At 60.2% G+C, this 230686-nt stretch carries 185 protein-coding genes (2 of these 185 cut by a window edge); 104 read left to right on the top strand and 81 right to left on the bottom strand.

What is annotated here, in order from left to right; all coding sequences use genetic code 11:
• Nucleotides 1-590 carry the 5' portion of a helix-turn-helix domain-containing protein gene (locus HU730_RS03600; RefSeq protein ID WP_034127703.1) on the bottom strand. The gene continues 220 nt to the left of window position 1, outside the view, so only the first 590 of its 810 coding nucleotides appear in the window; the start codon lies at nt 588-590; the stop codon falls past the left edge of the window.
• Between the two features lie 257 nt (nt 591-847).
• On the opposite strand from HU730_RS03600, the gene HU730_RS03595 reads away from it, so the two are divergent.
• Nucleotides 848-1120 (top strand): DUF1652 domain-containing protein, encoded by a 273-nt coding sequence (locus HU730_RS03595; protein WP_014718395.1) that lies wholly within the window; start codon nt 848-850, stop codon nt 1118-1120.
• 469 nt (nt 1121-1589) lie between these two features.
• Here HU730_RS03595 and HU730_RS03590 read toward each other — a convergent pair whose 3' ends face one another.
• Nucleotides 1590-4052, bottom strand: a complete 2463-nt coding sequence (locus HU730_RS03590; RefSeq protein ID WP_186527741.1) for a UvrD-helicase domain-containing protein — start codon at nt 4050-4052, stop codon at nt 1590-1592.
• A gap of 217 nt (nt 4053-4269) precedes the next feature.
• Here HU730_RS03590 and HU730_RS03585 point away from each other — a divergent pair, with 217 nt between their 5' ends.
• Nucleotides 4270-4965 carry a pirin family protein gene (locus HU730_RS03585; protein ID WP_054922186.1) on the top strand — a complete coding sequence of 232 codons (696 nt, stop codon included), beginning with the start codon at nt 4270-4272 and terminating at the stop codon, nt 4963-4965.
• A gap of 114 nt (nt 4966-5079) precedes the next feature.
• On the opposite strand, the gene pgm is transcribed toward HU730_RS03585, so the two are convergent.
• The 4 genes from pgm to HU730_RS03565 all read right to left on the bottom strand — a co-directional run bounded on the left by pgm (nt 5080) and on the right by HU730_RS03565 (nt 11575).
• The gene (gene pgm / locus HU730_RS03580; RefSeq protein WP_034135596.1) at nt 5080-6723 is read right to left on the bottom strand and encodes a phosphoglucomutase (alpha-D-glucose-1,6-bisphosphate-dependent); all 1644 of its coding nucleotides are present in this window, start codon (nt 6721-6723) and stop codon (nt 5080-5082) included.
• A gap of 260 nt (nt 6724-6983) precedes the next feature.
• A complete protein-coding gene (locus tag HU730_RS03575; protein ID WP_060763724.1) occupies nt 6984-8387 on the bottom strand; it encodes a PLP-dependent aminotransferase family protein in 1404 nt (467 codons plus the stop codon).
• Nucleotides 8388-8423: 36 nt separating this feature from the next.
• A complete protein-coding gene (locus HU730_RS03570; protein WP_169922247.1) occupies nt 8424-9848 on the bottom strand; it encodes a hypothetical protein in 1425 nt (474 codons plus the stop codon).
• Between the two features lie 704 nt (nt 9849-10552).
• Nucleotides 10553-11575, bottom strand: coding sequence for a zinc-dependent alcohol dehydrogenase family protein (locus tag HU730_RS03565; protein ID WP_032891964.1), 1023 nt, complete (start codon nt 11573-11575; stop codon nt 10553-10555).
• Nucleotides 11576-11844: 269 nt separating this feature from the next.
• On the opposite strand from HU730_RS03565, the gene HU730_RS03560 reads away from it, so the two are divergent.
• Complete coding sequence (locus HU730_RS03560) at nt 11845-12759, top strand: LysR substrate-binding domain-containing protein (RefSeq protein WP_034127379.1); 915 nt, start codon at nt 11845-11847, stop codon at nt 12757-12759.
• 186 nt (nt 12760-12945) lie between these two features.
• On the opposite strand, the gene HU730_RS03555 is transcribed toward HU730_RS03560, so the two are convergent.
• Together HU730_RS03555 and HU730_RS03545 are read right to left on the bottom strand one after the other, a co-directional pair.
• On the bottom strand, nt 12946-13851 hold the full coding sequence (locus tag HU730_RS03555) for an SEL1-like repeat protein (RefSeq protein WP_034127378.1): 906 nt from the start codon (nt 13849-13851) through the stop codon (nt 12946-12948).
• A 529-nt stretch (nt 13852-14380) separates the two neighbouring features.
• Complete coding sequence (locus HU730_RS03545; RefSeq protein ID WP_054895909.1) at nt 14381-15316, bottom strand: helix-turn-helix domain-containing protein; 936 nt, start codon at nt 15314-15316, stop codon at nt 14381-14383.
• A gap of 586 nt (nt 15317-15902) precedes the next feature.
• On the opposite strand from HU730_RS03545, the gene HU730_RS03540 reads away from it, so the two are divergent.
• The 8 genes from HU730_RS03540 (at nt 15903) to HU730_RS03505 (ending at nt 24492) form a co-directional block, all read left to right on the top strand.
• Nucleotides 15903-16961: a phenylacetaldoxime dehydratase family protein gene (locus HU730_RS03540; protein WP_186527740.1), complete on the top strand. Its 1059-nt coding sequence runs from the start codon at nt 15903-15905 to the stop codon at nt 16959-16961.
• Between the two features lie 82 nt (nt 16962-17043).
• Nucleotides 17044-17910, top strand: a complete 867-nt coding sequence (locus tag HU730_RS03535; protein ID WP_072448579.1) for a transporter — start codon at nt 17044-17046, stop codon at nt 17908-17910.
• A 170-nt stretch (nt 17911-18080) separates the two neighbouring features.
• Nucleotides 18081-19595, top strand: a complete 1515-nt coding sequence (locus HU730_RS03530; protein ID WP_034127374.1) for an amidase — start codon at nt 18081-18083, stop codon at nt 19593-19595.
• A gap of 75 nt (nt 19596-19670) precedes the next feature.
• Entirely contained in the window at nt 19671-20264 is a 594-nt protein-coding gene (nthA, locus tag HU730_RS03525; RefSeq protein WP_186527739.1) for a nitrile hydratase subunit alpha, read from the top strand.
• Nucleotides 20265-20305: 41 nt separating this feature from the next.
• Nucleotides 20306-20962: a nitrile hydratase subunit beta gene (nthB, locus tag HU730_RS03520; protein WP_096144579.1), complete on the top strand. Its 657-nt coding sequence runs from the start codon at nt 20306-20308 to the stop codon at nt 20960-20962.
• Nucleotides 20959-22203 carry a GTP-binding protein gene (locus tag HU730_RS03515; protein WP_186527738.1) on the top strand — a complete coding sequence of 415 codons (1245 nt, stop codon included), beginning with the start codon at nt 20959-20961 and terminating at the stop codon, nt 22201-22203. The genes nthB and HU730_RS03515 overlap by 4 nt, the downstream gene beginning before the upstream one ends.
• Before the next feature lie 70 nt (nt 22204-22273).
• Complete coding sequence (locus HU730_RS03510; RefSeq protein WP_054895916.1) at nt 22274-23914, top strand: AMP-binding protein; 1641 nt, start codon at nt 22274-22276, stop codon at nt 23912-23914.
• Nucleotides 23911-24492: a TetR/AcrR family transcriptional regulator gene (locus HU730_RS03505; RefSeq protein WP_034127369.1), complete on the top strand. Its 582-nt coding sequence runs from the start codon at nt 23911-23913 to the stop codon at nt 24490-24492. The genes HU730_RS03510 and HU730_RS03505 overlap by 4 nt, the downstream gene beginning before the upstream one ends.
• A gap of 27 nt (nt 24493-24519) precedes the next feature.
• On the opposite strand, the gene HU730_RS03500 is transcribed toward HU730_RS03505, so the two are convergent.
• Nucleotides 24520-25797 carry a DUF2254 domain-containing protein gene (locus tag HU730_RS03500; RefSeq protein WP_057977307.1) on the bottom strand — a complete coding sequence of 426 codons (1278 nt, stop codon included), beginning with the start codon at nt 25795-25797 and terminating at the stop codon, nt 24520-24522.
• Between the two features lie 103 nt (nt 25798-25900).
• Between HU730_RS03500 and HU730_RS03495 the strand changes: the two genes are divergently transcribed.
• From HU730_RS03495 to HU730_RS03475, 5 genes are all read left to right on the top strand, one after another.
• Entirely contained in the window at nt 25901-26797 is an 897-nt protein-coding gene (locus HU730_RS03495) for a LysR substrate-binding domain-containing protein (protein ID WP_054895919.1), read from the top strand.
• Nucleotides 26798-27014: 217 nt separating this feature from the next.
• On the top strand, nt 27015-28256 hold the full coding sequence (gene mexE, locus HU730_RS03490; protein ID WP_034135660.1) for a multidrug efflux RND transporter periplasmic adaptor subunit MexE: 1242 nt from the start codon (nt 27015-27017) through the stop codon (nt 28254-28256).
• A gap of 15 nt (nt 28257-28271) precedes the next feature.
• On the top strand, nt 28272-31451 hold the full coding sequence (locus HU730_RS03485; protein ID WP_034127367.1) for an efflux RND transporter permease subunit: 3180 nt from the start codon (nt 28272-28274) through the stop codon (nt 31449-31451).
• On the top strand, nt 31448-32863 hold the full coding sequence (locus HU730_RS03480) for a TolC family protein (RefSeq protein WP_181125262.1): 1416 nt from the start codon (nt 31448-31450) through the stop codon (nt 32861-32863). Before HU730_RS03485 ends, HU730_RS03480 begins: the two co-directional genes overlap by 4 nt.
• Nucleotides 32864-33081: 218 nt before the next feature.
• On the top strand, nt 33082-33606 hold the full coding sequence (locus tag HU730_RS03475) for a hypothetical protein (RefSeq protein ID WP_186527737.1): 525 nt from the start codon (nt 33082-33084) through the stop codon (nt 33604-33606).
• A gap of 770 nt (nt 33607-34376) precedes the next feature.
• On the opposite strand, the gene HU730_RS03470 is transcribed toward HU730_RS03475, so the two are convergent.
• Nucleotides 34377-37778 (bottom strand): hypothetical protein, encoded by a 3402-nt coding sequence (locus tag HU730_RS03470; RefSeq protein ID WP_186527735.1) that lies wholly within the window; start codon nt 37776-37778, stop codon nt 34377-34379.
• Nucleotides 37779-38081: 303 nt separating this feature from the next.
• Nucleotides 38082-39095: an AraC family transcriptional regulator gene (locus tag HU730_RS03465; protein WP_096144574.1), complete on the bottom strand. Its 1014-nt coding sequence runs from the start codon at nt 39093-39095 to the stop codon at nt 38082-38084.
• 168 nt (nt 39096-39263) lie between these two features.
• Here HU730_RS03465 and efeU point away from each other — a divergent pair, with 168 nt between their 5' ends.
• Genes efeU through efeO (HU730_RS03445) form a run of 4 tightly spaced genes read left to right on the top strand, consistent with a single transcriptional unit; the run spans nt 39264 to nt 43482 of the window.
• Nucleotides 39264-40109 carry an iron uptake transporter permease EfeU gene (gene efeU / locus HU730_RS03460; RefSeq protein ID WP_034127362.1) on the top strand — a complete coding sequence of 282 codons (846 nt, stop codon included), beginning with the start codon at nt 39264-39266 and terminating at the stop codon, nt 40107-40109.
• A gap of 10 nt (nt 40110-40119) precedes the next feature.
• On the top strand, nt 40120-41322 hold the full coding sequence (efeO, locus tag HU730_RS03455; RefSeq protein ID WP_034127361.1) for an iron uptake system protein EfeO: 1203 nt from the start codon (nt 40120-40122) through the stop codon (nt 41320-41322).
• A 14-nt stretch (nt 41323-41336) separates the two neighbouring features.
• The gene (efeB, locus tag HU730_RS03450; RefSeq protein ID WP_186527734.1) at nt 41337-42641 is read left to right on the top strand and encodes an iron uptake transporter deferrochelatase/peroxidase subunit; all 1305 of its coding nucleotides are present in this window, start codon (nt 41337-41339) and stop codon (nt 42639-42641) included.
• 25 nt (nt 42642-42666) lie between these two features.
• Nucleotides 42667-43482 carry an iron uptake system protein EfeO gene (gene efeO, locus HU730_RS03445; protein WP_034127360.1) on the top strand — a complete coding sequence of 272 codons (816 nt, stop codon included), beginning with the start codon at nt 42667-42669 and terminating at the stop codon, nt 43480-43482.
• Between the two features lie 56 nt (nt 43483-43538).
• Here efeO (HU730_RS03445) and HU730_RS03440 read toward each other — a convergent pair whose 3' ends face one another.
• Both HU730_RS03440 and pssA read right to left on the bottom strand, forming a co-directional pair.
• Nucleotides 43539-46970: a hypothetical protein gene (locus HU730_RS03440; RefSeq protein ID WP_186527733.1), complete on the bottom strand. Its 3432-nt coding sequence runs from the start codon at nt 46968-46970 to the stop codon at nt 43539-43541.
• Between the two features lie 120 nt (nt 46971-47090).
• Entirely contained in the window at nt 47091-48434 is a 1344-nt protein-coding gene (pssA, locus tag HU730_RS03435; protein WP_057977292.1) for a CDP-diacylglycerol--serine O-phosphatidyltransferase, read from the bottom strand.
• Between the two features lie 124 nt (nt 48435-48558).
• On the opposite strand from pssA, the gene HU730_RS03430 reads away from it, so the two are divergent.
• A complete protein-coding gene (locus HU730_RS03430; RefSeq protein WP_186527732.1) occupies nt 48559-49122 on the top strand; it encodes a TetR/AcrR family transcriptional regulator in 564 nt (187 codons plus the stop codon).
• A 54-nt stretch (nt 49123-49176) separates the two neighbouring features.
• Nucleotides 49177-49656 carry a nuclear transport factor 2 family protein gene (locus tag HU730_RS03425; protein WP_186527731.1) on the top strand — a complete coding sequence of 160 codons (480 nt, stop codon included), beginning with the start codon at nt 49177-49179 and terminating at the stop codon, nt 49654-49656.
• 86 nt (nt 49657-49742) lie between these two features.
• Here the strand turns inward: HU730_RS03425 and HU730_RS03420 are convergent, their stop codons facing one another.
• Nucleotides 49743-50900, bottom strand: a complete 1158-nt coding sequence (locus HU730_RS03420) for a PQQ-dependent sugar dehydrogenase (RefSeq protein ID WP_186527730.1) — start codon at nt 50898-50900, stop codon at nt 49743-49745.
• Nucleotides 50901-50912: 12 nt separating this feature from the next.
• Nucleotides 50913-51221: a hypothetical protein gene (locus HU730_RS03415; RefSeq protein WP_054921925.1), complete on the bottom strand. Its 309-nt coding sequence runs from the start codon at nt 51219-51221 to the stop codon at nt 50913-50915.
• A 185-nt stretch (nt 51222-51406) separates the two neighbouring features.
• Here HU730_RS03415 and HU730_RS03410 point away from each other — a divergent pair, with 185 nt between their 5' ends.
• Nucleotides 51407-52246, top strand: a complete 840-nt coding sequence (locus HU730_RS03410) for a Ku protein (protein ID WP_034127353.1) — start codon at nt 51407-51409, stop codon at nt 52244-52246.
• Between the two features lie 24 nt (nt 52247-52270).
• Entirely contained in the window at nt 52271-54778 is a 2508-nt protein-coding gene (gene ligD / locus HU730_RS03405; RefSeq protein WP_186527729.1) for a DNA ligase D, read from the top strand.
• 18 nt (nt 54779-54796) lie between these two features.
• Here ligD and lpxO read toward each other — a convergent pair whose 3' ends face one another.
• Nucleotides 54797-55696 carry a lipid A hydroxylase LpxO gene (gene lpxO, locus HU730_RS03400; protein ID WP_014718362.1) on the bottom strand — a complete coding sequence of 300 codons (900 nt, stop codon included), beginning with the start codon at nt 55694-55696 and terminating at the stop codon, nt 54797-54799.
• A 264-nt stretch (nt 55697-55960) separates the two neighbouring features.
• Nucleotides 55961-57286: a Wzz/FepE/Etk N-terminal domain-containing protein gene (locus tag HU730_RS03395; RefSeq protein ID WP_186527728.1), complete on the bottom strand. Its 1326-nt coding sequence runs from the start codon at nt 57284-57286 to the stop codon at nt 55961-55963.
• Nucleotides 57287-57626: 340 nt separating this feature from the next.
• On the opposite strand from HU730_RS03395, the gene HU730_RS03390 reads away from it, so the two are divergent.
• Nucleotides 57627-58013 carry a TIGR03067 domain-containing protein gene (locus tag HU730_RS03390; RefSeq protein WP_186527727.1) on the top strand — a complete coding sequence of 129 codons (387 nt, stop codon included), beginning with the start codon at nt 57627-57629 and terminating at the stop codon, nt 58011-58013.
• A gap of 318 nt (nt 58014-58331) precedes the next feature.
• Here the strand turns inward: HU730_RS03390 and HU730_RS03385 are convergent, their stop codons facing one another.
• Nucleotides 58332-59144 (bottom strand): class I SAM-dependent methyltransferase, encoded by an 813-nt coding sequence (locus tag HU730_RS03385; RefSeq protein ID WP_186527726.1) that lies wholly within the window; start codon nt 59142-59144, stop codon nt 58332-58334.
• 154 nt (nt 59145-59298) lie between these two features.
• Here HU730_RS03385 and HU730_RS03380 point away from each other — a divergent pair, with 154 nt between their 5' ends.
• The 3 genes from HU730_RS03380 (at nt 59299) to HU730_RS03370 (ending at nt 63659) form a co-directional block, all read left to right on the top strand.
• A complete protein-coding gene (locus tag HU730_RS03380) occupies nt 59299-60537 on the top strand; it encodes an MFS transporter (protein WP_186527725.1) in 1239 nt (412 codons plus the stop codon).
• Nucleotides 60538-60679: 142 nt separating this feature from the next.
• Complete coding sequence (locus HU730_RS03375) at nt 60680-62266, top strand: ABC-F family ATPase (RefSeq protein ID WP_003191057.1); 1587 nt, start codon at nt 60680-60682, stop codon at nt 62264-62266.
• A gap of 220 nt (nt 62267-62486) precedes the next feature.
• On the top strand, nt 62487-63659 hold the full coding sequence (locus HU730_RS03370) for an MFS transporter (protein WP_186527724.1): 1173 nt from the start codon (nt 62487-62489) through the stop codon (nt 63657-63659).
• Here the strand turns inward: HU730_RS03370 and HU730_RS03365 are convergent.
• Nucleotides 63653-64690 (bottom strand): dienelactone hydrolase, encoded by a 1038-nt coding sequence (locus HU730_RS03365; RefSeq protein WP_186527723.1) that lies wholly within the window; start codon nt 64688-64690, stop codon nt 63653-63655. The genes HU730_RS03370 and HU730_RS03365 overlap by 7 nt on opposite strands.
• A 191-nt stretch (nt 64691-64881) precedes the next feature.
• Complete coding sequence (locus tag HU730_RS03360; protein ID WP_186527722.1) at nt 64882-65493, bottom strand: FMN-dependent NADH-azoreductase; 612 nt, start codon at nt 65491-65493, stop codon at nt 64882-64884.
• A gap of 125 nt (nt 65494-65618) precedes the next feature.
• On the opposite strand from HU730_RS03360, the gene HU730_RS03355 reads away from it, so the two are divergent.
• On the top strand, nt 65619-66527 hold the full coding sequence (locus tag HU730_RS03355; RefSeq protein ID WP_034127344.1) for a LysR substrate-binding domain-containing protein: 909 nt from the start codon (nt 65619-65621) through the stop codon (nt 66525-66527).
• Nucleotides 66524-66880, top strand: a complete 357-nt coding sequence (locus tag HU730_RS03350) for an MmcQ/YjbR family DNA-binding protein (RefSeq protein WP_034127343.1) — start codon at nt 66524-66526, stop codon at nt 66878-66880. The genes HU730_RS03355 and HU730_RS03350 overlap by 4 nt, the downstream gene beginning before the upstream one ends.
• Here HU730_RS03350 and HU730_RS03345 read toward each other — a convergent pair.
• Together HU730_RS03345 and HU730_RS03340 are read right to left on the bottom strand one after the other, a co-directional pair.
• On the bottom strand, nt 66869-67252 hold the full coding sequence (locus HU730_RS03345) for a DUF1294 domain-containing protein (RefSeq protein WP_034127342.1): 384 nt from the start codon (nt 67250-67252) through the stop codon (nt 66869-66871). The two genes, HU730_RS03350 and HU730_RS03345, sit on opposite strands and share 12 nt — an antisense overlap.
• The gene (locus HU730_RS03340; RefSeq protein ID WP_044273643.1) at nt 67249-68079 is read right to left on the bottom strand and encodes an undecaprenyl-diphosphate phosphatase; all 831 of its coding nucleotides are present in this window, start codon (nt 68077-68079) and stop codon (nt 67249-67251) included. Before HU730_RS03340 ends, HU730_RS03345 begins: the two co-directional genes overlap by 4 nt.
• A gap of 226 nt (nt 68080-68305) precedes the next feature.
• Here HU730_RS03340 and HU730_RS03335 point away from each other — a divergent pair, with 226 nt between their 5' ends.
• The 3 genes from HU730_RS03335 (at nt 68306) to HU730_RS03325 (ending at nt 71231) form a co-directional block, all read left to right on the top strand.
• A complete protein-coding gene (locus HU730_RS03335; RefSeq protein WP_054921941.1) occupies nt 68306-69940 on the top strand; it encodes a methyl-accepting chemotaxis protein in 1635 nt (544 codons plus the stop codon).
• Between the two features lie 200 nt (nt 69941-70140).
• Nucleotides 70141-70704 (top strand): nicotinamide riboside transporter PnuC, encoded by a 564-nt coding sequence (gene pnuC, locus HU730_RS03330; protein ID WP_034127339.1) that lies wholly within the window; start codon nt 70141-70143, stop codon nt 70702-70704.
• Nucleotides 70701-71231 (top strand): AAA family ATPase, encoded by a 531-nt coding sequence (locus HU730_RS03325; protein WP_186527721.1) that lies wholly within the window; start codon nt 70701-70703, stop codon nt 71229-71231. Before pnuC ends, HU730_RS03325 begins: the two co-directional genes overlap by 4 nt.
• A gap of 111 nt (nt 71232-71342) precedes the next feature.
• Here the strand turns inward: HU730_RS03325 and ggt are convergent, their stop codons facing one another.
• The gene (ggt, locus tag HU730_RS03320; RefSeq protein WP_186527720.1) at nt 71343-73067 is read right to left on the bottom strand and encodes a gamma-glutamyltransferase; all 1725 of its coding nucleotides are present in this window, start codon (nt 73065-73067) and stop codon (nt 71343-71345) included.
• A 201-nt stretch (nt 73068-73268) separates the two neighbouring features.
• On the opposite strand from ggt, the gene HU730_RS03315 reads away from it, so the two are divergent.
• On the top strand, nt 73269-74414 hold the full coding sequence (locus HU730_RS03315) for a PatB family C-S lyase (protein WP_186527719.1): 1146 nt from the start codon (nt 73269-73271) through the stop codon (nt 74412-74414).
• 56 nt (nt 74415-74470) lie between these two features.
• Here HU730_RS03315 and HU730_RS03310 read toward each other — a convergent pair whose 3' ends face one another.
• Entirely contained in the window at nt 74471-74686 is a 216-nt protein-coding gene (locus tag HU730_RS03310; RefSeq protein WP_003173733.1) for a TOBE domain-containing protein, read from the bottom strand.
• A 376-nt stretch (nt 74687-75062) separates the two neighbouring features.
• Here HU730_RS03310 and HU730_RS03305 point away from each other — a divergent pair, with 376 nt between their 5' ends.
• From HU730_RS03305 to HU730_RS03285, 5 genes are all read left to right on the top strand, one after another.
• The gene (locus HU730_RS03305; RefSeq protein ID WP_032892020.1) at nt 75063-76313 is read left to right on the top strand and encodes a ribonucleotide-diphosphate reductase subunit beta; all 1251 of its coding nucleotides are present in this window, start codon (nt 75063-75065) and stop codon (nt 76311-76313) included.
• Between the two features lie 148 nt (nt 76314-76461).
• The gene (locus HU730_RS03300) at nt 76462-76950 is read left to right on the top strand and encodes a DUF1289 domain-containing protein (RefSeq protein ID WP_054895944.1); all 489 of its coding nucleotides are present in this window, start codon (nt 76462-76464) and stop codon (nt 76948-76950) included.
• Between the two features lie 308 nt (nt 76951-77258).
• Nucleotides 77259-78179: a class I SAM-dependent methyltransferase gene (locus HU730_RS03295; RefSeq protein WP_186526798.1), complete on the top strand. Its 921-nt coding sequence runs from the start codon at nt 77259-77261 to the stop codon at nt 78177-78179.
• A 148-nt stretch (nt 78180-78327) separates the two neighbouring features.
• Complete coding sequence (gene pcsA / locus HU730_RS03290) at nt 78328-79044, top strand: phosphatidylcholine synthase (RefSeq protein ID WP_003191017.1); 717 nt, start codon at nt 78328-78330, stop codon at nt 79042-79044.
• Between the two features lie 109 nt (nt 79045-79153).
• Complete coding sequence (locus tag HU730_RS03285; RefSeq protein ID WP_003191011.1) at nt 79154-79933, top strand: TSUP family transporter; 780 nt, start codon at nt 79154-79156, stop codon at nt 79931-79933.
• On the opposite strand, the gene nudC is transcribed toward HU730_RS03285, so the two are convergent.
• Nucleotides 79901-80734, bottom strand: a complete 834-nt coding sequence (nudC, locus tag HU730_RS03280) for an NAD(+) diphosphatase (RefSeq protein WP_060764629.1) — start codon at nt 80732-80734, stop codon at nt 79901-79903. The two genes, HU730_RS03285 and nudC, sit on opposite strands and share 33 nt — an antisense overlap.
• 5 nt (nt 80735-80739) lie before the next feature.
• Complete coding sequence (locus HU730_RS03275) at nt 80740-81552, bottom strand: crotonase/enoyl-CoA hydratase family protein (RefSeq protein ID WP_034127622.1); 813 nt, start codon at nt 81550-81552, stop codon at nt 80740-80742.
• A 184-nt stretch (nt 81553-81736) separates the two neighbouring features.
• Between HU730_RS03275 and HU730_RS03270 the strand changes: the two genes are divergently transcribed.
• From HU730_RS03270 to HU730_RS03260, 3 genes are all read left to right on the top strand, one after another.
• Entirely contained in the window at nt 81737-82291 is a 555-nt protein-coding gene (locus HU730_RS03270; RefSeq protein ID WP_060764628.1) for a UPF0149 family protein, read from the top strand.
• Nucleotides 82292-82526: 235 nt separating this feature from the next.
• Complete coding sequence (locus tag HU730_RS03265) at nt 82527-83783, top strand: 3-phosphoshikimate 1-carboxyvinyltransferase (RefSeq protein ID WP_186526799.1); 1257 nt, start codon at nt 82527-82529, stop codon at nt 83781-83783.
• A 133-nt stretch (nt 83784-83916) separates the two neighbouring features.
• Nucleotides 83917-84306 (top strand): hypothetical protein, encoded by a 390-nt coding sequence (locus HU730_RS03260; protein WP_034127625.1) that lies wholly within the window; start codon nt 83917-83919, stop codon nt 84304-84306.
• 1 nt (nt 84307) lies between these two features.
• On the opposite strand, the gene HU730_RS03255 is transcribed toward HU730_RS03260, so the two are convergent.
• Nucleotides 84308-84907, bottom strand: coding sequence for an NAD(P)H-dependent oxidoreductase (locus tag HU730_RS03255; RefSeq protein WP_186526800.1), 600 nt, complete (start codon nt 84905-84907; stop codon nt 84308-84310).
• A 72-nt stretch (nt 84908-84979) separates the two neighbouring features.
• On the opposite strand from HU730_RS03255, the gene HU730_RS03250 reads away from it, so the two are divergent.
• Nucleotides 84980-85582 (top strand): TetR/AcrR family transcriptional regulator, encoded by a 603-nt coding sequence (locus HU730_RS03250; RefSeq protein ID WP_186526801.1) that lies wholly within the window; start codon nt 84980-84982, stop codon nt 85580-85582.
• On the opposite strand, the gene HU730_RS03245 is transcribed toward HU730_RS03250, so the two are convergent.
• Nucleotides 85572-86249: a GNAT family N-acetyltransferase gene (locus tag HU730_RS03245; RefSeq protein WP_186526802.1), complete on the bottom strand. Its 678-nt coding sequence runs from the start codon at nt 86247-86249 to the stop codon at nt 85572-85574. The genes HU730_RS03250 and HU730_RS03245 overlap by 11 nt on opposite strands.
• Before the next feature lie 56 nt (nt 86250-86305).
• Nucleotides 86306-87190: a LysR family transcriptional regulator gene (locus tag HU730_RS03240; protein ID WP_060764635.1), complete on the bottom strand. Its 885-nt coding sequence runs from the start codon at nt 87188-87190 to the stop codon at nt 86306-86308.
• A 113-nt stretch (nt 87191-87303) separates the two neighbouring features.
• Here HU730_RS03240 and HU730_RS03235 point away from each other — a divergent pair, with 113 nt between their 5' ends.
• The 3 genes from HU730_RS03235 to HU730_RS03225 all read left to right on the top strand — a co-directional run bounded on the left by HU730_RS03235 (nt 87304) and on the right by HU730_RS03225 (nt 91834).
• Entirely contained in the window at nt 87304-88524 is a 1221-nt protein-coding gene (locus HU730_RS03235) for an MFS transporter (protein ID WP_096144200.1), read from the top strand.
• Nucleotides 88525-88605: 81 nt separating this feature from the next.
• A complete protein-coding gene (locus HU730_RS03230) occupies nt 88606-89457 on the top strand; it encodes a CAP domain-containing protein (RefSeq protein WP_186526803.1) in 852 nt (283 codons plus the stop codon).
• Nucleotides 89458-89629: 172 nt separating this feature from the next.
• Complete coding sequence (locus HU730_RS03225; protein ID WP_186526804.1) at nt 89630-91834, top strand: ATP-binding protein; 2205 nt, start codon at nt 89630-89632, stop codon at nt 91832-91834.
• On the opposite strand, the gene HU730_RS03220 is transcribed toward HU730_RS03225, so the two are convergent.
• The 4 genes from HU730_RS03220 to HU730_RS03205 form a co-directional block, all read right to left on the bottom strand.
• Nucleotides 91813-92973 carry a sensor domain-containing diguanylate cyclase gene (locus HU730_RS03220; RefSeq protein WP_034127632.1) on the bottom strand — a complete coding sequence of 387 codons (1161 nt, stop codon included), beginning with the start codon at nt 92971-92973 and terminating at the stop codon, nt 91813-91815. The two genes, HU730_RS03225 and HU730_RS03220, sit on opposite strands and share 22 nt — an antisense overlap.
• A 42-nt stretch (nt 92974-93015) precedes the next feature.
• Nucleotides 93016-95262, bottom strand: a complete 2247-nt coding sequence (gene glgB, locus HU730_RS03215) for a 1,4-alpha-glucan branching protein GlgB (RefSeq protein ID WP_186526805.1) — start codon at nt 95260-95262, stop codon at nt 93016-93018.
• Entirely contained in the window at nt 95259-98606 is a 3348-nt protein-coding gene (gene treS / locus HU730_RS03210; protein ID WP_127881363.1) for a maltose alpha-D-glucosyltransferase, read from the bottom strand. The genes glgB and treS overlap by 4 nt, the downstream gene beginning before the upstream one ends.
• A 166-nt stretch (nt 98607-98772) precedes the next feature.
• Nucleotides 98773-100761, bottom strand: coding sequence for an alpha-1,4-glucan--maltose-1-phosphate maltosyltransferase (locus tag HU730_RS03205; protein ID WP_060764637.1), 1989 nt, complete (start codon nt 100759-100761; stop codon nt 98773-98775).
• A gap of 203 nt (nt 100762-100964) precedes the next feature.
• Between HU730_RS03205 and HU730_RS03200 the strand changes: the two genes are divergently transcribed.
• Together HU730_RS03200 and HU730_RS03195 are read left to right on the top strand one after the other, a co-directional pair.
• Nucleotides 100965-101123, top strand: a complete 159-nt coding sequence (locus HU730_RS03200; RefSeq protein WP_167514236.1) for a hypothetical protein — start codon at nt 100965-100967, stop codon at nt 101121-101123.
• Nucleotides 101124-101307: 184 nt separating this feature from the next.
• Nucleotides 101308-102345: a M10 family metallopeptidase C-terminal domain-containing protein gene (locus tag HU730_RS03195; RefSeq protein WP_034127636.1), complete on the top strand. Its 1038-nt coding sequence runs from the start codon at nt 101308-101310 to the stop codon at nt 102343-102345.
• Nucleotides 102346-102351: 6 nt separating this feature from the next.
• Here the strand turns inward: HU730_RS03195 and HU730_RS03190 are convergent, their stop codons facing one another.
• Complete coding sequence (locus HU730_RS03190) at nt 102352-102849, bottom strand: MgtC/SapB family protein (protein ID WP_186526806.1); 498 nt, start codon at nt 102847-102849, stop codon at nt 102352-102354.
• Nucleotides 102850-102972: 123 nt separating this feature from the next.
• On the opposite strand from HU730_RS03190, the gene HU730_RS03185 reads away from it, so the two are divergent.
• The 3 genes from HU730_RS03185 to mapR all read left to right on the top strand — a co-directional run bounded on the left by HU730_RS03185 (nt 102973) and on the right by mapR (nt 106375).
• A complete protein-coding gene (locus HU730_RS03185; RefSeq protein WP_034127638.1) occupies nt 102973-103212 on the top strand; it encodes a DUF3203 family protein in 240 nt (79 codons plus the stop codon).
• A 184-nt stretch (nt 103213-103396) separates the two neighbouring features.
• Nucleotides 103397-104806, top strand: coding sequence for a cytochrome c oxidase accessory protein CcoG (gene ccoG / locus HU730_RS03180; protein WP_034127668.1), 1410 nt, complete (start codon nt 103397-103399; stop codon nt 104804-104806).
• Between the two features lie 159 nt (nt 104807-104965).
• Nucleotides 104966-106375, top strand: a complete 1410-nt coding sequence (gene mapR / locus HU730_RS03175; protein ID WP_054898710.1) for a GntR family transcriptional regulator MpaR — start codon at nt 104966-104968, stop codon at nt 106373-106375.
• Here the strand turns inward: mapR and HU730_RS03170 are convergent.
• From HU730_RS03170 to tpx, 7 genes are all read right to left on the bottom strand, one after another.
• A complete protein-coding gene (locus tag HU730_RS03170) occupies nt 106372-107118 on the bottom strand; it encodes an SDR family oxidoreductase (protein ID WP_096144195.1) in 747 nt (248 codons plus the stop codon). The two genes, mapR and HU730_RS03170, sit on opposite strands and share 4 nt — an antisense overlap.
• A 54-nt stretch (nt 107119-107172) precedes the next feature.
• Nucleotides 107173-109266, bottom strand: coding sequence for an EAL domain-containing protein (locus tag HU730_RS03165; RefSeq protein ID WP_096144194.1), 2094 nt, complete (start codon nt 109264-109266; stop codon nt 107173-107175).
• A gap of 351 nt (nt 109267-109617) precedes the next feature.
• On the bottom strand, nt 109618-111159 hold the full coding sequence (locus HU730_RS03160) for an efflux transporter outer membrane subunit (protein WP_096144193.1): 1542 nt from the start codon (nt 111157-111159) through the stop codon (nt 109618-109620).
• Complete coding sequence (locus HU730_RS03155; RefSeq protein ID WP_054897446.1) at nt 111156-114263, bottom strand: efflux RND transporter permease subunit; 3108 nt, start codon at nt 114261-114263, stop codon at nt 111156-111158. The genes HU730_RS03160 and HU730_RS03155 overlap by 4 nt, the downstream gene beginning before the upstream one ends.
• Nucleotides 114260-117361, bottom strand: a complete 3102-nt coding sequence (locus tag HU730_RS03150) for an MdtB/MuxB family multidrug efflux RND transporter permease subunit (RefSeq protein ID WP_014718694.1) — start codon at nt 117359-117361, stop codon at nt 114260-114262. Before HU730_RS03150 ends, HU730_RS03155 begins: the two co-directional genes overlap by 4 nt.
• Nucleotides 117358-118656: an MdtA/MuxA family multidrug efflux RND transporter periplasmic adaptor subunit gene (locus tag HU730_RS03145; RefSeq protein ID WP_054921437.1), complete on the bottom strand. Its 1299-nt coding sequence runs from the start codon at nt 118654-118656 to the stop codon at nt 117358-117360. Before HU730_RS03145 ends, HU730_RS03150 begins: the two co-directional genes overlap by 4 nt.
• Nucleotides 118657-118887: 231 nt before the next feature.
• Nucleotides 118888-119388, bottom strand: coding sequence for a thiol peroxidase (gene tpx, locus HU730_RS03140; protein ID WP_186526807.1), 501 nt, complete (start codon nt 119386-119388; stop codon nt 118888-118890).
• 159 nt (nt 119389-119547) lie between these two features.
• Between tpx and HU730_RS03135 the strand changes: the two genes are divergently transcribed.
• From HU730_RS03135 to HU730_RS03080, 12 genes are all read left to right on the top strand, one after another.
• The gene (locus tag HU730_RS03135) at nt 119548-120837 is read left to right on the top strand and encodes a glycosyltransferase (protein WP_186526808.1); all 1290 of its coding nucleotides are present in this window, start codon (nt 119548-119550) and stop codon (nt 120835-120837) included.
• 72 nt (nt 120838-120909) lie between these two features.
• A complete protein-coding gene (locus HU730_RS03130; RefSeq protein ID WP_034127646.1) occupies nt 120910-121839 on the top strand; it encodes an AraC family transcriptional regulator in 930 nt (309 codons plus the stop codon).
• 331 nt (nt 121840-122170) lie between these two features.
• A complete protein-coding gene (locus tag HU730_RS03125; RefSeq protein WP_186526809.1) occupies nt 122171-126349 on the top strand; it encodes a DUF6543 domain-containing protein in 4179 nt (1392 codons plus the stop codon).
• A gap of 146 nt (nt 126350-126495) precedes the next feature.
• Nucleotides 126496-126930, top strand: a complete 435-nt coding sequence (locus HU730_RS03120) for a hypothetical protein (RefSeq protein ID WP_034127648.1) — start codon at nt 126496-126498, stop codon at nt 126928-126930.
• A 434-nt stretch (nt 126931-127364) separates the two neighbouring features.
• Nucleotides 127365-128687: a sugar ABC transporter substrate-binding protein gene (locus HU730_RS03115; protein WP_186526810.1), complete on the top strand. Its 1323-nt coding sequence runs from the start codon at nt 127365-127367 to the stop codon at nt 128685-128687.
• Nucleotides 128688-128821: 134 nt separating this feature from the next.
• On the top strand, nt 128822-129712 hold the full coding sequence (locus HU730_RS03110) for a sugar ABC transporter permease (protein WP_014718700.1): 891 nt from the start codon (nt 128822-128824) through the stop codon (nt 129710-129712).
• Nucleotides 129713-129722: 10 nt separating this feature from the next.
• A complete protein-coding gene (locus tag HU730_RS03105) occupies nt 129723-130553 on the top strand; it encodes a carbohydrate ABC transporter permease (RefSeq protein ID WP_005788583.1) in 831 nt (276 codons plus the stop codon).
• A 23-nt stretch (nt 130554-130576) separates the two neighbouring features.
• Nucleotides 130577-131680 carry a sn-glycerol-3-phosphate ABC transporter ATP-binding protein UgpC gene (ugpC, locus tag HU730_RS03100; RefSeq protein WP_186526811.1) on the top strand — a complete coding sequence of 368 codons (1104 nt, stop codon included), beginning with the start codon at nt 130577-130579 and terminating at the stop codon, nt 131678-131680.
• Between the two features lie 18 nt (nt 131681-131698).
• Nucleotides 131699-133180, top strand: a complete 1482-nt coding sequence (locus HU730_RS03095) for a mannitol dehydrogenase family protein (RefSeq protein ID WP_186526812.1) — start codon at nt 131699-131701, stop codon at nt 133178-133180.
• Nucleotides 133181-133318: 138 nt separating this feature from the next.
• Complete coding sequence (gene xylB / locus HU730_RS03090) at nt 133319-134800, top strand: xylulokinase (protein ID WP_186526813.1); 1482 nt, start codon at nt 133319-133321, stop codon at nt 134798-134800.
• Between the two features lie 12 nt (nt 134801-134812).
• Nucleotides 134813-135751, top strand: coding sequence for a carbohydrate kinase (locus HU730_RS03085; RefSeq protein ID WP_057977211.1), 939 nt, complete (start codon nt 134813-134815; stop codon nt 135749-135751).
• A gap of 143 nt (nt 135752-135894) precedes the next feature.
• Nucleotides 135895-138495: an autotransporter outer membrane beta-barrel domain-containing protein gene (locus tag HU730_RS03080; protein ID WP_186526814.1), complete on the top strand. Its 2601-nt coding sequence runs from the start codon at nt 135895-135897 to the stop codon at nt 138493-138495.
• Between the two features lie 69 nt (nt 138496-138564).
• Here HU730_RS03080 and HU730_RS03075 read toward each other — a convergent pair whose 3' ends face one another.
• Nucleotides 138565-138834 (bottom strand): DUF1652 domain-containing protein, encoded by a 270-nt coding sequence (locus tag HU730_RS03075; RefSeq protein WP_034127656.1) that lies wholly within the window; start codon nt 138832-138834, stop codon nt 138565-138567.
• A 369-nt stretch (nt 138835-139203) separates the two neighbouring features.
• Here HU730_RS03075 and HU730_RS03070 point away from each other — a divergent pair, with 369 nt between their 5' ends.
• Complete coding sequence (locus tag HU730_RS03070; protein ID WP_003190946.1) at nt 139204-139404, top strand: ParD-like family protein; 201 nt, start codon at nt 139204-139206, stop codon at nt 139402-139404.
• Nucleotides 139404-140174: a type I methionyl aminopeptidase gene (gene map, locus HU730_RS03065; RefSeq protein ID WP_034127657.1), complete on the top strand. Its 771-nt coding sequence runs from the start codon at nt 139404-139406 to the stop codon at nt 140172-140174. Before HU730_RS03070 ends, map begins: the two co-directional genes overlap by 1 nt.
• 37 nt (nt 140175-140211) lie before the next feature.
• On the opposite strand, the gene sfnG is transcribed toward map, so the two are convergent.
• Both sfnG and HU730_RS03055 read right to left on the bottom strand, forming a co-directional pair.
• Nucleotides 140212-141336, bottom strand: coding sequence for a dimethylsulfone monooxygenase SfnG (gene sfnG / locus HU730_RS03060; protein WP_186526815.1), 1125 nt, complete (start codon nt 141334-141336; stop codon nt 140212-140214).
• A gap of 592 nt (nt 141337-141928) precedes the next feature.
• On the bottom strand, nt 141929-142714 hold the full coding sequence (locus HU730_RS03055) for a sulfite exporter TauE/SafE family protein (RefSeq protein ID WP_054921460.1): 786 nt from the start codon (nt 142712-142714) through the stop codon (nt 141929-141931).
• A 193-nt stretch (nt 142715-142907) separates the two neighbouring features.
• Here HU730_RS03055 and HU730_RS03050 point away from each other — a divergent pair, with 193 nt between their 5' ends.
• The 3 genes from HU730_RS03050 (at nt 142908) to HU730_RS03040 (ending at nt 144717) form a co-directional block, all read left to right on the top strand.
• Nucleotides 142908-143429 (top strand): DUF3455 domain-containing protein, encoded by a 522-nt coding sequence (locus tag HU730_RS03050; protein WP_078468278.1) that lies wholly within the window; start codon nt 142908-142910, stop codon nt 143427-143429.
• An 86-nt stretch (nt 143430-143515) separates the two neighbouring features.
• Nucleotides 143516-144046 (top strand): sigma-70 family RNA polymerase sigma factor, encoded by a 531-nt coding sequence (locus HU730_RS03045; protein ID WP_186526816.1) that lies wholly within the window; start codon nt 143516-143518, stop codon nt 144044-144046.
• Nucleotides 144043-144717, top strand: coding sequence for an anti-sigma factor (locus HU730_RS03040; RefSeq protein ID WP_186526817.1), 675 nt, complete (start codon nt 144043-144045; stop codon nt 144715-144717). Before HU730_RS03045 ends, HU730_RS03040 begins: the two co-directional genes overlap by 4 nt.
• On the opposite strand, the gene HU730_RS03035 is transcribed toward HU730_RS03040, so the two are convergent.
• Nucleotides 144718-146019, bottom strand: a complete 1302-nt coding sequence (locus HU730_RS03035; protein WP_072447837.1) for an ATP-binding protein — start codon at nt 146017-146019, stop codon at nt 144718-144720.
• A 3-nt stretch (nt 146020-146022) separates the two neighbouring features.
• Nucleotides 146023-146724, bottom strand: a complete 702-nt coding sequence (locus tag HU730_RS03030; protein ID WP_003190934.1) for a response regulator transcription factor — start codon at nt 146722-146724, stop codon at nt 146023-146025.
• Between the two features lie 171 nt (nt 146725-146895).
• Between HU730_RS03030 and HU730_RS03025 the strand changes: the two genes are divergently transcribed.
• From HU730_RS03025 to HU730_RS03005, 5 genes are all read left to right on the top strand, one after another.
• Nucleotides 146896-148038, top strand: coding sequence for an efflux RND transporter periplasmic adaptor subunit (locus HU730_RS03025; protein WP_014718714.1), 1143 nt, complete (start codon nt 146896-146898; stop codon nt 148036-148038).
• A gap of 6 nt (nt 148039-148044) precedes the next feature.
• Nucleotides 148045-151143 (top strand): efflux RND transporter permease subunit, encoded by a 3099-nt coding sequence (locus HU730_RS03020; RefSeq protein WP_186526818.1) that lies wholly within the window; start codon nt 148045-148047, stop codon nt 151141-151143.
• Between the two features lie 169 nt (nt 151144-151312).
• Nucleotides 151313-151954, top strand: coding sequence for a DUF1345 domain-containing protein (locus tag HU730_RS03015; RefSeq protein WP_096144182.1), 642 nt, complete (start codon nt 151313-151315; stop codon nt 151952-151954).
• Between the two features lie 113 nt (nt 151955-152067).
• A complete protein-coding gene (locus tag HU730_RS03010; protein ID WP_034127677.1) occupies nt 152068-152862 on the top strand; it encodes a hypothetical protein in 795 nt (264 codons plus the stop codon).
• Nucleotides 152863-152932: 70 nt separating this feature from the next.
• Entirely contained in the window at nt 152933-153355 is a 423-nt protein-coding gene (locus HU730_RS03005; protein WP_034127678.1) for a hypothetical protein, read from the top strand.
• A gap of 83 nt (nt 153356-153438) precedes the next feature.
• On the opposite strand, the gene HU730_RS03000 is transcribed toward HU730_RS03005, so the two are convergent.
• From HU730_RS03000 to HU730_RS02990, 3 genes are all read right to left on the bottom strand, one after another.
• Nucleotides 153439-155709 (bottom strand): autotransporter outer membrane beta-barrel domain-containing protein, encoded by a 2271-nt coding sequence (locus tag HU730_RS03000; protein ID WP_096144181.1) that lies wholly within the window; start codon nt 155707-155709, stop codon nt 153439-153441.
• A gap of 211 nt (nt 155710-155920) precedes the next feature.
• The gene (locus HU730_RS02995) at nt 155921-157909 is read right to left on the bottom strand and encodes a hypothetical protein (RefSeq protein WP_060764656.1); all 1989 of its coding nucleotides are present in this window, start codon (nt 157907-157909) and stop codon (nt 155921-155923) included.
• Between the two features lie 158 nt (nt 157910-158067).
• Nucleotides 158068-160014 carry a hypothetical protein gene (locus HU730_RS02990; protein ID WP_034127681.1) on the bottom strand — a complete coding sequence of 649 codons (1947 nt, stop codon included), beginning with the start codon at nt 160012-160014 and terminating at the stop codon, nt 158068-158070.
• A gap of 231 nt (nt 160015-160245) precedes the next feature.
• Between HU730_RS02990 and HU730_RS02985 the strand changes: the two genes are divergently transcribed.
• The 6 genes from HU730_RS02985 (at nt 160246) to HU730_RS02960 (ending at nt 165691) form a co-directional block, all read left to right on the top strand.
• Entirely contained in the window at nt 160246-161325 is a 1080-nt protein-coding gene (locus HU730_RS02985) for a LacI family DNA-binding transcriptional regulator (RefSeq protein WP_276307443.1), read from the top strand.
• A 95-nt stretch (nt 161326-161420) separates the two neighbouring features.
• The gene (locus HU730_RS02980; RefSeq protein WP_089042595.1) at nt 161421-162203 is read left to right on the top strand and encodes a TIM barrel protein; all 783 of its coding nucleotides are present in this window, start codon (nt 161421-161423) and stop codon (nt 162201-162203) included.
• The gene (locus HU730_RS02975) at nt 162196-163137 is read left to right on the top strand and encodes a sugar kinase (protein WP_034127683.1); all 942 of its coding nucleotides are present in this window, start codon (nt 162196-162198) and stop codon (nt 163135-163137) included. The genes HU730_RS02980 and HU730_RS02975 overlap by 8 nt, the downstream gene beginning before the upstream one ends.
• Before the next feature lie 45 nt (nt 163138-163182).
• Complete coding sequence (locus HU730_RS02970) at nt 163183-164475, top strand: MFS transporter (RefSeq protein ID WP_054897474.1); 1293 nt, start codon at nt 163183-163185, stop codon at nt 164473-164475.
• A complete protein-coding gene (locus HU730_RS02965; protein WP_186526819.1) occupies nt 164472-165449 on the top strand; it encodes a D-glycerate dehydrogenase in 978 nt (325 codons plus the stop codon). The genes HU730_RS02970 and HU730_RS02965 overlap by 4 nt, the downstream gene beginning before the upstream one ends.
• Complete coding sequence (locus HU730_RS02960; protein ID WP_254914003.1) at nt 165437-165691, top strand: hypothetical protein; 255 nt, start codon at nt 165437-165439, stop codon at nt 165689-165691. The genes HU730_RS02965 and HU730_RS02960 overlap by 13 nt, the downstream gene beginning before the upstream one ends.
• Before the next feature lie 304 nt (nt 165692-165995).
• Here HU730_RS02960 and HU730_RS02955 read toward each other — a convergent pair whose 3' ends face one another.
• Nucleotides 165996-167621 carry a methyl-accepting chemotaxis protein gene (locus HU730_RS02955; protein ID WP_186526820.1) on the bottom strand — a complete coding sequence of 542 codons (1626 nt, stop codon included), beginning with the start codon at nt 167619-167621 and terminating at the stop codon, nt 165996-165998.
• 233 nt (nt 167622-167854) lie between these two features.
• Between HU730_RS02955 and HU730_RS02950 the strand changes: the two genes are divergently transcribed.
• Together HU730_RS02950 and HU730_RS02945 are read left to right on the top strand one after the other, a co-directional pair.
• A complete protein-coding gene (locus tag HU730_RS02950) occupies nt 167855-169285 on the top strand; it encodes a nucleobase:cation symporter-2 family protein (RefSeq protein WP_186526821.1) in 1431 nt (476 codons plus the stop codon).
• Nucleotides 169286-169297: 12 nt separating this feature from the next.
• Nucleotides 169298-169759 carry an LEA type 2 family protein gene (locus HU730_RS02945; protein WP_003190908.1) on the top strand — a complete coding sequence of 154 codons (462 nt, stop codon included), beginning with the start codon at nt 169298-169300 and terminating at the stop codon, nt 169757-169759.
• A gap of 117 nt (nt 169760-169876) precedes the next feature.
• On the opposite strand, the gene HU730_RS02940 is transcribed toward HU730_RS02945, so the two are convergent.
• Nucleotides 169877-170803: a carbon-nitrogen hydrolase family protein gene (locus HU730_RS02940; protein ID WP_060764662.1), complete on the bottom strand. Its 927-nt coding sequence runs from the start codon at nt 170801-170803 to the stop codon at nt 169877-169879.
• A 91-nt stretch (nt 170804-170894) separates the two neighbouring features.
• On the opposite strand from HU730_RS02940, the gene HU730_RS02935 reads away from it, so the two are divergent.
• Complete coding sequence (locus HU730_RS02935; protein WP_060764663.1) at nt 170895-171815, top strand: LysR family transcriptional regulator; 921 nt, start codon at nt 170895-170897, stop codon at nt 171813-171815.
• On the opposite strand, the gene HU730_RS02930 is transcribed toward HU730_RS02935, so the two are convergent.
• Nucleotides 171787-172041: a hypothetical protein gene (locus HU730_RS02930; RefSeq protein WP_003190904.1), complete on the bottom strand. Its 255-nt coding sequence runs from the start codon at nt 172039-172041 to the stop codon at nt 171787-171789. The two genes, HU730_RS02935 and HU730_RS02930, sit on opposite strands and share 29 nt — an antisense overlap.
• 164 nt (nt 172042-172205) lie before the next feature.
• On the opposite strand from HU730_RS02930, the gene HU730_RS02925 reads away from it, so the two are divergent.
• Nucleotides 172206-172526, top strand: coding sequence for a DUF883 family protein (locus HU730_RS02925; RefSeq protein ID WP_019817806.1), 321 nt, complete (start codon nt 172206-172208; stop codon nt 172524-172526).
• 31 nt (nt 172527-172557) lie between these two features.
• On the opposite strand, the gene HU730_RS02920 is transcribed toward HU730_RS02925, so the two are convergent.
• Nucleotides 172558-173592 (bottom strand): Ldh family oxidoreductase, encoded by a 1035-nt coding sequence (locus HU730_RS02920; RefSeq protein WP_186526822.1) that lies wholly within the window; start codon nt 173590-173592, stop codon nt 172558-172560.
• A gap of 170 nt (nt 173593-173762) precedes the next feature.
• On the opposite strand from HU730_RS02920, the gene HU730_RS02915 reads away from it, so the two are divergent.
• Nucleotides 173763-178904 (top strand): DUF6543 domain-containing protein, encoded by a 5142-nt coding sequence (locus tag HU730_RS02915; protein ID WP_186526823.1) that lies wholly within the window; start codon nt 173763-173765, stop codon nt 178902-178904.
• A 19-nt stretch (nt 178905-178923) separates the two neighbouring features.
• On the opposite strand, the gene HU730_RS02910 is transcribed toward HU730_RS02915, so the two are convergent.
• Nucleotides 178924-179193: a PepSY domain-containing protein gene (locus HU730_RS02910; RefSeq protein WP_014718736.1), complete on the bottom strand. Its 270-nt coding sequence runs from the start codon at nt 179191-179193 to the stop codon at nt 178924-178926.
• A gap of 148 nt (nt 179194-179341) precedes the next feature.
• Between HU730_RS02910 and HU730_RS02905 the strand changes: the two genes are divergently transcribed.
• From HU730_RS02905 to HU730_RS02875, 7 genes are all read left to right on the top strand, one after another.
• Nucleotides 179342-180340, top strand: a complete 999-nt coding sequence (locus HU730_RS02905) for a FecR family protein (RefSeq protein WP_186526824.1) — start codon at nt 179342-179344, stop codon at nt 180338-180340.
• A 314-nt stretch (nt 180341-180654) separates the two neighbouring features.
• Nucleotides 180655-181113 carry a hypothetical protein gene (locus HU730_RS02900; RefSeq protein ID WP_060764669.1) on the top strand — a complete coding sequence of 153 codons (459 nt, stop codon included), beginning with the start codon at nt 180655-180657 and terminating at the stop codon, nt 181111-181113.
• Nucleotides 181113-181664 (top strand): adhesin, encoded by a 552-nt coding sequence (locus tag HU730_RS02895; protein ID WP_186526825.1) that lies wholly within the window; start codon nt 181113-181115, stop codon nt 181662-181664. Before HU730_RS02900 ends, HU730_RS02895 begins: the two co-directional genes overlap by 1 nt.
• Nucleotides 181665-181732: 68 nt before the next feature.
• Entirely contained in the window at nt 181733-182467 is a 735-nt protein-coding gene (locus tag HU730_RS02890) for a hypothetical protein (RefSeq protein WP_003190893.1), read from the top strand.
• Nucleotides 182468-182527: 60 nt separating this feature from the next.
• The gene (locus tag HU730_RS02885; RefSeq protein ID WP_019817800.1) at nt 182528-183208 is read left to right on the top strand and encodes a C39 family peptidase; all 681 of its coding nucleotides are present in this window, start codon (nt 182528-182530) and stop codon (nt 183206-183208) included.
• A 37-nt stretch (nt 183209-183245) separates the two neighbouring features.
• On the top strand, nt 183246-183989 hold the full coding sequence (locus HU730_RS02880; protein ID WP_060764666.1) for a hypothetical protein: 744 nt from the start codon (nt 183246-183248) through the stop codon (nt 183987-183989).
• A gap of 49 nt (nt 183990-184038) precedes the next feature.
• Entirely contained in the window at nt 184039-185346 is a 1308-nt protein-coding gene (locus HU730_RS02875; protein ID WP_034127716.1) for a hypothetical protein, read from the top strand.
• A gap of 283 nt (nt 185347-185629) precedes the next feature.
• Here HU730_RS02875 and HU730_RS02870 read toward each other — a convergent pair whose 3' ends face one another.
• Nucleotides 185630-186952, bottom strand: a complete 1323-nt coding sequence (locus tag HU730_RS02870) for a sigma-54 dependent transcriptional regulator (protein ID WP_186526826.1) — start codon at nt 186950-186952, stop codon at nt 185630-185632.
• 344 nt (nt 186953-187296) lie between these two features.
• On the opposite strand from HU730_RS02870, the gene HU730_RS02865 reads away from it, so the two are divergent.
• A complete protein-coding gene (locus HU730_RS02865; RefSeq protein WP_034127718.1) occupies nt 187297-187557 on the top strand; it encodes a hypothetical protein in 261 nt (86 codons plus the stop codon).
• A gap of 66 nt (nt 187558-187623) precedes the next feature.
• Here HU730_RS02865 and HU730_RS02860 read toward each other — a convergent pair whose 3' ends face one another.
• The 3 genes from HU730_RS02860 to gnd are packed head-to-tail and all read right to left on the bottom strand — an operon-like array spanning nt 187624 to nt 190948.
• Nucleotides 187624-188448 (bottom strand): Cof-type HAD-IIB family hydrolase, encoded by an 825-nt coding sequence (locus tag HU730_RS02860; RefSeq protein WP_034127719.1) that lies wholly within the window; start codon nt 188446-188448, stop codon nt 187624-187626.
• Complete coding sequence (gene zwf, locus HU730_RS02855; RefSeq protein ID WP_034127720.1) at nt 188445-189968, bottom strand: glucose-6-phosphate dehydrogenase; 1524 nt, start codon at nt 189966-189968, stop codon at nt 188445-188447. Before zwf ends, HU730_RS02860 begins: the two co-directional genes overlap by 4 nt.
• Nucleotides 189965-190948 carry a phosphogluconate dehydrogenase (NAD(+)-dependent, decarboxylating) gene (gene gnd / locus HU730_RS02850; protein ID WP_019817573.1) on the bottom strand — a complete coding sequence of 328 codons (984 nt, stop codon included), beginning with the start codon at nt 190946-190948 and terminating at the stop codon, nt 189965-189967. The genes zwf and gnd overlap by 4 nt, the downstream gene beginning before the upstream one ends.
• A gap of 260 nt (nt 190949-191208) precedes the next feature.
• Here gnd and HU730_RS02845 point away from each other — a divergent pair, with 260 nt between their 5' ends.
• The 4 genes from HU730_RS02845 to HU730_RS02830 all read left to right on the top strand — a co-directional run bounded on the left by HU730_RS02845 (nt 191209) and on the right by HU730_RS02830 (nt 196004).
• Complete coding sequence (locus tag HU730_RS02845) at nt 191209-191385, top strand: DUF6026 family protein (protein WP_254914002.1); 177 nt, start codon at nt 191209-191211, stop codon at nt 191383-191385.
• A 157-nt stretch (nt 191386-191542) separates the two neighbouring features.
• Nucleotides 191543-193285: a phosphoethanolamine transferase CptA gene (locus HU730_RS02840; RefSeq protein WP_032892095.1), complete on the top strand. Its 1743-nt coding sequence runs from the start codon at nt 191543-191545 to the stop codon at nt 193283-193285.
• 128 nt (nt 193286-193413) lie between these two features.
• On the top strand, nt 193414-195651 hold the full coding sequence (locus tag HU730_RS02835) for a TonB-dependent siderophore receptor (protein WP_186526828.1): 2238 nt from the start codon (nt 193414-193416) through the stop codon (nt 195649-195651).
• Nucleotides 195652-195791: 140 nt separating this feature from the next.
• A complete protein-coding gene (locus HU730_RS02830) occupies nt 195792-196004 on the top strand; it encodes a hypothetical protein (RefSeq protein ID WP_034127722.1) in 213 nt (70 codons plus the stop codon).
• 100 nt (nt 196005-196104) lie between these two features.
• On the opposite strand, the gene HU730_RS02825 is transcribed toward HU730_RS02830, so the two are convergent.
• The 6 genes from HU730_RS02825 to HU730_RS02800 form a co-directional block, all read right to left on the bottom strand.
• Nucleotides 196105-196596: a GNAT family N-acetyltransferase gene (locus HU730_RS02825; RefSeq protein WP_034127723.1), complete on the bottom strand. Its 492-nt coding sequence runs from the start codon at nt 196594-196596 to the stop codon at nt 196105-196107.
• Between the two features lie 165 nt (nt 196597-196761).
• Nucleotides 196762-197868 carry a cell division protein ZapE gene (zapE, locus tag HU730_RS02820; protein ID WP_186526829.1) on the bottom strand — a complete coding sequence of 369 codons (1107 nt, stop codon included), beginning with the start codon at nt 197866-197868 and terminating at the stop codon, nt 196762-196764.
• Between the two features lie 582 nt (nt 197869-198450).
• On the bottom strand, nt 198451-199902 hold the full coding sequence (locus HU730_RS02815; RefSeq protein ID WP_032901662.1) for an efflux transporter outer membrane subunit: 1452 nt from the start codon (nt 199900-199902) through the stop codon (nt 198451-198453).
• Nucleotides 199899-203075 carry an efflux RND transporter permease subunit gene (locus HU730_RS02810; protein WP_034125681.1) on the bottom strand — a complete coding sequence of 1059 codons (3177 nt, stop codon included), beginning with the start codon at nt 203073-203075 and terminating at the stop codon, nt 199899-199901. The genes HU730_RS02815 and HU730_RS02810 overlap by 4 nt, the downstream gene beginning before the upstream one ends.
• Nucleotides 203072-204238: an efflux RND transporter periplasmic adaptor subunit gene (locus HU730_RS02805; RefSeq protein WP_096144306.1), complete on the bottom strand. Its 1167-nt coding sequence runs from the start codon at nt 204236-204238 to the stop codon at nt 203072-203074. Before HU730_RS02805 ends, HU730_RS02810 begins: the two co-directional genes overlap by 4 nt.
• A gap of 317 nt (nt 204239-204555) precedes the next feature.
• Complete coding sequence (locus HU730_RS02800) at nt 204556-204993, bottom strand: DUF3995 domain-containing protein (protein ID WP_034125683.1); 438 nt, start codon at nt 204991-204993, stop codon at nt 204556-204558.
• A 93-nt stretch (nt 204994-205086) separates the two neighbouring features.
• Between HU730_RS02800 and HU730_RS02795 the strand changes: the two genes are divergently transcribed.
• Both HU730_RS02795 and HU730_RS02790 read left to right on the top strand, forming a co-directional pair.
• Nucleotides 205087-205476 (top strand): DUF2946 domain-containing protein, encoded by a 390-nt coding sequence (locus HU730_RS02795; RefSeq protein ID WP_034125684.1) that lies wholly within the window; start codon nt 205087-205089, stop codon nt 205474-205476.
• Nucleotides 205477-205567: 91 nt separating this feature from the next.
• Complete coding sequence (locus HU730_RS02790) at nt 205568-207694, top strand: TonB-dependent receptor (protein WP_186526830.1); 2127 nt, start codon at nt 205568-205570, stop codon at nt 207692-207694.
• A 157-nt stretch (nt 207695-207851) separates the two neighbouring features.
• Here the strand turns inward: HU730_RS02790 and HU730_RS02785 are convergent, their stop codons facing one another.
• Together HU730_RS02785 and HU730_RS02780 are read right to left on the bottom strand one after the other, a co-directional pair.
• Entirely contained in the window at nt 207852-208859 is a 1008-nt protein-coding gene (locus tag HU730_RS02785) for an ABC transporter substrate-binding protein (RefSeq protein ID WP_186526831.1), read from the bottom strand.
• Between the two features lie 131 nt (nt 208860-208990).
• A complete protein-coding gene (locus HU730_RS02780; protein WP_052199932.1) occupies nt 208991-209440 on the bottom strand; it encodes a hypothetical protein in 450 nt (149 codons plus the stop codon).
• Nucleotides 209441-209834: 394 nt separating this feature from the next.
• On the opposite strand from HU730_RS02780, the gene HU730_RS02775 reads away from it, so the two are divergent.
• The 3 genes from HU730_RS02775 to HU730_RS02765 all read left to right on the top strand — a co-directional run bounded on the left by HU730_RS02775 (nt 209835) and on the right by HU730_RS02765 (nt 210762).
• A complete protein-coding gene (locus HU730_RS02775) occupies nt 209835-210110 on the top strand; it encodes a hypothetical protein (protein WP_032872432.1) in 276 nt (91 codons plus the stop codon).
• Nucleotides 210111-210220: 110 nt separating this feature from the next.
• The gene (locus HU730_RS02770; RefSeq protein ID WP_034125688.1) at nt 210221-210451 is read left to right on the top strand and encodes a hypothetical protein; all 231 of its coding nucleotides are present in this window, start codon (nt 210221-210223) and stop codon (nt 210449-210451) included.
• Between the two features lie 68 nt (nt 210452-210519).
• On the top strand, nt 210520-210762 hold the full coding sequence (locus HU730_RS02765) for a DUF2789 domain-containing protein (RefSeq protein ID WP_034125689.1): 243 nt from the start codon (nt 210520-210522) through the stop codon (nt 210760-210762).
• On the opposite strand, the gene HU730_RS02760 is transcribed toward HU730_RS02765, so the two are convergent.
• From HU730_RS02760 to iolC, 13 genes are all read right to left on the bottom strand, one after another.
• Nucleotides 210763-210966: a hypothetical protein gene (locus HU730_RS02760; protein WP_034125690.1), complete on the bottom strand. Its 204-nt coding sequence runs from the start codon at nt 210964-210966 to the stop codon at nt 210763-210765. It lies immediately after the preceding gene.
• A 157-nt stretch (nt 210967-211123) separates the two neighbouring features.
• Nucleotides 211124-211528 carry a TraR/DksA C4-type zinc finger protein gene (locus tag HU730_RS02755; RefSeq protein WP_003191666.1) on the bottom strand — a complete coding sequence of 135 codons (405 nt, stop codon included), beginning with the start codon at nt 211526-211528 and terminating at the stop codon, nt 211124-211126.
• Between the two features lie 390 nt (nt 211529-211918).
• On the bottom strand, nt 211919-212941 hold the full coding sequence (locus HU730_RS02750; RefSeq protein WP_003191668.1) for an ABC transporter permease: 1023 nt from the start codon (nt 212939-212941) through the stop codon (nt 211919-211921).
• A gap of 26 nt (nt 212942-212967) precedes the next feature.
• Nucleotides 212968-214521 (bottom strand): sugar ABC transporter ATP-binding protein, encoded by a 1554-nt coding sequence (locus HU730_RS02745; RefSeq protein WP_034125691.1) that lies wholly within the window; start codon nt 214519-214521, stop codon nt 212968-212970.
• 64 nt (nt 214522-214585) lie between these two features.
• Complete coding sequence (locus tag HU730_RS02740; protein WP_186526832.1) at nt 214586-215521, bottom strand: sugar ABC transporter substrate-binding protein; 936 nt, start codon at nt 215519-215521, stop codon at nt 214586-214588.
• Between the two features lie 50 nt (nt 215522-215571).
• Nucleotides 215572-215748, bottom strand: a complete 177-nt coding sequence (locus HU730_RS02735; RefSeq protein WP_186526833.1) for a hypothetical protein — start codon at nt 215746-215748, stop codon at nt 215572-215574.
• Between the two features lie 126 nt (nt 215749-215874).
• Nucleotides 215875-216903 carry a Gfo/Idh/MocA family oxidoreductase gene (locus tag HU730_RS02730; RefSeq protein WP_054897784.1) on the bottom strand — a complete coding sequence of 343 codons (1029 nt, stop codon included), beginning with the start codon at nt 216901-216903 and terminating at the stop codon, nt 215875-215877.
• Between the two features lie 150 nt (nt 216904-217053).
• On the bottom strand, nt 217054-218064 hold the full coding sequence (locus HU730_RS02725; protein WP_186526834.1) for a Gfo/Idh/MocA family oxidoreductase: 1011 nt from the start codon (nt 218062-218064) through the stop codon (nt 217054-217056).
• A gap of 19 nt (nt 218065-218083) precedes the next feature.
• Entirely contained in the window at nt 218084-220015 is a 1932-nt protein-coding gene (iolD, locus tag HU730_RS02720) for a 3D-(3,5/4)-trihydroxycyclohexane-1,2-dione acylhydrolase (decyclizing) (RefSeq protein ID WP_186526835.1), read from the bottom strand.
• A gap of 149 nt (nt 220016-220164) precedes the next feature.
• Nucleotides 220165-220986: a TIM barrel protein gene (locus HU730_RS02715; protein WP_034125696.1), complete on the bottom strand. Its 822-nt coding sequence runs from the start codon at nt 220984-220986 to the stop codon at nt 220165-220167.
• A 26-nt stretch (nt 220987-221012) separates the two neighbouring features.
• A complete protein-coding gene (gene iolB, locus HU730_RS02710) occupies nt 221013-221801 on the bottom strand; it encodes a 5-deoxy-glucuronate isomerase (RefSeq protein ID WP_019817190.1) in 789 nt (262 codons plus the stop codon).
• Between the two features lie 3 nt (nt 221802-221804).
• Complete coding sequence (iolE, locus tag HU730_RS02705; protein WP_060763666.1) at nt 221805-222692, bottom strand: myo-inosose-2 dehydratase; 888 nt, start codon at nt 222690-222692, stop codon at nt 221805-221807.
• 148 nt (nt 222693-222840) lie between these two features.
• Nucleotides 222841-224778: a 5-dehydro-2-deoxygluconokinase gene (gene iolC / locus HU730_RS02700; RefSeq protein WP_060763668.1), complete on the bottom strand. Its 1938-nt coding sequence runs from the start codon at nt 224776-224778 to the stop codon at nt 222841-222843.
• A 284-nt stretch (nt 224779-225062) separates the two neighbouring features.
• Between iolC and HU730_RS02695 the strand changes: the two genes are divergently transcribed.
• Nucleotides 225063-225971: a MurR/RpiR family transcriptional regulator gene (locus HU730_RS02695; RefSeq protein ID WP_034125700.1), complete on the top strand. Its 909-nt coding sequence runs from the start codon at nt 225063-225065 to the stop codon at nt 225969-225971.
• A gap of 212 nt (nt 225972-226183) precedes the next feature.
• Here the strand turns inward: HU730_RS02695 and HU730_RS02690 are convergent, their stop codons facing one another.
• Nucleotides 226184-227089 (bottom strand): hypothetical protein, encoded by a 906-nt coding sequence (locus HU730_RS02690; RefSeq protein WP_034125701.1) that lies wholly within the window; start codon nt 227087-227089, stop codon nt 226184-226186.
• A 375-nt stretch (nt 227090-227464) separates the two neighbouring features.
• Here HU730_RS02690 and HU730_RS02685 point away from each other — a divergent pair, with 375 nt between their 5' ends.
• Nucleotides 227465-228148, top strand: coding sequence for a response regulator transcription factor (locus HU730_RS02685; RefSeq protein WP_003191687.1), 684 nt, complete (start codon nt 227465-227467; stop codon nt 228146-228148).
• Nucleotides 228126-229517, top strand: coding sequence for a HAMP domain-containing sensor histidine kinase (locus HU730_RS02680; RefSeq protein ID WP_034125702.1), 1392 nt, complete (start codon nt 228126-228128; stop codon nt 229515-229517). The genes HU730_RS02685 and HU730_RS02680 overlap by 23 nt, the downstream gene beginning before the upstream one ends.
• Nucleotides 229518-229640: 123 nt before the next feature.
• Here HU730_RS02680 and HU730_RS02675 read toward each other — a convergent pair whose 3' ends face one another.
• Nucleotides 229641-230686 carry the 3' portion of a L,D-transpeptidase family protein gene (locus tag HU730_RS02675; protein ID WP_054897776.1) on the bottom strand. 556 nt of this gene lie beyond the right edge of the window, so only the last 1046 of its 1602 coding nucleotides appear in the window; its start codon lies beyond the right edge, outside the window; the stop codon is at nt 229641-229643.

The following is a 230686-nucleotide window of genomic DNA, read 5'->3' as shown; positions in this document are numbered from 1 at the left end:
CCCAGCACCTGGTTCAGCAGGTAGGACATCTGGTTGCGACTGTAGCCACAGGCCTTGGCGACCCGCTGCAGGTCCAAGTCCGGGTCCAGGTACGGCTGCTGACGCTCGAAATATTGTTGCAGGTCATTGGCCATATAACCCAACTGCTGGGGCGACAAACCCAGGCGGCTGACCGTGGTACGCAGCGCCTGGGTCGGTTGCTCGTGCACCAGGGACGCATATTCATGCACCCGCCAGATCAACCCGTCGCGCACCGTAATGGCCTCACTGGTACGAAACGACACCAGGCCCTGGCCGCCACGCAAGGTAATGCGGTACTGGATAAACGCGGTATCGCCATCGGCTCGGATGCGATCAGTGTGCTCAATCGCTTCGTCTGCCTCACGAGGCATGCTGGCCTGCAAGTACTCGCGCAACTCGGCATAGCCCACCACACGGTTCTGGAAGAAATCGTGGTACTGGATCTCGGGGTGGTAGTAAGCCATCACCCCGTCCAGATCGCGATGGCGCCAGCACAAGTGATGGCGCAGCACCAGCGCGCCGGTAGCGTGGGAATTGTGACACTCATCGTCTGGAGCGATGTCGGACATATCGGGCTCTACGGCGGAGAAAATGCTCGAGAATGCCGAACTTTACCCTGCGCTTCAATGGTCAGATCGAGCGTCTGACTAATGGCCTTTTGCCTATTCCTTTGTAGGACATGATCTATATCAAAACCAGGCGAAAGAACCGCCGAACGGGCCGAAAAAAGTCACCTTGCAGTTGCGAACGAATGCTATTTTTAAGCCCTTAGCTGTCATGACCAGTGAAGGTCCTGGCCCCTGCCGCGAGCTAAAGGAAGCGCTCAATGAACAAGGTGGGCAACATGAACAAAGTGACATTTCCCAACGCCTGCCAGCTGATGCGCTGGCATTTTCACCCGATGGGCTTCGAGGGCAGCATGGACGCCCCCGGCAGCATGATCGCCCGCCTGTTCGACCGGGCCAGCGGCGAGACATTGATCGCCATCGCGGGGATCCCGTGCGCTACGGTGATGAACGCGGCTGATGTGGAGCGCATCATCGAGGCAGTGGAGGATGAATTGGAGAGTTTCGTGCCGCCGGTTTCGTTGCGGGCGTGAGGCGGCAATAGCGTAATAACGCCCACTTTGACGGTAACCACGATGCGAAGCGAGCCGCTCTTGGTCTTGATCTTGATCTGCTTTTGATCTTGATCTCAGGCGCCCCGTTAAACCACGCTGGCCGAACGCAGGCTTGAATTCGTGGGTAACCCGGCAGGACGCCGGGTTAGCCGCCCCGCGCCATGGATGGCGCGTGGCGGCGGCCCACGGATTCAAGCCTGCGTTCGGGCACACCGAGCCTAGGCGAGGTGCCGAGTGGTGGGGCGAAGGCATTTTGGTTACTTTTGGGCTTTTACAAAAGTGACCCGCTGTAAGAGCGGAACCCTAAGTGGCCTTTACCGCAGGAATGGATATGTACACAACCCAATTGTGTTGACTGTCAGGCCGCCTTCGCGAGCAAGCCCGCTCCCACAGTTGGATCGTGGGGTGTCAGGTAGATAGGCGCCGGCTGGTAGGCCGCCATCGCAGGTCAGCCAGCCCCCTTCACTGCACGCTGATCATCAAAAAACGCTTTTCTGCCATCCACCCGCTCAGACGCCCTGGGCACATTCACACCCTGGCCTTCCGGCTTTTCCACATACCAATAACAATGGCTGACCGCTCGAGTAATCCCCACATAGGCCAGTCGCAACACTTCGTCTCTCTGGGCATTGTCATAAGGCTCACTGTCGCCATCCTTACCCAAGCCCGCCATGCGATACACCTGGTTCTTGTACGGCGAGCTGGTGACATGCTGACAATCGCCCAGCAAAAATACCGCGTCCGCCTGCAGCCCCTTGGCACTGTGATACGTCAGCTGTTTCAACCTGCGCGCCTGAGGCGCCAAGCTAGAATCCACATTAACTACAGACTGAATATGCTCGCCAATCAATAACTTATCGCTACTTCTTCGATAAAGCATCAGGATTGAATCGCCCCGCTGATAATGCTCCAGCAACCGCTGCGCCAGTGCCGCGTCGTCACGTTCCAACACCGTGACGGGCACCAGCGCCTTGGGCTCGCCACTGGCCCTGGCCTTTTTGCCGGGGATGGCCGGCGCGCTACGGACGATATGTTCGGCAGCGTCGATGATGTGCTGGTGGCTGCGGTAGTTCTCCCCCAGCATCACGCGGGTGGTGCTGGGCGAAACGAACTCCTTGTTGAACTCCATGAAGTACTTGGGCGAACTGCCACGCCAGCCGTAGATGGATTGCCAGTCGTCCCCCACGCACAGCAACGATGAGCGTTGCGCACCTCGCCCGACGTGCATGGCCGGCCCGCGGCTGCGGATTTCCCGCAGGCTGGCGCGGATCCAGGACACGATCTGCGGCGATACGTCCTGGAATTCATCGATCATCAGGTGCGACATCGGCCGCAGCAAGGGATCACTCAGCAGCTTGAGGTTCTCAGGGGTGTTTTCACCAAACAGGGAAAACATCCGGTTGTAGGTCATGATCGGCGGCGACTGCTCCAGCAGGTGATCTTCCAGCGCCTTCCAGAAGATGCTCAGGGCCTCGAAGAACAGCCGGTCCGGGTCGTCCTTGGCGAAGCTCATCTGGCCAACCGCCGTAGGCACATCCAGGCCGAGGTTCTCGATAAACCCGGCCGCCATGACAAAACTGTCCAACAGGGGGGCCGAAGCGAGTTCACCTTTAACCTTGTAATCAAAGCCCGGCCCGGCCGTGGCATCGCCACCCAGGCTGCTCAAAAGACGCTTTGAAGATTCGTAATTATCCAGCCATATCAGTGGCTTATTACAGAAAGCTTGAAACAGGGTGCGTTTCACTGCCCATTCAGCGCGCACCGAGAGTTTCGAGTTCGGCCGACTGATTTGAGAATTTTCGCGCCCATCGAACCCCAGCACCACCCAGGCATCCAGCTCCCGGATGTAGCCGTGGCAATGAAATTGCGCGCTGTTGATTTCAAAGGTCTGGCGGCTGGGTTCGATGCCCTTGATCGGCCAGGCACCGGCGCGAAACCATAGGTCTTCGATCACATCACAGAGTTCTTCATCGCGCTTGGCCGCCAATTCAGTCACGGCCATGCGCTTTTGCACGTCCGGATGATCGCGTTCCAGCTCTTTGAGCTGGAGACCATGACGGGCCAAGGGTGCAATCAACTCGCGAAAACGCTGATTGCGACCATACAAGCGGTGATAACAAGCGTTCATCTGCTGCCGCTGGGCGTCACTGATACGCAGGTCGAAGGCGTTGCTGTCGGCGTCTTCAAAACTATCGCTGAGGTTCTCAAAAGCCTGCAGCCGTTCAAAGCCCGGCAGGCTGCGCACCATGGGCAGGATGCGCGAATGAAAGGTGCGCACCACCGCCTGGGCTTCCTTGCTGCCAAGGGGTTGGCCCCACAGGCTGAGAATTTCCATGAGTTTGTTGATGAAGTCCTTGCGCGACTCGCGGGTGAACGTCACCACAGTCATCGAACTCAGTTCAAAGCCCAGGTAATGGCTGAGCAGCAGGATGCGCAGCACCAAGGACGTCGACTTGCCGGCGCCAGCACCCGCAATCACCGAGGTCGAGGGGGTGTCGCTGAAAATCATCTTCCATTGCGCCGCGCTTGGCTGCGCATGGGCTGGCAGCAGGCGCGCGACATCGGCCTTCATGCGCTTCTTCACCTCCGCGGTGAGCGGCAATCGCCAATCGTCGAACAGGCTGTCATCTATGCCTGGTGCGCTGTGCTCATCAGGGCGAAAGTCACGAATCAGCAGGACTTGCCGGCCTTCCTCGATGCCATCAGCTTTACCCTCGCGGTAACCGTATTCAACGCCCGCCTCATGCCCACTGCGAAAACCGTCGGCCTGGCCATGTAACCAGGAAAACCTGTGCTGCGCGCGCAAACGGGTGAGGCCATGGCCGAACAGGCGCGCGGCCAGCCGTTTCAGCAGCGGCATTTCAGCCAAGGGGCGCAGTTCGGGGGGCAGATCAGGCTGTTGTTGCGACACGCGGACTCCTGCGGTGAGCTTGTTTTGACCAAGGCGCCATGGTCGCCGGAAACGCCGCTCAGTTCCAGCCAATTGCTTTGCTGTCATGCAGTTAGGCGATGAAGTGAAAGTGAACACCGGGAATAATCATCGAAAAAACGGATCATAAACCGGCATTTTTTACGCTTTTTATCGATCATGCGCTGCGGGATGATGGGCTCATCAACAGGAGACGATCATGCTTGAACTTCGACCTTTCACCAGCCTGGGCGGCGCCCACCATGGCTGGCTTGACGCTCATCACCACTTTTCCTTTGCCGAATACCACGACCCCCAGCGCATGCACTGGGGCAACCTGCGGGTGTGGAACGACGACATCATCGCCCCCGGCAGCGGCTTTCCCCAGCACTCACACCGCGACATGGAAATCATCACCTACGTGCGCGAAGGGGCGATCAGCCATGCCGACAACTTGGGCAATAAAGGCCGCACCGAAGCCGGCGATGTGCAGGTAATGAGCGCGGGAACCGGCATTGCCCACAGCGAATACAACCTGGAGGCCACGCCAACCAAGATCTTTCAGATCTGGATCATTCCCAATGAAGCCGGCTTGCCACCGTCCTGGGGCGCCAAACCGTTTCCGCAAGGCAACCGCGAGGGCTTTGTGACGCTGGCCAGCGGCAAGGCTGGCGACAGTGAAAGCTTGCGGATTCGTGCCGATGCACGCTTGGTGGCCGCGAACCTGAAGGCCGGGGAAAGCGCGGAGTACCGGTTGGACAGCGGTCGCCGTGCCTACTTGGTGCCAGCCACGGGCGTGATTGACGTCAATGGTGTGCGGGCACAGGCACGAGACGGTGTGGCGGTTGAGGATGAACAAGTGTTGCGGGTGACCGCAATCGAGGACAGCGAAATCGTGCTGGTGGACCTGGCCTGATCATGTAGGAGCGAGCTTGCTCGCGAAGAACTCACCGGCACCGCGTTCACTCAGGAAGCACGCGTTATCGTTGACGTTTTTCGCGAGCAAGCTCGCTCCTACATACAGTGTCAGTTATTGGCTGATCGCGCCGTCAACCAACACCTGCGCCTCTTCCACCAGTTGCTTGAGGTGCTCTTCGCCAATGAAGCTCTCGGCGTAGATCTTGTAGATGTCCTCAGTGCCCGAGGGCCGTGCGGCAAACCAGCCGTTTTCGGTCATGACTTTCAAACCGCCAATCGCCTGGTTGTTGCCCGGCGCATGGCTGAGGATCTGTTGAATGCTCTCCCCGGCCAATTGCGTGGACGTCACCTGCTCCGGTGACAGTTTGCCAAGCAGGGCTTTTTGCGCGGGAGTGGCCTTGGCATCGACGCGAATGGCGAACGGCTCACCCAGGGCATCGGTCAAGCCACGGTAGATCTGGCTTGGGTCCTGGCCTTTGCGCGAGGTCATTTCCGCGGCCAGCAAGGCCGGGATCAGGCCGTCCTTGTCGGTACTCCACACGCTGCCGTCCTTGCGCAGGAACGAGGCACCGGCGCTTTCTTCGCCGCCAAACCCCAACGACCCCTCAAACAAGCCATCGGCAAACCATTTGAAGCCCACTGGCACTTCGTACAGGCGACGGCCGATGCGCGCCGCGACGCGGTCGATCAGGCCGCTGCTGACCACGGTCTTGCCCACGGCCGCATCGGCACGCCAGTCCGGGCGGTTCTGGAACAGATAGTCGATGGACACCGCCAGGTAGTTGTTGGGCGCCAGCAAACCACCGGAAGGCGTGACGATGCCGTGGCGGTCGTGGTCCGGGTCGCAGGCGAAGGCAACGTCGAAACGCTCCTTGAGACCGATCAGGCTTTGCATGGCATAGCTGGAGGACGGGTCCATGCGAATCTGGCCGTCCCAGTCGACGCTCATGAAGCGAAAGGTGGCGTCGACCTCGGTATTCACCACCTCCAGGTTCAAACGGTAGTGCTCGGCAATCGCCGACCAGTAGCGCACCCCTGCTCCGCCCAGCGGATCCACGCCCAAGCGCAGGTCGGCGCTGCGGATCGCGTCCATGTCGATCACATTGATCAGGTCGGCCACATAGCTATTGAGGTAGTCATGGCGATGGGTGGTGTCGGCCTTGAGCGCCTGGGCGTGAGTGATGCGCTTGACTCCGGCCAGCTTGTTGGCAAGCAGTTCGTTGGCCTTGGCTTCGATCCACTTGGTGACGTGAGTATCGGCTGGGCCACCGTTAGGCGGGTTGTACTTGTAGCCGCCACTTTGCGGCGGGTTGTGGGACGGTGTAATCACAATACCGTCCGCCAGGCCGCTGGTACGGCCACGGTTATAGCAGATGATGGCGTGGGAAATCGCCGGCGTCGGCGTGTACTCGTCGCCCTCGGCCAGCATCACGTGCACGCCGTTGGCCGCCAGTACTTCCAAGGCACTGGCACCGGCTGGAGTGGACAATGCATGGGTATCCAGGCCGACAAACAACGGGCCAGTAATGCCCTGCGCTTCGCGGTACAGGCAGATGGCCTGGCTGATAGCCAGCACATGCCACTCGTTGAAACTCAGTTCGAACGAACTGCCACGGTGCCCGGAGGTACCAAAAGCTACGCGCTGAGTGGAGATCGCTGCATCAGGCTGGCCGGTGTAGTAGGCCGTGACCAGTCGCGGGATATCCACCAGCAACTGGGCTGGTGCCGGCTTGCCCGCAAAAGGACTGATAGTCATGCATAAACCTCGCAAAGAAGGATTCGGAAAAAATGACAGTTTACTGGGACTTGGACTACTGCGCGACGGTATCGATCCGACGGCCTGAAGAGAATTTTCATACGCTACAGCCTGATCGGCTGTCAGGCCGCTATCGCAGGCAAGCCGGCTCACACATTGGATAGTTGTAGGAGCGAGCTTGCTCGCGAAAAACTCACAGGCGCCGCGTTTATTCAGGCAGCGCGCGTTATCGTTGACGTTTTTCGCGAGCAAGCTCGCTCCTACTCGGTCTGCGCCTGCAGGAGCGTCTGCGCCAGCGTATCCAGGGCGATGTCCAGGTTGGGATGGCCGCTGAAGGTATGGCTCAAGCGCATATGCTGGTGATGCAAACCACTGAGGCTGAACAGTTCGCCTGGGGCAATCACCACCTGCTGGACGAGCATGCGCTGAAACACCAGCCGCATATCCACCGGCGCCGTCGACTGCAACCAGAAACTCGCCCCGGCCACGGGCATGCGGTAATGCACACACCCTTGCATACGCGCATCCAAGCGGTGACTCATGGCGTGCGCCTGCTCATGCAGGCGCTGGCGCAGCGTGTGAAGGTGCTGGTCGAACCGACCGCTTTCGTACAGCCGCGCAATGGCGCGTTGACGAATGGCGGACAATCGAAACGAACGCAGCAAAAACTGGCGCTGCAATTCACTGCTCATCTGCCGCGCCAGCAGGTAACCAAAGGGCGCTTCCGGGCCCAAAACCTTTTCGAACGAAGAAAACACGATCAGCCGCTCTGGGTTGACCAGGCTGCGCAAGGCCGGTCCGGGCGGTGCAAAGCTCAGGTCACCAAAGGTATCGTTCTCCAGCAACCAGCAGCCGTGCTGGTCGAGCAGACGCGCTACGTGCAGCCGCTCGGGGTCGGTCATGGCGTTACCCGAAGGCATGCTGACCACGGATGAGAGCAGCACGAGGTGCACCGGTTCATGACGCAGCAGGTGCTCCAATGTGGTCAAGTCCGGGCGACCGTCGGCACGCCAGGGCCATTCAATGACCCGCACGCCAGCGGCCTGTAGCAGGCGCAGGACCAGGTAATCGCACGGCGATTCAACTACCACCACCGTGCCTTTAAGGTCCAGGGCGTCAACGAGGATTTCCAGGACGCCCTGAAGGTCGGCACCGATATACACCTCATCAGCTTGCCAACAATGGGTGGGCGACGCGGTATAACGGGCTGCCAATGCAGCACGCAACTCCCACACGCCACAAGGTTGCGACGGTTGCAGATGATGGGGATACCGGCGCACCAGTTGGCGCTCCAGCGCCAGCAACGCGCCATCGAGGGACCCCAACAGCGCCGGTTCATCATTGCTGAGCACAACCATCGCCGGGCGCCGGGCGGCTGTATACAAGCGCTCGAGCAAGTCCGTACCCGCCATGATGGGCATGGTTGCGGCCACGGGCCAGGCGAAGTAGCCGGACTTGGCCACCGAGTACACTCGCCCTTCTTTTTCCAACAGCGAGTAAGCGTACTGAATCGTCGAGATTGACACGTTCAACCGCGTCGCCAACTGGCGCAGGGACGGTAGCTTGACCGGTGCTTCCCGGCTGACTTCATTGATCAGGTTGATCATGTAGCGATACACCGCCTGATAGGCAAAGTCTGCCTGTCGCTCTCCCCTCAGGTTCATCGCTGATCACCAGTTTCCATAGGTGAATACACGCGACTAGCGTCCCGACATTTGAGTGATACGAGCCTTGGACCGCTTGAAACGAGGTTCACATACACGCGCACTGCGTTTGCCCGGCAGCGGGCATTTGCGGTACAGATGCTGCAACAACGGCAGCGACAACCCACTGATATCCGTCAGCCACTGGTGCAGCATGTCCGCGACGGGCTTGCCCTGCAGGGCCTTGTGGAGCTCGGGGAGCGCTACCAGCATGCCGGGATGGCATTGACGCAGGTAACCCTCCAGACGTTCGCCATGCTGGACGAAGGGCGCGAACACCAGGCAGGTCAATTGGCTTTCGTCCAGGCCAGAGAACGCCTGAGCACAAGCTGTAGCCAATAGCTGGCCCTGCAGAGCACACGCTTCGGTGATCAACGCAACAGGCACCTGTCTTCGATGCAGGTAGTCCGCCGCCTGACGCAGGAACCCTTCGACGCCATGTTCGTAGGAGAGTTCGCGCAGGCACTGGGCCTGCAACCCATGCAAATGCGCAATGAGCAAAGGGTTGGGGTAAGCAGGATGGCTGAAGTGGAACTCGAATGGGTCCCGCTTGTGGGCGAGGAATTGAGTGAGCAGTGGCGCGTGGGCAACGTCCACGTCGTCAAGCAGGTCGGCAATGCCGATATATGCCACATGACGGTGCCCGCCCCGGCCAGGACTCTCAGCGCCTGCGTAGTGCTCGCCATACAGGTGGCGGTAGCAACCGACACTCCATTCCTCCATGCGTGCAAACCATGCACTGAGCGACGATGGGTTACCAGGTGCGAATGTCAGGCCGGTTGCCAAGGCGCTTTTTTTCAGCCACGCGATATATTGGCTTTGCTTGCGCACCGAGTCGCCGCTGACCAGAGCATGCACACCGCCGCTCCAGGTGGCGACCCGCTGGTAGAAATCGCCGAGGGCCAAAAAAGTGTCGTTGCACAGGGTGGCGCGAATGTCGCCGGACGTCAGGTGCCCGATCATCAGCTTGTTGCGCCGGCTCACTTCACGCCCGGCACTGGCCGCAGGCCGTTGATGATTGAAGGGCAGCACTTCCTGGTTTTCCACCATCAACAGTTCCACCCGTGGGTCATCGTGGAAAAATAGCGCGCCGTAGCCGTGGTGCAGCGAATCGAGCGTGGCCTGAGTCATACCCGCGTGCCGCAACGTGGCCACGCGCAAATGAAAAGTCTTGGGTGCGCGCCCAGCAATGGTCAGTTGCGCAGCGCGCAGCATCGCCAAGGTGTAGCTGCTGACTGCGCCGCCGCCGTGCCCGATCAGTACTTTGTAATTCCCCACTTGCTCCATGCCACCGGCGGCCACCACGATTCGCTGGATCAGCAATTGAAGCACCGTACGTTCAGCACGGGTAAAGTGCCCCACTAAACGTTGCAAAACTTGCTGGTAAACATAGCTCATGGCTTGTTCGTGAATAGTGCTCATCGTTCTACTACCTGAGTTGAAATATTAGTTTCGAGCAACTACCACACAGGAGCGCTCGACCTATTACACTTGTAGGCTTGTCATCCGTTGCGCAGCACGACATGGATTCAACATTAGCACTCTGCAACAAAAGTGCAGGTACAACCAAAAGAACAGTCGAGGACTATCCCAGGACGTGAACCACGTAGCTGCGCGCCTTACAGCGCCAAAGACCGCCAGCCTTAGGAAGGCTCCGACAACGTCCTACACTGCTTTAACTAAGAAATTAGAGAAGCATCCGACAAATATTAATCATCCACTCATCCTGGCTTCTTGCAAAACGACGGTGTGCACACTTTGTACTTTTCGAAAAAAATCAGACCATCGTTAGTTCCGCAAGCGCGAGATGTTAATGCCCGGCATTCAATCATGGCTCAATCCTTGAGATGACAAAGAAGGCTCAATTATCGGCACTCAAACAATGATTAACAGATACAGAACAGCGTCGAAAAGCAGTTCAGATGGCCTGCCAACCCAACTTAAATGACGCCCACACAACAGCGCCGCACTGGATTTCAGGGCGGCCTAGGGCAATAACGGTATTGTTTACGGGGCGCAGCGCCCGTGCGGCGGCTCAACCCCGGTGCGGGTTAAGCCCTGTCAAATGGCGCATTTGCCTCATCAGCTCAGGCGCCGGAGTATTCATTTGCGAATACTCCTACAGCTCAAACAGCTTCAACCTGCAACGCCACCCGTTCGCGGCAAGGGCATTCATCCATGTATCGGTGCGCTTCGACGAACTGACTGAACGGAAATACCGTGGTTTTCAGTGGGACAAGCACACGGTCGGCTGTCAGCTGGTTGATATCGCGCAACGCACGCTGCAACGCCACCTGGTCCTGGATAATGCCCAGCTCCGGCTTGCCGGTGAAGTTGCCGATACAGTGCACAAAGAACTGAATGTTCTTCTGGAACGCCGCACAGGCCGGGAACGGCGTCTGGTTGCCACCTTGCAGGCCATACAGCACCAGGCTGCCACGCGGCGCGAGGACGTCACCGAGCAGCGACATCTGCGGGCCACCCAGGCCATCGAACACCACGTCGACGCCACGGTTGTCCGTGAACTTGTTGATCTGCATCAGCAGGTCCTGTTCTTCGGTAACGATGACCTTTTCCGCCCCGAGGGACAGCAGGTATTCACGTTCAGCACTGTCTTTGGTGGCAGCAATCACCCGCACACCCAGGGCTTTGCCCAGTTGCACAAACGAAGGGCCGGCACAGTGGCTGGCGTCGGTCACAAGGGCAAACTGGCCCGGTTTGACCCGCGCCAGGTCCATATACGCAAAGTACGCGATGAGCAACGGCGTGTAATGCACGCTGGCTTCAATCGGGCTCAAGACATCCGGGTACCGGGTCAGGGCCGAACGGGGCAAGACGATCTGCTCGCCATACACCGGGTAATCATTGGGGCTCTCGGCCGGAAAACTGGCCACTTTATCGCCCACCGCCAAGTCATCCACGCCGTCGCCGAGGGCAACCACAACCCCGGCCATCTCATGGCCCAAGCCAGAAGGCAGGCGTGCATGAGAAGACGCCAGGTTCTGGCGCCACAGAATGTCGTACCAACTGATGCCGATCGCGTCGACACGCACCTGCACTTCGCCCGGTGCGGGCTGCGCGGCCGCATGCTCTTCGCATTTGAGCACCTCGGCCGGACCAAACTTGTGAAAACGGATCGTGCGGGACATCGCAAACCTCGTCAAAGTAACCTCTAATGCCATGAACTTTATCTGGGCTTTGGGGGTAAGACCACCGGTCACCATTAATAGTCGACATGCCTGTCATTGATTCCGCGAAGGAGGAACACACCTCAACTATCGTAGGAAAAATCAATTAGCCGGTGCAGAGTACCAGCCTTTCCCCGTAAGATTCATGCCGGTCATCCTTCTGAAGCGAACCTCAGGGGGTTGCTACGTGACCGCTCACATCAAGTTTGCTGACTCTTCCAGGACACAAGATGAACCGTAACGACCTGCGTCGTGTCGACCTTAACCTCTTGATCGTATTCGAAACCTTGATGCATGAGCGCAGTGTGACCCGCGCCGCCGAGAAATTGTTCCTCGGCCAGCCGGCCATCAGCGCAGCGTTGTCACGCCTGCGCGGGTTGTTCGATGACCCCCTGTTCGTGCGCACCGGGCGCAGCATGGAACCCTCGGCCCGCGCCGTGGAAATCTTCGCCCTGCTCTCCCCGGCCCTGGACTCAATCTCCACCGCCGTCAGCCGCGCCGCCGAATTCGACCCGGCTACCAGCACCGCCGTGTTTCGCATTGGCCTGTCCGACGACGTCGAGTTCGCCCTGCTCCCGCAGTTGCTCAAACGCCTGCGTTCCGAAGCCCCCGGCATTGTGCTGGTGGTACGCCGCGTCAATTACATCCTGATGCCCGGCCTGCTGGCCTCCGGTGAAATCTCCATTGGCGTCAGCTACACCGCCGACCTGCCCGCCAACGCCAAGCGCAAGGTACTGCGCCGCAGCCTGCCCAAACTGCTGCGCGCCGACAGCGTACCGGGCTCGCTGAGCCTGGATGACTTCTGCTCACGGCCCCACGCGCTCGTGTCCTTTGCCGGTGACTTGAGCGGGTTTATCGATGAAGAGCTGGAAAAACTCGGCCGCAAACGCCACGTTGTGCTCGCGGTGCCACAGTTCAATGGCTTGGGTACGTTGCTGGCGGGTACGGACATTCTGGCCACCGTGCCGGATTATGCGGCGGAAGCGCTGACCTCGGCGGGTGGTTTGCGTGCCGAGGATCCGCCGTTGCCGGTGCGCTCGTTTGAGCTGCACATGGCGTGGCGAGGTTCGCAGGATAATGATCCGGGGGAGCGGTGGTTGAGGTCGCGGATTCAGATGTTTTTTGGCGATCCGGAAAGTTTATAGGGACCATGTGGCAGGCTGTTTAGCTGATCATTTCTGCCCCTTCTCATCCCTGGGAAACTCATCCACTCCATTCGACGACGCGGTGCACCGAGACCTCTTGGAAGCAGTTGACCGCATCCTGGCCTTCTCCATATTGGACTCTCAGCGTGCAGATATTCATGAGCGCTACAAATCGCGAGAAACCCGTCAACCGCAGGGCTTTCTCCCGCACAACCCCATCATGCGCTGGGTGTCTTGAGGCACGAAGACCAGCGGCGCCACGATCTCCCGCACGCCCGAACTGTCGGTCAGCGGCGCGGCGTTACCCATTGTGATTTGCGACGCGGCCTTCATGACCCATGCGTCGACATTCGCGTCGCCCGAACCTGTGAGCATCGTTACTTTCGGCGTACCGCTGTCTGACGTGAAGCGATAGGACAGCCGCACGCTCTTCTTCTCGCCCGTGGCATTGACCGCTTCAAACACTTCCCGGACAGCCAGCCGCCGAGTCTGCAGCTTGAGAAAACTCGTCAGCCAGATTTGCTGATAACGTTTTATTTGGTCTTCAGTCAGCGGTTGTCCTGCCAGACGCAGACGATTCATGGCTTGCCACTCTTCGTCGCCACAGTAACGGATTGCGTCAAGATAGAGTGCCAAGGCGCCCGGCAAATCCTGCGGGCCACCCTTGCCTTCCTCCATTAAACGCCCCAGCGCCAGCACGGCATTGTTGCCAGACAGGCGATAGAACTGGCGCGCCTTGGCATAGTCCACGGGTTCACCCTCGCCGCGTTCGGCCATCTGACCCAGCAGCACATTGGTGGCCGGTTTAATCTTGGCGGACTCTACGAACAAGGCACGGGCCTTGCGAAAATCCTGATCGACGCCGTGCCCGCCTTCCTGATACAGCTTGCCCAGCATGGCCATGCAGGTGGCGTTGCCGTAACCGGCGAAGCGTTCGATATAACGCAAGTTGTCTCGGTTGAAGGGCTCTATACCAGCAAGGCCCATGCAGCGAAAGCCAACGTGGAGGGAATCGTAATCAGCAGGTCGAAGCAGGCTTTGACAGCCCGCGAGGGTGAAGAAAAACAAAAGAAGGTAGGCTGGTTTTAACATGGCGTCCGTGCGTCCTTGCGGTAAAAGCAAGGCATTATGCCAGCCTTTGAGCAGAGGTTATCGCCCAAATAGTGGCTTTTGCTGGAGGAAAGACACCCGTGCAACCACCCACTGGCACTCAGGCGCACGCGGTTACAGCTGCCGTAGAAGGGGCGCTCACGGTGGCGATCACGCCGAAGCAACCTCGTCCCGCTATATCGAATCGCAATGCCGTAGCGCTGGCTGCACTCGGTGCTGCACTGAACGAATGATGCTGACCGATAAGATCAAGAATCTCGGCCAAACCACAAAAACGATCCCTGCGAGAGAAAAACACTGAGTACCAGCGCCTGCCAGACTGGAGTCCTTCGGAAATCGCCATTGGCGATCAATCGCACACTCGATGCGAATGAGGGCAAACAAAAGCGTTATCGACCTGAAAACATTGTCCTGGAGCCCAATCAAAATGCTTTGCGGGGATCCGGATAGCCTCTTTCATTCCTGGCTTTTCAGAGGCTCGCTACCCGGCACAAGCGCTCCTTCTTGCAATTCAATCGCGGCGTAAAAGCGTATTCGGTGCCACGCCAAACGCCTTGCGAAAGGCATGGCTGAAATGCGAGAAATCAGAAAACCCAAAGTCCAGCGCCGCTTCGGACACACTGCGTACCTGGCCACGCTCGATTGCTTCTCGGCTGGCATTCAAGCGCTCTTTCCAGATCTCTGCAACGGGGGTTTTCTGGTAGCGTGCGAAGGCCCGTGTAACGGTGCGGGTGGACACATTGTGGGCTTTGGCGATGGCTTCAATCGACAGCTCCGGCTCGGTCAGGTGGCGTTGGATGTACTGCATGATGCGGCCGTAGAGGTCCATTTCCTGATGGCTGGTTTTCAGGTCCTGGAGTTCCAGGCTGATTACAAGCAGATCAAGCACAGCACTTGAGTAACGATTCGAGATGCGCTCATCCTGCAGCGACGCAGGCGTGCTCGCGGCCTGGTGCAGCATTTCACGCAAGGGCACGACGCCTGGGCGCCGGTCGTCGAGGACCATCGCGGTGTACTCGGCAATACGCGGCAGGCGTTCGGTGAGCAACGCTCTGGGAATACGGATCAAGTGGTTTTCGGTACCACCCAGGCTGAAGCGAAACGCCTGGGTTGCGTCATAAAGAAACAAGTTGCCCGTCGCCAGGTTGGCTTTTCTTGAGCCTTGTTCGATTTGCCCATGGCCCTTTCGAGCGAAACCCAACCATAAATCTTCGGCCGGACCGCTGCGCAGGTGCTGCTCGGAACGCTCCCAGTAATGCAGCGGCGAAGACAGCGTACAGATGTCCAGCGCGCCGACTGTATTAAGGGTGAGCGAGCCATCAAAGCGGCTCTGGGACAAGGGTTTGCTATCGGCCGCCAAGCAATGACGACAGACCACTTCTTTCCAATAATCAAACCGACGTGTTGCAGGGACGGCAAGGGTCGAATACTGAGTGTTCGGGTTCATGACGCTGACCTCGACAACGATGCAATAGGCGCTCGAGAAGTTGTAACGTGCGGCCGATTGTCAGCCATCGAAGCAATTAACACGCCAAATGCAGTGGCAAGCCAGCTTCCACATTTGCACCGACGGGTGTCAGATAGAGGGAGGCGGCTGTCAGGCCGTCACGGGAGCAAGCTCCCTCGCCACAGGTCTCGCGCCTATGCCCGTTTAAGGGCACATCACATCACGCCATCAGCCCGTGTGCACCAGCGCAGACCACAGGTGAACCTCCGTAGCAGGACTGTCTTTGCCAACCAAGCGGTTGTCTCGCCTAACAAAGCGCGGCCTTCTCTGCCGGCCTAATTTCCACCTCGCAGCAGCTCATACCCCGCTGATGAGGCACGCCATGCATCGACACTCTGCACCACGACTGGCTGATTCCTCCTGGCTTCTGCAACGGCGCGACCTCGCGCCTGAGGAGTCGGCTTATTGGTTGATTGAATGGGGGGCCATGCAGCTACTGCACCGACGGCAGGTCGCCAAGCGCCCCCTGCCGCCGACGCGATGACGCCCACCCGTAGGCCTGAACGAAGATAACGAGGAGCTCAAGATGGAATCTGCAATCGACACACATCTGAAATGCCCACGCACCCTGTCCCGCCGTGTACCCGAAGAGTATCAACCGCCGTTCCCGATGTGGGTGGCGCGCGCCGATGAGCAACTGCAACAAGTGGTGATGGCTTATCTGGGCGTGCAATATCAAGGAGATGCCCAGCGCGAGGCGGCCTTGCAGGCTATGCGCCACATCGTCGGCAGTTTCAGCCTGGCAGAGGGCCCGCAGAACTACGATTTGACCCAGCACACCGACAGCAGCGGCTTTGATAATCTGATTGTGGTCGGGTACTGGAAAGACCCTGCCGCCCATTGCCGCTGGTTGCGCTCACCCCAGGTGAATGACTGGTGGAGTTCACCGGATCGCCTGGGTGAAGGCCTGGGTTACTTCCGCGAAATCGCCGCGCCACGCGCCGAGCAGTTCGAGACGCTATACGCCTTCCAGGAAAACCTGCCCGGTGTCGGCGCAGTCATGGATGCCACCAGTGGCGAGATCGAAGAGCACGGCTATTGGGGCTCGATGCGCGACCGTTTCCCGATCTCCCAGACCGACTGGATGAAGCCCACGAGCGAGCTGCAAGTGGTCGCGGGCGACCCCGCCAAGGGCGGACGCGTCGTGGTGCTGGGGCACGACAACCTCACACTGATTCGTTCAGGCCAGGACTGGGCGGATGCCGAGGCAGACGAGCGCTCCCTCTACCTCGACGAAATTTTACCGACGTTGCAGGACGGCATGGACTTCCTGCGTGACAACGGTCAGCCGCTGGGCTGCTACAGCAACAGGTTCGTGCGCAATATTGACCTGGACGGCAACGTTCTCGACCTGAGCTACAACATCGGTCACTGGCGCTCGGTGGAGAAACTCGAACGCTGGGCTGAATCCCACCCTACCCACCTGCGTATTTTCGTGACGTTCTTTCGCGTGGCCGCGGGTTTGAAGAAGTTGAGGCTGTACCACGAGGTGTCCGTGTCCGACGCCAAGAGCCAGGTCTTCGAGTACATCAACTGTCACTCGCAAACCGGCATGTTGCGCGACGCCTTGCCGCCCACAGCCTGAGCGCCCGCGGCGTTTAACAACCCGGCTTCTACCGCCTGCCACCCTTCACGGGTGGCCCGGTCCCCTGTGCGAGGAATAAACAATGAACAAGATCCACCTGCTGACTCTCTCAACCCTGTTGCCCGCCCTCCACGCCAACGCGGGTGAAGTCGCGCCTGGCGATTACGAGCAATATCCGGTCGGCGCCACTATCGGTGCGATTTATTATCAGCACGCCACTACGGACTCGGCTTACGCCAACGGACACAAGGTCAGCTCTGACTTCAGGGTGACCTCCGACGTTGGCATCCTGCGTCTGCTCCATGTGTATGCGCTCAGCGACACAGTCACTATCGACCCGCAATTCCTCTTGCCTTTCGGGCACGTCTCCGGCGCAGGTGACGCCTCAGCACTGGGCAGTACTCGAGGCGTGGGCGACTTGATCCTCACCGCGCCGGTGAAATGGCGGTTCAACGAAGCCCGCGACACCCTCAGTATCGCCCCCTATGTGTATGTGCCTTCGGGGACGTATGACAAGGACGACGCGCTTAACCTAGGGGAGAACCGCTGGAAATTCGAACTGCAGAGCGCCTACGTCAAGCACTTCACAGAGAAATGGGCGATGGACCTGGTCGGCGGCGCGACCTGGTATGGCGACAATACGGATTACGGTGCAAATGCCGACCGCATGAAGCAGGACGTGTCCTACGCAGCGCAGATCATGGGGCGTTACATGCCGGACGCCACCACCACCTTTGGTATTGGCTTGGGGCGTACCTGGGGTGGCGAGACAAACGTCGAGCATGTCAATCAGGACAACGAACTAGGCACCACCAACTTGCGTCTCACGGCCACCAAGTTCGTCAGCCCCACCGACCAAGTGCAACTGCAATTGGGCAAAGACCTCTCGGTGGACAACGGCACCCGCGAAGACTTCCGCATGAACCTGCGCTACGCGCACATTTTTTAACGCCAGAAACTGCGACCGCGCGCCCTTGGCGCCTGGGTGTCCGGCTCAACCAAGTCGATGTCTTTCTCAACCAAGCCGCCGGCTGGATGCGCGGACTATCTTGAGCCCCAGGCTCGCTGATATTGAGCACGCAGTGCTCTTCGGCCACTTACGATAAGGACAGCCCAACCATGGCAATCGCTCGCCCCACCCTTGAACAGCTATTGGATATTTCGAGCAGCCTGCACATGCAACTCAGTGCAAAGCAAGCCGATGAATACCTGGCGCTTATGCAGGCAAGCTTCGACGCATATGACCTGGTTGACGAGCTGCCGGACTTCATCCCGCCGGTCCGTTATGAACGCAGCTCGGGCTATCGTCCCTCGGCCGCACACAACCCACTCAACGCCTGGTACTTCCGCACCGAAGTCAACGGTGCGCGCGAAGGCAAGCTGGCGGGTAAAACGGTCGCCCTCAAGGACAATATTTCACTGGCTGGTGTCCCCATGATGAATGGTGCCAAGCCGCTTGAAGGCTTCGTTCCCGCCTTCGATGCCACGGTTGTCACGCGCTTGCTGGATGCCGGCGCGACCATCCTCGGCAAGGCAACGTGCGAACACTACTGCCTGTCCGGCGGCAGCCACACCTCCGATCCTGCACCGGTGCACAACCCCTTTCGCCAGGGCTTTGCCTCGGGAGGCTCGTCTTCCGGCAGCGCAGCACTGGTTGCCGCCGGCGAGGTCGACCTGGCAGTCGGCGGTGACCAGGGCGGGTCAATCCGCATCCCTTCCGCCTTCTGCGGCACTTACGGCATGAAGCCGACCCACGGACTGGTGCCCTACACCGGCATCATGGCCATCGAAGCGACTATCGATCACGCCGGCCCCATTACCGCAAACGTGCGCGACAACGCCTTGATGCTGGAAGTCATGGCCGGCGCCGATGGGCTCGATCCGCGACAAGCCGCGCCGCAGGTCGACGCTTACAGCGATTACCTGGAACGCGGTGTCAGCGGGCTGAGGATCGGCATCCTGCGCGAAGGTTTTGAACTGGCCAACCAGGACCCACGTGTGGCCTCTTGCGTACGTCAAGCCATTGCAGCGTTTTCGCGGCTGGGCGCGCAGGTCGAGGAGGTGTCAGTGCCTGAGCACAGCATTGCCGGTTCGCTATGGCACCCCATCGGCTGTGAAGGCTTGATGATGCAGATGATGCACGGCAATGGGGCCGGTTTTAACTGGCAAGGGCTGTATGACCTCGGGTTGCTGGACCAGCAAGCCGGATGGCGCGATCAGGCCAATGACCTGTCCGCCTCTCTCAAGCTGTGCATGTTCGTCGGGCAATACGGTTTGGAACGCTACAACGGACGTTTCTACGCCAAGGCACAAAACCTCAGGCGCGTGGCACGTGCCGGGTATGACGCCGCGTTGGCGCGGTATGACCTGCTGGTGATGCCCACCGTCCCGATCATCGCCCAACCCCACCCGCAGCCGGGTTGCTCGATTACCGAGTACGTGGCCCGTGCACTGGAAATGATCGGCAATGCCTCTGCCCAGGACATCACCGGGCATCCGGCCATGTCGATTCCCTGTGGTCTGGTAGACGGTTTACCTGTCGGGATGATGCTGGTCAGCAAGCACTATGCCGAAGGCACGATTTACCAGGCTGGCGCAGCGTTCGAGGCGTCGGTTGACTGGAAAAACTGTTAGCCGGTAAACCCGGGCAGCGCAAAAAGAACAAGCCGCCAGGCGCTGCCCAGAAGCTCAACGATGAGGAGTCAACTTATGAGCGCACATGAAGCAACCACATCAACACCGGGAGAACGCGCGCAAGCGCTACTGCAAGTGCTCAAACAGAAGGATCTGATCCCCGACGGTTACATCGACCACATGACACAGCTGATGGCACACCAGTGGAGCCCGGAGAACGGGGCTCAAGTGGTCGCCAGAGCCTGGGTGGACCCGCAGTTTCACGAACTGCTGCTCAAAGACGGCACCGCGGCGTGCGCCCAATTTGGCTATACCGGCCCGCAGGGTGAATACATTGTTGCGCTGCCAGACACGCCCAGCGTGAAAAACGTGATTGTGTGCAGCCTGTGCTCCTGCACCAACTGGCCTGTCCTGGGTTTGCCGCCGGAGTGGTACAAGGGCTTCGAGTTCCGCGCCCGACTGGTGCGCGAAGGGCGCACCGTCCTGCGGGAGCTGGGCACCGAGCTGCCGGCCGACGTCATCGTCAAGGTGTGGGACACCAGCGCCGAAACCCGCTATCTGGTGCTGCCTTTACGGCCCAAGGGCAGCGAATCCATGGATGAAGAGGCCCTGCGAAAACTGATCACCAAGGATGTTCTTATCGGCGTGGCGCTGCCTTACGTGGCGTAAACGGTGCCCTTTGTTTTTTGCATTTTTCAGAGGTATTCACAATGGATGGCTTTCACGATCTCGGTGGGTTTCAAGGCTTTGGCAAAATCCCTCACACCATCAACAGCCTGAGCTACCAACCCGTGTTCAAGCAGGACTGGGAACACCTGGCCTACAGCCTGATGTTTGTCGGTGCCGATCACTTGAAAAAGTTCAGCGTGGACGAAGTTCGCCATGCCGTGGAGCGCCTCGACGTGCGCCAACATGTCGGCACCCAATACTACGAACGCTATGTCATCGCGACCGCCACCCTGTTGGTCGAAACCGGTGTGATCACCCAGGCGGAACTCGACCAGGCCCTGGGTTCGCACTTCAAGCTGGCGAACCCCGCGCATGCCAGCGGGCGCCCGGCGATCAGCGGCCGCCCGCCCTTTGAAGTGGGCGACCGGGTGGTGGTGCGCAACGAGTATGTGGCCGGGCATACCCGCATGCCGGCCTACGTGCGCGGCAAAGAAGGCGTGGTTGTGCACCGCACCGCGCAAAAGTGGCCCTTCCCTGACGCTATCGGCCACGGTGATCTGAGCGCGGCGCATCAGCCGACCTACCACGTCGAGTTTCGCGTGAAAGATCTCTGGGGCGATGCAGCAGATGAGGGGTTCGTGGTGGTCGACCTGTTCGAAAGCTACCTGGACCACGCCGATGGCACGGTGAACGCATGATGGACGGTGCCTTGGCAGGCCGACTGCCGGTGACGGTGCTTTCCGGCTTCCTCGGCGCCGGCAAAACCACCCTCCTCAACCATATCCTGCGCAATCGCGACGGCCTGCGCGTTGCGGTCATCGTCAATGATATGAGCGAGGTCAACATCGATGCCGAGCAGGTGCGGCGCGACGTAGCGCTGCACCGGGGCCGCGATGAGTTGATCGAGATGAGCAATGGCTGCATCTGCTGCACGCTGCGCGCCGATTTGCTCGAGCAGATCAGCGCCCTGGCACGCCAGCAACGTTTCGACTACTTGTTGATCGAGTCCACGGGGATTTCCGAGCCGATGCCGGTTGCCGAGACGTTCGCCTTCCTCGACGCGCAGGGCTTCAGCCTAAGCGAACTGGCGCGGCTCGATACGTTGGTGACGGTGGTCGATGGCAGTCGCTTTGAGGCATTGCTCGAATCGCCGGACATTGTGGACCGCGACGACGCACCCACGCGCCACCTGACCGACCTGCTGATCGAGCAAGTGGAATACGCCAATGTCATTCTCGTCAACAAACTGGACCTGATCGACGAGCCCGGCTACAAGGCCGTGCACGCGATCCTCGCCGGCCTTAACCCGAGCGCGCGGATCATACCGATGACTCAGGGTAACGTGGAGTTATCCGCCATCCTCGGTACTCACCTGTTTGATTTGCCCAGCCTTGTGGCCTCGCCCGGCTGGATGAAAAAAATGCAGGCCGACGACGCACCGGCCTCTGAATCGGACACCTATGGCGTGACCTCCTGGGTGTACCGCGAGCGTGCCCCTTTTCACCCACAGCGATTACTCGATTTTCTCCAGCAGCCCTGGCGAAACGGGCGACTGTTGCGCAGCAAAGGTTACTTCTGGCTCGCCAGCAGGCACTTGGAAACCGGCCTGCTGGTGCAAAGCGGCAGGCAATTCCAGTGGGACTACGTCGCGCACTGGTGGAACTTCATCGAGCAGGCGCAATGGCCGCTGGATGAATATCGGTTGCAGAACATCATGGCCAAGTGGGACAGCATTGTCGGCGATTGCCGGCAAGAGCTGGTCTTTATCGGCCAGAGCCTGGACACCCAGGCACTGCAGCGCGCACTCGACAATTGCCTGCTGAGCGCTCAGGAAATCGCCGCTGGCCCCTCGGCCTGGCAAGCCCTGCCGGGGGCGACAACCTTTGACTCCCTGGCCTTATCGGCGCCGACGCCGTCCTTGCAGGCTGACCCCATTTGACCGAGGTAGAGGTGGCCGCGCAGCCTGCGTGGGCAAAGCACATATTCCAACAATAATAATCAGGTACGTTATGCGCGATTACGACTCAGCAGTCTCATCCTTCGATTATCTACAGCTGGCTGCCCGGGACTTGCACGGCGAACCCGGCGCCTTGAATGCCTGCATTGAATGCTGCGACCGGCATGCCCATGGCAATGGCGTGGCGTTGTATTGTGAAACGCGCGATGGCCACGCCACGCAGCACACCTTCAGCGAACTGCAGGCGCACGCGGCGCGCTTCGGCAACTTCCTGCGAGCCCATGGCGTGCAGCCGGGGGATCGGGTTGCCGGCCTGATGCCACGCACGGTTGAACTGGTGATTGCCATCTTGGGAACCTGGCGCATCGGGGCGGTCTACCAACCACTCTTTACCGCGTTCGGCCCCAAGGCCATTGAACAGCGACTGGACTGTTCCAACGCGCGCTGGATCGTGACCGACGCCCACAATCGTCCCAAGCTGGACGAGCTCTTCGACTGCCCCCACGTCATCGTGACCGACGCCACCTCACGGCGTCCCAGCGACTACGCGTTTTGGGATGTGCTGGAACATCAACAACCCGACTGCACACCTGAGCTGCTGGACGCCCGTGCGCCGTTCCTGCTGATGTGCACCTCGGGCACCACAGGGCCGGCCAAGCCGCTGGAGGTGCCTTTGAGCGCCATCCTTGCCTTCAAAAGTTATATGCGCGATTCAATCGACCTGCGCGAAGACGACCGTTTCTGGAACCTCGCCGACCCCGGCTGGGCCTATGGCTTGTATTACGCAGTGACCGGGCCACTGGCGTGCGGCCGGGCCACGCTGTTCCATGACGGCCCTTTCACCACGCAAAGCACCAGCCGGATTATCGCCAAGTACGGGATCAGCAACCTGGCCGGCTCGCCTACGGCCTTTCGCCTGCTGATTGACGCCGGGGCCGAGTTCGCCGACGCCGTACGTGGCCAACTGCGTGTCGTCAGCAGCGCCGGCGAACCGCTCAACCCACAAGTCATCCGTTGGTTCGCCGAACAGCTCGGCGTGGTCATTCACGATCATTACGGCCAAACCGAAATCGGCATGGTGCTGTGCAATCACCATGGGTTACGCCATCGGGTCCGCGAGGGTTCTGCCGGTTATGCGGTGCCGGGGTACCGGATTGTCGTGCTGGACGATGCGCAAAGGGAGTTGCCGACAGGCCAGCCGGGCGTACTGGCGGTGGATCGCGAGCGCTCGCCCCTGTGCTGGTTCAATGGCTACCTTCACATGCCCACCAAGGCGTTTGTGGGCCGTTATTACTTGAGCGGCGATATCGTGGAGCTCAATGAGGACGCCAGTATCAGCTTTGTCGGCCGTAACGACGATGTGATCACCACGTCCGGCTACCGCGTGGGGCCTTTCGATGTGGAGAGCGCGCTCGTCGAACATCCGGCAGTCGTCGAAACCGCGGTGATCGGCAAGCCCGACCCGCAACGCACCGAACTGATCAAGGCGTTTGTCGTGCTCAATCGTGAGTACCTGCCCAGTGTCGAGTTGGCAGAAGTCTTGCGCCTGCATGTCCGACAGCGCCTGGCTGCGCATGCGTACCCACGGGAAATCGAGTTCGTCGAGCAACTGCCCAAGACCCCCAGTGGTAAGTTGCAGCGGTTCATACTGCGCAACCAGGAAATTGCCAAGCAGCAGGCACTCGACACATGAGGACGGCTCTCGCGCTCAGCCGCTCGGAGTTTCAGCGCAGAGCCCTGGAGCTGTTCAAGGAGCGTAGTTTCAGCCAGGTCAGCATGCGCGAATTGGCAGCGCATGTTGGCATCAGCCCGGGAGCAATTTATCACCATGTAGAGAGCAAGGAAGCCATGTTGTATGAGTGGCTGATAGAGCTGTATCAGGCGCTCTTGTCGCACGTCGACCGGATCAACACCCGTAGATTGACGCCGGCACAACGTCTGACAACACTGATCGAAGGCCATCTTCAATTGCATGAACAGATGACCGGGCACTTCAAGTTAGCGGTCATGGACGCCAATTGCCTGGGCGCTCCGATGCAGGCGAGCGTTGAGCGATTGAGGCGAGCCTATGAGTCGCAACTCATGAAGGTGATCGGCCAGCAGGGCCATCAGCCCGGCGGGCCGTTGCGTGAGGGAGCGCTCACGGCGATTTTGCCCGTACTGAACAGCCTGCCCACATGGCTGAGCCCGACGATTGATAACTGTCAGCGTCGGCTTATTACAAAGACCATCGCCGATGCGGTCATAAAGGCCATTAATTCCCTACCTTGAGTGCCGCTGCGCAGGCCCAGTAGCCTCCTACACGCCTATCGCCTTGGCCAAGGCGCTTAGTCGCTCCTTCTCATGCTGCAGTGTCAGTGTTGCATGCGCGCGTGTGACGAGTTGGTCCGCCTGCCTAAGGCACGCCGTTTTGAACAGAACAGGGTTTATTTCGGCAAGGCTGATAAGGGCTTTCAACAGGCGAGCATCCACTTCGAACACACCTGCACCGTCTCTGCTGATCGGGGCGAAGAAATCCTCAAACAGATCATCGACGTTCAGCCCTCGAACAAATACCTGCTCACACTGCTGATCTGTCTGCCGGCCAGACCCGCCGGGCTTACCCCAGCATGTCAACGTTCTCACTCCCCGGCCAATTACATCAATAGCGGTACCTGGATCGTTGACGGCAGGTGACAACGCGCGCGAAGCGATTTCAGAGAGGACGCAGAGCCCGAAACGGGGATCGTGTTCGAACGTGCGACGGTTACCGATGGTCAGCGTAGACAGGATCTTTTCCCTGGTGGCCTGTGTGCCATCGTCTTGCCTGGTGCCCAGGCTGACCACGTGCAACAGTGGCATGCCTTCGTGCACGAAGGTTCCCGGCACCACCTCCAGGTAAATATGCGTGCAGTCATGCTGCGCGATAGCGCCCAAGGCCAACACGTCGATATGCTGCACATAGCCCGTCTGCTCACTTTCGATGGTCATTGCGCCGGGGGCCAGAGCGTGATCGGTCGGGTAGGCTGCAGCGCCGAGGCAGGGCCATTGGGCGCGTTGGCTGATGGCCGCCATGGCCGCTTTTTCGACGCGGTCGATGGTTTCTCCTACCCTGCCGAGCTTGGACAAATGGTCGATCCACCGCAGCAGGGTGTAGACCACCAGTACAACCACGGCGATGGTCACCGCGAACAGCAGCACGCGACCCTGCGCGCCGTAGGCGCCGGTGCTCAGGGCAATGATGCCTACCAGGCTGAAAAGAAATGAGCCAATAAACGTAGCGAGGGCGTTTTGTGTCGTAGTGTCTTCCATCACCAAAGTGGTGGCTCGCGGGGTCACACCACTACTTGCGGCACCGTACGCGGTGACCATCGTGCTCAACGAAAAGGTCGTGACGGCCAGCATGCTGGACGCAATGATGCCCAGAATCTTGTCCACCGCATCTGCACCGATGCGCGTGGGCAGGGACTCGGGAACGAAGTCTTTGAACACAACGGCAAGCAGTGCCGTAGCGACCCCTAGAAGCGAGAACAAGGAGGCTCTGAACCACAATCGCTTGGTGAGACGATGGGTTGCCCAGCGCAAACGGTCGATCATGTGGTGCCCTCGGTGACTGCGTCGATTTGAACGGAGTGTACATGGCTGTCGATACTGGCTAAGTTGAATTAATCTTGGCCATCTCAAAAATGGAACACTGCCCATGTTCGACCTCAACGAACTCTTCCTCTACGCCAAGGTGGTCGAGCACGGCGGCTTTGCGGCGGCGGGCCGTGCGCTGAACCTGCCCAAATCGACCTTGAGCCGCAGAGTCAGCCAGCTTGAAGCCAGGCTGGGGGCGCGGCTGATACAGCGTTCGACGCGCCAGTTCCAGGTCACCGATATCGGCCAGGCCTATTACCGCCATTGCGTGGCGATGATTGCCGAAGCCGAGTCGGCCGAAGATGTGATTGCCTTCAACAAATCAGAGCCGCGGGGCGTGATCCGCTTGAGTTGCACCACTGCGCTGCTCAACTACTGGGTGGCGCCGATGCTCGCCCAATTCATGGCGCAATGCGCCAGCGTCGAACTGAACGTGAAAAGCTTCAACCGCAAGGTCGACATCATCAGCGAAGGCTATGACATGGCCTTGAACCTGTGTTTCCCGCCGCTGGAAAGCAGTGAGCTGGTCATGAAGGTACTGGCTAAAAGTCCTCAGGTACTGGTGGCGAGCGCGACTTTTCTGCAGGACGCTCCCCTGCCCTCGCTACCGGCTGACCTTGCCGGGCTGGCGACGATCCATTGGGGCAACCCGTTGCTTGCGTACCTGTGGGACCTGACCGGGCCGGACGGCGCGACGGCCCAGGTCGCGCACACGCCACGCCTGGTCAGTGATGATATGTCGACCCTGAAAAACGCAGCACTGGCGGGCGTGGGCATCGCCAACCTGCCGCAGGTAGTCGTGAAAGACGAACTGGCCGATGGCCGCTTGATTGCCGTATTGCCTGAATGGCAACCCGCTGAAGGCGTGATCACCGCCGTGTTCCCCTCCAGGCGTGGGCTGATGCCGTCGGTGCGGTCCTTGATCGACTTTCTGGGCGACGCGTTTGAGGCGCCGTGATGCTCCCACCGATTGCTGGGAAAGTTCCTTGCACCCTCAGCAACAGTCTTTTGTCATCAATCACATTGATAGCTCCCTAACAACCCCCCCATGCTAGAGGGCTGACTCCGCGCTTATATCATTCCGAATGATAGTTACCTTTGCTTCATTCGATTCGTGACATAGCACCTCCCCGCGCATGATCCGCCCATCTCAAATACATTGGCGGATGCACCTCATGGAACAGTCACTCAAACATTTGCGCTTCCCTCTGGCGATATTGGCCGTGGTGGTGATGAGCGCGTGCGGCAAGTCCCCGGAACAAGCGGCCGCCATGCCTCCTGCCAAAGTCAGCGTGGCGAAGGTGCTGGAACAACCGGTCAACGAGTGGGACGAGTTCACCGGGCGCCTTGAAGCGCCTGAAACCGTGCAGATTCGTCCTCGGGTGTCCGGCCAGATTGACCAAGTCGCTTTTACTGAAGGCGCTTTGGTCAAGAAAGGCGACCTGCTGTTCCAGATCGACCCGCGCCCGTTCCAGGCCGAAGTACGCCGCCTGGAGGCCCAACTGGCTCAGACCAAAGCCGCCGCCACCCGCAGCGAAAACGAAGCCCAACGCGGCGAACGCCTGCGCCAGAGCAATGCGATCTCCGCCGAACTGGCCGACTCGCGCACCACCGCCGCCCAGGAAGCCCGTGCCGCGATGGCCGGGATCCAGGCGCAGTTGGACCTGGCCAAGCTGAACCTGAGCTTTACCCGCGTGACCTCGCCCATCAGTGGCCGCGTCAGCCGTGCCGAAATCACCGCCGGCAACCTGGTAACCGCCGATACCACTGCGCTCACCAGTGTGGTCTCCACCGACAAGGTCTATGCCTACTTCGATGCCGATGAGCGCGTGTTCCTCAAGTACACCGAACTGGCCCGTGAAGGCCGGCGTGGCGCAACCACCCCTGTGTACCTGGGCCTGTCCAACGAAACCGGCAACCCGCACCTGGGCCAGATGAACTTCGTCGACAACCAGGTCAACCCGGCTACCGGCACGATCCGTGGCCGTGCGGTGTTCGACAACAGCAAGGGCGAATACACCCCTGGCCTGTATGCGCGCTTGAAACTGGTCGGCAGCGGCACCTATTCGGCGGTGTTGATCAACGACGAAGCCGTCGGCACTGACCTGGGCAAGAAATTCGTGCTGGTGATGGACGGCGACAAGCCGGCTTATCGCGCGGTGGAACTGGGGCCGAAAATCGAAGGTTTGCGCATCGTGCGCAGCGGCCTGACCAAGGACGACACCGTGATCGTCAAGGGCCTGCAGCGTGTACGCCCAGGCTCGCCGGTCGCACCGGAAACCATCCCGATGGCCAGCAAGGAAACCCTCGCCGCCTTGGCCCAACAACGACAAGCGCTTGAAGCCAGCAACCTGGAGCAAGTGGCGCCGGAAAAACCCGCGCCCAAGCTCGCAAGCGTCGCGACTCCACGCGGTTAAGGGATACGACTCAAGATGAATTTTTCCAAGTTCTTCATTTCACGGCCGATCTTCGCAGCGGTGCTGTCGCTGTTGATCCTGATCGCCGGCGCAATCTCGCTGTTCCAACTGCCGATCAGCGAATACCCGGAGGTGGTGCCGCCGACCGTGGTAGTGCGCGCCAACTTCCCGGGTGCCAACCCCAAAGTCATCGGTGAAACCGTGGCCGCGCCGTTGGAGCAAGCCATCACTGGTGTCGAGAACATGCTGTACATGTCCTCGCAGTCGACCGCCGACGGCAAGCTGACCCTGACCATCACCTTCGCCCTGGGCACCGACCTGGACAACGCGCAGGTGCAGGTGCAAAACCGTGTGACGCGCACCCAGCCCAAGCTGCCGGAGGAAGTGACGCGCATCGGTATTACCGTGGACAAGGCCTCCCCCGACCTGACCATGGTGGTGCACTTGACCTCCCCGGATCAGCGTTATGACATGTTGTACCTGTCCAACTACGCGATCCTCAATATCAAGGACGAACTGGCCCGCCTGGGCGGCGTCGGTGACGTGCAGTTGTTCGGCATGGGCGACTACTCCCTGCGCGTGTGGCTGGACCCGAACAAGACCGCCTCACGCAACCTGACCGCCACCGATGTGGTTACGGCGATCCGCGAGCAGAACCGCCAGGTGGCAGCCGGTGCCCTGGGCGCCCAGCCTGCGCCGAGTGACACAAGCTTCCAGTTGTCGGTCAATACCCAGGGCCGCCTGGTCACCGAGGAAGAGTTCGAGAACATTGTGATTCGTGCCGGCGCCAACGGTGAAATCACGCGCCTCAAGGACATCGCCAGGGTCGAACTGGGCTCCAGCCAATACGCGCTACGCTCGTTGATCGATAATCAGCCCGCCGTTGCGATTCCGATTTTCCAGCGTCCAGGCTCCAATGCCATCGACATCTCCAACGATGTACGCAGCAAAATGGCCGAGCTGAAAAAGAGCTTCCCGGCGGGCATGGATTACCGCATCGCCTATGACCCGACTATCTTTGTGCGCGGTTCCATCGAAGCGGTGGTGCATACCCTGTTTGAAGCACTGATCCTCGTGGTGCTGGTGGTGATTCTGTTCCTGCAGACCTGGCGCGCCTCGATCATTCCATTGGTGGCGGTGCCGGTATCCTTGATCGGTACCTTTGCGGTGATGCACCTGTTCGGGTTCTCGCTCAACGCCCTGTCATTGTTTGGCCTGGTGCTGGCCATCGGTATCGTGGTGGACGACGCCATCGTGGTGGTGGAGAACGTCGAGCGTAATATCGAACTGGGCCTGGAGCCGTTCCCGGCGACCGAAAAAGCCATGAGCGAGGTTACCGGCCCGATCATCGCCACGGCGCTGGTGCTGTGTGCGGTGTTCATTCCAGCCGCCTTTATCAGTGGCTTGACCGGGCAGTTCTACAAGCAGTTCGCCTTGACCATCGCGATCTCAACCGTGATCTCGGCGTTCAACTCCCTGACCCTGTCCCCTGCCCTGGCCGCTGTGCTGCTGCGCGGTCACGACGCGCCGAAGGACCGTTTCTCCAAGTTCCTCGACAAGGTCTTCGGGGGATGGCTGTTCCGTCCCTTCAACCGCTTTTTCGAAAAGGCCAGCCATGGCTACGTAGGCACCGTGCGCCGTGTGATTCGCGGCAGCGGTATTGCCTTGTTCGTCTACGCGGGTTTGATGGTGCTGACGTTCTTCGGCTTTGCCCACACGCCGACCGGTTTCGTACCGGCCCAGGACAAGCAATACCTGGTGGCCTTCGCCCAACTGCCCGACGCTGCGAGCCTGGACCGCACCGAAAACGTGATGAAGCGCATGTCGGAGATCGCCCTTAAACAACCCGGCGTGGAAGCCGCAATTGCCTTCCCGGGCCTGTCGATCAACGGGTTCACCAACAGCCCGAACAGCGGCATCGTGTTCGTGACCTTGAAGCCCTTTGATGAGCGCAAAGACCCAAGCATGTCTGCCGGTGCGATTGCCGGTGCACTGAACGGCCAATACGCCAATATCGAAGAAGCCTACATGGCGATCTTCCCGCCGCCGCCGGTACAAGGCCTGGGCACCATCGGCGGGTTCCGCCTGCAGATCGAAGACCGTGGCAACCTCGGCTATGACGAGCTGTACAAAGAAGTGCAGAACGTGATTGCCAAGAGCCACGGCGTGCCTGAACTGTTCGGCCTGTTCACCAGCTACACCGTGAACGTGCCACAGGTCGACGCCGCCATCGACCGCGAAAAGGCCAAGACCCACGGCGTGGCGATCAGCGACATCTTCGACACGCTGCAGGTCTACCTGGGTTCGCTGTATGCCAACGACTTCAACCGCTTCGGGCGTACCTACCAGGTCAACGTGCAGGCCGAGCAACAGTTCCGCCAGGACTCCGACCAGATTGGCCAACTGAAAGTGCGTAACAACAAAGGCGAGATGATCCCGCTGGCGACCTTTATCAAGGTCAGCGACACCTCGGGCCCGGACCGCGTCATGCACTACAACGGCTTCATCACCGCAGAAATCAACGGCAACGCCGCGCCGGGCTACAGCTCGGGCCAGGCCCAGGCCGCGATTGAAAAACTGCTCAAAGATGAACTGCCCAACGGCATGACCTACGAGTGGACCGACCTGACCTATCAGCAAATCCTCTCGGGCAATACCGCGCTGTTCGTGTTCCCGCTCTGCGTGCTGCTGGCCTTCCTGGTACTGGCCGCCCAATACGAAAGCTGGAGCCTGCCGCTGGCGGTGATCCTGATCGTACCGATGACGCTGCTGTCAGCCATTACCGGGGTGATCATCTCGGGCGGCGACAACAACATCTTCACCCAGATCGGCCTGATCGTACTGGTGGGCCTGGCGTGCAAGAACGCGATTCTGATCGTCGAGTTCGCCAAGGATAAACAGCAGGAAGGCCTCGACCCGCTCGCCGCGGTACTGGAAGCCTGCCGCCTGCGTCTACGGCCGATCCTGATGACCTCGTTCGCGTTCATCATGGGTGTGGTGCCGCTGGTACTGTCCAGCGGTGCCGGTGCCGAGATGCGCCATGCCATGGGTGTGGCGGTGTTCTCCGGGATGATCGGTGTGACCTTCTTCGGTCTGTTGCTGACACCAGTGTTCTACGTACTGATCCGTCGCTATGTCGAGCGCAGTGAAGCGCGCAAAGCGGCCAAGGCCTTGAAGCTGGAGACACAGCAATGAGTGTGAAAGTATTCCTGCCGAGCCTGTTGGTGCTGGCGCTCGCCGCCTGTGCCGTAGGCCCGGACTACAAGACCCAGCAACTGGAGGCGGCCAATATCACGGCCGCCGCCGACACCAAGAGCTACGACCACGCCAAATACGAAGGCATCTGGTGGCAGCAGTTCGACGACCCGACCCTCAACCAACTGGTGACCCAGTCCCTGAGCGGCAACCGCGACCTGCGCGTGGCCTTCGCCCGTCTGCGGGCGGCACGGGCCATCCGTGATGATGCGGCCAACGACATCATGCCGGTGGTCACCTCCCGCGCCAGCAGCGATGTGGGCAAGGGCCAGATTCCCGGCCAGACCACCAAACGCGTCAACAGCGAGCGCTACGACCTGGGCCTGGACATGGCCTGGGAAGTGGATTTGTTCGGACGTATCCGCCGCAACCTGGAAGCCAGTGACGCCGACCAGCAGGTGGCCGAAGCCGACCTGTACCAGCTGCAAGTCACCATGATTGCCGAGCTGGTGGATGCCTACGGCCAACTGCGCGGTGCGCAACTGCGCGAACGTATTGCCCTGGACAACCTGAAGAACCAGCAGGAGTCGCGTGCCATCACCGTCAGCCTGCGCGATGCCGGCGTCGGTGATCAGCTCGACGTGGAACGTGCCGATGCGCGCCTGGCGGCGGTGGAAGCCAGCGTGCCGCAACTGCAGGCCGAACAAGTGCGCGAACGCAACCGCATCGCCACCCTCCTCGGCCAGCGCCCCGACAAGCTGAGCGTGGACCTGAGCCCGAAAGACTTGCCAGCGATTGCCAAGGCGTTGCCGATTGGCGACCCAGGGCAACTGCTGCAACGGCGCCCGGACATCCTCAGCGCCGAACGCAAACTGGCCGCCGCCACCGCACGTATCGGCGTGGCCAAGGCCGACCTGTTCCCACGGGTGAGCCTCAGCGGTTTCCTCGGCTTCACCGCCGGGCGTGGTTCGCAGATCGGCTCGGCCGCCGCGAATGCCTGGTCTCTAGGGCCGAGCATCACTTGGGCCGCGTTTGACCTGGGCAGCGTACGCGCGCGTTTGCGTGGCGCGAATGCCGAAGCCGATGGCGCACTGGCCACCTATGAACAGCAAGTGTTGCTGGCATTGGAAGAGTCTGAAAACGCCTTCAGCGACTACGGCAAGCGCCAGCAACGTTTGGTCTCGCTGATCCGCCAAAGCGAATCCAGCCGCGCCGCCGCCGACCTTGCGGCGATCCGCTACCGCGAAGGCACCGTGGACTTCCTGGTCCTGCTCGACGCCCAGCGCGAACGCCTGGCCGCCGAAGACGCCCAGGCCCAGGCCGAAGTCGACCTGTATCGCGGCATCGTCGCAATCTACAAGGCCCTTGGGGGTGGTTGGCAGCCGGATACAGTGGTGGCTAGCAACAAGTGATGTAAAGAGCTCCTTTGGTTGGTCGCATCCAGCCAATTTTTAGCCCTGCGGTCCATTCGGTCGCGGGGCTTTTTTTTACCCTGGCATTAGCGGATCAATCAATTTGGCTTACATGTAATACTTGTCTGAAAGACGCTTCCCAAATATTCAAGCAAGTTAAATATCTGTCGCAAGGGGTCGATAGCAGGGTGAACCTTTCATCCTATAAGGAGACGAGCATGGATATGAGATTGGTAATCCCCAATACACTTTCCAAACAGACAGATGCTTTTGTTATCAAAAATCCAGAGAAAACGACGAACACATTTACTTTTACTGAAGAGTCCAAAGCCGTTGATGAGCTGCGAATGTGGCAGCAAACGCATCTTGCTGACCTGAAGCAGTTTTTAAAGGGCTATGACCTGACATCTATCAGCACTGACGAGCTAAAAGTAGTCGGAAGGCGGTTGTACGAGAGCAATATCATTGATGCAAATGCTTTCGGCATATTCACATTTGGAGATGGTGCATTTGATGCCAACGGAAAACAAACAAACACACAGGTAAAATTCAACGCAATCGCCCTATTCAACGAAAAGCTGGATGATTACCTTGACTTTGTTAAAAGCAACCCAAGCGTGGGGCGCTCGCAAGGCATTCCTGAATACATAAAAGGGATGGTGGATGCTAATCGCGCTATTAATGCGTTGGCGTACTTCTCGAACTCTTCGAAAAATGATCTTTCAGTCGAAGAGCATGCTTGATCCCGACGCAGAAACCCAAATCGAAGTGTGCCAGAACCTCTGGCACACCTTATTTATCTATGGGTCAGCGGCCGTATCTAACGGTACCCGAATAGGACTTTGATCCCCCATCCGGTTTGTGAAGCCTCACTCGATAGGTACCTAAGGTTCCTACCCAGGAAGTATTGACTGAAAGCGCGTTACCGGCGACGGCTTTCCAGGAACTGCCGACCTCTTGATCAATATAAATCTGAGGACTTCTCCCTGCACCGCCAGCGGAAACCATGGCATTTATATTTGCGTCGGAGCAACCGTTCGCACCAGTTATCGTGAAGGGACCATGGGCGACACTATCATCTCCAGGCCCGATTATCCCGGTGAAGTTTTCTGAAATATTCAAGCAAAGCGCAGACACCTGAACAGACACCACCATCAACGCACTAAAGGGTAACGCAATTAAACGCTTCATAAGTTCACCATCACATTATGGATTGAAAACTTAACGCATGAAGGTCATCACACCACGTGCTCATTCAGCTATAGCAACGCCCTCACAGGTAAGTACTGTGACCCCTCTACCCAAAAGCCTCTGTAGCGGCCGCGTAGGATCACCATTAAAACTGTGCACGATTTTTTGCTTCGGATATGCCAGCCACTTCCTAAAAACAATAAGGCAGGGTTTGTCATACTCAAGCGAAGGGCGCTGTCAGTTATTTCCTGATCCCGCCTGTAACGCCACTTTCAAGCAAGTCAGGTGCCGTCCTGGCGGCCCATTCTAAAAAGAACCTTTTTTAAAATACCAAGTGCTCTTGCACATAGGCCTTGAACGCCTGGTCACGTGCCGGCTGATGCGTGAGCGGGCGCTCGGGAAGCACTGTACCGGGAGGCTGCTGCATTAATCGGTAAACTCCGATCAGCTTCCTGGAGCCCTGGTCCATCGCGTAGATCAACCCTGGCGCGGGGGCGCGCGCAGAGCGTTTGCTGACGATTCTTATGGGTACCTGATCGGTGATCGGTAATTCCCCAAAAGCCGCCTGCGCGGCTTCAATTATCGCGCGGTTATGCTTGAACAAGTTGGGGTCTGTCTTGAGCTGAGACAGCAGGGCAACACTGGTCATCGTGGACTCCGCGTTGAGATTGCCGGCGCGGGAGCCATACATGTTGACGCCCGTCTTGCCCACAAGGACTGGTGCATCTTCACCTGGCAGGACCAACACTGCAGGGTCGGTATGCCCGTTGGCCAAGTTGAGCAAACCTGCCGCATTTTCTTCATCTGTTCTCAACCGCGTGAGGTAGGCGAGATCAAGCGTACCTCGGCTCACAGGGCCTGGCAGGTGGTCCAATTCATGAATCAACGCGTTGCTCATAGCGCCTTCGTGGGAGCCAAAATGCTGGTAATAGCGCTTGGCACCATCAATGTTGACCTCCATGAATTTCCCCGTCTTATCGACCTTGAAATCTTCCGGGATGACCTGCGCCACCCATCGTTGGTCCCGGGAGCGCATGAACTTTATGTTTCTGGTGGTCAGCGCTTGAGCGTTGGTCTTGAGCCGTGTAAGGCGAGAGGTCATCAGTTTTCGTGCGTGATCAGGTCTAATGCCCTGGAAGCTCTTGAGCACAAAGTCCACGTCTTCAGTCAGCGCAGGGTCTGCTAGCGCTTTAAGTGCATCGTCCACCTTGGACACCATCAGCGGCTGCGAACGCTCGATGAGTTCCTTGACCTCCGCGCGTGTGGCTCTCGGCCCTGGCTTGACCTTGCCTTCGTTCGGTTGCGTCTCCACCGGGCGCTCTTCCTGCGGCTTTTCTGTGCTTTTTAGCGAGTCGCGGCGCATTTGCCGAACGCGCCCGACCCGCTGTTCTTCGAGTTGCGCTTTCCAAGCGGCGCGCACCACGCTCTGGGACTTCTCTCCAAGCCGAAACAGGCGGCTTCCTACCCACTTGGCGACTTTGAGCAGAGGTTCAGAGAGGCCGGCGAATGGATTGAGCAAACCGTTGGTGACTGTCCCCACCGCCCGGGTAGCCGCCGCCAGCCTGGAAAAGCCGGTTTGCGCCTTATCGAACGCTGCAGCCCCCTCCGCTGCACCTCCTGCGACGACAGTAATGGCTACCGCAACGTCGGTGGCGCACCCTGTCAACGCTCTCAGGTCTTTTTTGACGTGCCCGGAGACAATGTCGTCGTAGCAAGCCTTGAAGGGAATCAATGTATTTACAAGTGTTTTACTGACCCGTTTGACCCGAGCCTGGAAACGCTCCGAGGCCGTTTGCCCCATTGCGGTAGTGAGGAGTTGTTCGGGATCCAGCACCAGATTGCGTTGGGCTACGTAGTCAGCAATCGCATTGGCCCGCTCCGAAAAAAAACCAAGCGGTGCCAGCGTTTGTGAAGAGGTCGCTGCCGGCAGTGTTTCGCGCAATGCCCTGATCTGTACCTCGGATGCCCCCGCCCGTGGACCGTCCACGTGGGACTTCATACGGGTCACCCACAACCGCGGGACGATAGCCTCGCCTTTGTCCAACATCGCCTTGAAGTCGTGCCGTTCGACATAGGTCCCGCTCATGGGAAAAAACTCATAACACTTGGCATCTTTGCCCTGCCCGACGCCGATCAGGAAGCCATAGCGCCCCCTCACCGCCTGGAGTTGCTCATCGGCATCTGTTATGGAAGTACCTGCGCCATTAATGGATTCGGCCTCGACTCGATAGAAGGTCAGTTCCTGAGTGGCCAGTGCCTGCCGGTCCGCGTAGGGCATTTTGCTGAGAATGTCTTTCAGGCCCGTGGAGACGGCCTTTTGAAAACGCTCGGTATCACCCTTGACAGCCTCGGCAAGGGACTGCCCGGAATGTTTCAACCTCGTGAAGTGCACCCGCAGGGAGGCCAGCCTGGGGTCATATTCATCTTTGAACAGCGTGGCGCCAGTCATATCCTCAAGCCTGGTCGAGGCAAACTCACCGTACTTGAGATTGCCGCTCATGTGCAGGTCAACCAGACTTTCCTTAAAGCCGAGACTGCGCTGCAACCAGGGTAACCCGGGCACCATATTAGACAGCAACCGGGGAAACCGGTACGCCACGGTATGCATCGGTTCGTTCAGATCGTGCCCGGGAAGCACGCGTTCGAGGTCAGCCTGTGCTCGCGCTCGCCGGTCTTTTATCGGGGTGCTCAATGTTACAAGGGCCTGATGAGAGCTCTCGATATAGTCGTTGTATTTTGTCGCCGCGACTTGCAGGTCTTGGGTGGTGTACTGATCGTCCGCTCGCCGAGCAATGACCCCGTGCATCGTTGCCCAATCAAGCAGCGGTTCTGTTTCGATGGCATGAAACAACACCACTTGCTCCGGCGTCTGGGCCTGGAGGATGGCGCGCTCCAGCACCTGGTCATAGGTGAGGGTGCGGCTGGAGCCCTCTGCTGACTCCTCCAGCAACGCGACAGTTTTCCTGAGTACCACCCAGGCAGGAGAGCCGATGCGCAACGTATCCGGCGTGTCTGGCAGCACAAACTCTGGAGCGACACTGGCCAGCATGATATGCACAGTGGCATCCACCGCCTCGGGCCGCACGCGCCCATTGCGCACCAGATGCGCCTTCAAGTCGCCCTTGACTTCTGCCAGTGTACGCCCGGCGTTAGCCGGTGAGTACAGGTCATAACCTGCGATATGGTTTCTACGCTGCCCCAGCTCGGGGTCAATGCTCAACATCAGGGCAGTCAGCAGCAGTTGGTTGCGCTGGTCGTTTGAAAACCCGGCAGGATCACGCCCAATCGCAGCCAGCAATGTGTTCTGCCGATAGCGATTGAGCGGTGCATGGCTACTCAGATGCCGAGTGATCTGATCATCCATGTTTTGCGTGGTCACGTTCATGCTGGTGAGGATGCCGTCGCCGACATAGGTTCTTAACGCCTCGACCAAGCGTTGGCGTTCGTCAAGGCTCAGGCTTGGGTGGCCTGGCTCGGGTGCCTGCGCAGATGCCCAGGTGTAGTTGCCCAAGGCAGGGCTCGATGGTAGCCCAAGACGCTGCCAATTGATCAGGTTACGCACCTGCGCGGCCGTTCGCGGCAGGTTTTCACCACTCAGCCCTGGAAAACGTTGTTGCAGAAACGCCAGCGCGGTGGTGTCTTTGTCGACGGCGCCAGGACGGGGTGCCAGGTTAAACCGCAGGTTCGCCAGGTCGACGAAGGCATAGTCAGCCTTTTCGAGCACACTGCGCTCCAACACGGTCAACCAGGCTTGCCGGTCAATCGCGTCCGCCTCGCCTTGAGTGAATCTGTGTTGCGCGGGATCCGACCCGGCAACCCACGATGACGAGACCTCAGGGGGGGTAACAAAAGGTGGGGGACCGAAACGCGCTGAAGAGAGAAGAGGTATTGCTGCAGGAACTTTTGATAACACGTCCATGACCCAGCGTTCAATAAGGGTTTCCAGACTGAGAGAAGGTCTGCGCTGGCTCCATAGGAAAAAGACGAGGCACAAGCCAGACCTTTCGCTACGCTAAATGCTGCCGACTCAACTCGCGTCGCGCAGAATGAGGCTGCGCAAGTGCCCCGGATTGGACCCGGACCACTTGCGGAACGCCTTGTAGAACGAACTGGTATCGGCAAACCCCAACCGCGACGCAATCTCGGCAAAACTGATCTGCGGTTCAGCCAGCCACACAATCGCCAGCTCCTTGCGTACACCGTCTTTGAGCCCCTGATAAGTCTGCCCCTCCTCTGCCAGGCGGCGGCGCAGTGTGGAAGCGGAAATGCACAAGCTGGCCGCAAGGCCCTCGGTTTCAGGCCAGGTATGGGGCGGCATCTGGCGCAGGTCGTGCTTGATGCGGGTGGCGAGGCTTTCGGGATCGCGGTATTTGACCAGGATGTTGGCCGGCGCACGGGCAAGGAAGCGCTTGAGTTCTTCCGGACTGCGCTTGATCGGCAGGTCGAGACAATCGGCTGAAAAAATCATGCGTGTGCGTGGTCGGTCAAAGCGCAGGTTGTCAGAAAACATCACCCGGTAATCGTCACAGAAGTCCGGCTGCGCGCAACGCAGTTCAATGGCGAGGATCGGGATGCGCCGCCCCGCCAGCCAGCAGGCGACGCCGTGGACGATCATCCAATAGGTGAAATAGGTAAAAGCGCGTTTTGGCTCACCAGGTTCTAGCAGGACGATCTCCGCCAGACTCTGTTGGCGAACCAGTTGGGCCGGAAGATGCTCAAGCATCAACGAGAGAAACCCCAAGCCGGTTTCCAGGCCGGCCGCCAGGCTGGGTTGCGCCATGGAGGCGCGACACAGGAACGCCAGGCTACCGGACTTGAGTGTGCGTGGGTCCATGCCAAAAAACTCATCGTCCCTGCGCCGCGCCAGCAAGCGCCACAGACGTGCATAGGCCGTGGCCGCCACGCGAGCGTCGGGCTGCTCAAGCAACGCCGGGTCAATCCCGACTTTGCTCAATGCCTCAACGGTGGCCGCTCCCGGCGCGCAACTGTGCAACAGCGCTTCGCGCACAAGGTGGATGGAGATAGTGTCTTTTTCCGACATGGGGCGTTGAACTGTCCGGCTGCAGTCTGGGTGGTCTGCATCATAAAGGCGGTTGCGCTTCGCCACCACCGTTCAGCCCACGTTCAGCAAAGGTCAATATTTCTTGTTTAGCAATGAGTATCATTATGTTACAACTTAGCTCCCTAACTAGTTGTGCCCGGGTGCCCGATGCTCGTTCCTTTTTTAATCATGCTGCGCGAAGGCATTGAAGCGGCATTAATCGTTGGCATTATCGCCAGTTACCTGCAACAGACCGGGCGTGGCCAGTGGATGCCTGCAGTGTGGATCGGCGTGTTCCTGGCGGCAGCGCTGGCGCTGCTGGTGGGCGGCGGCCTGGAGTTGGTCAGTGCGGAATTCCCGCAAAAGCAGCAGGAATTGTTTGAAGGTGTCGTCGGTCTGGTGGCCGTGGGCATCCTCAGTTCCATGGTGTTCTGGATGCGCAAAGTGGCGCGCTCGATTAAACACTCGCTGCATGAGTCCCTCGATCATGCGCTGGCCGGCTCCAGGCATCAGGTGTTCGCCTTGATCGCCATGGTGTTCTTCGCCGTGGCCCGCGAAGGGCTGGAGACGGTGTTCTTCCTGTTGGCCGTGTTCCAGCAAAGCGAAGGTCCGGGCGCTCCGGTGGGCGCCCTGCTTGGCCTGGCCCTGGCCATTGTTGTGGGTTTGCTGATTTATTCCGGCAGCATGCGCCTGAACCTCAGTGCGTTTTTCCGCTGGACCGGCCTGTTCATCCTGGTGGTCGCGGCCGGCATTCTCGCCAATTCGGTGCAAGCCCTGCATGAAGCCGGCGTGTGGAATCACTGGCAGACCGTGCTATTCGACTTCAGCGCTGCGTTGCCCATGGACAGCCCGCTCGGTTCGGTACTGGCCGGTATGTTCGGTTACCAGGAGGCGCCGACCGTGAGCACCCTGGGCGCCTATCTGATTTACCTGGTGGTGGCCCTGGTGATGTTCTTCCTGCCCGCGGCCCCTACCCAGCCCGTTGCCAATACCTCTTCAGTTTCCAGCCAGTAAGGACCGTCTCTTGTCCAACCCAACCCCTCAATCGGCCCCGCCGTCCCGCGCCCTGCGCTGGGGCGTGGCCGGCTCGGTGGTGGTGATGATCGCCGCCGGAGGCCTGTTCTACTACGCCTCGCAATTGGCCGCCGGCAAGCGCCAGACCAACCACAATGAAATCGCGGTGACCATCCACGGCCACGCCTGCGAACCCAACGCCCTGACGGTACCAGCAGGACATGCCAGCTTTCGCATCATCAACCGCTCCGACCGCGCGGTGGAGTGGGAAATCCTCGACGGCGTGCTGGTGGTCGAAGAGCGGGAAAACATCGCCCCAGGCCTGAGCCAAGTGATCAACGCCAACCTGCTGCCCGGCGACTACGCCATTACCTGTGGCCTGCTGAGCAACCCTCGCGGCACCTTGCATGTCACGCCCACGGCAGAGTCTGACGCCCAAGCCAAGGCCAAGCCGTCGATGGTGGCCTTTATCGGCCCGTTGTCTGAGTTTCGCGTGTACCTGAGCAGCCAAGGCGGTGCGCTGGTCAAGGCCGTAACGGTCCTGCAACAGGCCATCGCCGCCGGCGACCTGGCCCAGGCCCAGGCGCTGTATGTACCGGCGCGCGAGGCGTATCAGCGCCTGGCGCCGGCGTCTCAGCGTCTGGCCGAATTGGATAACGCGATCAATGCCCGCGCCGATTATTTTGAACAGCGCGAACAGGACCCCGCCTTCAGCGGCTTCCACCGCCTCGAATACAGCCTATTCCAGCAACACAGCCTTGATGGCCTCGCGCCGGTCGCCCAACGCCTGGTTACCGACGTCACCACGCTCAAGCAGCAATTACTGGCCCAGTCCCTGCCCCCGGAGCAACTGGTGAGCATCGTGGTCCACAACCTCAACAGCCTGGCGGACGTGCGGGCGGCGAGCGGTGAAGAGGAACGCTACAGCCACATCGACTTGAACGGCTTTGCCGCCAATCAGCAGGTCGCGCGCAAGGTGGTCGACCTGATGCGCCCGTTGCTGGTCAAGTCCGCCGCCGACCTGTTGCCCGCTATCGACAGCGCGCTCAACGCCTTCGACAGCGAACTCGACGGGCTCAAGGTGAATGACCGCTACCCCAGCTACGACAAGGTTACAGCCGATCAGCGCAAGCAGATCGGCGACAAGGCCAAGGCACTGGCCGTTGCACTCGATGGAATCGACCCCGCCCTTGGCCTTTCCGGCCTGCAGTGAAGACGACCGCATACATGAGTGATACAGAACAGTTTGACCTCCAACGTCGCCGCGTCCTGTTGGGCATGGCGGCCACCGGCGCTGCGATTGCCGGCAGCAGCCTGACCTGCCCGGCGATGGCGGCAGCGGCTGAGCAAGTCACCACCGCACCGCGCAGTGACAAGACCCAGGACCACCAGGCGTTTTTCGGCAAGCACCAGAGCGGCATCGTCACCCCGCGCCCGGCCTGCGGCATGGTCGTGGCGTTCGATGTACTGGCCAGCGACCGCCAAGACCTGGAACGTCTGTTCCGCACCCTCAACGAGCGCATCGCATTTCTGATGACCGGCGGCACCGTGCCCCAGGTCGACCCGAAATTGCCGCCCACCGATTCCGGCATCCTTGGCCCTGTGGTCACACCGGATAACCTGACCATTACAGTATCGGTCGGTGAGTCGTTGTTCGACGAGCGCTTCGGCCTTGCCGCCGCCAAGCCCAAGCGCCTGAGTCGCATGGTCGGCTTTCCCAACGATGCACTGGAACCGGCGCAGTGTCACGGCGACCTGAGCCTGCAGTTCAGCTCCAACACGCCAGACACCAATATCCACGCGCTGCGCGACATCGTCAAAAACCTGCCCGACCTGCTGCTGGTGCGCTGGAAGCAAGAAGGCAGCGTGCCGCCCCAGGCTCCGGCCAAGCCCGGCGAACCGGCACAGAGTGCGCGCAACTTCCTGGGCTTTCGTGATGGCTCGGCCAACCCCAACTCCAACGATGACAAGGCCATGGACCAGATCGTCTGGGTACAGCCCACCGGCGACGAGCCGGCCTGGGCCGCCCATGGCAGTTACCAAGCCGTGCGCATCATCCGTAACTTTGTCGAGCGCTGGGATCGCACCCCGCTGCAAGAACAGGAAAGCATCATCGGCCGTATCAAACCCACGGGCGCGCCCATGGACGGCCAGCACGAAACCCAGGTCCCGGACTACCGCAAGGACCCGCAAGGCAAGTTGACCAAGCTTGATGCTCACATCCGCCTGGCCAACCCGCGCACCCCGCAGACCCAGGCCAACCTGATCCTGCGGCGGCCGTTCAACTACTCCAACGGCGTCAACAAAAACGGTCAACTGGACATGGGCTTGTTGTTCATCTGCTACCAGGCTGACCTGGAGAAAGGCTTTATCAGCGTGCAAACCCGGCTCAACGGCGAACCGCTGGAGGAGTACCTCAAGCCAGTGGGTGGCGGGTATTTCTTTACCTTGCCGGGTGTCACCGGGCCCAAGGATTTCATCGGACGCACGCTGCTCGCCGCAACGCACCCTCACCCCCCTGCCAAGACCTAAAACACCCCACAGCGGAATGCCTCCCATGAAGAAGTCGTCTATCGCGTTGTTGTTACTCAGCCTTTCGCCACTGGCAAGCTTCGCCGCTACTGCGCCGTTGGACCTGGTGGGCCCGGTGTCGGATTACAAAATCTACGTCACCGAAGAAATCGCTGAGCTGGTCACCCAGACCCAGGCGTTTACTGACGCCATCAATAAAGGCGACCTGGCCACCGCCAAGAAGCTCTACGCGCCGACTCGCGTGCACTATGAGTCCATCGAACCGATCGCCGAGCTGTTCAGCGACCTCGACGCGTCCATCGACTCACGCGTCGACGATCACGAGAAAGGCGTCAAGGCCGAAGACTTCACCGGCTTCCACCGCATCGAGTACAGCCTGTTCTCCGAGAACACCACCCAGGGCCTCGCCGCCCTGGCCGATAAACTCAACAAGGACGTGTTGGACCTGAAAACCCGGGTTGACGGCCTGACCTTCCCGCCGGAAAAAGTCGTCGGCGGCGCCGCAGCGCTGCTTGAGGAAGTCGCCGCCACCAAGATCTCCGGTGAGGAAGACCGTTACAGCCATACCGACCTGTACGACTTCCAAGGCAACATCGACGGTGCAAAGAAAATCGTCGACCTGTTCCGTGGCCAGATCGACCACCAAGACAAGGCATTTTTGGCCAAGGTCGATAAAAACTTCGCCGCCGTGGACAAGATCCTGGCCAAATACAAGACCTCGGATGGCGGCTTCGAGACCTACGACAAAGTCAAGGAAAACGACCGTAAGGCTTTAGTGGGCCCGGTCAATACACTGGCGGAAGATTTGTCCACTTTGCGTGGGAAGTTGGGACTCAACTGATCGAAAGCGCCCCCCGTACATCACGGCGAGGGCGCTGCCTGAAGTGTTTCAGGTCGTCATGCGGGCAGTGCTTCAAACCCATCCAGCGGCGTGCCGGTCGGCAACCCGGTCTTTGGATGGGTCGCGTACCAACGTCCATCGGTCTGTACCGCGTACACCGGTATCGAATGATTGTGTCCGTTATGAGCACCAGGCTGAACCGCCTGCTCCTGGACATTGTGCGGCGCCTGCAACTGGTTTGATACACCCAGGCAAGTGCGCAGTTTTTCTTCCACCACGCCAAGCTTTAAAAGCACTGAGGGGTTCGATGCCCTGCCTAACGCTTTAGGCAGCGCGACGAGCCCTTTCCCTCCAGCGGCCATCAAATCTGCCGCGCCATCCAGTGGGTTCAAGAAGCCACTGACCACCTCAACCCCCTTTTCCAGTACGCGAAACGCCTTGACGCCGAAGGGAGCCACAGCTTTTGTGGACTTGACGAGCGGTTTCAAGGTTCCAAATGCCCCACCTGCGAATGCCCCGGCGGTGTCGATGATCAGCCCGCGCATCCCTTCAACGATGTTGCCTTTGGTCAGGTCAATGACGGCCCCGACAAACGGGATCATGCTCAACAAAATACTGTCGTTGCGTCGCAATATTTCGCGCTTTTGTTCCAGCGGCAACATGCCATGCGCGACCTTCAGCACGCTGGCACGATGATGGATAAAATTGCCCTGCATGATCCGATCGACAATTGACTGGGTGCGGGGCGACGAAAAACTGTTAGGCACCTCGTTGGATGCCTCGCCCTGTACAGAGACCGGCGTAGCGTGCAGGGTCTCGCCCAGCTTATCAATAATGACACCTGGCGAGGTCACACCGGGCCTGGGCAAGGCATTGGAGCTGTAAGCGGCAAAATCAAATGGTTCCACCGCGCCCAGCCGCACGGGGAGCTCTGACACCGCCCAAGGCCCATACGTCTTCGGCACCGTTTGAAAGGTCCCCCCGAGGGCCAAATCACGCGGCAGGTCTTCGCGCTTGACGATCAACAGCTTGTCCGGGAACACCTCGAAGTAGCTGATTACCCCGTTGTAATTACAGCGTATCAGCGTGCCCTTTCGCCCTCTGCGCTCCTCCACCTGCTCCGGTGTTACATCTATCTCAGGCACGCTATCGGTTGCCTCGCGCAAGGCAAACAGGTCCACGTCCCCCCACTCCAAGGCTTGGCGATCAGCCAACGGCAGTTGGGCGATCATGCGTCTTGTGGCGATGCTCAAACCCTGCTTGAGTTTGTCCAGGTAGGCATCGACTTCACCGGGCAACTGGGCCTGCACATCCGGTAAATGGGCGATCCTGGCGTTCAACGCTTGCACGTTGGCATCAACGGCTGCCTGGTCGGATGCGCTCAGCCGCGGAATGACAAATGGAGAGGTGCGCCGGGCTGGTTGTGGCGGCTGCTCCCCGGGCGCCAGCAGCATCCACCGGTCCCTTGTAAGGTCGCCGGTCATGTACGTCTCGATCAGCGTACGCGTTCTCGGCTCGGACAGCTTCATGTTGCGGCGTTCATCCGGGTCTGCGATGTATACCCGCATGGCTTTCAACTGTTCCGCGCTCAGGCCTGGAAATACTGTCTGCAAGTTCCTGATCGCCGAGTCTTCTCGTATAGGCAGCGGCAGGTTGAACTGCTCCAACGCATAAACGAGTTGCTCGCACTCCTCATTGAAAGCCGTGATGGCCTGCAGATGGTGCTGCTGTGTGTAGCGGCCATCCACTGGCTTTTCATAAAGCCCGCGCATCAAGCCCCAATCGAGTAACACGTCGATCCCATAATTATCCAATACCGCCGCTTCGCCCGGCGTACTGGTGCTCAGCCGGCTGAGCCCCATAATTTCGGTGTAGCTCATGCGCCGCGAGCAACCAGGCCCACCTTGACGCTCGGCAAACGTGACCCCCAGGCGAAAGTCGGCCCATTCCACCGAGCCTATCCGCATCGTGGAAGGGATATCCCGGACCAGAAACTCGGGCGCGCTACTGGCCAACAACAGATGCGCGGCCAGCGGTACCGTCTTTGGATCGAGCAAGGTGTTCTGAGCCAGTTGGGTCTCGATTTCAGCGCGTACCGACGCCATCGTCCGTCCACTGTTGGCGGGCTGATAGATGTCATAACCGGCAACGTTTCCAGGGCGCCGAGGCATCTCGGGGTCGATCTGCAACAGGGCCGCAGTGAGTGCCCACTGTTTGGCTTCTAGGGTCGATAAGTCATAGGTGCCGGACGCGCTCTGAAAATACAAACTGCGAGCAGCGGCCTTGCCCCAGTTCAGGGCTGACGGGTGGTCGAGGAACCGCTCCAGTATCTTGTCGGCGTTGGCACGCACTTCTTGCGGGGTGTGCTCATCGAGTACGCCGCGAAAATCCAAGGCGCGCAATAGACTCGGTTCGCTGCGGCTGATGGCATCGTCGCGCATGAACTGAGCTACCAAACGTTTGTCATTTTCAGACAACATGCCCGGTGCCCATGGTCGTGCAAGCAATTGCGCGTAATTACCCAGCGCAGGGGCAGGCGCCACCGCAGCTTGCAACCAGCGAATGACATTGCGCACTTCCTTCGCGGTCTTGGGTACGAGGAAGCCGTGAGAAATCAGTACATCACGCACGGCTGCCTTGTCGGCACCGTCTGTGGCAAGCACCGACGTGGCGCCGATCGGCGTCTGCGCATCGGCCAGCGACACCTCTTCGTCGTCGGGTCGATTGCGAACCAGATCAGCCAGGCAACCTGCCAGGTATTGACGCTCGTCCAGCCGGTCGATGGTTTTTCTTGCCGCAAGGCTGCTGCCCTGCAGCCGGCCTTTTGTCTCGGTTGACCAACCGGACCATTCCTCCGCCAACAGTTGTCCACGCACCAACGCCAACTCATCGGCATTCGTTGGCGGGGTGATGTCATGCCACTGCAAGACAGCATTGCGAGAAAACCGGTCGGACTGTTCCGGCACATAAGCCACCCCATTACCCGCCCTATCCAGCGCCGTGGCAGCGGCGCGCAATCGGGCCCCGACCTGCCACCAGCCAGAATCGTCGTTCAGAGTGAACGTCTTTCGCGTTCCCACGCGACCGCTTAAGACCAGCCCTGTGATCGAATCCGGTTTTACCACCACGGTATCCAGGGCCATGCCTTTGCTCATAATCCACGCCTTGACTTCATCAGTATTGAACGCACTGCGCAAAGCGGCAAAGCCTGCGTAGAAAGTGCTGTCGGTGGGGATCTGGACGAGGGAATCCCACGCGTGGCGCGTGGCTGATGTCGCTAGCTCGTTACGCAGGCGGTGATCACCCTCGCTCGACGCCAAGGGCACAGGTTGCAGCGTCCATCGTCGGGGACTATCTACAGCAGGATTTGAGGCTGCTTCGCGCTTGCTGCGAACAACGGGGTCGGGGAAGGCGTTTGCCGCCGGGCTCACAGAATGCAGCGGCGGCGTAAACGCAAGGGTGTCGCGACTAGGGCTGATACTCGACATGTCTGTTTCCTCTGAACCAATCAAGGGCAGAGTTCTCGTCCCTAAGAACCGTCGAGAAACAACGTAGCAACCAACACAAGCTATGCGAGTAGGTAAACTCCTAAGGCGGTGAAAACAGTCCTACAGAATACGGTACAGCAACCGCTCGATGCGCACTCGACTGACCCGGCGCAGGAACTTGCCCACCGCGGGTGGATAATCCACCAGCGTTTGCAACTGTTGGTAGCCCTCGATACGGGTTACGTGCTGGAAGATCTGGGCCAACTCGGTACGCCGCGGCGCTAGCCACTGCCCTTGTGGATCATCGATCAGCAAGCCGTTTTCCAAATCGAGGCGAAACGCCCGAGGGTTGAGGTTGTTGCCGGTGAGCAAGGTGTAGCGCTCATCCACCCACATGCCCTTTAGATGGTAGGTGTTATCGCCGTCGCGCCATAAGTGCAGGTTCAACTGGCCGCTGTTGATCATCGGCTGATGCCGCTTGGCAAAGCGTCGCAGGCTGATCTCGTACAGGTACGGCAACGCCGCAATCACCTTGAAAGGTTCGGTGGGCGGAATGTAGAAATCGTTGGCGGTCTTGTCGCCCACCACGATGTCGATCTTCACACCGCGTGCCAGAGCGCGGTTGATCTCACGGGTCACCGGCAATGGGAGGTTGAAATACGGCGTGCAAATAGTCAGCTGCTGCTGGGCGCTGGCGATCAATTCGAGGATCACCCGGCTCAACGGGTTGTTCTTGCCGACGCCCAGCAATGGGCTGAGCGACAGATGGCCGTTGGGCAACTGCCCGGCCGTAGTGTCGTAGGCCGCATGCTTGAGACGGCTGCGCAGGTCGCCGATATCGTTGCGCAGGCTGCGAGTGGTGGGCGGGTTCGGCAGGTCCAGGCGATGCACGGCCTTGGACGCCACCAGGCCGTGTTCCACCAGGTGCTGCATCGAATCGGCCAGGGGTTGGCTATGGATCAGATGGTAACGGTCGAAGCGGTATTTATCGAACTTGTGCAGGTACACATTGTTCAGGCTGGCGCCGCTGTACAGCACGCTGTCATCGATCACGAAACCCTTGAGGTGCAACACGCCGAACAGCTCGCGGGTTTGCACCGGCACGCCGTACACCGGTACTTCGGTGGCGTGGCGCTGAGTCATCGCCTGGTACCAGGCGCTGTTGCCCGGTTGCTTGCCCGCGCCGATCAACCCGCGCTGGGCGCGCAGCCAATCAACCATCACCACGATGTCCAGTTCGGGCCGTGCGGCCTTGGCGGCATGCAGCGCGTCGTAGATTTCCTGCCCCGCCTCATCCTGCTGCAAGTACAAGGCAACGATGTAGATACGCCGCGTGGCCTGGGCGATTTTCTCCAACAAGCAGCGACGGTAGGCGTCGGCGCTGGGCAGCACTTCAATGGCCTCGTTGGACAACGGGAAACCGCGCAGCTTGGGCAACAGGGAGCGTTTGAAGAACGACGGCATAGGGCTCGCAATGGGTCGAATCCGAAGAGGCCCAAAGCTTACACCATGAGGCTGCTCAGGTCTCGCAGTGGGCAATTCAAAAAACCCGTTGACCATGAAGAACGATCGTTCTACTGTGCGAAACATGAACGATATCACTCAGAATGAAACCCGCGACATCATCCTCGACGTCACCGAGAAATTGATCTATCGCCACGGCATTGCTGCCACCGGCATGGACTTACTGGTGAAAACCGCCGGGGTGTCGAGAAAGAGTATCTACCGCTACTTCGCCAACAAGGATGAGTTGGTGATTGCTGCCCTTCAACGCCGCGACGAGCGCTGGATGCAGTGGCTGCGCAGCGAAGTGGAACACAGCGACGACAGCGGCCAGCGCCTGCTGGAGCTGTTCAGCGCGCTCAAGCGCTGGTTCGGCTCGGCGGACTTTCGCGGCTGCGCCTTTATCAACACCAGCGGTGAAACCGGCGACGCCCAGGACCCGGTGCGCCTGTTGGCCAAGGCCCATAAACGCAAACTGTTCGAGTACGCACTCGAACTGTGCCAAGCACATGGCACTCCCGACCCGGAGCAGCAGGCCGCGCAACTGCTGATCCTGATCGATGGTGCCATTACCGTCGCCCTGGTCATGGGTGATTCAACAGCTGCCGATAGTGCGCAATGCATGGCGCGGACCTTACTGCAACTTTGAACTCACAGACCAGGCAACTTTCGACCCAACCTTAATTACTTTGAGGAGCCGCCCATGTCAGCCCAAGAAGAAGTCCGTCCACCCCTGCCGCCGTTTACCCGCGATTCGGCCATCGAAAAAGTCCGCCTGGCCGAAGACGGCTGGAACTCCCGCGACCCACAACGCGTGTCTCTGGCCTACACCCTGGATACGAACTGGCGTAACCGCGCCGAATTTGCCCATAACCGCGAAGAAGCCAAGCAGTTCCTGAGCCGCAAATGGGCCAAGGAGCTGGATTATCGACTGATCAAGGAATTGTGGGCCTTCACCGATAACCGCATCGCCGTGCGCTATGCCTATGAATGGCACGATGATTCGGGTAACTGGTTTCGCTCGTACGGCAATGAGAACTGGGAGTTCGACGAGAACGGCTTGATGGCCAACCGCTTTGCCTGCATCAACGATATGCCGATCAAAGAGAGCGAACGCAAGTTCCATTGGCCGCTGGGGCGGCGCCCGGATGACCATCCAGGCCTGTCAGAGCTGGGGCTATAACCCCGACTCTGCAGACCGAATGAGCTCCCACACTTGGATCGCAGGGCATCAATTGGATCAGCGTCTGCTGTCAGCCCCACGTACGTTTAGTCCTGATTCAGCCCAACCCGATACAACACGCCGTCATCCTCATCAGTCAGCACATACAGAAAGCCATCCGGCCCCTGCCGCACATCGCGAATTCGCGCTTTCAATTCGCCCAACAAGCGTTCTTCGTGGATCACCTTGTCCCCCTCGAACTGCAACCGAATCAGCTCTTGGCTGGCCAGCGCGCCGATAAACAGGTTGTGCTGCCATGCCTTGAATCGGTCGGCGTCGTAGAACGCCATGCCACTGATGCCCGGCGATTTCTCCCAGACATGATGGGGCGCCACTGTGCCCTCTGCCGTTTTGCCCTTGGCTTCCGGAATCGGCAGCAGGGAATAGTTGATGCCATGGGTTGCCAACGGCCAACCGTAGTTCTTGCCGCGCTCGATGATATTGACTTCGTCGCCGCCACGGGGCCCGTGTTCATGTTCCCAGATCGTGCCGCTCCAGGGGTTCAGGGCCAGCCCCTGAGGGTTACGCTGCCCGTAGGACCAGATTTCCGGACGCACGCCGGGTTGACCGACAAAGGGGTTGTCGTCCGGCACGCGCCCATCCGGGTAGATGCGCACCACTTTACCTTGCAGCTTGTCCAGGTCCTGGGCCGTGGGGCGGTCGTTGTTCTCCCCGAGAGTCACGAACAGGTAGCCATCACGGTCGAAGGCCAAGCGCGAGCCAAAGTGGTTGCCAGTAGACAGCTTGGGCTCCTGGCGCAGTATCACCTTGAAGTCCTCCAAGCCGCTCAAGTCGGCCGCCAAACGACCACGCCCTACGGATGTGCCGGCCTTGCCACCCTCGCCACCGCCTTCGGCGTACGACAGGTACACAAGACGGTCCTGCTTGAAGTCTGGCGACAGCACCACATCCAGCAACCCACCCTGTCCTTTGGCCCATACCTGCGGCACGCCCTTCAAGGGCGCAGACAGCTTGCCGTCCGGGCTCACAAAACGCAGGTTTCCAGGCAGTTCGGTCACCAGGAAACCTTGCTGGTCCGGCAAAAACGCCAGTGCCCACGGATGGTCAAGGCCCTTGGCAACCGGCGTGGCGGTGATGCTGCCTTGCTCGCTGGGGAACTGTTGGCTATCGGCGGCATACGCCGCGCTCAACGGCAGTAACGCGCTGGCGCACAGGGCGGCTAGCAGGGTTTTACTTACAAACATAAGGCGAAATCCTTAGCGGCGATTGCCGTTGGCATCATAGGTGGGCGCTTTGGGTACGGTGGCTGGTCGGCTGGGGGCCGCCTCCTGCTTGGGGTAGCGGTTGCCGATGCCGCCGTTTTCCAGCGTCGGCCGCGGGTTTGCCGGGACAGGCTGGATACTGCGAACCGCCGGTGCATTGGGCTGGGTGCCCTGCATGCTATTGGGGTTGGCCCGGTGAATAGGGCCGTAGTCGCTACGCCCTGGCAGATTTTGCGCCTGGGCCAATGGCGCAAGGGCCAGGCCCAGCGCCAATGCTGAAAGATGACGTACACAACGGTTCATGGCCAAACCTCTCTATGCCAAGTACTACGTGCTTTCGATAACACGCTACGCCGTGGGTTCGCGTTGTGACACTAAATAGTTTCTCATCAGGTGTAACACGATCTGTCCGAGCATCTATCCGCCGAAACTTTTGCCGTGCTCTGCGAGTCACCAGCACACAGGCTCTTCGTTGAGGAATCACACCTATGCCACGGGCAATCTGGAAAGGCGCCATCAGTTTCGGCTTGGTTCACATCCCGGTATCGCTGGTCTCGGCGACCTCTTCACAAGGCGTCGACTTCGACTGGCTGGACAAGCGCAGCATGGACCCGGTGGGCTATAAGCGCATCAACAAAACCACCGGCAAGGAAGTCACCAAAGACAATATCGTCAAGGGCGTGGCCTTTGAAAAAGGACGCTATGTGGTGCTCAGCGAAGACGAAATTCGCTCGGCACACCCCAAGTCCACCCAGACCATCGAAATCATCGCCTTCGTCGCCAGCGACCAGATCCCCCTGCAAAACATCGACACGCCCTACTTTCTCGCCCCGGATAAACGCGGCGGCAAGGTCTATGCACTGCTGCGCGAAGCGCTGAAAAAAACCGGCAAGGTCGCCCTGGCCAATGTGGTGCTGCACACCAAGCAACACCTGGCTGCGTTGATGCCGCTGGAGTCGGCCCTGGTGCTGGTCATGCTGCGCTGGCCCGCCGAAGTGCGCAGCCTGGATGAGTTGGAGTTGGGCAGCGATGTGACAAAGCCGACCCTGGCCAAAGGTGAATTGGACATGGCCAAGCGCCTGGTGGAAGACATGAGCGCCGATTGGCAGCCCGATGAATACCGTGACAGCTTCCAGGACAAGATCAGGGCGCTGGTGGCGAAGAAGGCCAAGGCCGGCAAGATCGAAGATGTGGAAACGGCCGAAGGCGGCGAAGAGCGAAAATCCGCGGATGTCATCGACCTGACCGAACTGCTCAAACGCAGCCTGGCGGGTAAACCTGCGGCGAAAAAGAGCGCCGCGAAAAAGTCCAATAACAAGGCCTCTTGAGCCTGCCATTGACGGGAGAACGACATGGCAAAGCCCCTGAGCGAGTACAACCGCAAGCGCGATTTCAAGATCACCGCCGAACCCGCCGGCAGCTCACCCGCCAGCAAACGTAACGCTTCGGCCCTGAGCTTTGTGATTCAAAAGCATGATGCGCGCAACCTGCACTATGACTTTCGCCTGGAACTGGATGGCGTGCTGCTGAGCTGGGCGGTGCCCAAGGGCCCAAGCCTGGACCCGAGCCAGAAACGCCTGGCGGTGCATGTTGAAGACCACCCACTGAGCTATGGCAGTTTCGAGGGCAGTATTCCCGCCGGCCAATACGGTGCGGGGGATGTAATCGTGTGGGACCGAGGCATCTGGCAACCCCACGATGATCCGCGCAAAGCCTACGCGGCGGGTAAACTCAAATTCACCCTGGTGGGTGAGAAACTCTCCGGTGACTGGGCGCTGGTACGTACCCGCCTCAAGGGCAGCGGTGACAAGGAGCAGTGGCTGTTGATCAAGGAAAACGATCAGCAGGCGCGCCCGGCCTCTGAGTTCGATATTGTCGAGGCCGAGCCCGCCAGCGTGCTCAGCGATGCGGTCGTGGGCAAGCCAAAAGCCAAGGCCAAGGCCGCGCCAAAAGCCAAAGCGCCCAAGCGCAACGCTGCCCTGCCTGACGAGTTTGCCCCCCAACTGGCAACCTTGGTCGACCGCGCCCCCGAAGGTGATTGGCGCTACGAAATCAAGTTCGACGGCTACCGCATCATGGCGCGCATTCGCGACGGTGAAGTGCGCCTGTTCACCCGCAACGGCCACGACTGGACCGAACGCCTGCCGCGTCAGTGCAAAGCCTTGCAAGCGCTCAAGCTCAAAGACAGTTGGCTGGATGGCGAAGTGGTCAGCCTCAATGGCGACGGGCTGCCGGATTTCCAGGCGCTGCAAAACGCATTCGATATCGGCCGCAGCCTGGACATCGTCTATTACCTGTTCGATGCACCCTTTTTGAATGGCCGCGACCAGCGCGAAGACCCGGTCGAAGAGCGTCGGGCTGCGCTTAAATCCGCACTGTCCGCCAGCCGAAGCAAACTGCTGCGATTCTCCGAAGCCTTTGCCGCCAGCCAGCGCGATATTTTCGAGAGCGCCTGTGACCTGTCGCTCGAAGGCGTGATCGGCAAGCGCGCCGGCAGCCCCTACGTGTCGCGGCGCAGTGCCGACTGGATCAAGCTCAAATGCCGCCTGCGCCAGGAGTTCGTGATTGTCGGCTACACCCGCCCCCAAGGTTCGCGCAGCGGCTTTGGGGCGCTGCTGTTGGCGGTCAACGATGACACCGGCCTGGTATATGCCGGGCGCGTGGGCACGGGCTTTGATCAGGCGGCGCTGAAAACCATCTATGCCAAGCTCACGCCGCTCGAGCGCAAGGACTCGCCACTGCAAAAGCCATTGACCAGTGCCCAGGCCCGCGGCGTGCATTGGGTTGAGCCGAGCCTGGTAGGCGAAGTGCAATTTGCCGAATGGACCCGTGAAGGCGTGGTGCGCCAAGCCGCGTTTGTGAGCCTGCGCACCGACAAGCCAGCCTCGCAGATCATTCATGAACAGCCGCGCGCGGCCAAGTCGGTCAAGGCACCGCAGGCATCGAAAGCCGGTAAAGCGCAGGCAACGGTGAAGAACGTGAAAATCACTCACCCCGAGCGCATTATCGACAAGCACAGCGGCACGCAAAAACAGCAATTGGCACAGTTCTACACCGATATCAGCGAATGGATCCTGCCCTTTCTGCGCGCACGTGCCGTGTCCCTGCTGCGCGCGCCGGAAGGGATCGAAGGTGAGCAGTTCTTCCAGAAACACTCAGAGCGCATGGCAATACCCCACATCAAGCAATTGGACCCGGCGCTGGATCCAGGCCATGCGCGCCTGATGGAAATAGACAGCGTGGAAGCCCTGGTCGGCGCGGTGCAAATGGGTACGGTCGAGCTTCACACCTGGGGCGCTACCGCAGACAAGATTGAAACGCCCGACCTGTTCGTGCTCGATCTCGATCCGGACCCGGCCTTGCCCTGGAAAGCCATGCTGGAAGCGGCCCAACTGACTCTGTCGGTACTTGATGAGCTGGGCTTGCAGGCTTTCGTCAAAACCAGCGGCGGCAAGGGCCTGCACTTGATCGTGCCATTGGCCCGGCGCGATAACTGGGACACCGTCAAGGCATTCGCCAAAGCCATTGCCCAATTCATGACCCGCCAACTGCCCGAACGCTTTACCGCCACCAGTGGCCCCAAGAACCGCGTGGGCAAGATCTTTATCGATTACCTGCGTAACGCCCGCGGCGCCAGTACCGTGGCGGCGTATTCAGTGCGGGCACGCCCGGGCTTGCCAGTGTCGGTGCCGGTGAGTCGAGAGGAGTTGAAAGGATTGCGCGGCGCCCAACAGTGGACAGTGGCGAACCTGCACCAACGGTTGCAGGCCTTGAAGGACGACCCGTGGGCGGGGTATGCCAATCGGCAGAAGATCAGCAAAAAAATGTGGGACAAGTTGGGCGCGCAACCCACTGGGTGATCCGCGCCCTGAGCCAGGTCAGATAAGAATGAAGATCAGCGCCAGACCGGCAAAGATCGCCCACTTTTCCAGGTAGTAGCGCGTGCGGTTGCGCTTTTTGAGCTCCTTGCCACGCAGGCGAATCTTGTACAGCCGGGTGAAGGCACGGTTGAGGCCGCCGGTCTTGTCACCCTCATCGTTGGGCGAACCTGCGGCCGCCATCACATTGCGGCTGAACCAGCGATTGAACGCAGCCGCCCAGCGGTACTTCATCGGCCGTTCGATATCACAGAACAAAATGATGCGGTTCTGTTGGGTGGTGTTTTCCGCGTAGTGAATGTAGGTCTCGTCGAACATCACCGGCTCGCCGTCGCGCCAGTAATAGCTTTCGCCGTCCACGTTGATGTAGCAGCCTGGATCGTTAGGCGTATCCAGCCCCAGGTGATAGCGGTACGAGCCCGCATACGGGTCGCGGTGACGCACCAGCTTGGAGCCCGGAGGCAGTTCGGCGAACATCGCGGCCTTGATCGAGCCGATGCTTTGCACCAGCTCGGTGGTGCGTGGGCACAGCTTCATCGCCGAGGGGTGACTGTCGCCGTACCACTTGAGGTAGAAACGCTTCCAGCCGGTCTTGAAAAACGAGTTGAACCCTACGTCGTTGTATTGCTCCGAGCGTTTGATCTCACCCGCCCGCATCAGATTCTGGCCTTCTTCGCGGATCTCTTCCCAGTGCTCCTGCAATGGGCTCAGGTCTGGAAAGTCGCTGGGCGAAAGGTAGGGACGGCTGGGCTGCTTGGAGAACAGGTACAGGAAACAGTTGATCGGCGCCAGGAACGTCGAGTGATCACTAAGCTGGCGACCCAGCTTGTGTCGCACCCGACCACGCAGGTGTACATACGCAATGGAAGCAACGTAGAGAGCAACAATGATGAGTTTCAAGGGATTCGTCACACGTCAGGGAGAGAACAGGCTGCTCCTGCGGGCCCACAACGGCCGAGGATGGATAAGCAGCACCTGAAATCACAATTCACATACAGGTGACACGGCCGGCGGGATAACCGCCTGCGTGCGACCATTGGCAGTTATTTAGCCACACTTTGTAACCAAAGGTTAACTAAGAATTGTGAAAAGCTGTCTATTGAGTGTGCTGAGGGTAGGAGCAGGCAGGCCCTTGAGCCTGCCTGTTTGAGGGCGCTGGAAGGGTTACAGCGGCGAGTCGTTACCCTCGCGGCGATCCCCTAATGCCGTATAGGGCACGGCCTGAGTGCGGCTGCGAACGAAGTAGCGGATCAGCGCAATCATCAGGCCCAGCAGCAGACCTCCGACAAGGCTCAACGCGATAACCAGCGGCTTTTTCGGCTTGATCGGTGACAGAGGCTCCTGGGCTCGACGGTCAATCGTCACCAGCTTGAGGTTGCTCATATCGATATTCAAACCACGCAACCTGGCGACTTCAGCGCGAAGCGGCTCGACGTCCTGCAAGAAGATATCTTCATTGCCCCGCTTGCGCAGCACCTCAACCTCGCGGTTGCTTTCCAGCAGTTGCAAGTCTTTGCCGATCTCGGCAATGCGCGGGTTGGTGAAATCGTCACTGGTACGCTGCTGCAATGCAGCGCGCTCGGCTTCCAACGCCTCGGTCCCCATGAAATACAGCGGGATCTTCTGGTTGTTCACCTCGGTACGCATGACCTGGCTCGAACCCGTGCGGGTGGAGTCGGCCATAGAGGACGGCGTTGTCGGCGTACGGATGCCCATGGACTTGGCAATGCTGATCGCTTCGGCCAACTCGGCCAAGCGGTTGGTGCGCTCCATCTTCATTTGCAAGCGCAAAGCGCTGAGCTCGTCCTGCAATTGGGCACGCTTGAGCCGGTCAGCTTCCAGCAACTTGGCGATTTTCGATTCTTTATCGGTATCGTAGTTGGCACGGGCAGCGTCGATCTTGCCCTTGAGCTCGCTCAAGCGGTTATTGACGATAACTTTCAGGTCGGCACCCACCTGCTGACGCTCGGCGGCAATGGCGTAGTCCACAAAACCGTTGAGGATCGCAACACCATCGACGTCGGTCGGGTATTGCAACTCCAGACGGATATAACTGCTCAACGAATCGGACTTCTTGGGGTCGGGCAGAATCAGATTGACGGAATTGCGGTTGAACGCCTCAAAGCTCTGCTCAAGGGTTTGCCCCGGTTTCTTGAACGCCTTGAACAACTCCTCATGATCCTTGAAGAACCCCAGGCGCGCATCATAGGAATCCAACTGCGCGCCCACTTTGAGCAGCGCATCGGCAGGCGGCAACTTATACACTTCCGAACGGTTCAAGGCGTCCAGCTCGTTGATAGCCGCAGGCCGTAACACACTGCTGACCTCATAGGTCTTGGGTGCCAGGAAGGCATAACCTGCGCCTAATACCCCGGCCAGAAGCGTACACCCGACCACCAGCTTTTTTTGTCGCCAGATGGCGTGAAACAATTCAAATAAATCAATTTCATCAGACGCTGCGGAAGGCGGAAGCGGGGAAGTACGATTCAAAATAAGAACACCTTAAAATAATACTAAAAGGCCATCATTCTCAGAAGTCTGAATGACTTCAAAAATCAGGGACAACGCCCTGGATACGGCAGACCAATGGCGATGTGACCACTCAGTCCCCTGAAATATCCCACAAACTTAGGGATTATTTCGGTTTCATTTCGGTGAGTAAGCCAAATCACACAGCCATGTCAGACTGATCTGTCTGCAAGCGTAGTCAATCCAACATGAAAAAGCTGTCAAATACCTGTCTTATAAAGAAAAAAATTTCGCCTTCATGGGGGACAGTGGCAGTCTCAATACAATTGAACATTTTTTTGAACAGCAATAAGGAGTTTGCATGTCACCGCTTTCAGCCTCGGACTTTCACGCACTGCAAGGCACATGGGAACAAACAGCCCTTGAAGACAGTGGCGTGCTCAACCCCGTGGATGCCCACAGCGCACCGGGAGCGATGACGACAATTGCGGGGGATCGCTTCGAAGTGACCACGGTCAGTGGCGAAATATTATTGGCGGGACGGTTCGTACTGGACGCCAGTACCACGCCCAAAAGCATCACCTGGACGGACGCCATCGGCGAAGATGCAGGCAAGCAACTCCCCGCCAGTTACCGGCTCGACGGCGATGAGTTCGTGTTTATCGCAGCGGATGAGGGCATGCCCAGGCCCACTGTATTCAGCACTGGCCCAGGGCAAACCATGCGCACCTTTGTGCGGCGGTCTTGATCAAATGTGGGAGCTGGCTTGCCTGCGATAGCAGTGGGTCAGTCAACTAATCTGTCACTGATACACCGCTATCGCAGGCAAGCCAGCGCCCACATGTTGGAACGCGGGGCGTCAGGCAGATAGGCGGTGGCTGGCAGGCCGTTACGGGAGCAAGCTCCCTCGCCACAGGTGGACATATAAGACGTGGCTATCCGATTTGATCACGGCATTTTCACAAGGCCTTCACTTTTCGACCTATAAGGTCAGGCCTACCTACTCCAGTGAATCACTTGGCCCGCCCTCTCCTCGCGGGCCTTTTTTTGCGTGCGCAAACCTTGATTAGCCATTACGCCTGATCGCTGTCAGGGTAAAGCACAGGGGCAGTTGCGCGGCCTGATGCTCATATTGATCGTAGAGTTCTTCCCGGTTGGAATGCGGGTATTCCTGCAAATGAGCGATCTGCAACTGCGCTGCGATAGCCTCGCTGACGACACTGCCCAGGGTATGTACATACCAATAGGAGGTCGGCCCGGGCCGCTCATCCTTCCCTTCATAGATAATTGCCTCCTGCAGCACAAAGGGTTCACGCTGGAAGTAAGAACTGGCAGGCAGCATAGGGTTGGCCCCACAGGGGTCAAACATCTCAAGAAAGGGATGGGTTTCGTACATGACCAACGTACCGCCGGGCTTCAGCACACTGGCAACCTGGCGCATGAACAACGCCACATCCGGCATCCAGCCCAGCACGCCGATGGTCACCAGGGCAATATCGAACCGTGCCTGCAAACGCTCGGGCAAATGGTGGATATCGGTCTCAATGAACTCAGGGCTGTGTGGCGAGGCCTCGGCCAACTCCCGCGCCTGTTCAAGAAACGCCCGGGATTGATCAACCCCCACCACCGAACGGGCGCCCAAGCCATACAACGAAAGGCTTTCGCGCCCGTTGTTGCAGCACAATTGCACCACGTCCTTGCCCACCACGCCTACCTCTTGCAGCAAGGTGGTGATGGTCGGGTCCAGGCAGGAAAAATCAGGCTCGGCTACCGAGTCCAGCAGTGCCGCCCAGGTCGCGGTGTCTTTATGCAACCCGGCGGATTCGTCCCAGGCATTTCTATTGCTGGCGATCGCCTCTTGCGCTGAGGGCATGTCCATTGCTTCTCCAGAAATTCATTCCAGTGGGCTTCGGAAAGTAAATTAAATGCGCGCAGGAGGAAACCCTGGCCCACCGCGAAACTTATCGCCCAGCCCACCGGTCATTATCCCAACGCGCGCTCAGCCCCTGAACGCCGCTCTTGAAGGTCGCACCGTGGCCCGTCATTCAGACCTGCGCATCGTTTTATCCCTGGACAGCCTGAACTTCTTTCTTGCCGATGTGCGCGACGGTCTCGGACCGTACCTGGCGATCTATCTGTTGGCCGTCCATCAATGGGAGCCGGCCAGCATTGGCGTGGTCATGACCCTCGCAGGCATCGCTGCCTTGCTGACCCAGGGCCCCGCGGGTGCGCTGATCGACCGCACTCGCAGCAAACGCGCGGTGGTTGCCATTGCCGCGCTATTGGTGACGGGCAGTTGCCTGATGCTGCCCTTCGTCAGTTCATTTGGCTGGGTGGCGCTGACCCAAGCTGCCAGCGCCGTAGCTGCCTCTGTCTTTGCTCCGGCAATTTCCGCCATTTCGCTGGGGATCACCGGGCCGCGTGCCTTCACCCGGCGTACCGGGCGCAACGAGACTTTCAACCATGCCGGCAATGCCGTGGCCGCGCTGCTGGCCGGCGGGCTGGCCTACCTGTTCGGGCCGGTGGTGGTGTTCTACCTGATGGCGTTTATGGCCGTCGCCAGTGTCATTGCGGTAAGTTGCGTGCCGGCCGAGGCGATTGACCATGAGGTCGCCCGTGGTTTTGATCCGGCCCATCACACCGACCACGAACAGCCCTCGGGCCTGAAAGCATTGCTGGCCAACCAACCGCTGCTACTGTTTGCCATCTGCTGCGCACTGTTTCACCTGGCCAATGCCGCGATGCTGCCGCTGGTCAGCCAGAAACTGGCGCAGATCAATCTGCAGATGGCCACCCCGCTGACGTCAGCCTGCATTGTCGCCGCACAGTTGGTGATGGTGCCGATGGCCTGGCTGGTCGGGCTCAAGGCCGATATCTGGGGGCGCAAGCCGCTGTTGCTTGCAGGTTTCCTGATACTGCCGTTGCGTGGCGTGCTCTATACCTTATCCAGCGACCCCTACTGGCTGGTGGCCGTGCAGATGCTCGACGGTATCGGCGCCGGCATTTTCGGCGCCCTGTTCCCGGTGATCGTCAAAGACCTGACCCAAGGCACCGGCCGCTTCAACGTCAGCCTGGGCGCCCTCTCCACCGTATTCGGCCTGGGCGCGGCACTCAGCAACAGCCTGGCCGGCTTCGTGGTGCAGCAAGCTGGCTACAACGCGGCCTTCCTGACGTTGGCAGCGGTTGCAGCCGCTGCCTTGATGCTGTTGTGGCTGGCTATGCCTGAGACATTGGCAAAACCATCCTTCGCTCGCCATACAACTGTCGCCTGACATATGCGACAATGCGCGCCAAATTCCAACACACATCCCCAATTTTGTGTTCAGCGACCGGGTTTCGCGCCTTGATGTCGCTGTTGACGCATGCCTGAAGGCACCTGCCGTCACGCTCGCAACCCATTGATAGGTAAAGTAATTGATCTCCACAGCTAACATCACCATGCAGTTCGGCGCCAAGCCGCTCTTCGAGAACGTCTCGGTCAAGTTCGGCGCCGGCAACCGCTATGGTCTGATCGGTGCCAACGGTTGCGGCAAGTCGACCTTCATGAAAATCCTCGGTGGCGACCTCGACCCGTCCGGCGGCCAGGTCATGCTGGAGCCGAATGTGCGCTTGGGTAAACTGCGCCAGGACCAGTTCGCCTACGAAGAATTCACCGTGCTCGACACCGTGATCATGGGCCACGAGGAGCTGTGGAAGGTCAAGGCCGAACGCGACCGCATCTACTCGCTGCCGGAAATGAGCGAAGAAGACGGCATGGCCGTGGCCGAGCTGGAAACCGAGTTCGCCGAGATGGACGGCTACACCGCCGAATCCCGCGCCGGCGAGCTGCTGCTGGGCCTGGGTATTCCCCTGGAACAGCATTTCGGCCCGATGAGCGAAGTGTCCCCAGGCTGGAAGCTGCGCGTATTGCTGGCCCAGGCGCTGTTCTCCGACCCGGAAGTGCTGTTGCTCGACGAACCGACCAACCACTTGGACATCAACACCATCCGCTGGCTGGAAAACATCCTGACCCAGCGCTCCAGCCTGATGATCATCATCTCTCACGACCGTCACTTCCTGAACAGCGTGTGCACCCACATGGCTGACCTGGACTACGGCGAGCTGCGCCTGTTCCCGGGCAACTACGACGAGTACATGACCGTGGCGACCCAGTCCCGCGAGCAATTGCTGTCGGACAACGCCAAGAAGAAAGCGCAGATCTCCGAACTGCAATCCTTCGTCAGCCGCTTCTCGGCCAACGCCTCGAAAGCCAAGCAGGCGACCTCCCGTGCCAAGGCGATCGACAAGATCCAGCTGGCCGAAGTCAAGCCATCGAGCCGTGTGAGCCCGTTCATCCGTTTCGAGCAGAACAAAAAGTTGCACCGCCAGGCGGTCATGGTCGAAAAGATGGCCAAGGGTTTTGACGGCAAGCCACTGTTCAAGGATTTCAGCTTCCAGGTTGAAGCCGGCGAGCGCGTGGCGATCATCGGCCCCAACGGTATCGGCAAGACCACCCTGCTGCGCACCCTGGTCAACGAACTGACCCCGGACGCCGGTAGCATCAAGTGGACCGACGCCGCCGAGCTGGGCTACTACGCCCAGGACCACGCCCACGACTTCGAAGACGACGTGAGCCTGTTCGACTGGATGGGCCAATGGACCCAAGGCGAGCAAATGATTCGTGGCACCCTGGGCCGCATGTTGTTCTCCAACGACGAAATCCAGAAGTCGGTCAAAGTGATCTCCGGTGGTGAACAAGGTCGCATGCTGTTCGGCAAGCTGATCCTGCAAAAGCCCAACGTGCTGATCATGGACGAACCGACCAACCACTTGGACATGGAATCCATCGAGGCGCTGAACCTGGCGCTGGAGAACTACCCGGGCACGCTGATCTTCGTCAGCCACGACCGCGAGTTCGTATCGTCCCTGGCCACCCGCATCATCGAGTTGAGCCCAAGCGGCGTGATCGACTTCAGCGGCACCTATGACGACTACCTGCGTAGCCAGGGTGTGGTGTTCTAAGAACAGCACTTAGCTGCAAGCAAAAGCCCTGTCCCTGTGACAGGGCTTTTTTGCATACGCTCTACTACTGTAGGAGCGAGCTTGCTCGCGAAAAACCTGAGGACGCCGCGCAGAATCAGGCAACCCGCGTTATCGTTGACGTTCTTCGCGAGCAAGCTCGCTCCTACAGTAATGCGGGATATGCCATGATGCTTTACCGCCCGCCAGCGATTGAGTACTCATGCCTGCCGCCCCCTCCTCCCTGTCGATTACCCTGCAGATCGTTTCCATCGTTTTCTACACCTTCATTGCCTTTATCTGCATCGGCCTGCCGATAGCGGTGATTCCAGGCTATGTGCACGAGCAACTGGGTTTCAGCGCCGTGGTGGCCGGGGTGACCATCGGTTCGCAGTACCTTGCCACACTGCTCAGCCGTCCGATGGCCGGGCGGATGTCGGATAACGTCGGTACCAAACGCGCGATCGTGCTAGGCCTGGCCGGCATTCTGATCAGCGGTGTACTGACCTTTATCGCCACGCTGCTGGAAAGTCTGCCGAGCTTGAGCCTGGGTATTCTGATCGCCGGTCGCCTGTTACTCGGCGTGGCCCAGGGCCTGATTGGCGTGGGGACCATCAGTTGGTGCATGGGCGCGGTGGGCGCCGAGCACACCGCACGCTCGATTTCCTGGAATGGCATCGCCTCCTACGGCGCGATTGCGATTGGTGCGCCACTTGGCGTGGTGATGGTGGCTGATTACGGCTACACCAGCCTCGGTCTTGCCCTGGCGGTGTTGGCGTCGTTGGGACTGGTGCTGATCCGCAATAAACCGTCGGTGCCGGTGGTACGTGGCGAGCGGCTGCCGTTCTGGGCGGTGTTCGGGCGTATCGCACCGTTCGGCGCCAGCCTGTGCCTGGCTTCGATTGGCTACGGCACGTTGACGACCTTTATCACCCTGTATTACCTGAATCGTGGCTGGGCCGGTGCGGCGTATTGCCTGACGGTATTTGGTGTGTGCTTTATTCTCTCGCGCCTGGTGTTTATCTCAGCCATCAGCCGGTTTGGCGGGTTCACCGCCGCCATCGCCTGCATGATCATCGAAACCCTGGGCCTGACACTGTTGTGGCTGGCACCGTCTACCAGCGTGGCCTTGATCGGCGCAGGGTTGACCGGTTTTGGTTTGTCACTGGTTTACCCGGCGCTCGGCGTGGAAGCTATCAAGCAAGTGCCGGACAGCAGCCGCGGCGCGGGGCTGAGTGCGTATGCGGTATTTTTCGACCTGGCCCTGGCGATTGCCGGGCCGTTGATGGGCGCCGTGGCGTTGAATCTTGGCTACGGCTGGATATTCTTCTGCGCCGCGTTGCTGTCGGCCAGCGCGCTCGCCCTGACCGTACTGCTCAGGCGCCGCGCCTACTGATCAGCCGTCTGCAGGCCGGCACGCGTTGCCTCACCGAGGGTGCGACTGAAAAAGCGCCCGGCCTCGGAGACCATATCGCGGTGAATCCCTTCGCGGTCGACACCATCGGCATCGGTGCAGATGCCTGGCATTGTCGCTAGCTGATCACTGTCGCACGGGGCCATGAATACAAAGTGCCCTGCCCCGGCCAACAGCTTGAAGTCCGGCGGCTCTGGCAGTTTGCGCGCCAGGGCGGCGGCGTTTTTGTCCACCGCCACCAACTGGTCGCCATCGCCACTGTAGAGCAGCACTGGCACATGCACGTCCGCCAGGGTATGGCGACCAAACATCAAGCTCAGCGGCGCCATCAGCATCAACGCATGGATGCGCGGGTCAGCCTGGGGTTGCAAGTCGTCGCGATCAACCACCAACTCGCCCTTGGTGGTGCACGCGTCGCGGTCATCGGGGCGTTCCTGGCAGTAGCGGCGCAGACGTTCGAAATCCGGTTTGGCGCCCGCCAGGATCAATGCCGTTTCGCCACCGGCGGAATAACCAATGACGCCGATCTGATCGACATCGACAAAGGGCGACAGCATCGGATCGGCCAGGGTGGCGGTGATCGCCTGGGATATCTGGATCGGCCGGCCATACAGATTACTCACGGTGCCCAGGCGGCTGTGGTCCTTATAGTTGTCGCCGGGATGCAGGACCGCCACCACTACGAATCCCTTACGCACCAGTGACGTAGCCAGGTCGTGCAGGGCCAGGGGCGTGCCGGTGTTGCCGTGGGACAGCATCAGCATCGGAAAACGGCCGATAGCAACCTTGGCATCTTCACTGGCCGCGACCTGATAGGCGCCCAGCGGCGTGGTGCGTTCGGTATCGGTGGAAGGGTAAAACGCGATGGCCTTCATCGGCTGCGAATCCAGCGGGTCGAGCACACTCATGCGATGAAACCCCACACTCCAATGGGGGTGCGGTGCCGGTGCGGCGTGCACTGAAACCAGGCCGCCCAACAGCGAAAGTACCAAAACAGCACAAAGACGCATCATGGGGACGTCCACCTTTGCTGCACAAGAACCGGCCTGTCGAATAAGAAGTCCAGGGTATCGCAGGGATGTGTGCATAACCTGGGCCACAACGAAAAAACTCCGTACTCCGCTCGCGTTCAGGCGATCAGAATACAGAGTTTAGGCGCTCGGTTTCAGAATGAAACCGAGGACAGGGCAAATTTACATAAGCCTTACGCAGCGGCGAACAGTTGCTCGTTGATGCGCACGTTGGCGTCGCTCATGGCTTTGCTGCGCACTTCATCACCGTAGGCCAGGCCTTCAGCGCGAACAATCTCAATGTCGGTGATGCCCAGGAAGCCGAACAGCAGCTTCAAGTAGCCTTCGTGGGCAGCGCCCGAGGCTTGGTCGGCATGCAGACCGCCGGCGGTGGAGACAATAATGACTTTTTTGTTGCCGCACAGGCCTTCAGGGCCGGCTTCGGAGTAACGGAAGGTCTGGCCGGCCACTGCGATGCGGTCAATCCAGGCTTTCAATTGGGTTGGGATGGTGAAGTTGTACATCGGCGCACCGACTACCACCGCATCGGCGGAGAGGAATTCAGCCAGCGACGATGCACTCAGTTCAGCCTCGTGCTTTTGCGCCGCATCGCGCAGTTCGGCAGCAGTGCCCAATGCGCCCAAGGTAGCGCCGGAGAAATGGTTGATGCCTTCGCTGGCGAGGTCGCGGTAGGTCACTTCCACACCCGGCTGCGCGGCTTGCCATGCCTTGACCACACCGGCGCTGAGCTGACGGGAGGCCGAGTTGTCGCCGAGGATGCTGGAATCGATGTGCAATAGTTTCATGATGGATCTCCGAGGTGGGATCGACAGTGGCGATCAGATGGTGGTGATGCTACGCATGAAACCAATGATCGATAAGCCAGCTGAAATGCGATAGTTTGTCCCACTGACAGGACAATAGGCCCACCATGCAAGACCTCAACGACCTCTACTATTTCGCCAAAGTCGTCGAAGCCGGCGGTTTTGCTGCGGCTGGCCGGCTACTTGGCATTCCCAAATCCAGGCTTTCACGGCGCATTGCCGAACTGGAAGACCGCCTGGGTGCACGCTTGCTGCAACGCACCACCCGGCAACTGACGCTCACCGCCGTCGGCGAACGCTACCTGCGCCACTGCCAGGCCATGCTGCTTGAAGCGGAAATGGCCGACGAGGCCGTGGCCAGTATGTCCAGCGAACCACGGGGGCGCTTGCGGGTCAGTTGCCCGGTGGGCCTGGCCCAGCAGATCCTGCCGGAGCTGGTAGCCGGTTTTTTGGCCGCGCACCCGTTGGTGCAGTTGGACATGACCCTGGTGAATCGCCGCGTCGACCTGGTGGCCGAAGGCATTGATGTAGCGCTGCGCGTACGCGAACTGGGCGACGAAGACCCGTTGCTGGTCACCAAACGCCTGCGCCAGGCGCATACCGTGCTGGTGGCCAGCCCCGTTTTCATGCGTGAGCGGCGGGTCGAAACCCTGGAAGACCTCAAGCAGTTGCCAATCCTTGGCGCACTCGAGGCGGACCGAATGGTGCACCAACGCATCATCGACCCCCAGGGCAACATGCACGAGCTAGTGATGGAGGCGCGCCTGGGCATCGAAGACTTTATCGTGCGCAAGGCCAGCGCAATGATGGGTGTGGGCTTTACGGTGCTGCCAATGATGTACTGCGAAGAAGAACTGGCCAGCGGCCGGCTGGTGCAATTGCTACCGGAGTGGTCATTGCCAGGCGGCTGGCTGCAGGCGGTCTACCCGCACCGGCGCGGCGTGCTGCCGGCCATCCGGGCCTGGATCGACTATCTGGAAGAAGGCTTCAAAGGCTGTGGAGATCGGCTGTTATGAGCATGACGGAAGAACAAGTCGCACGTTTTTGCCTGAGCCTGCCAGGCGCACGGGAAGACTATAAATGGGGTGGCGTGCGGGTGTTTTCGATTGCTGGCAACAAGATGTTCGCCTTGCAGAACCTGCGCGGTGAGTCGCTGGCCTTCAAGGTCGACAAAGAACTGTTCCTGGGTCACGTCGACCGCCCGGGCATTCACCCGGCGCCTTACCTGGCGAGGGCGCAGTGGGTCATCATGAACACGCCCTACCCTTTGGGCGCAGAGGAACTGCGTGGCTTGTTGCAGCGCTCCCACCAGTTGGTGGTGAGCAAGCTGCCCAAGCGCACACAGATTGGCTTGCGGCTAGAGGATTGACAGCAAGGTGCCGCCGAGGAACAGCTGGTCCAGCCAGAACACCTGGTGCAACAGCACAATCACCCAGAACAACACCTGGTAAGACACCTTGCGCGTCTTGTGCCGGAACACCTGTTGGGCGATCAACGCCCCCGGCCAACCGCCCGCCAGCTCCACCGCATGCAGGATGTTTTCCGGGGTGCGCCAGCCTTCGGTCTGCGCCTTGCGCTTATCGCTCCAGTACAAGAAGAACGCCACCACGCTGACCACGCCGTAGGCCATCAACGGGATCACCGTTTCGCCGCGATACCACAGCAACGCCGAGCCCAGCAGCGGCGCGGCACACAGCAGTACAAAGATCAGCGCCTTCAGGCGTGGGTGCTGGATAGTCATGGCTTGACCGCAGTCCAGTCGATCCAGCCGAACTGCCAGGTCGCCAGGATCACCAGGCCGAACGCAATCCGGTACCAGGCAAACGCCGCGTAGCTATGGCTGGCGATGAACTTGAGCAGGGCCTTGACCGCAATCATGGCGAAGATGAACGAGGTGACAAAGCCAATGGCGAACACCGGCAGGTCCGCGGGCTGGAACAGGTCACGGTATTTATAGCCCGAGTACACCGCCGCACCGACCATGGTCGGCATCGCCAGGAAGAACGAGAACTCGGTAGCTGTCTTGCGCGACAGGCCGAACAACAGGCCGCCGATGATCGTTGCACCGGAGCGCGAAGTGCCCGGGATCATCGCCAGACACTGGGCCAGGCCGACCTTGAGGGCGTCTTTCCAGGTGATGTCGTCGACGGTTTCAGCCCGCACTGCATGTTGGCGGCGCTCGGCCCACAACATGATCACGCCACCCACTACCAGGGCAGTCGCTACAGTGATCGGGTTAAACAGGTAGTGCTTGATCAGGTCGGCAAAAATCACCCCCAATACCACCGCCGGCAACACGGCGATGATCAGGTTGACGGTAAAGCGCCGGGCCTTGGGCTGGGTCGGCAGGCCGATGACCACGTCAAAGATCTTGCGCCGAAACTCCCAGACTACCGCCAGGATCGCGCCCAACTGGATGATGATATTGAAGGCTTCGAAACGCTCGCCGCCAAAATTGATCAGGTCGGCGACGATGATCTGGTGGCCAGTGCTGGAGATCGGCAAGAACTCCGTAAGCCCCTCGACGATGCCGAGAATCAATGCCTGTATGGCGGTCCAAAAATCCATGTTGTCTCCAAAGGTCATGCGCGCGGCATGCCTCTTAGTCTTTTTTAAGTTCACTGACGACGAGCGCACACAAGCGCCCGCGGTTGATTCTCAACGCCGGTCTGCAAAAATTCCGTGAAAAATCAGGCAGTACTCAGGTTTTTCGATTCCGGGCCGAAAGCCTATCAGACACGCCGGAAATCTCGAAGCAGCACCACAATTATAAAGAGCAGGGAGTGACAGGACGATGAACAGTTTGCGCAGCATGTCGATCAGCCGCCGCCTTTGGCTGATCCTGATAGTCGCCGTGTTGATGCTGCTGGCCTTGGGGCTGTTGATGCTCAACCAGATCCACGGCGACCTCTACCAGGCCAAGCGCCAACAAACCCAGCACGTGGTACAGACCGCCAGTGGCGTACTCAGCTATTACCAGAACCTGGAGAAAACCGGCGTACTGACCCGTGACGCCGCGCAACAACAGGCCCTGAGCGCGGTGCGCGGCCTGCGTTATGACCACGATGATTACTTCTGGATCAACGACCTCACCCCCGTGATGATCATGCACGCGGCCAACCCCAAGCTCGACGGCCAGAACCTCTCGGCGATTCGCGACCCGGACGGTTTCGCCGTGTTCAACGAATTCGTGAGCCTGGCCAAGGCCAAGGGCGCCGGAATTGTCAACTACCGCTGGCCGAAACCCGGCGCCGAAGCACCGGTAGAGAAAACCTCGTACATCCAACTGTTCGAACCCTGGGGCTGGATTATCGGCTCCGGCGTCTACGTCGACGATGTACAGGCTGAATTCAGGGGCCAGGTGTGGAAAGCCTCGGCCATTGGCCTGGGCATTGCGTTGATGATGGCCGTGCTGGTGGTGTTGATCGCTCGTAGCATCGTGCAGCCGTTGCAGGCGGCGGTGAATGCCATGGGCAATATCGCCAGCGGCGAAAGCGACCTGACCCACAGCCTCGACACCCACGGTCGTGACGAACTGACCGCACTGGCCCAGCACTTCAATAGCTTCACCGCCAAGCTGCGCCAGGTTGTCGGCCAGTTGCAGGTGTGCGCGAACGCCCTGGGCCAGTCGTCCACCGAGCTGGGCCACAACGCCAGCCAGGCCCATGACCGCAGCCAGCAGCAATCGCAGCAGATGGAACTGGTGGCCACCGCCATCAATGAAGTCACTTACGGCGTGCAGGACGTAGCGAAGAATGCCGAACACGCCGCCAGCGAAATGCGCGATGCCCAGGCTCAGGCACAACAGGGCCAGGTCAACATCGACGGCAGCTTGCAGCAGATCGACCAGCTCTCCACCACCATCAACCAGGCTGTAGAGGTGATCCGCACACTCTCCAGCGAAAGCACGCAGATCGGCGGGGTACTGGAGGTGATCCGCTCCATCGCCGACCAGACCAACCTGCTCGCCCTCAACGCCGCCATCGAAGCCGCCCGCGCCGGGGAGCAAGGCCGTGGGTTTGCGGTGGTCGCCGATGAGGTGCGGCTGCTGGCCCAGCGCACGCAGAAATCCACCGCCGAGATCCAGGTAATGATCGAGCGCCTGCAAGGCCACTCGGAAGCGGCGGTCAAGGTCATCAGCGACAGCCACAGCGCCTCGCAACTGACCATCGAGCAAGCCGGCCAGGCCGGTGCAAGCCTCACCGCCATCGGCCAGGCACTGCACAACCTCAACGGCCTGAACGCCTCGATTGCCAGCGCCACCCTGCAGCAGGCCCATGTGGTGGAAGACATCAACCAGAACGTCACCCAAGCGGCCGGGCTGTCCCACAGCACGGCGCTGGCGGCGGAGCAATCGAGCGTGGCGAGTGCGCAGTTGCGTGGCTTGAGTGAGCAGCTTGATGGGTTGCTGCGCCAATTCCGAATCTAGCGCTGACTAGCCTTTTGTAGGAGCGAGCTTGCTCGCGAAAAACCCATAGGCACCGCGGTTATTCAGACAATACGCGGTAACCTTGACGATTTTCGCGAGCAAGCTCGCTCCTACAGAGGGCAATGACGCATTGCTGTGTTTGAGGATCGGTGAGCTCTGGGTACAATCACCGCCCTCTCCCACTCTCCCAAGGATCCGCCATGTCCGGGCTTGAACTGTTCGCCGCCGCGCTGGGGGTGATCGCTGTCTGGCTGACGGTCAAACAAAACCCTTGGTGCTGGCCCATCGGCCTGGTGATGGTGTTGCTCTATACCTGGGTGTTTTTCGAGGTCAAGCTCTACTCGGACATGCTGCTGCAAGTGGTCTACGCGGCGCTGCAAGTTTACGGTTGGTGGCAGTGGACCCGCGCTGGCGAGGTCAAGCAAGGCCGCCAGGTCACCAGCCTGAAAGCGCCGGCAATCATGGCCAGCCTGGCTGTGGGCGCCGTCGGCAGTCTGCTGCTGGGCGCCGCCATGGCCCACTGGACTGACGCCGCCCAGCCCTGGCTCGACGCCGCCCTCACCGGCTTCAGCCTGGTCGCGCAGATGTGGATGGCGCAAAAACGCGTGCAGTGCTGGCCGTTGTGGATTGTGGTGGATGTGATCTTCGTCGGCCTGTTCCTCTACAAAGGCCTCTATCTCACGGCTGCACTCTATGCATTGTTTACCGTGATTGCCGTGCAAGGCTGGCGCGAGTGGCGCGCCGACCCGGCGTTACGCGCATGAAAGTGGTGGTATTGGCGGGCCCCGAATCCAGCGGCAAGAGCTGGCTGGCGGCGCAGTTGCACGCGCGCTTCGGCGGGTTGATGGTGGGGGAATATGTGCGGTACTTCATCGATCAGCATCAGCGCGACACCACCCTGGCGGATATCCCGGCCATTGCCCAGGGCCAGTTGGCCTGGGAGGATGCCGCCCGCGCCAAACGCCCCGCCTTGCTGATCCTCGACACCCACCTGCTGACCAACAAGCTCTGGAGCCAGACCCTGTTCGGCGGCTATCCCGGCTGGCTTGATGACGAACTTCTGGCGCGGCATTACGACCTGCACCTGCTGCTCTCACCCGAGGATGTGGAATGGAGTGCCGACGGCCAGCGCTGCCAGCCGGAGCTGGCTGATCGCCGGGCGTTTTTTCAGGCCAGCCTGGAGTGGATGCAGGAGCATCAGCAGCCGGTGGTAGTGATTCGCGGAGATTGGGAGCAGCGCCGCCAGGCGGCATTTACCGCCGTCAAGCAGTTGCTCGCCTTCCCCCTGTAGGAGCGAGCTTGCTCGCGAAAAACCGGAGTGCGCCGCTGTGAATCAGGCACCCCGCGTTATCGTTAACGATCTTCGCGAGCAAGCTCGCTCCTACACCAACGGTGTGAAGCTTTAGTAGCCCAACGACAACCCCGTATTGCGTCGCGGGTCATTGGCCCCATAGAAGCGGTTGTTACCCACCGGCTTGCCATCCAGAGCAGGCGCACCGACCAGGATCGCCGCCAAATGGTTGGCATCTTGCGGACCAGCAAACTTATGGCCCCAGCTCTCGAGAATCTTCTGGGTATCCGGGCTCACGGCAAACGTCTCAAGGTTGGTGGTCTCAGGCATCCACTGCTGGTGGAAGCGCGGCGCGTCCACGGCTTCCTGGATATTCATCTTGTAGTCGATGACATTCAGGATGGTCAGCAAGGTGGCAGTGATGATGCGACTGCCCCCCGGTGTACCGACCACCATCACCGCCTTGCCGTCCTTGGTGACGATGGTCGGGCTCATCGACGACAGCGGCGCCTTGCCCGGTGCGATGGCGTTGGCTTCGCCCTGCACCAGCCCGTACATGTTCGGCACGCCGACCTTGACGGTGAAGTCGTCCATTTCATCGTTGAGAATCACCCCGGTCTTGCTCGCCATCACCCCGGCGCCAAACCAGTCGTTGAGGGTATAGGTCACCGAGACCGCGTTGCCCCATTTGTCGACGATGGAATAGTGGGTGGTGTTATTGCCTTCATGGGGCGATACACCCGGTTTGATTGCCTGGGAATCACCGGCCTTTTGCGGTTCGATCGCCGCACGTAGCTTGGCCGCGTAGTTCTTGTCCAGCAGATGCTCGATGGGGTTCTTCACGAAGTCCGGGTCACCGAGATAGCTGTTGCGGTCCACGTAGGCGTGGCGCATCGCTTCGATCTGGTAGTGCAGGCCCTGGGCCGAGTGATAGCCCAGATCGGCCATCGGGTAGCCTTCGAGGATATTCATGATCTGGCAGATCACCACACCGCCGGAGCTGGGTGGCGGCGCCGAGACCACATGGTAGCCACGGTAGTCGCACTCGATGGGGGCCAGTTCGCGGGTTTTGTAGGCGTCGAGGTCAGCCTGGGTGATGATGCCTTTGCCGGCCTGGCTGGAATCCACTACAGCCTTGGCGACCCAGCCTTTATAGAAACCGTCGGTGCCCTTGGCCGAGATTTCCTTGAGGGTCTCGGCCAGGTCCTTCTGCACCAGCTTCTGGCCTACCTGCATCGGCTCGCCGTTATGCAGGAAGATGCCACGCATATCCTGGTCTTTTTCGAACTCACCGGTGGCGGTGTGCAACAGGTCGATATCGCCCTGCTCCAGCTCAAAGCCGTTTTCCGCCAGCTTGATCGCCGGGGCAATCACTTGGGCGCGCTTGAGGGTGCCGTATTTGCTCAGGGCCAGCTCCATGCCGGACACCGTGCCCGGTACGCCGACCGCCAAATGGCCTTTGGCGCTGAGGCCCTCGACCACATTGCCGGCCTTGTCGAGGTACATATCGGCCGTCGCCGCCAACGGGGCTTTTTCGCGGAAGTCGAGGAAGGTCTTGCGCCCGTCCGCCAGTTGCACCGTCATGAAACCGCCACCGCCCAGGTTGCCCGCCGCCGGGTACACCACCGCCAGTGCGTAACCCACTGCCACCGCCGCATCGACCGCGTTGCCGCCGGCCTTGAGCACATCGACCCCCACATGGGTTGCCAGGTGCTGGGCCGTGACCACCATGCCATTTTCACCCGCAACCGGGGCTTGGGAAGCTGCATGCACCCCGTTGATCGTTAATACCAGCGCGGTAGCAATCAAGGTGTGACTCAAGGGTTGGTATTTCATCCATGGCTACTCTGATTATTGAGATGCACCAAAATAGCCCCTCGCTGATTCAATCCCCAGCGCAATGGCGTTTTTATTACAGAACTTGTCGGTCATGGAACGCACACCGCTGTGCAAGGCGGCAATCAGCTCTGGCCTATAAAATTAATGGCGCTAGAATCGGCGCCATTCTTTCGCCGCCGCCCTGATACGAGCCTGTCCATGAGCTTTGATTTCGACACGATCCACCCACGCTTCGATACCGGCAGTACCAAGTGGAGCCGTTACCCGCAAGATGTTCTGCCGATGTGGATCGCCGACATGGACATCGCCGCGCCGCCCGCCATTTTGCGCGCCCTGCACGCGCGCCTGGACCAGCAGATTCTCGGCTACAGCGTGGCCGGCCCGGACGTGCGCGACGCCATCGTCGCTGACCTGTGGGCCAAGTACGCCTGGCGCGTGCAGCCCGAAGAACTGTTGTTCCTGCCCGGCGTCGAGCCTGGCTTCAATATGGCCCTGCACGCATTCGTCCAGCCCGGCCAGGCGGTGGTGCTGCAAACCCCCAACTATCGGCCGATTCGCCTGGCGCCGGGCAACTGGAATCTGCCACGCATCGAAATGCCGTTCGAGTTGATCAACGGCGAATACGTCACGCCTATGCCTGCGATGCGCCAGGCATTGAGCGGTGCCGGTGCGTTGCTGCTGAGTAATCCGCACAACCCCATCGGCAAGGTATTTCCCCGGGAGGAACTGACGGCGGTAGCCAATGCCTGCGTGGAAGCTGGCGCGCTGATCATCAGCGACGAGATCCACGCAGAGCTGTGCTTCGACGGCCGTCGCCACATCCCCACCGCCAGCCTCAGCCCCGAGATTGCCCAGCGCACCATCACCCTGATGTCGGCGAGCAAGGCCTATAACGTGGCCGGCTTGAAGACCTGCTTTGCGGTGGTCCAGAACGCCGAAGTGCGCGAGCGCTTCAATAACGCACGCTGCGGCATGGTCGACAGCGTCAGCCCCCTGGGCCTGGAAGCCACCCGAGCCGCCTACAGCCAATGCGGCGACTGGCTCGCTGCGCTGTTGCAGTACCTGCAGGCCAACCGTGACTACCTGCTCGATGCAGTAAAGACCCGCTTGCCTGGTGTGGTGATGCATGCACCACAGGGCACCTTCCTGGCGTGGCTCGATTGCAGCGCTCTTGGCCTGGATGACCCGCAGCAGTTTTTCCTGGAGCAGGCCAAGGTCGGCCTGAGTGCAGGGATCGAATTTGGCGATGACAGCCAACAGTTCGTGCGCCTGAACTTCGGTTGCCCACGGGCGATGCTGGAGGAAGGTATACAGCGCATGGAGCGTGCCTTGCGCCAGCACTAACCTGCCCGGCGAGGCATTCGTGGGAGGGGCAGGCAATCCCCTCCCCCATTATTCATTCACAACTTGGCGATGGACACTTCAGTCGATTTCACGAAGGCAATCACTTCACTGCCCACCTTCAATTCCAGATCACGCACCGAACGTGTGGTAATCACCGACGTCACAATGCCAGACGCGGTTTGTACGTCGATTTCCGACACCACTTCCCCCAATAGAATCTCCTTGATCACGCCTTTGAACTGGTTGCGCACGTTGATCGCTTTGATGGTCATGTCGGCTTTCCTTTTGGCTGTTGGGTCAATCCGCACGAATGCGCAGGCCCTCAAATTGCGCCTCGATAGAAAAGATTAAAAGGAATAAATATCTATTTATCTATTCCATAAAGACATATGAAGTAAATATTCTTCGCCTCCCATCTGCCCGGCGCCTAACGTTCGGCAGCGACTTATAACCGCACATCTTGTGCGTTGACCAACCTTGTTACACACCATATAGTGTGCCCACAAACAAAACAGACCACTACATAGTGTGCAGAATCGGTATTCACCGACCACACTCAGCGCAGTATTTCAATGCCTGGTAGCCTGCAAATCGCACTTTTTTGGACGGGTTGAACACCGTCAGAACGGATCAGAAGGGAGTATTTCAATGCTGAGTTGGGATGAAGTCGATAACGAAGACACCGGTGCAGCGGTGATCAAAGGCGCCAACGCCGGCCACGCCACCGAAGCCAACATGGACCGCCTCGACGGTGCCGGCGCCGCCGCCGCCGTGGAAGCCCGCGCCGTCACCGCCAACGACTCCGCCGCCATCGTGCGCGCCAAGGCCGCCCTGGACAAACTCGACGTCGCCGAAGGCCTCGCCGAGCTCGAAGGCGCCTCCGCCCGCGTCGCCGTTGACGAAAAGCGCATGATCAACTGCCGCGCCGACCTCAACCAACTCGTGCCATTCAAGTACGACTGGGCCTGGCAGAAGTACCTCGACGGCTGCGCCAACCACTGGATGCCGCAAGAGGTCAACATGACCGCCGACATCGCCCTGTGGAAAAACCCCGAAGGCCTGACCGATGACGAACGCCGTATCGTCATGCGCAACCTGGGCTTCTTCTCCACCGCCGACTCCCTGGTAGCCAACAACCTGGTGCTGGCCGTGTACCGCCTGATCACCAACCCGGAGTGCCGCCAGTACATCCTGCGCCAGGCCTTCGAAGAAGCGATCCACACCCACGCCTACCAGTACTGCATCGAATCGCTGGCCATGGATGAAGGCGAGATCTTCAACATGTACCACGAGATTCCATCGGTCGCCAAAAAGGCCGCCTGGGGCCTCAAGTACACCCGCTCGATCTCCGATCCGAAGTTCGAAACCGGCACCGTCGACACCGACAAAGAACTGCTGCGCAACCTGGTCGCCTACTACTGCGTGCTGGAAGGCATCTTCTTCTACTGCGGCTTCACCCAGATCCTGTCCATGGGCCGCCGCAACAAAATGACCGGCGTGGCCGAGCAGTTCCAGTACATCCTGCGCGATGAGTCGATGCACCTGAACTTCGGTATCGACGTGATCAACCAAATCAAAATCGAAAACCCACACCTGTGGGATGCCGAGATGAAAGAAGAAGCGACCCAGATGATCCTGCAAGGGACGCAGCTGGAGATCGAATATGCGCGGGATACCATGCCGCGTGGGGTGTTGGGCATGAATGCGGCGATGATGGAAGACTATCTGAAGTTCATCGCAAACCGTCGCCTGTCGCAGATCGGCTTGAAGGAAGAGTACCCAGGCACGACTAACCCGTTCCCGTGGATGAGCGAGATCATGGACTTGAAGAAAGAGAAGAACTTCTTCGAGACCCGTGTGATCGAGTATCAGACCGGCGGCGCGTTGAGCTGGGACTGAATCAACACGAACCAATAAATGTGGGAGCGGGCTTGCCCGCGATAGCGCTGTATCAGTCACGGATGTACCCACTGACACACAGCTATCGCGGGCAAGCCCGCTCCCACATTGGCTATTGATGATCCATAGACTTTGCAAGCAAGCCTTTATGCCCAACCAAACCATCAAAACCCCTTGCGTCGGCCTGTGCTCCACCGTCTACGGTGACTTGGTCTGTCGGGGCTGCAAGCGCTATCACCACGAGGTGATCCAGTGGAATGGCTATAACGCCGAGGAAAAACAGGCGGTGTGGCTGCGTCTGGAACAACTGCTGGTACAGGTAATGGCCAGCAAGCTGGAAGTGTTCGACCCGCACTGCCTGCGACAGCAGTTGGAAGCGCGCAAGATTCGTTTTATGCCGCACCAGTCGCCGTATTGCTGGGCATACCAGTTGATTGCGCGGGGTGCGCGGGTGATTTCCAGGCTGGATGCCTATGGTTTGACGCTGTTACCGGAGTTTCGTGAACGCCACCTGGCAGATTTGCGCGATGCGATTGATCGAGAGTTCTTTTTGCTGTCCGAGGCACATTACGAGCGCTATATCGCCCCGGTTTTCTTGAAAGAGTCATTCGGGCCGGCGCTGATTGCCACGCGCTGACCCAAATCGCAAACACTGCGGGAACTGGCCATAGGTATTTACACTACTGCGGTACAACGCTGGACCTGTGGCGAGGGAGCTTGCTCCCGTGACGGCCCTGACAGCCGACGATGATCCAACTCACGCTCCGCGACCCAAAGTAGATAAGCGTCGACTATCAGCCCGTCATCGCAGGCAAGCCAGCTCCCACAGTTGGATGCCGGGGCTTCAGGTATATATGGGTCGGCTGTCAGGCCGCCATCACAGGCAAGCCCGTTCCTTCCCAATTGTGTTTAAAATGCCGCCCGCCCGATGACTGACGCTTAACGATGAACCCAGACGCACTCGCTACCCTGCACGCCCACTTGCTCACTGTCCTGGCTGACGCGCCTGCGGAAACCCGGCGTTTGTTCCATGGCCGTGGCCGTTGCTGGCCAGGTCTGGAACAACTGACGGTGGACTGGCTGCAAGGGGTGGTGCTAGTTGCTTTGTTCAAAGAAACCGAGCACCTGGATGCCCTGAAGCACACACTGTTGCAGATCGAGTGGAGCCGTTTCGGCGTGCACACCGTGGCCCTGCAACACCGCTACCTGCCGCAAAGCACCACCGAATGGCTGGTGGGCGACGCCATCGACGAACTGACCATCACCGAGGGCGGCCTGCGCTACCTGATCGACCTGGGTAAAAAACAGAACAGCGGGCTGTTTCTCGACATGCGTTACGGGCGCAACTGGGTGCGCGAACAAGCCCAGGGCCAGCGTGTGCTGAATTTGTTTGCCTATACCTGCGGTTTTTCCGTGGCCGCCATCGAAGGCGGCGCCGACCATGTGGTGAACCTGGACATGGCCCGTGGGGCCTTAAGCCGTGGCCGCGACAACCATCGCCTGAATGGGCACGACCTGAGCCGAGTGAGTTTCCTGGGCCACGACTTGTTCAAGTCCTGGGCCAAGGTGACGAACAACGGCCCTTACGACCTGGTGATCATCGACCCGCCCTCCTTCCAGAAAGGCAGTTTCCTGCTGACCAAGGATTACCAGCGCGTGCTGCGCCGCCTGCCGGACTTGCTCAGTGCCCACGGCACCGTGCTGGCATGCATGAACGATCCGGCCTTCGGCGAGGACTTCCTGATCGACGGCGTGACCCGCGAAGCACCGGGCCTGCGGTTTGTACAGCGGCTGGAAAACCCACCGGAATTTCCCGACATTGACCCGCAGAGTGGGCTGAAGGCCCTGGTGTTCCGTCAGGGTTGATGCCGAAACATCCTACGCTTGCTACGCTAACGGATACGCCGGGCGGTGAACCTTATCCTCCCCTTCCCGGTCGATACCTGCATTCCCTGGCCAGACTCGACGGCGCTACGTTGTCGGCTGCCCCGTTTGACCTTTTGGAGAGCCGCCCGTGATATCGACCCTGCATGTAGCCAGACTCAAAGCCTGGGGCGCCCACGGCTTTACCGCCACCGGTGTGGTATTGGCCTTTTTGGCCACCCTGGCGCTGCTGGAAAACTCCCCCAAGGCGTGCCTGCTGTGGCTGGGCCTGGCGCTGGTGGTGGATGGCGTCGACGGCTCGCTGGCGCGACGGGTGAATGTCAGCACGGTGCTGCCCAGCTTTGACGGCTCGGTGCTGGACCTGGTGATCGACTACCTCACCTACGTGTTCATTCCTGCACTGTTTATCTACCGCTACATCGACCTGCCTGATTTCACCCACCTGTTTGCGGTGTCGGTGATTCTGGTGTCGTCGCTGTTCTGTTTTTGCAACGTGAACATGAAGAGCAAGGACAACTACTTCGTCGGCTTCCCTGCCGCCTGGAACGTCGTTGCCCTGTGCGTCTATATCATCCAGCCGGATGCGTGGGTCACCTTGCTGACCGTGATCGGCCTGGCGCTGTTGACCGTCACGCCGATGAAGTTCCTGCACCCGTTCCGGGTCAAGCGCTTCATGCCGATCAACATTGCGGTGACCACCATCTGGCTGCTGTGCAGCTTCCTGATGGTGGTGGATTACCCGAACACCAACCCTTGGACATTTGGCTTATGGTCGCTGATGTCGGCGTACTTCCTGGGTATCTGCATCTGGCGCACGGCCGTGGAATGGCTGGGCGCGCACAAATAACAAGCGGGCTCGGTAAAAAATGTGGGAGGGGGCTTGCCCCCTCCCACATTTGAGTCACATCGCAGTAAGATGCTGGCCTTCTGCGGCCCTCCAACAATAAGCCCTGCCCATGCCCTTCGAACTCAGCGTAGACCTCACCACCCTGGCCATCCTGGCCGTTGTCGCTTTTATCGCCGGTTTTATCGACGCCATCGCCGGCGGTGGCGGTCTGTTGACCACCCCGGCCCTGCTCACCGCCGGTATGCCGCCGCACCTGGTGCTGGGCACCAACAAGCTCAGCTCCACCTTCGGCTCGGCCACCGCCAGTTTTACCTTCTACCGCCGCAAGCTGTTCCACCCACGCCAATGGGTGCACGCCATCGTCGGTACCTTGATCGGTGCGCTGACCGGCGCGGTCGTCGCGCATTACTTGCCTGCCGAAACCCTGAACAAGATGCTCCCGGTGATCGTCTTCGCCTGCGGTGTGTACCTGCTGTTCGGTGGCACGCCCAAGGCGCCACTGGACGCGGAGGCACCGATCAAAAAGAAATGGCAAGCCACCCAGGGCTTTGGCCTGGGTTTCTACGACGGCGTGGCCGGGCCCGGCACGGGGGCGTTCTGGACGGTCAGCACGATGCTGCTGCACCCCATCGACCTGGTGAAGGCCAGCGGCGTAGCGCGCAGCATGAACTTCGTCAGCAACGCGGCGGCGCTGACGGTGTTTATCATCAATGGTTCGGTGGACTGGATTGTCGGCCTGGCGATGGGGGTATCGGTGATGTGTGGCGCGTTCTTTGGCGCACGCAGCGCGATCAGCGGCGGCGCCAAATTCATTCGCCCGGTGTTTATCACCGTGGTTCTGGGCCTGACCGTGCGCCTAGCCTGGCAGCACTGGTTCAGCGTGGCCTAAACGGCGGGCCACGTAGAGGTCGATGAGGTAACGCGCAATCGAGCGTGACGCCGGCAACGGCGGCAGCTCGTGGATATTGAACCACTGCGCGTCCTCGATCTCGTCGGCCTGGGGCACGATATCGCCACCGGCGTATTCGGCGTGAAAGCCCAGCATCATCGAGTGAGGGAACGGCCAGCATTGGCTGCCCATGTACTGGATGTTCTTGACCTCCACCTGCACCTCTTCACGCACTTCACGGATCAGGCAGTCTTCGGCGGACTCCCCCGGCTCGGCAAAACCGGCCAGGGTGCTGTAGACCCCGGTGACGAAACGCGGCGAACGCGCCAGCAGGATGTCATCGCCACGGGTCACCAGCACGATCATGCTCGGTGAGATCCGAGGGTAGCTGCGCAGGTCGCAGGCCTGGCAATACATCGCCCGCTCCCTCGGCACCTGTACCATCGCCTGGCCACAACTGCCACAAAAACGGTGTTCCCGCGCCCAGGTACCGATCTGCGCGGCGTAGCCCAGCACCTTGTACAGGGTGTGATCACCTTGCAGCATAAAGCCACGCAAGCCCTGCCAACTGCACCCTGGCACATCAGCCGGCGAGTCGAGTTCCAACAGGTACACCGGCTCGCCGTCGAGGTGGCCGATGCCGTGTTCGGCAAACACCGGCAGGTCCTGGCGCTTGAGCCATTCGCGCGGGAACAGCGGGCCGTTGGTGTCGTGTAAGAAGCCTTCGCGGCTGCGGGCGACCGCCCAGCCGCCGGGGGCGTCGTTGTCCAGCAGCGTTGTGGTAATCCAGCCTGGGGTCATGTCAGTCAATCCACGAATTCGGGTTTCTGCTTACTCATATGGGCCGCAATGGCCACGCGCAGGTCATTGGATTGCAACATAGCCGAGTTCCAGGTGGCAACGTATTCCAGGCCGTCATTGACTGTGTGGTCACGCATGTAGCTGATCATGGCCTTGGTGCCGGTCACGGCAATCGGCGACTTGGCGGCGATTTGATGGGCCAGGTCCATGACACCCGCCAGCAGGCTTTCATGATCGGCAAACACGCGATTGACCAGGCCGATGCTGCGCGCTTCTTCAGCGCCGAACTGACGGCCGGTGTAGGCCAGTTCACGCAGCATCCCGTCGCCAATAATGCGCGGCAGGCGTTGCAAGGTGCCGACGTCGGCGGCCATGCCGATGTCGATTTCCTTGATCGAGAATTGCGCGTCCTCGGCTGCATAGCGCATGTCGCACGCGCTGATCAGGTCGATGGCGCCGCCAATGCAGTAGCCCTGGATCGCCGCCAGCACGGGCTTGCGGCAAGTGTCCACGGCGTTGAACGAAGCTTGCAGCTCGAGAATCTTGCGGCGCAGCAGGCGCGCATTGCGACCCACGTCCTTGCCAAAATCATTGGCGATCGAGGCCAGCATCATCAGGTCGATGCCCGAGGAAAAATGCTTGCCCGCGCCGCTGAGCACCACGGCACGCACGGCATCGGTCTCGTCGACCCATTGGAAGATGTCGATGATTTCGGTCCAGAACGCCGCGTTCATGGCGTTGATCTTTTCCGGGCGATTGATCTGCACATGGGCAACGTTGCCACTGAGCTCGACAACGAAGGCTTGGTATTCGGACATGGCAGTGATCCCTGACTGGCGATTGAGAAAGGCCAGACTATATCAAGGGTGCGCCACGGCGCATCGGCCAAAAACGGGACTGGCCACGGTGAGGGAAAAGACGCTGGATAAAACCCGATGCACAGGCCATCCTTTGCGCTTTAAGCCGCGCTGTGCGCGGCGCTCGACGTTTTAAGGAAATGCCATGCACGCCCAACCCCTCGCTCCCACCGATTTCGAATTCATTGACGCCACCTTGCTCAAATACGGCGAAGACCACTCGGTGCTGAACATGGCCGAACTCGAAGGTTATTTCACCGCCCTGGTTTCCAGCCCGGCCAAGGTGGATGTGGCCGAGTGGTTCCCGGCAATCTGGGGTGGGCAAAACCCTGAATGGGACAACATGGACGAGGCCCAGGCTTTTCTTGAGCTGTGTGTACGCCATATGAATACCCTGGCCGCACAATTGGCCACTGACTCCCAGGCATTCAAAGCCCGTTTCGATGAAACCGAACATCAAGGCCAGGCGGTGACCCTTGCCGAGGAATGGTGCTTTGGTTATGTGCGCGGCGTGACAATCGCCAACTGGCCGCCATTGCCCGCTGTACAAGCCGGGCAACTGGAGCGGATTTCCTGCTGCGCCGAACAGGACAATTTCGAACTGCCGGCAGACCTGGATGTAAACGCCCATCAACTGCAGGTCAGCGAAATCGAACCGGCTGCACGGGCGCTGCATGACTACTGGTTGAGCCAGCGCTAAGGCAGTAGGAGCGAGCTTGCTCGCGAAAAACTTCCAGGCGCCGCGTTCATTCAGGAAGCACGCTTATCGTTGACGTTTTCGCGAGCAAGCTCGCTCCTACATTCGGGCCGCAGCGCATGCCAATAAAATACGCAGATCACCCACTCACTCGACAAGCATGGCGTGTTTGCCTGATGATTCGGGTCCGCACGTCGGCCACTCCACGCCACCTCGCCTTGACCAGGAGCCTTGTACCTTGAGTTCGCAGAAAACCGTGACCGTTACACCGCCCAACTTCCCCCTCACTGGCAAGGTCGCGCCCCCCGGCTCCAAATCCATTACCAACCGTGCGCTGTTGCTCGCGGCACTGGCCAAGGGCACCAGCCGTTTGAGCGGCGCGCTCAAAAGCGATGACACACGCCACATGTCGGTAGCCCTGCGGCAGATGGGCGTCACCATCGACGAGCCGGACGACACCACCTTTGTCGTCACCAGCCAAGGCTCGCTGCAATTGCCGGCCCAGCCGTTGTTCCTCGGCAACGCCGGCACCGCCATGCGCTTTCTCACGGCTGCCGTCGCCACCGTGCAAGGCACCGTGGTACTGGACGGTGACGAGTACATGCAAAAACGCCCGATCGGCCCGCTGCTGGCCACCCTGGGCCAGAACGGCATCCAGGTCGACAGCCCCACCGGTTGCCCACCGGTAACGGTGCATGGCGCGGGCAAGGTCCAGGCCAGGCGTTTTGAGATTGACGGAGGCTTGTCCAGCCAGTACGTATCAGCCCTGCTGATGCTGGCGGCGTGCGGCGAAGCGCCGATTGAAGTGGCACTGACCGGCAAGGACATTGGCGCCCGTGGCTATGTGGACCTGACGCTCGATTGCATGCGTGCGTTCGGTGCCCAGGTCGACGCCGTGGACGACACCACCTGGCGCGTGGCCCCCACCGGCTATACCGCCCATGATTACCTGATCGAACCCGACGCTTCCGCCGCCACTTACCTGTGGGCCGCAGAAGTACTGACCGGTGGCCGTATCGATATTGGTGTAGCCGCGCAGGACTTCACCCAGCCCGACGCCAAGGCACAGGCCGTGATCGCGCAATTCCCGAACATGCAGGCCACGGTGGTGGGTTCACAAATGCAGGATGCGATCCCGACCCTGGCGGTGCTCGCCGCATTCAACAATACCCCGGTGCGCTTCACTGAACTGGCGAACCTGCGCGTCAAGGAATGTGACCGCGTGCAGGCGCTGCACGATGGCCTCAACGAAATTCGCCCGGGCCTGGCGACCATCGAAGGTGATGACCTGCTGGTTGCCAGCGACCCCGCTTTGGCTGGCACCGCCTGCACCGCACTGATCGATACCCACGCCGACCATCGCATCGCCATGTGCTTTGCCCTGGCCGGGCTGAAAGTCTCGGGCATTCGCATCCAAGACCCTGATTGCGTAGCCAAGACCTACCCTGACTACTGGAAAGCGCTGGCCGGCCTGGGCGTTCACTTAAGCTACTGACACACAAACCTGTAGGAGCGAGCTTGCTCGCGAAAAACGTTAACCAAAACGCGTGTTTGCTGAATGAATGCGGCGCCTGTGAGTTTTTCGCGAGCAAGCTCGCTCCTACAACTGAACCTTGCCGGGAGCGTCAATGACCCTTCGCCAACCCTGCCCACCCGGCGCCTGTGTCTGCAACCGTGAACAACTGCTGGAAGCTCCCGGCGCTGATCTGCGCATTCTGCAACTGACGCGACAGCAGGAAAAAATCCTGCTGGAGCGCCTGGAAAATCTCAAGAGCCTGCAAGACCTCGAACACCTGCAACAGCGGATGTACGACCAACTCGGCATCCGCGTACACATCGCGCCCGGGCATACCGAGGTCAAGAGCATGCGCGGGATCCAGATCGTCATCGACGAACTGCCGGGCATGTGCCGCAAGACCCGCCAGTCGATCCCCGCCTCCATTCGCCGTGGCCTGGAGAAAAACCCAGAGATTGCCTACCGCTTGCTCGACGCCCACGACCTGTTTCGCGACGCTTGAATTATCCCGCGACGGCCTCACGCTCAAACAACCCCTGCCCCACGGTCCGGGCCTTGTGCAAATGCGCCTGGGCCGTGCCACTTTCCGAGTCCAACAACAACTCGGAAGTGAGTACCCGCGCCCCGCAATAATCAAAGATGCCGTAGTCGATCTGGGTATTCATGGCCTTGGCATAACCGTGTCGATCGAAGGCGCTTTCGTCAGCCGCCCCCAGGGCCAGCACATGCACGTGCAAATGCCTGAGTTTCTTCTGCACCGGTGTATCGGGGCCGTAATCAATCGCCCAGCCATTGACGAATACGCGGTCGACCCAACCCTTGAGCAACGCCGGCATCGACCACCAGTAGATGGGGAACGCCAGCACCAGCGCGTCGGCGCGGTCTATGCGGGCCTGTTCGGCCTGCACGTCGGCTGGCGGCGTCGCCCGAGTACGGTGCACCCGATGGTCGGCGACGGTGTAGCGTGGATCGAACCCTTCAGCGGCAAGGTCGGCTATTTCAAAGGTGTGGCCAGAGGCGCTCAAGCCCGCGCCCACCTCGGCGGCCACACTGTGGGTGAGAGATTGCGGGTCGTGATGAGCAGCTACGATCAGTGCGTGCATGACTTTGACTCCATTTGAGCTTAATCTACTTTTAGTAAGTTACGTCGAATAAGTTACTTTTGGTATATAAGCATGTCAAGCAGTGAATCCCCTGCCCCACGTCGTCGTTTGTCCCGTGAAGATCGCCTGCGCCAGTTACTCGACGTGGCCTGGCAATTAGTGCGTGACGAAGGCACCGACGCCCTGACTCTGGGCCGCCTGGCCGAGCTGGCGGGCGTCACCAAACCAGTGGTGTACGACCACTTCGCTACACGCGCGGGTTTGCTGGCCGCGCTGTATGCAGACTTCGACGAACGCCAGGACCAGGTGTTTGCCAATGCCATCGCCACCAGCAACGCGACCCTTGAGGAGCGTGCGTGGGTCATCGCGTCGTCGTATGTCGATTGTGTGTTGTTGCAAGGTCGGGAAATACCCGGGGTGATTGCCGCCTTGAGCGGTTCGCCGGAGTTGGAAGCATCCAAGCGCGAATACGAGGCGATCTTTCTCGATAAATGCCGAGACGCGCTGTCGCCCTTCACCCACGGCGGCAGCATCTCTCAGGCCGGCCTGCGCGCCATGCTCGGCGCGGCGGAAGCCCTGTCCCATGCGGCGGCCAATGGCGAGATCAGCCGCGAGGAAGCTCAGCAGGAACTGCTGGAGACTATCCTCGGGATGGTCATGCGCGTCAGGCCGTAGGCAGACGGCCCTGGACGAACAGTTGCGCCTTGCGCGTCAACTGGTCCAGGTGCCGATCACGCTGTTTCTCTGCGTCGACCATGGCGCGCTTGCCGTGTTTTTGCAGCAGGTAGGTGTGGATCTGCCGCACTTCCAGCGAGCTGTAGATTGAGGCCACATCCAACACGCCCATCAACCCATCGGTGCCGTAGTTGCGGGTGTTCATCACGACCTGGGTGCCACGCGCACCGCGTACCTGGAAACCCATGGCTTCGAACACCGCAACCTTCTCTACCGCACAGGCCAGTTCGGCGTGGGGATAACGCGCCAACACTTCGTCCATCATGCTGCGTGCCACACCCTGGCGACGAAAGCCCGCCTGCACCGCCATAAACGCGACGCCACACGCGTGCGGATCATCCTTCACCGGCAGATACAGGCAAAAACCCACCACCGTCTCGTCTTCCATCGCCACGACCAACTCGACGGCGATGCCCTTTTCGCCATTCAACGCCTCAAGGTACAGGTGCACCTCAAACCCGATGGCGTACTGGTAGATGCTGTAGAGCAGATTGCTCGGTGCCAGCGCTACGCTGCTGATATCGGTGAGGTTGTCCACCACCATCTGCAGGATCTGGCTGTTGACCGGTTCGGGGCACGGCGTGGTGTAGCGGGTAAGACTGAACATGCAAATTCCTGGGGTTTCGCGTCAAGGCAGCGGCGATTGTACCTGTTGCGCGCCGATCATGGCCCGCACACCTCGCGCAAACATGCGCGCAGCCAGCGATGGGCCAGGTCGGCGTCCTGCCGCGGGTGCCACAGCATCGCCACGGTAAATGGCGGCAATGTCACCGGCAGCTCAAAGCAGTACAAGCCTCGAGGCGGCACGGTGATATAGCGCTCAGGCACGCTGGCGATCAGGTCGGTATCACGCGCCAGGGCGATGGCCGTGTTGAAACCGGCGACCACGATGCCGACCTGCCGAACCAGACCTTGCGCCTCAAGGGCCTCGTCGATCTGGCCACGGTCCTGCCCACGCCGCGACACGTAGACATGTTGTCCCTGGGCGAAACGCGCTGCGCTAAGAAGGCCGCGGCTCAGAGCATGGCCCTCACGCACCACGCCCACCAGGCGGTCACGGAACAGCGCCTGGGTCAGCACCTCCGGGCTGGCGCCGGCATCGACCACACCGGTTTCCAGGTCGACGACACCGTCGCGCAGCAGCGCACTGTGCTTGTCGCTCTTGTGCACGAAACGCAAGCGCACCCCTGGGGCGTCCTGGGCGATACGCGCCAGCAAGGCGGGGCCGAAGCGTTCGACGAACTCCTCGCTGGTGCGCAGGGTGAAGGTGCGCACCACCTCACCCAAGTCCAGGGTGTTTGCCGGGCGCAATACCGCATGGGCGTCCTGCACCAATTGGCTGACCTGTTCACGCAATTGCAACGCCCGGGGCGTCGGTACCAGGCCGCGCCCGGCACGTACCAGCAGCGGATCGCCAGTGGCTGCACGCAAACGCGCCAGGGCCCGGCTCATGGCCGAAGGGCTCAGGCGCAGGCGCTGGGCGGCGCGAGCGACGCTGCCTTCGGCAAGCAACACGTCCAGGGTGATGAGTAAATTGAGGTCGGGCATGCGGGCTCCTTATCAGGCGTTGGATGCAGCTATAACCTGCAACCCATGCGTCTTCCGCCATCTTAGGCGACGCCGTAGATTTGCGACAGGTGCATTCACTCAAGGAAACGCGCATGCAAACCTCCACACGCGGCGGCCTGATGGCCTTGTCGCTGTCCATGTTGCTGGCCGCCCTGGGCACCAGCATCGCGAATGTCGGCCTGCCCAGCCTGGCGCACGCCTTCGGGGCATCGTTTCAGGCCGTGCAGTGGGTGGTGCTCGCCTACCTGCTGGCCATCACCGCCGTGATTGTCAGCGCCGGGCACCTGGGTGACCGTCTGGGGCGCCGGCGCTTGCTGCTGGCCGGGTTGCTGGTGTTTGCCCTGGCCTGCGCCGGGTGTGCCGCCGCGCCAACCCTGTCCTGGCTGATCGGCGCACGGGCATTCCAGGGCCTGGGCGCGGCGATCATGATGGCGATGACCCTGGGCATGGTCGGTGACACCGTCACGAAAGCGAATACCGGCCGAGTCATGGGCCTGCTCGGCACTATGTCGGCACTCGGCACGGCCATGGGGCCGAGTGTCGGCGGAGTATTGCTCAGCCTGTGGAGCTGGCGCGCGCTGTTTCTGATCGGCCTGCCCTTGGCGGGTGTGGCTGCCGCCCTCGCCTACCGTTATTTGCCGGCGGATGCTAACGCCCGCGAAGCTTCGCCAGGCGATACACTCTGGGCGCCCCTGCGCGATGCGCCGTTGCGCGCCGGCCTGGTCATGAGTGTTCTGGTGTCGGCGGTGATCATGGCCACGTTTGTGGTGGGCCCGTTCTACCTGTCCCGTGGCCTGGGCCTCGATCCCGCCTGGATGGGCTTGGCCATGGCCGTCGGGCCAACGGTCGCGGCGGTTACCGGTGTACCGGCGGGTTACCTGACCGATCGCCTCGGCAGCCAACGCCTGACCCTCGTGGGGCTGAGCGTGATGCTGTGCGGGGCCCTGTTGCTGTCGCAGGCGTCCGGGCTTGGCGTTTATCTCGCGGCACTGATCGTGTTGACGGCCGGCTACAGCCTGTTCCAGGCGGCCAACAACACGGCGGTAATGAGCGATATACAGGCGACACGCCGAGGCACGGTGTCCGGCCTGCTGAATCTGTCGCGCAACCTGGGCCTGATTTTCGGCGCCTCAGCCCTCGGCGCGGTGTTCGCCCGCGCCACCCCGGATGTCAGCCATGCCGCGCCCCAGGCGGTGGAAGTCGGCTTGCACGCGACCTTCGCCATGGCGGTAGGTTTGATACTGCTGGCCATTTTGGTGAAGGTCTTGGTCTGGCGCGATCAGGGCGCGAAACACTCGGCATTCAAGAACTGAGCAAAAAAGTTCGGACCAACGGGTGCATGGATGCACCTGGATCGCGCATCATGGGCACTTTCAAGCTCAAGGGTAACGTCCATGCGCGTTCTGTCATTGATGATGGGTCTTACGACGCTGGCCGCCACTACGGTGTTCTGCGCCAGCGCGATGGCGAATAAAGAAAGTCAGTTAGTCCAACAGATCAACCAATACCGCAGCCAGGTGCAACGCTGCGGTGACCAGGGTTCCCAGGAGCTGCCGCCGCTGACCAGCGATACACGGCTGGTGTTGCCGGCCTCCAATGTCGGCGATTTGCAGCAGTCGCTGGCGCGCGCTGCGTACCCGATGGTGAATGTGCAGGCCATTAGCCTGTCCGGGCCCAAGGATGCCGAGGCCGCGATGAAAGCGGTGCGCGAGAGCTTCTGCCGCGTAGTGCTCGATCCGCAATTTGTCGACATTGGGGTCAGCAACAGCGGCCAGGACTGGCGCATCGTGCTGGCTCGCCCGTTGGTGACCAGCGGCCTGGGCGATTGGCAGACCGAAGGCAGAAAACTGCTTGACCTGATCAACACCGCCCGTGCCGAGCCGCGCCAGTGTGGCAGCCAGGCGTTCACCGCCACGGCGCCCCTGTCGTGGAATGACACCCTGGCCGGCGCAGCCAACAGCCATACCCGCAACATGGCCAACGGCAATTTCTTCGACCACCTGGACCCCGACGGCCGTACGCCCGGCGACCGCGCCGAGTTGGCGGGGTATATCGCGAAGAATATTGGTGAAAACATCGCCGCCGGCCTCGACACGCCGCGCAAGGTCGTCGACGGTTGGCTCGCCAGCCCCGGCCACTGCGCCAACCTGATGAACCCGCAATTTCGCGAATTGGGTGCCGCCTACGCCATGGACCCCAAGAGTGACGCGGGCATCTATTGGACGGGCTTATTCGGCACGCAATAAGGTTGAGCGCCGGCCCAACCCGGCCAATAATGACGGCGTGCAAATAGACAATGAAATCAAAGTGCTATCAGGGAGATAATTGCGCTGAACTGAATGCGGTCATTCCGGTCTGTTGCTAGTCGGCCTGACTCTTCAAAGCTAAACAATACGTAGCAAGCAAGGTGTGAACCCCATGATGAATTGGCTGCAAGGCAGCAGCGAAATGGCAGAGCGGGTTCGTCAGCACGATTGGGCCAATACGCCCCTGGGGCCACTTGAACACTGGCCCGATGTGTTGAAGACAACCGTTGCGCTGTGCTTCGCGTCGAGTTTCCCCCAGGCCATCGTCTGGGGGCCTCAGTTGATTACCCTCTACAACGACGCGTTCACGCCGATCCTGGGTAGCAAACCCGACGCCTTGGGCCGCCCGTTCAACGAGATCTGGCACGAGGTGTGGGACGATATCAGCCCTATCGCCGACGCCGCGTTCGGTGGGCACGCCACCTATATCGAAAACTTCCCGCTGTTGATCCAACGCAACGAAGCGCCGGAACAAGCCTATTTCACCTTTTGCTACAGCCCGATTCGCAATGCCCAAGGCGTGGTGGTCGGTTTGCTCGACACGGTGACCGAAACAACCGCCACGGTATTCCTGGCCCGTCGCCTGGCAGTGTTGGACGCCATCGGCAACAGCGTGGTCAATGCCACCGACGCCGAAACCATCCTGACGTCTACGACTCGCCTGCTGGCCGAACATCTGCAGGTGTCCATCTGTGCCTACGCCGACATGGACGAGGATGAAGATGGCTTTACCATTCGCGGCGACTGGTCGGCGCATGGCTCGCCGAGCATCATCGGGCATTACAGCCTCGCGGCGTTCGGGGAATGCGCGGTCAACTGCCTGCGTGCCGGCGAGCCACTGGTGATACGCAATAATCTGATCGAGTTGCCGCCCCATGACGCCGCGAGCTTCCAGGCACTGGGGGTGACAGCCACTATTTGCATGCCGTTGATCAAAGACGGGCGGCTCACCGCGCTGATGGCCGTGCACGACAAACTGCCGCGCTTTTGGTCTTCCTATGACATGGCGCTGGTGGGCGAAGTCACCGAGCGTTCCTGGGCGCATATCGAGCGCGTACGCGCCGATGCCGCCGTGCGCGAGGGCCTGGCCGCCTATACAGAGCTCAATGCCAGCCTGGAACAGCGCGTGAATGAGCGTACCCATGCGTTGGCCGAGGCCGAAGCCGCACTGCGCCAGTCACAGAAGCTGGAGGCCATCGGCCAACTGACCGGCGGCGTCGCCCATGACTTCAACAACCTGCTGACCATTATTCGCTCGTCGGTGGATTTCCTGCGCCAGCCCGGCCTGTCCGAGGAGCGTCGGCAACGCTACATGTGCGCGGTGTCCGACACCGTCGAGCGGGCCAGCAAGCTCACCAGCCAACTGCTCGCCTTTGCCCGGCGCCAACCACTGAACCCGCAGGTGTTCGATGTCGGCCAGCGCGTGCAAAATATCGGCGAGATGCTCGAGAGCGTTACCGGTGCACGCATTCATGTGCAGGTTAAATTGCCCGATCAGCCCTGCTATGCGCGCATCGACCCCAGCCAGTTCGAAACCGCACTGATCAACATCGCCCTCAACGCCCGCGATGCGATGGACGGCCAGGGTACCCTGACCCTCAAAGTCGCCAGCGAGCAAACGCTGCCACGTATTCGTGGGGATGCCGAGTCGTGCATGCCCTACATCACCATTTCCCTGGCCGACACCGGCAGCGGGATTCCCAGCGACACCTTCGAGCGCATCTTCGAACCGTTCTTCACCACCAAGGCCGTGGGCAAAGGCACCGGCCTGGGCCTGTCGCAGGTATTCGGCTTTGCCAAGCAGTCAGGCGGCAATATCGATGTGGCCAGCACCCTCGGCCAAGGCACGGTGTTTACCTTGTATCTGCCGCAAGTCGAAGGCGAAGCGGCGCCGGATCAAGACACCCCTGCAGATCTGCCAGCGCCGCAGGAGGCTGCTCATCAACATGTGCTGATCGTTGAGGACAACTTAGAGGTGGGACGCTTCGCCAGCCAGATCCTCAAGGACCTGGGTTACCAGGCCACCTGGGCGACCAATGCCGAACAGGCGCTGAACCTCGCTGGCAATGACGTCCAGGGGTTCGACGCGATTTTCTCCGACGTGGTGATGCCCGGCATGACCGGCGTGGCCATGGCCAGGTTGCTGCGCCAGCGCCGCCCCGACCTGCCCGTGGTACTCGTCTCTGGCTACAGTGAGGAACTGGCAGACAGCGGCTACGAAGGCTTTGAGTTCCTCGCCAAGCCCTACTCCGCCGACCAAGTTGCGCGGGTGCTGGCAAAGGCGATGTGCAAGGATCAGTCGACGACCGCTACCTGATTGCGACCCGATGCCTTGGCCTGGTACAGGGCCTTGTCGGCGCTGTTCATCAAGGCGTTCAAATCCAGAGGCTGAGTGCAGGTCGATGCTACGCCCAGGCTTGCGCTCACCCCTTGTACCGGGTCGGCGGGCAAATCATGAATCGTCTGGATCAACTCCTCAGCGATGCTGCGTGCAGTCTCCAACGAAGTATTGGGCAGCAACACCGCAAACTCTTCGCCCCCCAGGCGACCGTAGATATCGGTCTGGCGAAAGGACGCACTGATCACCGCGCCAATCTGGCGCAACACCTGGTCGCCGGCCTGGTGGCCGTAGGTGTCATTGATGGCTTTGAAGTGGTCCATGTCCATCATCAATGCACACAGCGGCTGCTGCTCGCGAAGGCACTGGGCATACAGCAATTGGGCCTGTTCGTAGAACGCCCGACGGTTCATCAGCCCGGTTAACTCATCGGTCTGGGCGGCACGGGTGGAAATATGATGAGCGCGCTCCATTTGCCTCGTCAGACGGAAGGCTTTTTCCAGGGCATCGGACAGCTTGCGCGTCGCACCGACCACAAACGAAGCAAACACCAGCACCGCCAGCGCCACGCCAACCTGCATCGGCGAAGGCTGAAACAGCATCCATACCGTGCAGGGAAGCAACACCAGCGCCATCGAGCCCAGCGTCATGTAGCGATAAGCTGAATAACAGGACACCGCGCTGACCGACATGCCCACGGTAAACAGCATCACCAGCACCTGGGACAAGCGGTCATCGACCGGCATCACCGCCAGCGCCCCGCCGCCCCAGATACCCGCCGACAGCATCAGCGTGACCCAGTAGTGGCGCTCCCAACGTGCGGGTGTGCGCCCCGCGTCAGGGCAGCGAAACCATTGCACAAACAGATGCAGGCGCACCAATGACGAGCCCGCCAGCAGTACCAGCCACACCAGGATGACCTGCTGATCGAAGCGATCCCAGCACAGCCAGCAGAGCATGACGGCGCCCAGGTAGCTGCCGAAGATCGCCGAGAATGATTGACGAAAGAGCTGGTGCAAACGGTCGGTTCGCACCTGCTCTTCGATGAGGTGACCCTGATCTTGCCCGAGGCTATGCATGGGGTTGGCCTGTTTGACCGGCGACGGCAAAGGCGCCATTGTGGCACCTTGCCAGCAAGCCGAACAGCGGCATACGCTGCGCTAGAGCGTTTCAGGCTCTTGAGGTCGCAAAATGAGCACGCCCAGGGGCGGCAGGTTCAACGACAGCGACACCGGTTGCCCATGGCGCGGCTCATCCTGGGTAAACACGGCCCCGCCATTCCCGTAATTGGAGCCCGCGTAGGTATCGGCATCACTGTTGATCACCTCACTCCACCGCCCGCCAAACGGCACACCGACTGCGTAGCCTTCACGGGGCACCGGGGTGAAGTTGGCAACCACCAACACCGGCTTGCCGTCCTTGCTCCAGCGCAGCCAGGCGTAGACGCTATTGATCGCGTCATCACCGATCAGCCATTGGAAGCCCTGGGGCGCATCGTCCTGTTCGTGCAGCGCCGGCTCTTCGCGGTACAGGCGGTTCAAATCGCCTACCAGCTTCTGCACCCCACGGTGCTCGGGGTACTGCAGTAAATACCAATCCAGTTGCTGATCGTGGTTCCACTCGCGCCATTGGCCAAATTCGCAGCCCATGAACAGCAACTTCTTGCCGGGGTGCATCCACATGAAACTGAGGTAGGCGCGCAGGTTGGCAAATTTCTGCCAGCGGTCGCCGGGCATCTTGTCGATCAGCGAGTGCTTGCCGTGCACCACCTCATCATGGGAAATCGGCAGGATAAAGCGCTCCGACCAGGCGTACACCAGCCCGAAACTCAGCTCGTTGTGATGATGGGCGCGGTACACCGGGTCTTGCTGGATGTAATGCAGGGAGTCGTGCATCCAGCCCATGTTCCATTTGTAATTGAACCCCAGGCCACCCTGTTGGGTAGGCTGGCTGACGCCGGGCCAGGCCGTGGACTCTTCGGCAATCACCAAGGCGCCCGGGGCTTCAAGGGCAACCACGTCATTCAGGTGCCGCAGGAAGTCGATGGCTTCCAGGTTCTCGCGACCGCCATGGCGGTTGGGCACCCATTCACCGGCCTTGCGCGAATAATCGCGATACAGCATGGAGGCCACTGCGTCCACGCGCAGGCCATCGACGTGGAAATGCTTGAGCCAGTGCAAGGCCGACGCGAGCATGAAACCGTGGACCTCGGTGCGGCCCAGGTTGTAGATCAGCGTGTCCCAGTCCTGGTGAAAGCCTTCCAGGGGGTTGGCGTATTCGTACAGCGCGGTACCGTCAAATTGCGCCAGGCCGTGGGTATCGGTGGGGAAATGCGCGGGTACCCAATCAAGGATCACGCCGATATCGGCCTGATGGCAGGCATTAACGAACCAGGCAAAGTCTTCCGGCGAGCCAAAGCGAGCACTGGGGGCAAACTGGGATAACGCCTGATAGCCCCAGGAGCCACCAAAGGGGTGTTCCATGATCGGCATCAGCTCGATATGGGTGAAGCCCAATTGTTGAACGTAAGGAATCAGCCGCTCAGCCAGTTCGCGCCAGCCATATTGACGGGCCACTTCACCGGCCTCGTCCAGCTCGCACTGCCAGGACCCCACATGCAGCTCGTAGATCGACAACGGCGCGGTGGTTTTCTGCTTGTCTCCCCGCGATTGCATCCACTCATGGTCCTGCCAATCCACTTGCAAAGGTGCGGCGACCTTCGAGGCGGTGTCCGGCGGCAGTTGGGTGACCAGCGCCACAGGGTCGGCCTTGAGCGGCAAAATGCCGTGGGCACCGAGAATTTCATACTTGTAGGCCGCGCCCGGCTGCAGGCGTGGGATGAAGATTTCCCACACGCCCGATGGATGGCGCAGGCGCATCGGGTGGCGGCGCCCGTCCCAGATATTGAAGTCTCCCACCACCGAAACCCGCCGTGCGTTCGGCGCCCAGACGGCAAAGCGCACGCCTTGCACGCCGTCGACGCTGACCACCTGAGCCCCCAGGCAGTTGCCCAGGTCACGGTGATTGCCTTCGGCAAAGAGGTACAGGTCCATTTCCCCCAGCAGCAATTGGCTGAAGCTGTAGGGATCTTCGGTGATCTGCTCACCGCCGGCCCACTGGATTTTAAGCAGGTAGAGCTGGCGAGTGCTGAAGTGCCCGACAAACAGGCCCGGCACCTGGGTGGCGTCGAGGCTGCCAACCGGTTCGCCCGTGTCACGCGTCAGTACTTGGACACTCAGGGCCTCCGGCAGGAACGCGCGGATAAACTGGCCGCCCTGCTCGTCATCATGGGGCCCCAGGACCGAAAAAGGATCGGGGTGCTCGGCGCGCACCAGCGCATCGACGTCCGTGGACGCCGGCAATGCAGTCAACTTGGGCTGCAGCGGTTCTCTCTGTGTAAAACTCATGACGTCTCCCCACCGCGTACAGGTTTAGATATAGGTGTCAGCCCGCTCAGCAAGCCGTGCAGCCCTTGCAGGGGCACCGGCAGCCAGGTCGGGCGGTTTTCTGCTTCGTAGGCCACTTCGTACGCGGCCTTTTCCAGGCTGAACAAGGTCAGCGCTGCGTCTTGGCCGTTGGCATCCTGCCAGTCATGCGCCAGTGTAGACGCAGCGGCCTGGTAAGCCTGGGTAAATGCTACGCGGGCTTCATTCAGGTAGCGGTCGGTCACGCGTTTACGCGCAGCGTTCGCTTCTGGCGTGTGATCCACACCCTGCACATTCAGCGCCATCGCCGCGGCATAATCGAAGGAACGCAGCACACCGCTCACATCTTTATAAGGGCTGTGTTTGCCGCGCCGCTCATGCAGCGGCCGCGCCGGTTCGCCCTCGAAGTCGATCAAGTAGGCATCACCCTTGACCACCAATACCTGGCCCAGGTGCAAGTCACCGTGGACGCGAATGCGCAACCCGCCCGCCGTGGCTTTGGCCAACGCCTGGACATGCGCCGCGATGGCTTTTTTCTGCGCCAGTAATTCACTGACCAACGCCTGGTCGGCGGGGTTCAACTGGCTTTGATTAAGCTTGAGCAACTGCAAGGCGCGGTCGATCTGGGCGCCGACATCCTTGGCCCAGGCTTGGGTGTCTTTGGCTGTGGTGGGTTCGGGTTTGAAAGCCTTGTCGGCGGTTGGCGCACCCAACACCAGGTGCATTTCACCCAGGCGCTGACCGAGCAAGCCGGCAAAATCCGCCAGTTCGCCGAGGGCGTTGTAGTGTTGTTCCTGTTCAGAGATCGCGTCGGCCAGCTCATCGCGGATCGCGCGCTCCAGGTTGTTCTGGGTCCAGCTCCAGGCATCGCCCTGATTGCTCAGGTAACCCTGGGCAATCATCAGCAGGTTGTCCTGCCCCTGCCCGTCGCGGCGGCTCATAAAGCCCAACAGCGGCGAGATATTCGGGTAGCCGGCGGCGGTCAGGTAGGCACTCATTTCCAGCTCCGGGTGCACACCGGCGCTGACTTTACGAATCAGCTTGAGCACCAGGCTGTCACCGACCACCACCGAGCTGTTGGACTGCTCGGCAGACAAATAACGCACCGGCGATTCACGGGTCAGTTGCAGTGCGGCCAAGTGCTCAGTCGCCTCGAACCGCAGATCGCCGTCAGGGGTATTGAGCACGGTGCCGGCCTGCATGGCCTGGATCACCTCAAGGATAAAATGCTCAAGGCTGAAGGCATCGGTCACCAAACCTACCTGGCGGGTGCGTCGTACTCGGGCCAACGCCAATTGCTGGGGCAAGGCGCTGGTGAACTGGTCTTCGCCAAGAAAGCCCAAGGGCAGTTGGTAGCGGCTGACCTGGCCAGCACTGGTCACTTCGATCTCGCTGAGCAACACCGGATGCTGCGGGTCGCCAAAACGCACGCCATAAGCGATGTGCACCGTGTCGATTGCCGTATCTTTGCCGGCAAACCAGCGACGCTTGGGCAGCCAGGCGGGCAGTGAAGTCTGTTCCAGGCTGGTGCGGCAAGGTTCTTCCAGTAACTCTTCCATGCGTTTTTTCAGTACCAAAGTGGTGAAGTCGGGCATGCTTTGCGCCGGTTCCACATGCCAGCTGGGCATCTGGTTTTCCGCTGCCAGCACGAACCAATAGAAACCATAGGGCGCCAGGGTCAGCAGGAAATTCAGCTGGCCGATCGGCGGGAAGGCATTACCGCCGAGCATCTCTACCGGCACCATGCCGGCAAAGGCCGACAGATCCAGCTCCGCCGCCTGGGCGCTGCGCGACACATTGGCTACGCACAGGATGATCTCGGTGTGGCCGTCTTCGCCGGTGTATTCACGGGTGTAAGCCAGGATGCGCCTGTTAGTCGGCGAGAGCATCTTCAGGCTGCCACGGCCAAACGCCTTGGACTGCTTGCGCACTGCGAGCATGCGCCGGGTCCAGTTGAGCAATGAGTGCGGGTCTTGGGCTTGGGTCTCGACGTTGACCGACTGGTAACCGTATTGCGGGTCCATGATCGGCGGCAACACCAGGCTGGCCGGGTCGGCACGGGAAAACCCGCCATTGCGGTCGATGGACCATTGCATGGGCGTGCGCACGCCGTCACGGTCGCCCAGGTAGATGTTGTCGCCCATGCCGATTTCATCGCCGTAGTACAGGGTCGGCGTGCCCGGCATCGACAGCAACAGGCTGTTGAGCAATTCCACCCGCCGACGATCCCGCTCCACCAGCGGCGCCAGGCGTCGCCGAATGCCCAGGTTGATACGGGCGCGGCGGTCTGCGGCGTAGTAGTTCCACAGGTAGTCGCGCTCTTTGTCGGTGACCATTTCCAGGGTCAGCTCATCATGGTTGCGCAGGAAAATTGCCCACTGGCAGTTGGCGGGAATCTCCGGGGTCTGGCGCAGAATGTCCGTGATGGGGAAGCGATCTTCCTGGGCCAACGCCATGTACATGCGCGGCATCAGTGGAAAGTGGAACGCCATGTGGCATTCATCGCCGTCATCACCCTTTCTGTCGCCAAAGTACAGCTGCGTGTCTTCGGGCCACTGGTTGGCTTCGGCCAGCAGCATGCGGTCGGGGTAATGGGCGTCGATCTCGGCGCGGATCTGCTTGAGGACGTCGTGGGTTTCCGCCAGGTTTTCGTTGTTGGTGCCGTCCCGTTCGATCAGGTAGGGAATGGCGTCCAGGCGCAGGCCGTCGATTCCCAGGTCGAGCCAATAGCGCATCACCGACAGCACCGCTTTCATGACCTGCGGGTTATCAAAGTTGAGGTCGGGTTGGTGCGAGTAAAAGCGGTGCCAGAAGTACTGGCCGGCCACCGGGTCCCAGGTCCAGTTGGACTTTTCGGTGTCGAGGAAAATAATGCGTGTGCCGTCGTATTTCTGGTCATCATCCGACCACACGTAGAAGTCCCGTGCGGCCGAGCCTGGCTTGGCCTTGCGCGCGCGCTGGAACCAGGGGTGCTGGTCGGAGGTGTGGTTGATCACCAGTTCAGTGATCACGCGCAGCCCGCGTTGGTGGGCTTGGGCAATAAAGCGCTTGGCGTCGGCCATCGTCCCGTAGTCGCTGTGCACGCCGCGGTATTCGGCAATGTCGTAGCCGTCATCACGCCGGGGAGACGGGTAGAACGGCAGCAGCCAGATGGTGTTCACGCCGAGGTCGGCGATGTAGTCGAGCTTGGCGATCAGCCCGGCAAAGTCACCAATGCCGTCGTTGTTGGAGTCGAAATAGGATTTGACGTGAACCTGGTAGATCACCGCGTCTTTGTACCAGAGCGGGTCTTTGATAAAGGTGGCTGCCTTGGGTTTCTTGGCCATTGCAAACTCCTGAAAAGACAAAGTTCTCGAGGATCGTTCCCACGTTCCGCTTAGGAACGCAGCCCCGGACGCTCCGCGTCCCAAGCGCGACGCAGAGCGTCAAGCGAGGCATTCCCACGCAGAGCGTCAAGTGAGGCGTTCCCACGCAGAGCGTGGGAACGAGCACTCAGGATGTGCTGATGCGCCAGATCCCGAACGGCATCTGCGGCTCCAACCGGGTCCATTGGGTCTTGCCGTACCAGGTCCAGCGGTGGCCGTTCATCAAGTCTTCGCCCTGGGTCTGGGCATCGTCGGGCAAGCCCATCTCCCACAGCGGCAATTCAAAGTGGGCTTCCTGGACGTTGTGCGGGTCGAGATTGACGGCGACCAGAATGAAATTGCTGCCGTCTTCGCTGCGCTTGCCGAAATACAGAATGTTGTCGTTCCAGGCGTTGTAGAGCTTGAGCCCCAGGTGCGTGTGTAACGCCGGGTTCTGGCGGCGGATGCGGTTGAGCTGGGCGATCTCGGCGATGATGTTGCCCGGCGCGGTGAAGTCCCGAGGTCGGATTTCGTACTTCTCCGAGTCCAGGTATTCCTCTTTGCCCGGCACCGGCGCGGCTTCGCATAACTCAAAACCCGAATACATTCCCCACAGGCCCGAGCCCATCGTGGCCAGCGCAGCGCGGATCAGGAAGCCTGCGCGACCGGACTCATGCAGGAAACCCGGGTTGATGTCCGGCGTATTGACGAAGAAGTTCGGGCGGTAGCACTCACGCCAGGGCGACTGGTTCAGTTGGCCAAGGTACTCGCTCAGCTCAGCCTTGGTGTTGCGCCAGGTGAAGTAGGTATAGCTCTGGGAATAGCCGACCTTGCCCAGGCGCGCCATCATCGCCGGTGTGGTGAAAGCTTCGGCGAGGAAGATCACCTCCGGGTACTTTGCACGCACGTCGCTGATCAGCCATTGCCAGAACGGCAACGGCTTGGTGTGCGGGTTGTCGACGCGAAAAGTCTTCACGCCCTCTTCCACCCAGCCCACCACGATGTCACGCAGCTCGGTCCACAGGCTGGGGATGGCATCGGCCGCATAGAAATCGACGTTGACGATGTCCTGGTACTTTTTCGGCGGATTTTCCGCGTATTTGATCGTGCCGTCCGGGCGCCAGTTGAACCAACCCGGATGCTGTTTGAGCCACGGGTGGTCCTGGGAGCACTGGATGGCGAAATCCAGGGCGATTTCCAAGCCGTGGTCGGCAGCAGCCTTGACCAACCGGCGGAAATCATCGCGAGTGCCCAACTGAGGGTGAATAGCCTCGTGACCGCCCTCCTCACTGCCAATGGCGTAGGGGCTGCCCGGATCATCAGGGCCGGCGGTGAGTGAGTTGTTCTTGCCCTTGCGGTGGCTACGGCCGATGGGGTGGATCGGCGGGAAATACAGCACGTCGAAGCCCATGTCGTGAATCATCGGCAAGCGTGCGTGCACGTCGTTAAAGGTGCCGTGCCGCGCCGGATCGTCGGTGATCGAGCGGGGAAACAGCTCGTACCAGCTGGCAAATTGTGCGGCTTCACGTTCCACGTCAATCGGGTAGGCGGGGCTGACGCTCAAATAGGCGCGATGGTCGGCCTGGGTCATCAGGTGTGCACTGTCTTCGTGCAGGAACAACGCCACCTGCTCGGTTTCCAACAGGCCGGAAAGCTCATGGTGCAACAGCATCAAGCGGTCACGCAGTTCGTTGTCACTGCGTTCGGCGGCCTGCAGCACCAGGCTACGGCCCTCCTGCAACTCCAGGCTGACGGGCACGCCAGCTTCATGCTTCTTGCGCAGTTCGTAACAGAAGCTGGCAAAGGTATCGATCCAGGCTTCGATGCAGTACTCATGGCGGCCTTGGTGGGCCACGGTAAACGCGCCCTCCCAACCGTTGTTGCCGATATCAAGCATGACTACGCTGTGCCAGCTTTCGTCTCCCAGGGCGCGCCAGCGGATCAACACCGCCAGTTTATCGTGGCCATCGGCGAACACTTTGCTGGTGACATGAACCCGCTGGCCCACCACCGCCTTGACGGCAAACTCCCCGTTGTCGATGACCGGCATGGTGCTTTCGATCGCGATCCTGGGTAGCAGCAGCGCCTGCGACAACGGCAGCACGGAGTCTTCTGGAACCAGTGTTTCGGCAGTCATCGAGCAGCTTCCCCTTACGCCCTTTGGACGCTCTTTGCTTGATACGAATTCAGGTACGGCGACGCTATCCTTGAGCTGGGCCGTTTAAAGTCCGAGCCTGGGCGCTGCCCAAAAGTTCAGGTGGATATACCGCCCCTGGGCGGGAATCATTTCCAGCAGGCAATGGTCCACCAACAGAGCAAAGCACAAATGAGGCCATACCCATGAGTATCCCGATCCCCCCTGAACCCGAAGATCCGAATATCGACGCCCCCCCATTGCCCCCGCCCGAACCGGAACGCGACCCTGAACAGGAGCCGCCTGAAAACCAGCCGCCACCGGTGCAGGAACCGCCCACGACGATGCCGCCGGTTATTGCCTGACTCACAGACACGCAAGCATTTGCCCGTGAAAGTATCGCGGGCAAGCGCTACTGAGCTTTCCTACTTCAATCACCGACAATACCGAGATCCCGCTCTTGATGAACAAGATAGATTCAGTCTCCCGTACGCTGCCTCGCCCCCTTGCCGGCCGCAGACTATCTTGTCCGTTAAGCGAGTACCTTCTATGCGCACCTCACTACTGCCCCCGTTCTCGGATGTTCACGGCATCCAACAGCCGCCAGTCAACGATCATCGGGAAAAACTGAACGATCTGTTCAGGGCCGGCCCAAGCGCAATCATGCGCAGGAAAGAGCCTGACACGCCCGCCTCCGCCCCTTCCAGGGCGCCGCAAACCTTTACCTTGCCCAACCCTGCCGCCTCTGCGGACGTAGAGCCGAAGACGGCCGGTGCCGACGCCACCCAGCTTGCCCAACTTCGTGCGCTGACCAGCCAGCAGAACATTACCAATATGCTGCGCGCGCCCAACTCACACGAGACCTCCGGGCAGGTGACCACGATCCGAAGCCTGTTAAGCAGGGAAAACGTCAAATCCTTGCTGCACGGCCCGGATGCAGACGAAGCGCGCAAACTGATTACCGATGTGAAGGAGCGTTTAGGTCAATCAAGCCTGCAGATGATTCATGACCGATCCTCACATATCGAGGACCCGGGCTTGAGCCTTGAAGAAATTCGCGAGCGCACCTCCACTCTTGATCCCGAGGCAGGTTTCAACTGCGCTATGCAAATCGAGCGTGATCTACGCATTGAGAAGCTTTCTGCCATACAGCGAATGCGGCAAAGTACGCCTCTGGCTTCAGCCCTCTTCGATATCGGCAAAGAGGCGGACCTCGGCAACCCACCCCCTCAACCGGATAATCCACCGCCCCCGGCAGAAAGCCTCAAACACAACAACAAGCTCAGGAATGACAATGGTCAGACCTTCACCTTCCGTAATACCCGTGAATCAAGTTTCGACGCGCCTGAGCAAGTGATGGATTTTGACCACCACAGAGACAAACTCGATGTATCGGCAATTAGAAATCAACTCGGCAACACGCCATTGAAATTGGTAGGAGACTTCTCGGGAGCCAGTAGCGAGGTACAGATTCACTATAGCCCCGCCAACAATACAAGCGTGGTGATGATTTCCGGCAATCCGGGAGAGTCGCCCTTTGTGGTGAAAGCCTTCGGTGAGGTGAGATACGGCAACCTCATCACTTGACCTCCTTCACTCATCCTTCTCCAGCAGCTTGACGATCCGTGGCATCACGCTGAATACCGCCAGGGCCAGCAGCGTACTGAGCACCGCCGTCGATTCACGCCCCATTCCCGCCGCAACCCCAATGGCGGCGGTCATCCACAACCCGGCCGCGGTGGTCAGGCCCTTTACATGCTGGCCCTCTTCGTCTTCCTTGCCCTTGAGGATGGTGCCAGCGCCGAGGAAGCCAATGCCCGCGATGACCCCTTGAACCACACGGCTCATGGCATCCGCCTGGCTGCCGGACATCTGCGGCACCAGCACAAATAGCGCGGCGCCAAGCGCCACCAGCATATGGGTGCGCACTCCGGCCGCCTTGCCCTTGTGTTCACGCTCAAACCCCAGGATGCCGCCGAGGATCGCCGCGATCAGCAGGCGCACGGTCACTTGGGTGAGTTGCCGGGCATCGCCAAGGTCTGCGAATTCGGCTTGCAGGGTTTGCCACGCCAGATGCCACCAGGCCTCCATGGATGCGCTCCTTTTTATTATGGATAGATAAAGGATGGACAGCGCAGACCGCCAGTCAGTTGCCTGGAACCCGTGCGCATGGCGGCCGCCTAACGCTGCATAGCCCACAAAACGGAGATTGTCATGACCGTACGCATCGAAAATCATCTGTGCTACTTCACGCTCGACGACAATGGCCAGGAACAAAGCCTGCCAGCCACCCGGGTGACCATCCTGACCGATCACGACAAAGCCATGTCTTATCTGGAACTGGCAGGTTCGCGCATCTACATCACCGAAGCCGAGGCGGACGCGCTGACGGTTGAAGGCGCAACCGATGGCCGTGAGCATGTAAAGGCGGACCAACCTGGTTCGGTGATTTAATTGATCTGCATCATCAGACCCGCTTAACCCCTGCACCCCTATGCCCATGGGGTGCAGCAGATTGACGCACAAGAACGCTTCAAGCTGATCTGATCCGCTTTTTATCACGCCACCTGAGTCTGTTATGCAAACAGTCTGTCGCCCATAGTTCGTCGGCCTGATGGAGGCTGATGAGCGAATGACCATGAGCGAACGAATCCCAACCGTGGAAACCTTTGAGCCCATTCACCCCAAGAAAGTGAAGGCCAAATCCAGCGACAACCTGATCCATACCCGCAGCTTTACCGGCTTGTTTCGCACCCTGCGAGTGGGCGGTGCCGGCCTGCTGTTCCTGGCTTTTTTCGGCACCGTGTGGCTGAACTGGGGTGGGCGCCAAGCCGTACTGTGGGACCTGGCCGAGAGCAAGTTCCACATTTTTGGTGCGACGTTCTGGCCCCAGGACTTCATCCTGCTCTCGGCGCTGTTGATCATCTGCGCCTTCGGCCTCTTCGCGATCACGGTGTTTGCCGGCCGCGTATGGTGCGGCTACACCTGCCCGCAAAGCTCGTTCACCTGGCTGTTCATGTGGTGCGAGAAGGTGACCGAAGGTGAGCGCAACCAGCGCATCAAACTTCAGGCCGCCCCCTGGAGCCTGAATAAGCTGGCGAGGCGCTCGGCCAAGCACACATTGTGGCTGGGTATCAGTGTGTTGACCGGGCTGACGTTTGTGGGCTACTTCACCCCGATCCGTCCCTTGGCCGCCGAACTGTTGACGTGGCAGATCGGTGGGGTGAGCCTGTTCTGGGTGCTGTTTTTCACGGGCGCTACCTACATCAATGCCGGCTGGCTACGCGAAGCGGTGTGCATGCACATGTGCCCCTATGCACGGTTCCAGAGCGTAATGTTTGATAAGGACACCCTGACCATTTCCTACGACACCACCCGCGGCGAGCATCGTGGCCCGCGTAAACGTGACGTGCAGCCAGCCGAGGTTGGCCTTGGCGATTGCATCGATTGCCAGCTGTGCGTTCAGGTTTGCCCCACGGGCATCGACATCCGCGACGGCCTGCAAATGGAATGCATTGGTTGTGCGGCCTGCATCGACGCCTGTGATTCGATCATGGACAAAATGGGCTATGCCCGTGGCTTGGTCAGTTACACCAGTGAGCATCAATTGCAAGGTGGCAAGACCCACCTGCTCAGGCCGCGCCTGATCGGCTACAGTGCCGTGCTGCTGGTGATGATCGCGGCGTTGGTGGTAGCGCTGATTGAACGGCCGATGGTGTCGCTGGATGTGACCAAAGACCGAGGCATGTTCCGTGAAAACAGCCAGGGCTTGATCGAAAACATCTACAGCCTCAAGGTGATCAACAAGACCCAGCAGCGCCAGGACTACCGCCTGGAACTGGTGGATGCCGAGGGGTTCCAGCTGCAAGGCAAGACCCAGGTCAGTCTGGCTGCCGGGGAAATTGTCGATATACCGGTGTCGGTAGCGTTGCTGGCGGACACACCGGCCAGCAGCTCTCAAACCCTGCGTTTTAAAGTCACTGATGTGGATGAGCCTTGGATTTATACCGCTGCTGACAGCCGCTTCGTTGCGCCCTTGAATCGCTGAACAACGATAGAGATCAACTGTAGGAGCGAGCTTGCTCGCGAAAAACTCACCGTCGCCGCGTTCATTCAGGAAACACACGTTATCGTTGACGTTTTTCGCGAGCAAGCTCGCTCCTACAGTTCGCCCTGCATACACATTCAAAAAGCTAATCAGGCCGCCATGAAACGCTACGAAAAATTTGCCGACGACATCGCAGAACTGATCCGCTCCGGCGTCCTCGGCCCCGGCCAGCGCGTACCATCGGTACGCTATGCCAGCCAGGCCTACGGCGTCAGCCCGTCCACGGTATTCCAGGCCTATTACTTGCTGGAGCGTCGTGGCCTGATCAGGGCGCGCCCGCGTTCTGGCTACTTCGTCAACACCCACGCGCCGAGCCCGTTTTCCGAGCCGGTGGTGAGTGAGCAGGTGCATGAGTCCACCGATGTGGGCGTTAGTGAGCTGGTGTTCTCGGTACTGGACTCGATCAAAGACCCCAACACCGTGCCCTTCGGCTCGGCCTTCCCCAGCCCCATGCTGTTCCCGCTGCCGCGCCTGGCGCGCTCCCTGGCCAGTGCCAGCCGCGACATGGACCCACGCCTGGTGGTCACCGACATGTCGCCAGGCAACCCACAACTGCGCCGCCAGATTGCCCTGCGCTATATGGTCGGCGGCCTGATGCTGCCGATGGAGGAGTTGCTGATCACCAACGGCGCCCTCGAAGCACTCAACCTGTGCCTGCAGGCCGTGACCGAACCGGGCGACCTGGTCGCCATCGAAGCGCCGGCGTTCTACGCCTGTTTGCAAGTGCTTGAACGCCTGAAGCTCAAGGCTGTGGAGATCCCGGTGCACCCGCGCGACGGTATTGACCTGAACGCCCTGGCCCAAAGCCTTGAGCGCTATCCGATCAAGGCCTGCTGGACCATGACCAGCTTCCAGAACCCCATGGGCGCCACGTTGCCTGAAGAGAAAAAACAGGCGCTGGTGGAACTGCTGCGCAGCCATCAAGTGCCACTGATCGAAGATGACGTCTACGCCGAATTGTATTACGGGCAACAGGCCCCGAAACCGGCCAAGGCCTTCGATACCGAAGGGCTGGTGATGCACTGTGGCTCCTTTGCCAAGAGCCTGGCACCGGGTTACCGCGTGGGCTGGGTCGCCGCCGGGCGCTTCGCACAGAAGGTCGAGCGGCTGAAACTGATGACCTCATTGTGCCCATCAATGCCGGCGCAGGCGGCGATTGCCGACTACCTGCAACACGGCGGCTATGACCGGCACCTGCGCAAACTGCGCTACGCCCTGGAAGAACAGCAGAGCGCCATGCTGGCGGCCATCGCGCGTTATTTTCCGGCGCAAACACGGGTCAGCCAGCCGGCGGGAGGCTATTTTTTGTGGTTGGAACTGCCGGAGCAGACCGACTCGCTGAAATTGTTCCAGATGGCTCTGGCCCAGGGCATCAGCATTGCGCCGGGGCCGATCTTTTCCGCCACTCAGCGCTTCAGAAACTGCATTCGCCTGAATTACGGAAGCCCTTGGAACGAGGCGTCGGAAAAGGCCATGGAGACACTAGGGCGGATCGTGCGCTCGTTTTAACGGCCGCCGCCCAAGTCGATAAACGTTCCGGTGGAATACGATGCCTTGTCCGACAGTAACCAGATAATCGCCTCTGCCACTTCATCCGGGCGCCCGCCACGCGCCATCGGGATACCGGATTCCAGCTTGCTGACTCGGTCCGGGTCGCCGCTCAGGGCATGGAAATCGGTAAAGATATAGCCAGGGCGCACGGCGTTGACGCGAATGCCCTCGCCCGCCACCTCCTTGGACAGCCCCAGGGTAAAGGTGTCCAGCGCCCCCTTGGAGGCCGCGTAGTCGACATACTCTCCCGGCGAGCCCAGCCGCGCCGCCACCGACGACACGTTGACGATACTGCCTCCCTGCCCTCCATGCCGGGGCGACATGTGCAATACCGCGTGTTTGGCACACAGGATCGGGCCCAGCACATTGGTCTTGAGGATTTTGAGGATACGAAACTCGGACATCTCATCGACCCGCGACTTATGCCCCACGGTGCCGGCGTTATTCACCAGCGCGGTGACCCGGCCCAGTTCCGTATCAACGCGATTGAACAGAGCGATCACTTCATCCTCGCTGCTGACATCGGCCCGCACGGCAATCGCCTGGGCACCCAGCGCGCGAACCTGATCCAGTACACGCAGGGCAGCGTCTTCATCAGACTGGTAGTTGATGCAGATGCGATAGCCTTGGCGAGCGGCGAGCAAGGCCGTCTGGGCGCCGATTCCACGACTGCCCCCGGTGATGATGACGACTTTGTCCATAACTGCGGTCTCCCGATTCAACCGGATGTTCAGGGTTGGATCCAAGAATACCTGTCACAGACTGCTTTTGTCAGGCGCCGCCTGTTCAGCGCCCCGGATATTCGCCATGAAGCTATCGGCCGGCAGTGGGTGCCCCAACAAGTAACCTTGCAAGGAGTCACACCCCAGGCGGGTGAGGAAGTGCTGCTGCACATCGGTTTCTACCCCCTCGGCGACGATCCGCAGGCCCAAGGCTTGGCCGAGGGCCACGATGGCCGAGACGATGGCGGCGTCATCGCTGTCGTGTTCCAGGTCACGCACAAAACCGCGATCGATCTTCAGCTCGTTGGCCGGCAGGCGCTTGAGGTACATCAGGCTGGAGTAACCGGTGCCAAAGTCATCGATGGACAGGTCAACCCCCATGTCCGACAGTTGCTGCAATACCGTCATGCTCGCATCGGCATCGCTCATCGCGGTGGTCTCGGTGATTTCCAGCGTGAGGCTGTTGGCCGGCAATTGGTGCCGTTCCAGTGCAGCCGCTACGCTGTTGACCAACCCGGCGTGGCAGAACTGCAACGCCGAGAGGTTTACGGCAATGCGCCAGTGCTCATAACCCTGTGCGTACCACTGACTCATCTGGCGACAAGCTTCATCGAGCACCCATTCGCCGATGGGAATGATCAGCCCGGTTTTCTCCGCCAGTGCAATAAACGTAGCGGGCATCAGCAAGCCCTGATGCGGATGCTCCCAGCGCAACAGCGCCTCGGCCCCCACAGCAAGACCGCTGACGGCGTCGAACTTGGGTTGGTAATGCAAACGAAATTGCCCCTGCTCAAGGGCAATGCGCAGGTCCTGCAGCAATTGAAGTTGTTTGCGCGCGTTGGTGTTCATCGACACATCGAAGAAGCTGTAGCCATTCTTGCCCATGCCCTTGGCGTGATACATCGCCGCGTCGGCGTTCATCAGCAGTTCCTGGGGGTTGCTACCGTTGCCCGGGAACATGGCGATACCGATGCTGGCCGAGATCTGCAACTCATGCTCGGCCACCGTGAACGTGCGGTTGATCAGGCCCACCTGGCGCTCGGCCAAGCCCATCGCATCATCGGGCTGGGTGAGTTGCACCAGCAACACGAACTCATCGCCGCCGATGCGGGCCAAGGTATCCTGGCTGCGCAAGTCCTCGCGCAGGCGCAAGCCAACTTCGCGCAGCAACTGGTCGCCCAGGTGATGACCAAAGGCATCGTTGACCGGTTTGAAACCATCCAGGTCGATAAACATCAAGGCAAAACAACCGCCTCGCTCGTGCACCGCCTGGATGCCTTGTTGAATGCGATCAGCCAACAACGTGCGATTGGGCAGGCCGGTGAGCATGTCATGCAGGGCCAGGTGGGTAAGTTCCTGATTGGCCAGGGTCAGGGAATCGGCGAGTACGGCGGTGCGCGCTTCCAGGCGCGCATCCAGCACCGACGTCAACAGCGCAATGACCAATACCGCCAGCGAAGTGACCAAGACCAGGTTATCCAGGCCCTTGCCGCTCAGGCCTGTCAGTGCGGCACCGCAGAAGCTGTCATCGGCAAAGCGCGCCGCAGCCATCCCGGTGTAGTGCATCCCAACGATGGCCACGCCCATCACCACGGCTGCGCCGCCCCGAGCCAGACGCACATAAGGTGTGTTGCGCCGCAGGTTGAAGGCGATCCACAGCGCGGCGCCGGAAGCCACCACCGCGATCAACAACGAAGCGCCGAACAAGGCCGGGTCGTAGTCGATGCCCGGCGTCATGCGCATCGCGGCCATGCCGGTGTAATGCATGCTGGCGATACCGGCCCCCATCACCAGTGCGCCAAACGCCAGTTGCCAGGCCGGCAAGCGTGGCTGGCTGACCAGCCATAACGCGAAGCCACTGGATAGCACGGCGATCAACAGCGACAACAGGGTAATGCCTACCTCAAACCCAAGGGCAAACGGCAGGCGCAGGGCCAACATCCCGATAAAGTGCATGGACCAGATGCCGACGCCCATCGCCACTGCGCCCCCCGTGATCCACAGGTAAACGGCACGCCCCTTGGCGGTCGCGATACGCCCGGCCAGGTCCAAGGCGGTGTAGGACGCCAGGATGGCCACGCACAGGGAAATCACGACAAGGGAGGTTGAATAGCTACCGATCAGCATGGGACGTCTCGCAGGCGACCGGCGCAAAAGCCCGTGCCGGGTGGCAAATCGGGCGATTGTAGCGAGTATGAATACAGGACAGGTGATTAATTAATCCATTGGCCATCACGCAATTTCTGGCGTCAATCGGCTGGCTTTATCTGGCTGTTTTCAACGTCAAAATGTGCGGGGCTTGCGCAGATCCACTGTGGGAGCGGGCTTGCTCGCGAAGACGGTGTGTCAGTCACCGGCTACTGCACTAACGCTTTCGCAGGCAAGCCAGCTCCCACAGGGTACTGTGCTTGACTGACTGGCATTGGGGCTTGCCCACACATTTGATTTTGCATCCCACAGGATGCGCGGCGTATCCGGTTACTCCTTTTCGGCCAGGGAGGTCTGGCCATCCCAGCCTCCGCCCAATGCTGCGATCAACTGCACACTGGCCACCAGCCGCGACTGCAGCAAGGTCAATACCGTGCGCTCGTTGCTCAATGCCGTCGCCTGCACCGTGACCACATCCAGATAGGCAATCAACCCGGCCTTGTACTGGTTTTCGGTCAAGCGCAAGGATTCGCGCGCGGCTTCCAGTGCTTCATTGCTGACCACCGCCTCATCGGCGAGCACCTTGAGCTGGACCATGTAGTTTTCCACCTCGCGGAAACCGTCCAGCACGGTCTGGCGGTATTTGGCCACGGTCTCGTCATAGCTGGCCTCGGTGCGGTCGACTTCCGCCGAGCGCTGGCCGCCATCGAACAGGGTCATCGCCAGTTTCGGCCCTACCGACCAGAAGCGGTTTGGCAGGCTGATCCAATCTTCATAGGTGCTGCTGGAGTAGCCCCCCGCCAAGCTCAAGGTCAGGTCGGGGTAATAGGCAGCCTTGGCCACGCCAATATTTGCGTTGGCGGCGATGACCGAGCGCTCGGCCGAGGCGATATCGGGGCGACGCTCCAGCAACTGGGACGGCAGGCTCACCGGTATCTGCGGCAGGGCCGGGATGTCTTTGCTCACCGCCAAGTTGAAGTTGGCTGGCGCCTCACCGATCAGTACGGCGATGGCGTTTTCCAATTGGGCACGCTGCCAGATCAGATCGATCAGGCTGGCCTGAGTGGTCTTGAGCTGGGTTTGCGCCTGGGCGATGGCATCCTTGCCAGCCACACCGGCACGGTATTGGTTTTCGGTCATTTTCAACGAGCGCTGGTACGTGTCCAGCGTGGCCTGCAGCAGGCGCGTCTGTTCGTCCATGACGCGCAGTTGCAGGTAGCTCTGCACCAGTTCCGATTGTTGGCTGAGGCGCATCGCGGCCAAGTCCGCGGAGCTCGCCTCGGCGCTGGCTTCGTTGGCCTCCAGGCCTCGGCGCAACTTGCCCCAGATATCGGCTTCCCAACTCACGCCCAACTGGGCGTTGAGGGTGTCGCGGATACCGCTGCTGGAACTGCTGAGGCTGGCACTGCTGCTGCCGGTGCCCTGGCTGGCGCGGGTCTTGCCGACGCTCAGGTCAACGCTGGGGTAAAAGGCCCCCCGTGAGCTGCGTACCAGCGCCTGTGCCTGGCGAAAACGCGCTTCGGCCTGGGCGACGGTCTGGTTGGACGCGTTGAGGCGCACCACCAGGTCATTGAGTTGTCGGTCACCGTACAGCTCCCACCAGGCGCCGCGGGCCAGGGAGTCGCTCGGGTTGGCCTGGCGCCAGCCCTGGGCCTCCTTGAACTGCACCGGCTCGATGACGTCCGGGCGTTTGTAGTCAGGGCCGATGGCGCAGGCGCTGAGCAACATAGCCAGGCCCACTGTAGGAGCGAGCTTGCTCGCGAAAGCCGTCAACGATAACGCGTTCATTCTGGATGAGCGCGGCGCATGGGCGTTCTTCGCGAGCAAGCTCGCTCCTACAGGGGTTGCAGGGGCGTTGGTTGGGTCGGTCATAGCGCAGTGTCCAGGGCAGCATCGGTACGCACGCCGCGCCAGGCGTTGAAGCGATGGCGCGCGCGGTCCAGGTAAAGGTAAACCACCGGGGTGGTGTAAAGGGTCAGAACCTGGCTGAACACCAGGCCGCCAATAATGGTCAGGCCCAACGGGTGGCGCATCTCCGCACCATCGCCACTGCCGAGCAGCAACGGCAAGGCACCGAGGATCGCGGCCAGGGTGGTCATCAGGATCGGCCGCAGGCGCAACAGGCAGGCGCTGCGGATCGACTCCAGCGGGCTCATGCCATCGTTGCGCTCCAATTGCAGCGCCAGGTCGATCATCAGGATCGCGTTCTTCTTCACCACGCCGATCAACAGGAACAAACCCAGCAGCGAGATCAGGCTGAACTCGCCCCCGAGCAGGTAGATCGCCAACAACGCACCGACACCGGCCGACGGCAGCGTAGACAGGATGGTCAGCGGGTGGATGTAGCTTTCATACAAGATACCCAGCACCAGGTACACCGCCACCAGCGCGCCGAGAATCATGAACGGCTGGCCTTTCTGGGTCGCGGCGAACGCATCGGCAGTGCCGGCCATCTTGGCGATTACATCCTCGGGCAACCCGACTTTGGCAATCGCACGCTCGATAGCCGCCGTGCCCTGCTCCACCGTGACCCCGGGCGCCATGTCGAAGGCGATATTCTCCGAAGCGAACTGGCCTTCATGGCTGACGCGGTCGTCGGCCAGGCTGTTCTCATAGTGGGCAATGGTCGACAACGGCACCCGTGCGCCGTCGGCCGTGATCACCTGCACCTGGTTGAGGGTGATCGGGTCCTGGGCGTATTTTGGGTTGACCTCCATCACCACCTGGTACTGGTTGAGGCTGTCGTAAATGGTGGAAATCTGCCGTTGGCTGTAGGCGTTGTTGAGCACCGCCGTGACCATGTCCATGTCGATGCCCAGGCGCTTGGCCTGGTCGCGGTCGACAATCAACGTCACCTGGGCCGCACCGCGGCCTTCGCGGGCGTCGATGGCGGTCAGCTCCGGCAACTCACGCATCGCCGCCACCACTTTCGGGTACCACAGGCGCAACGCGGCCAGGTCGCCGCTTTGCAGGATGTAGGAATATTGCGCGCTGGTCTGGTCGCGGCCGCCCCCGAACTGCAGGTCCTGGTCGGCCATGAGGAACAAGCGCCCGCCCGGCACCAGCGGCACCTCCTTGCGCAGGCGTTCGATCACCGCCTGGGCGGAGATCTTGCGTTCGCCAAGCGGCTTGAGGCGCACCAGCATCACTGCGTTGTTAGTGCCTTGGTTGCCACCGATAAAGCCGGCCACACTGAGCACCGCCGGGTCCTTGAGCACCGCCTGGCGAAAGATCTCCATCTTCGGCTGCATGACGCTGAACGACAGGCCATCGTCACCGCGCACAAAGCCGATCAACTGGCCGGTGTCCTGCTGGGGCATGAAGGTTTTGGGCACCACCACGTACAGCGCGATATTCACGCCCACGGTGACGAACAGGCTGAGCAAGGTCAGGCGCCGATGGCGCAGCACCCAATCCAGGCTGGTGGCGTAGCCGGCGACCATGCGCTCGTTGATCTTCTGGCTCCAGCGCTGCAAACCGGTCTGCCGGTCCTTCACATGCGGCTTCAACCAGCGAGCGCACAGCATGGGTGTCAAGGTCAGCGAGACAATCAGCGAGACGATGATCGCCGCCGACAAGGTGATGGAAAACTCGCGGAACAGGTTGGTAACAATGCCGCCCATGAACAGGATCGACAGGAACACCGCCACCAGCGACACGTTCATCGACAGCAAGGTAAAGCCCACTTCCTGGGCGCCCAGGTAGGCGGCTTTCATCGGTGGCACGCCCTCGTCGATGTGCCGGGAAATGTTCTCCAGCACCACGATGGCATCGTCCACGACCAAACCGGTGGCGAGGATCAGCGCCATCAGCGAAAAGTTATTCAGCGAAAAGCCATACAGGTACATCACCGCAAAGGTGCCCACCAGCGACACCGGCACCGCCAGGGTCGGGATCAGCGAAGCACGGAAGTTACCCAAGAACAGGTACACCACCAGGATCACCAGCCCCACGGCAATCAGCAGGGTCATTTCCGCCTCATGCAGGGTGGCAGTGATCACTGGCGAGCGGTCCATGGCCAGGCTGAGCTTGACGCTGGACGGCAACACCGCCTGCAACGCCGGCAACTGCGCCTTGATCTGCCGCACGGTTTCGATGATGTTGGCGCCGGACTGGCGGTTGATCACCAGCAACACCGCCGAATCATTGTTGAAGAAACCGCTGTTGTAGCGGTCTTCCACCCCATCGGTGATCTTCGCCACGTCCTTGAGACGCAGGGCTGCGCCATCCTGATAGCGAATCAGCAGGGGCTCATAATCCTTGGCTTTCTCCAGCTGATCGTTGGCCTGGATCTGCCAATTGCGCTCGCTGTCTTCCAGCGAGCCTTTGGGCCGGCGCTGGTTGGCATTGGCGATGGTGTTGCGCACATCGTCCAGGGCGACGCCGTACTGATCGAGGGCCTTGGGTTCCAGTTCGATGCGCACCGCCGGCAGCGAACTGCCGCCGATCTGCACTTCGCCCACACCCGGCACCTGGGACAGGCTCTGGGACAGAATGGTCGAGGCCAGGTCGTACAACTGGCCTTTCTGCAACACGTCGGAGGTCAGCGACAGCACCATGATCGGCGCCTGGGACGGGTTGATCTTCTTGTAGGTGGGCATGCTGCGCATGCCACTGGGCAGCAGGTTGCGCGACGCGTTGATGGCCGCCTGCACTTCCCGCGCCGCCCCGTTGATGTCGCGGTCGGAATCGAACGCCAGAATCACCCGGGTAGAGCCCTGGCTCGACGAGCTGCTCATGGTGGTGATACCGGCAATCGCGCCGAATGAGCGCTCCAGCGGCGTGGCCACCGTAGACGCCATCACCTCGGGGCTGGCGCCGGGCAAGCTGGCCGACACCACGATCACCGGAAAGTCGATCTGCGGCAATGGCGACACCGGCAACAAATTGAAGCTGACGCCACCGAGCAACATGATCGCCAGGCTCAGCAGCATGGTCGCGACCGGCCGGCGGATGAAAGGTCCGGACAGGTTCATGGCTCAACCGGCTCCAGGCGTTGTGGCTCTTTGCGCCAGCGCCGGCCAAGACGATCGAAATACAGGTAGATCACCGGCGTGGTGAACAGCGTCAACACCTGGCTCACCAGCAACCCGCCGACCATCACCAGGCCCAGGGGCTGGCGCAGTTCGGCGCCGGAGCCGCTCGCTAGCATCAAAGGCACCGCGCCGAACAAGGCAGCCAGGGTCGTCATCAGGATTGGCCGGAAGCGCAACAGCGCGGCCTGGTAGATAGCGGTCTGGGGGTCCAGGCCCTGGTTGCGTTCGGCGTCGAGGGCGAAGTCGATCATCATGATCGCGTTCTTTTTCACGATACCGATCAGCAGGATGATGCCGATGATCGCGATCATGCCCAGGTCATTGCCACTGAGCAGCAACGCCAGCAAGGCCCCCACCGCCGCCGACGGCAAGGTCGATAGGATAGTGATCGGGTGGATGTAGCTCTCATAGAGCACACCGAGCACGATGTACATGGTGACTACCGCCGCCAGGATCAACAGCAAGGTGCTCGACAACGAGGCTTCGAACGCCTGGGCCGCGCCCTGGAACTGGGTTTGCACGCCCACCGGCATGCCGATGTCCTTCTGGGTCTGGTTGATCAGCTCCACGCCTTTGCCCAACGCTACGCCGGGCGCCAGGTTGAACGACATCATCACCGCCGGGAACTGGCCGATATGGGCAATTGCCAATTGCGCCTGGCGCTGTTCCACATGGGCCAGGCTCGACAGCCGTACCTGACCACCGTCAGTGGTTTTCACATGGATCTGGTTGAGGGCCGCCGGGCCGAGGGTTTCGCCGGACTGGGCCTGCAACACCACTCGATACTGGCTGGCCTGGGTGTAGATGGTGGAGATCTGGCGCTGGCCGAAGGCGTCATACAGCGCATCGGTGATGGTCGAGACACTTACGCCCAGGCGCGAGGCCGCGTCGCGGTCGATCACCAGGTACACCTGCAAGCCTTTGTCCTGCAGGTCACTGGCCACGTCGGTGAGTTCCGGCAACTGGCTGAGGGCGTGTACCAGCTTGCCGCTCCATAACGCCAACAACTCGGCGTCCGGGGAGGACATGCTGAACTGGTACTGGGTACGGCTGACCCTGTCCTCGATGGTGAGGTCCTGCACCGGTTGCATGAACAGGCGGATGCCCACCAGCTTGTCGATCTGCGGTTGCAGGCGGGTGATGACCTCGGCTGCGCTCAAGTCGCGCTGGCCGTGAGCCTTGAGGTTGATGAGCAAGCGGCCGCTGTTGAGGGTGGCGTTATCGCCATCCACGCCAATGTAGGACGACAGGCTCTCGACCGCAGGGTCGGCGAGAATGATCTTCGCCAGTTCCTGCTGGCGCTGGCTCATGGCCGCAAAGGAAATCGACTGCGGCGCCTCGGAAATACCCTGGATCACCCCGGTGTCCTGCACCGGGAAAAAGCCCTTGGGCACCACCAGGTACAGCACCACCGTAAGCCCCAGGGTGGCGATCGCCACCAGCAACGTCAGCGGCTGGTGCTTGAGCACCCATTGCAGCTTGCGGCCGTAGGCTTCGATCAGCCAATCAATCCAGGCGCCGCTGGCTTTGTAGAAGCGGCCCTGCTCTTCTTCCTTGGGTTCGCGCTTAAGCAGGCGCGCACACATCATGGGCGTGAGGGTCAGGGAGACTACCAGGGAAATCAGGATCGCCACTGCCAGGGTGATGGCGAACTCACGGAACAGCCGCCCGACCACATCGGCCATGAACAGCAACGGGATCAATACCGCGATCAACGACAGCGTCAGGGACACCAGGGTGAAACCAATCTGCTTGGCGCCCTTGAGCGCGGCTGCCATCGGCGTCTCGCCTTCCTCGATATAGCGCGAAATGTTCTCCAGCATCACGATGGCGTCGTCCACCACAAACCCGGTGGCGATGGTCAGGGCCATCAGCGTCAGGTTATTGATGGAGAATCCGGCCAGGTACATCACACCAAAGGTGCCCACCAGGGACAGCGGCACGGCGATGGACGGAATGATCGTGGCGCTGACCCGGCGCAGGAACAGGAACGTCACCATGACCACCAGAGCGATGGCGATCAGAAGCTCGTGTTGCACGTCTTTGACCGAAGCGCGGATGGTCTGGGTGCGGTCGGTGAGCACCGTCACGTCCAGGCCGGCCGGCAGGTTGTCGGTGATGCTCGGCAGCAGGGCCTTGATACGGTCTACCACCTCGATCACGTTGGCGCCCGGCTGGCGCTGGATATTGAGCAACACGGCCTGGTTCTCGTTGGCCCAGGCGGCAAGGCGCTCGTTTTCGGCGCCGTCGACGATCTGCGCGACATCCTTGAGCCGCAGCGGAGCGCCATTGTTGTAGGCCAGGATCAGTTCGGCGTATTGCTCGGGCGAGACCAGTTGGTCGTTGGCGTCGAGCATCGACACGCGGGTGGGGCCGTCAAAGTTACCTTTGGGCTGGTTGACGTTGGAGGCGGCGATCAGGGCGCGTACGTCCGAGAGGTTCAAGCCATTGGCCGCCAGGGCCTCGGGGTTGACCTTGATACGCACGGCCTGGCGCTGGCCACCGGCAATGCTGACCATGCCGACACCGCTGATCTGCGCGATTTTCTGCGCCATGCGTGTGTCGACCAAATCATTGAGCTTGGGCAGCAACATGGTCTTGGAGGTGATTGCCAGGGTCAGCACCGGGGTATCCGCCGGGTTGACCTTGTTGTACACCGGCGGCGCCGGCAGATCCTTGGGCAACAGGTTGGTGGCGGCGTTGATCGCGGCCTGCACCTGTTGCTCGGCCACATCCATATTGATGTCGAGGTTGAAACGCAGGGTCAGCACCGAGGCGCCGCCGGAGCTGGTAGAGGCCATCTGGGTCAGGCCGGGCATCTGCCCGAACTGGCGCTCCAGCGGTGCGGTGACCGCGCTGGTCATCACATCGGGGCTGGCGCCGGGGTACAGGGTCATCACCCGGATAGTCGGGTAATCCACCTGGGGCAACGCCGACACCGGCAGCAGGCGGTACGAAATGATGCCGGCCAGGACAATGGCCAGCATGCTCAGCGTGGTGGCGACCGGGCGAAGGATGAACAGGCGCGACAGGTTCATGAACCGACCTTTTGCGCCTTGCCGGCGTCAGCCCCGGTCTCCCCTTTCGCTGCGGGCTTGCCTTGCAGGTGCTCGGTCGGCGTGGTCGGCACCTCGCTGCTGGCGTTGACCACTTCGATCTCGCTGCCGTCCTTGAGGCGGTCGGTGCCTTCCAGCACCACGCGGTCGCCAGCGACCAGGCCTTCCTTGATCACGGTGTTTTCGCCATCGGTGTCACCTACCACCAAGGGCTGGACCTTGACCTTCTTGTCGCCGTCGAGCTTGTAGACAAAGGTGCCATTGTTGCCGAACTGGATCGCCGCAGATGGCGCCAGCACCACGTTCTTCAAGGTATCGGCCAGCAGGTGCACATTGACGAACTGGTTGGGGAACAGCGCCTGGTCCTTGTTATCGAAACGCGCCTTGAATTTCAGGGTGCCGGTGGTGACGTCAATCTGGTTGTCCAGGCTTTGCAGTACACCGACTGCCTGCTTTTTCACGTCGCCACGGTCCCAGGCTTCCACGGGCAACTTGTTACCGGCGTGGTAACGAGCCAGCACGGTTTCCAAGGTATTTTCCGGCAGGGTGAAGGCCACGCTGATTGGCTGGGTCTGGGTGATTACCGCCAGGGCGGTGGTGTCGTTGGCGGCGACGAGGTTGCCGACGTCAAGCTGGCGCAAACCGACCCGGCCGCTGATGGGCGCGCGGATTTTGGTGAATTCCAGGTTGAGCTTTGCGTCGTCCACCGCGCCCTGGTTGGTCTTGACCGTGCCCTGGTACTGCAACACCAGCGCTTCGGCGGTGTCCAGGGTTTGCTTGGCGATACTGTCCTGGGCGTACAGGTCGCGATAACGCTGTACATCGACCTGGGCGTTCTTCAACTGGGCCTGGTTCTGCAGCAAGGTGCCCTGGGCCTGGAGCAAGGCGTTCTGGTAGCTGCGCGGGTCGATTTCTGCCAGCAGGTCACCGGCCTTGACCATTTGCCCTTCCTCGAAGGCGATCTTGACCAGCTCGCCGCCCACCCGGCTGCGCACATTAATGGTGTTCAGCGCCGTGACCGTACCCAGCGCCTTGTAGTACACCGGGAACTCACCCAGCACTGCAGGGGCCACGCGCACCGGCACTGGGCCAGTGGACCCGCCGAAGCCCGGGCGCGCCATGCCGGTTTTACCCGTGTGCCCGGCCGGAGCGTCTTTATGGGCCGCGCCGCTGGGCCAGAATTTCCAGCACAGGCCGGCGATAACCAGCAGCACGAGCAGGCCAAACAGCCAGCGGCGGGAGTTGCGGGGGGAGGATTGCATGGAGTGATCAACCATTGGGCGCGAGAGCTTCTACTTTGGGAGGCTGAAAGATAAGCACTGGGGGGCCTTAAGAAAAGCACCTTTACCGGCTATTTACTTTGGGCTTACAACGTTTAACTTCTGATCTTAGTCCACCGGCTATTTCGCTAAACCGCTGACGCTCAAATAAAAACGGCCTGGACTAGGCCAGGCCGCAATCATGCATCATACGTGTTACTGCCAAACGACAGTCATACGTAGAAACAGTTACTTCAACACAGCCAGGGCGGCGTCGTAGTTTGGCTCTTCAGCAATTTCCTTGACCAACTCGCTGTGCAGCACGTTGTCGTTTTCATCCAGCACCACGACAGCGCGAGCGGTAAGGCCCTGCAGCGGGCCGTCAGCGATGGAAACACCATAGTCAACGGCGAAGTCGGCATTGCGGAAATCCGACAGGCTCTTAACGTTTTCCAGGCCTTCGGAGCCACAGAAACGCGCTTGGGCGAATGGCAGGTCGGAGGAGATGCACAGGACCACGGTGTTGGCCACATCGTTGGCCTGGGCATTGAACTTGCGCACGGAAGTGGCGCAGGTTGGGGTATCAACGCTTGGGAAGATGTTCAGCACTTTGCGCTTGCCGGCAAAGGTAGCCAGGGTGGCGTTGGACAGGTCGCCGGCGGTCAGGGTGAAGTCTGCAGCTTTGGCGCCGACTTTCGGCAGTTCGCCTTCAACCTGGACCGGGTTGCCTTTAAGGGTGACTTGAGCCATGAACGGAATCCTTATGCTGGTTTTTGGTTAAACAAATTCGAGAGGCGGAAGTTAACCACAAAGTGCCGACGCTACCTACCGCCAGACACAAATTGTCATGTCGTCAGGTTGTGGTTTAATTGCGCGCTTTTCGCCCGCCCTTCAAGGAAACCGTCGTCGATGAATCAGCCTGTCACCAAAGTCCTGGTCATTGGTTACGTCTGGCCGGAGCCCCGCTCCTCGGCCGCGGGCGGGCATATGATGCAAATCCTTGAGAGCTTTCTTACGCAAGGTTGGGACATTACCTTCAGCAGCCCGGCCACCATTGGCGAGCACAAGGCCGACTTGCCGGCACTCGGGATCGCCGAACGCACCATCGAACTGAATAACAGCAGTTTCGACGACTTTATTCGCGAACTGGCCCCGGATATCGTGCTGTTCGACCGTTTCATGATGGAAGAGCAATTCGGCTGGCGCGTAGAACAATGCTGCCCCGACGCCCTGCGCGTGCTGGAAACCTCCGACCTGCAAAGCCTGCGCGACGCCCGTCACCAGCGGCTCAAAGAGCAGGTGAAAGCCCAACCCGACAGCGACGACTTCAGCGCCCTGTTCGCGCCGGCGCTGGAAGACGAGTTCCAACGCATGGCCGACACCGACCTGGCCAAACGCGAAATCGCCGCCATTTACCGCTGTGACATCAGCTTGATGATCTCCGACGTGGAAATCCGCCTGCTCACCGAACAGTTCAAGGTGCCTGCCGCCCTGCTCCACTGGTGCCCCTTGATGCTGCAACCGCCCACCGACGCATTTGCGCCCTTTGAAGACCGTGCGCATTTCCTCAGCATCGGTAACTTCCGCCACGCGCCCAATTGGGATGCGGTGCTGTGGATGAAGCACCGCCTGTGGCCACTGATCCGCCAACAACTGCCAGGCGCCCAATTGCATATCTACGGCGCCTACACCCCGCCCAAGGCCACCGCCCTGCACAATCAGGCCCAGGGTTTCCATGTAATGAACTGGGCCGAAGATGCGCTGCAAGTCATGACCGCCGCGCGCATCTGCCTGGCACCGTTGCGCTTTGGCGCGGGCATCAAGGGCAAGTTGGTCGACGCCATGCTGTGCGGCACGCCCAGTGTCACGACCCCAATCGGCGCCGAGGCCATGGGCGATGACCAGCCCTGGCCAGGCGTGATTGCACAGGATGCCCCGGCCCTGGCTGCCGCTGCCGTGGCCCTTTATCAGGACCGTGAGCGCTGGACCCGCGCCCAGGAACACGGGCGCCAACTGCTGGCCCGGCGCTATGACCAGAACATCCACGGGGCCGCCTTGGTGGAATGCCTGGAACGCTGTCGCCGCGACCTCGCTGCCCATCGCCGGGACAACTTCACCGGCAGCATGCTGCGCCACCACGCGCATAAAAGTACCCAATATATGTCCCAGTGGATCGAGGCGAAAAACCGCACCCTGTAAACACTGCTGCTGGCGAGGACGTGCGTGACGGGGCATTATCCTACGCAGCGATCACAATAAAGCGACGGCAGCATGACCCGAGCAACGCGCATTACTGACCCTTCCTACGAGTTGATGGACGACCACAACGGCCTGTCCATCATCTATCGCCAACACGGCTTCCCCTGCCCGCTGGTGCGCTGGCACTTCCACAAGGAATATGAGCTGCACCTGATCGTCGCCAGCTCCGGCAAGGTGTTTATCGGTGACTACATCGGCAACTTCTACCCCGAAAGCCTGTTCCTCACCGGCCCCAACCTGCCCCATAACTGGATCAGCCAGGTGGAAGAAGACGAAGTGGTGCCCAAGCGTGACATGCTGGTGAACTTCACCGATGACCTGTTCGAGAGCGGCAGCCATATTTTTGCTGAACTCAAGAACCTCGCACCGCTGCTGGAGCGCGCGCAGTACGGCATCGAATTTCGCTGCAAAAAAACCATCACCCAGGCCATGACCTTGATGCAACACATCGAGGACGCCAAGGGCATGGCGCGCCTGGGGCAGTTTTTTATCTTGCTGGACGTGTTGAGCGTGTGCGAGGACTACCAATTGCTGTCCGGCGTAACCACGCCGCAATTGGCCGACGAGCACAGCATAGACCGCACCAACCGGGCAGTGGATTACATCTTTGCACATTACGCCCGCGAGCTGCCGCTGGAAGAAGTGGCGCAATACCTGGGGATGAAGCCGACCTACTTCTCGCGGGTGTTCAAGCAGGCGACCGGTCGCACCTTTATCGAATTCGTCAACCGGCTGCGCATCAGCAAGTCCTGCGAATTACTCGCGGACGGTGACAAGGCCGTCACGGATGTGTGCTTTGAGTCAGGCTTCAACAATATCTCCAACTTCAACCGACGCTTTCAGCAACTCAAGGGCATGACCCCTTCCCACTATCGACGGTTGGCGATGCAGCGGTTGACGGAGCAGAACCTGATGCCGGTAGACACCTCGCACTTCAGTTAAAAAACCGCAAGCTGGCCATCTGGCGAACGCTCTCACGCCTCTCCCGATCACATCCCGTAATAGCTGGGGCGGAACGCCTCCCTGTGTATGACCAAAAAGCTACAAGTCAGTTGCTGACCACGCGCTTTCTTATCGTACCCATGAGGCCCCCATGAGCATTATTGCAACGCACTCGCCCTTACCCACCCCGCCCCGAAATTTGCCTCCATCCCCTGCAACAGTGGGCGCACAAACCAGCCTGATTCGGACCCCACGCAGCCCATCGGCCGGTGTAGTGACCCTGGACGGCCGAAAAACAGCCGAGCCGTTGGTGAGTCAGGCTGACGCGGACATGGCAGATAAACTCGCCACCGCTTTGATGGAGGAGGTCAATGTACACGCTACCAGCCGTTACATGCCGTCTTCCTTCGGCACAGTCCATGACATTCCAACTCACTCAACATTCGGGCAGCTTTGGTCACAGCTGACGCACGCACTCAAAAACGAGCCGTTCGCGACGTTTGCGAAGAATAACAACATCAACCTTTCAAACCTGAAACTAACGCCGTCCGGATTTCTGGATGGCACCATTAACGGCAAACGCAGCAGTTTTTCCAAATACGACGATGGCTTCGAGGAAGCCGCTGTCAACGTCTTCAAGGCTGTGCGCAAACTCTCTACGAACAACGTCCCGATTCTGTATATCGGCGAACACACCGCCACCACCCATGCCGTCGGTGCTTTTTACGCCATGAGGGTTCCGACGACGAAGGCCGAAGCACTGGAGCAAATCCGGGTGTTGCAGGACATCAAGACATTCCCATCGCTACTTGCTCCTGAAGGCAATGCTGCGCGGCCCCACCGACAGGACGTTCAGCACGTCAGGCATATGCGGGATGAAGCCATACAGAACCTTGCGCTGCAGGTCATGCTTGAGCCTGGCAAGTTCCCCCAGGCACAACGCCCGGACGTCGTGCAGCCGACGGCGCCGCCCGGCAGCGCAGAACCGGCCACCACACCGATCGGAACCTCGAGCGCCACCACTGACCCCGTCGCAGATATTGCCCGTCGCCAGTTTGCCGGTGAGCCCAACGTTTACTCGGTGGTCGCTCGAGTGCTCAGCGACAGGCTGAAGGAAGCCTCTCCAGGGCTGGATTTCGACATCAACCAGATTGCCATTGAAACGCCCGATCCGGACAATCCCTCCAAACCCAAGCGCACACAATTGATGGCACTTGCCTTCGACTACCTGACTGGCGGTGACGCCCCAGACTTCCTCGATTCCGCCAGGGCGTTTGACACGCGTCCCGATCGACTGGCACGCACGGGCACCGCTGCCGACACTCCGCTAGACCTCGACTTTTCAGCTCTGAGCGGCGTCATGGGTGCGCTGCCGGACCGACTGAACCAAGCCTATGAGGCAAATTTGCGTGAGTACTGGGCCAAACCTGCGTTCAACACGGGCATTGATACCGGTGCCGTTTTCAGCGGTAGTCACCGGACGTTGGTAAGCCGCATTCTGAAAAGCAACCTGCAGCTGGCCAGCCTTAAACAATCCGGCCTGGATGATGAACAGCGCAAGACCATCGACATGGTCGTGAGGCATCCCGAAGGCGCCACGCGCCCCGCCCCACTTGACCCCAACTCATCGGGCGCCACCGTCTACAGCCTGGCCGACTCCACACCGAACATGGTGGTTCATCGCTATCTGGCGCAAGCCAATCGCGACATCCTGCTGCTGGTGGAGCCCAGCGGCAAAATCACTCCATTCAACAGTTGGGATGAGCTCGAAAGCCTGGGCGGTCCAAAGGAAGAGATGACCGGCAACCTGTTCGATGGCCAGGTCGACGTCCTCATCAATCGGCATCTAGGCAGCAGTCTGATTTCCCCTGCCTCCCCACGTGGCCCGGACAGTTCGGTGCAGGAGCCGCCCACACTGCCCGACTGGATGAGCAACGCAGGCGAGGCCGAGCGTTTCATCATGCATGAACTCAGCCTGGGACTGGCCAGCTTCAACCAACTGAACGAAGGCCGCAGCTACAACAGCGATATCAAGGACATCCACACGTTCGCCCAGCAGCAATTCGACTTTTTGCCCAGAAGCAAAAAACTCACGGCGCACCCCGCGGCTAAACTCGAGGTGGTCTTCAAAGTCCCTTATGGGGCACAGGGTACCGCCGGGGAAATCGTCCGCCAGACCATGAGCCTGACAGACATGCTCCTCAATAACTTGTCAGGATTACCCAGCGGCCAGATTGAGGTCTTTTACAATACAGGGCTCAAGCATAAAGGCTCTGACTTCAAAGTCAGGGTGCCGGAGCTGGAGAAAGAAGGCGTACTCAAGCAGTTGGTCGACGACCTTGATATCGGCAAAACCTACCCTGACTTGCTGAGGAAAAAACTGCTTGACGACCCAACCGAAAAAGCCCGGCGCCAGGCACTGTTCGCTCAGCAGGTACCGCTGGAGCTGCAGTTCAAGGCGCTGGAACTGAGCATCAAGGCAGAGTCCGGTTTCAACACCACCGGTTTTCGCTACGTCCAGGAGCTATTCAAGTCAGGCCCTGGCCCCAGGATCGTTGATGGCCAGGAAATCGTGATCCGACCGCTGGCGTTCGATAACCGGGCCAATGGGAAAACCGATGTGGTCGAAGGCGCCTATCTGATCGAACCCAAGAACGGCACGAACAGCCCGCACATCCTGTACCGCCCCCTGATGGGCGATGCGTCGTTAATGCAGTTTCCAACCCGCCAGGCGCTGCTGGAAGCCATACAGAACAAAGGCAAGCTGCAAAATGACATCCTCGCCTGGTTGCCTGACGAACAGACCCGCAACACCTACAGTGGCAACGGTTTCAAACATCCAAACCTGGTGATATTCGGTTTAAACCTGGGCTCTGTCCCGATGAACAAAACTATTCCCTTGGCCATGGATACCCGCCTGCAACAGACGCTGCAGGCGGGAACATTGATAAACCACCTGTACGAAGCCAACGCCCGCAACTTGATCACGCTGGCCGGACAGCAGTCGACAGCCGACGCACAAAGTCGCTGGGCGAGCCTCAAGGAAGGCGGTTTCCTGTTGCTCAATTCTGTCCTGCCAGTATTGCGCGGGCCCGGTGCCATGCTCGGCTTGATGATGCAGTCCCAGGGCATAATCAATGACCTGGGCGTCCTGCTCGATGATGACGCGCAAAATAAAGAGGCGGCCCTGACGGACCTGCTGGTCAACCTGACGACGTTGCTCGCCCAGTTCAAGGAGCGCTCATGGTCGGAGCCTTCAGCCGTCACCTCAAACAGGCCGGCAACCAACACCAGCGTATTGATCGACGGCGATGCACGCCTTACCCCGCCGCCACAACGCTTTCGAATGGGAGGCCCGCTGGAAAAGATCACACCTGTGGACGGTGAGATCCAGACCAATGTAGATACTTACAATCGTAAAGGTGAGGAAGTTAAACGCTTGAATATCATCGGTCACGCGGCCAAGCCTGAAGGTGAGCAAGGAGCGCTGATTGTCGGGGAGAATGACAAAGTCTTTACGGCTGAAGATATCAACAATGAGCTTTTCGCCCGTGGCATTGACATCAGGAATTACCCGGAAGTGCGTTTGCTGGTCTGTTACTCCGCCAAGGGCGGTGATAACTCGCTGGCATCACAACTGCACGCGCTGACTGGCGTGCCGGTCAAAGGTTATGAAGGCCCAGTGGACGTGAGTTACACATCTGGTACGGGCATAGAACCTGAGGATATCTACAAAACTGCCCTTGCAAAATACAAGGCAAAGTACCCAAGATTTTCTAAAGCCGACATTATCGAATTGGCAGAGATGGAGTTAAACAAACAACTGAAAGACGTTGATATATTTACCCACGTGGAAAAACAGAGTGGCAAAAAAGTAAATGTTAACTGGGGCACTATCAAAGAACCTCTTTGGGAGGAGATCGAAGTCGATTACCGGCCCAAGCGCTTCGGCTCGTCCAAGAAACGAACAAGTGCGGCCCCTGCCGAAATTCAAAGCCCCTCGAAAGAACTCAACGCCCTGGGTGAGTACAAGGATTTCAAGGATCTACCCGAGCCTGAAAAAATTAAAAACAGTATTGCCTTTACCCCCTCTGAAGACCGCCAGTATGAGTACTTCCTGGATCGACCAGCGGGCAGTAATGAAATCCGATTAAACATCATTGGGCATGGCGACAAAGGTGGAGTGACCTTCAAAAGCGACTTGAAAAATGCGCAGTCTTATTCACCCGAAGCGTTCGCTGGACTGATCGCGCCCATGCTGGAAAAAACCAGCGCTACCCAAATCAGAATGATCAGTAGTAAATCCGGCAGTACAGGTTTCGCTGAAGAGTTATCCAAACGCTTGAACGTTCCCGTGAAGGCCCCCGTCGGTACTGTCACACAATTCGAAGTCATGAAGGACAGGTACTGGATTTTGGAAAAGCTCCCCAACCCACGTCGCCCCCATGACCATGAGTGGAAAATCTTTACTCCCCCCGCCTCCGCCAGCTCGCGAGCTTTGAGGTTATGAGCCCGCGCGCAGGGCGGCGCACCGGGTGACTGAGCAGAGCCTGGCTTGAGCAGGCGCCCACTCGTCTGAACTGGTAGATGTGACAGTTCCCTGGATCACGGCGATTGTGAACTCTGGCTCTGTGAATAGTCCATTGGAGCCCCGTCATGAAGAAAACAGCCACCCCTCGTGCAATCAATGAGTTCAGCCGCTTTGAAATACCCGGAGAGACCTTCGGCTGGACCGGCGAAGGCCAGATACATATCGACAATTACGACAAACAAAGTCGCTGGTTCTCGACATCGGTCAATAGAGACTGGGGCAAAGCGCTGACCGGGGCCGCCGACGTTGAAGTGGTCATCAGGCTGCGCGGCGAACAAGCCGGTGAAACACTCATCGCCGCTCATCCGGAAGGAACAGGACGGCTCAACGACATATCAGTCGAAAAGCCAAGCCTTTATCGGTTCTACATCAGGTCCACGGCGACTGGCGAGGTGTGGGTAAGCTTCAAATTTGACTCCAACCGGAAAATGGTGATCGAGAGCATCAGCGTGCTGGGGCCCGTTCGAAAAAAAACCACTAAAGCACCCATACACCCCTGACGGTCTGTTCACCACGCAAACTGGGCGAGCAATTTGCTCAGCAGGCCAATACGGCGCAAGGCATTCTGCGCTCCGGAGCCAACGAGCCGGTCGAACTCAATGCGGTATGCCAGAACGGTAGCTGGTATGCCTATGACGCGAAAGCACAGGCAGGTTATGGGCCTGTGCTGGAAGGCTTTGTATCGGATACATCGTCAGCCGTTTGGCTGGGGAGTGCCTATAAATAGCAAATAGGCATTACACCTCTTCGGGTGCCTGATCCGCGCTCGAAGATTCTCAGTGCAAAAAAGTATCAGTCCCAGTGCTCCCAAGGATTTGTCACCGCCGCTTTTGAAGGCTGTAATCAACGCACACTCTTCCTGACTCCTTGTAGGAAGACACAACAACAATAACCGTCCTTCTGTAGCCCCCTGGGCGCGGAAATGGAGTGCGCGATGAAGTTCACAGTAAAAACTCTGCTTGCCTGTTCTTGCATGACTGCATGCATGACCCTCAGCGCCGTCAGCCTTGGCGCGCAAACCCTGACCATTGCCACCGTCAACAACAGCGACATGATCCGCATGCAGAAGCTCTCGAAAACCTTCGAGGCCGAGCACCCGGAGATCAAGCTGAACTGGGTGGTGCTCGAAGAAAACGTGTTGCGCCAACGGCTGACTACCGACATCGCTACCCAGGGCGGGCAGTTTGATGTATTGACCATCGGCATGTACGAAGCCGCACTGTGGGGCGCCAAGGGTTGGCTGGAGCCGATGAAAGACCTGCCGGCTTCCTATGACCTTGATGACGTGTTCCCTTCGGTGCGTGACGGTTTGTCCGTCAAAGGCTCCTTGTATGCCCTGCCGTTCTACGCCGAAAGCTCGATCACCTATTACCGCACCGACCTGTTCAAGGACGCTGGGCTGAGTATGCCCGAGCACCCGACCTGGAGCCAGATCGGCGAATTCGCTACCAAGCTCACCGACAAATCCAAAGAGCAATACGGCCTGTGCCTGCGCGGCAAAGCCGGTTGGGGTGAGAACATGGCGCTGATCACCACACTGGCCAACGGCTTCGGCGCGCGCTGGTTCGATGAGAAGTGGCAGCCGGAATTCAACGGCCCCGAGTGGAAGAACGCGCTGAACTTCTACGTCGACAACATGAAGAAATCCGGCCCGCCGGGTGCTTCCAGCAACGGCTTCAACGAGAACCTGGCACTGTTCAACAGCGGCAAGTGCGCGATCTGGGTGGATGCCAGCGTGGCGGGCTCGTTTGTTACCGACAAGAGCCAGAGCAAGGTCGCCGAGCATGTCGGCTTCACGTTTGCGCCCCACGAGAAGACCGACAAGGGCACGTCATGGCTGTATTCCTGGAGCCTGGCGATCCCGACCAGCTCCAAAGCCAAGGACGCCGCCAAGGTATTCACCAGTTGGGCCACCTCCAAGGAATACGGCCAACTTGTGGCCAAGACCGATGGCATCGCCAACGTACCACCGGGCACACGCACCTCGACCTACAGCGAGGAGTACATGAAGGCCGCACCGTTCGCCAAGGTGACGCTGGAATCGCTGAAAGTGGCCGACCCCACCAAGCCGACCGAAAAACCGGTGCCGTATATCGGTATCCAGTTGGTGACCATTCCTGAATTCCAGGCGATTGGTACCCAGGTGGGCAAGTTCTTCTCGGGTGCGCTGACCGGTCAGCAGACCGTCGAGGCTGCATTGACCGCCGCGCAGACCACCACCGAGCGGGAAATGAAGCGGGCTGGTTACCCCAAGTAACCCCATAGCCTGTAGGAGCGAGCTTGCTCGCGAAGCTATTCCAAGCACATCGCGGTGTCGGATGTACCTTTTTCGCGAGCAAGCTCGCTCCTACAGGGCTTTTGCGCACCTGTCTCTATCTGGCCTTGATTATCATGAATACACCCACCAAAAACCGCCTGGCCAACCCCGGCTGGTTTCTCGTCAGCCCCTCGGTGGCCTTGCTGCTGCTGTGGATGATCGTGCCGCTGGGCATGACCCTGTACTTTTCGCTGATCCGCTACAACCTGCTCTACCCCGGCGAAAACCAGTTCGTGGGGCTGGAAAACTTCAGCTACTTCATCACCGACTCGGGGTTCCTGCCTGGCGCCACCAATACCCTATTGCTGGTAGGCAGCGTATTGCTGATCAGCGTGGTGTTCGGCGTGTTGATCAGTGCGTTGCTAGAGGCCAGTGAGTTCCTGGGGCGCGGCATCGTGAGGGTGATGCTGATTTCGCCGTTCTTCATCATGCCCACCGTCGGCGCGTTGATCTGGAAGAACCTGATTTTCCACCCGGTGTCGGGGATTCTCGCCGCGGTGTGGAAGTTCTTCGGCGCCGAACCGGTGGACTGGCTGGCGCATTACCCGCTGCTGTCGATCATCATCATTGTGTCGTGGCAATGGCTGCCCTTTGCGATCCTGCTGCTGATGACCGCGATGCAGTCGCTAGACCAAGAGCAAAAGGAAGCGGCACGCCTGGACGGTGCCGGCGCCATTGCGATTTTCTGGCACCTGACCCTGCCCCACCTGGCCCGCCCGATTGCCGTGGTGGTGATGATCGAAACCATCTTCCTGCTCTCGGTATTCGCCGAAATCTTCACCACCACCAACGGTGGCCCCGGCTACGCCTCGACCAACCTCGCCTACCTGATCTACAACCAGGCGCTGGTGCAGTTCGACGTGGGCATGGCCTCCGCCGGCGGCTTGATTGCCGTGGTCATCGCCAATATCGCGGCGATCATCCTGGTGCGGATGATCGGCAAAAACCTGACTGACAAACCTTGAGGGCCGCGCCATGACGCTTCAACAATCCCGCCGCCTGCAAAGCCTGTTGCTCGGCACGCTGGCCTGGGCCATTGCGATCCTGATTTTCTTCCCGATCTTCTGGATGGTGCTGACCAGTTTCAAGACCGAAATCGACGCGTTCGCCACGCCGCCGCAGTTCATCTTCACGCCGACGCTGGAGAACTACCTGCACATCAACGAGCGCAGCAACTACTTTGCCTACGCCTGGAACTCGGTGGTGATTTCGTTCAGCGCCACCGCCCTGTGCCTGCTGATTTCGGTACCGGCCGCCTACTCCATGGCGTTCTACGAAACCCAGCGCACCAAGGGCACGCTGCTGTGGATGCTGTCCACCAAGATGCTGCCGCCGGTGGGCGTACTGATGCCGATCTACCTGCTGGCCAAGAGCTTTGGCCTGTTGGATACGCGCATTGCGCTGATCATCATCTACACCCTGATCAACCTGCCGATTGTGGTGTGGATGGTGTACACCTACTTCAAGGACATCCCCAAGGACATCCTCGAAGCCGCCCGCCTGGACGGCGCCACCCTGTGGCAGGAAATGGTGCGCGTGCTGCTGCCAATCGCCAAGGGTGGCCTGGCGTCCACGGTACTGCTGTCGTTGATCCTGTGCTGGAACGAGGCGTTCTGGTCGCTGAACCTGACCTCCTCCAGCGCCGCGCCGTTGACCGCCTTGATCGCCTCCTACTCCAGCCCCGAAGGCTTGTTCTGGGCCAAGCTGTCCGCCGTCTCGACCCTGGCCTGCGCGCCGATCCTGATCTTTGGCTGGATCAGCCAGAAGCAACTGGTGCGTGGCCTTTCCTTCGGCGCCGTCAAATAATAATTCCCAGCGGAGGGCCCATCATGGCCAACCTGACAATCAAGAATCTGCAAAAAGGCTTCGAAGGTTTTTCCATCATCAAGGGCATCGACCTGGAAGTGAACGACAAGGAATTCGTGGTGTTCGTCGGCCCGTCGGGCTGTGGCAAATCCACCCTGCTGCGCCTGATCGCCGGCCTGGAAGAGGTCAGCGACGGTACCATCGAACTCGATGGCCGCGACATCACCGAAGTCACCCCGGCCAAGCGCGACCTGGCCATGGTGTTCCAGACCTACGCGCTGTACCCGCACATGAGCGTGCGCAAGAACATGTCGTTTGCCCTGGACCTGGCGGGCGTCGACAAGAAGCTGGTCGAAAGCAAAGTCAGCGAAGCGGCACGCATCCTTGAGCTGGGGCCTTTGCTGGAGCGCAAGCCCAAGCAACTCTCGGGTGGCCAGCGCCAGCGCGTGGCGATTGGCCGAGCGATTGTGCGTAATCCGAAGATCTTCCTGTTCGACGAACCGCTGTCCAACCTCGACGCGGCGCTGCGCGTGCAGATGCGCCTGGAGCTGGCGCGCCTGCATAAAGAACTGCAAGCGACCATGATCTACGTGACCCACGACCAGGTCGAAGCCATGACCCTGGCCGACAAGGTGGTGGTGCTCAACAGTGGGCGCATCGAACAGGTCGGCTCGCCGCTGGAGCTGTACCACCAGCCAGCCAACCTGTTTGTGGCCGGTTTTCTCGGCACGCCGAAGATGGGTTTCCTCAAGGGCCAGGTCACCCGCGTCGACAGCCAAGGCTGCGAGGTGCAACTGGACGCCGGCACCCTGATCAGCCTACCGTTGAGCGGCGCCACCCTGAGCATGGGCAGCGCGGTAACCCTGGGCATTCGCCCGGAACATCTGGAAATCGCCGCGCCAGGGCAAACCACCCTGACCGTGACCGCTGACGTTGGCGAGCGCCTGGGCAGCGACACCTTCTGCCACGTCATCACCCGCAACGGCGAACCGCTGACCATGCGTATCCGTGGCGACATGGCCAGCCAATACGGCGAAACGCTGCAGTTGCACCTGGACCCGGCGCACTGCCATCTGTTCGACACCGATGGCGTAGCCGTGGCCCGTCCACTGCGCGCTGCCGCCTGATTTCGTGAGTATTTCCAGATGAAATTGAATAAAACCAACCTCACCCAACTGGCGCCCGAAGTGCAGGTGCCGACCTACGCGCTTGCCGATATCCGCCAGGGCATCGCGCACATCGGCGTCGGCGGTTTCCACCGTGCGCACCAGGCGTTCTACACCGATGCCCTGATGAACACCGGCGAGGGCCTGGGCTGGGGCATCTGCGGCGTCGGCCTGCGCAGTGAAGACCGCAAGGCCCGCGATGACCTGGCCGGCCAGGATTATTTGTTCACCCTGTATGAACTGGGCGACACCGACGACACGCAAGTGCGCGTGATCGGCTCGATCAGCGACATGCTGCTGGCCGAAGACGGCGCCCAGGCGCTGATCGATAAACTTGCCAGCCCCCAGATCCGCATCGTCTCGCTGACCATCACCGAAGGCGGTTACTGCATCGACGACAGCAACGGCGAGTTCATGGCCCACCTGCCGCAGATCCAGCATGACCTGGCGCACCCGAGGGCACCGAAAACCGTGTTCGGCTTTATCTGCGCTGCGCTGACCCAGCGCCGCGCCGCTGGCACCCCGGCCTTTACGGTGATGTCCTGCGATAACCTGCCTCACAACGGCGCCGTCACCCGCAAGGCCTTGCTGGCCTTCGCCGCCCTGCACGACGCGGGCCTGCATGACTGGATCAAGGCCAACGTGAGCTTCCCGAATGCCATGGTTGACCGCATCACGCCAATGACCAGCACCGCCCACCGCCTGCAACTGCACGACCAGCACGGGATCGACGATGCCTGGCCGGTGGTGTGCGAGCCGTTTGTGCAGTGGGTGCTGGAAGACAAATTCGTCAACGGCCGCCCGGCCTGGGAAAAGGTCGGCGTGCAGTTCACCGATGACGTCACGCCTTATGAAGAAATGAAGATCGGCCTGCTCAACGGCAGCCACCTGGCCCTCACGTACCTGGGGTTCCTCAAGGGCTACCGGTTCGTTCACGAGACCATGAACGACCCCCTGTTCGTGGCGTATATGCGCGCCTACATGGACCTGGATGTCACGCCGAACCTGGCGCCGGTACCTGGTATCGACCTGACCGAATACAAGCAGACCCTGGTGGATCGCTTTTCCAACCAGGCGATTGCCGACCAGTTGGAGCGCGTATGCTCCGATGGTTCATCGAAGTTTCCCAAGTTCACCGTGCCGACCATCAACCGCCTGATTGCCGACGGCCGCGACACGGACCGTGCCGCCCTGGTGGTGGCGGCCTGGGCGCTGTATTTGAAAGGCGTGGATGAAAACGGCGCGCGCTACAGCATCCCGGACCCACGGGCAGCGTTCTGCCAGGAGCTGGTGAGCGATGACGCGCTGATCAGCCAGCGGTTGCTGGGGGTGGAAGAGATTTTTGGCACGGCTATTCCCAAGTCGGCGGCGTTTGTGGCAGCGTTCCAGCGTTGCTATGAAAGCCTGCGCGACAAAGGCGTCACAGCCACACTGCAAAACCTCCTGAACAAACCGGATTAAACATGTGGGAGCTGGCTTGCCTGCGATAGCGGTGGTCCAGTCAACCCTGCGGTGACTGCCAGACCGCTATCGCAGGCAAGCCAGCTCCCACATTGACCGTATTTTCAATCCAACAATAAGACTGCTGAGCACTCCATCATGACCCAGCAAAACCTTTACCTCGGCATCGACTGCGGCACCCAGGGCACCAAGGCCATCGTCCTCGATGCGTCCAGCGGCAAGGTGCTGGGCCTGGGCGCCGCGGCGCACACCTTGATCAGCGGCGCCAATGGCCGTCGTGAACAACACACCCAGGAATGGCTGGACGCCTTCACCGCGGCCACCCATCGCGCCCTGCAACAGGCCGGCGTGGATGGCCAGGACATCCTCGGCATCGGCGTATCCGGCCAGCAACACGGCCTGGTGTTGCTGGATGATCAAGGCCAAGTGCTGCGCCCGGCCAAGCTGTGGTGCGACACCGAAACCACGCCGGAGAACGACCGGCTGCTGCACCATCTGGGCGGCGAACGCGGCTCTCTGGAGCGCCTGGGCGTGGCCATCGCACCAGGCTACACGGTGTCCAAGCTGCTCTGGACCCGTGAACAGCACCCGGAAGTCTTCGCGCGCATTGCCCATATCCTGCTGCCCCACGACTACCTCAACTACTGGCTCACCGGCCGCGCCTGCGCCGAGTATGGCGATGCGTCGGGTACCGGTTACTTCAACGTGCGCCGCCGGGAATGGGATGTGGCGTTGCTCCAGCACATCGACCCCAGTGGCCGCCTGCAAGCCGCTTTGCCGACACTGATCGAGGCCGACCAAGCGGTGGGCACGATCCTGCCGGCCATTGCCGAGCGCCTGGGCATCAACCCCGACGCGGTGGTGTCCAGTGGTGGCGGTGACAATATGATGGGCGCCATTGGCACCGGCAATATCGCCCCCGGCGTGATCACCATGAGCCTGGGCTCGTCGGGCACCGTGTATGCCTTTGCCGACCAGCCAAACATCAGCCCCCAAGCCTCGGTGGCGACCTTCTGCTCCTCCAGCGGCGGTTGGCTGCCGCTGATCTGCACCATGAACCTGACTAACGCCACCGGGGTGATTCGCGAGCTGTTCGAACTGGACCTCGACACCTTCAACGCCCTGGTCGAACAGGCACCCATCGGCGCCGATGGCGTGAGCATGCTGCCGTTCCTCAACGGCGAACGCGTACCCGCCCTGCCCCACGCCACCGGCAGCCTGCAGGGCCTGACCATGACCAACCTGACCCGCGCCAACCTGTGCCGCGCGGTAGTCGAAGGCACCACCTTCGGCCTGCGTTATGGCCTGGACCTGCTGCGCCAGACCGGCCTGCAAAGCCAGAGCATCCGCCTGATCGGTGGCGGCTCGAAAAGCCCGCTGTGGCGGCAGATGGTCGCCGATATCATGCACACCGAAGTGGTGTGTACCGAACAGAGCGAGGCCGCCGCCCTGGGCGCGGCGATCCAGGCGGCGTGGTGCCAGAGCGGCGAACCGCTGGCCAGCCTGTGCGACAAATGCGTGAGCATTGACCCGGCCAGCCGCACCTTACCCGTGGCCGCCAATGTCAGTGCCTATCAACAGGCGTATCAGCGTTATCAACAGCACGTGGCAACCCTTTAAGAGCGAGCAACTATGTATCTGGTGTGTGGTGAAGCGCTGTTTGATTTCTTCAGCGAGGAGGATGCCAGCGGGCAGGCCGCCAAGCTCAATTACAAGGCGATTGCCGGTGGCTCGCCATTCAACGTCGCGGTGGGTTTGCGCCGCCTGGGGATCGAGTCGGGGTTCTTCGCCGGCCTGTCCACCGATTACCTTGGACGGCGCTTGCAGCAAGTACTGAAAGACGAAGGTATCAGCGAACGCTTTCTGGTTGAGTTCGACGCGCCGACCACCCTGGCGATGGTAGCCGTGGGCGCCAATGGCTCGCCGCAGTACAGCTTTCGCGGCGAAGGGTGCGCCGACCGGCAATTGCAACTGACCCACTTGCCACCTTTGGGCGACGAGATTCGCGGGCTGCATGTGGGCTCGTTTTCGCTGGTGGTGCAACCGATTGGTGACACACTGCTCAGCCTGGTCAAGCGTGAAAGCGGCAAGCGCTTGATCAGCCTCGACCCCAACGTGCGCCTTAACCCGCAGCCCGATATTCACCTGTGGCGCGCACGCGTCGCAGAGCTGGTGCAACACGCCGACCTGATCAAGGTCAGCGACGAAGACCTTCACCTGCTCTACCCCGACCAGACACCGGAAAGCGTGCTGCAAGGTTGGCTACACCACCGCTGCCAACTGGTGTTCCTCACCCGTGGTGGCGACGGTGCATCGGTGTTCAGCCGCCAACATGGCACCTGGTCGCAACCTGCGGTCAAGGTGGTGATGGCCGATACGGTGGGCGCTGGTGATACCTTCCAGGCGGCGCTGATTGCGTGGCTCACGGAACAGCAGTTGGATTCGGTTGAGGGGCTGCAAAGCCTCAGTCGCGAGCAGATCGACGCCATGCTGGGCTTCGCGATTCGGGCTGCCGCACTGACCTGCGGCAAGACCGGCCCAGACCTGCCCTATCGTCAACAACTGGCTTGAGCTGAGCGGCCAAAACTCAAAGTGCCATCACGCAGGCCACGTATTCCGTGGCCTGCGCGCCATGCATAAAAAATTGCGCTACTGGAAAACTGTGCTAAACCCAAAAACAGGAGCAGTTATTACAACAAACCCAGGACACACCCATGCAAAAGCCCAGTGGTTTCTCGACCCGGGCCGTTTTAGCTGTCGGCCTCATCTCACTGCAGTACATGATCCCTCAACCCTCTCATGCCGCCTGCGTTCTCACCCCGGGAACCGGTAACGATACCTATACGTGCGACAGCGGCAGCAGTCCCGGCCTTACCGACCTTTCCGGGGATAACCATCTGACCCTCCCCGCAGGCGGCACCGGCACCATCAACGGTAATGTCACCTTTGGCCCTGGCGTGGATACGGTGCGCATAGAGTCCGGGCAGATCACCGGCGCGGTGCAACAAGGGGCTGGCATCGATGACTTCGTCATGCTCGGAGGGCAAATACAGGCGCTGTTCCAGGGCGATGGGCTCGACACCTTCAGGATGGAGGGAGGCACCATCGTCGATGCCTTTGAGGACGGCGATGTGGCCTACCAGAGCGGTGGCACCATTGGCCGAGTGAATATGAAGCTGGACAAGAACCTTTATGACATGTCCGGAGGCGCCATCCTGGGCAACCTTGTCACCGGTTTTGATACTGACACCATCATCATTTCCGCTGGCAGCATCGGCGGCAATATCAGCACCAGCGGTGGTGACGACAGCATTACCGTGAGTGGCGGCGTGATCAGTGGTGAGATCCGTGCCAGCGTCGGCAACGACACTTTCCGGTGGCTTGACGGTGGGCAGATCAAGTCCTCGGTGTTGATGGGCGATGGTGACGACACCGCCCTGCTGCGCGGCTTGAATGAAAGCCTGCTGGCCACCACACCCTCCGTCGATGGTGGCCTGGGCAACGATGAATTGACCTTCGACACAACGACATCCAGCACCGCGGCCCGCTATATCGGCTGGGAGACCGTCAACCTCACCAACCACTCACGCCTGGACCTGGCCGGGGATTTTTTCCTCGGTGACAGTGGCAGCAATACCGGCACGTTCAACATCGACGGCAGCAGTACCCTGGCCGTGACCCAAGGCAGCATCCGCCCCTACACCGCCGGGCAACTGGCGACGCTCAATAACGCCGGCACTGTCGACATGACCACCGACAACAGCGCGACCAGCGTATTGACGGTGCATGGCAACTACGTGGGCAACAACGGCCAGTTGCACCTGCAGACCGTACTGGGCGACGAAAACTCTGCCACCGACAAGCTGGTAGTGTCCGACGGCAACATCAGCGGTCACACCCAATTGAGCGTCAACAACCTCGGCGGTATCGGCGGGCTGACCCAGAACAACGGTGTCGAAGTGGTCCAGGCACTCAACGGCGCCGTCAGCACCAACGATGCGTTCGCCTTGAAGGGCTCGGTCTCCGCCGGAGCTTATGAATACCTGCTGTTCAAGGGCGGCACCACCGCCAATACAGAAAACAGCTGGTTCCTTCGTTCCTCGGTGGTGGCCGTACAACCGCCTGCGGTCCCACCCGTACCGCCGACACCGCCCGTGGTGGTGCCGGTGCCGCCGATACCCGCCACTCCACCTGTAGTGGATTCGGATGAACCTTCTGTGGAACCACCCACTGCGCAACCGCAGCCCCCGATCGAGCCTGCCGCGCCACCGCCCAGCCAAGTCGCCGCGGCCACGTCGCCGCAATCGGCGGCGAGTAACCCTGTGCTTCCCACCGCCGTGGCGGGTGCCGCGCCGATTCCACTGTATCGCCTGGAAGTTCCGGTCTACTCCGTAGACATCCCCGCAGCGCAACTGATGACGTTGCAGGCTCTGGGCACCTTCCATGAACGCCAGGGCGAGCAAAGCCTGCTGAGCGAGACCGGTGCAGTGCCGGCAGGTTGGGGCCGTGCCTATGGCAGTGATTTCAACAAAAGCTGGTCGGGCACCGTGGCGCCGAGTTTTGACGGCACAGTCAAGGGCTATCAGGTTGGCCATGACCTTTACGCCGCCGAAAACAGCGGCGGGCAGACGCAACGCCTTGGCCTCTTTATCGGCCAGAGCCGCCTGCGCGGCGACGTGAAGGGCTTTGCAATGGGCTGGCAGAACCATCGCTCCGGGCGGGTCAAACTCGACGGCGACAACTTCGGCGCTTACTGGACACTCACCGATCCGACCGGCTGGTACGTCGACCTGGTGGCCATGGGTACCCGCCTGGATGGCGACAACAAGTCCGACCGAGGGGTGAAGATGGATACCAAGGGCCACGCCTTGGCGTTATCCGCCGAGGCCGGCTACCCGTTCAGGCTGTCCGAGCATTGGGAGATGGAACCTCAGGCCCAAGTCATCGGCCAGAAGATCGATCTGGACAGTCAGCACGATGGCATTTCCAAGGTCTCTTTCGACTCCCAAGAGTATTGGACCGGCCGCATCGGCGCACGCCTCAAGGGCCGCTATCTGGTCAGCAACACACCCGTGGAGCCGTACCTACGGGCGAATGTCTGGCACACCTTCGGCGGTAGCGACACGGTGACGTTCGACAAGGTGGACCGGATCAAGAGCGATCACAAGTCTTCCACGGCTGATATTGGTGTCGGTGTTGTGGCTCAATTGTCATCCGCGTTCAGCGTTTATATGGAGGGTAACTATGGCACCCAACTGGACGACAACAACTTTGAGGGTGTCAGTGGCAATCTCGGCGTAAGAGTGCGCTGGTAAACAGGAAGGATGTCAACATTGGGCCTGGCAACTACCAGGCCCATGGGATCACTTACACTCAAACATCCGCTAGTGATAACCGCGCGCGCCGGCTCGTTGCAGTACCGGTGCGTGGCTTTGCTTGAGGTCCTCACGCAACCCGGTGATCAGGTTGCAAATCGCTCGACTGCTGTCGAGCTTGTCAGGGTGTATACCTTTGACTTCCAAATCCACCCGGTCCCGGTCGCGGTCGTCGTAGACCTTGATCGTCAACGAGGCATCTTCGGCTTTGGTGCATTCGCACCGTTTAGGCAGGAAACTCCCTTCAATGATGCTGCGAAGCTCTAGTTCTGAAAGCATGGCTAACCTCTCCTTTTTTGAGACTGCCAACAGTTATATGTATCCGACAGGCACTTGCCTGCCACGTCTTGCCAACCCTGGAAGACGCTTTCAATCAGTAAGCCTACTCGGCAAAAACTGTGGTGGTTGTAACCTTTCCTCATAAGCAAGCCGCTTGCTCATATTAAAGAAAACAACCTGTTTGGCATCATCGTCGAACTACATCGATTAAACGTTTAACCCGCAGCGTGGGGACCGGCGTTTATGTGGAAATCCTTTTTTCGGCAACATATCGCAACCAATCAACCCATCACCGTTCCGCCGAAGGCGGTTTGCGATAAACATACGAAACATATACGATTCGTATATCAATTAAACACAGTGAACCTTATGGGCATCGTCAAGATCACCGATCAGCTGCACGAACAACTGCGCCTGGCCAGCGCCGCCATGGACCGCTCCATCAACGCCCAGGCCGAGTTCTGGATCAAGATCGGCCTGCTCGCCGAACTCAACCCGCACCTGCCCTACAACGAGCTGATCAACAAGCTGTTGCTGGACAAACCCGACCTGATCCGAGGGCGCAGCTGATGATCAAGACTCCCGCACAGTTGGTCGTAATGCGTGAAGCCGGGCGCCTGTTGGCGCAAGTCTTCGACATGCTCGACGGCTTCGTCGCCGCCGGCCGCTCTACCCTGGAGCTGGACAGCGCCGTCGAAGCCTTCATCCGCAATGACCTCAAGGCCCGCCCTGCCAGCCTTGGGCAGTACGACTACCCCTTCTGCATCAACACCTCGATCAACGAAGTGGTGTGCCACGGCATGCCCAGCGCCAAGCAATTGCTCAAGGACGGCGACATCATCAACATCGACATCACCCTGGAAAAAGGCGGCTTCATTGCCGACTCCAGCAAGATGTACATGATCGGCAACGTGACGCCCAAGGCCAGGCGCCTGGTGGACATGACCTTCGAGGCGATGTGGGCCGGTATACGCCAGGTCAAGCCCGGGGCGCGTCTGGGCGATATCGGCCATGCTATCCAGAGCCATGCGCAAGCCAACGGCTACAGCGTGGTGCGCGAATACTGCGGCCACGGCATCGGCCGACAAATGCACGAAGAACCGCAAATTCTGCACTTCGGCCGGCCTGGCACCGGCCTGGAACTGCGCGAAGGCATGGTGTTTACCATCGAACCGATGCTTAACCAGGGCAGCGCCAAAACCCGTAGCCTGAAAGACGGCTGGACGGTGGTCACCAAGGACAACAGCCTCTCGGCGCAATGGGAACATACCGTGGCGGTGACGGCGGATGGGTTTGAGGTGTTGACCTTGCAAACCCCTCAATACCTTCACACCCTGTAGGAGCGAGCTTGCTCGCGAAGGCCTCCCGGACTACGCGTTAAACCAGGCTCCCCACTTTTTCGTTCACGTTTTTCGCGAGCGAGCTCGCTCCTACAGCGGCCTTGGCTTCAAGCTCGCGCACCAGCGGCAATACACGTTTGCCGAAATACTCCACCTCTTCCTGGAAGTGCAGAAAGCCTGCCAGCACCAAGTCCACACCCACGGCCTTGAGTGCCACGATGCGCTCGGCGATCTGCTGCGGGGTGCCAATCAGGTTGGTCTTGAAGCCATCGTTGTATTGCACCAGGTCCTCAAAGCTGGACTTGGCCCAGTTCCCCTCGCCCTCCGGCGACGCCTTGCCCGCTTGCCTGGCCGCGTCACCAAAGGCGTTGACCGCCTCCGGGTCGGCTTGGTCGATAATCTGCGCCAGCACCGCCCGTGCCTCCTCCTCCGTGTCGCGGGCGATCACGAAGGCGTTCACGCCCACCTTCACCGAATGCTGGTTGGCAGCGGCCTTGGCGCGGATATCATCGACCTGGGCCTTGACCCCTTCAGGCGTGTTGCCATTGGTGAAATACCAATCCGACACCCGCGCCGCCATGTCCCGAGCCGCCCGCGAACTGCCACCCTGGAAGATTTCCGGCTGGCCCAGGGGTTTGGGCTTGAGGGTGTATTGGTTGAACCGATAGAAATCGCCCTTGAAGGTGAAATCGTCCTGGGTCCAGATGCCTTTGAGAGCACGGATAAACTCTTCGGAACGCCGATAGCGCTCATCATGCTCCAACCAATGCTCGCCAATGGCCTGGAACTCGCCCTTGAACCAGCCACTGACGATATTCACCGCAATACGGCCATTGGTCAGTTGGTCGATGGTCGCCAATTGCTTGGCCGCCAACGCCGGTTGCCACGGCCCGGGCAGGATCGCCGCGATGACCTTGAGGGTGGTGGTCGCCGCCAGCAACGCATGGCTGAACGCCACAGACTCATGCTGGTTCTCGGCGCCGTAGCCTGCGGTGAAGCGAATCTGCGTCAAGCCATACTCAAAGCCCGCCGCCTCCGCCAGTTGCGCCAGCTTGCGGTTGTACTCGATGCCCCAGTGGGTGCGTTGTTCAATCTTGCTGACGACCAACCCACCGCTGACGTTGGGTACCCAATAGGCAAATTTCACGGCTTGCTGACTCATCGGACGGTACCTCGCACAGGGGATGTACCAGTGCTTAGGCAGCAAGCGTGCCAGGGGCAGGCAAATGCCCGTAGCCTGGGGGTTGCGGAAAAAAAGGGGGATTGAAGCGATGGCTTGCCAGTGTCTGGGATAGCAGCAGTTTGTGGATCTGCTGTTGCTGGAGCAACAGTTGCGACCAGCACCAAGCGTACCCACGATGCGAAGCGAGTAGCTCTTGATCTTGATCTGCTTTTGATCTTGATCTTAGGCGCCCCGTTAAACCACGCTGGCCGCAATTCGACAGGGATTTGGGGGGTAAACCGGCAGGGATGCCGGTTTAGCCGCCCCGCGCCATGGATGGCGCGTGGCGGCGGCCCCCCAAATCACTGGCGGATTACGGGCACACCGAGCCTAGGCGAGGTGCCGAGTGGTGGGGCAAGAGCCCTTTGGTTACTTTGGGGCTTTTCCAAAGTGACCCGCCGTCAGGGCGGAACCCTAAGTGGCCGTTACCGCAGGAATGGATATGTACACAATCCAGCTGCGTTGACTGTGAGGCCGCCTTCGCAGGCAAGCCAGCTCCCACAGTTGGAGCGTGGGGTGTCAGGCCACGTGCTCAGAACGCCAACTTATAACCCACCGCCATCAACATCACCGCCAGGCACGGCCGCAGTACCCCGTCGGGAATCCTGCCGGTCATATGGCTGCCAACGTAGATCCCCGGCAGCGACCCCATCAGCAAAAAGCCCAGCAGATGCCAGTCCATGTTCCCCATGCTGGCATGGCCCAGGCCCGCCACCAAGGTCAGGGGCACGGCATGGGCGATCTCGGTGCCAACCAGGCGCCGCGTGGCCAGGAACGGGTACAGGATAAACAGCGCCACCGTGCCGAGGGCGCCGGCGCCGATCGAGGTCAGGGCCACCATGGTGCCAAGGATCGCACCTGTCACAACAGTGAGCGCATTCAGATTGCGCGGGCGCAGATGGTAGGAGTCGCCAGCATGACGCTGGGCAAAGGCCAACAGGCTTTTCTTGAACAGGATCGCCAGGGCCGTCAGCAGCAATACCACGCCAAGGGCCTGCTTGATCACCGCGTTCATTGCGCTGGGGTCGGTGTGCAGGCTGGCCAGGAACCATAACGTCAGCAACACCGCCGGCACGCTGCCCAGAGTGAGCCAGCCGGTGATGGTCCAGTCGATGTTCTTGTTCTTGCTGTGTACCAGCACACCACCGGACTTGGTGATCGCGGCGTACAGCAGGTCGGTGCCCACCGCAGTGGCTGGGTTGATGCCAAACCACAGCAGGATCGGGGTCATCAGCGAACCGCCGCCCACCCCCGTCATGCCCACGATAAAACCCACGATCAGGCCGGCAACCACGAAACCAATATTACCTACATCCATTCCAGCTACCCGAGGCCTTATAAATTTCTGGCCGCAGGATAGCGATTTTTCTTATAACCACTTATACCGATGCGATCTGAGTTTATGCTTTTTTGGAAATCTTCACTTTTTTCGCAAAGCCCTGCATCCAATGGGCGGGCCTGGGCCGTAGTTATCAACGTAACCCTGCTGTTCTACCCAATGGAGAAACACCATGAACGCTAAAACACTGCTGTGCCTGTCCAGCTTGCTCCTCGCCGCACCGTCGGCGTTTGCCCAGGCGAGCCTGCCGGACAGCATCAAGGTGCCGGATGGCCACAAGGTGGCGATGCAAACCACCGGGGTCGGCGAAATCACCTATGAATGCCGCGACAAGGCCAATGCTGCCGGCCAGACCGAGTGGACCTTCGTCGGCCCCAAAGCCGTGTTGAACGACCGTAATGGCCAGCAGGTCGGCACCTACTTCGGCCCACCTGCCACGTGGCAGGCCAAGGACGGCTCGACCATCACCGGTACGCAATTGGCCGTGGCGCCGTCGAGCCCCGGTAACCTGCCCTATCAACTGGTCAAGGCCAACCCGGCCGAGGGAAAAGGTGCGATGAGTGGCGTGGCGTATATCCAGCGGGTTGCGCTCAAAGGCGGAGTCGCTCCCGCTACGCCATGCACCACGGCGAACAAAGGCGCCAAGGAAGTGGTGAAATACCAGGCGGACTACATCTTCTGGGCCGCCAACTGAGCAAACTCAGCTACGCTGGCCAGGTAGGCGCGAGCAACCTCGCGCCTACCACGCGTAGACGTCTCCTCAGTGGCAGGAATTCTGGTTTGGCTGAAATCATCTTTGATTATGAAGTGTGCCTGTTAGCCTGCGCCCGCGGCGATCATCGCGCCCTGCACCAACTCTATGAGCAGGACAGCAGCCGCTTGCTCGGTGTGGCGCTGCGCATTACCCGCAACAAGGCACTGGCCGAGGACATCGTGCATGACGCCTTTATCAAGATCTGGCACGGCGCGCGCAGTTTCGACCCCCTGCGAGGTTCCGCACGGGGTTGGGTGTTCAGCGTGACTCGCCACCTGGCCCTGGACGTTGTACGCAGCGCCGGGCGTGACGTGCCACTGGACGATCAGTACGAACCGCTGGCAGAGCCTGCCCAGGCCATCGAGTTTGCCGCGCGCTCCGGGCAGATCCACCAGTGCCTGGAACGGCTCGACCCGACGCGCCGCACCTGCATCCTGCACGCCTATGTGGACGGTTACTCCCACAGTGAAATCGCGCAAAAACTCAGTACCCCGCTGGGCACGGTCAAAGCCTGGATCAAACGCAGCCTCGCCGCCTTGCGCGAGTGCATGACATGAACGACAGCCTGGATGAACTGGCCAGCGAATACGTGCTGGGAACCCTGCCCGCCGAACAACGCGCTGAGGTGCAACAACGCCTGGCCCATGATGCACCGCTGCGCGCAGCGGTGGATGCCTGGGAGCAGCGCTTGTTGCCTCTGGTGGCGCTGGCGCAACCGGTACCGCCTTCGGCACAGCTGTGGCGGCGCATTGAACGCCGCATCAAAGCCCCCGAAACGAGCGTGGCGTGGTGGAATCTGCTGGCGTTCTGGCGCGGGCTTTCTGCCGCGGGCCTGATGGCAAGCATGGTGCTGGCGGCTTTATTACTGACGCGCCCGCCCATGACCGCACCCAGCTTCGTGGTGGTGTTGATGGCGCCACAAAGCCAGGCACCGGGCTGGGTGGTGCAGGCCAGTGATAATCAGCAGATCCAGTTGATTCCACTGGGGGTGATGGAGATTCCTGCCGACAAAGCCCTGGAGTTCTGGACCAAGGGCGATGGCTGGCAGGGGCCCGTATCACTGGGGCTGGTCAAGCCGGGGCAGACCTTGTCGGTGCCGCTGGACAAGCTGCCGCCGCTGGCGCCGAACCAGTTGTTTGAACTGACGCTGGAAGGGCCCAATGGCTCGCCCACCGGCAAACCCACCGGGCCGATCCACGGGATCGGCCGCGCAGTCAAAGTGCTTTGATCACGAAAGGTTAGGTAGCCACACACGAAACCGCGCCCCGCCCAAGGGAGACGCCAAGGCCGTCAAAGTGCCGCCCTGGGCCTCCAGGGCGCGCCGGCTGATCGCCAGGCCCAGGCCAAAGCCACCGGTTGCGCGGTCGCGGCTACGGTCCAGGCGGTAGAACGGCTCGAAGATGCGCTCGCGCTGCTCCGCCGGTATGCCGATGCCATCGTCGTCCACCCAGATTTCACAGCCTTTGGGGCATACCCGAACGCCCACCTGGATGCGTTTGTCGCAGTAGCGCGTCGCATTGCGCAGCAGGTTCTGCAAGGCCCTGGCAGTCAGGCGCGGGTCGAGGCTGAAGCGCTCCACGGCACAATCGAGCACCACATCGATGACAATATCGGGGTTCTCCAGCTCATCGTCGACGCTGCCCAACACGCTGTCGATAAACTCGTCGAGCGCCACCTCTACCCGCTCGGGCAATTGCGCCGGGTTTTGCAGGCGGCTGTAAGACAGCAATTCCAGCACCAGCTCATCCAGCTCCCGAATATGCGCCACCAGGCTTTGCAGGCGCTCGCGGCTGGCCGGGGGCAAGTCTTCGGAAAGCGCCAGGGCCAGCCCGAAATCCAGGCGGGTGAGCGGTGTGCGCAGTTCATGGGAGACCGCATTGAGCAAATCGCGCTGCTGGTTCAAGAGGCGCTCGATATCGTCGGCCATGGTGTCGAATACCGCCGCCAGGCCGCCGATGCTGGAGCTGGGTGCGAGCCCCGTACGCGCCTCCAGATGGCCCTTGCCCAATAACGCGGCGGTACTTTTCAAACGCTCCAGGTCACGCCAGTGCGGACGCAGCCACACCAGCAGGCACGCCAGCAAGGCGGCACCGACCAGCACGTTCATCGACCAGTACAGCAGGTTCATGTCCAACGGGTCTGGCGGTACGGTCAGCTTGACCGCGAACTGCTGGTTGATCGGCGAACTGATTTCTTCCATCCAGCCCCATTCGCCCAGGCGGATCACTGGCTTGCCTTGCTCCAGCAGCTGTTCTTCCTCAGGGGTGTAGCGGGCGTCCTGGCGAAGCAACAGTTGCACTTTCAAGGGTGCAAAATCGCGGCTCAACTGGTCGGTCACCTGGGACCAGCGCTCCACCGGTGCGCGCTGGTACTGCTTGACCATGAGTTTTTGCAGGCCGCGGGACTGTTCGATGTTGTAGTCCATGTAGCGGTGTTCGAACAGCTGGATCACCAGCTTGGGAATCAGGTAAATCGCCGCACTGTAGGTGACGATGGTGATCAGGTAGAGGCGCAGCAGTACGCGAAACATGGTTCAGCATTCCCACTCGGAACGGCTGAACAGATACCCCTTGCCCCACACCGTCTTGATCTTGCGCGCCTCGCCCGCATGATCGTCGAACTTGCGCCGCAGCTTGGAGATGGCCACGTCCACCGAACGGTCGGTGCCGTTGAACTCGATACCGCGCAGGCGTTGCAGGATCTGATCGCGGCTGAGCACTTCGCCGGCATGCCGGGCCAGCACCACCAGCAGGTTGTATTCACCACTGGACAGCTCCACCGCCTGTTCGCGCCAGGTCACGGTGCGCTCGGACAAGTCGATGCACAGGTTACCCATGACGATCTGGTCGCTGGCCACCTGGGGTTCGGACAGGCTGCTGCGCCGCAGCAATGTGCGCACCCGGGCCAGTAATACGCGCGGCTCGCAGGGTTTGGTCACGTAGTCGTCGGCGCCCATCTCAAGCCCCAGAACCTGATCGTGGCTGTCATCGCGGGCGGTCAGCATCAGGATCGGCAGCCCCGCCGAATCGGCGCGCAGCAAACGGCACACCTGCAGGCCGTCGAGGCCCGGCAGCATCAGGTCGAGGATCACCAGGTCCGGCGGGTTGAGGCGTGCACGTTCGCGTACATGATCGCCACGGCTGAGCACGCTGACGTGGTAGCCATTGCGTTCCAGGTAGCTGGCAATCAGCTCGGAGAGTGCGGCGTCGTCTTCCACCAGGAGGATGTTGGGCATGGTGTTTCCAAATAATGCTGTTTGTTGGTGTGTTGCAGGATTGTGCAAGGATATACGCCCCCGACGCCACGTGCGCCGTACCTTACACTTCTTCACAGACCCGCTACACAGCTTCACAGCACCACGGCGCAGGTGCCTCTAGGATGCGCCAGTCAATATTGGGATAAGAGCATGTCGAAGAATCTATTTGCGCCGTTTTGCCTGTTGGCCCTCACACTGGCGCTGAGCGCGTGTGGTCAGTCGGCAGACGAGACGCCACAAATGCCCCTGGCCAAAGTGCGGATCGAAACCCTGCAGGCCAAGCCCCTCTCTATTACCAGCGAACTGAGCGGGCGCATCGCCGCACCGCGTATCGCCGAGGTACGCGCCCGGGTCGCCGGGGTGGTGATGCAGCGGGTGTTTAACGAAGGCCACGACGTCAAGCAAGGCGACGTGTTGTTCCGTATTGACCCGGCGCCGTTCAAGGCCGACCTGGACAGTGCCCTGGCCAACCTGAGCAAGGCCGAGGCCAATGCGTTCCAGGCGCGCCTGCAAGAGCAGCGCTACAGCCAATTGGTCGAAGGCAACGCCATCAGCGGCCAGGAGTACGACAACGCCCGCGCCGCCCTGCGCCAGACCAACGCCGAAGTGGCCGCCAACAAGGCTGCCGTCGAGCGTGCCCGGCTGAACCTGGGCTATGCCACCGTGACCGCCCCGATTTCCGGGCGCATTGGCCGCGCTCTGGTGACCGAAGGCGCGCTGGTCGGCCAGAACGAAGCCACGCCGCTGGCGATCATTCAGCAACTGGACCCGATCCACGCCGACCTCACCCAGTCCACCCGTGAGCTGAACGACCTGCGCCGCGCCTTTCGTGCCGGCAGCTTGAAGCAGGTCGGCCAGGACCAGGCCAAGGCCACCTTGATCCAGGACGACGGTAGCCTGTACCCGTTGCCGGGTAAATTGCTCTTCGCCGATATCAGCGTCGATCCGGGCACCGGGCAGATCATCCTGCGCAGCGAGTTCCCCAACCCGGACCTCGACCTGTTGCCCGGCAGCTTTGTGCGGGTGCGCGTGGAACAGGCCGTGGACAAGCAAGGCCTCAGCGTGCCGCAACGCGCCATCACCCGTGACAGCGCCGGTATCCCGATGGTGTTGCTGCTGGACGCCGAGCAGACCGTCAGCCAGCAGCCGGTGGAGTTGGGTGCAGTGGTCGACAATCGCTGGATCGTCACCAGTGGCCTCAAACCCGGCGACCGCATCATCGTCGAGGGCGTGCAACACGCACGCCCCGGTGAAAAAGTTGAAGTGGACGACAGCCCGCTCGTAAAGGAATAACCCGTCATGCCGCAGTTCTTTATTGACCGCCCGATCTTCGCCTGGGTGGTGGCCCTGTTTATCCTGCTGGCGGGCTTCCTGGCGATCCCGCAATTGCCGGTGGCGCAGTACCCCAACGTCGCGCCACCCAAGGTGGAAATCTACGCGGTGTATCCCGGCGCCTCGGCCCAGACCCTGGATGAGAGCGTGGTCAGCCTGATCGAGCAAGAGCTCAACGGCGCCGACCACCTGCTGTATTTCGAATCCCAGAGCAGCCTGGGCTCGGCGACCATTACCGCCACGTTCCAGCCGGGCACCGACCCGGAAATGGCCCAGGTGGATGTGCAGAACCGCCTCAAGGTCGTCGAGCCGCGCCTGCCCCAGGCCGTGACTCAGCAAGGCTTGCAAGTGGAAAAAGTCTCCGCCGGCTTCCTGCTGCTGGTCACATTGACCTCCAACGACGGCAAGCTCGATGACGTCGCGCTCAGTGATTACCTGGCGCGCAACGTGATGAACGAGCTCAAGCGCCTGGACGGGGTCGGCAAGGCTCAGTTGTATGGCGCCGAACGCGCCATGCGTATCTGGATCGACCCGCAGAAGCTGATCGGTTTCAACCTCACGCCGGCCGACGTCAACGCCGCGATCAGCGCCCAGAACGCCCAGGTCTCAGCGGGCAGCATCGGTGACTTGCCGGGCACCCACACCCAGGAGATCACCGCGGCGGTGCTGGTCAAGGGGCAACTGTCCACCCCGGCGGAGTTTGCCGACATCGTGCTCAAGGCCAACCCCGACGGCTCTACCGTGCGCATCGGCGACGTGGCACGGGTGGAAGTCGGCAGCCAGGAATACCAGTTCTCCACCCGCCTGAACGGCAAGCCGTCTACTGCCGTCAGCGTGCAACTGTCGCCCGGCGCTAATGCCTTGAGTACCGCAACGCTGGTGCGGGCGAAAATGGACGAGTTGTCGCGCTACTTCCCTGCCAATGTGGAATACAAGATTCCCTATGACACCTCGCCCTTCGTCAAAGTCTCGATCACCAAGGTGGTCTACACCTTGCTGGAGGCGATGGCGCTGGTGTTCGCGGTGATGTTCCTGTTCCTGCAGAACGTGCGCTATACCTTGATTCCCACGCTGGTGGTGCCGATCGCGCTGATGGGCACCTTCGCCACCATGTTGCTGCTGGGCTTCTCGATCAACGTGCTGACCATGTTCGGCATGGTATTGGCTATCGGCATCCTGGTAGACGATGCCATCGTGGTGGTGGAAAACGTCGAGCGCATCATGGCCACCGAAGGCCTGTCGCCCAAAGAGGCGACGAAGAAAGCCATGGGTCAGATCACCGGGGCCATCATCGGTATCACCCTGGTGCTGGTGGCGGTGTTCCTGCCGATGGCCTTCATGCCGGGTTCGGTGGGGGTGATCTACCAGCAGTTCTCGCTGTCGATGGCCACCTCGATTCTGTTCTCGGCGTTCCTGGCCCTGACCTTGACGCCGGCACTGTGCGCCACGCTGCTCAAGCCGATTGCCAAGGGCGAGCATCATGCCAAGGGTGGTTTCTTCGGCTGGTTCAACCAGCGCTTTGACCAACTCACCAACCGTTACGAAGGTTGGGTGGCCTATGCCCTCAAGCGCAGCGGCCGCTACCTGCTGATCTACCTGGTATTACTGGTGGGCATGGGCCTGTTGTTCAGCCGCCTGCCCTCCTCGTTCCTGCCGGTGGAAGACCAGGGCTACACCATCACTGATATCCAGTTGCCGCCGGGCGCCAGCAAGAACCGTACGGTGCAGGTGGCCGAACAGATCGAGGCACATAACGCAGGCGAGCCTGGGGTGGGTGATACCACCATGATCATGGGCTTCAGCTTCTCCGGTTCCGGGCAAAACGCCGCGCTGGCGTTTACCACGCTCAAGGATTGGTCAGAGCGTGGCGGTGATGACTCCGCTTCCTCGATTGCCGATCGCGCGAACATAGCCTTCAGCGAGCTCAAGGACGCGATTGCCTATGCAATCCTGCCGCCACCGGTAGACGGCCTGGGCACTTCCAGTGGTTTCGAGTTCCGTTTGCAGGACCGCGGTGGCGTCGGCCACGCCGGTTTGATGGCCGCACGTACCGAATTGCTGGACGCTGCAGCGAAAAGCCCGATCCTGGCCAACGTGCGTGAAAGCGCCTTGGCTGAAGCACCACAAGTGCAGCTGGAAGTGGACCGCAAGCAGGCCAACGCCCTGGGTGTGTCGTTTGCCGACGTAGGCAACGTGCTGTCGTCGGCGATCGGCTCGGCGTATATCAACGACTTCCCCAACCAGGGCCGCATGCAGCGCGTGGTGGTGCAAGCCGAAGGCGACCAGCGCAGCCAGGTGGCCGACCTGATGAAAATCCACGTGCGCAACAACGCCGGGAAGATGGTGCCGATGTCAGCCTTCGTCGAAGCAAAGTGGACCCAGGGCCCCACGCAGTTGACCCGTTACAACGGCTACCCGGCCATCGCCATCAGCGGCGAAGCGGCGCCGGGGCACAGCACCGGCGAGGCCATGAACGAAATCCAGCGCCTGGTCAGCCAACTGCCCGCCGGGCTGGGCCAGGAATGGACGGGCTTGTCGTTGCAGGAGCGCTTGTCCGGTTCCCAGGCACCGCTGCTGTTGGGCCTGTCGCTGCTGATCGTGTTCCTGTGCCTGGCCGCGCTGTATGAAAGCTGGTCGATTCCCACCTCGGTGTTGCTGGTGGTGCCGCTGGGGGTACTGGGTGCGGTGTTGGCCGTGTCGCTACGCGGGATGCCCAACGACGTATTCTTCAAAGTCGGCCTGATCACCATCATTGGCCTGTCGGCGAAGAACGCGATCCTGATCATCGAGTTCGCCAAGGACCTGTATGACCAGGGCGAAGACTTGATCAACGCCACCTTGAAGGCTGCGCGGCTGCGACTGCGGCCGATCATCATGACGTCCCTGGCATTCATCCTCGGCGTGGTGCCATTGGCGATTGCTACGGGGGCCAGCTCGGCCAGCCAGCAGGCGATTGGCACCGGTGTGATTGGCGGAATGATCACGGCGACATTGGCGGTGGTGTTTGTGCCGGTATTCTTCGTGGTGGTGATGAAGCTGGTGCGCAAGCGCCATAAACCAGACTGATCAGTGGGCGCTGGCTTGCCTGCCATGACCGCGGCACAGGCGACATAAGTGTTGCCTGAACCAACGTTATCGCAGGCAAGCCAGCCCCCACAGGGTTATTGATTGCATTCGTGATCAGGTACACCCGAATAAGCTATGGTGCTCACAAATAGTTTATCTGTGAGCCACCATGCCCTTCCTCGCCCGCACCCACCCTCGCCTCTCATCCGCCGCCGTACTGGGCCTTGCGGTCGGCCTCCTGGTGCCGGCCGACACCCTTGCCAGCAAAATCCTGATCGGCTGGAACGCCGGGGTATGGACCTACCTGATCCTGATGCTCTGGTTGACCATTCGCGCCAAGGCCGAAGACGTCAAGCGCATCGCCGAAGTCGAAGACGAGAACGCCGGCCTGGTGCTGTTCATGGTGTGCATCGCCGCCATCGCCAGCCTGGCCACCATCACCTTCGAACTGGTAGGCAGCAAGGACCTGCCCACTTCCGAGCGTCTGCTGCATTACGCTTTTACCGGGCTGACCGTGATCGGCTCCTGGCTGCTGATCGGGGTGATTTTCAGCGTGCACTACGCCAGGCTCTATTACACCTGGCAAGGCAAGGAGCCGGCGCTGCGCTTTGCCGAGGGCTTGCTCACCCCCAACTATTGGGACTTCCTGTATTTCTCCTTCACCATCGGCGTGGCTGTGCAGACCTCGGACGTGGGTGTTGCCACCCGTAGCTTGCGTAAAGTGGTGCTGGGGCAATCGTTGATCGGGTTTCTGTTCAATACCGCGATCCTGGGGTTCTCAATCAATATTGCGGCAGGGTTGTTTGGTTGAGCCTGCCGATAAGATCCGACGAATGGAGGTCAATACCTGTTAGTTCTGACAGTTGCCAAGCGCCGAGTTGTAGCGCGCAATAGGCACACTCAGAAGGCTAGCGGAGCAAGAACATGGGTGGGCAAGGCACATTGATCAACAATCTGTTGGGCAACGGCAGCTTTAGCAAATATGGCACCGAATGGACCACCCAAGACACCGTGGACTACTCGCGCCAATATTGCCGGGTACTCAACGGGCAGGCCTCTCAAGCCATCAATGCCACGGCGGAAACCACCTACCTGTTGAAATTCTGGAGCCAAGTCTTGTACCAGGGCAAGGGAGAGCTTCTGATCCAGCCCGATATTCCCGGTGCCGACGTGCGAATCGCACTCAACGACTTTCATCTGTGGAGAAAACAAGAGATCCGCATCACCACCCCGCCTGCAACAACCCTCATGACCGTTGCAGTCACGGGGACAGCTGGCGAAGTCTGTGTCGACGAACTGAACCTGACTCAGGATACGAGCACTCCACCTCGGCCCGAGCTGGTACTCAATGGAGATTTTTCTGCAAACAGCGACCATTGGGATACGTCAGGCTCACCGATTGGGTCAGGCAGACACTTTGACGGGGATACGTTTCAGGCAACGTTACAAGGCCAGGCCCGCCAGACCATCGCCGTGACCGGGGGAATCACTTACGAATTTTCGTTTCGTTCCCGAAGTGAATTCGGCGGGCACGGTTTTGCCCGATTCCAGGTGACCCCTACGGGGACATTCCCGGAAATCCGTGTAGGCGCGGCTGCCTGGACAACCTACACGGCAGACCTGGCAGTGCCGGCGGCCACTACGGCCGTCACGATCGTCCTGATCGGCATAGATGGCGCAGTTTTTTTTGATGATGTTTCGTTGAAACGCAAAGCCTGATCCTTCCAGTACACCCAAGCGCCTCCTACCTTGACGCGGAGTCGCGAAACTACGCAGAGGAGATGCACCTATGTCAGTCGTTCAGTTGATTCGCAAACAAAAACCAAGGATTGCCAACCGGTATTTCAAAGGCGAAATTGATGGGGCAGACTTCACTGCCAAGGTGTTTGACATCAAAAAGAACGAAGACCGATGGACCCTTACCGCCAGCAAGGTAGACGACGATTTAGTCAAACATCAAATCCAACTCGTGTTTCCTGCCTCTTTTGAAAAACGCATCTACAAGCTGGAGGAGCATCTGGATGACATCAGACTGACATATTCGACGAACAGTTTGTTGGACCCCATCCTGAGATATGGTGCCAGCGGCCTCATCGATTTGACCACTGTAGATCCCGCGAACACCCATGTTGCTGGCGCATTGCAAAACATCCTCACCCGTGACGACGGCAACCCGGTGTCGACCATCACGGCCTTGTTCGACCTGAGTTGAAACTCAGGCATTCATGACCCCGCGTTTGCTCTAAAACCAAAAAAGGAAGCCGAAGCTTCCTTTTTTGGGGTTCCCATTACTACTTACCAGCTGTAACGCAGACCTACGTTTGCTCCCCATGGCTGGTCAACATGCTTGCCTTTGCTATGTTCGAAATCAGCGTGCAACTGCAAGTTCTGCGATACCGCGACCGACACGCCCGCGCCGAACTCGGCACGCGAACCCGACAGGTCGTTATTGAACACATGTCCGTTGACCGACGCCTTGTTGTTCTTGGCAAACTCATGGGCCACGGCCGTGCGCAGGTAGGGCTGGACGATGCTGCCATCGTTCATGATGAAATCGCGCCCCACCGTCACACCGAGTTTGCCCAGCACCGAATGGGTGTTTTCACCTTTGGCCTGCAGCCCGTTGTCCAAGCCGTATTTCTTACCTTTGACCAGCACTGTCGACGCCTGGGCAAACGGTTCGACAAAGAACTCATTGTCCAGTTTTATATTACGGCCCACCTCCGCCGATGCTCCCAGACCATTGGTTCCGTACTTGCCCTTGGCCTGGGCACCATCGCTCATGGCGACCTTGGCATCGTTTTCGAAGCGGTTGGCTTTGACGACACCGTCAAAGTAGTAACCGCTATCGGCGTCCATCCACGTCGCATACAGGCCAGCGTAGTAGCTTTTCACGGCGCCTGAAGTACCCCGGCCCAGATCCAGGTCCGAGTCACTGTGCCCTGCCATTACACCGATTAACCATTGGCTGTCTTCACTGAGCGGCGTATCCACACCCAGGGAGAACCCACGCTGAGTCTGTTTGACACCCACGCCATTGGCATCCGCGACCGAATATTTGTTGCCATAACTGCGGATCCAGCCACCGGCCATTGCATCGTTGTGACGCAGCTCGCCCATACGACTGCGCAACGAGCTCATCTCGCCGTACCATACGGTCGGCGCAGTGTTGAACAGCGCCAGTACCGAGCGCGTGCCCGGGCTGATGGTGCGGGCATTGGGGTCAAGGAACCAGTCATTCCCCTCCTGTTTGAGCCCGTAAGACCAGGCACCGACATCCACAGCCCCTCCCACCAGGGAGAACTGCGCGTCGCCGCCGCCGGTGTGCACGATCTGTACGTCGCCTGGCGACACGGGTTCCAGCCCCGTGCTGGCCACCAACAGGCTATGTTGGCCAGTGGCGTCCCCCGCGATATTCAGAAAGTCGTTCAAGCCTGCGGCGAAATCGGCCCCCATCACAAAGGTGCCGTTGCCGCTGAGCGTATCCAGGTTCAACTGGTAGAACTCATTGGTTTCACCAAACTTGACGGTACCACCGGCGAGGTCCAGGTCGCCCACCAGGCTATTGCCCGTCAAATTCCACAACGAGCCATCGCCTATGCTCAAGCTGCTGACGTTCATCAGGGCGCCCGTCAGCGATGCATGGTTCTGCAAATTCAAGTTGGCGGTGCTGCCGGCCTCGACGATCACATTGCCAGTCAAGTGGCTGTTATTGACACTCATATTGGCCGTGGCCGTGCCGGTGACTTCGAGCAAGTTGCCGTTGCCACCAATCAGTTGCGAACCGTTGTTTACCTCTATATTGGCCGTCGGCACCCGCCCAGGTGCACCAGCGACCAGGATCGCAGCGCCTGTCTTGCCTTCGACCGTCGAGCGATCCAGCACCAGCGAGCCATCCTGGGTAGTGCTTGATCCACGGTTAAAGCGAACGCCATTGAGTTCACCAACCAGCAGGCTGTTGTTCTGGGCAAAAGCCGACCCCCCTTGCAAAAGAACGCCGGTACTGTTGGCGGCAGTCCCTTGCGCCAGTGAGTTATCCAGAAACAGCTCGCTGTGTTGGGAGGCGGTCACACCCGATTGCGCACCTTTTATCGTACTGTTGCTGACATCGGCACGCGAGCCACCCGGTGTCGAGACGTAGCGGTTGAGCAGCAGGCCGGTCGATCGGGTGCTTTCCAGGTGGCTACCGGAGATCGTCGCAGTGCCATTGGTCAGCTCCATTGCCGCAACGCCTGCCCTCTCGGTTTTAACGGTTGCGTTGTTGATGGCCACCTTGGACCCTTCCTGGGCAACAATGCGTTCAATATTGCTACCGCTGTTCACGGTCAACTGAGCACCGAGCCCGAGGATTGAGCCGGCGGTGGCACCATTGACCGTCAGGCTGGAGCCGGCTTGCAGCGCCCAGTTTGTTACCGGTTCGCCAGCTTCAATCACTTTGGACTCGCCAGGCGCCACAACCTGCTGGCTTGCCTGGGCCTGTACCGCAACCCCCAGCAGCAGGCCCAGCGAGGACACTTTGACGGCCGCACTTAACGGTGAGAGTTTAAAAAGATACTTGATAGACATGCTGTAACACTCGCTCTGACTAAATATGCCTAAACCCAATGGCATGGCTCGTTCCGATGGAGTGGAGCCAGACCTGTAGAGGCCGCGAGGTTATAGATCCAAGAGGAAGTGGTAAGTAGGATATATCCGAAGATTGCGGAGTAATTGAGTAGCGTATTGGTATTAACAAAACACCAAGGCGCAGGACGCCTTGGTGCTTGCAGCTCTGCTGCTATGGCGTATAAGGATCGCCATCGCAGAAGTTGTTGGACGTCAACATTCGGACGGGAATGACTGCAGGTACTGATTTGGCCGGCGTCCCTGCGACATCCAGAGAGTACTGGAACCAAAGCGAGTTATAGCTCGGCGCAACCCCCGGGACCTTAAGGTGCGGATCGAAAGGTTCAAGCTCGAAGATAAACCCATTCTCCGCCATGTTTTTATCCAATGTGAGTGATCGAGTGTCTCGAGTAGACTCTATCGGAGCATCCCCATTAAGGCCCGTCGAGGCCACGAACTCAAATGTAACTTCTACACCATTAGCGAAAAACTCAGTGCTGGGTGGAATCCAGACTTCAATGTGTTTTTCCCCCTCAGGCGTGCCTGTGCCTTGAGGCCGCAAGGATGAACACGTGATCCTGCCACGGGGGTCAACGGCCCAGGCAAGCGTGTTGCGAAACACTGCGGGATCGAGCGAGTGGATAATCGCATCGTCCACTTCAACGGACGTGCTTGGCGAAAAGTTGCTATTGGCCGCGCCAGGACGACTGACACCGTAGAAAACCGGAATGTCATCGCCATTGCCCGCGGCGGCGATCGCGTCCTTGTCTACCTCGATCATAAAGGGATCACCAGCCCCCTCACCCGCCGCAACGGTACGTGAGCCTGCCGGGTTCAGCTTGCTTCCCCAATACAGCGTAATGACCATTCCGTCTGCCGGCTGAGGGTTGGCAGTCCACAGATCAAAATGCGCCTCGATGGGGCTGGCATGATCAATGTCAGCGGAATTCAGGTAATTGGGCGTGGGAGTAGACGCGGGGCCCAAGATAGTGACAGCGTCCAGGTCTGGACTCGGGTCTCCCGGCGTAGGTGCGCCCGGTCCTTCAACACTCAGATCAACGTCAACCGATACCTCAGTATCAGGCTTATTGACTGTCCCTGTCCTGACGATTTCATAAGTGATCCGCGTCGACACCGCGCCTGTCTGAGTACCATATTCATCCAGAATCAGTTGACTTGAGGCCGTGAACTCAAAGGGAAATACGCCATTGAGTGGCAACAACCCGGAGGATTGCGCCCCCCAAATCAACCTGTATTGATCACCAGACTCCCATGCATAGCTGGGTATCGCCAACCTTACACCCGCTTTCCAAACCTCGATATCCACCAACTCATTCTCTGGAGGCACTACGAGGTCAATAGGCTCCAACACCAGGTTGGCACTGCGTTTAAGCCTGCGGCCCGTGGTGATCCTGGAAATTTCACTGAGATTCCCAGCAGCATCTATCAATCGGTAATAGCCAAAATAATTACCATCTTCAAAATCTTCAAACGCCGAAATGGGCAGGTTGAACTCCACACCGCCACTTTCCATGGGGACGCTGCCCAAGGACGGAGCATCATCGGGTGGCTGCACGGCAGTGAACCAGACCTGCGCAACGCGATCGCCGTCTTCAAAACCCGCGTAGCTGGAAATCTCGAAGTCAAAACCTCCCGGATTAAGGTCCAGAGTAGCTTGTGTAATGTCGACCCCCAGAGGAAGCGCGGTGGGGAAAACAATCCTTGCGGGGGCCTCAGTACGACCCGATGATTTATAAGGCCCGTATAGATCAATCCTGACGCGCTCTGTAACGGAGAAGTCCTTATAGTCAGTGTCCGAGGCGGGCTTTACCTTAAATCTGACTTCAAACTCCCCATGCCCCAGAATATTATAATCAATGGTCAACCGGACGAGCGGCCCAGTAGGGTCGGTTTCGAGAATCATCGGCTCCAGTGGTGTCCATACAGCAACCCCGACTGGGCTGTATTCAATCTGTATCTCGTCGCCAATCTCCGGAAAGCCCCCCAGGGGACAATCAACCCGCAAACCACCATGTTCGTCCAGGTCAGGCCGCCAGATCAAACCACTTACACCGTTGAGCGCCTGAGAAAATCTCGGCGCGTCTAATTTGGGATCATCCCAACCAAGTGTCGTTATTTTTTTTGCACTGTTAATTGCCATCTTAGTTCTCCTTGCGTGTAATAAAGCGCTCAAGAAGTTCCCGGACTGATGACCACGCCAGCCTCACATAAAATCACCGGCAAGCCAACTGCAACCAAGTTCAGATTGAGCACACTGTAAAACAATCAACAAAGGCACAGCCAACTGCTGGAGATTTTCTAATCCGGCCCATTGCCGTTCGGCCCGCAGAATATGGGATCCGAGGTTGAATACCGGCGATCGATTTTTACGTAGCGAATAGACGAACTGCCAATCCGTGTTCCGTTGCGCCATACCGTGAACTCGGCATACGCACCCGCCTCGTTCTTCATGGGCTGAACATAAGGAATATAAGGCACAACAAAAACGTGATAGCCCTGACTCTCGTCAACATCCGACCAATGTTCTTTGAATACTTCAGAGGTTTCAGAGATCGGGCGGTCACCCGCAAACCCCCAAGTGCCTTGCCATTTCAATCGGAGCTCATCACCGACTGCAATAGCTGCATGTTTATTCACAAGCACATGAACCCCCTCCCAGAGAGGAGGATCGGTCTGGCAATTCAACCACCCCGTAGTGCTGGCATGCGCAAATTCAGGGCGAGGAAATCTGACCGGCGGCACTATATTAATATTCACGAACTGGTTTGGCGCCAATTGTTCATTCACGCCATTACTCGTGCGATAACTAACCGGAAATGCTGGATTATTAGGTGTTTCGGCAACTATCTCCCAAGGCACCCCGGTAAATGTCACTAATTTTCCAGGTTTATCGTCAGACTTAACTGTATAGGAGGCAACTGGATTTTCTCGGTCCCCCCAGTACAAGTCCAACCACTTACCGACAGCTGGTCCCTCAGGCAAGGCCACTGTCGCCGTGACACACTGGTCCGAATCACTGAAGTCCAAGTGGTTAGCGGTATCGGAAACAGCGCCTCGAATTTCAACTTTAGCCAAGTGCCGATTGTATTCAGCCGGTGCTTGGTCATGGTCCACCCCAAATACCCGGAAGTCAGCGTCGACACGTCGTATCGGCGATGGAACAGCCGTCGCAACACCGGCACGGTAAATAAAGTACCGAACCGGAAACTGGGTCTGTAGGTAGCCATTCTGGATCAATACAGACCAGCTCACCGGGACCACTTTTGGAAAACCGTCAACCGGTTCCCGGGCTAGAAGGATGCCATTCCAACTGACGGCCACCTCATCTGTTGGATTCCAGTCTAAATAGGCACCAAATCTCAGGTTTACGCCACTACGGGCATCCGCGCGATCAATCAGGCCGTCATATTCATAGGCAAGTACCTCGGGCGGTTGCAACCCACTGGGGAGCGCTTGCAGGTTGATATAGACCAGTGTTGCCCCCGAGTAATTGGGCTGCTGGTTTCCTGCCCGATCACGAAGACCGTAGCGCAAAAAACGCGGCCCATTTGGCAGTTGGCGAAACAACTCGGACGGCACGGGGACTATCAGCGCCTCAGTGGTGCTGACAAAGGTATGCGTATAGGCCGCCAGAAAAGGGTTTGACTCCTCAGTCTCCAACAAAAAAATCAACCCGTCGTCAAATGCCTGGAGATCCAGATAGGTCGGAATTCGCAGCTCAACGAACTCATGCTCACTGATATAGGCCTCAGTGATGCCGTTATTGGCGACCTCCGGATCGATGAACATAGGCGGCATAAGAGGGGCTGTCCCACCCGGCGGAATCCAATCCAGGGTGAACGTAGTGACATACCGGCTGTGCTCTATACCGCCCGGCCCGTCAACGTAATAACTGAGGTCATAAGAGCCGCTGATCTTCAGCCAATTACCGCCGATGGACAGTTCTACCGGGAAATGATCCTCGGTAACGGGGCCTTCCAAGGGAATCGCTGGCAAAGGGTAGGCAGGTTCCGGCGTATGCGGCTTGATCGAGAAATGGACATTATCCGTCTCGCCGGCTTCGGCCGGGAACTGCCAGATCTGCCGGAGCTGAATTTTGATCGGGTGGTACAGGAACTCAGTAGGAATCAGGCCGTTGGGATCATCGGGAAACGCATCCACCACGACGGCAGCCTTGAGTTCAGACATCTGCCCTGCGCCTGTATCGCTGACAGATGTGTTGGCTGTTTTTTTTGACCCCGTCATTAGGCGCTCCTTGATTTCCACGTGGCTGAATCAATCCGCTTCGCTGGCTCAAATTAGGCGCTTGTTTCAGGGCGATGGATACTGTCAGAACTAACAGGTATATCGCTCCGCTCGTCGGACAGCCCTTGCGCGCCCCAAGCAGCAACGCTTGACGCACTGGTTGACTTGGTGTTTCCTGAAACCGGTTTCAAAGCAGCCATGACCCACCTCAAATAAGAAAGGCCCGCGACCGTGACTCCTTTTTCCGCCGCCCAGCGCACCCGTGTCACCATGCTCGACGTCGCCCAACGCGCCGGCGTGTCCAAAGCCAGCGTGTCGCGTTTTATCGGCGATGACCGCGCCCTGCTCTCCGACGCGATCGCGCTGCGCATCGAGCAAGCCATCGAACAGCTTGGCTACCGCCCCAACCAGATGGCCCGTGGTTTGAAACGTGGCCGCACCCGCCTGATCGGCATGCTGGTGGCCGATATCCGCAACCCCTATTCCATTGCCGTGATGCACGGCGTCGAAACCGCCTGCCGTCAGCACGGCTACAGCCTGGTGGTGTGCAACACCGACCGTGATGACGAGCAAGAGCGCCAACACCTGGCGGCGCTGCGCTCGTACAACATCGAAGGCTTGATCGTGAACACCCTGGGCCATCACCTCGACCAACTGCTGGAACTGCAACAGGAAATGCCTCTGGTGCTGGTGGACCGCAAGGTAGCGCCGCTGCACAGCGACCTGGTGGGCCTGGATAACCCGGCGGCGGTGCACATGGCGGTGGAACACCTTGAGCAGCAGGGTTACCGCGACGTGCTGCTCGTAAGCGAGACCACCGACGGCACCAGTTCACGTTTGGAACGCCTGGAGAGTTTCAATCACGAAATTGCCAAGCGCCCGGCGTTGACAGGCGCCGTGGTTGAACTGGATGGCAACCTGGAAAAGCGTCTGCAAGCCTTTCTCGCCAACCCCAGCCCCAAGGCACTGTTTTGCGCCAACGGCGTGGCCGCACTGGCCTGCACCCGGGTGCTCAAGGCGCTGGGCTGCGACCTGTTCGGCGAGGTGGGCTTGATCGCCCTGGATGACCTGGACTGGTACCCGCTGGTGGGCAACGGCATCACCGCCCTCGCCCAACCGACGCAAGCGATTGGCGCCAGCGCCTTCGACTGTTTGCTCAAGCGCCTGCGCGGCGATACCGCCCCCACCCGCACCCTGGATTTTTTACCCGAGCTGATTATCCGCGGCTCGACGCCCCCTTATGACCCTGGCTTTACTGTGGCGAGCGAGCTTGCTCCCGCTGCGGTGCGAAGCGCCGCCAAGAGCCGGTGACTGCTGCGCAGTCAAACGGGAGCAAGCTCCCTCGCCACAAGCAGTCAGTGTGTTCTTGTCGATAAAAATGAAACCGGTTTCAGAGGTAAACAACAATGCATAAATACCCCGTCTCCATCAGCCTTTCCAGCTACGGCGCCGACCTGGTTCGCCAGCAGGGCCAATTGAGTTTTGTCGCGCTGCTCTGCGCTGCCGGTGCCCAGCGCATTGAATGGCGTGAGGAGCTGCTGACCGACGAACACCCCGCCACCCTGGCCCAGGCCGCTGCCGCGCAAGGCCTGGACAGCGTGTTTTCCTCGCCCCTGGAACTCTGGGTCGCCGGCCGTGCCCAGCCCAATGCCGAGCTGGCCGCTACCCTGGACCGCGCCCAGGCCTTTGGCTCGGGCTGGCTGAAGGTGTCCCTCGGTTACTTCACCGACACAAACGACATGGAAAGCCTGCACGCCCTGCTCAATCGCCACCCAGTCAAGCTGCTGGTGGAAAACGACCAGACCCTGCACGGTGGGCGCATTGAACCGATGCAACGGTTTTTTACCGAAGTCGAACGCCTGGGCCTGCCGGTGAAAATGACCTTCGACATCGGTAACTGGCAGTGGCAAGACCAGTCCGCGCTCACTGCTGCGCGGTTACTGGGCCGGCATGTGGATTACCTGCACTGCAAGGCCGTGGCCCGTCGCGCCGATGGCAAGCTCGTCGCCTTGCCGCCGGGCGCCACCGACCTGCATCTGTGGGAACAACTGCTTAAACACATGACTCAAGGTATTACCCGGGCAGTGGAATTTCCGTTGCAGGGCGATGACCTGATCGAAGTCACCGCGCAACAGGTCGCGACCCTGGCCCGCCTTGGCCAACCCCATGTGGAGAACGCCCATGTCTGAGATCGATATCCTGTCGTTTGGCGAAACCATGGCGATGTTTGTCGCCGAACAGACCGGCGACCTGGCGCAGGTCGGGCAGTTTCACAAACGCATTGCCGGCGCCGACAGCAACGTCGCCATCGGCCTGTCGCGCCTGGGGTTCAACGTGGCCTGGCTGAGCCGCGTGGGTAACGACTCCCTCGGGCGTTTTGTGGTCGATACCCTGACTAAAGAAGGACTCGATTGCCACCATGTGGCCGTCGACCCGCTGAACCCCACCGGCTTTCAACTCAAATCCCGGGAAGAGGCCGGCGCAGATCCTCAAGTTGAGTACTTTCGCAGAGGCTCGGCGGCCAGCCACTTGTCCATCGATGCCATCCATCCGACGCTGCTGCAAGCCCGCCATCTGCACGCCACCGGCATTCCGCCAGCGCTGTCCGATGCCACTCGCGCACTGTCGTTCGAGCTGATGACCCAAATGCGCAAGGCCGGACGCAGTGTGTCGTTCGACCCGAACCTGCGCCCGTCCCTGTGGGCCAGCCAGGCGCAGATGATCCGCGAAATCAATGCGCTGGCTGCTTTGGCCGACTGGGTCCTGCCGGGCCTGGGCGAAGGTCGCCTGCTGACCGGTTTTGACGACCCGGAAGACATCGCCGCGTTCTATCTCGACCAGGGCGCCGAAGCCGTGGCGATCAAGCTCGGCGCCGAGGGCGCCTATTACCGCACCCATATGGACCAGGGTTTTGTCGCCGCCGTACCGGTGGCCAAGGTCGTGGATACCGTGGGCGCCGGCGATGGCTTTGCCGTGGGCATGATCAGCGCCCTGCTGGAAAACTTGAGCTTCCCCGAGGCCGTACAGCGCGGTAACTGGATCGGCAGCCGCGCCGTGCAGAGCCGTGGCGATATGGAAGGTTTGCCGACCCGCGCTGAATTACCCACCCGATCCGTTGCGTGACCCATTACCTGTTGCCACAACTACAACAAGCTCAGGAGCAACCCCATGGAAACCGTGAAACTCGCCACCCGTCGCTGGTGGTACATCATGCCTATCGTGTTTATCACCTACAGCTTGGCCTACCTCGACCGCGCCAACTACGGCTTCGCCGCCGCGTCCGGCATGGCCGCAGACCTGATGATCACGCCAGGCATGTCTTCGCTGCTCGGTGCACTGTTTTTCCTTGGCTACTTTTTCTTCCAGGTGCCGGGGGCGATCTACGCGCAAAAGCGCAGCGTCAAGAAACTGATCTTCGTCAGCCTGATCCTCTGGGGCGGCTTGGCGACACTGACTGGCGTGGTGTCCAACGCCTACATGCTGATCGTCATCCGCTTCATGCTCGGGGTGGTCGAGGCCGCCGTGATGCCGGCCATGCTGGTGTACCTGTGCCACTGGTTCACCCGTGCCGAACGCTCACGGGCCAACACTTTCCTGATCCTCGGCAACCCGGTCACCATGCTGTGGATGTCGGTGGTGTCGGGCTACCTGGTGCAGCATTTCAGCTGGCGCTGGATGTTCATCATCGAGGGCCTGCCGGCGGTGTTGTGGGCGTTTATCTGGTGGAAGCTGGCCGATGAGCGCCCCAAGGATGCCAAGTGGCTGAGCGACGCCGAAAAGCACAGCCTGGAAACCGCCCTCGCCGCCGAGCAGGTGGGGATCAAGGCCGTGAAAAACTACGCAGAGGCGTTCCGTTCGCCCAAGGTGATCATTCTCGCGTTGCAGTTTTTCTGCTGGAGCATTGGCGTGTACGGCTTCGTGCTGTGGTTGCCATCAATCCTCAAGGCCGGTTTGCAGATGGACATGGTCGAAGCCGGCTGGCTCTCGGCCCTGCCCTATCTGGCGGCGGTGATTGGCATGCTCGTGGTGTCCTGGGGTTCGGACAAGCTGCAGAAACGTAAGCGTTTTGTCTGGCCGCCGCTATTGATTGCGTCGATTGCCTTCTACGCGTCCTACGTGCTGGGCGCCGAACACTTCTGGTGGTCCTACACCCTGCTGGTGATCGCCGGGGCCTGCATGTATGCACCCTACGGCCCGTTTTTCGCCATCGTCCCGGAAATCCTCCCGGCCAACGTCGCCGGTGGCGCCATGGCGCTGATCAACAGCATGGGCGCCCTGGGATCGTTCGGTGGCTCGTACCTGGTGGGCTACCTCAACAGCAGCACCGGCTCGCCCGGCGCTTCGTACCTGCTGATGAGCGGAGCGCTGCTGCTTTCCGTGGTGCTGACGATTTTCCTCAAGCCCGGCGCGAGTGACCGCTCGCCGACGCCAACCCTGGAATTGAAGGTAAAAACCTCATGAAAAAGTCTGTCGTGCTGTATAAAAAACTGTCCGCGCCGCTCATGGCTCGCCTGCACGAGGAGGTCGACGTCACGCTGATTGACGCTCTGGATGAAACCGGCCTGGCCAAGCTGCGCGATGCCCTCCCCACCGCCCACGGCCTGCTGGGTGCAAGCCTGCGCCTGGATGCCCAGTTGCTCGACCTGGCACCCAAGCTGGAAGCAGTGGCCAGCGTCTCGGTGGGCGTCGACAACTACGATATCGATTACCTGACCCAACGCGGCATCCTGCTCAGCAACACCCCGGACGTGCTCACCGAAACCACCGCCGACACTGGCTTTGCGCTGATCCTGGCCACCGCCCGGCGCGTGGTCGAGCTGGCCGACATGGTGCGCGCCGGCCAATGGAACAAAAACATCGGCCCGGCGCATTTTGGCAGCGATGTACATGGCAAGACCCTGGGCATTATCGGCATGGGCCGCATCGGCGAAGCCCTGGCCCAACGCGGGCATTGTGGCTTCGGCATGCCAGTGATCTACCACAGCCACTCACCCAAGCCGGCGGTTGAAGCACGCTTTGGCGCGCAGTACCGCAGCTTGCAGGACTTGCTCAAAGAGGCTGATTTTGTCTGCCTGACCCTGCCGTTGACCGCTGAGACCGAGAAGTTGATTGGCGCCGAGGAATTCGCGCTGATGGGGCCGGAGACGATTTTTATCAATATCTCCCGAGGCAAGGTGGTGGACGAGGCGGCGCTGGTGCAGGCGTTGCAGCAACGCACTATCCGCGCGGCGGGGTTGGATGTGTTTGAGAAGGAGCCGCTGGATCACGCATCGCCGTTGCTGAGGTTGAACAATGTGGTAGCCACGCCGCATATTGGTTCGGCCACCCATGAGACGCGGGAGGCGATGGCCAAGTGTGCGGTGGAGAATCTCCTGACGGCATTGGCTGGCGAAAAGCCGGTAAACCTGGTGAATCCAGGGGCATGGCGGCACTGACACAACACAAGAGCAAAGGTGGAAGCTGGCTTGCCTGCGATAGCCATAGGTATCTACACAACTCTGAAGCGATCGACGGTAACCACGATGCTAAGCGAGCCGCTCTTGATCTGGCTTTTGATCTGGCTTTTGATCTGAAGCGCCCCGTCAAACCACGCTGGCCGAACGCAGGCGAGGTGCCGAGTGGTGGGGCGAAGGCCTTTTGGTTACTTTTGGGCCTTTCCAAAAGTGACCCGCTGTAAGAGCGGAACCATCGGTGGCCGTTACCGCAGGAACGGATATGTACGCGGTCAGTTCCAACATCCTGGTCGGCTGTAAGGCCGCCATCGCAGGCAAGCCAGCTCCCACATTTGGATTGCGGCGCGTCAGTTAGATCAGCGTCGGCTGTCAGTCCGTCACGGGAGCAAGCGCCCTCGCCACAGGTCCAGCACCGGCCCAAGTTGTGTAGATCCCTATGCTGCGATAGCGGTAAGCCAACCCATGATGTGCCGACTGTAAGATTGCTATCGCAGGCAAGCCAGCTCCCACAGGGTGTTGTGGCAGCAGTTAGACGACGAACCTGGCCACCATCCCATTCAAATCCACCGCCAGCCTCGACAGTTCATGGCTGGCCGCGCTGGTCTGGTTGGCGCCCGCCGCCGACTGGGTGGCCAGGTCGCGGATGTTGACCAGGTTGCGGTCCACCTCGCGGGAGACCTGGGCCTGTTCTTCCGAAGCGCTGGCAATCACCAGGTTGCGTTCGTTGATCAGGCTGATAGACGCAGTGATCTGCTCCAGTGAGGCGCCGGCTGCACGTGCCATTTCCAGGGTGCTCTGGCTGCGCTGGTTGCTCTGTTGCATGGACTGCACCGCCTCCCCGGTACCGTTCTGGATGCCGGCGACCATTTTCTCGATTTCCTGGGTCGACTGCGCGGTGCGATGGGCCAGGGCGCGCACTTCATCGGCGACCACCGCAAAGCCCCTTCCGGCCTCGCCGGCACGGGCGGCTTCAATCGCTGCGTTGAGCGCCAGCAGGTTGGTTTGCTCGGCAATCGCGCGGATCACATCCAGCACCTTGCCGATATCCCGGCCCTGAGCGGCCAGGCCCTCGATCATCGCGGAGGTGTTCTGCACGTCCTGAGTCATGGTCTGGATCGCACCGACGGTTTCCATCACCCGATCACGGCCTTCCCGCGCCGCCTGGTTGGACTGCCCGGACGCCTCGGAGGTGGAAACCGCGTTACGCGCCACCTCCTCCACTGCCGCCGTCATCTCATTGACGGCCGTGGCGGCCTGGTCGATTTCATTGTTCTGCTGTTGCAGGCCACGGGAGGCCTCCTCGGTGACCGCGCTCAACTCTTCCGCCGCCGAAGCCAGTTGCGTGGCCGAACCGGCGATGTGCTGGATGGTCTGGCGCAGGCTGGCTTGCATGGTCGACAGCGCACTGAGCAACCGTGCCGGTTCGTCCTTGCCATCGTCCTCGATGGTTTTGCTGAGGTTGCCGGCGGCGATGGTCTCGGCCACTTCCACGGCCTTGCGCAGCGGGGTCACGATGCTGCGGGTCAGCAACCAGGCCAGCAGCACGGTGAGCAATGCCGCCACCACGGAGACCGCCACCACACCGGTGATCGCGCCCTCGTAGCTTTGCCCGGCATCTTCGTCGGCCTGCTTGGCGTCGGCCGCATTGATGGCGATCAGCTTGTTCAGTTGCTCGCCCATCTGGTCAGTGCCGTCCTTGATACGGCTGTTGATCAGAGCGCGCATCTCATCGACCTTGCCTTGTTTGGACAATATCAACATCTCGGCCTGAGCTTTGAGGTAGTTCTCCAGGGTGACGCCAAAGGCTTTGTACAGCGCAGCCTCCTCCGCGCCCGCAGGCAACGTGGCGTATTTGGCCTGGGCAGTCTTGACCTTGTCAGCCAGCACGCCAATGCGCGTCTCGGCTTCCTGCAGGGCGGCAGGCTCGCGGTTGACCAGCACGCGAAACGACAGGATGCGCATGCGCAGCACGTTTTCGGTGATGGTACCCAGGTGAGTCATGCTGGGCAGCTGGTTCGCGCTCATGTCCTGGGAGGATTGGCGCATCTGCGTCATACGGTTGACCGCAAACACGCCCAACAGCACCACTAGAACCGCAATGAAGGCAAAACCGATAAACGCGCGAGGGGCAATATTCAGGTGACGGAGGGACATAGGGCTGCTCTCAGAAGTAGTGTTTGCGAGCATCCTTGCCGCGAAACGATCCGTCAGCGTCAACGCGCTGCCCAGACCTTGGTCACCACTGTTGTCGTTGTAGTGTGGGCCTATGCTTGATATCGGCTGGGCCACGGCTTTAGCGCAGGGTTTTTATAAATATTTTTTTACACTTCAGGCGCCTGGCACTTTCTGGCATCCTGCGCCTCCATTTTCTGACCCGAGCCATCATTTTGTCTGACGCTCAAGCCCCCCGCCCGCGCTATGAATCCGACCTCATGTACGGCCTCGAAGACCGCCCGCACTTCACCGCCGCGATTTTTGCCGCGTTGCAGCATGTGTTGGCGAGTTTTGTCGGCATCATCACGCCCACCCTGATCGTCGGCGGCGTACTGGGGCTGGAAAGCGAAGTGCCGTACCTGGTGAGCATGGCGCTGTTTGTCTCGGGGCTTGGCACCTTTGTGCAGGCGCGCACTTTCGGGCCGGTGGGTTCGGGGCTGTTGTGCCTGCAAGGCACCAGTTTTTCCTTTATCAGCGTGATCTTGAGCGCTGGGTTCATGGTCAAGGCCCGGGGCGGCGGCACCGATGAAATCCTCTCGACGATCTTTGGCATCTGCTTTTTCGCGGCGTTTATCGAAGTGGTGCTCAGCCAGTTCATCGGCAAACTGCGCAAACTGATCACCCCGGTGGTGACCGGCACCATCATCACTTTGATGGGCTTGTCACTGATCAAGGTGGCCGTCACCGACATGGCTGGCGGCTATGGCGCCAGCGACTTGGGCGCCGCAGGCAACATGGGCCTGGCGGCCTTGGTGCTGCTGACCATCGTGGTACTCAACCGCTTCAACAACCCGTTCCTGCGCCTGGGTTCGATCGTGATCGGCCTGACCCTGGGCTTCGTAGTGGCGTGGCTGCTGGGCCGCGTCGACATGGCCGCCCTGCCCCAGGTGCCGCTGATCAGCGTGCCGGTGCCGTTCAAGTATGGTTTCTCGTTCGACTGGGTGGCGTTTATCCCGGTGGCGGTGATCTTCCTGATTTCGCCCCTGGAAGCCGCCGGCGACCTGACCGCCAACTCGATGATTTCCCAGCAACCGGTCAAGGGCCCGCTGTATATCAAACGCATCAAGTCCGGCCTGCTGGCCGACGGCTTGAACTCCGCGATGGCCGCCACCTTCAACAGCCTGCCGATGGTGACCTTTGCCCAGAACAACGGCGTGATCCAATTGACCGGCGTGGCCAGCCGCTACGTGGCGTACTTCATTGCTGGCCTGCTAGTGCTGCTGGGGTTGTTCCCGATGATCGGCGCGGTGCTGCAACTGATGCCCAAGCCCGTATTGGGCGGCGCGACCCTGATCATGTTCGGCACCGTGGCCGTGGCCGGGATCAAGATCCTCGCCGAAGCGGGCCTGCATCGGCGTAATGTGCTGATCGTGGCAATTTCCCTAGGCATGGGCCTGGGCGTCGCCGCGGTGCCCGAAGTGCTGCGCGAGCTGCCCAAGGCGCTGCACAACATCTTCGAATCGCCGATCACCGTGGGTGCATTCTGTGCAATCCTGCTGAACATTTTCCTGCCCGAAGAGTTCATAGAGCTGGAAGAAGATGAATTCGAGCCGGAGTCCTCTACCCTTAAGGTCATGCAGGACCCGGACGTCACCCAAAAGTAGGAGCATTTCTTTATGCGCAAGCTCATGGTTCTATCGCTGTTGCTGCTGACCTTGAGCGCCTGTGCACTGTTTCCCAACCGCGACCCGGTGAACATCAATGTGGTGGGCATCGAGCCGCTGCAAAGCCAGGACCTGGAAGTGCGTTTTGCCGTGAAACTGCGGGTGCAAAACCCCAATGAAGCGGCAATCGACTACAACGGCGTGGCCCTGGACCTGGAGGTCAATGGCCGGCCACTCGCTTCTGGCGTCAGCGATCAGGCTGGCAGCATCCCACGCTTTTCTGAAACCGTATTGATGGTGCCGGTCAGCGTTTCGGCGTTTTCGGTGTTGCGCCAGACCCTGGGCCTGAGCCAGACCCAAAGCCTGAACAACCTGCCCTACGTGCTGCGCGGCAAACTGGCGGGCGGACTGTTTGGCACCATGCGCTTTGTAGAGCGTGGCACCCTGGACTTGCCGAACACCGCCACCTGGTAAGTGGCTGAAAACCAAATGTGGGAGCTGGCTTGCCTGCGATGGCGGTGCGTCAGTAACTGATGAATTGAATGACACGCCGCTATCGCAGGCAAGTCAGCTCCCACAGGTTGATTGCGTTTAGTCAGTGATACAGCGAACGCCTGGCTTGGCGCGCTCGTCCACCACTAATTCAAAAATATCCGGCCGGGCGTAATGCCCCACTACGTCGTAGTCGTAGCGGGCCCGCACCAACTGATCAGTATCGATCTGCGCCGTCAACAACCCCGCCTCGCCCACTAACGGCCCCGCCAAAATATCGCCCATGGGCCCGACGATCACGCTGCCGCCGGCAATCAACGGACGGTCCACAGGCCAGTTGGCAACCTCCACACCCAAGGCTTCGGGCGATGCCTGCACCTGGCAGGCGCTGACCACAAAGCAACGCCCTTCATGGGCAATATGGCGCATGCTCACCTGCCACATTTCGCGCTCGTCCACGGTGGGTGCACACCACACCTGAACGCCCTTGGCATACATCGCGGTGCGCAGCAACGGCATCATGTTTTCCCAGCACACCGCGCCGCCGATACGCCCCACCGCGGAGTCGATCACCGGCAGGGTCGAGCCGTCGCCCTTGCCCCAGATAAGCCGCTCGGTGCCGGTCGGCATCAGCTTGCGGTGCTTGGCCACCAGGCCGCCCGAGGGTTCGAAATACAACACCGTGCAGTACAGCGTGCTGCCACTGCGTTCGATCACGCCCAGCACCAGGCTGGCACCGGTACGCGCCGACATCCCGGCCAGCGCCTCGGTTTCTGGCCCCGGCACGTCAATGGCATTGGCAAAATACCGTGCAAAGGCTTCCCGGCCCTCGGGCAGGCGATAGCCCAATTGCGTGCCAAAGCTTTCGCCCTTGGGATAGCCGCCCAGCAACGCCTCGGGCATGACCACCAAGTGCGCGCCACTGCGCTGGATTTGATCCTCATAGGCCAAGATCTGCGCCAGGGTTTCAGCCTTGCCGCCAGGCAAGGCGCCGATTTGCAGGGCTGCGACAGTCGATACGGGCATCAGGCTCACTCCGATAGATAGGGGTTGCCCATTCTCCAGCCAGACTCGATCATGAATAAAGCCCACCTCAGTGCTAAATGATATGAGCCAAATGAATATCGCCCAGGTTGACCTGAACCTGCTCAAAACCTTCGAAGCCCTGCACGACGAGTCCAGTGCCAGCCGTGCGGCGCTGCGTTTGGGCGTGACGCAGTCGGCGATCAGCGCGGGCTTGCGGCGTTTGCGCGAGCTGTATGGTGACCCTTTGTTCGTGCGCACCGGACGCGGCCTGGCGCCCACATTGCGTGCCAACCAGTTGAAACCGGTGATCAGTGAGGCATTGGATCGCTGCCGCCAGAGCCTGGCGATGATCAGCCCGCAAAACCTGCACTACGAGGGCCGCTCGGTGGTGCTGGGGCTGTCGGATGACTTCGAGATTGCCTATGCCCGAAGCCTGATGGAGGCCATCGCACTGCGCCTGCCCAAGCTACGGGTGATCTTTCGCCAGACCTACAGCCAGATCGTCGCCGCCGCCCTGCTCGACCGCACGCTGGACCTGGCCATTACCGCCGGCGGTTTTACCGAGCGCAGGCTGAGCCGACAGGTGCTGGGGGAAGGTGACTATCGTTGCCTGGTAGACCCCCATAGCCTGGCGCCGGGCGAGGAGACTATCGACCTGCAGGGGTTTGTCACACGGGAACATGTATTGGTGTCGTCAGGCGGGTTTATCGGCATTACCGATGAAGGCTTGGCGGCGCACGGGCTGCGCCGCCACGTGTGCGCGTCCACCAGCCACTTTGCCGCGCTGCCGTATCTGCTCAAAGGCAGCACCGCAGTAGCAACCATTCCCGGGCATGCGGCCCACGCCATTGCGCAAATGACCGGCCTGCGCGTGCTGCCCTGCCCGCTGGCGCTACCGCATTACCCGGTGGAGTTGGGCTGGCGCACCCAGGCTCAGTTGGACCCGCTGTTGCTCAAGGTGCGCGAAGCGATTGTGGCGTGCTTTACTTTGCCGCCGCCATCAGCTTGTTGACTTCACTGCGCACCATGTTGGAAAACTCCGGCGGAGACATGCCATCGAGTTCGGCACGTACCCATTCGGCCCACTTGCCCTTGCGTTTGGCGCGCTCACCGAACAAGCGCGCGGCTTCGCCCTTGGCCTTGCCCAGGTTGGTTTGCCACAGGTCGTAGAGGCGCGACTTTTCATCTTCCAGCTCGGCGCGTTCGGCGAGGGTCTTGTTGGCGAGATTGAAGCTCATGTTGAATTACCTGCTGCACAAATAGGTGACATCTTACACTGTAGGCCCAAAGTTCCCGATCCGGATTTTGCCTCGGATGAGCGCGCCGGCAAAAAAACTGCAACTTTTGCCACCGCCCGATACTCCATTGTTCACTGCCACATCCACCTGCAAGGAGTCACTCAATGGCCCGCAAAACCGCCGCCCAAGCTGTCGAAGATCAAATCAAGGACCAAGCGTTCAGCGAACTGAGCGCATTGATCGAAGAGTCGGACAAACTGCTCAAAAGCAGCGCATCCCTGGTGGGCGAGGAAGGTGAAACCCTGCGCGAGCAGGTTGCCATCAAACTCAAGCAAGCCCTGGAATCGGTGTCCAACGTGCGTGAACGCAGCAAGCCGGTTGTGGATGCCACCGAGACTTACATCGGTGGGCACCCATGGCAGACCGTGGCCATTTCCGCTGGCTTTGGCCTGGTGGTCGGCCTGTTGCTGGGTCGCCGTAACTGATCCATTCAGGCTGCGCATCGCGCAGCCTGTTTCATCCCGCCGCCAAGGCCCTCAACTCGCGCAACGCCTGCGCATCCAGTTCGATCCCGGTTTCCTGCGACTTCGCCCGCGTGCGATGGCGTCGGTCCCCCGGCAATCGACGCAGCCCCGCCGCATGCATCTGCCGCACCAGCTCCTGGCTGCGTTGGGCGAAGCTTTGCCCTGCGGTTTTACTCGGGTCGATCAAGATCAGGAGCTGGCCTGTCCACGGCGTACGCGCGCCGGGGTGGTCCGTCCAATCGAATTCAAAAGAGAAGTTGCCGCCCGTCAACGCTGCCGCCAGCAACTCGACCATCATCGACAGTGCCGACCCCTTGTGCCCGCCAAATGGCAACAGTGCGCCGCCTTCCAGAATGGCTTTAGGGTCCTGGGTCGGCTGACCGAGGCTATCGACGCCCATGCCCGGTGGCAACCGCTCGCCTTTGCGTGCGGAGATTTGCACGTCGCCATGGGCGATGGCACTGGTGGCCAGGTCAAACACAATCGGCGCACCGTCGGCCCGTGGTGCCGCAAACGCGATGGGGTTGGTGCCGAACAACGGGCGATCCGCGCCGTGGGGCACCACACAGGTCATGCTGTTGACCACGCTGAGTGCCACCAGCCCCTCCTCGGCAAACGGCTCGACGTCCGGCCACAGGGCTGCAAAGTGATGGGAGTTATGGATCGCCAGCAACGCGATGCCGGCGCTGCGTGCCTTCTCCACCAGCAACGGGCGCGCCGCTGCCAGGGCCGGCTGGGCAAAACCATTGCCCGCGTCGACGCGCACAAAGCCTGAGGCCACATCGGTCACGCTGGGGACGGCGGTGCCGTTGACCCATCCACTGGCCAGCGTCGAAAGGTAACCGGGGATGCGAAAAATACCGTGACTGTGGGCACCGTCACGCTCGACACTTGCGCAGTTGTGCGCAAGAATCGCAGCAACCTGCGGCGATGTGCCGTGCCGGACGAAGACCTGTTGAAGTAACTCCACCAGTTCAGCGAAGCGAATCGAGGCACAAGCAGTGGCAACTGTCGACTGCGCAGACATTTGAAGCTCCGTTTTTATGATTGGAAGGGGCAACGAATGGGACATCCAGACCCTCGATTAAACACCACGCACGCTCTGCGTTGTCAACGTGCGCAGCGCTGAATATTTACCGCCTTGCACCACGGGCGCCTGCCTACCCTGTGCTTTTCCTGGCACGCCGGAGACAGGCTGTGGTTCGCTTAACCCCCCCGTATTTCTTCCCTGAGTTTCTCAAACCCCAAGGCAAAGCCTCGCCCACCGCTCGTGAACGCACGCTAGGGCTCACCGCCAAAGACCTTGATTGGCTGTACAACCTTTACCTGGCTACCGACGAGTCTCGGCAGGACACAAGCCGGCACGATCACCCCATGCGCGTTGAAAAGGTCCTGATCAACATTTCCGGCAAGCCCCCCATCCCCCTTGCCGGCGCGTTCGCGATCAGCCCGACACCCGACGCCGCCAAGGCGTTGCTCTACACCCCGGATAACGGCATACAGGTCTATGACAGCCACGCCGCCCTGCTGAGCGAGTTGATCGAGCAATTGGAAGACCCACTGCAGAGCGCCCCTTTGCTGAGCTACCTGTCGATGGACCAACGCAATGCGCTGGGCGCTGACACGCCCATGGTGTTGACCACTCAGCTCATCGAGGGTGAAGTCATGCCGGAGCAAGCACGCATGCTCCAGGCCTGCCAGCTGGATAACGTCGAGGCCATGCTCGACCACCTGCAAAAAACCCCGACCTTGCCTGACATGCTCGACACGCTGCTGAGCGTCATGGCCCGCCCCCATTTCAAACACCTGGATCAACGGGACACACGGGTCAATGTCTTCACCCGCGAAGCTGAGCAAGCAACGCCACGTTGGGTCAACTCGCTGACCTTGAGCGAAGCGCTGCTGCAATTTTATGTGCGCCATAGGTGGCCCAAAGGGCAGACACGCGAATACTCGAACCCAAAACATGACACCACTGGCTTCACCGCCTCCGAACGGGAAGAAGATCACCAGCGTTGGGAAGCCTTGATCGAACAAAGCTCCAGTACTTTCTCGAAGCTGTTGGAAAGCCTGCTGCAGACCTACTGGAATGAAGATATCGACAGCGGCACCTCGCGCGTGGATTTTTTTGCCCAGGTCGTGGCGCAGAAGTTTCGCCTCGATGTGTTGCTCAAGCGCCAGGCCGAGATAATTACCGCCGAGGAAAGCCACGCATTTCAGGCCCTGCTCCTCAGCGACCAAAGCGCCCGCAGCGCCCATGCCGAAAACCTCAGCGTGGAAAAGGTGCGCCTTTATGCCCCCCATCAACATTACGTTGAACCGGCGAGCACCTTGATGATCACCGAGCACCACGCGTACCTCTACACCCAATCGCGCGGGTTACAGGTGCTGGAAAACCTCGACCACCTCAAAGACCTGTTATTGAGCATGCTCAAGGCCGAAGGCTACGAGGACGAATGGCTCAACTTCCTCTCATTGGATGAGCGCGACACACTGCTCGGCCTGGACCCGATCGCCGTCGCGGCAAGGCCGATACCCGGCAATGTGTTCGTGACCTTGGTACAAGACATTGCGCGCAAGCAAACGGAGAACCTTAACCACGCCCTGGAAATCTACCGGCGCAGCGATGGCCAAGTGGACCTCGCAGCCTTGCTCGACAGTGCCCTGGACGTACGTGCCTTGCTGGACAATCAACTGGCCACACTGGAGACCAACGGGCGCTGGACCTTGCATCCGGTCACCCGCGGTAATGGCCGCCCTTCGACCGTCAAGGCCGAGCGCGCCCGGCTGCAGCTTCAGAACCTGCGGGCGATTGAGCGTGCGCTGGCGATGGAGCGCGCGCATCACCCGACCTTACGTAGCATCGTCGCTGACACGCTCAACGCTGAACTGCAACTGCAGCAACAGCCAGTCAAAGCCGAGGAGGTGTATATCAATACCTACGCCACGCGTGCCCAGGAGCGTGAAGAGCGTCCGGCAGTGCAGTCATTGAGCATGCTTGAGCACTTCATTGAACGCCTGGCCCAAGAGGCGCCTGCGGTGCCCTTCTCGTCCAGGACGAAGTTCTATACACGGGGCGAAGGCAATGTCTTCATGCAATTGCCAAGCATGACGCTCAAGACGTTCAACACCGTCATCGAGCGCGTCCTGCTGCTGTTTTCCAAGCACGCCATGCGCCAGCAACCCCATGAGTTTCTCGTCAAGACTCACGCCAAACACGCCCACTCGATGCTGGTAGGGTTACGCAGCGAAGCCGAGCTGAGGTCGCTGGATAAAACCCTGGCGCCCACAAGCCAGGCCATTCTCGACACGCTATTTCAGCCCGACAGTCTGTCGCGCTTGACACGCCATGGCCTTAACGGATTTTTGCCGGATGCCTATGGCTTGACGTTGGACTTGAACGCCGTCGATACGCCACAACCGCTGGCCAATACGTTCGTGATCACTGAGCGCGGCGGTATCGACCCGCAGCGCTCGGGCCAGGCGCTGCTCTGGACCCCGCGCCTGGGCTACGAAGTCTTTGCCTCGATCAACGCCCTGCGCGATGAAATCACCCAGCGCCTGGCGCACCCACTCAACAGCTTGAGCCTGCTGGAGAATCTGCCGTTCTGCTTGCGCGAGCCCCATCAGGCATTTAGCCAGGGCCCGCTGCAACGTATTGATCGGGACCTGTTGAATGACCGAGTAGACAGCTACAACGACGCGGTCATGGAAGGCGTGGATCACCTGCAATCCATGGGCCTGCGCGCCCGTGCCTTGCAGGACCGGTTGGACGCCGTCATCGAACAGCCTCCGCCCACTAACCTTGGCAGGGCAATCACACTGGCCGATGCCATGGTCAACCAGCAGGCACTGCCACTGTGGCTGGGGATGGCGCCGGCCCAGGACCAAATCCACCAGGCCGAGCTTCTGGAGCAATACTGCAACAACGCCGACGATGAACACGACTACCTGCATGACATCCAACCCCTGCGTGCTTATGCCTTCACCACGCTGATGGCGCTGCTTGAGGCGCGCTTTCCCGGCCAGGCGCTCAACCCCGATCACATCCTGATCCCCACCGGTGCAGTGCTCGATGTGAATGTCGACAACCTGACCGACTTTGCGTTGCGGCACTGGCCAGATCTGACCGTTCAACACATCCGCCCGCGTTCACGCACGGCAAAGCCATTACCGCAAGCCCTGGACGCAAGTGCCGTGATACAAATGGTGCGCCAGCTGGATCTCAAAAGCGCTTATCAGCAACAGGTGCGAAGCCACCTTGAGGCGCAAACCGATGATGCACGCCAACGCAGACGTCTGTTTTGCCGTCAGTTGCCGTGGCAAGCGCTGCAACACGCCCACGAGCAAAGGTTGCAGGAGCGGCTTTCCACGCGAGCCTTGAGCCTGGTCCAGCAGATTTTCGATATGCCGGACGCCGTGGCCCGAGCTTCACTCAGCGGGTCCACGGCGACGATTCGACCGCTGGAGCTGATCGCCACCGAAGGCGCCAGTACCGCCAAGGTGTTGGGCGTGTACCTGATCGGCCCGCAGCTTCCCGGCGAGGGTCCATGGGTGCTCTACGCGCCCTACAGCGAACAGCATGTGTTCAAGGAATACGCGGATGAAACGGCCTTGCTGGATGAGATACAAGGGCCAGGCGCCCTGCAGGACTGGATGCTTATGCACCTGGAAGATCCGCACCAGGCCACTTACCGCCACTTGCTGAAAAACAACCAGCATAGCCCGCCCGATATCCGCCTGGCCGCTTCGGCAGTGACGGGCAATGTGCTGCATTACCTGTTCAGTGAAAACACATTGATGTTGCTCAAGGTGCTGGGCAGCCAATTCGAAGAAGGCGCCAAGACCCTGTGGGATCACGCAACGCGTCTGTTCGGCAAGGACATCCCGACGGCAGTGCAGTTCATGGCCGGCAAACTCGCCTACCCGCTGGTGGTATGGCGCAGCTACACCTTGTTCAAGCGCTCGGCCGAAGCCTTGCAGCTACACCAGTGGAAGGCTGCATTCAAGGATTTCGTCAGGGGCGTGGCGCAAATGGCCGCCCTGCGCAGTGCGCTGGACGGCACCGCCATTGCCCCACCCACTGAAAAGGAGCGCTCGCTGGCCGAGCTGACAGATGAGTCACTGCCCGCAGCCACCACCCTCGCCACTTGGCATATCACCTGCCCTTCGCGCACCCGGCTGCAGCCGTTCGAGGCACAGGATGTGGCGTTGCAAAACCTGAAAAAGAGCACGCTCAGCCAGGTGTATGAAGACCAGGAAAACTCGAAATACTATGTTCCGCTGGCCGGCAAGGTGTATAGCGTCAAGAAAGCCGCACAACACTGGCGCCTCGCCAACGACGAGCAGGTGGGGCCGTACATCGGCCGTAATGCGCAGGGCATATGGGTACTGGAGCTGGGCGGCCAGGAGCCGCGCTTCGGCAGGGCTCAGTCGTACCTCAAGACGTGGCGCAATGAAGTACGGGATATCAACATTGAAGCGGTCGGTATCCGCGATATTGGCGCGTTGACCTATTGGAAAGCCCAAGCCATCACTGAAGCGTTGAACTTTGCGACTTATTACGCGCTGAACTGCCGCCGCAACGTTGCGCAATTTGCTGTACAACGCGACCCCGACAGCCGGGTTGGGCGATTTTTAGGGGAAATGTTTGGTGTCGTCACACTGACCCCGGACCAGGTCTTGAGAGTCACAAAAATAATCGACGAGATCATCGATGAACTCACCGACCCCAGCTTGACCGGTCCGAACTCCATGCGCTTTGTCGCGGGCACCAGCCGACAGGATCCGGCGTCGGATTATGCATTCATGATTCCCGCCGATAGAGAACGCAAGCTGTATCTGCTGAGCCGATTCTTCGACCCCAATCTGGACGTCTACCAGAACCGTCTGCTGGAGAATGTAGCGTTCAACATATCGACGCACGCCAGGGCCAGCACGCTGATTCACGAATTATCGCACTTGAAGCTCGACACCGTGGACATTGCCTACCTGGACAGCATGCGACCCTTCCCAGACTTGATCAATGTCGCAAGGCCCGGCGCCGAAGTGCTTAAAACCACCCTGGAAGATTTGCGCAGCACCGCGTTATCGACGATGACGCCTGCAACGATGTTGTTCAAGACTCAAGACAGCCTCACCGAATTGTGGGAAGACTTTAAGCCTGGTTCTGCAATTGAAAAGAAAATTTTCAAGGCTACTGGCGCCAAGACCCTGCAGGACGCGAGGATCATTTTCATGTCAGTCCCTGATAAGCGTATTGACACCATCCTGGCCAACGCCGACTCGGTGACGTACCTGATCACCCATCTTGGCCGCCAGTTGGAGCCGGGGGCCTGAACGGCCCCCGGCGAGTGCATCAGTCTTTCTGGTCACGCAGCACGTTACCGGAAGCGCCGTCGATGCGCGCCTCATACACGATGCCATCGGACTTGCGACCTTTGACTTCCCAATAGCCATTGTCATCCGCTTCAGCGGCGTAGACCTCAATGTAGCCGGCCTTGGTTTTCGCCACCTCGATGGCTTTCTCAATGGTGATCCAGCCTGCACCCGGCTTGTCGGCCATGGCGGCGCCAGCGCTCAACAGCGCGGAAGTAGCACACAGGGCGATCAAGGTTTTCTTCAACATTTTCGTACTCCATAGTGGACGACAGGTTAATTCCTGATTTTTTAGGCGCACACAAACAAGAATAAGTTCCAATTGATGTGCAATCGCCATGATGCGGTTCTCGCCGTCTACCTTGGGAGGTTAGAATGTGGGAAATCAGGATGAGTTAATGAGCGAAAAGCCCCTTTCAGAAACCGAATATGACGCCATCACCGACGCCGCCGCGCATTGGTGCATGCGCCTGCATGCTGCAGATTGCACGGCGGACGAACGTCAGGCTTTTACCCAGTGGCACGATGGCCATCCGCTGCACGCCTTCGAATATGCAGCCATGCTCGAAATCTGGGACGTGGCCGACCACCTGCCCCGCGACAAGCCTGAGGCGGTGGTGGTCCCAATCAAGAAGCCGGCCCGCCGCTTGCGCACCTACGCGGTGGCCGCAGCGGTGTGCCTGGCGGCATTGCCGCTTGCCGCCCTCACCGGCTGGGAAGCGGGCTGGTTGCCCAGCTCATATGAACGGTTCGAAGCAGCCAATGGCTTGAAAAAAGTCACCCTGGGCGATGGCAGCCAAGTGGAGTTGAACTTGGGTACCGAATTGGTCTACAGCCATTACAAGGACCAGCGCCGTGTCACCCTGAAAAAGGGCGAAGCGTTCTTCAACGTCACGCACGACAACAACCACCCGTTTATCGTGCGGGCCGGCGAAGGCCAGGTGCGAGTGACCGGCACGCAGTTCAATGTCTGGGAATATGAAGATCAGGTGCGGGTGATGTTACTGGAGGGCTCGGTGCAGATCTCCAGCGACGGCGAGCATGCCAGTGTGCCGCTTAGCCCAGGCATGCAAGCCAGTTTCCGCCAGGGTGACGCCACCCCACAGGTCGCCGCTATCAACCCCGATGACACCGCGCTGGCATGGCGCCAGGGCAAGCTGGTGCTCGACAACCTGACCCTCACGGACGCCTTGCCCCTGATCAACCGCTACCTGAAAAAGCCGGTGATGCTCGCAGACGCCAGTACCGGTGCGATTCGCGTCGGCGGTATCTATAACATCAACGAGGTCAACAACCTCGTGCCCTCCCTGCCCAAGGTGTTGCCGGTCTACCTGACCCAAAACCAGGACGGCAACCCTGTGCTCAATTCCATTCCGCGTAAAACCCCCAAGGGCTGAGCCCGCTCGCACGAAGCGGTACGTTTGGGCCGCGGGTGTCCATTTTTGAAACACCTCCCTCACCTGCATCGCCCGCCGTGTGCGGATTCATGGTTCTGTCACAGACAGTGTTACATGGCTGAGACGGCGTGAGGCGAGCACAGGCATATCTCAAGCGCTCAGGACTGTTTCAACCCTGAAACAGAGTTGCCATCACTTTGCCCCGACTTAATCCCAACCCCTTGAATATCAACATCTAATAAAAAGCGGCACGCCTTCTGCTCTTTCCCTGACAACGCTGTTTAGGGTCAGCGTTAAGAATAAGGACTGCCGCCGTGAACACACTCACACACACCTCGTCGATAAACGTACTGCTGATCGGTTGCGTGCTCAGTGCAGGTGTCAGCCTGACGAGCCAGGCGGGTGACGGTGTGATCGTGACCGGGCGTACGGTGCAGGGCCACATGTACGGGCGCACCTCCCTGCCCGACCCCTACCCCAATACCGCCAACGCCAACCCCAGCAAAGAGATCAACAGCGCCCTGACCGGCGAACTCAGTGACAGGGACATCGGCGGCATCAGCAGTGGTTCCAGCCTCGCCCGCTCCCTTCAGCCCAATGGCAGCTTGTCGGGCCTGGGCGCCACCCAAAACAGCATGTCGACACTTGGCGCTGGCGCAGCGGCCGGCCACGGTGCGGGCAGCGGCGGCGGCATGGGCGGGCAGATCAGCGACTCGGTCCAGCGTGGCATGGCGCCGCTCAACAACCTCGGCAGCATGATGGGGGGCAAGTGATGAAGCGCGCCCTGTTGATATTCGCCCTGCTGGGCAGCGCCTCGGCAATGGCCGACAACAGCGCGGTGATCAACCACAGCGGCCAGCAGTACGACGGTGTGCTGTCGATCAACCAGGCCGCCGGCACGGGGCAGCAAATGTCCAACAGCCGCGCCATCGCGCTCGGTGGCCAGGCCACCAACCTCGACATCCAGCGCGTCGACGGCAAGGTCGACCCGTCCCTGAACGCCAAGGCCGCGATCCAGGGCAACTCATTCAGCAGTGGCAACGGTGTGCTGGGCATCAACCAGTCTGCCGGGGCCAATAACCAATCCATCAACGCTGTGCGGATCAGCCTCAACTCTGGCCCGCAGAGCATCGATGACAGCGTCCTGTTGCAACAGAACACGACGACGCTGGCAACCGACTCAGGGCTCACCCCCACCACTGGCAGCCGCCAGGTCGTGACCAGCGACCAGGCCTTCACCGGCAGCCGAGGAGTGACACAGGTGAACCAGAGTGCCGGGGTGGGGAACCGAGTGGCTAACACCCTGGGCATCACTATCAAGTAATCGCTTGGTAGACGTTCGTTAGACCGTACCAACACTTAACCAACTAATTAGAAGCAAGGAGAAACACCATGAAACCTCAAATGGCTCTGAAACCAATGGTTTTCGCTCTCGCCGCACTCATGGCTGCTGCTGCTCAAGCGGGTGGCTGGCATCCAACCCCACAACCCACCGGTACCGTGGCCGCTGTCGTCACCGATGTGCAAAAAAGCGAACACAACAAATTCGACGACACCAACACCGAGAACAACGCATCAGCCGACAACTCGGTAAATAGCAACAGCGGTAATGTCGGGGTCAACGCACAATCAGGTTCCGGCAACCAGGCTGACAACGCCGGCGCCATTTCCAGTGCCAAAGGCGACTTCGCCACCGTGTTTGCCGTGATTGATGTCGACCAAGGCAGCTCGCATAACAACTTCGTCAACAAAGGCACGCAAAACAACGCCTCCCTGGACGGCTCCATCACCGGCAACTCCGGCAACGTGGGTTACAACGGCCAGGCCGGCCAGGGCAACCAGGGTAAAAACAACCTGGCCATCACCACCGCTGACGGCAAGAACATCGCAGCGGCCTCCAACACCGAGCAGAACTCGCTCAACAACAGCTACCTGAACACGGCCGCCAGCAGCCATGGTTATGGCAAGCCTCAGTACGTGTCCAACAACGCAAGCCTCGACAACTCGGTTAACCGCAACTCCGGCAACGTAGGTGTCAACCTGCAATCCGGTGCGGGCAACCAAGGCAGCAACAGCCTGTCGATCGGCCAAGGTTGCAGCGTCTGCGCCAGCGGCGTGCGCTTCTGATCCAACGGGGCCTTGGCGACAAGGCCCTTTTTATTCCAGTGTCCAACAGGTCATTCGATCATGCGTATCGCGACCCTCACCCTCCTGATGTTACTCACCGGCACGACCTGGGCAGGCACCATGGCGATTTCCGCCATGCCCGGCGGTGCGGTGATTTTCAAGAAGGTGGAGAGCATTCGCGAGCGCCGGTTCGCCAACCTGGTGGAACAGAAAACCGATTTCAGCTGCGGTGCCGCGGCACTTGCCACCATCCTGCGCCAGGCCTATTGGCTGGACGTCGACGAAGCACACATCATCAAAGGCATGCTGGTCACTGCCGACCAGGACCTGGTACGAACCCAGGGCTTTTCCATGCTGGATATGAAGCGCTACCTCGAAAGCATCGGCATGCGTGCCCGGGGCTACAAGATCGCGCCCGAGACCCTGTTGACCGTGAAAATCCCCGTGGTGGTGCTGCTGGAAATCCGCGGCTACAAGCACTTCGTGGTGTTGCAACGGGCCGACAAGGACTGGGTGTACATCGGTGACCCCGTATTGGGCCACAAGCGCTATTCCCATGACGATTTCGTCAAAGGCTGGAATGGCATTGTCTTCGCCGTACTGGGCGAGGGTTACGACAAGGCCAACGTCTTGCTCGACCCGCCCCTGCCGCTGACCGCCAAGAGCCAGATGAATGAGTTCCGGCCTGTGGGCGATGCCGAGCTGATGGATTTCGGTTTTATCCAGAGCGACTTCTTCTAGAAGCGCAATAAGGGGCAGGACGCCCCAGGAGCAGCAGATGAACACTTCCCGTTGGCTGACGGTCTTGTGTCTGGCCGCCTCAATGCCTGCTTATGCGTCCTCGGGGTTCAAGCCCATCGAACTCAAGGACGCCGAAATGGCCGAGCTGCGTGGCCGTTACGTGATGCCGGGGCGCATCATCAGCTTTGGCATTGTCATGAGCAGCACCTGGACCAATGCCGTCGGTGACAACATCACCGGCACGGCCAACATGCACATCGACAAGACCACCATTACCCCACAGTTCTACGTGCAAACCACCGGCTCGACCGGTACCGGCACGCGCCCCAACACGGGCACCGGAAATGTGGTCGGTGGTGCCGGCCTCGGCAGCGGCCAGGGCGTGACCCAAAGTGTACGCGCCGCCGGCGATGGCAACGCCGCCTACAACAATGTGGGCATCAACGTCGAAAATGGGGTTACCCCCGCCAATAACCTGCAGTCCGGCCAGGTGCTGGTGGCGGGCGGCACAGTGACCGGGGACAGCGCCGCGGGCCGTGTCAGCGTATCGGCCAACAGTGGCGGCGTGCAGATGGCCATCCAGGCCAATCACAACCAGGGCAACAGCCTGCAACAGATCGGCGCGGGGAATGTGCTGCAGGGCACGGTATTGACCGGCGATAGCAACCTTGTCAGAAACATCACCCAGATCAATGTCGTGATGAACAATAACGGGCTGAATAACGCCGCGTTGAACTGCAATCTGGATCAACTCAAAGGCCTACGCACGCTCGGTTATTGAACTACGCTGACCCTCGACACTTACGCATTAGAAAAGGACGGCTTATTTCATGCATCGATCGTTATCGCTACGTGCGGTGGTTTGTTTGAGTACGCTCTTGCCCGCATCCGTGCTGTATGCCGCGCCAGACGCTGACATCGAAACCCTGAAGAAGGAACTCCTGGAACTCAAGCAACGCTACGACGTGCAGCAAAAAGCCTTGGCTGTGCTGGAACAACGTGTGCGTCAGGTCGAGGACCAACCGGCAACGCCCGCCCCCAGGCGCCTGGCCAAATCACCGGCTGACTTCAAGAACGGCGCTAACACTGTCGCGGCTAGCGGTACGGGCGCAGCCGCGGCATCCGGTGGCGCTGGCGGGGGTGGCAGCTCCTACGGCCAGTCCCTCAAGGACGACTCGGCCCCTGCGCAAAGTGTGAGCAACCTGTACAACGAAGCCAGCGGATTTTTCGGCAATGGCAAGTTCAGCGTGGAAACCGGCATCACCTATGCCCGTTATGACGCGCGCCAGTTGACGCTCAATGGTTTCCTGGCGCTGGACTCGATTTTCCTCGGCAACATCAACCTGGACCGGATCAAATCCGACAGCTGGACCCTGGACCTTACCGGGCGCTACAACGTCGACAACCGCTGGCAGTTCGACCTGAACGTGCCGGTGGTGTACCGCGAGTCCACCTACCAGTCGGGCGGCGCCGGCAACGACGCCACCGCCACCTCCGAAGGTTCCGTGACTCGTGACCCGACCATCGGCGATGTCAACTTTGGCGTGGCGTACAAGTTCCTCGACGAAACCTCGACCTTGCCGGACGCGGTGGTATCCGTGCGCGTCAAGGCACCGACGGGCAAGGAGCCTTTTGGCATCAAACTGGTCCAGCAACCGAACAACGACAACCTCTACGTGCCCGAAAGCCTGCCCACGGGCAACGGGGTCTGGTCGGTCACACCGGGCATTTCCCTGGTCAAGACCTTCGACCCGGCCGTGCTGTTCGGTTCGTTGTCGTACACCCACAACTTTGAAGACTCGTTCGATGACATCAGCAGTCAAGTCAATCAGAAGGTGGGAGGCAAGGTGCGCCTGGGCGACAGCTTCCAATTCGGGGTCGGCGTCGCCTTTGCCCTGAACGAGAAGATGAGCATGTCGTTCTCGGTTTCCGACCTGGTGCAGCGCAAGAGCAAGCTCAAGCCGGATGGCGGCGACTGGCAATCAGTGGTGTCCAGCGATGCCAACGCGGGCTACTTCAACGTGGGTATGACGATTGCCGCCTCGGATAACCTGACCATCGTGCCGAACCTGGCGATTGGCATGACCGATGATGCACCGGACTTTACGTTCAGCCTGAAATTCCCGTATTACTTCTAGCAATAAGAGGGACGCGGGGCGTCCGGTGATGCATTCCCACGCGGAGCGTGGGAACGATCATTGCCCGAAGGCGGTGTGTCAGTTGCTGTGTCTGTGAATGCACTACCGCTTTCGCAGGCAAGCCAGCTCCCACATTGGCCCTGTATTGCCCACAGAATCAGCGCCTGGCACAGATCCCCTGTGGGAGCGGACTTGCCCGCGAAGGCGGAGTGTCAGTCACTGAATCTCTAGCTGAACCACCGCCTTCGCAGGCAAGCCAGTTCCCACATTGGGTTTACCCGCCCTAGCGGATCTGGTGTTTGTGCAGCAACCGGTAGAACGTCGGCCGGGAAATCCCCAGCACGCGCGCCGCAACACTGAGGTTGTCGCTGTGCCGGTTGAGCACATCGCACAGCGCCTGACGTTCGGCACGGTACTTGTAGTCTTCCAATGTCGCCATCGGCGCCGAAATGACTTGCTGGCCTTGCAGCCCCAGGTCAACCGCTTCGATCTGCCGCCCTTCGGCCAGCACCAGGCCGCGCCGCACGCGGTTGGCCAGTTCACGCACATTGCCCGGCCACGGGTGTTGCCCCATCGCCACCAAAGCCTCTTCGCTGAAACTGCGCGGGCGCCGTCCGGTTTCCTGGCTGTAGAAACGTGAAAAGTGGTTGGCCAGCATCGCCACGTCGCCATGGCGTTCGCGCAACGGCGCGGTGACCACTTGCAGCACATTCAGGCGGTAATACAGGTCTTCGCGAAAAGCGCCCTTCTCCACCGCGGCCTCGAGGTTGACGTGGGTGGCAGCCAACACGCGTACATCCACCGGGATCGGCTGGCTGCCGCCAACGCGTTCGATGTGTTTTTCCTGAAGAAAGCGCAACAAGTTGGCTTGCAGCTCCATCGGCAGATCGCCAATTTCATCGAGGAACAGGGTGCCGCCATTGGCCGCTTCAATACGTCCGATCTTGCGCTGGTGGGCGCCGGTGAACGCGCCTTTTTCGTGGCCGAACAGCTCGGACTGGATCAGGTGTTCAGGAATGGCGCCGCAATTGATCGCGACGAACGGCTTTGCGTGCCGCTGGGATTGGCGGTGCAAAGTCTTGGCCACTAACTCTTTGCCCGTACCGCTGTCACCGCGGATCAACACCGGGGACTCAGTAGGCGCCAACTTGGACAACAACTTGCGCAACTCTCGGATGGGACGGCTTTCGCCCAGCAATTCATGGGGCTCATCCACCGGGGCGTAGCCCTTGCCACGCAGGCGCGCCATGCCGAACGCACGGCCCAGGGTCACCTGCACCCGGGATACATCGAAGGGCAAGGTGTGAAAGTCGAAAAACCATTCGCAGACAAAATCGCCGACGTTCTGCAAACGCAGTACATCCTGGCTGAGCACGGCGATCCACTCGGTGCCGCTGCGACCAATCAACTCCTTGACTGCTTCAGGGCGTTCCAGGTGATCGCGTTGCAAACGCAGCAGGCCCACATCGCAGGAGCGCTCACCTACCGCCTCCAAGGCACAGCTGTCCACTTCCCAGCCGGCGGTGCGTAAGCCGGGTAATAACCCGTGGCAATCGTCACAGGGGTCGACCACCAGTAAGCGGCGTTGGGCGGGTGTCGCAACCATGACTGCTCCTTGGCGCCAATATTGTTAAAGTTATTTAGAAACAACAGTTTGTGTCGACTGCTGGTAACCCTAGCAAGATCTTGACGCTTACCTTGTACCCTTTCGCTATAAGCGTGGGCAAAAAGCCATGCCTGTTTCGTAGCGCGCCAGAAGTTGCTCGCCAGTCAAAGGTTTATTGCGCTTTCAAAACAGCCGCTTACATGACGTCAATCAGGGAACGTTAAAATTTCTTGCCCTAGCATGTGACCCGCACCCCACCATCGTGCATCAGTACAAGTAACCCACCGCACGGTCCGCCCAACCGCCGGTACTCACTTGAATGGGCATACAGAGAGAAGACCCAAATGAACGCTCCGCTGCGCATCAACGAAGCTCTTTTGATTGCAGACCGTGCCTTCCAGCCTTTTCAATGCGTGGCCTGGCACGATGGCGTTGGCGCCCTCAGCCTGAGCGTCATCGACCGCACCAACACCCGCATCGGCAGCAAACAGTTGCCGTCGACTGCCTATACCGACCCGGCCCAACTTGAAAACCTGTTGTTACAGGCCCGCGCCGAGCTCGATAAAGATGGCCACCAGTTGCAACACTGGGCGATGCCAAAGTAATGCAATGCAGCAACTTCCAGCCCAAGTAAAACTTGAGCTGGAAGTTGTACAGTCATACTTGCACGCTTAACGTGCGGCGAGAATAAAGCGCTCGAACGCCTCGGCAGCGCCGTCTTCGACATTGCTGCCGGTGACCACATTGGCCTGGCGCTTGACGGTTTCTTCGGCCTGGCCCATGGCGATCGACAACCCCGCCACATGAAACATCGCCGGGTCATTGCCACCGTCTCCAATCGCAGCCGTTTGTGCAAGCGGTACGCCCAGGTGTTCAGCCAGGGTTTTCAAGGCTTCGCCTTTGTTGGCCAGCATCGCGGTCACGTCCAGATACACCGGCTGCGAACGCGACACCTGGGCCAACCCCTGCACTTTCGGCTGCAATTGCGCTTCCAGCTCCACCAATAACTGGGTGTTGTTGCTGGCGGCGACGATCTTGTCGACCCTGTCCAGGTAAGGCTCGAAACTCTCCACCACTACCGGCCCATAGCCCAAGCCATCGGCTTCGCGCTGCACCATGGGCCCGGGCGGATCACGGCGCAGCCAGTCGCCATCGGCAAACACCCAGACTTCCACGTCCGGCTCGGCGGAAAACAGCGCCAGGGTGATGAGTGCAGCTTCCGCCGGCAGATGATGAGCAACCAGGATGCTGCCATCCGGGTTGACCAACGTACCGCCATTAAAGCCAGCCACCGGCACATCGATGCCAAAGGTCTCGATCAAATGCCGCATGGCCTTGGGCGGACGCCCGCTGGCCAGGCTGAAAATCACTCCAGCCTCACGCATAGCGCGAATGGCATCGGCGGTGCGTTGGCTGAGGCTGTGGTCGGGATGCAATAGCGTCCCGTCCACATCACTGAGGACAAACCGGATGGGATGAATCGTCACGTCACTCATCCGAGGCTATGCCAGGCGCGGCCATCGCGGGCCAGCAAGGCATCGGCCGCCGCTGGGCCATCTTCACCGGCCTTGTAGGCCTGGATACCATCATCTTCCTTCCACGCATCCAGGAACGGCTGAACCGCACGCCAACCGTTCTCGATGTTGTCGGCGCGCTGGAACAGGGTCTGATCGCCGGTCATGCAGTCGTAGATCAGGGTTTCGTAACCCGTCGACGGCTGCATCTCGAAGAAGTCCTTGTAGTCAAAGCCCAATTCGATATTGGCCATCTCCAGGGTCGGCCCAGGCTGCTTGGCCAACAGGTCGAACCACATGCCTTCGTTAGGCTGGATCTGGATTTTCAGGTAAGTGGGCTTGAGTTCATCGACTTCGGTATCGCGAAATTGTGCATAAGGCGCCTGCTTGAAGCAGATCACGATCTCGGTGTCGCGGATGCTCATGCGCTTGCCGGTACGCAAGTAAAACGGCACACCGACCCAACGCCAGTTATCAATCATCACTTTTAGCGCGACGAACGTCTCGGTGCTGCTGTCCGGCGCGACGTTGGCTTCTTCGCGATAGCCGGGCAATGGCTTGCCAGCGATTTCGCCAGCGGTGTATTGGCCGCGCACCGAGTTGGCCCGCGCATCCTCCAGCGACCAGGGGCGGATCGCACCAACCACTTTGGCCTTCTCACCCCTCACCGCGTCGGCACCAAAGGCTGCCGGCGGCTCCATGGCGACCATTGCCAGCAGCTGGAACAGATGGTTGGGCACCATGTCGCGCAAGGTGCCGGTTTTTTCGAAAAAATTACCCCGGGTTTCAACGCCGACGGTTTCAGCGGCAGTAATTTGCACGTGATCGATGTAGTGGTTGTTCCAGAACGCTTCGAACAGCACGTTGGAGAAACGGCTGACCAGGATGTTCTGCACCGTCTCCTTGCCCAGGTAATGGTCAATGCGGTAGATCTGCTTCTCGCTCATCACCTTGAGCAGGCAGGCGTTGAGCGCCTCGGCGGTGGCCAGGTCGGAGCCGAACGGCTTCTCGATAACCACGCGCCGAAAGCCCTCGTCCGTTTCATTCAACAAACCGGCACTGCCCAGGCGCTGCACCACTTCACTGAAGAAGCGCGGTGCAGTGGCGAGATAGAACACCGCATTGCCGGTGCCGCTGTCAGCGATCTTGCTGGCGATATCGGCATAGGTGCTGTCGTCGAGGAAATCGCCCTCGACGTAGCTGATGCCCTTGGCCAGTTGCGCCCACAACGCGGGGTCGAGGGCGTTCTCGGCATTGCCCCTGACTTTGCTGGAGGCTTCGGTACGAATGAAGTCCTCGAGTTTCTTGGCAAAGTCCGCATCGCTGATGGCGTTGTGATCAACGCCGACGATACGCAGGCCATCACCGAGCAACCCGTCACGGCTGAGGTTGTACAGCGCCGGCATGAGCAAGCGCTTGACCAGGTCGCCATGGGCGCCAAACAGAAACAATGTGGTGGGTGGAGCAGGTTCGGCCTTGGGTTTCTTGCCGTTGGCGGTCATTTTTTGGAAGTCTCCACATGGCCGCCAAAGCCGAAGCGCATGGCAGACAGCATTTTGTCACCGTAGGTGCTCTGCTGGCGGGAACGGAAACGCGCGAACAGCGAGGTCGACAACACCGGAACCGGTACGGCTTGCTCCATGGCTGCTTCGATGGTCCAACGGCCTTCACCGCTGTCGGCCACGGAGCCCGAGTAGCCGTCGAGCTTCGGGTCGGTGGCCAGGGCGTCGGCGGTCAGGTCCAACAGCCAGGACGACACCACGCTGCCACGACGCCAGACTTCGGCGATGTCGCCAACGTTGAGGTCAAAGCGCTGGTCTTCCGGCAGGTTTTCCGAGTTCTTGGTCTTGAGGATGTCAAAACCTTCGGCAAACGCCTGCATCATCCCGTACTCGATGCCGTTGTGGATCATCTTGACGAAGTGCCCGGAACCCGCTGGGCCGGCGTGAATGTAGCCCTGCTCGGCACGTGGGTCGGCAGAGGCCGAACGGTCCTTGGTGCGCGGAATGTTACCCAGGCCCGGCGCGAGGCTTTTGAAGATCGGGTCGAGGCGATTCACGGTCTCGGTGTCGCCACCGATCATCATGCAATAGCCACGTTCCAGGCCCCAGACGCCGCCCGAGGTGCCCACGTCCACATAGTGCAGGCCCTTTTCAGCCAGGGCCTTGCCGCGACGCACGTCGTCCTTGTAGTTGGTGTTGCCGCCGTCGATGATCACATCGCCGTCTTCCAGCAGTTCGCTCAGTGCGTTGATGGTGTCTTCGGTGGGCGCGCCCGCTGGCAACATGACCCAGACAGCACGGGGCTTTTGCAGGCCGGCCACCAGCGCTTTCAAGTCGGCGACGCCGGTGGCGCCCTCCTCGCTCAAGGCTTTGACGAAGGCTTCGTTACGGTCGTATACAACGGTGGTATGCCCATTGAGCATCAGGCGCCGCGCAATGTTACCGCCCATGCGGCCTAGTCCGATAATCCCCAGTTGCATGTGCTGATGCTCCTAACTTCTAAAAAATGTGTGACATAGTTTATAGCGCAATGAGGCTAATGAGGGTTAGTCCAGAGCGGATCCGTGTAGTTTCATGGCAAAAAAAGTTGCCATCGTTTCACCATCACCCCGGCAAAAGTCACACGACCACCAAAAATAAAAAAGTTCCCTTGCTGCGAAAAAGAATTCAAACTTGCTTCCGACTGTTGCCAGAAACCTGTTTTGGCACCGCGATCTACCGGCTATTTGCGAGGTAAGCAATGAGCACAGCACAGATGACCCGTCCGCCACAGACCCTCTACGTCACCCTCCGTCGCGATGAACTGCGCCAGTTGAAAGACGAGCGCGATCAGTTGCAACAGGAAGTCCTGCGCCTGCGCTCGCACCTTCAAGCCCAGCTCGATCAACCTTCAGATGCCAAGCCAGTCCTGTGCTGAAGTCTTGGCCGAACGCGTTGTAAGGCAATACCTACAGAAAACTCACAAAGTTTTCACATTCCCCTCTTGATACTCCCGTTCCGCGATGCCGCTCACTTCCTGGGCGGCCCGATGTTGCGCGCCTGCGCGCGACAATCTTTTTCTGATGGGGCGCTGGATGGCGATGTTCAAACGCAGCACGACGACTGCGAAAGGCTTTGATTGGGCCGGCCTTGGCTGGTTATTCCTGTTTTTCTGGTATTTCTCGGGTATTACCCAACTTCTTATCCAACTGACCGGTACCTCCGGCTTCAGTGGCTTCCGCCAGGCCTTCTTCATGAGTGCGCTGTGGCTGGCGCCGATGCTGCTGTTCCCGCGTCGTACGCGCCTGCTCGCCGCCTTGATCGGCGTGGTGCTGTGGGCTTGCTCCATGGCGAGCCTGGGTTATTTCTTCATTTACCAGCAGGAATTCTCCCAGAGCGTCATCTTCATCATGTTCGAGTCGAACATCTCTGAAGCCGGCGAATACGCCACCCAATACTTTGCCTGGTGGATCGTGCTGGCGTTCATTGCCCACACCGCCTTCGCCATCTTCCTGTGGACGCGCTTGCGCCCGGTGTATCTGCCTCGCGGCCAGTCCATCGTGGCAGCCATTGCCATCGTCCTGGCGGTGGTGGGCTACCCACTGGTCAAGCAGATCGCCACCAGCGAAACCATGGAATTGGCCATCGACCGTTTCGAAACCCGCATCGAGCCTGCCGTGCCTTGGCAGATGATCGTCGCCTATCGTCGCTACACCGAGCAGTTGGACAACATGCAAGGCATGCTCACCAGTGCAAGCAAGATCCCGCCCTTGAACAACCTCAAGGACAGCATGGCCGGCCAGCCGTCCACACTTGTCTTGGTCATCGGCGAGTCGACCAACCGCCAGCGCATGAGCCTCTACGGCTACCCGCGCAACACCACGCCGGAGCTGGACAAGCTGCGCGACCAACTGGCCGTGTTCGATAACGTCATCACCCCGCGCCCCTACACCATTGAAGCGCTGCAACAGGTGCTGACCTTCGCTGACGAAGAAAACCCGGACCTGTACCTCAAGACACCGTCGATTGTCAGCGTGATGAAACAGGCTGGCTACAAGACCTTCTGGATCACCAACCAGCAGACCATGACCAAACGCAACACCATGCTCACGACCTTTTCCGAACAGGCCGACGAGCAGGTGTACCTGAACAACAACCGCAACCAGAACGCCCGTCAGTACGACGGCGATGTACTGGCGCCGTTTTCCAAGGCCCTGGCCGATACCGCCGAACGCAAGTTCATCGTGGTGCACCTGCTGGGCACCCACATGAGCTACCAGTACCGCTACCCGCAGACCTTCGACAAGTTCACCGACCGCCAGGGCGTGCCGGCGGGTGTCAGCGATGCGCAGTTGCCGACCTACAACAGCTATGACAACGCGGTGCTGTACAACGACTTCGTAGTCTCCAGCCTGATCAAGGACTACGCCAAGACCGACCCCAACGGCTTTTTGCTGTACCTGTCGGATCACGGCGAAGACGTGTTCGACTCGGCCGGCCACGACACCTTGGGCCGTAACGAAGGCAAGCCGACCGCACCGATGTACACCATCCCGTTCATGGCCTACGCCTCGCCAAAATGGCGTGAAAGCCACGACTGGAGCTTCGCCGGCGACTTGCAACGGCCTTACAGCAGTTCGCAGTTGATCCACACCTGGGCCGACATGGCAGGCTTGAGTTTCGATGAGCTGGACCACAGCAAGAGCCTGGTAAGCGACAGCTTCAAGCCACGCCCCCTGTTGATCGGCAACCCTTACGAGACCAAGCAGAAGGCGCTGATCGACTTCAGCCTGATCAAGCCCAAGAAGGCCGACGGCGCCGAAGTGGTGGCTAAGTAAGCCAGGGCCTTGCAACAGAAAGATAACAATCATTCTCGTTTGAGCCTAAAGTTCCGCAGTTCCTTTCGTCTTTGAACCAAGCCCTCCCCGCCTGGGGAGGTATCAAAGACGACAAGGAGTCTGCAGCGATGTTTGCGCCCTTCACCCGTTCCATGACCTTCACCCTCGGCCTGTTCAGCCTGGCGCTGAGCCCGGATTCGCGGGCCGACACCGACCCCGATACAGCCCCCGCCAAAGCCCTGGAACTGGGCGCGACCACCATCAGCGCCGACGGCCTGGGCGCCACCACCGAGCACACCGGCGCCTACACTACTGGTTCGATGAGCACCGCCACGCGGCTGAACCTCTCCGTCAAGGAAACCCCGCAATCGATCTCGGTGATCACACGCCAGCAGATGGACGACTTCAATCTCAATACCCTGACGGATGTGTTGCGCCAGACCACGGGCGTCAACGTTCAGCATTACGACTCCGATCGTGTCTACTACTCCGCCCGAGGCTATGGCATCAGCAACTTCCAGGTTGACGGGATGCTCAACACTTTCGGCTACATGAAGACCGACGCCGACACCATCATCTACGACCGCATCGAAGTAGTGCGCGGCGCGACGGGCTTGACCACGGGCGCAGGCGACCCTTCGGCCACCGTCAACATGGTGCGCAAGCGCCCTACCGCCCAGTGGCAGGCCAAGACCGGCATCAGTGGCGCCAGCCATGACAACTACTACAGCTACGTTGACGTGGGCGGCCCGCTGGCGTTCGACGGCAAACTGCGCGGGCGTAGCGTGCTGGCTTACCGCGACAGCAAGTCTTTTCGTGACAACTATGGGCTGCAGCGGGCGGTGGGCTACGGCATTCTCGAGGCTGACCTTTCCGACGATACCGTGCTGGCCGCAGGCTTTGATTACCAGGACAAACAGGTGCAAGGCACGTCTTGGGGCACCGTGCCCTACTGGAACAGCCAGGGCGGCAAGGCCAGGCTACCCCGCTCCACCAACATGGCGGCGCACTGGAGTTCCTGGCCGCTGACCGACAAGACCACCTTCGCCACCCTCGACCATCGGCTCGGCGGCGACTGGCACCTGAAGGCCGCCTATACCCATCGCCAGAGCGACACCGATGGCAAGGTGTATTACGGCGGCGCCGGTTTCCCCAACCCCGACCGCAGCGGCATGACGGCTTGGGCCAGCCATATGCGCGGCACTTCGCGCATGGAGGCCATCGACCTCAACCTGGCCGGCAGCTACACGCTGCTGGGCCGCGAACACGCGCTGATGATGGGCTATGGCGAAGCCGCACAATGGGATGTCTCGCCCTTCATGCGCAGCGACCTGCCAGCCAGCTACTACCCCATTCAGGACTGGAAGCACATGGGCGGCATCGGCAAGTTCACCGACCAGGTGACCGACCTGAAGGGCGAGCACAGCAAGAAACAACAGAAAGCCGGTTACCTGGCCACAAGGCTCAGCCTCACAGACCGCTTGCACGCCGTACTGGGCAGCCGTTACGGCAGTTGGGAGCTGGAAAGCGCAGAGCCCAAATACGATGCCGACGACCAACTGACCGCTTCGGGCAAAACCAGCCAGACCCACAATGATATGTGGACGCCCTACGCCGGCCTGCTCTACGACATCACGCCGCAGTACACCGTCTACGCCAGCTATACCGACATCTTCAAACCCCAGGACTACCGTGATGCCAACAAGAAGTACCTGGAGCCCGTGGTCGGCAGTAACTACGAAGTGGGCCTCAAGGGCAGTGTGCTGAACGAGCGTTTGAACCTGGCCGCCGCGTACTTCTGGAGTACCCAGGACAACGTCGCCGAGCGGGATGACTCAGTCCCGCCCAACCCGGTCACGGGCGAGGAGTACTACAAATCCGGTGGCAAAGGTAACAAGGTCAACGGCTTCGAGCTGGAAGCCGCCGGTGAAATCACGCCGGACTGGAACCTGTCCGCCGGCTACACCTACACCCATTCGGTCAATGGCTCTGACAAACGCAACAACACCAGCCAACCCTTGAACCTGGTGAAGATCTCCAGCGCCTATCGCCTGCCGGGCGCCTGGCGCAAACTGACGGTGGGCGGCGCCGTGAACTGGCAGAGCGAAACCTACGACTTCAGCAACCGCCCGACCGGGCAGCGCAACAGCGAAGGCCGGCCAATAACCACCCGGGCGAAAATCACGCAACAGGGCTACACCGTGGTCAACCTGATGTCGCGCTACCAGTTCGACGAACAGGTTTCGGCGTCGGTCAACGTGAATAATCTCTTTGATAAGAAATATTACGAGCGCGTGGGTTTTTATAACGGGGTGTATTGGGGCGAGCCGCGTTCCGTCACGCTGGCGTTGGATTGGAAGTTATAGCCTCGCACGTTGAAGTTAACAAAACTGTTAACTTCAACGGCATCTCCCGTTAATTCCCACTTAATAAGATAACGCCATAGTCGCCCCATGATCTGATCACGAAGCGACCAGACACCTATCACTTTAATGGGGATACCACTATGAAACTCTCGACCTTGATGCTGGCCAGCCTGATGACCCTGACCTCTGCCGCTGCCTTTGCAGAGGGCGGCGCAGAGCGCTCCAAGGAGTTCTACAACAACTTCAGCTTCATTCAGGAAAAAACCCACGGCAAGGCTGAGCAACAAGTTGCCAGCGCCGATGGCAAGTCGGTCAAGGCCGACACGGTTGAACAGGCGCAACCGAACAGCTGAGTTAATGCTTACTTAATCCGTAGCACCCTGCGCCATTCTGCTCCGTTGGCAAAGGTTTATTGGGCGCCATTTAATGGCGCCTTTTTTTGCCGGTTATTTATTACAACGGTTTATTCCAGAACAACATCCGCCCATGGGCCGGATCAAACACTGAGTCGTCAAAACCAAACTTGCGGTACGCCGCCTGCGCCAGAGTATTGCCTTCCAGCACTTCGAGGGTAATCTTGCAGCAACCGCGCTGCCGGGCGATTTCCTCGACCTTTTGCAGCATCTTCTGACTCAACCCCAACCCCCGAAACTGCTCTTTCACCACCACATCATGGACATTGACCAAGGGCCGGCAGGCGAAGGTCGAAAAGCCCTCGAAACAATTGACCAATCCCGCTGGCTCCCCCCCGACGAACGCCAGCACACTGAACGCGTGTGGGCGCTTGGCCAGTTCGGCTGGCAACTGCTGCAAGAGATCGGCTGGCAGGCTGTGGCCGCCGCCCATCGGATCTTCAGCGTAATGGTTGAGCAACAGGCCAATGGCGTCGGCGTGCACGGCGTTGGTATAGCTGGCTTGCAGCACCAGGATGTCTGGGGTGTCCATTTCCTTCCTCGATAGCGACAACCAGGGAATCGTTTCCCTTTGAGAGCTGCGATTGTAAGCGTGGAGTCGGCAGTAGATGAAGGAGATAAGCGACAAATCGCTGACAGAAAATGCGAAGGTTGCGCGCATCAAAGCGTGCAAAGAGCTTTGGAGCGGCGATTTTTCCTAGGTGGCGAAGCGTTCCAGTTGCATCTCTTGCAGACGGCTCAGGGTGCGGCGGAAAGGAAACTCCAGGTAGCCTTCGGTGTACAGGCTGTGCAACGGCACCTCGGCGTCGATAAAGAGTGGCACTTTGCGGTCGTAGCATTCGTCCACTAACGCGATAAAACGCCGTACGCTGTCGTCATGCACCGACAACTGTGGCAACTCTCGATCCCCGGCTACTACGCGCTCGGCGCCGTCTTCGGTGCCACGGGCAATCCGGCCCGGGCGTTTCTGTGCACTGAGGTTGGGGACGTTTCCTAGCAGGATGGCGTGGAAGCGATCACATAACAGCATGAAATCCATCGCGGCCAGGGGCTGCTCACACAGGTCGGCATAGCGACACCAAAGCACGGTGTCACTGGCCTGCACCGTCATGATGGTGCGGTACCCTACGCTTACCACCCCGCTGGTCACGGTTTGGCCTTGGCTCAACTGTCGGAACACCGCCGCCAGTGCCTCGGGCTGATTCACCCAATAGCGCTGCATGCCCACGCCGGGATGCAAGCGATGATCCTCGCCACCGTCCACGGCCACCACCTGCATATGCTGCTTGAGCGCGTCGATACCCGGCAGGAAACGCTCACGGTTGAAGCCACCGGCATACAACTGGTCGGGCGGCTGGTTGGACGTGCACACCATCACCACACCCTCTTCGAACATCACTTGGAACAGGCGGCCGAGAATGATCGCGTCACCGATATCATTCACAAACAATTCATCGAAGCACAGCACGCGCACCGCCTGGCTCAGCTCCCTGGCCAACGCCTGCAAGGGGTCCTGGGTGCCCGTGAGCTGGAATAAGCGCTGGTGCACCCAGGTCATGAAGTGGTGAAAATGCTGGCGCCGCGCAGGCACGCGCAAGCTTTGGTAGAACTGGTCCATCAACCAGGTCTTGCCACGCCCCACCGGGCCCCACAGGTAAACGCCGGCAATCGACGAACGCCCTTGATGCAAGGCCTCGTGACAGGCTTGCAAGGCTTGTACCGCCCGGCGCTGGGCGTCGTCGGCGACGAAACCTGGCTGGGCGATGGCATGTTGGTAAGCGGCGAGAGGCGAGTCGAAAGTCATGCTTGCCAGTATGACGGACGCAGAGCTGTCCAGGCGCGAAATCTTGGCCTGTTTGCCTGAGGCGAGGATGAGTATTTGCACAACGCTATAGCGGTAGACGGTAACCACGATGCGAAGCGAGCCGCTCTTGATCTTGCTCTTGATCTGCTTTTGATCTTAAGCGCCCCGTTAAACCACGCTGGCCGGAATTCGACAGGGATTTGGGGGGTAAACCGGCAGGGATGCCGGTTTAGCCGCCCCGCGCCATGGATGGCGCGTGGCGGCGGCCCCCCAAATCACTGGCGGATTACGGGCACACCGAGCCTGGGCGAGGTGCCGAGTGGTGGGGCAAGAGCCCTTTTGGTTACTTTTGGCTGGGCCGGCATTCCGGGCTCTTTTCCAAAAGTGACCCGCTGTAAGAGCGGAACCCTAAGTGGCCGTTACCGCAGGAATGGATATGTACTCGGTCTGACACCTGTGTCGGCTGTCAGGCCGCTATCGCAGGCAAGCCAGCTCCCACATTTGGATCGTTGGGGTGTCGGGTAGATAGGCGTCGGCTGGCGGGCCGCCTTCGCAGTTCAAGCCAGCTCCCACAGGTCCACATTAGCGCAACACCGTAGCCCCCTTGCACGCCTGCCCCGCCCTCTCACAGATCTCCCACCCACCACCCAGCGCCTTATAGATCCCCACCACCGCCAAGCGCTGTTCCGTGCGCGCCGCCGTCAATGCCCGGCGGCTGGTGAAGTCCGCGCGCTCGGCCTCAAGCACATCCAGGTACACGCCCTCGCCTTGCGCAAACCGCTCGCGCGCAAAGCTGGCTGCCTCACGGTTGGCGGCCGCCTCCAACAGCCGCAAGCCCAGGGCGTTGCCGGCCGTACGGTTGGCCTGGAACGCATCATCGGTTTCCTGCAGGGCCCGCAACACGGTCTGGTCATAAGCGATCAATGCCGCCTGGGTGCGTGCCTCGCTGGCGGCAATCCGCGCTCGTACGCGCCCGGTGTCCAGCAGTGACCAGCGAATCACCGGCGCGATAAAGTTCGACTGCATGCCCGCATCGCCCAGGGCGCTGAGACTTCCGGCCAGCAAACCGATGGAACCCTGCACCTGGATATCCGGATACAAGCCAGCGGTTTCCACGCCAATCTGCGCGGTCGCAGCCGCCAGCGTGCGTTCGGCCGCGGCAATATCGGCACGGCGCGCCAGCAAGCCGGCCGGGTCTCCCACCTGCAACGTGCGCAGGTTCAAGGTTTCACGCCCAGGCCGGGCCAGCGGTGGCTTGAACCCCTGGGGCGCTTGCCCCAGCAGCACCGCCAGCGCGTTGGTTGACTTGGCGCGACGTCGCTCCAGGTCAGGCGCTACCGCCTCCACATTACGCAACAAGGCCTCGGCACGCAGCCGGTCGAATTCGGTGGCGGCGCCGACGCTGACCATCTGCCCCACCAGGCCCAGGCTGTCGCGCTGGCTCTGGCTGATATCCGCGACCACCGCCTGTTCGGCTTCGATCCCTTGTAACTCGAACCAGGTTGCCGCGACGGTCGCCGCGACGCTCGCTTGCACGCTGCGCAGCAACGCCTGACGCGACCCCGCCTGGGCCTGGGCCGCCTCCACCGAGCGACGCACGCGCCCAAACAAGTCGATTTCCCAGGCTGCATCCACCGCCGCACGGGTGGTTTCAATAGAGCGCTGCTCGCCGAAGGGAGTCTCGACCTCGCTGCGCTGGCGGTGCTCGTAGCCCAGGGCGGCGCCGCCGCTGGGCAGGAAGCCTTGGCGGCTTTCGCGCAACAGCGCCTTGGCTTCGTCCAGGCGTGCGGCGGCGATGCCGATGTCGTGGTTGGCCGCCAGTGCCTGTTGGATCAATTGGCTCAATGCCGGCTCGTCAAACACTTGCCACCACTGCACTTCGACCTCGCCCGGACCAAGCCCGGCGATGGGCGCGCCGAAGCTCGTCGCCCGCTGCGCAGCGGGCAGCACTGGCGCGGAATAATCCGGCCCCACCGAGCCACAACCGGCCAGCAGGGTCAACGACAACAGAAAAGCTGGATACGCCTGTTTCATGATGCGCTCTCCTTTAGCTGCACCGTCGGACTCGCCCCCTGACGCTGCACGCGCAGCGCCAGGCTGCGCATCACCACATAGAAAACGGGCGTCAGGAACAGACCGAACAGCGTCACGCCCAACATCCCGGCAAACACCGCAACCCCCATGGCATGGCGCATCTCGGCTCCGGCGCCACTGGCAAACACCAACGGGACTACGCCTGCGATAAACGCCAGGGACGTCATTAAAATAGGGCGCAGGCGCAATTGGCAGGCGTGGATCACCGCTTCCAATGGGCTGGCGCCTTCGGCTTCAAGGCTGCGGGCAAACTCGACGATCAGGATGGCGTTCTTCGCAGCCAGGCCCACCAGCACCACCAACCCGATCTGCACGAACACGTTGTTGTCGCCCTCCACCAGCCACACGCCGAGGATTGCGCTGAGCAGGCACATGGGCACGATCAGCAACACCGCCAACGGCAGCAGCCAACTGTTGTACTGCGCGGCAAGGATCAGATAAGCCAGCAGCACACACAGCGGGAAAATAAACAGGGCCGATGACCCGGCGAGCTTTTGCTGGTAGGTCAGGTCTGTCCATTCATAGGTCACGCCCTCGGGCAGTACCTCCTGGGCCAGGCGCTCCATGAGCGCAACCGCCTGCCCGGAGCTGACCCCAGGCATCGCACCGCCAGAGATATCCGCCGAGGGATAGCCGTTGTAGTGAATCACCCGGTCAGGCCCGGAGCTCGGCGTGACCGTGACAAACGCTGATAACGGCAGCATGTCCCCGGCGGCATTGCGCACCTGCAGGCGGCCAATGGCTTCGGCCTGCATGCGATGGTCCGCGTCGGCCTGGGCCGTGACTTTGTAGGTGCGGCCAAACCGGTTGAAGTCGTTGACGTACAGCGACCCCAGATAGACCTGCAGCGACTCGAACACATCCGCCAGGCGCACGCCCTGGCTCTTGACCTGGGTGCGGTCGATGTCGACATTCAGTTGCGGCGCATTGACGTCCAGGCTGGTCATCAGCCCGGCTACCTGGCCTGACTCAGTGGCTTTGGTCATCAGTACCTGGGTCTGCTGCACCAGCGCCTCCAGCCCGACGCCGCCACGGTCCTCGACCTGCAGCTTGAAGCCCCCGGTTACCCCGAGCCCCGGCACCGGTGGCGGCGGGAACACGCCGAGGAAGCCGTCGGGGATGCTCGCAAACTTGGCCTGCAGACGCCCGGCGATGGCGACCGCCGCCATATCCGGCGAGGTGCGCTCTTTGAACGGATCAAGCATGACGAACATCACCGCCGCATTCGGAACGTTGACGAAGCCGTTGACCGACAGTCCCGGGAACGCCACGACACTCTCGACCCCCGGCTCATCCAGGGCGATTTTCGACATTTGCCGCACCACCGCATCGGTACGCTCCAACGAGGCCGCGTTCGGCAGTTGGGCGATACCGACCAGGTAGTACTTGTCTTGCATCGGCACGAAGCCGGCCGGTACCGCGTTGAAGCCGAACCAGGTCAATGCGAGCAAGCCGCCGTAAGCCAACAGCGCCACGCCACGACGGCCGACGACCTTGCGCACAGTGTTGCCATAGGCTTGCGGCGCACGCTGGAACGGCCGGCCCAGTACCTCCAACAGCCGTGCGGCACGACCACGCAGGCTGCGCGGGTCATGCACCACAGCGGCATGCCGTGGCCGCAGCAACAGGCCGGCCAGCGCCGGGCTGAGGGTCAACGAGTTGACCGCCGAGAGGATGGTGGAAATCGCGATGGTCAGCGCAAACTGCCGATAGAACTCGCCTTGCAGGCCACTGAGAAACGCGGTGGGAATGAACACGGCCGCCAGCACCGAGGTGATCGCAATGATAGGGCCGGTGACCTCGCTCATCGCCCGTCGCGCAGCCTGCATCGGCTCCTCGCCGTTCTCGATATGCCGCTCGACGTTCTCCACCACCACGATTGCATCGTCGACCACGATGCCGATCGACAACACCAGGCCGAACAGCGACAACGTATTGAGGGAGAAGCCCATCAGGTGCATGACCGCAAAGGTGCCGATGATCGATACCGGCACGGCCATCAAGGGAATCAGCGACGCGCGCCAATTGCGCAGGAACACCACCACCACGATCACCACCAGCAGGATCGCTTCCATCAGCGTGATGGCCACCGACTCCAGTGAAGCGCGCACAAACACGGTGGGGTCATAGGCAATCCGCGACACCAACCCCTCGGGGAAGTTGGTTTGCAGACGCTGCATGGTATCGCGCACCGACTGCGCCACATCCAGCGCGTTCGCCCCCGGGCTCTGGATGATTTGCAAGGCCACCGCAGGTTCGCCGTCCAACAGGCTGCGCAGCGCGTAGGCATCGGCGCCCATCTCGATACGGGCCACATCACGCAGGCGCGTGACCTGGCCGTTATCGCCGGTGCGGATGATGATGTCGCCAAACTGCTCTTCATCCGTCAGGCGCCCGAGGGTATTGACCGTGACTTGGAAGGCCGCAGTGGAATCCGGTGCCTGGCCGACCGAGCCGGCCGCCACTTGCACGTTCTGCTCGCGCACGGCGGTGATGACATCGCCGGCGGTCAAGCCACGGGCGGCGATCAGGTCCGGGTCGAGCCACAGGCGCATGCTGTATTCACCCGCGCCCCACACCAGCACATCGTTGATCCCCGGCAGGCGCGACAACTCATCGCGCACCTGCAGGTAGGCATAGTTGGAGATGTAGAGCGGGTCATAACGTTGGTCGGGGGACAGCAGGTGGACCACCATGAGGATGTCCGGCGAGGTTTTCTGCGTGACCACGCCCAGGCGCTGCACCTCTTCGGGCAAGCGCGGCAAAGCCCGCGACACACGGTTCTGCACCTGGATCTGGGCCATGTCCGCATTGGTGCCCTGGGCGAACGTTGCGGTCAGGATCATGCGGCCATCGGTGGCCGACTGCGAGGTCATGTAAAGCATGCCCTCAACCCCGGTGATTACCTGTTCCAGCGGCGCCGCCACCGTCTCGGCAATCACCTGCGGGTTGGCCCCCGGATACGACGCCGTCACTTGCACCGTGGGCGGCGTGACGGCGGGATATTCGCTCAACGGTAGATGGAAGAAGGCCACGATGCCGCCGATCATCATCAACACCGACAGGACAATGGCGAAGATCGGTCGGTCAATGAAAAAGCGTGGGAAGCTCATTGCACGCCCCCCACCGCCAGCGGTGCTTCAAGCGGCTTGCCCTCGATGCTGGCAGCCAGTGGTGTTACCTGCATGCCGGGGCGCACCAGGCCTTTGACGACAATGCGCTCGCCCGGTTGCAGGCCCTGTTCGATGACCCGCAGGCCGTCGACCACCGGGCCCAGTTCCACCGGGCGGTACTCGGTCTTGTCGCCCTCACCGACAACCAGCACATAACGGCGGCCCTGGTCGGTGCCGATGGAATGGTCGGCAATCAACACCCGGGGTTGCGCCGAGCCGGTATCCAGCTTGACCTTGGCGAACAGCCCCGGCGTCAAGCGCCCATCCGGGTTCTCCACCACCGCACGCACGCGCACCGTGCCGGTCTTGCGGTCGGCCGAGTTGGCCAGGAAGTCCACGCGCCCTGCCCGTGCATAGGTGGTGTCATTGAGCATCGCCACCATGACCTTGGCAGCTTGCTCGCCCTTGGACCCTGCGTGCTGCCGCGTCGCCGCCAGCGAATGCAGGTAAGTGCGTTCGTCCACATCGAAATACACATGCAAGGGGTCGATGGAGACAATCGTGGTCAGGGGTGTTTCCCCACGGGTGACATAGTTGCCTTCCGTCACCAGGGCGCGGTCGATACGCCCGCTGATAGGTGCGGTGACGCGGGTGTAACTCAGGTCCAGTTGGGCTGTATCCAACGCAGCCCTGGCGGCCTCCACCTGCGCTCTGCCGGCGTTCAACGAAGCAACGGCGGTGTCGAGACGATCACGTGCCACCACCTTCTTGGCATATAACTGCTCGGCACGGCCATGCTCGGCCTGGGCCAGCAACGCATTGGCCTCGGCCTCGCGCAGACGTGCCTTGGCTGCGTTCACTGCCGCCTGGAACATACGCGGATCGATCACAAACAGTGGACTGCCCTTGGCCACGAACTGCCCTTCGGGCACGCTGACACTTTGCAGATAGCCACTGACTCGCGGTCGCAATTGAACCTGGTCGATGGCGGTCAACGAACCGGTGTACTCCACAAACGGCGTCACCGCACGCGCCACCACCTGGGCGACCGGCACGCCGGGTGCCTTGGCTGCTGCAGCTGGCGGCGCATTGTCCGAGCATCCGCCGAGCATCAATGCTACGGCCAACGCCCCGGTAATGAGGCTTACTGGTTTGGTGTACATCGTTCACCCTCCTTGGAATTTTCAAGACAAACCGACACGTGGGGTTTTTATCCGGCTTGCCATACTGGGAAGGTCAAGCGCTATAAAACCGGGGGGTGTGTTTTTGTCTGGGAAATACTTGGAGGTGAATCAAATGGCGGCCACAGGGGCTTGGTGGCGCTCGGGCTTACCTGTCGAGCGTGGTTGAAGGTGGGAGCTGGCTTGCCTGCGAAGGGATCAACCCGTTTTGGCTGGTAGACCGAGGTGTCTGCATCGCAGGCAAGCCAGCCCCCACATTTGGATTGCGCGGTGTCAGCCAGGTATCTGTGGGCTCAGGCTCAGCTCCACGCCACCACCAGCAAGCCGGCGCCCAACACCAGGCACAACGGCGAATAGAAATAGGTATCCAGGCGAGCAAACCTCGACCCGCCGACCTTCTTGAAAAACCCCACCAGCTCCGAATCCCCAATCGCTCGGGCAAACATCAGCACGGCAATCGCGCTGATACCCCACTGCAACGCCCCGTGGGACACCGGCGAGAAATACAGCCCGGCGCGCAGACACACGAGCAAGGCAATCGCCACCAGCCCCATCGCCACCAGAAAAGTACCCAGCGCCGACGGTTTGAACGCCGGTCGCGGCCCGCTGGCAAACTCTCCGGGCAGTTGCGGGATAGCGGCCAGGCTGCCGAGCTTGCCACCCGCAGCCCAATACAGATGCACCATGCTGATGAAGGTAAATACCCCGACGATCCATCGCGCAATCACAAAGCTCATGGTCGGCGCTCCACAAAAATGTGCGAATGAGGATAGCCGCCCTGAGTTTTTTTGCAGGCATTTCGTCGGTCGCTGATGATAAAGTGCTGCCCCATGAAACTCGCCCGTGCCGACCGCTCACTCATTGCCTGGACGCTCTACTGCTGCGTCCTGTTCAATGTGTTCGCCTGCAGCATTGGTCATGGGCAGATGGTGGGGATGCAGCTCAACGGCATCAGCGGCCAGTTCTGTACGGTGGACCCACGTACCCAGGCGCCCCTGCCCAGCAATTCTACGGATGAGAGCCTGCCAACGCTGTCGAAGGCGTTTGGTTGCCCGCTGTGTTCTACCGGCGGCATGGGCCCGGCGCTCAACTCCCACCTGAATGTGGCAGTCCTGCCGCAACCCCATGCGCCACCCGCAGCGGTGGTGCTCGCCGCCGACATTCCCGCCCGCTTCACCTGGCCTGCGGCTAATCCGCGCGCGCCACCTGCCTTCGCCTGATCCCTGCGCGTTCTGATCTGCACCGCTTCGTTTCCGTAAGGAGTACGGGGAGCAGTGCGTTGTTTTCGAGCCAAGTTTTCAGGATTCAACCATGAAACATTTACCCCTGTTGGCGGGCCTGTTCGGCTGCCTGCCTGTTTGCGCCTCGGCCCTTGAGTTGGCGCCAACCACCATTGACGGCGAGCAAAGTGCCGAGCCTGGGCTGGCCCTGGACCAATCCAGCGGCATGGCCTCGCGCCTTGGCCTGAGCGTGCGGGAAACCCCGGCGTCGGTGGCCATTGCTAACCGCAACGATATCGAGCGCCACGGCGCCAAGACCTTCCGCGATGCGGCCAATACCCTGCCCGGCGTCAACGCCAGCGCCCCGCCCGGTTTTGGCGGCTTTGTCTCGTACCGAGGGTTTACCAGCAGCCAGATCACCCAGATGTTCAACGGCATCAATGTCGCCACGGGCCTGGCGCGGCCGGTGGATGCGTGGATCTATGACCGCGTCGAACTGGTAGGCGGCCCCTCCTCCTTGATTAACGGCGCAGGCTCAGTGGGTGGCTCGCTGAACTACGTGACCAAGCTGGCAAGCCGCGAGGAACAGGCCATCGAAGGCCAGCTGAACTATGGCAGCTACGACACCGCCGGTATGGCGTTCGGCCTCAACCATGCGCTGACCGAACCCGGCACCGAGGTGCAGCACTACGCCCGCCTGGATGTGAGCCGCAACACCAATCACAGCTACATCGACCGCGACCAGCGCGATGCCTGGAGCGTGGCGTTTTCCCTGCTCAGCGACCTCACCCCGAACCTGTCCCACACCCTGGCCCTGGAGTATCAGGACGAACATGAAGACAGCCCGTATTGGGGCACGCCGGTGCTCAACCCCAAGGCCGGTGAGCTGAAGATCGACAAGCACAACCGCTTCAATAACTACAACGTAGCCGACGGCCGTTATGAGCAACGCACGATCTGGGCACGCTCGATCATCGGCTACCGGATCAACGACAGCACCACACTGAAAAATACCCTCTACCACCTCGACAGCCAGCGCGACTACCGCAACCTGGAGACCTACCAATACAACGCCGACAACAGCGCGGTGAACCGCTCGACGGCCTATCAGGTGCGGCATCAGGGCGAGCAGGACGGCAACCAGTTCGAACTGCGCCATGACACGAGCGTCTTCGGCCTCGCTACCACCTGGTCCGGCGGTTTTGAGTACAAGATCAACAGCACCACTAACAGCCCGTTGAACGTGCCGGGCAAAAGTACCGTAGACCCAAACCACTACGACCCGGGGCACTTCTATGATATTCCCGGTACCCGGCCAGGTTTCGTCAAGGACAAGACCAACCAGGTGACGACCAAAGCACTGTTCGTGGAAAACCGTCTGGGACTGACGGATAAGCTCTCGCTGCTGACCGGCCTGCGCTATGACGCCATTGATCTGGACGTGACCAACCATCGTATGATCACCGCCACCAACCCGCGACACTTCAAGCGCAGTTGGGAGCCGGTAACGGGCCGGGTGGGCCTGACCTATCAGTTCATGCCCTCCGCCAACGTCTATGTGCAATACAGCACCGCCGTCGAACAGCCCAACACCACTACCCAGGTGTTCGACGTGTCCACCGGCAAGCAATGGGAAATCGGCAGCAAGTTCGATTACCTGGAAGGCCGCGGTTCCGCCACGGTCGCCGCGTACAGGATCGAACGCAAGGACTTCGCCGTCACCGACCCGCTGGACCCGACCAGCAGCATCCCGGTGGGCGCGCAGTCGTCCAAGGGCATCGAACTGGCCAGTTCGTTGCGCATCACGCCGAGGCTATTGGCCGAAGGCAACTTCGCCTGGGTGGACGCGCAGTACGATGAGTTCAACGAGAAAATCGCCAGCGGCGCCGTGGTGTCGCGCAAGGGCAATACGCCAACCAACGTGCCCAAGCGCGTGGGCAACCTGTGGTTGACCTATGACTTTGCCGAGGATTGGCAAGGCGGGGTGGATGCGCGCTATGTCGCTCAGGTGTATGCCGACAATGCCAACACCCAGACCGTACCGGCCTATACGCTGTTCGGCACCTTCCTGCGCTATAAGGTGGATGCGCATACCTCGATAACCGGGCGCGTACGCAACCTGACTAACGAGGTGTATGCCGAGTTTGCCCATGTGTCGCCGGCGTATTATCTGGGATCACCGAGGACCTTTGAGCTGGCCGTACAGACCAAGTTCTAACGCTGCAACGACCGTTGACTTGAAATGCAATTGAATGTGGGAGCTGGCTTGCCTGCGATAGCGGTGGGTCAGCATAAAAATATGTTGTCTGACACTCAGTCATCGCAGGCAAGCCAGCTCCCACATCTTGATCTTCACTCGATACAAAGACCGCCGGTTACTGGAGGCTCGCCTCGACCTTCTGCGCCACATCTTCCGTCAACCAGGCCTTCCACACCTGCGGATGTTCCTTGAGAAACGCCTGGGCCACCTCCCGAGGCGCCGTGTGGTGCTCGCTCATCGTCGCCAAGGCTTTGTTAAGCGGCTCGATGGGAAACTCGACCTTCTCGAAGAACTGGGCAATCTGTGGATGTTCCTGCTGGAACGGCGTCGACACGCCAATGCTCAGCTTGGAAGCCAATGAGCGTGTCGGCTTCGGGTTCGGATTGTCTGCGTCTGTCAGGGTCTTCCACGCATCTGCATCAAATGGCGGTTCTTCCAGCTGGATCAATTTATAGCGCCCCATCAACGGGGTCGGCGACCAGTAATAGAACAGCACGGGCTTGCCCCGGCGAATCGACGAGGCAATCTCCGCATCCAGCGCCGCCCCCGAACCGCTGCGGAAGTTCACATAGCTGTCGTCCAGGCCATAAGCCTTGAGCTTCTGTTTGTTGACCACTTCGGAGGTCCAGCCAATGGGGCTGTTCAGAAAACGCCCCTTGCCCGGAGATTCAGGGTCCTTGAACACGTCCTTGTAGCGCGCCAGGTCCTGCACGCTTTTCAGATCTGGAGCCAGGGGTTTTAGCCCTTTGGAGGGGTCACCCTTGACCACGTATTCCGGCACCCACCAGCCTTCGGTCGCACCTTTGACGATATCGCCCAGGCCCGCCACCTTGCCTTCGGCTTCAGCCTTCACCCACACCGGGCTGCGGCCTGCCCATTCCTCGCCGATCACCTGGATGTCATTCTTGGCCAGGGCGGTTTCCAGGGTAATGGTGGTACCAGGCAAGGTGTCAGTGGGCAGGTCATAGCCCTTCTCGACGATAAAACGCAGTACTTCAGTGATCAGGCTGCCGCTTTCCCAGTTCAGGTCGGCAAAATGCACCGGTGCCTGGGCAGCCGATACCGGCAATGACAGACTCAGGGTCGTCAGGCCCGCCGCCAGCAGTGACTTCAATCCTTTCATGCCTGTGCACCTCGCGTTTTCGCAGTCATGGCGAACGGCTTTGCTGCGAATGCGCGAAGCCTCTGAATAGTTAAGTCAACTCAACTGTAGTAGAGGTTCCAAAAGACAAAGATGCACAGCGTATTTATCGCCTACTCGCTGGCCTTGAAGGTCACCAGTTCACCCTTGCGCCATTTGGCGGCTTTGCCAGTCACGGCCTTCAGGGTCTTGGTCAACCCTTCCTGCAATTGCTCATGGGCGGCGAATACCAGCATTACGCTGTGGCCTTCCTTGAACACAATACCCTGGCCTTCGTTCGACGACACAAAGGCATAGTCGCCGAGGCCGTAGACGGTCAACTTGATATCGCGAAACCTCAATTCGAACTTGCCACCTTCGCGGCTGGGTAATACCGCTGCGCGAAAATGGTCACCTACTTTGAGTTCCAGACGTGGCTTGTCGTCCACGACCAGCGCCGTTTCGGTATCGATTTCGGCGATATAAATACCTTCCGGCGTCTGTTCAGTGACATAGACAAACCGAGATTGAAACTGCTTGACCAACTTTGCGCGCAAATCACCCAGCACGAATAACGCGTGCATATCCAGATTACTGACTGCCAAGGAAACGCCCCCACATCAAAAAAGCACTGACCGCCAAAGCGAACAGCACAAAAAATGGCCGTTACGACACGATACAGAGTCATTAAAAAACTGAAGAGAACTCGTAAGGCTAGTACAAACCTCAACGGCGGACCTCATGGGAAGTCAACCGCGATACAGCAAATCACAGGTTCAACGACCCGAGAATACGGGTCTGCCGACTTCAGAGAATAACCCAATTAAAAATGCAGTTTTCCGACACCCCAACACAAAAAAACATCTGGGCATGGAACCAGTCACGAACTACCGACGACAATACTAGAACAGCAACCAGGGTGAAAACCACCCGAAACAACGCAGACAAGCTATCAGGATCGATCGACAGGAGCTGAGCATGCAACGACGTCAACACGACGCTACGTCTTTCCACACTCGTTCACCATGTCCCGACGAACAGCAATACTACTGCCTGCTGAACCTGAATGGGTACTCCAATTCGGTGCTTTACCAAGTTGTACCCGCAGGAAAGAACTTTTTTCATATTCTTGAAGTGCCCAGCGGCAAGATCAAGGGGTTTCGCAGCGATCACATCAAAGCCTGCGAACTGGCCAAGTCCCTTGAAGCCAAGCTATACGCCTCAGGCGGCGGGATCGTTTCGTCGCCTGGATGACTTTACCGCGCCACTGCCCCTCAACAACTGCCATACTGGCCTGTCCATGGAAGTTTGCCCCCCGCGGGTCAGGTTTCATCAACGCAGTTACCTTGAAGGGAAAGCCATACGTGACGGAATTTGATATTGGCGAATTTATTATCCACGGCGATGCGAGGGAAGTAGACGGTGAGTTTCAAGCGGTCATCATCATGCGAGCAAAACCACCGCTGAACAAGGTCACCGCGCACCAGGTGGAGAAAGACCGCTGGTTCAAAACCGCCGACGCAGCGGCCGTGGCTGGCAAAGAGGCGGCCAAGGCACTGAAAACCGCCGTGGATTGCGGCGCGCTCAATACCTGACAATCCGATAGAACTCTGGCGTGCCCTGCCCCTCACATGCATGACGATAAGCCCGCATGGAGAACGCTATGGACACCACCACCCCAACCCTTGAAACCCTGTTCGAACAACTGGGGCTGGATTCCAGCCAGGAAGCCATCGAACGTTTTACCGCCGAACATCGACTGCCCGATGATGTAAAACTCATCGACGCGCCATTCTGGAGCGAACAGCAGGCGAACTTCCTCAGGGAACAATTGCAGGTCGACGCAGAATGGGCTCCCGCAGTGGATGACCTCAATGCGCTGCTGCATGAGCCTCCCCGCGCTTGATCAATGCAGGCTGTCTGACGCTTCCCTGCGCAATAGCGCTTGCCAGGCAGCCTGGCATTCCTGCGCCTCGTCCCGGCTGGCGAATGCAGTGCCGCGCTGCTCACCGTTGAGCAACACCACCCAGCAAGCTCGCTGGCCCAGGGCTCGCAGGGTTTGGGGTACGCCACTGCCGATCATTACGGCCACATCGACTTTGTTTTGCATGGAGCTTCTCCGCAGCATTAGTTAGCTGGCTAACAATGTTGGCCATGCTACGGCTTTATTCCAGTTGGAAAAAGCTATCCACGGAATAGCTTCATTGCATAAACAGCAACAATGCCGATCCAGGGCGGCCAGCTAGAGAGCCGCCCCCTTCACCGCATCAGGCTTGACGCTGGTGCTTGTCGATCTGCTCGTGGCGCTCTTGCGCTTCGATGCAGTACTTGGTGGTAGGACTGATCAGCAGGCGCTTGAGGCCGATAGGCTCGCCGCTGTCGTCACACCAGCCAAAGGAATCTTCCTTGATGCGTTCCAGAGCACGCTCAAGTTGCGGCAGCATGCGCTGGTCGCGGTCAATGGCGTTTACCAGCCAGGTGCGCTCTTCTTCGACAGAAGCCGCGTCAGCCGGGTCGGCCGGGGTGTCCAGGCTCTCAATGGCGATACGGTTCTGCTCAATGCGCTCGTGGTGCTCCACCTTCATGTCTTGCAGCAACTTCTCGAAAAAAGCGTGCTGTTCGGCATTCATGTAGTCATCCGCCGGCATGGCCAGCAACTTTTCCTTTGTCATTGATTTCTCTATAAAAAATACGTGCATTAAGGCGAATTAGGGAGCGTTCCGGCCGACCTGTGCAGGTCTCGGAAGGGCGCCATCCATTCCAAGCGCCACCCGGCACTCAATTTACGAGGGGCGGCAGTCTAAGGCCGACTTGAGGGCGCAGCAACTGAAAAGACAGGCATTTTTTCCCGATCAACCCCCAAAAGCACCAGGACGGGCTTGGCGAACGGTCATCGGAGTGCGTTTATAGCAAGAAATTCAGTGTTGTGGAGCTATATAGAAGACAAACGGTTGTAGGAGCTAGCTTGCTCGCGAAGCACTCAAGGACACCGCGCTCAATCAGATAGCCCGCGTTATCTTTGCAGCTTTCGCGAGCAAGCTCGCTCCTACAGGGTTAGGTACTCAGCGCTTGAGCTTGCGCTTGTTGCGGTATTGATCGATCACCACCGCCACCACAATGATCAGGCCCTTGATGATGTCCTGGATATACGCATCCACCCCGACAAAGGTAAACCCGCTGGCCATGACGCCGAGGATCAGCGCGCCGATCACCGTGCCGGTGATGCGCCCTACTCCACCGGCCAGGCTGGTACCGCCGATCACTGCGGCGGCAATCGCGTCCAGCTCGTAAGACATGCCCATGCCGGCCTGCCCCGTCGCTGCACGTGCCGAGGCCACCACGCCGGCCAGGCCCGCCAGGAGACCGGCGATGCTATAGACGATGATCAGGTGACGCTTGACGTTGATCCCCGAAGTGCGCGCCGCTTGCATGTTGCCGCCGATGGCATAGGTGTACTTGCCATACTTGGTGTAACGCAGGGCAATGTGGAAGATCACCGCCACCACCAGGAAGATAATCACCGGCATCGCGCCATGGCCGATCGCCGTGTAGGAGTCCGAGAGCATGCTCACCGGCTGACCTTCGGTGTAATAGCGCGCCAGGCCACGGGCCGAGACCATCATGCCCAGGGTTGCGATAAACGGCGGAATGCCGGTGACCGCAATAATGCTCCCGTTGATCGCGCCCGCTAAAAGCCCCACGCCCAAACCCATCGCCACCGGGATCCACACCGGCAAGTCGGTGAGGGACGGAAACACCGCCCGGGAAAAGTCGGAGGTCTGCGCCAGGCTGGCGGCGATCATCGCTGACAAGGCCAGCACCGAGCCGGACGACAAGTCGATGCCCGTGGTGATGATCACCTGGGTCACACCGATGGCCAGCAGGCCGATGATCGACACCTGCAGAATCATCAGCACCAGGCGCTGGGAGTTCATCAGAAAGCTCTGGTCGCGCACGATCCAGCCAAACAGTTCAAACACCAGGCCGATACCGATCAGCACCAGGAAGATACTCAGCTCGGTGGGCATGCGTCGACGGTTCTTGACCGGTGCGGTTGCCGGCTTGTTGTCTGTTATTGCGTTCATAACCCATCACCTTCTTATTCTGTAGATCAGTGGACTGCGGTCATCCCGGAAGCCAACTGCATGACTTTTTCCTGGGTCGCCTCGGCGCGATCCAGGGTGCCCATCAGTTCACCTTCGTGCATTACCATCACCCGGTCGCTCATGCCGAGCACTTCGGGCAGTTCGGAAGAAATCATGATCACCGCCATGCCCTCGCTGGCGAGGAAGGCGATCAAGCGATAGATCTCAGCCTTGGCGCCCACATCGATACCACGCGTCGGCTCATCGAGGATCAGCAAGCGTGGGTTGGTCATCAGCCAGCGCGCCAGCAAGGCCTTTTGCTGGTTGCCACCGGACAAGGTGTCGATGCATTGCTCCAGGGACGGGGTTTTCACCCGCAGTTTCTTGCACATGTCTTCACACAGGGCACGCAAGGCTTTCTGCTGGATAAAACCGTTGCCCGAATAGTGCGGCAGCACCGCCATCTCCATGTTCTCCAGCACTGACAGGCACGGGAACAGGCCGCTGAGCTTGCGGTCCTCGGTCAACAGCGCAAAGCCTTTCTCAATGGCCATATGCGGGTCGGTAATGCGCACCGCCTTGCCGTCCAGGGTGATTTGCCCGCTGGAACTTGGGGTGATGCCAAAAATGGTTTCCGCCACATTGGTGCGCCCGGAGCCCATCAGCCCGGCGATACCGAGGATCTCCCCGGCGTGCAGGTCGAACGATACGTCCTTGAACACGCCGTCCAGGCTCAGGTCGCGCACCGACAGTAACAGCTCACCAATAGGCGTTTCGCGCACCGGGAACAGCTGGCTCAATTCACGCCCGACCATCATCGAGATGAGGCTGTCGCTGTTCATGCTGTCGGCCCGTTGCAAGCCGATGTATTGACCGTCGCGGAACACCGCCACTTCATCGGCGATGGCGAACACTTCGTTCATCTTGTGGGTGATATAGACGATGCCTTTGCCCTGGGACTTGAGGTCGGCAATGATCGAAAACAGGTGGGCCACTTCCTTGTCGGTAATGGCCGAGGTGGGTTCATCCATGATCAGGATGTCGGAGTCGTAGGACACTGCCTTGGCAATCTCGACCATCTGCCGTTCGGCAATGCTCAGGTTGCCGACCTGTTCTTCGGGGTCGAGGTTGATGCGCAGGCGCGCCAGCAACTCGGCGGTGCAGCGGTGCATTTCGCGGTGGTTGACCATGTGCAGGCTGTTGAGCTGTTCGCGGCCTATCCAGATGTTCTCGGCGATGCTCATATGGGGCATCAGGTTGAGTTCCTGGTGGATCATCGCGATCCCGGCCTTTTGCGCGGCCAGCGGCGTTTCAAAGGTGATCGGCTTGCCACGCAGGCGAATTTCGCCGGCGTCGGGCTGGTAGATGCCGGCGATGATCTTCATCAGCGTCGACTTGCCCGCACCGTTCTCGCCCATCAACGCCAGCACCGTGCCGGGGCGCACCCGCAGTTGCACATCGTCCAGGGCCACGACACCGGGAAAGCCTTTGCTGATGTTGAGGATTTCCAGCAGGTAGGGTTCGTCCAGCGCCAGCGCCGGGTGGGCGGCGGGCTGAGACGTGGCGGCTTGAGCAAGCATAGGGAGGTACTCCATCTGCAGGGCGGCCGTGACCGCCCTGCCAGCTTTTGTTGTTATGTCGGGGCTACTTGAAGTCTTTGACGTTGTCCGGGGTGATCAACTGGAACGGGATCACCACGTTCTGCTCGACCGGCTCCTTCTTGGCCATCTTGCGCGCTGCCTCTACCGAACCTACCGCCTGGCCCTTGGCGTCCTGGAAGGCCGACACGGTCATGTCGCCCTTGGTGATCGCGTTCAAGCCATCGGGCGTGCCGTCGACACCGGCAATCAACACGCTGCCTTTTTCCTTGCCGGCCGATCTCAGGGCCATGGACGCCCCGATCGCCATCTCATCGTTGTTGGCCAGCACCGCATTGAACTCCCGGCCCTGGGTCAGCCAGTCGTTGACCAGGGTCATGCCCCTGTCACGCAACCAAATGCCGGTCTGTTCCTGCTCGATCTTGATGTCCGGGTACTTGGCCAGCACTTCCTTCACGCCCTTGGTGCGGTTGGTGGTGGAGTTGTTCGCCAGGTCACCCAAAAGGATCACGACCTTGCCCTTGCCGCCAAGTTTTTCGGCGATGTATTGCATTTGCAGGCGGCCGGCCTCGACGTCATCGGAGGTCACGGCCACCACGTCCTTGGGCAGGTCTTTCTGGTCGGGGCGGCGGTTGACGAACACCAGCGGGATACCCGCCTTTGTGGCGGCACTGATGATGTTCTTGGTCGACGCGGTATCGACCGGGTTGACGATAATCGCGTCGACCTTCTGGCTGATGAAGTTCTCGACCTGGCTCAACTGCTTGACCACATCGGCGCGGGCATCTTCGAACTGCAGTTGCACGCCATCGCCTTTTGGATAGGACTTGGCTTGCTTGTCCATGTCCTCGCGCAGGTAAGTGAGGAAGGTGTCATCGAACGCGGACATCGTCACGCCCACCTTGAGATCGGCGGCGCCGGCCACACCACTGGCCAGTAGCATGGAAAAGGCCAGGGCGGTAAAACGGATCGGGGTCTTCATGAACGGTCTGTCTCCACTTTCTTGTTGGTTTTTTTTCGACGTTGCGTTGATCAGGACTCGGCTGTCAGTCGCACCACCGGCGCACCTGGAATGCAGCACACCAGCGCGCCCTGGTTTTCGACGCACAGCACATTCAGGAAGGAGAAGTAGAACGGCCGAGCGCGGGGCAGTCCGCGTGGCGCTTGGAAGGGGCGTAAAACTCGCAGTACAGCGTTGAAGATTTTCATCTGACGGTACCTGGTTGTTTTTGATCTTGTTTTTGTTGAGTCGCCCGTAGGTTCCGGGACGTACTTTATGCAACCTGGAAAAGACTGTATTAGAAAATAATTTCCATATCAACCTGTTTTAGAATTTTATTCTATTTTCGTCGAAACCACCTGCTGGCGCTCGGCACTCAGGCGCGCGGCGTCCAATATACGGGTGGTTTCCAGGGCGTCATAGGCATTGACCGGTAGCGGTCCCTGCCCCACCACGGCCGCTTGCAACTGCCGATAGAATTGGGGCCAGCAGCCCTTCTCCGACGGCACCCGCTCACGCTCCGGCCCTTGCTCAAACCAGCCCCAGCGTCGATGTTCCTCGGCGCCCCAGTGTTCACCTTCGGTTTTCGGTGACTTGCCGGCCAGCAGCGCTTCTTCCTGGCCATCCAATCCGTCGACGGTGTAGCAGCCCAGGCTGCCACTGACGCGAAATCGCGGTGCCTGGCTGTTCTGCAACGCGTTGCCCCACAGGTGCGAAATCACGCCATTGGCATGGGTGAGGGAGACAAAGAAGCCGTGGTCCACCGTGGGATGTTCTGGTGTGTAGTGCAATTGAGCGAACACCCGCTCCACCGGGCCGAACAGTTGCAACGCCTGGTCCACCAGATGGCTGCCCAGGTCACGCAGCCATCCTCCACCGCTGGCATTGCCCACGGCCTGCGGACTGTAACGTTCCACGCGGGATTCAAAGCGGGTGATGGTGCCCAGGGCGCCAGCGTCGATCAGTTTGCGCAGGGTCAGGTAATCCGAATCCCAGCGCCGATTCTGGTAGACGCTGAGCAGCGAGCCCTGGCGCTCGGCAGCGGTAATCAGGGCCTGGGCTTGTTCGGCGTTGGCGGCAAAGGGTTTATCGCTGACCACCGCTACCCCGTGCTCGATGGCTTCCAGCACCAGGGCCGGGCGACCTTTGAGGGTGGTGGAAATCACCAGGGCATCGACGCCGGCTTCGACGATCTGGCCGATGGAGTCGAAGGCTTTGACACCCGGAAGATCAGTACTCAGTTGCTTGCGACGTTCGGGTGAACGCGTCACCACGCCGACAAAGGTGGCGCCAGGCAGGGTGGCGATCAACGGCGCATGAAAAAAGCGCCCACCGTGGCCGTAGCCCACTAGTCCGATTCGCATGCTCAACTCCAGAATTGATTTGGGAACCCAAGCAACTGTGGGAGCTGGCTTGCCTGCGATAGCAGTGTGTCAGGCACTGAATCTGCCACTGATAGACCGCTATCGCAGGCAAGCCAGCTCCCACAGTGTTAACCACATTTCTTCAGTGAGTTAGCCGTAGAAGTGTGGGCGATCCGGCAGGCTGACTTTCACAATCTGCCCACTGCCCTGGGCTTCAATACACGCATCCGCCGCCACCGCCGCCGCAAACCCATCCCAGGCCGACGGCCCGCCGACCTGCCCGGCCAGCGCGCTGTCGATAAATGCCTGCAACTCCACGTCATAAGCACCGATAAACCTATCCTTCCAATCCATCAGGATCGCGTTGGACAGCTTCGCGTCGCTGCGCAGTTGCACCTGAGATGGTTCCGGCAACCTGGCGATACCGCTCTCCCCCACCACTTCACACTGGATGTCGTAGCCGTATTGGCAGTTCACAAACACTTCAACGTCGATACGCGTGCCTTTGGCAGTTTCCAGCAGCACGATCTGCGGGTCGCGCAGGTGCGCCAGCGCCTTGCTGGTCTTGCGCGGGAACACCACCTGCACGGACACGTAGTCGTCGTTGAGCAGCCAACGCAGCACGTCCAGCTCATGGATCAGGGTGTCGGTGATCGCCATGCCGGTGTTGTAGTTCTCGCCCACCGTGGGGTTACGGTGCGCGCAGTGCAGCATTAACGGCTCGCCGATCTGGCCACTGTCGATCACAGACTTGAGGGCACGATAGCCTTGGTCGTACGGGCGCATGAAACCCACCTGGACCAGGCGCTTACCGTGTGCCACTTCGGCCTCGACAATGTTGCGGCAGCCCTGGGCCGTCACCGCCAGCGGTTTTTCACAGAACACCGGTTTGCCGGCAGCAATCGCGGCCAGCACAAACTCTTCGTGGCTCGGCCCCCAGGACGTCACCAGTACCGCTTCGACCTCTGGCGCGTTGATCAACGCATGGCCGTCCGAGTACACCTCGGCGTCCAGCTTCAAGTCCGCCACCACCTGGGCCGCCTGCTCAAGGTTGATATCGGTGACGGCCACCACCTGGCTGTTGAGCAAGGCCTGGCTGCAACGACGAATATGGTCCCGGCCAATGGCGCCCGTACCAATCACTCCAAGTTTCAAAGACATGCAAACACTCCTCTTGTTGTTAGTACTGCCGGGCCTGGGCCAGGTGTTCATTGAGTTTTTTTGCCGCTGCATTCGTACGTTCACTGGTGGACACTTGCGCCACACCCACCCGCCACCACGACAGGTAGCCGTGGATCATGGTCTTGGGCAGCACCTTGATATCGATCAGCGTGGAGACGCTTTGCGTGCGGGCATCGGCCAACGCCGCTTCCAGCTGTTCCAGCGTGCTGACCTTGTAGGTCTTGCAACCGTAGGCCGCTGCGCTCATGGCGAAGTCCACCGGCACCAGGCCACCGTCGAGCTTGCCGCTCTCGGGGTTGCGGTAGCGGAACTCGGTGCCGAAGCTGTCCATGCCATTGCCAATCTGCAGGTTGTTGATGCAACCGAACGCCATGTTGTCCAACAACACCACGTTGATCTTGCGGCGCTCCTGGATCGAAGTGGCCAGCTCCGAGTGCAGCATCATGTAGGAGCCATCGCCGACCAGGGCGTACACCTCCTTGCTCGGCTCGGCCAGCTTCACGCCCAGGGCGGCATTGATCTCGTAGCCCATGCATGAATAGCCATACTCGACGTGGTAGGTGTTGACGCCCTTGCTGCGCCAGGCACGCTGCAAATCGCCGGGCAGGCTGCCAGCGGCGGCCACGATGATTGCGTCATCGGCCAGGCGTGCATTGAGCACGCCGAGCACAGCGCTCTGGGTCAGGCACGAACCGGTCAGCTCGATGAATTCCCGCAGCACGGCACGGTCCAGGTGGTCGTCGACTTCGGGGACAAACTCATCGCCCTGATAGTGCACCTGATGCACGCGGTCCACTTCAGCGTCGAATTGCGCCTTGGCGTCGGCGATCTGCTCGCCCCAGCCCGAACGGTAATCGCCCAGGGCATCGGCCAGTGCTTCAAGGGCGACTTTTGCATCGGCCAGCACTTGCACGCCGTCCAGCTTCAACGCATCGCAGGGGCTGATATTGAGGTTGAGAAACTTCACCTCGGGGTGCTTGAACAGCGATTTTGACGAGGTGGTGAAGTCGGTATAACGGGTGCCGACACCGATGATCAAGTCCGCCTCCGGCGCCAGCAGGTTAGCCGCCAGGCAGCCGGTTTCGCCGATGCCGCCGACGTTCAGCGGATGGCTGGACACCACGGCGCTCTTGCCCGCCTGGGTTTCCGCGAAAGGAATATCGAAACGCTCGGCAAAGGCTTGCAGTGCCTGGTTGGCGCCGGAGTATTTGACCCCGCCGCCGCAAATGATCAGCGGCTTGCGCTTGCCGCGAAACGCAGCCAGCGCGTCGCCGATCATGGCGCTGGTGGCCGGGCGTCGGTCGATGCGGTGCACGCGTTTTTGCAGGAAATAGTCGGGGTAGTCCCAGGCTTCGGCTTGTACATCCTGGGGCAAGGCCAGTGTCACCGCGCCGGTTTCAGCCGGGTCGGTCAGCACGCGCATGGCATGGATCGCCGCGGTCATCAGTTGCTCGGGGCGGTTGATGCGGTCCCAGTATTTGCTCACGGAGCGGAAGGCATCGTTGGTGCTGATGCTCAGGTCGTGGAACTGCTCGATCTGCTGCAACACCGGGTCGGGCTGACGGCTGGCATAGACATCGCCGGGCAACAACAGCAACGGGATGCGGTTGGCGGTGGCAGTCGCTGCGGCGGTGAGCATATTGGCCGCACCCGGCCCGACCGAGGCCGTGCACGCATACATCTTGCGGCGCAGGTGCTGCTTGGCGAACCCGACGGCAGCGTGGGCCATGCCTTGCTCATTGCGGCCCTGATGCACCACCAGGTCGCCGCTGTCCTGCTCCAGAGCCTGACCGAGGCCCAACACATTGCCATGCCCGAAAATAGTGAAGACCCCGGCGACAAACTTGCTCTGTACGCCGTCGACTTCGATGTATTGGTTGTCCAGGAACTTCACCAGGGCCTGGGCCATGGTCAATCTTGTTGTGGTCATCACTTGCACCTTGTATGAATGCAATTGGAATGTTCAACACCGATCCACTGTGGAAGCTGGCTTGCCTGCGATAGCGGTCTATCAGTTGCACAGGTATTGCCTGACACACCGCTATCGCAGGCAAGCCAGCTCCCACATTTTTGATCGCGTTATGGCAAGGGCTTTTGCAAATACGCCATGCTGCTGCCCAACGCCTGCCGGATATCCGCCAACCCGTGCACGCTTTCGGCAAACGGTTCGAACGACAGATAGCCGCTGTAGCCGGTGCTCAGCAAGGTGTCGATCTGCGCCGCATTCCCGAGGATATCGTCCTCGCCCACCAGCACGCGGTGGCCGTCGCGGATCGACTCCAGCGGCGCCTCGCGGTCTTCCACCCCGGAGATGTGCACCAGCCCGGTCAGTTCCGGGAAGAACTCATGCTCGCCGGCCAGGTGATGGTGAAAGGTGTCGTGCACCACCCGAAATACATCCAGGCCGCCGATGGCCTTGATTGCATCCACTGCCACGCGCTTGCGGCGCAGGGCGGATACGGTGAAGCCCAGGGGCTCGATAAAACCCAGAATCCCGTACTCGCGCAGGATCAACGCCAGTTCGCTCAAGGCCGTGCGCAAACCAGCCGCGCGCTGCGCGTCGTTGCGCGTATCGCCAGGCTGATTGAACGGGCACATCACCAAGCCTTCGGCCCCGCACTCACGGGCGTAGGTGGCCAGTTCGATTGCCTGGGCACGGCGTTCGTCATTCCACACATCGAAGGGGTACAGCGCGTTGATCGACAACACCTTGATGCCCTGCGCTGCGCACAATTCACGCACGCGGCTGGCGGGTGTGCCGTATTCGATTTCACGGTTCTTGAGGTCGTTGCGGATCTCAATGGCCTCGCAGTTGAGAGCCGCCGCCAACTGGATGAAATCCGGCAGGGACAGGTTGGGGGCGACCATGCGGTTGAGGGCAAAACGTAGCGGCGACTTCATTGTTTTTGTTCTCCGTCCAACACCGTTTACAGGTCCAGCAGCCAGCTGTGCTGCGGGTCGTTATGGAAATGCCAGGCACGTTTGGGGCCGGCCATCACGTTCAGGTAATAAGACTCGTAGCCATACGGCACGCTGACCGGGTGATAGCCCTTGGGCACCACCACCAGGTCACTGTTTTCCACGGCCATGGCCTGGTCGATGCTGCGATCATCGGTGTACACGCGCTGGAACACGAAGCCCTGAGGCGGGTTGACCTGGTGGTAGTAGGTCTCTTCCAGAAAGCTCTGGTGCGGCAGGTCGTCGGTGTCGTGCTTGTGCGGCGGGTAGCTGGAGGAATGCCCCGACGGCGTGCGTACTTCCACCACCAGCAGCGAATGGGCCGGCTCGCTGTCGGGCAGGATGTCGCAGACGTAGCGAGTGTTGGCGCCTTTGCCGCGCACACTGCGCTTGCACTGCTCGGGGCGGATCAAGCGCGGGGCAAAACCCGTAGCACCCGGCGCTGCGCAGACGGCAATCTGCACATCGCTCAGGGCCGTGACTCGGGCGTCAGTGCCCGGCGGCAAATAGGCTGCGAACGGTGACTTGTCTTCGAACACCGACTGGCGATCCCCCAGGTTCTGCCAATTGAAGCCTTCGCCTTCAATATTCACCCGACCGCTGAGCAGCACCAGGCACAGTTCCTGATCGCCCGCACTGACCGGCAGGGTTTCGCCCAGGCTCAGGCGGTACGCGGCAAAGCCCACGTATTCCAGGCGCCCGGCTTCCAACGCCACCATGGTTTGCCCGCGTTTGCTGCTTTTGACCAACAAGCTCATCACTCAAGTCCTCTGGTTGAGAAGCGCACGCAGGGTGTCGTAACCCTTCTTCGCGTAGATATAGCTGGGCGCCACGGCCGGGTCCTGCTCGGCTTCCACCACCAGCCAGCCCTTGTAGTTCGCCGCGAGCAACACATCCAGCAACGGTGCGAAGTCGATATCACCATCGCCGGGCACGGTAAAAGTGCCGTTGACGATGCAGTCCGGGAAGCTCCACATCTGGTTACGCGCCAGTTGCACCACGGGTTTGCGTACATCCTTGAAATGCACATGGCAGACGCGCTCGATATGCTTGCGCAGCACCTCGATGGGTTCGCCGCCGCCCATGTAGCAGTGGCCCGAATCGAACAGCAAGCCGACTTCCGGGCCCGTGCGTTTCATCAACTGGTCGATGTCCTCGGGGGATTCGACGTACGCGCCCATATGGTGGTGATAGGCCAGGCGCACGCCCTGGGACAAGGTGAAGCGCGCCAGCTCGGTAAGCTTGTCGGCGTAAGCCTGCCAGGCCTGTTCACTGTGAAAACGCGGGCGCTCGATCAGGCGGATACGCGAGCCCTGGATCGAGTCGGCCACTTCGCCGTATACCAGTACCGAGGCGCCGTTGTGTTTGAGCAGTTCGACATGGGCGGCAATCGCCTCGATTTCTTCAGCCACCGAACGACGGGCCAGACGGCTGGAGTACCAACCGGACACCAGCGCCAGCTCATAAGGACGCAGCACGTCAGCGACGCCATTGGCATCCTTGGGGAATTTGCCGTTGAGTTCAAAACCTTCGTAGCCGATGTCCTTGCCTTCGCTCAGGGCCGTGCTCAGCGGGGTCTCACCGCCGAGGGCCGGGAGGTCGTCGTTGCTCCAGGAGATCGGGTTGATGCCAATTCGGATTGCGGGCATGGCTGCACCTTTTGTTTTTATCTTCAGAATTCACTGGGATCTGCTTTGTGTGGGAGCTGGCTTGCCTGCGATAGCAGTGTGTCAGGCAGTACATTTGCAACTGATAGATTGCTATCGCAGGCAAGCCAGCTCCCACATTTGATCGTATTTACCGTCGGGCGCTGAGCCAGGCATTGATGAGCTGTTCGAAGGTCGCCTGCACCTGCTGGATCAGCGTTTCATCATCAATCTCCCCCGCCATCCACGCCCGGCTCGGCTCGTGGAAGATCGTGCGGCCCACGGCAAAGCCACGGCAGGTGCTGCTCTGGCTGGCTTGCTTGAAGCCATCGGCGAGAAACTCGGGGGAAGCATTCAGGCCCAGCAACACCACGCCACGGCAGTAGGGGTCGCGCTCCTGGATCAGTTCGTCGAGCTTTTTCCACTCTGCGGCCGATTGGGTTTCGATCTTCCACCAGGCCGGGTAAATGCCAAGGTTGTACAGGCGCTTGAGGCTGCGGTAGAGCACATCCGGGTAAGTCGAAGGGTGATCCTTGGGCGGGATGACTTCCAGCAGCAGTTCGTGGCCACTGACCAGCGACGCCTCGTACACCGCCTTGAGTTGCGCTTCCTGTTCCAGGCGCAGCATCGGCTCGTCATCGGGGTGAAATTGCACCAGGCACTTGATGATCTGTTCCTGGGGCCAGGCAATCAGGTTGCTGCCGATCGAACGCCCGTGCTCGAACGCGAGGGGCCGCGAGTTCTGCACTTCCACAGGGCGAGCGATCCACCAGCCGCGACCGCTGGCGGCGTTGAGTGCATCCTGGCCAAAGCGTTGGTCGGCGAGCAGGCCCACATCCGCCTCGACGCCCTGCTCGGTGAGTTTTCGCTCGACGCGTTCGATGGCCTGGATAAACAACTGCTTGATGTCGCTGATACGCTCAGGGGCCTGGCCGCCTTTTTGCGCCAGCTCCACCAATTGCCAGCGGTGGTCGAAGGCAAAGACGAACAGTTGCTTCCAGGCTTTGCGCGGCACCGTGACACGGTGCAGGCGTTGCAGGGTCACGTCCTGGTCCGGCCGGGTGATGGGCACGGGGCTGTTGAACAGGTAATCGAGTTCGGCGGGGGTCGGCATCGCTGGCGCACAGGCGTGGCGCGATACCACCAGGCCGCCACAGGCATTGGCCAACTGGCTGCAACGCTCATCGCTGGCGTCATTGATCCAGCCGCTGAGGAAGCCCGACATAAACGCATCACCGGCACCCAACACGTTGAGCACTTCAACCCGCACGCCAGGATAGATGGCCCCGTCTTCCAGGCGCGCCGGAATTGCGCCGTGAATCACCGTGCAGCCCTGGGGGCCGAGCTTGACCACCAGGGTGGCCGGGGTCAGTTCACGCACGGTGCGCAGGGCGGTGAGCAGGTCTTCACTGCCGCCGGCAATCAGGAACTCCTCCTCGGTGCCGACGATCAGGTCGAAACGCGGCAGGATCTTCTGCACATGCTGGCTCACATTCTGGTCGGCGACGAAACGGGTTTCGCCATCAGCCTTGCCCGCCAGGCCCCACAACACGGGGCGATAATCGATGTCCAGCACGCGCTTGACGTTGTGCCTGGCCGCATAATCCAGGGCCTGGAGGCTGGCCTTGTACACGCCGTCGGTGGAGAAATGCGTACCGGTGATCAACAGCGCTTTGCTGGAGGCAATAAAGGCTTCGCTGATGTCTTCGGCGCGCAGGGCCATGTCGGCGCAGTTTTCGCGGTAGAACACCAGAGGGAAGGTTTCGCGGTCCTTGAGGCCCAGCAGCACCAGGGCGGTGAGGCGCTCCGGGTCGACCTTGATGCCGCTGACATCACAGCCTTCACGGGCCAGGGATTCCACCAGGAAACGGCCCATATGGTCATCACCCACCCGGCTCAACATCGCCGACTTGAGCCCAAGCCTGGCCGTGCCGAAAGCGATATTGGCGGAAGAACCGCCCAGATACTTGGCGAAGCTGGACACATCCTCAAGCCGCGCACCGACTTGCTGCGCATAGAGATCGACGCCCAGGCGCCCGAGGCAAATCAGATCCAATTGACGCCCACTGGCAAAACGAGTCTGGCCCATGCTGGCTCCTGTTATTTTTATCAGCCTGCGTTGTGCCGCCGTGGCGACGGCAAACGCTCTTGGTGGGAGCAGACTAGAACGTCCGCTGGCAGCAATCAATATTTATTCCATAATTATTTTTAGTGGAATATTTTTTCCAATACCTCAGGATAGCGGCACGCCAGCGCCCATGCATCGTTTCAGCAGGCCACGCGGGCCGCGATGCCGGGGTATTTTTTTGTGCCTACCCTGTAGACTTGCGCCACCTATCAGCGCATCAGACGAACACGCCAGAAGGATTGCCCATGTCCCGCACCGATCCCGAGACTACCCTGGAAGAAACTATCGCCAGCCCTCCGATCAATGCCGAACGCCTGTTGCAGCTGATCACCGACGAATACGAGAGCCTGCCGCGCCAACTCAAGCGTATCGCCAGCTACATGAGTCAGCAGAGTGACCGGATCATGGTCGACCGGATCAGCGACATCGCCCGGGAATGCGAAGTGCACCCTTCGGCCATCGTGCGGTTTTCCCAGCGCTTCGGTTTCAGCGGGTTCAGTGAGATGCAGGCGCTGTTTCGCGAGGCGTATACGCACAAGACCACGCCGGTGCAAAACTACCAGCAGCGCATTCGCAGCATGATCGCCAACAAGTCCCAGAAGGCCAGCGGCGGCGACCTGGCGCGCGAGTGCGTCAACGCCACCCTGTCGGGCATCGAACGCTTGGGGCTGGAGTTGGACGACGCTGCCTTCGAGAAAGCCGTGGACCTGGTAGTCAATGCCGACAACATCTACGTGGTCGGCGTGCGCCGCTCCTTTGCGGTGGCCGACTACCTGGTCTACAACCTGCAGCACACCAACAAGCGCATCCACCTGATCTCGGGGCTAGGCGGCAGTTATCGCGAGCAGATGCGCAGCGTGCGCGCCAATGACCTGGTGATAGCCATCAGCTTCACGCCCTACGGCAAAGAGACCCAGCACTGCCTGCGCATCGCGCAGCATCACCAGGCCAAGACCCTGATCATCACCGACAGCAACCTGTCGCCCCTGGCCAAGCGGGCGAATGCGGTGTTGTTGGTCAATGAAGGTTCCTCGTTTGCTTTCCGCTCGCTGAGCGCCACGCTGTGCCTGTGCCAGGCGCTGTTTATTGCGGTGGCGTATCGGTTGGAACTCAAGGTGGATGAGATTCACGAACAGGTTGGGTTCGACGACTGACGGGGGTTGCCCTGCCCCTTCCCTGTAGGAGCGAGCTTGCTCGCGAAAAACGCAAGAACGCCGCGGCCATTTTGAATGAACGCGGCGCCAGCAGTTCTTCGCGAGCAAGCTCGCTCCTCCAATTAGTGCATGAAAATCGCGATCAGGATGATCACCGGAATCGGCACGCCGAGGAACCACAGCAGTAATGAGCGCATCATGTTCTCCTTGAATTAACGAACGTAGTTTTCAGTTTCGACATACACCACGGCATCCCGGCGGCGACCGCCGAAGGTGGCGGCGAAGCTGGCGAAGAACGCACCGATGAGCAGGGCCACGAAGGTCCACAGCGAGGTGTAGGCCGCTACTTTCGCAGCGGTGTCAGCGGCTTGTTTGGCTTTGAGCTTGGCGTCTTCAACGGCCTTGCGCGCGTCGCCATAGACCTTGTCGATACGGGCTTCGGCATCGGCCTGGCTAAGGTTGGTGCGCTGGCTGATCAGTTGGGCCAGGTAGGCGCGATCTTCCGCTGCCAGTTGGCCGTCGTTGCTCAACGTACGCGTCAGGATACGACCGACCACGGCGTGGGCTGCATCATCGCTGACCGCCGCTGGGCGATCATCGCGGAACAGGCTGTCGACGTAGTAACCAAAGTCACCACTGTCGGCACCCTTTGCCGCGCTGCCCGCAGCTTGGGTGAGGCCGCTGGCGGCGCCCGATGCCACGCTGGCGCCAGCTTTCACGCCGCCGCTGACCACACTGCTGACCGAGCCAACCACCAGCATCGCCGTGATCAATGTGGCCACTGCCCACGCCAGGAAGCCATGGGCGGTGTCGCGAAAGTACACCTCGTCCCCGTGCATATTGGCCCACTTCACCCGCAAACGACCGGCGATATAACCGCCCAGGCCCGACGCAACGATCTGGGTGAACGCCAGCCAGACAATGGTGGAAATGCCAAGGCCCTTGGCGCTGATACCGCTGTCAGCCCAAGGCGACACCGCCGAAAAGCCCAGGCCGAAGCCCAGCAATACCAGGATCAATGACAGTGCAGCCGCCGCAGCGGCACCGGCGAAAATCGCCCCCCAGGAAACCCCTGAGAGCGTGCTTGACTCTTGCAGCGTGGATGAGGATGTGATCATTGTTGTTTTGCTCCAGGCACGAAAAATGATGTTACAAGTCTCAAAACGGACAGTGCAGGCAGCGTGCCAGCGGCGATTAAAATTAAATTCCTTTAATTTCAATGATTTATTTAAATTGAACTTAGCCAGATCATGCAGGTTGCAATAAACGGCGATATTAGGCGGGCGTAATGCACTCCCCTGTGGGAGCTGGCTTGCCTGCGATAGCGGCATGACCGCCAACGAATATGCCAGCAGGTAAGCCGCCATCGCAGGCAAGCCAGCTCCCACAGGGCGATGTCGGTTTGAAGAAGATGAAGTTTTATTTAGGAAACATTCAGCAACTTCTTGGCAAAATGTCGCCACTTCTAGTGTGAACGCTCACCAGGTAATCCTATGACCCGCATTTTGACCATCGAGGATGACGCCGTAACGGCCCGCGAGATTGTCGCCGAGCTGAGTAGCCATGGACTGGACGTAGATTGGGTGGACAACGGCCGCGAGGGCCTGGTCCGTGCCGTGAGTGGGGATTACGACCTGATCACCCTCGACCGCATGCTGCCCGAGCTGGATGGCCTGGCCATCGTCACCACGTTGCGCACCATTGGGGTGTCTACGCCGATCCTGATGATCAGCGCCCTCTCCGATGTCGACGAGCGCGTGCGCGGCCTGCGTGCCGGCGGTGATGACTACCTGACCAAGCCGTTCGCCTCGGATGAAATGGCCGCCCGTGTCGAGGTGCTGCTGCGGCGTAAAAGCACCGTTCAGGAATTCGAAACCGCTCTGCGCGTGGCCGACCTGGAACTGAACCTGATCAGCCGCGAAGCCAGCCGGGCCGACCAGCCTCTGACGCTGCTGCCCACTGAATACAAACTGCTTGAATTCCTGATGCGCAACACCGGGCAGATCCTGTCGCGGATGATGATTTTCGAGGAAGTCTGGGGTTATCACTTCGACCCCGGCACCAACCTGATCGACGTGCACATCGGCCGTCTGCGCAAGAAAATCGACCCACCGGGCCTCACGCCGCTGATCCGCACGGTACGAGGCTCGGGCTATGTCATTGCTGAACCCCTCTAAAGGCTGGCGCTCTTCCAGCAGCCGCTTGCTGGCGCTGTACAGTTCGTTGTTCGTGGCGTGGAGTTGCATCCTCATGGGGGTGCTGTACTACGAGGTCTCAGGCTACCTCAGCGACTTGTCGCGCCATTCCCTGTTGCAGCGCCAGCATCTTTTCCAGCGTTTCGACGGCGAAGAACTGGTGGAAGCGCTGACCACCAGCATGACCTTCGACATGAAGGGCGTGGACGCCTATGGCCTGTTCGATGAGCAATTTCGCCCCTTGAGCGGGCCGATCCGTGCCGTACCACCCGACTTGCCGCTGGATGGCAAGATCTACGCCCTGACCAATTGCGTGCAATCCGATGACCCCAAACTGCCCAAGGACAGCTGCGACGCCGTGGCCACCCACACCGAAGACGGCCGCTGGCTGGTGTTGGTACGCGCCAACGGCTCGTTGTTCGGGGTAACGCGGATTATCTGGCACGCCCTGCTGTGGGCGCTGTCCTTGACCATCATTCCTGGCGCTGCCGGCTGGCACCTGCTGCGCCGCCGCCCGTTGCGGCGCATTCGCGGGATCCAGGCCAGCGCCGAGGCCATCGTCGCCGGCGACCTGACGCACCGGTTGCCGCTGTCCAACCGGCGCGACGAGCTGGACATGCTCGCCGCCATCGTCAATGCCATGCTCGACCGCATCGAAAAACTGATGAACGAGGTCAAGGGCGTGTGCGACAACATCGCCCACGACCTGCGCACCCCGCTCACCCGCTTGCGCGCCCAGCTTTACCGCATCAAGCAACAAGCCGAGGAAGACTCGGCCCACGCGGTAAAGCTCGATGACGCCATCGCCGAAACCGACACGCTGATGGCGCGTTTTCGCGGGCTGCTGCGCATCTCGGAACTGGAAGACCACCAGCGTCGCTCAGGCTTCCTGGTGCTGGACCCGCTGCCGCTGCTACGCGAACTGCATGATTTCTACCTGCCCCTGGCCGAAGAAGGCGAACTGGAGTTGGTGCTGCAGGCGCCTGACTCACTGCCGTGGATTACTGGTGACCGTGCGCTGTTGTTTGAAGCCCTGGCCAACCTGCTGAGTAACTCGATCAAGTTCACCCCGCCCAATGGCAAGGTGATCCTGCGAGCAGTCAACGACCTTGGGAGTACGCGCATCGAAGTGCTCGACTCCGGGCCAGGCATTCCGGCTGCCGAGCGCGCGTCGGTGTTCCAGCGTTTCTATCGGGTCGATGAGAGTGATCAGCAAGGCGGCTTTGGGCTGGGCCTGTCGATTGTGGCGGCGATCATCAACTTGCATGGCTTCAAGCTGGAGGTCGGCACCAGTGAGTTGGGCGGCGCCCGCCTGGTGCTGGAATGCCGCCAGCAACTGATGCCGGAATAGAACGTAGGAGCGAGCTTGCTCGCGAAAAACGCCAACGATAACGCGTGCTTCCTGAATGAACGCGGTGTCTGTGAGTTTTTCGCGAGCAAGCTCGCTCCTACATTCATATCAAGCCATCTGACGCTATAACACGCTGCCCATGGCCTTGATCAACACCGGGTCACGCGCATAAATATCCGGCGCGTACACCAACTCGCCCTGGCGATCCACTTCTACCGTCCAATACCCCAACAGCACCGGTACCGGCGTAGCCAGCCTGAATTCATGGGTTTCGCCGGTCGCCAGCAGCTCATCGGTGCGGGTGCGTTCGGCGGGCGTTACGAGCAGATCGCGCAATAACAACGGTTGCTCGACCCGCACGCATCCCGAACTGAACGCCCGTGGGCCCTTGGTGAACAAGGGCTGGCTGGGGGTGTCATGCAGGTACACCGAATACGGATTGGGAAAGCGCATCACAATCTTGCCCAGCGGATTACGCGGGCCGGCCTGCTGGCGCAGCAGGATATTGCCGGGGCGTGCCCAGTCGACTTGGTCGGGGGTCAATGGGTGACCTTCGGCGTCGAGCACTTGCAGGTTTTGCTGGCGCAGGTATTCAGGGTTGAGGCGGATGGCGGGCAGTTTGTCCTCGCGCATGATGGTCGGCGGGATGGTCCAGGTGGGGTTGAGGGTCAGCCGGGTGATGCGCGACTTGAGCAATGGCGTCTGGCGTTCGGCCCGGCCCACTTGCAGGCGGGTTTGCCACACCGGGATGCCGCTCTGATACACGCTCAGCTGCGCGGCGGCCACATTGACCACGACACCTTCAGGCTCCAGGTCCTGGGCCAGCCAGCGGAAGCGCTCCAGGTTGATGCGCAGCTGTTCACGACGCACCGCCGGGCTGATATTGAGTTCGGCCACGGTGCCGGCGCCGACCACGCCGTCGGCCTGCAACGAGTGGCTGAGCTGGAACGCTTTCACCGCTTTGACCAGTTCGCCCTGGTATTGCTTGCCGTTGCCACTGGGCAACTGGGCCAGGTAGCCACCGCTGTGCAGGCGCCGCGCCAGTTCCGGCACGCGGGGGTCGTTCATCCCCGGGCGCAACAACGCGCCCTCGGCGACCGGGTCCCAATGGGGCAGCGGTTGCTGGCGCACGCCGGCGTAGGCATTGCGCAGGCTGCGATACAAATCAG

This window comes from Pseudomonas sp. SWRI22 (genome assembly GCF_014268395.2).
Lineage (GTDB): Bacteria > Pseudomonadota > Gammaproteobacteria > Pseudomonadales > Pseudomonadaceae > Aquipseudomonas > Aquipseudomonas paracarnis.
This window is presented reverse-complemented; position numbering and strand designations above follow the sequence as displayed.

Excerpts from the sequence above, each read along its gene's own strand:
- HU730_RS03125 (WP_186526809.1), top strand. The coding sequence starts at position 122,171 with ATGGCAGATAAACTCGCCACCGCTTTGATGGAGGAGGTCAATGTACAC.
- HU730_RS02845 (WP_254914002.1), top strand. The coding sequence starts at position 191,209 with ATGAGCACAGCACAGATGACCCGTCCGCCACAGACCCTCTACGTCACC.
- treS (WP_127881363.1), bottom strand. The coding sequence starts at position 98,606 with ATGGCCAAGAAACCCAAGGCAGCCACCTTTATCAAAGACCCGCTCTGG.
- HU730_RS03195 (WP_034127636.1), top strand. The coding sequence starts at position 101,308 with ATGCGCACCTCACTACTGCCCCCGTTCTCGGATGTTCACGGCATCCAA.
- HU730_RS02955 (WP_186526820.1), bottom strand. The coding sequence starts at position 167,621 with ATGTCCCTCCGTCACCTGAATATTGCCCCTCGCGCGTTTATCGGTTTT.
- HU730_RS02760 (WP_034125690.1), bottom strand. The coding sequence starts at position 210,966 with ATGCAAAACAAAGTCGATGTGGCCGTAATGATCGGCAGTGGCGTACCC.
- HU730_RS03005 (WP_034127678.1), top strand. The coding sequence starts at position 152,933 with ATGTCAGTCGTTCAGTTGATTCGCAAACAAAAACCAAGGATTGCCAAC.
- HU730_RS03530 (WP_034127374.1), top strand. The coding sequence starts at position 18,081 with ATGGCAATCGCTCGCCCCACCCTTGAACAGCTATTGGATATTTCGAGC.
- HU730_RS03350 (WP_034127343.1), top strand. The coding sequence starts at position 66,524 with ATGAGCATGACGGAAGAACAAGTCGCACGTTTTTGCCTGAGCCTGCCA.
- HU730_RS03010 (WP_034127677.1), top strand. The coding sequence starts at position 152,068 with ATGGGTGGGCAAGGCACATTGATCAACAATCTGTTGGGCAACGGCAGC.
- HU730_RS02815 (WP_032901662.1), bottom strand. The coding sequence starts at position 199,902 with ATGAAACAGGCGTATCCAGCTTTTCTGTTGTCGTTGACCCTGCTGGCC.
- HU730_RS02745 (WP_034125691.1), bottom strand. The coding sequence starts at position 214,521 with ATGCTTGCTCAAGCCGCCACGTCTCAGCCCGCCGCCCACCCGGCGCTG.
- HU730_RS03325 (WP_186527721.1), top strand. The coding sequence starts at position 70,701 with ATGAAAGTGGTGGTATTGGCGGGCCCCGAATCCAGCGGCAAGAGCTGG.
- pgm (WP_034135596.1), bottom strand. The coding sequence starts at position 6,723 with ATGACTATCAGTCCTTTTGCGGGCAAGCCGGCACCAGCCCAGTTGCTG.
- HU730_RS02945 (WP_003190908.1), top strand. The coding sequence starts at position 169,298 with ATGCGCAAGCTCATGGTTCTATCGCTGTTGCTGCTGACCTTGAGCGCC.
- HU730_RS03425 (WP_186527731.1), top strand. The coding sequence starts at position 49,177 with ATGTCAGCCCAAGAAGAAGTCCGTCCACCCCTGCCGCCGTTTACCCGC.
- HU730_RS02690 (WP_034125701.1), bottom strand. The coding sequence starts at position 227,089 with ATGATCACATCCTCATCCACGCTGCAAGAGTCAAGCACGCTCTCAGGG.
- HU730_RS03135 (WP_186526808.1), top strand. The coding sequence starts at position 119,548 with ATGAATCAGCCTGTCACCAAAGTCCTGGTCATTGGTTACGTCTGGCCG.
- HU730_RS02965 (WP_186526819.1), top strand. The coding sequence starts at position 164,472 with ATGAAAAAGTCTGTCGTGCTGTATAAAAAACTGTCCGCGCCGCTCATG.
- HU730_RS03420 (WP_186527730.1), bottom strand. The coding sequence starts at position 50,900 with ATGTTTGTAAGTAAAACCCTGCTAGCCGCCCTGTGCGCCAGCGCGTTA.
- HU730_RS02825 (WP_034127723.1), bottom strand. The coding sequence starts at position 196,596 with ATGGACACCCCAGACATCCTGGTGCTGCAAGCCAGCTATACCAACGCC.
- zapE (WP_186526829.1), bottom strand. The coding sequence starts at position 197,868 with ATGACTTTCGACTCGCCTCTCGCCGCTTACCAACATGCCATCGCCCAG.
- HU730_RS02930 (WP_003190904.1), bottom strand. The coding sequence starts at position 172,041 with ATGAGCTTCAATCTCGCCAACAAGACCCTCGCCGAACGCGCCGAGCTG.
- mapR (WP_054898710.1), top strand. The coding sequence starts at position 104,966 with ATGAAACGCTACGAAAAATTTGCCGACGACATCGCAGAACTGATCCGC.
- HU730_RS03105 (WP_005788583.1), top strand. The coding sequence starts at position 129,723 with ATGACGCTTCAACAATCCCGCCGCCTGCAAAGCCTGTTGCTCGGCACG.
- HU730_RS03370 (WP_186527724.1), top strand. The coding sequence starts at position 62,487 with ATGCCTGCCGCCCCCTCCTCCCTGTCGATTACCCTGCAGATCGTTTCC.
- HU730_RS02795 (WP_034125684.1), top strand. The coding sequence starts at position 205,087 with ATGAAACTCGCCCGTGCCGACCGCTCACTCATTGCCTGGACGCTCTAC.
- HU730_RS02840 (WP_032892095.1), top strand. The coding sequence starts at position 191,543 with ATGGCGATGTTCAAACGCAGCACGACGACTGCGAAAGGCTTTGATTGG.
- HU730_RS03275 (WP_034127622.1), bottom strand. The coding sequence starts at position 81,552 with ATGTCCGAATACCAAGCCTTCGTTGTCGAGCTCAGTGGCAACGTTGCC.
- iolC (WP_060763668.1), bottom strand. The coding sequence starts at position 224,778 with ATGGGCCAGACTCGTTTTGCCAGTGGGCGTCAATTGGATCTGATTTGC.
- HU730_RS03120 (WP_034127648.1), top strand. The coding sequence starts at position 126,496 with ATGAAGAAAACAGCCACCCCTCGTGCAATCAATGAGTTCAGCCGCTTT.
- HU730_RS02920 (WP_186526822.1), bottom strand. The coding sequence starts at position 173,592 with ATGTCTGCGCAGTCGACAGTTGCCACTGCTTGTGCCTCGATTCGCTTC.
- HU730_RS02935 (WP_060764663.1), top strand. The coding sequence starts at position 170,895 with ATGAATATCGCCCAGGTTGACCTGAACCTGCTCAAAACCTTCGAAGCC.
- iolB (WP_019817190.1), bottom strand. The coding sequence starts at position 221,801 with ATGAGCTTGTTGGTCAAAAGCAGCAAACGCGGGCAAACCATGGTGGCG.
- HU730_RS02990 (WP_034127681.1), bottom strand. The coding sequence starts at position 160,014 with ATGACGGGGTCAAAAAAAACAGCCAACACATCTGTCAGCGATACAGGC.
- HU730_RS02790 (WP_186526830.1), top strand. The coding sequence starts at position 205,568 with ATGAAACATTTACCCCTGTTGGCGGGCCTGTTCGGCTGCCTGCCTGTT.
- HU730_RS02805 (WP_096144306.1), bottom strand. The coding sequence starts at position 204,238 with ATGTACACCAAACCAGTAAGCCTCATTACCGGGGCGTTGGCCGTAGCA.
- HU730_RS03050 (WP_078468278.1), top strand. The coding sequence starts at position 142,908 with ATGAACGCTAAAACACTGCTGTGCCTGTCCAGCTTGCTCCTCGCCGCA.
- map (WP_034127657.1), top strand. The coding sequence starts at position 139,404 with ATGATCAAGACTCCCGCACAGTTGGTCGTAATGCGTGAAGCCGGGCGC.
- HU730_RS02695 (WP_034125700.1), top strand. The coding sequence starts at position 225,063 with ATGTCCCGCACCGATCCCGAGACTACCCTGGAAGAAACTATCGCCAGC.
- iolE (WP_060763666.1), bottom strand. The coding sequence starts at position 222,692 with ATGCCCGCAATCCGAATTGGCATCAACCCGATCTCCTGGAGCAACGAC.
- sfnG (WP_186526815.1), bottom strand. The coding sequence starts at position 141,336 with ATGAGTCAGCAAGCCGTGAAATTTGCCTATTGGGTACCCAACGTCAGC.
- HU730_RS03595 (WP_014718395.1), top strand. The coding sequence starts at position 848 with ATGAACAAGGTGGGCAACATGAACAAAGTGACATTTCCCAACGCCTGC.
- HU730_RS02740 (WP_186526832.1), bottom strand. The coding sequence starts at position 215,521 with ATGAAGACCCCGATCCGTTTTACCGCCCTGGCCTTTTCCATGCTACTG.
- HU730_RS02995 (WP_060764656.1), bottom strand. The coding sequence starts at position 157,909 with ATGGCAATTAACAGTGCAAAAAAAATAACGACACTTGGTTGGGATGAT.
- HU730_RS03540 (WP_186527740.1), top strand. The coding sequence starts at position 15,903 with ATGGAATCTGCAATCGACACACATCTGAAATGCCCACGCACCCTGTCC.
- HU730_RS03130 (WP_034127646.1), top strand. The coding sequence starts at position 120,910 with ATGACCCGAGCAACGCGCATTACTGACCCTTCCTACGAGTTGATGGAC.
- HU730_RS02735 (WP_186526833.1), bottom strand. The coding sequence starts at position 215,748 with ATGAAAATCTTCAACGCTGTACTGCGAGTTTTACGCCCCTTCCAAGCG.
- HU730_RS03335 (WP_054921941.1), top strand. The coding sequence starts at position 68,306 with ATGAACAGTTTGCGCAGCATGTCGATCAGCCGCCGCCTTTGGCTGATC.
- HU730_RS03385 (WP_186527726.1), bottom strand. The coding sequence starts at position 59,144 with ATGGACATGCCCTCAGCGCAAGAGGCGATCGCCAGCAATAGAAATGCC.
- HU730_RS02830 (WP_034127722.1), top strand. The coding sequence starts at position 195,792 with ATGAAACTCTCGACCTTGATGCTGGCCAGCCTGATGACCCTGACCTCT.
- nthA (WP_186527739.1), top strand. The coding sequence starts at position 19,671 with ATGAGCGCACATGAAGCAACCACATCAACACCGGGAGAACGCGCGCAA.
- HU730_RS03440 (WP_186527733.1), bottom strand. The coding sequence starts at position 46,970 with ATGTCGAGTATCAGCCCTAGTCGCGACACCCTTGCGTTTACGCCGCCG.
- HU730_RS03300 (WP_054895944.1), top strand. The coding sequence starts at position 76,462 with ATGCCCAACCAAACCATCAAAACCCCTTGCGTCGGCCTGTGCTCCACC.
- HU730_RS03185 (WP_034127638.1), top strand. The coding sequence starts at position 102,973 with ATGACCGTACGCATCGAAAATCATCTGTGCTACTTCACGCTCGACGAC.
- HU730_RS02925 (WP_019817806.1), top strand. The coding sequence starts at position 172,206 with ATGGCCCGCAAAACCGCCGCCCAAGCTGTCGAAGATCAAATCAAGGAC.
- HU730_RS03485 (WP_034127367.1), top strand. The coding sequence starts at position 28,272 with ATGAATTTTTCCAAGTTCTTCATTTCACGGCCGATCTTCGCAGCGGTG.
- HU730_RS03040 (WP_186526817.1), top strand. The coding sequence starts at position 144,043 with ATGAACGACAGCCTGGATGAACTGGCCAGCGAATACGTGCTGGGAACC.
- HU730_RS03035 (WP_072447837.1), bottom strand. The coding sequence starts at position 146,019 with ATGTTTCGCGTACTGCTGCGCCTCTACCTGATCACCATCGTCACCTAC.
- HU730_RS03515 (WP_186527738.1), top strand. The coding sequence starts at position 20,959 with ATGATGGACGGTGCCTTGGCAGGCCGACTGCCGGTGACGGTGCTTTCC.
- HU730_RS03575 (WP_060763724.1), bottom strand. The coding sequence starts at position 8,387 with ATGAACCTGAGGGGAGAGCGACAGGCAGACTTTGCCTATCAGGCGGTG.
- HU730_RS02980 (WP_089042595.1), top strand. The coding sequence starts at position 161,421 with ATGCATAAATACCCCGTCTCCATCAGCCTTTCCAGCTACGGCGCCGAC.
- HU730_RS03255 (WP_186526800.1), bottom strand. The coding sequence starts at position 84,907 with ATGCACGCACTGATCGTAGCTGCTCATCACGACCCGCAATCTCTCACC.
- HU730_RS03165 (WP_096144194.1), bottom strand. The coding sequence starts at position 109,266 with ATGCTGATCGGTAGCTATTCAACCTCCCTTGTCGTGATTTCCCTGTGC.
- HU730_RS02940 (WP_060764662.1), bottom strand. The coding sequence starts at position 170,803 with ATGCCCGTATCGACTGTCGCAGCCCTGCAAATCGGCGCCTTGCCTGGC.
- HU730_RS02725 (WP_186526834.1), bottom strand. The coding sequence starts at position 218,064 with ATGTCTTTGAAACTTGGAGTGATTGGTACGGGCGCCATTGGCCGGGAC.
- HU730_RS03235 (WP_096144200.1), top strand. The coding sequence starts at position 87,304 with ATGCAAACCTCCACACGCGGCGGCCTGATGGCCTTGTCGCTGTCCATG.
- HU730_RS03465 (WP_096144574.1), bottom strand. The coding sequence starts at position 39,095 with ATGTCGGAAAAAGACACTATCTCCATCCACCTTGTGCGCGAAGCGCTG.
- HU730_RS02975 (WP_034127683.1), top strand. The coding sequence starts at position 162,196 with ATGTCTGAGATCGATATCCTGTCGTTTGGCGAAACCATGGCGATGTTT.
- HU730_RS02865 (WP_034127718.1), top strand. The coding sequence starts at position 187,297 with ATGAACGCTCCGCTGCGCATCAACGAAGCTCTTTTGATTGCAGACCGT.
- HU730_RS02835 (WP_186526828.1), top strand. The coding sequence starts at position 193,414 with ATGTTTGCGCCCTTCACCCGTTCCATGACCTTCACCCTCGGCCTGTTC.
- HU730_RS02860 (WP_034127719.1), bottom strand. The coding sequence starts at position 188,448 with ATGAGTGACGTGACGATTCATCCCATCCGGTTTGTCCTCAGTGATGTG.
- HU730_RS03475 (WP_186527737.1), top strand. The coding sequence starts at position 33,082 with ATGGATATGAGATTGGTAATCCCCAATACACTTTCCAAACAGACAGAT.
- HU730_RS03160 (WP_096144193.1), bottom strand. The coding sequence starts at position 111,159 with ATGACCGACCCAACCAACGCCCCTGCAACCCCTGTAGGAGCGAGCTTG.
- HU730_RS03295 (WP_186526798.1), top strand. The coding sequence starts at position 77,259 with ATGAACCCAGACGCACTCGCTACCCTGCACGCCCACTTGCTCACTGTC.
- nthB (WP_096144579.1), top strand. The coding sequence starts at position 20,306 with ATGGATGGCTTTCACGATCTCGGTGGGTTTCAAGGCTTTGGCAAAATC.
- HU730_RS02890 (WP_003190893.1), top strand. The coding sequence starts at position 181,733 with ATGAAACCTCAAATGGCTCTGAAACCAATGGTTTTCGCTCTCGCCGCA.
- HU730_RS02680 (WP_034125702.1), top strand. The coding sequence starts at position 228,126 with ATGTCATTGCTGAACCCCTCTAAAGGCTGGCGCTCTTCCAGCAGCCGC.
- efeO (WP_034127360.1), top strand. The coding sequence starts at position 42,667 with ATGAAGAAGTCGTCTATCGCGTTGTTGTTACTCAGCCTTTCGCCACTG.
- HU730_RS03095 (WP_186526812.1), top strand. The coding sequence starts at position 131,699 with ATGAAATTGAATAAAACCAACCTCACCCAACTGGCGCCCGAAGTGCAG.
- HU730_RS03560 (WP_034127379.1), top strand. The coding sequence starts at position 11,845 with ATGAACCGTAACGACCTGCGTCGTGTCGACCTTAACCTCTTGATCGTA.
- HU730_RS02910 (WP_014718736.1), bottom strand. The coding sequence starts at position 179,193 with ATGTTGAAGAAAACCTTGATCGCCCTGTGTGCTACTTCCGCGCTGTTG.
- HU730_RS02895 (WP_186526825.1), top strand. The coding sequence starts at position 181,113 with ATGAAGCGCGCCCTGTTGATATTCGCCCTGCTGGGCAGCGCCTCGGCA.
- HU730_RS03245 (WP_186526802.1), bottom strand. The coding sequence starts at position 86,249 with ATGTTCAGTCTTACCCGCTACACCACGCCGTGCCCCGAACCGGTCAAC.
- HU730_RS03200 (WP_167514236.1), top strand. The coding sequence starts at position 100,965 with ATGAGTATCCCGATCCCCCCTGAACCCGAAGATCCGAATATCGACGCC.
- HU730_RS02685 (WP_003191687.1), top strand. The coding sequence starts at position 227,465 with ATGACCCGCATTTTGACCATCGAGGATGACGCCGTAACGGCCCGCGAG.
- HU730_RS02775 (WP_032872432.1), top strand. The coding sequence starts at position 209,835 with ATGCAACGACGTCAACACGACGCTACGTCTTTCCACACTCGTTCACCA.
- mexE (WP_034135660.1), top strand. The coding sequence starts at position 27,015 with ATGGAACAGTCACTCAAACATTTGCGCTTCCCTCTGGCGATATTGGCC.
- HU730_RS03415 (WP_054921925.1), bottom strand. The coding sequence starts at position 51,221 with ATGAACCGTTGTGTACGTCATCTTTCAGCATTGGCGCTGGGCCTGGCC.
- pssA (WP_057977292.1), bottom strand. The coding sequence starts at position 48,434 with ATGCCGTCGTTCTTCAAACGCTCCCTGTTGCCCAAGCTGCGCGGTTTC.
- HU730_RS03170 (WP_096144195.1), bottom strand. The coding sequence starts at position 107,118 with ATGGACAAAGTCGTCATCATCACCGGGGGCAGTCGTGGAATCGGCGCC.
- HU730_RS03545 (WP_054895909.1), bottom strand. The coding sequence starts at position 15,316 with ATGAACCCGAACACTCAGTATTCGACCCTTGCCGTCCCTGCAACACGT.
- efeB (WP_186527734.1), top strand. The coding sequence starts at position 41,337 with ATGAGTGATACAGAACAGTTTGACCTCCAACGTCGCCGCGTCCTGTTG.
- HU730_RS02780 (WP_052199932.1), bottom strand. The coding sequence starts at position 209,440 with ATGCACGCGTTATTCGTGCTGGGTGATTTGCGCGCAAAGTTGGTCAAG.
- HU730_RS03410 (WP_034127353.1), top strand. The coding sequence starts at position 51,407 with ATGCCACGGGCAATCTGGAAAGGCGCCATCAGTTTCGGCTTGGTTCAC.
- HU730_RS03085 (WP_057977211.1), top strand. The coding sequence starts at position 134,813 with ATGTATCTGGTGTGTGGTGAAGCGCTGTTTGATTTCTTCAGCGAGGAG.
- pnuC (WP_034127339.1), top strand. The coding sequence starts at position 70,141 with ATGTCCGGGCTTGAACTGTTCGCCGCCGCGCTGGGGGTGATCGCTGTC.
- HU730_RS02765 (WP_034125689.1), top strand. The coding sequence starts at position 210,520 with ATGGACACCACCACCCCAACCCTTGAAACCCTGTTCGAACAACTGGGG.
- HU730_RS03555 (WP_034127378.1), bottom strand. The coding sequence starts at position 13,851 with ATGTTAAAACCAGCCTACCTTCTTTTGTTTTTCTTCACCCTCGCGGGC.
- HU730_RS03340 (WP_044273643.1), bottom strand. The coding sequence starts at position 68,079 with ATGGATTTTTGGACCGCCATACAGGCATTGATTCTCGGCATCGTCGAG.
- HU730_RS02785 (WP_186526831.1), bottom strand. The coding sequence starts at position 208,859 with ATGAAAGGATTGAAGTCACTGCTGGCGGCGGGCCTGACGACCCTGAGT.
- HU730_RS03365 (WP_186527723.1), bottom strand. The coding sequence starts at position 64,690 with ATGATGCGTCTTTGTGCTGTTTTGGTACTTTCGCTGTTGGGCGGCCTG.
- HU730_RS02715 (WP_034125696.1), bottom strand. The coding sequence starts at position 220,986 with ATGAAGTCGCCGCTACGTTTTGCCCTCAACCGCATGGTCGCCCCCAAC.
- HU730_RS03430 (WP_186527732.1), top strand. The coding sequence starts at position 48,559 with ATGAACGATATCACTCAGAATGAAACCCGCGACATCATCCTCGACGTC.
- nudC (WP_060764629.1), bottom strand. The coding sequence starts at position 80,734 with ATGACCCCAGGCTGGATTACCACAACGCTGCTGGACAACGACGCCCCC.
- HU730_RS03315 (WP_186527719.1), top strand. The coding sequence starts at position 73,269 with ATGAGCTTTGATTTCGACACGATCCACCCACGCTTCGATACCGGCAGT.
- HU730_RS03250 (WP_186526801.1), top strand. The coding sequence starts at position 84,980 with ATGTCAAGCAGTGAATCCCCTGCCCCACGTCGTCGTTTGTCCCGTGAA.
- HU730_RS02960 (WP_254914003.1), top strand. The coding sequence starts at position 165,437 with ATGGCGGCACTGACACAACACAAGAGCAAAGGTGGAAGCTGGCTTGCC.
- HU730_RS03510 (WP_054895916.1), top strand. The coding sequence starts at position 22,274 with ATGCGCGATTACGACTCAGCAGTCTCATCCTTCGATTATCTACAGCTG.
- HU730_RS03285 (WP_003191011.1), top strand. The coding sequence starts at position 79,154 with ATGCCCTTCGAACTCAGCGTAGACCTCACCACCCTGGCCATCCTGGCC.
- ggt (WP_186527720.1), bottom strand. The coding sequence starts at position 73,067 with ATGAAATACCAACCCTTGAGTCACACCTTGATTGCTACCGCGCTGGTA.
- HU730_RS03390 (WP_186527727.1), top strand. The coding sequence starts at position 57,627 with ATGTCACCGCTTTCAGCCTCGGACTTTCACGCACTGCAAGGCACATGG.
- ccoG (WP_034127668.1), top strand. The coding sequence starts at position 103,397 with ATGAGCGAACGAATCCCAACCGTGGAAACCTTTGAGCCCATTCACCCC.
- HU730_RS02970 (WP_054897474.1), top strand. The coding sequence starts at position 163,183 with ATGGAAACCGTGAAACTCGCCACCCGTCGCTGGTGGTACATCATGCCT.
- HU730_RS03030 (WP_003190934.1), bottom strand. The coding sequence starts at position 146,724 with ATGCCCAACATCCTCCTGGTGGAAGACGACGCCGCACTCTCCGAGCTG.
- HU730_RS03500 (WP_057977307.1), bottom strand. The coding sequence starts at position 25,797 with ATGATCGACCGTTTGCGCTGGGCAACCCATCGTCTCACCAAGCGATTG.
- HU730_RS02800 (WP_034125683.1), bottom strand. The coding sequence starts at position 204,993 with ATGAGCTTTGTGATTGCGCGATGGATCGTCGGGGTATTTACCTTCATC.
- HU730_RS03360 (WP_186527722.1), bottom strand. The coding sequence starts at position 65,493 with ATGAAACTATTGCACATCGATTCCAGCATCCTCGGCGACAACTCGGCC.
- xylB (WP_186526813.1), top strand. The coding sequence starts at position 133,319 with ATGACCCAGCAAAACCTTTACCTCGGCATCGACTGCGGCACCCAGGGC.
- HU730_RS02875 (WP_034127716.1), top strand. The coding sequence starts at position 184,039 with ATGCATCGATCGTTATCGCTACGTGCGGTGGTTTGTTTGAGTACGCTC.
- HU730_RS02905 (WP_186526824.1), top strand. The coding sequence starts at position 179,342 with ATGAGCGAAAAGCCCCTTTCAGAAACCGAATATGACGCCATCACCGAC.
- HU730_RS03240 (WP_060764635.1), bottom strand. The coding sequence starts at position 87,190 with ATGCCCGACCTCAATTTACTCATCACCCTGGACGTGTTGCTTGCCGAA.
- HU730_RS03310 (WP_003173733.1), bottom strand. The coding sequence starts at position 74,686 with ATGACCATCAAAGCGATCAACGTGCGCAACCAGTTCAAAGGCGTGATC.
- HU730_RS03155 (WP_054897446.1), bottom strand. The coding sequence starts at position 114,263 with ATGAACCTGTCCGGACCTTTCATCCGCCGGCCGGTCGCGACCATGCTG.
- HU730_RS03225 (WP_186526804.1), top strand. The coding sequence starts at position 89,630 with ATGATGAATTGGCTGCAAGGCAGCAGCGAAATGGCAGAGCGGGTTCGT.
- HU730_RS03190 (WP_186526806.1), bottom strand. The coding sequence starts at position 102,849 with ATGGAGGCCTGGTGGCATCTGGCGTGGCAAACCCTGCAAGCCGAATTC.
- HU730_RS03110 (WP_014718700.1), top strand. The coding sequence starts at position 128,822 with ATGAATACACCCACCAAAAACCGCCTGGCCAACCCCGGCTGGTTTCTC.
- HU730_RS03270 (WP_060764628.1), top strand. The coding sequence starts at position 81,737 with ATGCACGCCCAACCCCTCGCTCCCACCGATTTCGAATTCATTGACGCC.
- efeU (WP_034127362.1), top strand. The coding sequence starts at position 39,264 with ATGCTCGTTCCTTTTTTAATCATGCTGCGCGAAGGCATTGAAGCGGCA.
- ugpC (WP_186526811.1), top strand. The coding sequence starts at position 130,577 with ATGGCCAACCTGACAATCAAGAATCTGCAAAAAGGCTTCGAAGGTTTT.
- HU730_RS03145 (WP_054921437.1), bottom strand. The coding sequence starts at position 118,656 with ATGGTTGATCACTCCATGCAATCCTCCCCCCGCAACTCCCGCCGCTGG.
- HU730_RS03025 (WP_014718714.1), top strand. The coding sequence starts at position 146,896 with ATGTCGAAGAATCTATTTGCGCCGTTTTGCCTGTTGGCCCTCACACTG.
- HU730_RS02755 (WP_003191666.1), bottom strand. The coding sequence starts at position 211,528 with ATGACAAAGGAAAAGTTGCTGGCCATGCCGGCGGATGACTACATGAAT.
- HU730_RS02750 (WP_003191668.1), bottom strand. The coding sequence starts at position 212,941 with ATGAACGCAATAACAGACAACAAGCCGGCAACCGCACCGGTCAAGAAC.
- gnd (WP_019817573.1), bottom strand. The coding sequence starts at position 190,948 with ATGCAACTGGGGATTATCGGACTAGGCCGCATGGGCGGTAACATTGCG.
- HU730_RS03020 (WP_186526818.1), top strand. The coding sequence starts at position 148,045 with ATGCCGCAGTTCTTTATTGACCGCCCGATCTTCGCCTGGGTGGTGGCC.
- HU730_RS02810 (WP_034125681.1), bottom strand. The coding sequence starts at position 203,075 with ATGAGCTTCCCACGCTTTTTCATTGACCGACCGATCTTCGCCATTGTC.
- iolD (WP_186526835.1), bottom strand. The coding sequence starts at position 220,015 with ATGACCACAACAAGATTGACCATGGCCCAGGCCCTGGTGAAGTTCCTG.
- HU730_RS03305 (WP_032892020.1), top strand. The coding sequence starts at position 75,063 with ATGCTGAGTTGGGATGAAGTCGATAACGAAGACACCGGTGCAGCGGTG.
- HU730_RS03480 (WP_181125262.1), top strand. The coding sequence starts at position 31,448 with ATGAGTGTGAAAGTATTCCTGCCGAGCCTGTTGGTGCTGGCGCTCGCC.
- tpx (WP_186526807.1), bottom strand. The coding sequence starts at position 119,388 with ATGGCTCAAGTCACCCTTAAAGGCAACCCGGTCCAGGTTGAAGGCGAA.
- HU730_RS03205 (WP_060764637.1), bottom strand. The coding sequence starts at position 100,761 with ATGACTGCCGAAACACTGGTTCCAGAAGACTCCGTGCTGCCGTTGTCG.
- HU730_RS02885 (WP_019817800.1), top strand. The coding sequence starts at position 182,528 with ATGCGTATCGCGACCCTCACCCTCCTGATGTTACTCACCGGCACGACC.
- HU730_RS03230 (WP_186526803.1), top strand. The coding sequence starts at position 88,606 with ATGCGCGTTCTGTCATTGATGATGGGTCTTACGACGCTGGCCGCCACT.
- HU730_RS03345 (WP_034127342.1), bottom strand. The coding sequence starts at position 67,252 with ATGACTATCCAGCACCCACGCCTGAAGGCGCTGATCTTTGTACTGCTG.
- HU730_RS03355 (WP_034127344.1), top strand. The coding sequence starts at position 65,619 with ATGCAAGACCTCAACGACCTCTACTATTTCGCCAAAGTCGTCGAAGCC.
- HU730_RS03055 (WP_054921460.1), bottom strand. The coding sequence starts at position 142,714 with ATGGATGTAGGTAATATTGGTTTCGTGGTTGCCGGCCTGATCGTGGGT.
- HU730_RS03585 (WP_054922186.1), top strand. The coding sequence starts at position 4,270 with ATGCTTGAACTTCGACCTTTCACCAGCCTGGGCGGCGCCCACCATGGC.
- HU730_RS03115 (WP_186526810.1), top strand. The coding sequence starts at position 127,365 with ATGAAGTTCACAGTAAAAACTCTGCTTGCCTGTTCTTGCATGACTGCA.
- HU730_RS02870 (WP_186526826.1), bottom strand. The coding sequence starts at position 186,952 with ATGGTTGCGACACCCGCCCAACGCCGCTTACTGGTGGTCGACCCCTGT.
- HU730_RS03070 (WP_003190946.1), top strand. The coding sequence starts at position 139,204 with ATGGGCATCGTCAAGATCACCGATCAGCTGCACGAACAACTGCGCCTG.
- HU730_RS03075 (WP_034127656.1), bottom strand. The coding sequence starts at position 138,834 with ATGCTTTCAGAACTAGAGCTTCGCAGCATCATTGAAGGGAGTTTCCTG.
- HU730_RS03505 (WP_034127369.1), top strand. The coding sequence starts at position 23,911 with ATGAGGACGGCTCTCGCGCTCAGCCGCTCGGAGTTTCAGCGCAGAGCC.
- HU730_RS03220 (WP_034127632.1), bottom strand. The coding sequence starts at position 92,973 with ATGGCGCCTTTGCCGTCGCCGGTCAAACAGGCCAACCCCATGCATAGC.
- glgB (WP_186526805.1), bottom strand. The coding sequence starts at position 95,262 with ATGAGTTTTACACAGAGAGAACCGCTGCAGCCCAAGTTGACTGCATTG.
- HU730_RS03000 (WP_096144181.1), bottom strand. The coding sequence starts at position 155,709 with ATGTCTATCAAGTATCTTTTTAAACTCTCACCGTTAAGTGCGGCCGTC.
- HU730_RS03565 (WP_032891964.1), bottom strand. The coding sequence starts at position 11,575 with ATGTCCCGCACGATCCGTTTTCACAAGTTTGGTCCGGCCGAGGTGCTC.
- ligD (WP_186527729.1), top strand. The coding sequence starts at position 52,271 with ATGGCAAAGCCCCTGAGCGAGTACAACCGCAAGCGCGATTTCAAGATC.
- HU730_RS03495 (WP_054895919.1), top strand. The coding sequence starts at position 25,901 with ATGTTCGACCTCAACGAACTCTTCCTCTACGCCAAGGTGGTCGAGCAC.
- HU730_RS03015 (WP_096144182.1), top strand. The coding sequence starts at position 151,313 with ATGCCCTTCCTCGCCCGCACCCACCCTCGCCTCTCATCCGCCGCCGTA.
- HU730_RS03150 (WP_014718694.1), bottom strand. The coding sequence starts at position 117,361 with ATGAACCTGTCGCGCCTGTTCATCCTTCGCCCGGTCGCCACCACGCTG.
- HU730_RS03570 (WP_169922247.1), bottom strand. The coding sequence starts at position 9,848 with ATGAGCACTATTCACGAACAAGCCATGAGCTATGTTTACCAGCAAGTT.
- HU730_RS02730 (WP_054897784.1), bottom strand. The coding sequence starts at position 216,903 with ATGCGAATCGGACTAGTGGGCTACGGCCACGGTGGGCGCTTTTTTCAT.
- HU730_RS03080 (WP_186526814.1), top strand. The coding sequence starts at position 135,895 with ATGCAAAAGCCCAGTGGTTTCTCGACCCGGGCCGTTTTAGCTGTCGGC.
- zwf (WP_034127720.1), bottom strand. The coding sequence starts at position 189,968 with ATGACCGCCAACGGCAAGAAACCCAAGGCCGAACCTGCTCCACCCACC.
- HU730_RS03260 (WP_034127625.1), top strand. The coding sequence starts at position 83,917 with ATGACCCTTCGCCAACCCTGCCCACCCGGCGCCTGTGTCTGCAACCGT.
- HU730_RS02880 (WP_060764666.1), top strand. The coding sequence starts at position 183,246 with ATGAACACTTCCCGTTGGCTGACGGTCTTGTGTCTGGCCGCCTCAATG.
- HU730_RS03535 (WP_072448579.1), top strand. The coding sequence starts at position 17,044 with ATGAACAAGATCCACCTGCTGACTCTCTCAACCCTGTTGCCCGCCCTC.